Origin of the sequence: Saccharothrix sp. HUAS TT1, from assembly GCF_040744945.1 — a bacterium.
GTDB lineage: Bacteria > Actinomycetota > Actinomycetes > Mycobacteriales > Pseudonocardiaceae > Actinosynnema.
The window spans coordinates 1-200347 of the sequence record NZ_CP160454.1 but is presented as its reverse complement, the minus strand read 5'-3'; the positions used below and the strand labels follow the sequence as shown (position 1 = coordinate 200347).

The 200347-nt window shown below is 73.5% G+C and carries 265 protein-coding genes, 2 tRNA genes and 1 pseudogene; 64 read left to right on the top strand and 204 right to left on the bottom strand.

What is annotated here, in order from left to right; genetic code table 11:
- Window positions 1-31 precede the first annotated feature (31 nt).
- The 41 genes from AB0F89_RS38805 to AB0F89_RS38605 form a co-directional block, all read right to left on the bottom strand.
- Window positions 32-745 carry a hypothetical protein gene (locus tag AB0F89_RS38805; RefSeq protein WP_367139531.1) on the bottom strand — a complete coding sequence of 238 codons (714 nt, stop codon included), beginning with the start codon at window positions 743-745 and terminating at the stop codon, window positions 32-34.
- A 68-nt stretch (window positions 746-813) separates the two neighbouring features.
- Window positions 814-1044, bottom strand: coding sequence for a hypothetical protein (locus AB0F89_RS38800; RefSeq protein WP_367139530.1), 231 nt, complete (start codon window positions 1042-1044; stop codon window positions 814-816).
- A gap of 38 nt (window positions 1045-1082) precedes the next feature.
- A complete protein-coding gene (locus AB0F89_RS38795) occupies window positions 1083-1277 on the bottom strand; it encodes a hypothetical protein (protein ID WP_367139528.1) in 195 nt (64 codons plus the stop codon).
- Window positions 1278-1373: 96 nt separating this feature from the next.
- Window positions 1374-2291 carry a DUF5131 family protein gene (locus AB0F89_RS38790; protein ID WP_367139526.1) on the bottom strand — a complete coding sequence of 306 codons (918 nt, stop codon included), beginning with the start codon at window positions 2289-2291 and terminating at the stop codon, window positions 1374-1376.
- A gap of 2 nt (window positions 2292-2293) precedes the next feature.
- A complete protein-coding gene (locus tag AB0F89_RS38785; protein ID WP_367139524.1) occupies window positions 2294-3121 on the bottom strand; it encodes a hypothetical protein in 828 nt (275 codons plus the stop codon).
- On the bottom strand, window positions 3118-3564 hold the full coding sequence (locus tag AB0F89_RS38780) for a hypothetical protein (protein ID WP_367139522.1): 447 nt from the start codon (window positions 3562-3564) through the stop codon (window positions 3118-3120). The genes AB0F89_RS38785 and AB0F89_RS38780 overlap by 4 nt, the downstream gene beginning before the upstream one ends.
- Before the next feature lie 39 nt (window positions 3565-3603).
- Window positions 3604-3792 (bottom strand): hypothetical protein, encoded by a 189-nt coding sequence (locus tag AB0F89_RS38775; protein WP_367139520.1) that lies wholly within the window; start codon window positions 3790-3792, stop codon window positions 3604-3606.
- Window positions 3793-3825: 33 nt separating this feature from the next.
- Complete coding sequence (locus tag AB0F89_RS38770) at window positions 3826-4425, bottom strand: hypothetical protein (protein ID WP_367139518.1); 600 nt, start codon at window positions 4423-4425, stop codon at window positions 3826-3828.
- A complete protein-coding gene (locus AB0F89_RS38765; protein WP_367139516.1) occupies window positions 4422-4964 on the bottom strand; it encodes a hypothetical protein in 543 nt (180 codons plus the stop codon). The genes AB0F89_RS38770 and AB0F89_RS38765 overlap by 4 nt, the downstream gene beginning before the upstream one ends.
- Entirely contained in the window at window positions 4961-5545 is a 585-nt protein-coding gene (locus AB0F89_RS38760) for an SsgA family sporulation/cell division regulator (protein WP_367139514.1), read from the bottom strand. Before AB0F89_RS38760 ends, AB0F89_RS38765 begins: the two co-directional genes overlap by 4 nt.
- Entirely contained in the window at window positions 5545-5859 is a 315-nt protein-coding gene (locus tag AB0F89_RS38755) for a hypothetical protein (protein WP_367139512.1), read from the bottom strand. The genes AB0F89_RS38760 and AB0F89_RS38755 overlap by 1 nt, the downstream gene beginning before the upstream one ends.
- Before the next feature lie 102 nt (window positions 5860-5961).
- Window positions 5962-6387: a hypothetical protein gene (locus tag AB0F89_RS38750; protein WP_367139511.1), complete on the bottom strand. Its 426-nt coding sequence runs from the start codon at window positions 6385-6387 to the stop codon at window positions 5962-5964.
- 169 nt (window positions 6388-6556) lie between these two features.
- Window positions 6557-6754: a hypothetical protein gene (locus AB0F89_RS38745; protein WP_367139509.1), complete on the bottom strand. Its 198-nt coding sequence runs from the start codon at window positions 6752-6754 to the stop codon at window positions 6557-6559.
- On the bottom strand, window positions 6754-7164 hold the full coding sequence (locus AB0F89_RS38740; RefSeq protein ID WP_367139507.1) for a hypothetical protein: 411 nt from the start codon (window positions 7162-7164) through the stop codon (window positions 6754-6756). The genes AB0F89_RS38745 and AB0F89_RS38740 overlap by 1 nt, the downstream gene beginning before the upstream one ends.
- Before the next feature lie 57 nt (window positions 7165-7221).
- Window positions 7222-7752 carry a hypothetical protein gene (locus AB0F89_RS38735; RefSeq protein ID WP_367139505.1) on the bottom strand — a complete coding sequence of 177 codons (531 nt, stop codon included), beginning with the start codon at window positions 7750-7752 and terminating at the stop codon, window positions 7222-7224.
- Complete coding sequence (locus AB0F89_RS38730) at window positions 7749-8393, bottom strand: hypothetical protein (protein ID WP_367139503.1); 645 nt, start codon at window positions 8391-8393, stop codon at window positions 7749-7751. Before AB0F89_RS38730 ends, AB0F89_RS38735 begins: the two co-directional genes overlap by 4 nt.
- Window positions 8394-8512: 119 nt before the next feature.
- Window positions 8513-9232, bottom strand: a complete 720-nt coding sequence (locus tag AB0F89_RS38725) for a DUF2786 domain-containing protein (RefSeq protein ID WP_367139501.1) — start codon at window positions 9230-9232, stop codon at window positions 8513-8515.
- 234 nt (window positions 9233-9466) lie between these two features.
- Window positions 9467-10486, bottom strand: coding sequence for a hypothetical protein (locus AB0F89_RS38720; RefSeq protein WP_367139499.1), 1020 nt, complete (start codon window positions 10484-10486; stop codon window positions 9467-9469).
- Window positions 10483-11733 (bottom strand): SoxR reducing system RseC family protein, encoded by a 1251-nt coding sequence (locus AB0F89_RS38715; protein WP_367139497.1) that lies wholly within the window; start codon window positions 11731-11733, stop codon window positions 10483-10485. The genes AB0F89_RS38720 and AB0F89_RS38715 overlap by 4 nt, the downstream gene beginning before the upstream one ends.
- A complete protein-coding gene (locus AB0F89_RS38710) occupies window positions 11730-12014 on the bottom strand; it encodes a hypothetical protein (protein WP_367139495.1) in 285 nt (94 codons plus the stop codon). The genes AB0F89_RS38715 and AB0F89_RS38710 overlap by 4 nt, the downstream gene beginning before the upstream one ends.
- Window positions 12011-12676, bottom strand: coding sequence for an ATP-binding protein (locus tag AB0F89_RS38705; RefSeq protein WP_367139494.1), 666 nt, complete (start codon window positions 12674-12676; stop codon window positions 12011-12013). Before AB0F89_RS38705 ends, AB0F89_RS38710 begins: the two co-directional genes overlap by 4 nt.
- A 76-nt stretch (window positions 12677-12752) precedes the next feature.
- On the bottom strand, window positions 12753-13892 hold the full coding sequence (locus AB0F89_RS38700; RefSeq protein WP_367139492.1) for a hypothetical protein: 1140 nt from the start codon (window positions 13890-13892) through the stop codon (window positions 12753-12755).
- 92 nt (window positions 13893-13984) lie between these two features.
- The gene (locus AB0F89_RS38695) at window positions 13985-14617 is read right to left on the bottom strand and encodes a hypothetical protein (RefSeq protein ID WP_367139490.1); all 633 of its coding nucleotides are present in this window, start codon (window positions 14615-14617) and stop codon (window positions 13985-13987) included.
- The gene (locus tag AB0F89_RS38690; RefSeq protein WP_367139488.1) at window positions 14614-15171 is read right to left on the bottom strand and encodes an ATP-binding protein; all 558 of its coding nucleotides are present in this window, start codon (window positions 15169-15171) and stop codon (window positions 14614-14616) included. The genes AB0F89_RS38695 and AB0F89_RS38690 overlap by 4 nt, the downstream gene beginning before the upstream one ends.
- Entirely contained in the window at window positions 15168-15677 is a 510-nt protein-coding gene (locus tag AB0F89_RS38685; RefSeq protein WP_367139486.1) for a hypothetical protein, read from the bottom strand. The genes AB0F89_RS38690 and AB0F89_RS38685 overlap by 4 nt, the downstream gene beginning before the upstream one ends.
- Window positions 15678-15820: 143 nt before the next feature.
- Entirely contained in the window at window positions 15821-16234 is a 414-nt protein-coding gene (locus AB0F89_RS38680) for a hypothetical protein (RefSeq protein WP_367139484.1), read from the bottom strand.
- Window positions 16221-16616, bottom strand: a complete 396-nt coding sequence (locus AB0F89_RS38675; protein WP_367139482.1) for a hypothetical protein — start codon at window positions 16614-16616, stop codon at window positions 16221-16223. Before AB0F89_RS38675 ends, AB0F89_RS38680 begins: the two co-directional genes overlap by 14 nt.
- Window positions 16613-17251 carry a hypothetical protein gene (locus tag AB0F89_RS38670; protein ID WP_367139480.1) on the bottom strand — a complete coding sequence of 213 codons (639 nt, stop codon included), beginning with the start codon at window positions 17249-17251 and terminating at the stop codon, window positions 16613-16615. The genes AB0F89_RS38675 and AB0F89_RS38670 overlap by 4 nt, the downstream gene beginning before the upstream one ends.
- Window positions 17248-17892, bottom strand: a complete 645-nt coding sequence (locus tag AB0F89_RS38665; RefSeq protein WP_367139478.1) for a hypothetical protein — start codon at window positions 17890-17892, stop codon at window positions 17248-17250. The genes AB0F89_RS38670 and AB0F89_RS38665 overlap by 4 nt, the downstream gene beginning before the upstream one ends.
- The gene (locus AB0F89_RS38660; RefSeq protein ID WP_367139477.1) at window positions 17889-18557 is read right to left on the bottom strand and encodes a hypothetical protein; all 669 of its coding nucleotides are present in this window, start codon (window positions 18555-18557) and stop codon (window positions 17889-17891) included. Before AB0F89_RS38660 ends, AB0F89_RS38665 begins: the two co-directional genes overlap by 4 nt.
- Window positions 18554-19075, bottom strand: a complete 522-nt coding sequence (locus AB0F89_RS38655) for a hypothetical protein (protein ID WP_367139475.1) — start codon at window positions 19073-19075, stop codon at window positions 18554-18556. Before AB0F89_RS38655 ends, AB0F89_RS38660 begins: the two co-directional genes overlap by 4 nt.
- Before the next feature lie 23 nt (window positions 19076-19098).
- A complete protein-coding gene (locus AB0F89_RS38650) occupies window positions 19099-19584 on the bottom strand; it encodes a hypothetical protein (RefSeq protein ID WP_367139473.1) in 486 nt (161 codons plus the stop codon).
- Window positions 19585-19644: 60 nt separating this feature from the next.
- A complete protein-coding gene (locus AB0F89_RS38645; protein WP_367139471.1) occupies window positions 19645-19851 on the bottom strand; it encodes a hypothetical protein in 207 nt (68 codons plus the stop codon).
- A complete protein-coding gene (locus AB0F89_RS38640; RefSeq protein ID WP_367139469.1) occupies window positions 19848-20501 on the bottom strand; it encodes a hypothetical protein in 654 nt (217 codons plus the stop codon). Before AB0F89_RS38640 ends, AB0F89_RS38645 begins: the two co-directional genes overlap by 4 nt.
- Before the next feature lie 103 nt (window positions 20502-20604).
- Window positions 20605-21003 carry a hypothetical protein gene (locus tag AB0F89_RS38635; protein ID WP_367139467.1) on the bottom strand — a complete coding sequence of 133 codons (399 nt, stop codon included), beginning with the start codon at window positions 21001-21003 and terminating at the stop codon, window positions 20605-20607.
- 110 nt (window positions 21004-21113) lie between these two features.
- A complete protein-coding gene (locus AB0F89_RS38630; protein WP_367139465.1) occupies window positions 21114-21524 on the bottom strand; it encodes a hypothetical protein in 411 nt (136 codons plus the stop codon).
- A gap of 121 nt (window positions 21525-21645) precedes the next feature.
- A complete protein-coding gene (locus tag AB0F89_RS38625) occupies window positions 21646-22167 on the bottom strand; it encodes a hypothetical protein (protein ID WP_367139463.1) in 522 nt (173 codons plus the stop codon).
- A complete protein-coding gene (locus AB0F89_RS38620; RefSeq protein ID WP_367139461.1) occupies window positions 22164-22586 on the bottom strand; it encodes a hypothetical protein in 423 nt (140 codons plus the stop codon). Before AB0F89_RS38620 ends, AB0F89_RS38625 begins: the two co-directional genes overlap by 4 nt.
- A complete protein-coding gene (locus AB0F89_RS38615) occupies window positions 22583-22933 on the bottom strand; it encodes a hypothetical protein (RefSeq protein WP_367139459.1) in 351 nt (116 codons plus the stop codon). The genes AB0F89_RS38620 and AB0F89_RS38615 overlap by 4 nt, the downstream gene beginning before the upstream one ends.
- Window positions 22930-23259: a hypothetical protein gene (locus AB0F89_RS38610; RefSeq protein WP_367139457.1), complete on the bottom strand. Its 330-nt coding sequence runs from the start codon at window positions 23257-23259 to the stop codon at window positions 22930-22932. The genes AB0F89_RS38615 and AB0F89_RS38610 overlap by 4 nt, the downstream gene beginning before the upstream one ends.
- 9 nt (window positions 23260-23268) lie before the next feature.
- Window positions 23269-23523 carry a hypothetical protein gene (locus AB0F89_RS38605; protein WP_367139455.1) on the bottom strand — a complete coding sequence of 85 codons (255 nt, stop codon included), beginning with the start codon at window positions 23521-23523 and terminating at the stop codon, window positions 23269-23271.
- Window positions 23524-23744: 221 nt separating this feature from the next.
- Here AB0F89_RS38605 and AB0F89_RS38600 point away from each other — a divergent pair, with 221 nt between their 5' ends.
- The 4 genes from AB0F89_RS38600 to AB0F89_RS38585 all read left to right on the top strand — a co-directional run bounded on the left by AB0F89_RS38600 (window position 23745) and on the right by AB0F89_RS38585 (window position 26414).
- The gene (locus tag AB0F89_RS38600) at window positions 23745-25133 is read left to right on the top strand and encodes a hypothetical protein (RefSeq protein WP_367139453.1); all 1389 of its coding nucleotides are present in this window, start codon (window positions 23745-23747) and stop codon (window positions 25131-25133) included.
- A gap of 47 nt (window positions 25134-25180) precedes the next feature.
- A complete protein-coding gene (locus tag AB0F89_RS38595; protein WP_367139452.1) occupies window positions 25181-25381 on the top strand; it encodes a hypothetical protein in 201 nt (66 codons plus the stop codon).
- Between the two features lie 105 nt (window positions 25382-25486).
- Complete coding sequence (locus tag AB0F89_RS38590; RefSeq protein WP_367139450.1) at window positions 25487-26008, top strand: hypothetical protein; 522 nt, start codon at window positions 25487-25489, stop codon at window positions 26006-26008.
- 79 nt (window positions 26009-26087) lie between these two features.
- The gene (locus AB0F89_RS38585; RefSeq protein WP_367139448.1) at window positions 26088-26414 is read left to right on the top strand and encodes a hypothetical protein; all 327 of its coding nucleotides are present in this window, start codon (window positions 26088-26090) and stop codon (window positions 26412-26414) included.
- Here the strand turns inward: AB0F89_RS38585 and AB0F89_RS38580 are convergent.
- On the bottom strand, window positions 26401-27195 hold the full coding sequence (locus tag AB0F89_RS38580; protein ID WP_367139446.1) for a hypothetical protein: 795 nt from the start codon (window positions 27193-27195) through the stop codon (window positions 26401-26403). The two genes, AB0F89_RS38585 and AB0F89_RS38580, sit on opposite strands and share 14 nt — an antisense overlap.
- Window positions 27196-27346: 151 nt before the next feature.
- Between AB0F89_RS38580 and AB0F89_RS38575 the strand changes: the two genes are divergently transcribed.
- Both AB0F89_RS38575 and AB0F89_RS38570 read left to right on the top strand, forming a co-directional pair.
- Window positions 27347-27580, top strand: a complete 234-nt coding sequence (locus tag AB0F89_RS38575) for a hypothetical protein (RefSeq protein WP_367139444.1) — start codon at window positions 27347-27349, stop codon at window positions 27578-27580.
- Window positions 27581-27706: 126 nt separating this feature from the next.
- Window positions 27707-28009: a hypothetical protein gene (locus AB0F89_RS38570; protein WP_367139443.1), complete on the top strand. Its 303-nt coding sequence runs from the start codon at window positions 27707-27709 to the stop codon at window positions 28007-28009.
- Between the two features lie 85 nt (window positions 28010-28094).
- On the opposite strand, the gene AB0F89_RS38565 is transcribed toward AB0F89_RS38570, so the two are convergent.
- The 3 genes from AB0F89_RS38565 to AB0F89_RS38555 all read right to left on the bottom strand — a co-directional run bounded on the left by AB0F89_RS38565 (window position 28095) and on the right by AB0F89_RS38555 (window position 30537).
- Window positions 28095-28778, bottom strand: coding sequence for a MucR family transcriptional regulator (locus AB0F89_RS38565; RefSeq protein WP_367139441.1), 684 nt, complete (start codon window positions 28776-28778; stop codon window positions 28095-28097).
- A gap of 15 nt (window positions 28779-28793) precedes the next feature.
- On the bottom strand, window positions 28794-29852 hold the full coding sequence (locus AB0F89_RS38560; protein ID WP_367139439.1) for a hypothetical protein: 1059 nt from the start codon (window positions 29850-29852) through the stop codon (window positions 28794-28796).
- A gap of 70 nt (window positions 29853-29922) precedes the next feature.
- On the bottom strand, window positions 29923-30537 hold the full coding sequence (locus AB0F89_RS38555; RefSeq protein ID WP_367139437.1) for a hypothetical protein: 615 nt from the start codon (window positions 30535-30537) through the stop codon (window positions 29923-29925).
- A 252-nt stretch (window positions 30538-30789) separates the two neighbouring features.
- On the opposite strand from AB0F89_RS38555, the gene AB0F89_RS38550 reads away from it, so the two are divergent.
- Window positions 30790-31170: a hypothetical protein gene (locus tag AB0F89_RS38550; protein ID WP_367139435.1), complete on the top strand. Its 381-nt coding sequence runs from the start codon at window positions 30790-30792 to the stop codon at window positions 31168-31170.
- 58 nt (window positions 31171-31228) lie between these two features.
- Here the strand turns inward: AB0F89_RS38550 and AB0F89_RS38545 are convergent, their stop codons facing one another.
- From AB0F89_RS38545 to AB0F89_RS38470, 16 genes are all read right to left on the bottom strand, one after another.
- A complete protein-coding gene (locus AB0F89_RS38545) occupies window positions 31229-31945 on the bottom strand; it encodes a hypothetical protein (protein ID WP_367139433.1) in 717 nt (238 codons plus the stop codon).
- The gene (locus AB0F89_RS38540; protein WP_367139431.1) at window positions 31942-32229 is read right to left on the bottom strand and encodes a hypothetical protein; all 288 of its coding nucleotides are present in this window, start codon (window positions 32227-32229) and stop codon (window positions 31942-31944) included. The genes AB0F89_RS38545 and AB0F89_RS38540 overlap by 4 nt, the downstream gene beginning before the upstream one ends.
- A 46-nt stretch (window positions 32230-32275) precedes the next feature.
- On the bottom strand, window positions 32276-32428 hold the full coding sequence (locus AB0F89_RS38535; RefSeq protein ID WP_367139429.1) for a hypothetical protein: 153 nt from the start codon (window positions 32426-32428) through the stop codon (window positions 32276-32278).
- A 93-nt stretch (window positions 32429-32521) separates the two neighbouring features.
- Window positions 32522-32893: a hypothetical protein gene (locus AB0F89_RS38530; protein ID WP_367139427.1), complete on the bottom strand. Its 372-nt coding sequence runs from the start codon at window positions 32891-32893 to the stop codon at window positions 32522-32524.
- A gap of 40 nt (window positions 32894-32933) precedes the next feature.
- The gene (locus AB0F89_RS38525) at window positions 32934-33113 is read right to left on the bottom strand and encodes a hypothetical protein (RefSeq protein ID WP_367139425.1); all 180 of its coding nucleotides are present in this window, start codon (window positions 33111-33113) and stop codon (window positions 32934-32936) included.
- A gap of 128 nt (window positions 33114-33241) precedes the next feature.
- A complete protein-coding gene (locus tag AB0F89_RS38520; RefSeq protein ID WP_367139423.1) occupies window positions 33242-33823 on the bottom strand; it encodes a hypothetical protein in 582 nt (193 codons plus the stop codon).
- A gap of 86 nt (window positions 33824-33909) precedes the next feature.
- Complete coding sequence (locus tag AB0F89_RS38515) at window positions 33910-34263, bottom strand: hypothetical protein (protein WP_367139421.1); 354 nt, start codon at window positions 34261-34263, stop codon at window positions 33910-33912.
- A gap of 201 nt (window positions 34264-34464) precedes the next feature.
- On the bottom strand, window positions 34465-35070 hold the full coding sequence (locus AB0F89_RS38510) for a hypothetical protein (protein ID WP_367139419.1): 606 nt from the start codon (window positions 35068-35070) through the stop codon (window positions 34465-34467).
- A gap of 111 nt (window positions 35071-35181) precedes the next feature.
- Window positions 35182-37158: a M3 family metallopeptidase gene (locus tag AB0F89_RS38505; RefSeq protein WP_367139417.1), complete on the bottom strand. Its 1977-nt coding sequence runs from the start codon at window positions 37156-37158 to the stop codon at window positions 35182-35184.
- 48 nt (window positions 37159-37206) lie between these two features.
- The gene (locus AB0F89_RS38500) at window positions 37207-37512 is read right to left on the bottom strand and encodes a hypothetical protein (protein ID WP_367139415.1); all 306 of its coding nucleotides are present in this window, start codon (window positions 37510-37512) and stop codon (window positions 37207-37209) included.
- An 88-nt stretch (window positions 37513-37600) separates the two neighbouring features.
- Window positions 37601-37804 (bottom strand): hypothetical protein, encoded by a 204-nt coding sequence (locus AB0F89_RS38495; RefSeq protein WP_367139413.1) that lies wholly within the window; start codon window positions 37802-37804, stop codon window positions 37601-37603.
- 169 nt (window positions 37805-37973) lie between these two features.
- Entirely contained in the window at window positions 37974-38228 is a 255-nt protein-coding gene (locus tag AB0F89_RS38490; protein WP_367139411.1) for a hypothetical protein, read from the bottom strand.
- Between the two features lie 122 nt (window positions 38229-38350).
- A complete protein-coding gene (locus AB0F89_RS38485; protein WP_367139409.1) occupies window positions 38351-38635 on the bottom strand; it encodes a hypothetical protein in 285 nt (94 codons plus the stop codon).
- The gene (locus AB0F89_RS38480) at window positions 38632-38865 is read right to left on the bottom strand and encodes a hypothetical protein (protein ID WP_367139407.1); all 234 of its coding nucleotides are present in this window, start codon (window positions 38863-38865) and stop codon (window positions 38632-38634) included. The genes AB0F89_RS38485 and AB0F89_RS38480 overlap by 4 nt, the downstream gene beginning before the upstream one ends.
- On the bottom strand, window positions 38862-39494 hold the full coding sequence (locus AB0F89_RS38475) for a hypothetical protein (protein ID WP_367139405.1): 633 nt from the start codon (window positions 39492-39494) through the stop codon (window positions 38862-38864). Before AB0F89_RS38475 ends, AB0F89_RS38480 begins: the two co-directional genes overlap by 4 nt.
- 77 nt (window positions 39495-39571) lie before the next feature.
- On the bottom strand, window positions 39572-39982 hold the full coding sequence (locus AB0F89_RS38470; RefSeq protein WP_367139403.1) for a hypothetical protein: 411 nt from the start codon (window positions 39980-39982) through the stop codon (window positions 39572-39574).
- A 174-nt stretch (window positions 39983-40156) separates the two neighbouring features.
- Here AB0F89_RS38470 and AB0F89_RS38465 point away from each other — a divergent pair, with 174 nt between their 5' ends.
- Entirely contained in the window at window positions 40157-41032 is an 876-nt protein-coding gene (locus AB0F89_RS38465) for a hypothetical protein (protein ID WP_367139401.1), read from the top strand.
- Between the two features lie 20 nt (window positions 41033-41052).
- On the opposite strand, the gene AB0F89_RS38460 is transcribed toward AB0F89_RS38465, so the two are convergent.
- A complete protein-coding gene (locus AB0F89_RS38460; protein ID WP_367139399.1) occupies window positions 41053-41751 on the bottom strand; it encodes a hypothetical protein in 699 nt (232 codons plus the stop codon).
- Window positions 41752-41804: 53 nt separating this feature from the next.
- Between AB0F89_RS38460 and AB0F89_RS38455 the strand changes: the two genes are divergently transcribed.
- On the top strand, window positions 41805-42287 hold the full coding sequence (locus tag AB0F89_RS38455; RefSeq protein WP_367139397.1) for a hypothetical protein: 483 nt from the start codon (window positions 41805-41807) through the stop codon (window positions 42285-42287).
- An 89-nt stretch (window positions 42288-42376) separates the two neighbouring features.
- Here the strand turns inward: AB0F89_RS38455 and AB0F89_RS38450 are convergent, their stop codons facing one another.
- The 8 genes from AB0F89_RS38450 to AB0F89_RS38415 all read right to left on the bottom strand — a co-directional run bounded on the left by AB0F89_RS38450 (window position 42377) and on the right by AB0F89_RS38415 (window position 49865).
- Entirely contained in the window at window positions 42377-42760 is a 384-nt protein-coding gene (locus tag AB0F89_RS38450; protein WP_367139395.1) for a hypothetical protein, read from the bottom strand.
- Window positions 42761-42815: 55 nt separating this feature from the next.
- On the bottom strand, window positions 42816-43097 hold the full coding sequence (locus tag AB0F89_RS38445) for a hypothetical protein (RefSeq protein WP_367139393.1): 282 nt from the start codon (window positions 43095-43097) through the stop codon (window positions 42816-42818).
- A gap of 157 nt (window positions 43098-43254) precedes the next feature.
- On the bottom strand, window positions 43255-43485 hold the full coding sequence (locus tag AB0F89_RS38440; RefSeq protein ID WP_367139756.1) for a DUF4314 domain-containing protein: 231 nt from the start codon (window positions 43483-43485) through the stop codon (window positions 43255-43257).
- Between the two features lie 820 nt (window positions 43486-44305).
- Window positions 44306-45718 (bottom strand): tyrosine-type recombinase/integrase, encoded by a 1413-nt coding sequence (locus tag AB0F89_RS38435; RefSeq protein WP_367139391.1) that lies wholly within the window; start codon window positions 45716-45718, stop codon window positions 44306-44308.
- 114 nt (window positions 45719-45832) lie between these two features.
- A complete protein-coding gene (locus AB0F89_RS38430) occupies window positions 45833-47602 on the bottom strand; it encodes a hypothetical protein (RefSeq protein ID WP_367139389.1) in 1770 nt (589 codons plus the stop codon).
- Window positions 47593-48465, bottom strand: coding sequence for a hypothetical protein (locus AB0F89_RS38425; RefSeq protein ID WP_367139387.1), 873 nt, complete (start codon window positions 48463-48465; stop codon window positions 47593-47595). Before AB0F89_RS38425 ends, AB0F89_RS38430 begins: the two co-directional genes overlap by 10 nt.
- Window positions 48462-49271, bottom strand: coding sequence for a terminase family protein (locus tag AB0F89_RS38420; protein ID WP_367139385.1), 810 nt, complete (start codon window positions 49269-49271; stop codon window positions 48462-48464). Before AB0F89_RS38420 ends, AB0F89_RS38425 begins: the two co-directional genes overlap by 4 nt.
- 21 nt (window positions 49272-49292) lie before the next feature.
- A complete protein-coding gene (locus tag AB0F89_RS38415; protein ID WP_367139384.1) occupies window positions 49293-49865 on the bottom strand; it encodes a hypothetical protein in 573 nt (190 codons plus the stop codon).
- A 118-nt stretch (window positions 49866-49983) separates the two neighbouring features.
- Here AB0F89_RS38415 and AB0F89_RS38410 point away from each other — a divergent pair.
- The 9 genes from AB0F89_RS38410 (at window position 49984) to AB0F89_RS38370 (ending at window position 55240) form a co-directional block, all read left to right on the top strand.
- Window positions 49984-50058, top strand: a tRNA-Gly gene (locus AB0F89_RS38410).
- Between the two features lie 62 nt (window positions 50059-50120).
- On the top strand, window positions 50121-51587 hold the full coding sequence (locus AB0F89_RS38405) for a hypothetical protein (protein ID WP_367139382.1): 1467 nt from the start codon (window positions 50121-50123) through the stop codon (window positions 51585-51587).
- Window positions 51584-51727, top strand: a complete 144-nt coding sequence (locus tag AB0F89_RS38400) for a hypothetical protein (RefSeq protein WP_367139380.1) — start codon at window positions 51584-51586, stop codon at window positions 51725-51727. The genes AB0F89_RS38405 and AB0F89_RS38400 overlap by 4 nt, the downstream gene beginning before the upstream one ends.
- Window positions 51724-52320 (top strand): hypothetical protein, encoded by a 597-nt coding sequence (locus tag AB0F89_RS38395; protein WP_367139378.1) that lies wholly within the window; start codon window positions 51724-51726, stop codon window positions 52318-52320. Before AB0F89_RS38400 ends, AB0F89_RS38395 begins: the two co-directional genes overlap by 4 nt.
- Window positions 52317-52772 carry a hypothetical protein gene (locus AB0F89_RS38390; RefSeq protein WP_367139376.1) on the top strand — a complete coding sequence of 152 codons (456 nt, stop codon included), beginning with the start codon at window positions 52317-52319 and terminating at the stop codon, window positions 52770-52772. The genes AB0F89_RS38395 and AB0F89_RS38390 overlap by 4 nt, the downstream gene beginning before the upstream one ends.
- A complete protein-coding gene (locus tag AB0F89_RS38385; protein ID WP_367139374.1) occupies window positions 52769-53104 on the top strand; it encodes a hypothetical protein in 336 nt (111 codons plus the stop codon). The genes AB0F89_RS38390 and AB0F89_RS38385 overlap by 4 nt, the downstream gene beginning before the upstream one ends.
- 15 nt (window positions 53105-53119) lie before the next feature.
- Complete coding sequence (locus AB0F89_RS38380; protein ID WP_367139372.1) at window positions 53120-53314, top strand: hypothetical protein; 195 nt, start codon at window positions 53120-53122, stop codon at window positions 53312-53314.
- A gap of 169 nt (window positions 53315-53483) precedes the next feature.
- A complete protein-coding gene (locus AB0F89_RS38375; RefSeq protein WP_367139370.1) occupies window positions 53484-54395 on the top strand; it encodes a hypothetical protein in 912 nt (303 codons plus the stop codon).
- Window positions 54396-54514: 119 nt separating this feature from the next.
- Window positions 54515-55240 (top strand): hypothetical protein, encoded by a 726-nt coding sequence (locus AB0F89_RS38370; RefSeq protein ID WP_367139368.1) that lies wholly within the window; start codon window positions 54515-54517, stop codon window positions 55238-55240.
- Between the two features lie 128 nt (window positions 55241-55368).
- Here the strand turns inward: AB0F89_RS38370 and AB0F89_RS38365 are convergent, their stop codons facing one another.
- From AB0F89_RS38365 to AB0F89_RS38350, 4 genes are all read right to left on the bottom strand, one after another.
- Window positions 55369-55770, bottom strand: coding sequence for a hypothetical protein (locus AB0F89_RS38365; RefSeq protein ID WP_367139366.1), 402 nt, complete (start codon window positions 55768-55770; stop codon window positions 55369-55371).
- 282 nt (window positions 55771-56052) lie between these two features.
- The gene (locus tag AB0F89_RS38360) at window positions 56053-56583 is read right to left on the bottom strand and encodes a hypothetical protein (RefSeq protein WP_367139364.1); all 531 of its coding nucleotides are present in this window, start codon (window positions 56581-56583) and stop codon (window positions 56053-56055) included.
- Window positions 56580-56828 carry a hypothetical protein gene (locus AB0F89_RS38355; RefSeq protein WP_367139362.1) on the bottom strand — a complete coding sequence of 83 codons (249 nt, stop codon included), beginning with the start codon at window positions 56826-56828 and terminating at the stop codon, window positions 56580-56582. The genes AB0F89_RS38360 and AB0F89_RS38355 overlap by 4 nt, the downstream gene beginning before the upstream one ends.
- Window positions 56825-57454: a hypothetical protein gene (locus AB0F89_RS38350; RefSeq protein WP_367139360.1), complete on the bottom strand. Its 630-nt coding sequence runs from the start codon at window positions 57452-57454 to the stop codon at window positions 56825-56827. The genes AB0F89_RS38355 and AB0F89_RS38350 overlap by 4 nt, the downstream gene beginning before the upstream one ends.
- A gap of 521 nt (window positions 57455-57975) precedes the next feature.
- On the opposite strand from AB0F89_RS38350, the gene AB0F89_RS38345 reads away from it, so the two are divergent.
- From AB0F89_RS38345 to AB0F89_RS38330, 4 genes are all read left to right on the top strand, one after another.
- Window positions 57976-58842: a helix-turn-helix domain-containing protein gene (locus AB0F89_RS38345; protein ID WP_367139358.1), complete on the top strand. Its 867-nt coding sequence runs from the start codon at window positions 57976-57978 to the stop codon at window positions 58840-58842.
- A gap of 72 nt (window positions 58843-58914) precedes the next feature.
- Window positions 58915-59286, top strand: coding sequence for a hypothetical protein (locus tag AB0F89_RS38340; protein ID WP_367139356.1), 372 nt, complete (start codon window positions 58915-58917; stop codon window positions 59284-59286).
- A 140-nt stretch (window positions 59287-59426) separates the two neighbouring features.
- Window positions 59427-60074: a hypothetical protein gene (locus AB0F89_RS38335; protein WP_367139354.1), complete on the top strand. Its 648-nt coding sequence runs from the start codon at window positions 59427-59429 to the stop codon at window positions 60072-60074.
- A gap of 61 nt (window positions 60075-60135) precedes the next feature.
- Complete coding sequence (locus tag AB0F89_RS38330; RefSeq protein WP_367139352.1) at window positions 60136-60477, top strand: hypothetical protein; 342 nt, start codon at window positions 60136-60138, stop codon at window positions 60475-60477.
- 124 nt (window positions 60478-60601) lie between these two features.
- On the opposite strand, the gene AB0F89_RS38325 is transcribed toward AB0F89_RS38330, so the two are convergent.
- Window positions 60602-60937, bottom strand: a complete 336-nt coding sequence (locus AB0F89_RS38325) for a hypothetical protein (RefSeq protein ID WP_367139350.1) — start codon at window positions 60935-60937, stop codon at window positions 60602-60604.
- Window positions 60938-61347: 410 nt separating this feature from the next.
- Between AB0F89_RS38325 and AB0F89_RS38320 the strand changes: the two genes are divergently transcribed.
- Entirely contained in the window at window positions 61348-61683 is a 336-nt protein-coding gene (locus AB0F89_RS38320; protein ID WP_367139754.1) for an HIT family protein, read from the top strand.
- Window positions 61680-62198, top strand: a complete 519-nt coding sequence (locus tag AB0F89_RS38315) for a nucleoside 2-deoxyribosyltransferase domain-containing protein (protein ID WP_367139348.1) — start codon at window positions 61680-61682, stop codon at window positions 62196-62198. The genes AB0F89_RS38320 and AB0F89_RS38315 overlap by 4 nt, the downstream gene beginning before the upstream one ends.
- Here the strand turns inward: AB0F89_RS38315 and AB0F89_RS38310 are convergent.
- The 7 genes from AB0F89_RS38310 to AB0F89_RS38280 form a co-directional block, all read right to left on the bottom strand.
- Window positions 62161-63006, bottom strand: coding sequence for a hypothetical protein (locus tag AB0F89_RS38310; protein ID WP_367139346.1), 846 nt, complete (start codon window positions 63004-63006; stop codon window positions 62161-62163). The genes AB0F89_RS38315 and AB0F89_RS38310 overlap by 38 nt on opposite strands.
- Before the next feature lie 139 nt (window positions 63007-63145).
- A complete protein-coding gene (locus AB0F89_RS38305) occupies window positions 63146-63928 on the bottom strand; it encodes a hypothetical protein (RefSeq protein ID WP_367139344.1) in 783 nt (260 codons plus the stop codon).
- A 53-nt stretch (window positions 63929-63981) separates the two neighbouring features.
- Window positions 63982-64302 (bottom strand): hypothetical protein, encoded by a 321-nt coding sequence (locus AB0F89_RS38300; protein WP_367139342.1) that lies wholly within the window; start codon window positions 64300-64302, stop codon window positions 63982-63984.
- A gap of 91 nt (window positions 64303-64393) precedes the next feature.
- Complete coding sequence (locus tag AB0F89_RS38295) at window positions 64394-64846, bottom strand: hypothetical protein (RefSeq protein ID WP_367139340.1); 453 nt, start codon at window positions 64844-64846, stop codon at window positions 64394-64396.
- Window positions 64847-64987: 141 nt separating this feature from the next.
- Window positions 64988-65515: a hypothetical protein gene (locus AB0F89_RS38290; protein WP_367139338.1), complete on the bottom strand. Its 528-nt coding sequence runs from the start codon at window positions 65513-65515 to the stop codon at window positions 64988-64990.
- Window positions 65508-65813: a hypothetical protein gene (locus tag AB0F89_RS38285; protein WP_367139336.1), complete on the bottom strand. Its 306-nt coding sequence runs from the start codon at window positions 65811-65813 to the stop codon at window positions 65508-65510. The genes AB0F89_RS38290 and AB0F89_RS38285 overlap by 8 nt, the downstream gene beginning before the upstream one ends.
- A 139-nt stretch (window positions 65814-65952) precedes the next feature.
- Window positions 65953-66432 carry a hypothetical protein gene (locus tag AB0F89_RS38280; RefSeq protein ID WP_367139334.1) on the bottom strand — a complete coding sequence of 160 codons (480 nt, stop codon included), beginning with the start codon at window positions 66430-66432 and terminating at the stop codon, window positions 65953-65955.
- 167 nt (window positions 66433-66599) lie between these two features.
- On the opposite strand from AB0F89_RS38280, the gene AB0F89_RS38275 reads away from it, so the two are divergent.
- From AB0F89_RS38275 to AB0F89_RS38265, 3 genes are all read left to right on the top strand, one after another.
- On the top strand, window positions 66600-67361 hold the full coding sequence (locus tag AB0F89_RS38275; RefSeq protein WP_367139332.1) for a hypothetical protein: 762 nt from the start codon (window positions 66600-66602) through the stop codon (window positions 67359-67361).
- Complete coding sequence (locus AB0F89_RS38270) at window positions 67358-67999, top strand: hypothetical protein (RefSeq protein ID WP_367139330.1); 642 nt, start codon at window positions 67358-67360, stop codon at window positions 67997-67999. Before AB0F89_RS38275 ends, AB0F89_RS38270 begins: the two co-directional genes overlap by 4 nt.
- Before the next feature lie 183 nt (window positions 68000-68182).
- Window positions 68183-69355 carry an NUDIX hydrolase gene (locus tag AB0F89_RS38265; RefSeq protein ID WP_367139328.1) on the top strand — a complete coding sequence of 391 codons (1173 nt, stop codon included), beginning with the start codon at window positions 68183-68185 and terminating at the stop codon, window positions 69353-69355.
- 90 nt (window positions 69356-69445) lie between these two features.
- Here the strand turns inward: AB0F89_RS38265 and AB0F89_RS38260 are convergent, their stop codons facing one another.
- The 13 genes from AB0F89_RS38260 to AB0F89_RS38200 all read right to left on the bottom strand — a co-directional run bounded on the left by AB0F89_RS38260 (window position 69446) and on the right by AB0F89_RS38200 (window position 76482).
- Window positions 69446-69700, bottom strand: a complete 255-nt coding sequence (locus tag AB0F89_RS38260; protein WP_367139326.1) for a hypothetical protein — start codon at window positions 69698-69700, stop codon at window positions 69446-69448.
- Window positions 69697-69993, bottom strand: coding sequence for a hypothetical protein (locus AB0F89_RS38255; protein WP_367139324.1), 297 nt, complete (start codon window positions 69991-69993; stop codon window positions 69697-69699). Before AB0F89_RS38255 ends, AB0F89_RS38260 begins: the two co-directional genes overlap by 4 nt.
- 31 nt (window positions 69994-70024) lie before the next feature.
- Entirely contained in the window at window positions 70025-70834 is an 810-nt protein-coding gene (locus AB0F89_RS38250; RefSeq protein ID WP_367139322.1) for a hypothetical protein, read from the bottom strand.
- A complete protein-coding gene (locus AB0F89_RS38245; RefSeq protein WP_367139320.1) occupies window positions 70831-71106 on the bottom strand; it encodes a hypothetical protein in 276 nt (91 codons plus the stop codon). Before AB0F89_RS38245 ends, AB0F89_RS38250 begins: the two co-directional genes overlap by 4 nt.
- Window positions 71103-71360 (bottom strand): hypothetical protein, encoded by a 258-nt coding sequence (locus AB0F89_RS38240; protein WP_367139318.1) that lies wholly within the window; start codon window positions 71358-71360, stop codon window positions 71103-71105. The genes AB0F89_RS38245 and AB0F89_RS38240 overlap by 4 nt, the downstream gene beginning before the upstream one ends.
- A gap of 153 nt (window positions 71361-71513) precedes the next feature.
- Window positions 71514-72149: a hypothetical protein gene (locus tag AB0F89_RS38235; RefSeq protein ID WP_367139316.1), complete on the bottom strand. Its 636-nt coding sequence runs from the start codon at window positions 72147-72149 to the stop codon at window positions 71514-71516.
- Window positions 72146-72754 (bottom strand): hypothetical protein, encoded by a 609-nt coding sequence (locus AB0F89_RS38230; protein WP_367139314.1) that lies wholly within the window; start codon window positions 72752-72754, stop codon window positions 72146-72148. Before AB0F89_RS38230 ends, AB0F89_RS38235 begins: the two co-directional genes overlap by 4 nt.
- The gene (locus AB0F89_RS38225) at window positions 72744-73109 is read right to left on the bottom strand and encodes a hypothetical protein (RefSeq protein ID WP_367139312.1); all 366 of its coding nucleotides are present in this window, start codon (window positions 73107-73109) and stop codon (window positions 72744-72746) included. The genes AB0F89_RS38230 and AB0F89_RS38225 overlap by 11 nt, the downstream gene beginning before the upstream one ends.
- A 1-nt stretch (window position 73110) precedes the next feature.
- A complete protein-coding gene (locus AB0F89_RS38220) occupies window positions 73111-73851 on the bottom strand; it encodes a hypothetical protein (RefSeq protein ID WP_367139310.1) in 741 nt (246 codons plus the stop codon).
- A gap of 169 nt (window positions 73852-74020) precedes the next feature.
- On the bottom strand, window positions 74021-74854 hold the full coding sequence (locus tag AB0F89_RS38215; protein WP_367139308.1) for a hypothetical protein: 834 nt from the start codon (window positions 74852-74854) through the stop codon (window positions 74021-74023).
- Window positions 74851-75207, bottom strand: a complete 357-nt coding sequence (locus AB0F89_RS38210; protein ID WP_367139306.1) for a hypothetical protein — start codon at window positions 75205-75207, stop codon at window positions 74851-74853. The genes AB0F89_RS38215 and AB0F89_RS38210 overlap by 4 nt, the downstream gene beginning before the upstream one ends.
- A complete protein-coding gene (locus AB0F89_RS38205) occupies window positions 75204-75734 on the bottom strand; it encodes a hypothetical protein (RefSeq protein WP_367139304.1) in 531 nt (176 codons plus the stop codon). The genes AB0F89_RS38210 and AB0F89_RS38205 overlap by 4 nt, the downstream gene beginning before the upstream one ends.
- A gap of 82 nt (window positions 75735-75816) precedes the next feature.
- A complete protein-coding gene (locus AB0F89_RS38200) occupies window positions 75817-76482 on the bottom strand; it encodes a hypothetical protein (RefSeq protein ID WP_367139303.1) in 666 nt (221 codons plus the stop codon).
- Window positions 76483-76713: 231 nt separating this feature from the next.
- Here AB0F89_RS38200 and AB0F89_RS38195 point away from each other — a divergent pair, with 231 nt between their 5' ends.
- Window positions 76714-77055: a hypothetical protein gene (locus AB0F89_RS38195; RefSeq protein ID WP_367139301.1), complete on the top strand. Its 342-nt coding sequence runs from the start codon at window positions 76714-76716 to the stop codon at window positions 77053-77055.
- On the opposite strand, the gene AB0F89_RS38190 is transcribed toward AB0F89_RS38195, so the two are convergent.
- The 10 genes from AB0F89_RS38190 to AB0F89_RS38145 all read right to left on the bottom strand — a co-directional run bounded on the left by AB0F89_RS38190 (window position 77036) and on the right by AB0F89_RS38145 (window position 83895).
- Entirely contained in the window at window positions 77036-77638 is a 603-nt protein-coding gene (locus AB0F89_RS38190) for a hypothetical protein (RefSeq protein WP_367139299.1), read from the bottom strand. The genes AB0F89_RS38195 and AB0F89_RS38190 overlap by 20 nt on opposite strands.
- Before the next feature lie 34 nt (window positions 77639-77672).
- A complete protein-coding gene (locus tag AB0F89_RS38185; protein ID WP_367139297.1) occupies window positions 77673-78338 on the bottom strand; it encodes a Ran-binding zinc finger domain-containing protein in 666 nt (221 codons plus the stop codon).
- 92 nt (window positions 78339-78430) lie between these two features.
- Window positions 78431-79267 (bottom strand): hypothetical protein, encoded by an 837-nt coding sequence (locus AB0F89_RS38180; RefSeq protein ID WP_367139295.1) that lies wholly within the window; start codon window positions 79265-79267, stop codon window positions 78431-78433.
- Window positions 79268-79299: 32 nt separating this feature from the next.
- The gene (locus AB0F89_RS38175) at window positions 79300-79503 is read right to left on the bottom strand and encodes a hypothetical protein (protein WP_367139293.1); all 204 of its coding nucleotides are present in this window, start codon (window positions 79501-79503) and stop codon (window positions 79300-79302) included.
- 215 nt (window positions 79504-79718) lie between these two features.
- Window positions 79719-80003: a hypothetical protein gene (locus AB0F89_RS38170; protein WP_367139291.1), complete on the bottom strand. Its 285-nt coding sequence runs from the start codon at window positions 80001-80003 to the stop codon at window positions 79719-79721.
- Window positions 80000-80272, bottom strand: a complete 273-nt coding sequence (locus AB0F89_RS38165; protein WP_367139289.1) for a hypothetical protein — start codon at window positions 80270-80272, stop codon at window positions 80000-80002. Before AB0F89_RS38165 ends, AB0F89_RS38170 begins: the two co-directional genes overlap by 4 nt.
- Window positions 80269-81453, bottom strand: a complete 1185-nt coding sequence (locus tag AB0F89_RS38160) for an N-6 DNA methylase (protein WP_367139287.1) — start codon at window positions 81451-81453, stop codon at window positions 80269-80271. The genes AB0F89_RS38165 and AB0F89_RS38160 overlap by 4 nt, the downstream gene beginning before the upstream one ends.
- The gene (locus AB0F89_RS38155; RefSeq protein WP_367139285.1) at window positions 81450-81872 is read right to left on the bottom strand and encodes a hypothetical protein; all 423 of its coding nucleotides are present in this window, start codon (window positions 81870-81872) and stop codon (window positions 81450-81452) included. The genes AB0F89_RS38160 and AB0F89_RS38155 overlap by 4 nt, the downstream gene beginning before the upstream one ends.
- Window positions 81869-82495 (bottom strand): hypothetical protein, encoded by a 627-nt coding sequence (locus AB0F89_RS38150; RefSeq protein ID WP_367139283.1) that lies wholly within the window; start codon window positions 82493-82495, stop codon window positions 81869-81871. Before AB0F89_RS38150 ends, AB0F89_RS38155 begins: the two co-directional genes overlap by 4 nt.
- On the bottom strand, window positions 82495-83895 hold the full coding sequence (locus AB0F89_RS38145; RefSeq protein WP_367139281.1) for a hypothetical protein: 1401 nt from the start codon (window positions 83893-83895) through the stop codon (window positions 82495-82497). The genes AB0F89_RS38150 and AB0F89_RS38145 overlap by 1 nt, the downstream gene beginning before the upstream one ends.
- A 286-nt stretch (window positions 83896-84181) precedes the next feature.
- On the opposite strand from AB0F89_RS38145, the gene AB0F89_RS38140 reads away from it, so the two are divergent.
- The 4 genes from AB0F89_RS38140 to AB0F89_RS38125 all read left to right on the top strand — a co-directional run bounded on the left by AB0F89_RS38140 (window position 84182) and on the right by AB0F89_RS38125 (window position 86715).
- Window positions 84182-84985, top strand: coding sequence for a hypothetical protein (locus tag AB0F89_RS38140; RefSeq protein ID WP_367139279.1), 804 nt, complete (start codon window positions 84182-84184; stop codon window positions 84983-84985).
- Window positions 84978-85592 carry a hypothetical protein gene (locus tag AB0F89_RS38135; RefSeq protein WP_367139277.1) on the top strand — a complete coding sequence of 205 codons (615 nt, stop codon included), beginning with the start codon at window positions 84978-84980 and terminating at the stop codon, window positions 85590-85592. Before AB0F89_RS38140 ends, AB0F89_RS38135 begins: the two co-directional genes overlap by 8 nt.
- Before the next feature lie 94 nt (window positions 85593-85686).
- A complete protein-coding gene (locus AB0F89_RS38130; RefSeq protein WP_367139275.1) occupies window positions 85687-86379 on the top strand; it encodes a hypothetical protein in 693 nt (230 codons plus the stop codon).
- Between the two features lie 9 nt (window positions 86380-86388).
- Window positions 86389-86715 carry a hypothetical protein gene (locus tag AB0F89_RS38125; RefSeq protein WP_367139273.1) on the top strand — a complete coding sequence of 109 codons (327 nt, stop codon included), beginning with the start codon at window positions 86389-86391 and terminating at the stop codon, window positions 86713-86715.
- Between the two features lie 16 nt (window positions 86716-86731).
- Here the strand turns inward: AB0F89_RS38125 and AB0F89_RS38120 are convergent, their stop codons facing one another.
- Entirely contained in the window at window positions 86732-87535 is an 804-nt protein-coding gene (locus AB0F89_RS38120) for a hypothetical protein (protein WP_367139271.1), read from the bottom strand.
- A gap of 287 nt (window positions 87536-87822) precedes the next feature.
- Between AB0F89_RS38120 and AB0F89_RS38115 the strand changes: the two genes are divergently transcribed.
- The 6 genes from AB0F89_RS38115 to AB0F89_RS38090 are packed head-to-tail and all read left to right on the top strand — an operon-like array spanning window position 87823 to window position 96422.
- A complete protein-coding gene (locus AB0F89_RS38115) occupies window positions 87823-90717 on the top strand; it encodes a hypothetical protein (RefSeq protein ID WP_367139269.1) in 2895 nt (964 codons plus the stop codon).
- Between the two features lies 1 nt (window position 90718).
- Window positions 90719-91984: a hypothetical protein gene (locus tag AB0F89_RS38110; protein ID WP_367139267.1), complete on the top strand. Its 1266-nt coding sequence runs from the start codon at window positions 90719-90721 to the stop codon at window positions 91982-91984.
- Window positions 91984-93117 carry a hypothetical protein gene (locus AB0F89_RS38105; RefSeq protein WP_367139265.1) on the top strand — a complete coding sequence of 378 codons (1134 nt, stop codon included), beginning with the start codon at window positions 91984-91986 and terminating at the stop codon, window positions 93115-93117. The genes AB0F89_RS38110 and AB0F89_RS38105 overlap by 1 nt, the downstream gene beginning before the upstream one ends.
- A complete protein-coding gene (locus tag AB0F89_RS38100) occupies window positions 93114-93482 on the top strand; it encodes a hypothetical protein (protein WP_367139263.1) in 369 nt (122 codons plus the stop codon). The genes AB0F89_RS38105 and AB0F89_RS38100 overlap by 4 nt, the downstream gene beginning before the upstream one ends.
- Window positions 93483-93508: 26 nt before the next feature.
- The gene (locus AB0F89_RS38095; protein ID WP_367139261.1) at window positions 93509-95419 is read left to right on the top strand and encodes a hypothetical protein; all 1911 of its coding nucleotides are present in this window, start codon (window positions 93509-93511) and stop codon (window positions 95417-95419) included.
- Between the two features lie 49 nt (window positions 95420-95468).
- Complete coding sequence (locus AB0F89_RS38090) at window positions 95469-96422, top strand: hypothetical protein (RefSeq protein ID WP_367139259.1); 954 nt, start codon at window positions 95469-95471, stop codon at window positions 96420-96422.
- 95 nt (window positions 96423-96517) lie between these two features.
- Here the strand turns inward: AB0F89_RS38090 and AB0F89_RS38085 are convergent, their stop codons facing one another.
- From AB0F89_RS38085 to AB0F89_RS37960, 26 genes are all read right to left on the bottom strand, one after another.
- Window positions 96518-97024, bottom strand: a complete 507-nt coding sequence (locus tag AB0F89_RS38085) for a hypothetical protein (protein ID WP_367139257.1) — start codon at window positions 97022-97024, stop codon at window positions 96518-96520.
- The gene (locus tag AB0F89_RS38080; RefSeq protein ID WP_367139255.1) at window positions 97021-97593 is read right to left on the bottom strand and encodes a hypothetical protein; all 573 of its coding nucleotides are present in this window, start codon (window positions 97591-97593) and stop codon (window positions 97021-97023) included. Before AB0F89_RS38080 ends, AB0F89_RS38085 begins: the two co-directional genes overlap by 4 nt.
- Window positions 97590-98129, bottom strand: a complete 540-nt coding sequence (locus tag AB0F89_RS38075) for a DUF1643 domain-containing protein (protein WP_367139253.1) — start codon at window positions 98127-98129, stop codon at window positions 97590-97592. The genes AB0F89_RS38080 and AB0F89_RS38075 overlap by 4 nt, the downstream gene beginning before the upstream one ends.
- Window positions 98129-98626: a hypothetical protein gene (locus AB0F89_RS38070; RefSeq protein ID WP_367139251.1), complete on the bottom strand. Its 498-nt coding sequence runs from the start codon at window positions 98624-98626 to the stop codon at window positions 98129-98131. The genes AB0F89_RS38075 and AB0F89_RS38070 overlap by 1 nt, the downstream gene beginning before the upstream one ends.
- Window positions 98627-98650: 24 nt before the next feature.
- The gene (locus AB0F89_RS38065; protein ID WP_367139249.1) at window positions 98651-99514 is read right to left on the bottom strand and encodes a LysM peptidoglycan-binding domain-containing protein; all 864 of its coding nucleotides are present in this window, start codon (window positions 99512-99514) and stop codon (window positions 98651-98653) included.
- Window positions 99511-100044, bottom strand: coding sequence for a hypothetical protein (locus AB0F89_RS38060; protein ID WP_367139247.1), 534 nt, complete (start codon window positions 100042-100044; stop codon window positions 99511-99513). The genes AB0F89_RS38065 and AB0F89_RS38060 overlap by 4 nt, the downstream gene beginning before the upstream one ends.
- Before the next feature lie 54 nt (window positions 100045-100098).
- Window positions 100099-100452, bottom strand: a complete 354-nt coding sequence (locus AB0F89_RS38055; protein WP_367139752.1) for a hypothetical protein — start codon at window positions 100450-100452, stop codon at window positions 100099-100101.
- A gap of 3 nt (window positions 100453-100455) precedes the next feature.
- Window positions 100456-100770, bottom strand: a complete 315-nt coding sequence (locus AB0F89_RS38050) for a hypothetical protein (protein ID WP_367139750.1) — start codon at window positions 100768-100770, stop codon at window positions 100456-100458.
- A gap of 33 nt (window positions 100771-100803) precedes the next feature.
- A complete protein-coding gene (locus AB0F89_RS38045) occupies window positions 100804-101646 on the bottom strand; it encodes a hypothetical protein (protein ID WP_367139748.1) in 843 nt (280 codons plus the stop codon).
- On the bottom strand, window positions 101643-102488 hold the full coding sequence (locus tag AB0F89_RS38040) for a hypothetical protein (RefSeq protein WP_367139746.1): 846 nt from the start codon (window positions 102486-102488) through the stop codon (window positions 101643-101645). Before AB0F89_RS38040 ends, AB0F89_RS38045 begins: the two co-directional genes overlap by 4 nt.
- Window positions 102485-102721 carry a hypothetical protein gene (locus AB0F89_RS38035; protein ID WP_367139744.1) on the bottom strand — a complete coding sequence of 79 codons (237 nt, stop codon included), beginning with the start codon at window positions 102719-102721 and terminating at the stop codon, window positions 102485-102487. Before AB0F89_RS38035 ends, AB0F89_RS38040 begins: the two co-directional genes overlap by 4 nt.
- Window positions 102718-103182 (bottom strand): hypothetical protein, encoded by a 465-nt coding sequence (locus tag AB0F89_RS38030; RefSeq protein WP_367139742.1) that lies wholly within the window; start codon window positions 103180-103182, stop codon window positions 102718-102720. Before AB0F89_RS38030 ends, AB0F89_RS38035 begins: the two co-directional genes overlap by 4 nt.
- Before the next feature lie 115 nt (window positions 103183-103297).
- Complete coding sequence (locus AB0F89_RS38025) at window positions 103298-103807, bottom strand: hypothetical protein (RefSeq protein WP_367139740.1); 510 nt, start codon at window positions 103805-103807, stop codon at window positions 103298-103300.
- 50 nt (window positions 103808-103857) lie between these two features.
- A complete protein-coding gene (locus AB0F89_RS38020) occupies window positions 103858-105090 on the bottom strand; it encodes a tyrosine-type recombinase/integrase (protein ID WP_367139738.1) in 1233 nt (410 codons plus the stop codon).
- Complete coding sequence (locus AB0F89_RS38015; protein ID WP_367139736.1) at window positions 105087-105308, bottom strand: hypothetical protein; 222 nt, start codon at window positions 105306-105308, stop codon at window positions 105087-105089. The genes AB0F89_RS38020 and AB0F89_RS38015 overlap by 4 nt, the downstream gene beginning before the upstream one ends.
- A complete protein-coding gene (locus AB0F89_RS38010) occupies window positions 105305-105850 on the bottom strand; it encodes a hypothetical protein (protein WP_367139734.1) in 546 nt (181 codons plus the stop codon). The genes AB0F89_RS38015 and AB0F89_RS38010 overlap by 4 nt, the downstream gene beginning before the upstream one ends.
- Complete coding sequence (locus AB0F89_RS38005; RefSeq protein WP_367139732.1) at window positions 105847-107040, bottom strand: hypothetical protein; 1194 nt, start codon at window positions 107038-107040, stop codon at window positions 105847-105849. The genes AB0F89_RS38010 and AB0F89_RS38005 overlap by 4 nt, the downstream gene beginning before the upstream one ends.
- Window positions 107041-107089: 49 nt before the next feature.
- A complete protein-coding gene (locus AB0F89_RS38000) occupies window positions 107090-107590 on the bottom strand; it encodes a hypothetical protein (protein WP_367139730.1) in 501 nt (166 codons plus the stop codon).
- Window positions 107591-107671: 81 nt separating this feature from the next.
- Window positions 107672-108037 carry a hypothetical protein gene (locus AB0F89_RS37995; RefSeq protein ID WP_367139728.1) on the bottom strand — a complete coding sequence of 122 codons (366 nt, stop codon included), beginning with the start codon at window positions 108035-108037 and terminating at the stop codon, window positions 107672-107674.
- Window positions 108034-108345 (bottom strand): hypothetical protein, encoded by a 312-nt coding sequence (locus AB0F89_RS37990; RefSeq protein ID WP_367139726.1) that lies wholly within the window; start codon window positions 108343-108345, stop codon window positions 108034-108036. Before AB0F89_RS37990 ends, AB0F89_RS37995 begins: the two co-directional genes overlap by 4 nt.
- Complete coding sequence (locus AB0F89_RS37985; RefSeq protein ID WP_367139724.1) at window positions 108342-108725, bottom strand: hypothetical protein; 384 nt, start codon at window positions 108723-108725, stop codon at window positions 108342-108344. Before AB0F89_RS37985 ends, AB0F89_RS37990 begins: the two co-directional genes overlap by 4 nt.
- On the bottom strand, window positions 108722-109450 hold the full coding sequence (locus tag AB0F89_RS37980; protein ID WP_367139722.1) for a hypothetical protein: 729 nt from the start codon (window positions 109448-109450) through the stop codon (window positions 108722-108724). The genes AB0F89_RS37985 and AB0F89_RS37980 overlap by 4 nt, the downstream gene beginning before the upstream one ends.
- A 24-nt stretch (window positions 109451-109474) precedes the next feature.
- A complete protein-coding gene (locus AB0F89_RS37975; RefSeq protein ID WP_367139720.1) occupies window positions 109475-110611 on the bottom strand; it encodes a hypothetical protein in 1137 nt (378 codons plus the stop codon).
- A 34-nt stretch (window positions 110612-110645) separates the two neighbouring features.
- Complete coding sequence (locus AB0F89_RS37970; RefSeq protein ID WP_367139718.1) at window positions 110646-110915, bottom strand: hypothetical protein; 270 nt, start codon at window positions 110913-110915, stop codon at window positions 110646-110648.
- Window positions 110906-111211 (bottom strand): hypothetical protein, encoded by a 306-nt coding sequence (locus AB0F89_RS37965; RefSeq protein ID WP_367139716.1) that lies wholly within the window; start codon window positions 111209-111211, stop codon window positions 110906-110908. The genes AB0F89_RS37970 and AB0F89_RS37965 overlap by 10 nt, the downstream gene beginning before the upstream one ends.
- Window positions 111208-112503: a hypothetical protein gene (locus AB0F89_RS37960; RefSeq protein WP_367139714.1), complete on the bottom strand. Its 1296-nt coding sequence runs from the start codon at window positions 112501-112503 to the stop codon at window positions 111208-111210. Before AB0F89_RS37960 ends, AB0F89_RS37965 begins: the two co-directional genes overlap by 4 nt.
- A gap of 230 nt (window positions 112504-112733) precedes the next feature.
- Here AB0F89_RS37960 and AB0F89_RS37955 point away from each other — a divergent pair, with 230 nt between their 5' ends.
- Complete coding sequence (locus AB0F89_RS37955) at window positions 112734-113543, top strand: hypothetical protein (RefSeq protein WP_367139712.1); 810 nt, start codon at window positions 112734-112736, stop codon at window positions 113541-113543.
- A 357-nt stretch (window positions 113544-113900) separates the two neighbouring features.
- Here the strand turns inward: AB0F89_RS37955 and AB0F89_RS37950 are convergent, their stop codons facing one another.
- Both AB0F89_RS37950 and AB0F89_RS37945 read right to left on the bottom strand, forming a co-directional pair.
- The gene (locus tag AB0F89_RS37950; RefSeq protein WP_367139710.1) at window positions 113901-114731 is read right to left on the bottom strand and encodes a hypothetical protein; all 831 of its coding nucleotides are present in this window, start codon (window positions 114729-114731) and stop codon (window positions 113901-113903) included.
- A 36-nt stretch (window positions 114732-114767) separates the two neighbouring features.
- Window positions 114768-115469: a hypothetical protein gene (locus AB0F89_RS37945; protein ID WP_367139708.1), complete on the bottom strand. Its 702-nt coding sequence runs from the start codon at window positions 115467-115469 to the stop codon at window positions 114768-114770.
- 401 nt (window positions 115470-115870) lie between these two features.
- Between AB0F89_RS37945 and AB0F89_RS37940 the strand changes: the two genes are divergently transcribed.
- On the top strand, window positions 115871-118336 hold the full coding sequence (locus tag AB0F89_RS37940) for an NACHT domain-containing protein (protein WP_367139707.1): 2466 nt from the start codon (window positions 115871-115873) through the stop codon (window positions 118334-118336).
- On the opposite strand, the gene AB0F89_RS37935 is transcribed toward AB0F89_RS37940, so the two are convergent.
- Window positions 118298-119554 carry a cytochrome P450 gene (locus AB0F89_RS37935; protein WP_367139705.1) on the bottom strand — a complete coding sequence of 419 codons (1257 nt, stop codon included), beginning with the start codon at window positions 119552-119554 and terminating at the stop codon, window positions 118298-118300. The genes AB0F89_RS37940 and AB0F89_RS37935 overlap by 39 nt on opposite strands.
- Before the next feature lie 604 nt (window positions 119555-120158).
- On the opposite strand from AB0F89_RS37935, the gene AB0F89_RS37930 reads away from it, so the two are divergent.
- From AB0F89_RS37930 to AB0F89_RS37890, 9 genes are all read left to right on the top strand, one after another.
- Complete coding sequence (locus AB0F89_RS37930) at window positions 120159-120830, top strand: hypothetical protein (protein ID WP_367139704.1); 672 nt, start codon at window positions 120159-120161, stop codon at window positions 120828-120830.
- Between the two features lie 76 nt (window positions 120831-120906).
- Entirely contained in the window at window positions 120907-121227 is a 321-nt protein-coding gene (locus AB0F89_RS37925; RefSeq protein ID WP_367139702.1) for a hypothetical protein, read from the top strand.
- A complete protein-coding gene (locus tag AB0F89_RS37920) occupies window positions 121224-121880 on the top strand; it encodes a hypothetical protein (RefSeq protein WP_367139700.1) in 657 nt (218 codons plus the stop codon). The genes AB0F89_RS37925 and AB0F89_RS37920 overlap by 4 nt, the downstream gene beginning before the upstream one ends.
- On the top strand, window positions 121880-123190 hold the full coding sequence (locus AB0F89_RS37915; protein ID WP_367139698.1) for an MFS transporter: 1311 nt from the start codon (window positions 121880-121882) through the stop codon (window positions 123188-123190). Before AB0F89_RS37920 ends, AB0F89_RS37915 begins: the two co-directional genes overlap by 1 nt.
- 187 nt (window positions 123191-123377) lie before the next feature.
- Window positions 123378-123454, top strand: a tRNA-Leu gene (locus AB0F89_RS37910).
- A 142-nt stretch (window positions 123455-123596) separates the two neighbouring features.
- Complete coding sequence (locus AB0F89_RS37905; protein ID WP_367139696.1) at window positions 123597-124094, top strand: hypothetical protein; 498 nt, start codon at window positions 123597-123599, stop codon at window positions 124092-124094.
- The gene (locus AB0F89_RS37900; protein WP_367139694.1) at window positions 124091-125284 is read left to right on the top strand and encodes a DNA methyltransferase; all 1194 of its coding nucleotides are present in this window, start codon (window positions 124091-124093) and stop codon (window positions 125282-125284) included. Before AB0F89_RS37905 ends, AB0F89_RS37900 begins: the two co-directional genes overlap by 4 nt.
- Window positions 125281-126603 (top strand): hypothetical protein, encoded by a 1323-nt coding sequence (locus tag AB0F89_RS37895; protein WP_367139692.1) that lies wholly within the window; start codon window positions 125281-125283, stop codon window positions 126601-126603. Before AB0F89_RS37900 ends, AB0F89_RS37895 begins: the two co-directional genes overlap by 4 nt.
- Window positions 126604-126695: 92 nt before the next feature.
- Window positions 126696-127334 (top strand): hypothetical protein, encoded by a 639-nt coding sequence (locus tag AB0F89_RS37890; RefSeq protein ID WP_367139690.1) that lies wholly within the window; start codon window positions 126696-126698, stop codon window positions 127332-127334.
- A gap of 31 nt (window positions 127335-127365) precedes the next feature.
- Here the strand turns inward: AB0F89_RS37890 and AB0F89_RS37885 are convergent, their stop codons facing one another.
- From AB0F89_RS37885 to AB0F89_RS37850, 8 genes are all read right to left on the bottom strand, one after another.
- Complete coding sequence (locus tag AB0F89_RS37885) at window positions 127366-127548, bottom strand: hypothetical protein (protein ID WP_367139688.1); 183 nt, start codon at window positions 127546-127548, stop codon at window positions 127366-127368.
- A gap of 68 nt (window positions 127549-127616) precedes the next feature.
- Window positions 127617-127931, bottom strand: coding sequence for a hypothetical protein (locus tag AB0F89_RS37880; protein WP_367139686.1), 315 nt, complete (start codon window positions 127929-127931; stop codon window positions 127617-127619).
- A gap of 124 nt (window positions 127932-128055) precedes the next feature.
- Window positions 128056-128235, bottom strand: a complete 180-nt coding sequence (locus AB0F89_RS37875; protein WP_367139684.1) for a hypothetical protein — start codon at window positions 128233-128235, stop codon at window positions 128056-128058.
- Between the two features lie 65 nt (window positions 128236-128300).
- Window positions 128301-128990 (bottom strand): hypothetical protein, encoded by a 690-nt coding sequence (locus AB0F89_RS37870; protein WP_367139682.1) that lies wholly within the window; start codon window positions 128988-128990, stop codon window positions 128301-128303.
- Window positions 128991-129081: 91 nt separating this feature from the next.
- On the bottom strand, window positions 129082-130323 hold the full coding sequence (locus AB0F89_RS37865; protein ID WP_367139680.1) for a hypothetical protein: 1242 nt from the start codon (window positions 130321-130323) through the stop codon (window positions 129082-129084).
- A gap of 229 nt (window positions 130324-130552) precedes the next feature.
- Complete coding sequence (locus tag AB0F89_RS37860; RefSeq protein WP_367139678.1) at window positions 130553-130921, bottom strand: hypothetical protein; 369 nt, start codon at window positions 130919-130921, stop codon at window positions 130553-130555.
- Between the two features lie 270 nt (window positions 130922-131191).
- Window positions 131192-132262: a hypothetical protein gene (locus AB0F89_RS37855; RefSeq protein WP_367139676.1), complete on the bottom strand. Its 1071-nt coding sequence runs from the start codon at window positions 132260-132262 to the stop codon at window positions 131192-131194.
- A 335-nt stretch (window positions 132263-132597) separates the two neighbouring features.
- Complete coding sequence (locus tag AB0F89_RS37850) at window positions 132598-133464, bottom strand: hypothetical protein (RefSeq protein ID WP_367139674.1); 867 nt, start codon at window positions 133462-133464, stop codon at window positions 132598-132600.
- A gap of 90 nt (window positions 133465-133554) precedes the next feature.
- Here AB0F89_RS37850 and AB0F89_RS37845 point away from each other — a divergent pair, with 90 nt between their 5' ends.
- Window positions 133555-134382 (top strand): hypothetical protein, encoded by an 828-nt coding sequence (locus AB0F89_RS37845; RefSeq protein WP_367139672.1) that lies wholly within the window; start codon window positions 133555-133557, stop codon window positions 134380-134382.
- A gap of 106 nt (window positions 134383-134488) precedes the next feature.
- Complete coding sequence (locus AB0F89_RS37840; protein WP_367139670.1) at window positions 134489-134695, top strand: hypothetical protein; 207 nt, start codon at window positions 134489-134491, stop codon at window positions 134693-134695.
- Between the two features lie 106 nt (window positions 134696-134801).
- Here the strand turns inward: AB0F89_RS37840 and AB0F89_RS37835 are convergent, their stop codons facing one another.
- Window positions 134802-135269 (bottom strand): hypothetical protein, encoded by a 468-nt coding sequence (locus AB0F89_RS37835; RefSeq protein WP_367139668.1) that lies wholly within the window; start codon window positions 135267-135269, stop codon window positions 134802-134804.
- Window positions 135270-135657: 388 nt separating this feature from the next.
- Between AB0F89_RS37835 and AB0F89_RS37830 the strand changes: the two genes are divergently transcribed.
- The 3 genes from AB0F89_RS37830 to AB0F89_RS37820 all read left to right on the top strand — a co-directional run bounded on the left by AB0F89_RS37830 (window position 135658) and on the right by AB0F89_RS37820 (window position 138072).
- The gene (locus AB0F89_RS37830; protein ID WP_367139666.1) at window positions 135658-136545 is read left to right on the top strand and encodes a ParA family protein; all 888 of its coding nucleotides are present in this window, start codon (window positions 135658-135660) and stop codon (window positions 136543-136545) included.
- Window positions 136545-137639 (top strand): ParB/RepB/Spo0J family partition protein, encoded by a 1095-nt coding sequence (locus AB0F89_RS37825; protein WP_367139664.1) that lies wholly within the window; start codon window positions 136545-136547, stop codon window positions 137637-137639. Before AB0F89_RS37830 ends, AB0F89_RS37825 begins: the two co-directional genes overlap by 1 nt.
- Window positions 137640-137847: 208 nt before the next feature.
- On the top strand, window positions 137848-138072 hold the full coding sequence (locus tag AB0F89_RS37820) for a hypothetical protein (protein WP_367139662.1): 225 nt from the start codon (window positions 137848-137850) through the stop codon (window positions 138070-138072).
- 13 nt (window positions 138073-138085) lie between these two features.
- On the opposite strand, the gene AB0F89_RS37815 is transcribed toward AB0F89_RS37820, so the two are convergent.
- The 3 genes from AB0F89_RS37815 to AB0F89_RS37805 all read right to left on the bottom strand — a co-directional run bounded on the left by AB0F89_RS37815 (window position 138086) and on the right by AB0F89_RS37805 (window position 139486).
- The gene (locus AB0F89_RS37815) at window positions 138086-138367 is read right to left on the bottom strand and encodes a hypothetical protein (RefSeq protein ID WP_367139660.1); all 282 of its coding nucleotides are present in this window, start codon (window positions 138365-138367) and stop codon (window positions 138086-138088) included.
- A gap of 212 nt (window positions 138368-138579) precedes the next feature.
- A complete protein-coding gene (locus tag AB0F89_RS37810) occupies window positions 138580-138759 on the bottom strand; it encodes a hypothetical protein (protein WP_367139658.1) in 180 nt (59 codons plus the stop codon).
- Between the two features lie 142 nt (window positions 138760-138901).
- Window positions 138902-139486, bottom strand: a complete 585-nt coding sequence (locus AB0F89_RS37805) for a hypothetical protein (RefSeq protein ID WP_367139656.1) — start codon at window positions 139484-139486, stop codon at window positions 138902-138904.
- Window positions 139487-139866: 380 nt separating this feature from the next.
- Between AB0F89_RS37805 and AB0F89_RS37800 the strand changes: the two genes are divergently transcribed.
- A complete protein-coding gene (locus AB0F89_RS37800) occupies window positions 139867-140532 on the top strand; it encodes a hypothetical protein (RefSeq protein WP_367139654.1) in 666 nt (221 codons plus the stop codon).
- A gap of 15 nt (window positions 140533-140547) precedes the next feature.
- Here AB0F89_RS37800 and AB0F89_RS37795 read toward each other — a convergent pair whose 3' ends face one another.
- From AB0F89_RS37795 to AB0F89_RS37640, 32 genes are all read right to left on the bottom strand, one after another.
- Window positions 140548-140973 (bottom strand): hypothetical protein, encoded by a 426-nt coding sequence (locus tag AB0F89_RS37795; RefSeq protein ID WP_367139652.1) that lies wholly within the window; start codon window positions 140971-140973, stop codon window positions 140548-140550.
- Window positions 140974-141030: 57 nt separating this feature from the next.
- The gene (locus AB0F89_RS37790) at window positions 141031-141504 is read right to left on the bottom strand and encodes a hypothetical protein (RefSeq protein ID WP_367139650.1); all 474 of its coding nucleotides are present in this window, start codon (window positions 141502-141504) and stop codon (window positions 141031-141033) included.
- A gap of 301 nt (window positions 141505-141805) precedes the next feature.
- A complete protein-coding gene (locus tag AB0F89_RS37785; protein WP_367139648.1) occupies window positions 141806-142735 on the bottom strand; it encodes a hypothetical protein in 930 nt (309 codons plus the stop codon).
- A gap of 220 nt (window positions 142736-142955) precedes the next feature.
- Complete coding sequence (locus tag AB0F89_RS37780) at window positions 142956-143252, bottom strand: hypothetical protein (RefSeq protein WP_367139647.1); 297 nt, start codon at window positions 143250-143252, stop codon at window positions 142956-142958.
- Between the two features lie 248 nt (window positions 143253-143500).
- Window positions 143501-144172 (bottom strand): hypothetical protein, encoded by a 672-nt coding sequence (locus AB0F89_RS37775; protein WP_367139645.1) that lies wholly within the window; start codon window positions 144170-144172, stop codon window positions 143501-143503.
- 324 nt (window positions 144173-144496) lie between these two features.
- Complete coding sequence (locus tag AB0F89_RS37770) at window positions 144497-144754, bottom strand: hypothetical protein (RefSeq protein ID WP_367139644.1); 258 nt, start codon at window positions 144752-144754, stop codon at window positions 144497-144499.
- A gap of 27 nt (window positions 144755-144781) precedes the next feature.
- On the bottom strand, window positions 144782-145957 hold the full coding sequence (locus AB0F89_RS37765; RefSeq protein WP_367139642.1) for a LysM peptidoglycan-binding domain-containing protein: 1176 nt from the start codon (window positions 145955-145957) through the stop codon (window positions 144782-144784).
- Between the two features lie 73 nt (window positions 145958-146030).
- The gene (locus AB0F89_RS37760; RefSeq protein ID WP_367139640.1) at window positions 146031-146603 is read right to left on the bottom strand and encodes a hypothetical protein; all 573 of its coding nucleotides are present in this window, start codon (window positions 146601-146603) and stop codon (window positions 146031-146033) included.
- A 60-nt stretch (window positions 146604-146663) separates the two neighbouring features.
- A complete protein-coding gene (locus AB0F89_RS37755; RefSeq protein WP_367139639.1) occupies window positions 146664-147374 on the bottom strand; it encodes a pyruvoyl-dependent arginine decarboxylase in 711 nt (236 codons plus the stop codon).
- A gap of 71 nt (window positions 147375-147445) precedes the next feature.
- Window positions 147446-147805, bottom strand: coding sequence for a hypothetical protein (locus tag AB0F89_RS37750; protein ID WP_367139637.1), 360 nt, complete (start codon window positions 147803-147805; stop codon window positions 147446-147448).
- Complete coding sequence (locus AB0F89_RS37745; protein WP_367139635.1) at window positions 147802-148701, bottom strand: hypothetical protein; 900 nt, start codon at window positions 148699-148701, stop codon at window positions 147802-147804. The genes AB0F89_RS37750 and AB0F89_RS37745 overlap by 4 nt, the downstream gene beginning before the upstream one ends.
- An 80-nt stretch (window positions 148702-148781) precedes the next feature.
- Window positions 148782-149600 (bottom strand): hypothetical protein, encoded by an 819-nt coding sequence (locus AB0F89_RS37740; RefSeq protein ID WP_367139633.1) that lies wholly within the window; start codon window positions 149598-149600, stop codon window positions 148782-148784.
- A gap of 15 nt (window positions 149601-149615) precedes the next feature.
- The gene (locus AB0F89_RS37735) at window positions 149616-150152 is read right to left on the bottom strand and encodes a hypothetical protein (protein WP_367139632.1); all 537 of its coding nucleotides are present in this window, start codon (window positions 150150-150152) and stop codon (window positions 149616-149618) included.
- Window positions 150149-152455: a hypothetical protein gene (locus AB0F89_RS37730; RefSeq protein ID WP_367139630.1), complete on the bottom strand. Its 2307-nt coding sequence runs from the start codon at window positions 152453-152455 to the stop codon at window positions 150149-150151. Before AB0F89_RS37730 ends, AB0F89_RS37735 begins: the two co-directional genes overlap by 4 nt.
- Window positions 152455-153117, bottom strand: coding sequence for a lytic polysaccharide monooxygenase auxiliary activity family 9 protein (locus AB0F89_RS37725; RefSeq protein ID WP_367139628.1), 663 nt, complete (start codon window positions 153115-153117; stop codon window positions 152455-152457). The genes AB0F89_RS37730 and AB0F89_RS37725 overlap by 1 nt, the downstream gene beginning before the upstream one ends.
- Complete coding sequence (locus AB0F89_RS37720; protein ID WP_367139626.1) at window positions 153114-154832, bottom strand: fibronectin type III domain-containing protein; 1719 nt, start codon at window positions 154830-154832, stop codon at window positions 153114-153116. Before AB0F89_RS37720 ends, AB0F89_RS37725 begins: the two co-directional genes overlap by 4 nt.
- Before the next feature lie 3 nt (window positions 154833-154835).
- Window positions 154836-155345 (bottom strand): hypothetical protein, encoded by a 510-nt coding sequence (locus AB0F89_RS37715; RefSeq protein WP_367139625.1) that lies wholly within the window; start codon window positions 155343-155345, stop codon window positions 154836-154838.
- Window positions 155342-156100: a hypothetical protein gene (locus AB0F89_RS37710; RefSeq protein ID WP_367139623.1), complete on the bottom strand. Its 759-nt coding sequence runs from the start codon at window positions 156098-156100 to the stop codon at window positions 155342-155344. The genes AB0F89_RS37715 and AB0F89_RS37710 overlap by 4 nt, the downstream gene beginning before the upstream one ends.
- On the bottom strand, window positions 156097-156753 hold the full coding sequence (locus tag AB0F89_RS37705; RefSeq protein WP_367139622.1) for a hypothetical protein: 657 nt from the start codon (window positions 156751-156753) through the stop codon (window positions 156097-156099). The genes AB0F89_RS37710 and AB0F89_RS37705 overlap by 4 nt, the downstream gene beginning before the upstream one ends.
- Before the next feature lie 46 nt (window positions 156754-156799).
- A complete protein-coding gene (locus AB0F89_RS37700; protein WP_367139620.1) occupies window positions 156800-158560 on the bottom strand; it encodes a hypothetical protein in 1761 nt (586 codons plus the stop codon).
- Window positions 158557-159441, bottom strand: coding sequence for a hypothetical protein (locus AB0F89_RS37695; protein ID WP_367139618.1), 885 nt, complete (start codon window positions 159439-159441; stop codon window positions 158557-158559). Before AB0F89_RS37695 ends, AB0F89_RS37700 begins: the two co-directional genes overlap by 4 nt.
- A complete protein-coding gene (locus tag AB0F89_RS37690) occupies window positions 159438-160211 on the bottom strand; it encodes a hypothetical protein (RefSeq protein ID WP_367139616.1) in 774 nt (257 codons plus the stop codon). The genes AB0F89_RS37695 and AB0F89_RS37690 overlap by 4 nt, the downstream gene beginning before the upstream one ends.
- On the bottom strand, window positions 160208-162562 hold the full coding sequence (locus AB0F89_RS37685; RefSeq protein ID WP_367139614.1) for a hypothetical protein: 2355 nt from the start codon (window positions 162560-162562) through the stop codon (window positions 160208-160210). The genes AB0F89_RS37690 and AB0F89_RS37685 overlap by 4 nt, the downstream gene beginning before the upstream one ends.
- Window positions 162559-163152 (bottom strand): hypothetical protein, encoded by a 594-nt coding sequence (locus AB0F89_RS37680; RefSeq protein WP_367139612.1) that lies wholly within the window; start codon window positions 163150-163152, stop codon window positions 162559-162561. The genes AB0F89_RS37685 and AB0F89_RS37680 overlap by 4 nt, the downstream gene beginning before the upstream one ends.
- Before the next feature lie 5 nt (window positions 163153-163157).
- Window positions 163158-164102 (bottom strand): hypothetical protein, encoded by a 945-nt coding sequence (locus tag AB0F89_RS37675; RefSeq protein ID WP_367139610.1) that lies wholly within the window; start codon window positions 164100-164102, stop codon window positions 163158-163160.
- A gap of 9 nt (window positions 164103-164111) precedes the next feature.
- The gene (locus tag AB0F89_RS37670; protein WP_367139608.1) at window positions 164112-166085 is read right to left on the bottom strand and encodes an Ig-like domain-containing protein; all 1974 of its coding nucleotides are present in this window, start codon (window positions 166083-166085) and stop codon (window positions 164112-164114) included.
- A 99-nt stretch (window positions 166086-166184) separates the two neighbouring features.
- A complete protein-coding gene (locus tag AB0F89_RS37665; protein WP_367139607.1) occupies window positions 166185-167117 on the bottom strand; it encodes a hypothetical protein in 933 nt (310 codons plus the stop codon).
- A gap of 84 nt (window positions 167118-167201) precedes the next feature.
- On the bottom strand, window positions 167202-170252 hold the full coding sequence (locus tag AB0F89_RS37660) for a major capsid protein (protein WP_367139605.1): 3051 nt from the start codon (window positions 170250-170252) through the stop codon (window positions 167202-167204).
- Between the two features lie 208 nt (window positions 170253-170460).
- A complete protein-coding gene (locus tag AB0F89_RS37655; RefSeq protein WP_367139603.1) occupies window positions 170461-170907 on the bottom strand; it encodes a hypothetical protein in 447 nt (148 codons plus the stop codon).
- A gap of 38 nt (window positions 170908-170945) precedes the next feature.
- The gene (locus AB0F89_RS37650) at window positions 170946-173636 is read right to left on the bottom strand and encodes a phage minor head protein (protein WP_367139601.1); all 2691 of its coding nucleotides are present in this window, start codon (window positions 173634-173636) and stop codon (window positions 170946-170948) included.
- A 127-nt stretch (window positions 173637-173763) separates the two neighbouring features.
- Window positions 173764-174087, bottom strand: a complete 324-nt coding sequence (locus AB0F89_RS37645; protein ID WP_367139599.1) for a hypothetical protein — start codon at window positions 174085-174087, stop codon at window positions 173764-173766.
- 131 nt (window positions 174088-174218) lie between these two features.
- Window positions 174219-174569, bottom strand: coding sequence for a DUF1360 domain-containing protein (locus AB0F89_RS37640; protein WP_367139597.1), 351 nt, complete (start codon window positions 174567-174569; stop codon window positions 174219-174221).
- Window positions 174570-174842: 273 nt separating this feature from the next.
- On the opposite strand from AB0F89_RS37640, the gene AB0F89_RS37635 reads away from it, so the two are divergent.
- Window positions 174843-175997 (top strand): putative glycoside hydrolase, encoded by a 1155-nt coding sequence (locus tag AB0F89_RS37635; RefSeq protein WP_367139595.1) that lies wholly within the window; start codon window positions 174843-174845, stop codon window positions 175995-175997.
- Between the two features lie 140 nt (window positions 175998-176137).
- On the opposite strand, the gene AB0F89_RS37630 is transcribed toward AB0F89_RS37635, so the two are convergent.
- From AB0F89_RS37630 to AB0F89_RS37540, 19 genes are all read right to left on the bottom strand, one after another.
- The gene (locus AB0F89_RS37630; protein ID WP_367139593.1) at window positions 176138-176482 is read right to left on the bottom strand and encodes a hypothetical protein; all 345 of its coding nucleotides are present in this window, start codon (window positions 176480-176482) and stop codon (window positions 176138-176140) included.
- Window positions 176479-176802: a hypothetical protein gene (locus tag AB0F89_RS37625; RefSeq protein WP_367139591.1), complete on the bottom strand. Its 324-nt coding sequence runs from the start codon at window positions 176800-176802 to the stop codon at window positions 176479-176481. Before AB0F89_RS37625 ends, AB0F89_RS37630 begins: the two co-directional genes overlap by 4 nt.
- Window positions 176799-177437 (bottom strand): WhiB family transcriptional regulator, encoded by a 639-nt coding sequence (locus AB0F89_RS37620; RefSeq protein WP_367139589.1) that lies wholly within the window; start codon window positions 177435-177437, stop codon window positions 176799-176801. Before AB0F89_RS37620 ends, AB0F89_RS37625 begins: the two co-directional genes overlap by 4 nt.
- 248 nt (window positions 177438-177685) lie before the next feature.
- Window positions 177686-178447, bottom strand: coding sequence for an HNH endonuclease family protein (locus AB0F89_RS37615; RefSeq protein ID WP_367139587.1), 762 nt, complete (start codon window positions 178445-178447; stop codon window positions 177686-177688).
- Between the two features lie 95 nt (window positions 178448-178542).
- Complete coding sequence (locus AB0F89_RS37610) at window positions 178543-179076, bottom strand: hypothetical protein (protein WP_367139585.1); 534 nt, start codon at window positions 179074-179076, stop codon at window positions 178543-178545.
- Window positions 179077-179144: 68 nt separating this feature from the next.
- Window positions 179145-179840 carry a hypothetical protein gene (locus AB0F89_RS37605; protein ID WP_367139583.1) on the bottom strand — a complete coding sequence of 232 codons (696 nt, stop codon included), beginning with the start codon at window positions 179838-179840 and terminating at the stop codon, window positions 179145-179147.
- 57 nt (window positions 179841-179897) lie between these two features.
- Window positions 179898-180179 carry a hypothetical protein gene (locus tag AB0F89_RS37600; protein WP_367139581.1) on the bottom strand — a complete coding sequence of 94 codons (282 nt, stop codon included), beginning with the start codon at window positions 180177-180179 and terminating at the stop codon, window positions 179898-179900.
- Window positions 180180-180542: 363 nt separating this feature from the next.
- Window positions 180543-180809, bottom strand: a complete 267-nt coding sequence (locus tag AB0F89_RS37595; RefSeq protein WP_367139579.1) for a hypothetical protein — start codon at window positions 180807-180809, stop codon at window positions 180543-180545.
- A complete protein-coding gene (locus AB0F89_RS37590) occupies window positions 180806-181024 on the bottom strand; it encodes a hypothetical protein (RefSeq protein ID WP_367139577.1) in 219 nt (72 codons plus the stop codon). The genes AB0F89_RS37595 and AB0F89_RS37590 overlap by 4 nt, the downstream gene beginning before the upstream one ends.
- Window positions 181025-181058: 34 nt before the next feature.
- Window positions 181059-181493 carry a hypothetical protein gene (locus AB0F89_RS37585; protein ID WP_367139575.1) on the bottom strand — a complete coding sequence of 145 codons (435 nt, stop codon included), beginning with the start codon at window positions 181491-181493 and terminating at the stop codon, window positions 181059-181061.
- Window positions 181490-182722, bottom strand: a complete 1233-nt coding sequence (locus tag AB0F89_RS37580) for a hypothetical protein (protein ID WP_367139573.1) — start codon at window positions 182720-182722, stop codon at window positions 181490-181492. The genes AB0F89_RS37585 and AB0F89_RS37580 overlap by 4 nt, the downstream gene beginning before the upstream one ends.
- 63 nt (window positions 182723-182785) lie before the next feature.
- The gene (locus tag AB0F89_RS37575; protein WP_367139572.1) at window positions 182786-183121 is read right to left on the bottom strand and encodes a hypothetical protein; all 336 of its coding nucleotides are present in this window, start codon (window positions 183119-183121) and stop codon (window positions 182786-182788) included.
- 34 nt (window positions 183122-183155) lie between these two features.
- Window positions 183156-183434: a hypothetical protein gene (locus AB0F89_RS37570; protein WP_367139570.1), complete on the bottom strand. Its 279-nt coding sequence runs from the start codon at window positions 183432-183434 to the stop codon at window positions 183156-183158.
- Window positions 183435-183462: 28 nt separating this feature from the next.
- Window positions 183463-183810 carry a hypothetical protein gene (locus tag AB0F89_RS37565; protein ID WP_367139568.1) on the bottom strand — a complete coding sequence of 116 codons (348 nt, stop codon included), beginning with the start codon at window positions 183808-183810 and terminating at the stop codon, window positions 183463-183465.
- A gap of 725 nt (window positions 183811-184535) precedes the next feature.
- Window positions 184536-185921, bottom strand: a complete 1386-nt coding sequence (locus AB0F89_RS37560) for a hypothetical protein (protein ID WP_367139566.1) — start codon at window positions 185919-185921, stop codon at window positions 184536-184538.
- Window positions 185921-186415: a GIY-YIG nuclease family protein gene (locus AB0F89_RS37555; RefSeq protein WP_367139564.1), complete on the bottom strand. Its 495-nt coding sequence runs from the start codon at window positions 186413-186415 to the stop codon at window positions 185921-185923. The genes AB0F89_RS37560 and AB0F89_RS37555 overlap by 1 nt, the downstream gene beginning before the upstream one ends.
- 352 nt (window positions 186416-186767) lie before the next feature.
- Entirely contained in the window at window positions 186768-187016 is a 249-nt protein-coding gene (locus AB0F89_RS37550) for a hypothetical protein (protein ID WP_367139562.1), read from the bottom strand.
- 83 nt (window positions 187017-187099) lie between these two features.
- The gene (locus AB0F89_RS37545; RefSeq protein WP_367139560.1) at window positions 187100-187681 is read right to left on the bottom strand and encodes a GNAT family N-acetyltransferase; all 582 of its coding nucleotides are present in this window, start codon (window positions 187679-187681) and stop codon (window positions 187100-187102) included.
- Window positions 187678-188559: a GntR family transcriptional regulator gene (locus AB0F89_RS37540; RefSeq protein WP_367139558.1), complete on the bottom strand. Its 882-nt coding sequence runs from the start codon at window positions 188557-188559 to the stop codon at window positions 187678-187680. The genes AB0F89_RS37545 and AB0F89_RS37540 overlap by 4 nt, the downstream gene beginning before the upstream one ends.
- Window positions 188560-188709: 150 nt before the next feature.
- On the opposite strand from AB0F89_RS37540, the gene AB0F89_RS37535 reads away from it, so the two are divergent.
- The 8 genes from AB0F89_RS37535 (at window position 188710) to AB0F89_RS37500 (ending at window position 197123) form a co-directional block, all read left to right on the top strand.
- A complete protein-coding gene (locus tag AB0F89_RS37535; protein WP_367139556.1) occupies window positions 188710-189063 on the top strand; it encodes a hypothetical protein in 354 nt (117 codons plus the stop codon).
- Between the two features lie 43 nt (window positions 189064-189106).
- On the top strand, window positions 189107-190573 hold the full coding sequence (locus AB0F89_RS37530; RefSeq protein ID WP_367139554.1) for a hypothetical protein: 1467 nt from the start codon (window positions 189107-189109) through the stop codon (window positions 190571-190573).
- A gap of 229 nt (window positions 190574-190802) precedes the next feature.
- On the top strand, window positions 190803-191561 hold the full coding sequence (locus tag AB0F89_RS37525; protein WP_367139552.1) for a hypothetical protein: 759 nt from the start codon (window positions 190803-190805) through the stop codon (window positions 191559-191561).
- A gap of 2 nt (window positions 191562-191563) precedes the next feature.
- A complete protein-coding gene (locus AB0F89_RS37520) occupies window positions 191564-193054 on the top strand; it encodes a hypothetical protein (RefSeq protein ID WP_367139550.1) in 1491 nt (496 codons plus the stop codon).
- A gap of 172 nt (window positions 193055-193226) precedes the next feature.
- The gene (locus AB0F89_RS37515) at window positions 193227-195725 is read left to right on the top strand and encodes a hypothetical protein (protein ID WP_367139548.1); all 2499 of its coding nucleotides are present in this window, start codon (window positions 193227-193229) and stop codon (window positions 195723-195725) included.
- An 83-nt stretch (window positions 195726-195808) separates the two neighbouring features.
- On the top strand, window positions 195809-195985 hold the full coding sequence (locus tag AB0F89_RS37510; RefSeq protein ID WP_367139546.1) for a hypothetical protein: 177 nt from the start codon (window positions 195809-195811) through the stop codon (window positions 195983-195985).
- A gap of 156 nt (window positions 195986-196141) precedes the next feature.
- The gene (locus tag AB0F89_RS37505) at window positions 196142-196855 is read left to right on the top strand and encodes a hypothetical protein (RefSeq protein WP_367139544.1); all 714 of its coding nucleotides are present in this window, start codon (window positions 196142-196144) and stop codon (window positions 196853-196855) included.
- 13 nt (window positions 196856-196868) lie between these two features.
- The gene (locus AB0F89_RS37500) at window positions 196869-197123 is read left to right on the top strand and encodes a hypothetical protein (RefSeq protein ID WP_367139543.1); all 255 of its coding nucleotides are present in this window, start codon (window positions 196869-196871) and stop codon (window positions 197121-197123) included.
- 192 nt (window positions 197124-197315) lie between these two features.
- On the opposite strand, the pseudogene mihF reads toward AB0F89_RS37500, so the two are convergent.
- From mihF to AB0F89_RS37470, 6 genes and pseudogenes are all read right to left on the bottom strand, one after another.
- Window positions 197316-197618, bottom strand: a pseudogene (gene mihF / locus AB0F89_RS37495) (integration host factor, actinobacterial type); the annotation flags it as partial.
- Between the two features lie 62 nt (window positions 197619-197680).
- Entirely contained in the window at window positions 197681-198385 is a 705-nt protein-coding gene (locus tag AB0F89_RS37490; protein ID WP_367139541.1) for a hypothetical protein, read from the bottom strand.
- Window positions 198382-198909: a hypothetical protein gene (locus AB0F89_RS37485; RefSeq protein ID WP_367139539.1), complete on the bottom strand. Its 528-nt coding sequence runs from the start codon at window positions 198907-198909 to the stop codon at window positions 198382-198384. Before AB0F89_RS37485 ends, AB0F89_RS37490 begins: the two co-directional genes overlap by 4 nt.
- A gap of 80 nt (window positions 198910-198989) precedes the next feature.
- The gene (locus AB0F89_RS37480; protein WP_367139537.1) at window positions 198990-199289 is read right to left on the bottom strand and encodes a hypothetical protein; all 300 of its coding nucleotides are present in this window, start codon (window positions 199287-199289) and stop codon (window positions 198990-198992) included.
- Entirely contained in the window at window positions 199286-199510 is a 225-nt protein-coding gene (locus tag AB0F89_RS37475) for a hypothetical protein (protein WP_367139535.1), read from the bottom strand. The genes AB0F89_RS37480 and AB0F89_RS37475 overlap by 4 nt, the downstream gene beginning before the upstream one ends.
- Window positions 199507-200259, bottom strand: a complete 753-nt coding sequence (locus tag AB0F89_RS37470) for a hypothetical protein (protein WP_367139533.1) — start codon at window positions 200257-200259, stop codon at window positions 199507-199509. Before AB0F89_RS37470 ends, AB0F89_RS37475 begins: the two co-directional genes overlap by 4 nt.
- Between the last annotated feature and the right edge of the window lie 88 nt (window positions 200260-200347).

Below are 200347 nucleotides of genomic sequence, written 5' to 3'. Positions count from 1 at the left end.
TCGGCCCCGTGACCAGCGGGAACGCGTGTCGCTACGGCAGGGCGGCGGGCATCCGGTCCGCCGACGCGGCCTCCTCGGCGAGCCCGGCCGCCGCGCTGCGCGCCTCGTCCGCGGTGAGCATCAGCGCCAGGTCGGGCCCGAACCTCGACAGGTCCCACTCCACGACCGGGGTGCCGTTGACGTGCGCCACGCGCATCGTCCTGCGGGCCTCGCCCGGGTCGACGTCGTCGCGGCCGATCGGGCGCGGCGGCCGGCCCTCGTTCCAGCCGCCGAACCCGCTGCGGGCGAGGTCGACGAACGCGGGGTACTCGGCCTCGGCCAGCATCCGCACCATGCGGTCGATGACGAAGTCCTTCTGGTCCGCGGTGAGCGCCGCGCCCCGGTAGTGCTGGTGCTCCAGGGCGAGGTCGAGGGCGCGGACGATGCGCCCCAGCAGCTCGTGCGCGGGCGGCACGTCCGGCTCGTCGTCGGGCGCCCCGGGCGACACGACCCGCTCGACCACCGGGCCGATCGCGAGGTCGTCCTCGTCGAGTTCCTGCACGAAGATCCCGAACCGCCGCCGGCGGCCGGTCCCGGGGTCGTCGTCGGCGCGCACGGTCACCATCGCGTGGTCCAGGCCGACGTCGACGCTGTAGGCGATGCCGGGCGGCTGGTGGCCGTCGCGCAGACCTGCGGCGAGGTCGGCGGCGACGTCGAACGCGGTCAGCACGGTGAATTCGTCGGTGGGTCGGTCGGTGGGTGGCACGGGTGCTCCTGAGGGTGTGGGCCGGGCGGAGGTGCCCGGCTGGAGTGGTGGTGACGGGCGATTCGTGGTCAGGCGAGGTACGGGCCGTCCGGCCGGTCGGCGCCGTGGTGCTTGGCCAGCGCGCCGACCATGTGGACCAGGGAGGCGATGAGCATGTTGGTGGTGTCGCCGCTCGCGGGCGCGTCGTGCAGCAGCCGCATCGACTGCTCGTAGTGCTCCTGGCCGGTCTCGGGCACGGAGTTGCCGAGGGTGTCGACGTACAGGTTGGCCGGTTCGTCGTCGGGGTTGAGGTCGTTCACGGGATCGCTCCTGCTCTGCTCGGGTCGGGGGTGGCGGATCAGCGGCCGATGATGCCGGCGCGGTGGTCCTCGCAGTCGCCGACGGTGTGGGTGCCGCGCACCGTGCGGCAGCGGCAGGCGCAGGCGCGGAGCGCCTCCTCGTCGCTGACCGGCGCGGCGCGCGGGACGAACCGGGTGATCGGGCCGGGGGCGACGCGCCGACGGCGGGTCGCGGTGCCGGTGGTGGTGGACACTGGTGTGGCTCCTTCGGGAGTTCCGGGTCGGGGTCCGGCCGCTGTGCCCGCCAAGACGTGGCGGCCGGACCCCGCGCAACACGGGGATGGGTGCGCTCAGGACGCGAGCGCGAGGTGCGGGTACTGCCTCGGGTACGGGTGCGGCCACTCGGCCGGGTCCTCGCCCTTGCGGTCCTTGAGACCCCACTGGCGGGCCAGGACGGTGCCGGTCTGCTTGTAGAACACCGGCGCCCCGGCGGCGGCGTACTGCGCGAGCAGCCGGTCCGCCCACGCCTGCTCCATGCCGCGCACCACGTCGAGCGCGCCGGACTCGCCGCCGATCACGCCCCACGCCAGGCCGCGCCCGAACACGTCGAGCGCCGGTTCGCCCTCGCGGTGCCGCACGTCGGCCAGGTCGACTTCTTCCAGCAGCGGCTCGAACGACGCCCACAGCACCTCGCCGGGCGTGTCCAGCAGCGCAGGCAGCCGCTCGTCGGCGGACTTGCGGTCCTCCACCGACACCCCGACGTGCAGGTTGCGCAGCGGCCACACCAGGTCGGTGCGGTAGCGGCCGGCGGCGATCCCCTTGGCGACCTTGCGCACCGCGGCCAGCTCGCCCATCATGCGGGCGACCAGGGCGACGAACCGGTGCGACCGCAGCAGCGCCCGCTGCCGCGCCGGCCGCTTGGTCAGCGTCAGGTACGTGTGGTGCGGGGTCATCGCCATGACGGCGAAGGCCCGCGCGATCCACTCGACGCCGATCTCGCGGTGGTACAGGTCGGACATGGAGTTGACGAACCAGCGGGTCGGCTCGGCCACGCCGAACGGCGCCAGCTGCCGGTCGGGGTGGATGGTGACGCCGGTGGTCGCGCCGACCATGCGGCCGTCGCCGGGGTCGTCGAACCGGATGTGCTGCACCCGGAACGGCGTCGTCTTCTCGATGTAGCAGAAGCGGCAGCCTTCGGAGACCTTGGTGCAGCCGCTGGCCGGGTAGTTCCACGTCTGCCCGGCCCACGAGATCGGTGTGAGCCCCACGGCTACCCCGCCTTCCCGCAGCCGACCGCCCGGAGGGCGGCGAGCGCGGCGGCCCGGGTGCGCGGCGGCGCGTCGTCGGGATGCAGCGGCCCGAACGGCATCCACCAGGCGCGGGTCATGTCGTCGTAGGCGTCCTGGTTCCACCTGGGGACGGACATCACCGAGCCGATCAGGTCGCGCGCGGCCAGGGCGACGACCTCCAGGTTCCACTCGGTGGCGGGCAGGTTCGACGCCCACCACCCGCCGGGCAGGCCGCGGGCGTGCAGCGCCCGCACGGCGGTGTCCAGCAGCGCGGTCGCGTACCCGGCGCCCAGCTCCTCCCACTCGACGTCCAGGACGCGCCGGTAGAACGGGTGGTGGCCCTTCCCGGCCTGCCGCTGCCGCACCAGGTCGACGATCCGCTCGGCCTGCGGACCGAGCAGCGGCGCCAGGTCGGGCAGGAACCCGGTGATCCGCCATCCGCCGGACGCGCCCAGCGGGGTGGCCGGGTCGTCGACGAGCCTGCGGTCGGGCGGCTCCTCCTGGTTCTCGGGCCAGCACAGCGTGGCGTGCGGACGGACGGTGCCGACCGGGTCGACCAGGGCGATGCGCACGGAGGGCTGTCCGGCCGCGCCGAACAGCAGCGCGGGCAGTCCGAGGTCGTCGACCCGGGTCTCCAGCGACTCGGTCACCGGCAGGGCGCGCGGGTCGCGGGTCGCGGCGTGGGGCTGGTCGTCGTCGCCGAACTCGGGCAGCACGTCGCCGACGGTGAGCGCGTCGTCGGCGACGAGCAGGTGGTGCGGCTGCCCGCGGTGCGCGTAGGCGTGGTCGTCCACGCGGTGCCCGGTCATGTCGTCGGCCGCGCCGACCGGGAAGCCGGCGGCGTGCTGGTCGTGGGCCGCCCGGCCCGGGTCGTGGTCGTGGTGGTCGCGCCGGCGGCGGGCTTCGTCGTGGTGGTGGTGGCGGGGCGGGCGGGCCGGCCGGACTCGGCCTTCTTCTCGTCGAGGGTCTGCCGGTGCGGGCCGCGCAGCTCGACCCAGCCGGCCGGGCACGGCTCGCCCTCGGCCGGGGTGGTCTCGCCGACGGGGACCAGGACGACCCGCTCGTAGTCCTGGTCGGTGGACGACTCGCACGTCAGGGAGGTGACGCCTTCGCCGGTGAGGACGTCGTCGGCGAGCCACACGACGGACGCCGTGGTGGTGGCGGGCTGGGTGGTGCCCGCCGGGGTGGTGCCGCAGGCGACGGCGGCAGCGGCGGCAGTGCCGATGACGGCCGCGCGGAGCGTGCTGTTCATGGGTAGGTCTCGCTTCCGGGTTGGGGAAGGTGCCGGCGCTCAGGCGCCGACGATGTTGTGGCTCTCGTAGTGGGCCCACTCGTCGCGGGAGCTGTCCCACTCCTCGACGCGCACCGCCTGTCCGGCGTCGCGGGCCGGGTTGACCGCGGCGTACGCCGCGGTCTTGCTGCGGTACTCGGTGCGCTCGTCGTCGATGATCACGGCCCACGGCTTGGTGCGCTGTCCCACGGTGCTCCTCCTGGTCGGTTCGGGTCGGGGTGGTCAGGTCGGTTCGGGGGCGTCCGGCCGGGTCAGGGCGTGGACCTGGCGGGCGGAGAGCCGGCCGTCGCGGGTCAGGGCGTGCGCGACGCGGTTCATCGCCGCCCAGTGCTCGTCGACGAACGCGCGGGTGGCCGTGCGGGCGGTCGCGGCGGTGAGGGTCGCGGCGGGCAGCGCGAGCAGCTGCTCCACCTCGTCGCGGGTGTTCTGCACGTACGGGGAGCGGTGCACCAGGCGGCGCGCCCACCACAGCAGGCGGGCGCCCTCGATCTCCACCCGCCACCGCGCCTCGGCCTCGCGGCCCGCGCCGTTGACGACGATCCACTTGTCGGTGTCGGCGGGCTCCAGGTCGACCTCGCCGTGGCGGGGGGCGACCTCGGCGCGGCCCAGGACCCGCCACGTGCCGGCGCGGAACCTCGGCGGCATCTCCTCCAGTCGCAGCCACGCCTCGTGCAGCGGCAGGTCCTGTGCGGCCAGGGCGACGGCGTGCCCGGCGGTGTTCATCGCGGTGCGCGCCCATTCGACCTGCATGTCGGCGGCGACCACGGTGGCCGGGAACCCGTCCCCGTGGCCTGTGGCCTCGGCGCGGTGGTGGCGGCTCACATCAGCCCCCGCACGTCACCGGCGGTCAGCCGGCCGGACTCGGCCAGGGCGCGGCCCACCCGGACGACCGCCATCCACCGTCGGCCCAGCAGCTCGGCGGTGCGCGCCTGCGCGGTCTCGCGGATCAGCGTCGAGTGCCGGGAGCCCAGCAGGTCGCGGATCTCGTCGAGGTCGCCGCGCACGTACGGGGAGGCGGCGACCAGGCTGCGGGCGGTGCAGGCGAACCACACGCCCTCCTGCCGCATCCGCCAGCGCGCCTCGGCCTCCGGCCCCGCCATCGTGGCCACGATCCACGTGTCGGTGTCGGCGTCCTCGACGTCGACCTGCCCGCCGCCGGGGGCGACCTCGGCGCAGCCGCGCACGCGCCAGGAGTTCTCGCCGAACAGCTTCGTCACCGGCTCCAGGCGCACCCACACCTCGTGCAGCGGCAGGTCCAGCGCGGCCAGGGCGACGGCGTGTCCGGCCTCGTGGACGGCGGTGCGGATCCACTCCACCGCCATGTCGGCGGCCAGGACGTCGGCGGGCGTGGAGACCTTCACCACCGGCACCCCCCGGCGTCCCGCCCCGGCTCGTCGCGGTCGACGTCGGCGGGCGGCGCGGGCAGGTCGTCCGGGTCCGGCGCGGTCGGCGTGCCGCCGGCGGTCGCGTCACCGGGCCGGCGGTGGCCGGAGCGGTCGGGTTCGCCGGCGAGCACGGCGAACGGGAAGTCGCCACCGGCCCACTCGGCGGCGACCGGGACGATGTCGTAGGTGGCGGCCAGCAGCCGGCCGATCCAGGCGCTGTCGAGGTCCAGGCGGGCCCGCCCGGACGGCGAGCACAGCGTGAGGTGCAGCGTGTCGCCGTCCCAGGTGACGCGCACGTCGGCGTCGAGGTCGTCGTTGCCGTCGCACAGCGTCTGCCGCGCCAGGTCCCAGGTGCGGTGCACGCCGTTGCGCGGGTCGGTGAAGAAACCGCGCACCACGTAGGGCGCGGCCTGCGCCCACACGAACACGACATGGGTGCGGGCGCCGAAGCCGAGGTCGACCAGGCCGTAGACGCCGGTGACGACGTGGTCGCCGCGCGGGTCGTGGTCGACCAGCACGGGGCCGGGGCCGTTCTCGGGCTGGTGGTGGAGGCTCATCACGGCTCCCGGCGCTGGATCGTGACCGACGGCCGGTCCTCGCGGCCCAGCTCGGCGATGAGCAGGTTGAGCGCGGAGCGCGGGTCCAGGCCCGCGTCCTCGGTCAGGAACTCGTCGTTGCTCAGGACGTCGAACAGGTCGTCGGGCAGCGACGGGGTGTGGGCGTGGTCGGCCCAGGTGAGGCCGTGGCCGTCGTCGTGGGGACCGGGGTGGTTGCGGGTGCCGTCGAGTTCGGTGATGCACACGGCGAGGCCGTCTCGGGTGTCGGTGGTTGCTCCGCACTGGGTCATGGTCGCGTCTCCAGGGTGGTTCATCCGGTGTGCCTCATGGAGGTACTACTTACATCATACTTACATATAATGGAGGTACAAGGGGCGAAAGAGGCCGACCGGGACACGTCACCCGATCGGCCTGTCTCAGTCCTGTGCCGACCCCTGCTCGTCGGCGTCCTTCGGCGAACTCTTCCGGTTGGCGCCCTTCCGCGAACCCGGCCGGTCGTCGTCCTCCGGCTGGTCGGCGCTCGGGAACACGCGCAGCCTCAACAGCAGGTCGCGGTAGGTCTGCACCAGGTCCTCGTCGTCGCTGTCGCGCTTGCGCCCGATGTCGCCCTGGGAGGCGGCGCGGTTGAGTTGGATCTGGATGCCGCGCACGCCGATCCGGTCCGCCGGGATGCCGTTGGACCGGGCCAGGGCGCGGGCGGCCTGTTCGAGCGTGTACATGTACTCCACGTCCACGCGGACCCGCATCCGCCCGCCCCGGTCATGCGCCCGAAAGGACGGCAGCTTGTTGCCGGCCGCGTCGGTCGTCTTGCGGCGTTCGACGGCCATCGTCTCTGCTCCCATCGGTCTCTCCTGCATATGATGTAAGTGATATGGCGATCAGGCGTCAGGGTAGATGATCGTCGGCGAGTTTGACCAGACCTCATCGGCCCGCTTGTGCGGAATCACTCACGCGCGTCACAGGCCACCTGATCGGGCGTGCTCCGGACCGGTGCGATCGGCACACACATGATCACGAACCGTGAGCGGTCGAAGGCGGGATCGAGGTGGCACAACCGGTCGACGACGCCTCGACCAACAGCTCCACGCCCTTCGCCCCGTACTCGGCCGGGGTGTCCGCGATCAGGTCGGCAGCCACACCGGCAGCGCGTCCGGCGGCGTCGTGCGGGGCGCGGCACGCGGTGCGCCAGGCGCTGCGCGGATCGGGCATCACGACGTCGACCGCGCGCGGTGGTCGGGCGGCAGCGGCGCGAGCTCGTCGGGGTGCGCGGCCACCACCGTGTCGTCGTCGGGCAGCGGCGCCACCGCCACGTACGGGGGAGCCACGCGCACCTCCACGGCCCGGCCGCGCCACGCCGCCCGGTCGCCGGCGAACCACACCGGAGGCGGCGGCGCCTCGCCCAGGGCGTGCTCGTCCTGGCGGTGGATCGCGCCCATCACCGCGGCCAGCGCCTCGGGGTGGACGCGGATCAGCTCCAGCACCGCCGAGGTGGCGGCGTCGGCGGCCTGGTGGGTGCCGACGTTGTCCTCGAACCACTCGCGGACCAGGGTGACCCGCGGGTCCTCCGGGGCGGCCGGGACGGGCCCGGAGGGGTTCGGGGTGGTGTGGGTGTCGTTCACGTCGTCTCCGTGACGTCGGAGCCCCGTGCGGGGCCGGTGGGCCGGTCGGGTCGGGGTTTAGAGGGCGGTGTTGTAGGTGCGGGACAGGGCGACCTGCGCGGTGGTGTCGACGCAGTCGAAGCGGGCCTTCCAGCCCTCGTCGTAGTCCTCGGGGTCCACGACCAGCTCCCACAGCAGCCGGTGCAGCTGGCACGGCGCCCACCACACCCGGTCGGCCGCCCCGTCGACGGGGACGCGGACGCTGCGCCCGGCACGCTTGGTGAACGGATCGCGCGGGCAGCACGGCATCTCGGTGACCAGTTCGGTGCCGGACACCTCGACGTGCCGGTGCACGCGGGCGTCGACGCCGAGCCGGTCGACCGGGGACGGCTGCCCGGCGGCGACCTCGAGTACGACCCGCTTCGGGGTCGACCCGGCGGGCACGGCGCGCGGCGCGGGCACGGCCGGGCGGGCGGGCAGGTCCTCGAACACCCCGCGGTGGGCGTCGTCGTCGCGGCCCTCGACCAGGTGCACGCCGAGGTCGTACACACCGGCGGGCAGGTAGCCGCAGCGCGGGAACGGGCACGTCGCCAACCCGCCGGCGCTCACCGGGCCACCGTCTCGTCGTGGACGCGGTCGGCGATCCCGGCCAGCAGCTGCCGATTGGTCTCGGCGTGGTCGACGGTGCGCGCGTGCCAGCCGGTCAGGCCGATCATGCGGTGCAGGGTGCTCCACCGCCGGTCGGCGCCGAACTCCTCGACGACGGTGCGGCACGGGTCGGGGTTGAACCGGTTCCCGGAGCGGGACACGGTGACGCGCCGCAGCACGCCGCCGGTGCGCCGGTAGCGCACCAGCTGTTGGACGGGGTTGCCGGGCCGGTGGTGCAGCTCGTCGCGGACGACGCCCTCGTTCGTCTCGTCGAGGACGTGCAGCGCGGCGGCGCGCAGCCGGTCGGCCAGTTCGCGCATCCGGGGCACGACGAGTTGCGGGTCCTCGGGCAGCACGGCGAGCTCGTCGGTGCCCGGGTCCTGGGCGAGGGGCACCAGTTCGCCGCCGGGCAGCCGCAGGTGCGACTCGGCGCGGGCGCACGGCCGCAGCGGGGCGGGGTCGCGTTCGACGACGACGCGGGTGGAGAGGCCGTCGAGGGTGCGGTAGTCCCGCAGGACCAGCAGCTCGCCGGCGTCGGCGGCGTTCTGGTCGACGATCTCCTCGGCGACCAGGTCGGGGTGGGGCGGGGGGACGGCGTCCATGCGAGGTGTCGCCTTTCGGTCGGTGCGGGTGGGAACGACCACCCGCATCCTACACATGATGTACATGATATGTAGGTTCTGAGCGGGGAGTGCCGGGCGCTCCGGCACCCCCCGGACGGTCAGGTCAGGGACTTCTGGTTGGCCTCCTGCACACGCGGCTGGCCCAGGTCGGCGGTGCGCCCGGCGCGGCGGCCGGCGGCGCGGCCGGACCCGCTGCTGCGGATGGACACCGGCTTGGTCTCCGGGTACAGGTTCGTGACGAACGCCAGCACCCGGCTGGTGCGGTCGGCGACCGCCAGCGCGGCGCGCTCGCCGTTGCCCTCGATCTCGGCCACGCCCTCGTCGTGCGCCACCTTCAACCGCGCGGCGACCTCGGCGGTGAACCCCAGCAGCCAACTGGAGCGGAACGTGGCCACGTCCTCCCCGATCCTGGCCTGCTGGCCCAGCAGCCCGCGCATGGCCTGCGCGACGAGCGAGGCGTAGAGCATCTGCGTGCGGCGCACGTCGCTCTCGTAGCCGTGCAGCCACGCCCCGGCGCCCTGGCGCCACCCGTTGCTCGTGTCGAGCACGGTCTTGCACTGGATGTAGCGGGCGACGGCGGCGAGCAGGAAGCCTTTCTCCTTGGCGTACGGGGAGGGCAGCTCGACCCGCGCCTGGACGATCTCCTCCTCGACCACCTGGCCGCCGCGTGCGGCCAGCACCGTGACGTCGATGGCGTGGCGGATCATCAGCTTCTCGGCCATGCGCCCGGCGGCCTGGGCCTCGTGCTCGGGGGTGCGCTTGTCCTTGGCCAGCTCCAGCAGCGCGGCGATCCTGTCGATCATCTTCTCGTCGGCCACGTCGATGCCCTTCCGGTGGGGTGAGGGTTGGTGAATTACCTACATCATATGTACATATGATGTAGGTAGCCATGAGATGTGATCTACGAAACTCGCAGGTCAGAGCCATTTTCGGGCCGTTCCGACCGTTCTCGACGCCACCCCTCGGACACGGGAAAGGCCCGGCCGCCGGCGTACCGGCGACCGGGCCTTCCCACCCCGTCGACGAGCCTGGTCAGGCTCGCGCGGCCGTGCTCACCCCAGGCCGCCGATCAGGGCGTCGTCCTCGGGCATCCGCGCCGGCCGCTTCCCCGGCTGCCCCTTGATGTCGACCACGTCCGGGGTGACGCCCAACCGCAGCAGCGACGCCCGCCAGTGCCACAGCTCGGCCTCCCGCGCCCCGCGCACCGCGTACCGGGTCGCCCACGTCGCCAGCAGCGACGCCCCGGCCGCGCACGCCGCCGACAGCACCGTGACGCCGACGAGCAGCGCTCCGGCCGCCACGACCGCCGCGACCAGCGGCGGCCGGAGTCGACGGGCGGCACCGCGCGGCGTCAGCGCCTGCACCCGGTCCCAGTACGGACCCAGGGCGTCGGTCATGTTCCTCAACGCCTCCTCCACCGACGACGCCGACTCACCACCGGCAGGCTCGGGCTCGGGCTCGGGCTCGGGCCGGGGGGCGGGGGCGGCACGGGTGCCGAGGTGGTCGCCGCCCGCGGCCACCATCACGTGGAACGCGGCGGCGTCGTCGGGCGCGCAGTGCTCCAGCGCCGAGTGCAGCGTCAACGCCACGTCGGTGGCGAACGACAGCGGGATCGGGCTGGCGTACTCCTGCGACACCGCGCGCCGCAGCCCCTCCAGGGTGCGCACTTCGCCGCGCCGGTACGCGTGCAGCACCACGCCCAGCACCCGGTCGGAGGTGGCGGCAGGCAGCGAGTAGATCGCCGACAGCCGCCGCCGCGTCTCGAACGGCACCTCCAGGGTGGTCGCCGGCTCGCGGTGGCACGGGCACCCGCACTCGGCGTCCGGCCGCACCGCGTCCGGGCACTCCAGGTGGTAGGAGGTCGCGCACTGCCGCAGCCGCGCGTGGTCGTAGGGGCCGTGCGTGGGGTGCAGCATCCTCGCGGTGTACCGCACGGCGCCCTCGTCGTCCTCGTCCGGCAGCAGCGGCGGCTGCGCCGGGTACCACCTGCCCCTGGCGGCGGCGGACGTGCCGCCCGCGGCCTGCACGCGCGCCACCACGTCGTCGATCTCGGCGTTGCCCGATCCGGTCATGCCCGCTCTCCCGTCCGCTCGTCGCCCTGCTCGTCCTGGTCCTGCCCGTCGCGGTGCCGCTCGTCGTGGAACACCAGGAAGTCCAGCTCGCCCGGCGCAAGGGTGTCGTTGTCCCCGTCCCGCCCGTCGACCCGCTCGTGCCGGTCGTGTCCGTGCCGGTCGTCCTCGGGGTCGTCGTCCTCGGGATGCCCGTCCTCGGGGTGTCCGTGGTCGGCGGGGGCGTCGACGGCGTCGGCCGGCACCCCGGAGGCGATCAGCGCGGCCCGCCAGTTCTCCAGCTCGGCGCGCCGCCCGGACGCCTTGGCGTGCAGGGACAGCAGCACCCAGCCGAACAGCAGCAGCGCCACGCCCACGGCGATCGACAGCAGGTCGCGCGGCTCCAGGGCGCCGAGCACGACGCTGGCGACGCCGGTGCCGACGAACAGCAGCCCGAACGGGAAGTCGCTGAGGTTGCGGTCGTTCGTGTCGTCGCGGCGGGCCCGGTAGTCGCCCAGCAGCACCCCGGAGGGCACCAGGTCCCCGAAACGGCCGTCCAGGTTCTGCTCGGGCACGGGCGGGGCGACGAGCGGCAACTCCCGGTCGGGCCGGGCCGGGTCGCCGGGCATCGGGGTGTCGCCGTCGACCTCGTAGCGGATGCGCGCGGCCTCGGCCAGCAGTCGCCAGTCGCGGATCTGCTCCCGCACCGCCTCGTCCTCCTCGCCCTGGCGCAGGCCGAACTCCAGCATCGCGGCGACGTCGATCACGAACCCGTCCGCGACGTACGAGCCGTACTCGTGGCCCAGGGCGATCCGCAGGTCCTCCAGGCTGCGCAGCCGGCCCGCGCGCTGCTCGCGCAGCGCCACGCCGAGCACCCGCCGCACGGTGGTGTCGGGCAGCGAGTAGGCCGGGCGCAGCGCGGCGACTGCGGCGACGGGCACCTTCGGCAGCCCGTCGTCCCCGACGTCGGCGTGGCAGGGGCACTGGCAGCCGCGCTGCGGGCCGCTGCTGCGGTCGGTGCACGAGCGGTGCTCGCCGATCGCGCACGACCGGTAGCGGCGGTGGTCGTAGGGGCTGTGGGTGGAGTGCATCAGCCGTCCGGTGAACGCGGTGGCGTCCTCGTCGGGCAGGTGCAGCGCGGGCGACGGATACCAGGCGCCCTTGGTGACGGCGAGGTGCGCGCCCGCCAGCTGCACGCGCGTCACGACCTCGTCGAGGTCGAAGTTCCCGCCGCGCAGGGCGGAACCGCCGATCGTGCCGTCGTCGCTCATGCCGTCACCTGCGCAGCGGTGCCGTCCGCACCGTCTGCGGGCACGGTGGCGGGGACGGGGGTGCCGTCGGTGAACCGGCGGCCGGTGAGCGGGCGCGACGCCCAGCGGGCGCGCACCGTCTCGGGGGTGACCCCGGCCTGGAGCTTGGTGTAGGAGACGTGCGCCAGGTGCGCGGCGGCGTCCTCGGCCTTCTTCTCGTCGTGGTCGTCGCCCAGCAGGTAGTGGATCAGGTCGTTGAACGCCTGCGCGTCGGCGAAGGAACTCATGGCCATGCTGTTCATGCCTCCAGCGGTCGCGGCGTGCCCGCCGGGACCGTCGATCGGGTCGGGGAGTCGGGTGCGCCGTCCGGGCGGGGCTCCAGCGCGGTGACGGTGGAGCCGGCGAGCAGGACCGGGGACATCGTCTCGGTGTCGTCGAACTCGTCGAGGTCGCGGACGGTGAGCAGGACGCCGATCGGCGCGTGCGTCCACCGCTCGTTCACGTCGATCAGCGTGCGGATCAGCCGCGGGCCGCCCAGCCCGCCGGGGCCGGGGTCGAGGTGGTCCAGCAGCACCAGCAGCGGCGTGCGGGTTCCCTTCGGCTGCCCGCCGAGGTGCACGTTGAGCATCCGGACGAGCGTGTCGAGGTCTTCCCACTCCCTCGGCGGGTGGGCGGACATCGCCTGCCGCGTCCCGTCGTCGCGGGGGTCGAACAGCCACACCTCGGGCGGGCGGGGCAGCTCGTGCCGGTGCAGGGCGGCGGCGTGCTCGCGCAGCAGCCGGGTCTTGCCGCTTCCGGCGGGGCCGTGGACGACGTGCACGCGGGTGGGCATCCCGGGCGGCACCGGGTCGGCCTCGGTGTCGGAGAACAGCCAGTCGAAGAACGCGTCGGGCAGGTGCACGCCGCGCGGGGCCGGTTCCTGCCCGTCGTGCGGCCGGGCGGGCTGCTCCTGGTCGTGGGTCATGCGGGGTCCGTTCCGTGAGGGTCGGGAAGGGTGCCGGTCGGCCGGCGGGAGACCGGCCGACCGGCGGGGGCGCGGGTCAGCGCATGACGACGTGCGCCAGGTCGGCCTGCGCGGCGACGACCTGGGTGCGCATGATGCGCTCGACGTCGTCGGACGGGGTGCGCCCCAGACCGCAGGCGGTGCCGACGCCCACGGTGGTGGCGCCCAGGCCGTCCTCGAACCTCTCCAGCGCCCGCAGGCTGTGCTCGGGCCCGGACACCCCGGACACCACGCCCGCGACGACCCGCCACGCCGGGTGCAGCTCGCCCAGCGGCCGGTAGAAGGCGGGGTCGAGCGGCGCGTCGTGGTGGCCGTAGGCGGCGGGGATGTGCACGACGGGCAGACTGCCCCGGGTGCGCAGCAGCCGCTCGGTGATCGGGTTGAGCAGGGCCACCGCGGCGCGCAGGTTGCGCGGGGCGCGTAGCTCCCGGTGCCGGTAGTCGCCGTAGCACAGGTGCAGGTCCAGCCGGCCGGTCAGCGGCATCGGCTCGATGCCGCGCGCCAGCAGGCCGCCGATCATGCGCCCGAACAGGCCGGCCATGCCGAAGGACTGGCCGCGCACCACGGCCAGCGTCCCCACCGGCGACTCGACGTTCCACACCAGGTCGTTGCCGAACTCGGCGGCCAGCTCGTTCATCTCGTCCGCGACGGCCTTCTCGAACACCGGCAGGTGCCGCAGCGCCCGCGTCACGTCGGGGAAGTGCCGCAGCAGCGGCCACGCCGGCAGGCCCTTGGCGACGGTGCGCGGCGCGAACGTGAACATGGCCAGGTCCAGCGGGTGCGGCTGCGACACCTGCAACGGCACGTCCTCCCAGCCGGGCAGGGTGGCGCGCAGCTCCCGCCAGATGGTCAGGCGCTCGCGGATCTCGTCCTGCCGGTTCATGGCGACGTCGGCGGGGGTGAGGGTGTGGCCGGGGGCGACGTCGTAGGCGGTGAAGTCCTCGTAGTCGGAGAACCGCCCCGACCTCAGCACGGTCAGGCCGGGCCGGTCGGCGTAGGCGGCCAGCAGCTCGACGACCCACTGCTGGTTGACGTCGCACACCATCGCGACGGTGCCGGCCTGCTCGGCGGGGGTGTGCTCGGCGACCCACAGCATCGCGCTGCGCGGGTCGGGGGTGAACTCGGCGGGCATGGTGCCCAGGAACTTGATCTGACGCGTGTTTCGGGCAGCGCTCATGGCGACGTGCTTCTCCTCGTGCAAAGGGGTTGGGGAATCGGCCGGTGCCTGTGCGGTCGGGTCGTCGGGACGGGTGGGTGGGTGAGGTCCGGTCAGCGACCTGCTGCGAGGGAGAAGCGGGCGACCTGGGTAAGGGTCGATCCCGCCAGCAGCAGGTCCACGTCGTGGCCCTCGCCGAACGCGGCGAGCGTCCGGGTGCACACCATGACGCCGATCGGGCGCGCTGTCATCTCCGTGAGGGCGAGCAGCGTGCCGAGCAGCGACGGTCGGGTAAGTCCGTCGCGGCCGACGTCGAGGTGGTCGAGCAGCACCAGCAGCGGCGCGTGGGCGCGCGGGTGCTCCGGGACCAGCCGCAGCCGCAGCTCCTCGACCAGGTCGTCCAGGTCGATCCAGGCCGTGCGCGGCGGCTGCGTGAGCTCGCCGCGCCACGACGGGGGCCGCCCGCGGCCGTCGAACGCCCACACCTCGACGCGGTCGTGCCACGGCAGCCGCCGCTGGTGCGCGTTGCGGTCGAGCCGTTCGGCCGTGGTGGCGAGCAGGTGCGTCTTACCCCAGCCGTTCGGCCCGTACACGACGTGCACGCCCAGCGGCATCCCTTCGGGCGCCACCGGCGGCGGTCCGAACCGCGGGCGCAGCGGCGCCCGGTGACGGCCCTCCTCGGCGACGGGCGGCCCGTGCGTCGCCGGATCCACCGGCACGTGCCGGTGCTGGTCCTCGATGCTCATCCTTCGGCGTCTCCTGTCCTGTCGGTCGGTGCGGTCGGTCGGCGTGCCGTACGCCCGTCGGGGCACACGGTCACGGTGGCGGCGGCGGACTGCGTCTCCAGCGGCACCTGGTTCATGCGCCGGGTGAGCAGCACCGCGCCGACGAGCTGGCCGCGCCCCCACGTGGCGAGGTAGCGCGTCCAGTGCCCGGCGTCGCCCTCGAACAGGGCGGTGCCGGCCTCGTCGACGACCAGCAGGAGCGGCCCGCCGTCGATGCGGATCTTGGCGAACACGGCTTGCAGCGCGGCGGCCGGGTCGCTCCAGCGGGCCTGCGTGGGCAGGCTGCTCCAGGGGTGGGGCGCGTCGTCGGTCCCGCCGCCGGCCAGCCACACGGGCACGCCGAGGTCGACGTGGCGCAGCGCGATCCGGTGGGCCAGCGCGGACTTCCCGGTGCCGGGCCCGCCGTGCACCAGGTGCAGGCCGGTGAGCGGGTCGCCGGTGTCGTGGCCGTAGTGGTGCAGGTCGAGCGGCGGCCCGGCCTGGGGTTCGCGGTCGGCGGTGGTCGCGGTGCTCACCGGGCCCGCCGGAAGCCGAAGCGGGAGCGCCCGGCGGAGCACCACACGCACTCGGGGCCGGGCCGACGGTGGTCGGTCAGCTCCGCGCCGCAGGCGGCGACGAGCGGACGCCCGGTGAGCAGGGACCACCATTCGCGCCACCGGGGCAGGTGGTGTTCCTGGGGCCGGGACACCACCCGGTGGGTGAGCATCCGGGTGTGCAGGCGGCGCGAGATCCGCCGGAGGGTGACGTGGTCGAGCCGGTCGGCCGGGTCGCCGGGCCAGTTGTCGGGGTGGTTCTCGTGCGCCAGTTCCTCCAGGGCGGCGCGGATGGCGTCCTGCTGGTCGACCAGGGCGGCGCGGAAGACCTCCGTCAGCTCCTCGGTCGGGTCGGACGCCGCGTCCTGCGCGCCGTGTCCGGTCGACCGGCGGGCGCGGGTCAGGACGCGGCGGATGGCGGCGCGCAGTTCGTCGTCGGGGTCGACCGGTGGTCCGACACCGGCGTCGGTCTCGTCGACATCGGTCATGTTCGCTCGCTTCCGGTGGGTAGACACGGATCGGGTTCAGTTACATCTTATGTACATATGGTGTAGCTGGCAAGTAGGGGTGTGACCCGCGTTTCCACAGGTCACACCCCTTGGTGAGGGACGTTCAGGGTAGCCGCTACCTGTCACGTCCTCGCGTGCCGGAACGGCAGGAACGTGCCGTCGTGGCCGGTGCGCGACCGCACCCACGCCGATGCCGACGTACGGCACCGCGCCCGGTCGCACACCACGATCGACGCGTGCCGCCCGCCGTCGGTCCCGTCGTCGGGCGGCCACACCATGCGCCCGGTGGGCTCGTGCTCCTCCTCGGGGCCGTCGTCCTCGGACACCTCCTCCGGCCGGTCGCCGGCGGGGTGCTCGCCGTGGGGGTGCTCGCGGCGCAGGCGTGCCGCGAGGTCGGCCAGCGCCCCCCGGATCGCGTCCAGGGCCTCGTCGTCCACATCGAGGTCGACGACGTAGGCCAGGCCCGCCGGGTCGAGGTCCCCGACGACGTCGGCGGCGATCTCGCGGGCGTGCCGCGACGCCTCAGCCGCGTCCACCGCCCTCACCGTCCGTCCCGTCGGTGCCCGCGCCGATCATGCGCAGGAAGTAGTAGCCGGCCGAGCTGTTCGGGCCTTCGGAGCGGAACGCGACGGCGTCGACCAGCGCCCCGTCGAGGGTGCTGTGGTAGCGCTCGGTGTCGCAGCCGTTGACGTAGGGGTGGAAGAAGGTGGTGCCGTGCTGGGTCCACCTGCCGCGAGGCCCGCGGCTGGCGTCCCAGCGGAACTCGACGATCTCGTAGGGGCCGATGGTGTGCACGGCGTCGATCGGGCCCCACGGGAAGGTGCGGCCGTCGGGGGTGGTGCGCGGACCGGACAGCGGCTCGGGCCGGGCGGGCGGCGGGCCGGCGTTGGTGGAGCCGGCGGGGGTGGTGGTGGTCATCGGTCCTGTCCTTCTCGTGGCGGGGTCGTGGCGGAGGGGCCGGGGTGCGGGTGGCCGGCCGGCCGGTGGGCCGGCGGGCTGTCGCCGGCGGCGCGGTCGAGCAGGTCTTCGACGAAGTCGGGCAGCAGCAGGTTCAGCGCGCCGCCCAGGGTGCGCGGGTCGGGTCGGGGTCCGCGCGAGGCGGGCGCGGCGTCGTGCAGCGGGTGCGCGGCGAACACGTCGGCGTAGGCGTTCAGCTCGGCCACGGTGCGGCCGTCGTCGAGCAGGTCCACACCGGAGGCGGTCAGGACGTCGGCCAGCAGCCGCACGTGCGCGGTCACGTACGCCACCCGGCCGGGCGGGGCGTGCGGCCCGAACTGCTCCAGGTGGCCGGCGGCCAGCTCGGCGCCCGACCCGGCGAAGGAGCGGAAGCGGACGGCCAGGCCGCGGAACGTGGTGGCTTCCGGGGTACGCGCGCCGAACACGACGTCCGCGGCCTCCGTGAGCGCGTCCGCGCACGCCGTGTCCGGCGACGGGTCGTGCGGGCCGGTCGCGTGGCGCGAGGTCTCGTAGGCGTCGGCCACGCGGGCGGCCAGGGCCCCGACGTCGGGTGGCGGCGGCGCGGCGGGCGGATCGGTGCCGGGGGGCTGGTTCACGGGATCATGTCCTTTCCGGCGTCGTCGCCGGTGTCGTCGGGAAGGGTGCGGCCGGGGTCGGCTTCGTGCGCGCGGGCCGCCTCGTCGGCGGCCCGCAGCGCCTGGTCCGACTCGCCGGGGCGCGCGTAGGGGAACACCTCGCCCCACCCGCAGTTGCTGCACCCGGCGGTCGCCATCAGCAGCGCCCCGGTGGTCAGCGCGATGCCGGTGACGTGTTCGCGTGGCGAGAGGGCGTCGCCGTAGGCGAACAGGCCCGCGACGGTGCGCCCGTCGTCGAGCAGGTCGACGCCGGAGGCGGCCAGGACGCGGGCGATGTCGCGGACGGTGTCGGCGACCAGCCGGGCCCGTGGTTCCGGGAACACCTGCCGGTGGCGGTCGCCGACGTCGACGCCGGTGAGCCGGCCGACGCGCAGGTGCTCGGCGAGGATGCGCAGCGGCCCGTAGTCGGGGCCGAGCGCGCCCGCGACCCTGCCGATGGCGGTCGCCAGCGCCATGTTCGCGGCTGCCTGCCGGGCGCGTTCGACGGCCGCGGGCTGGATGCCGACGGTGCGCCGGTAGCGCTGGTCGGCCAGCCGGGCGACGGCGGCGGCGATGTCGGGCAGGTCCCGGGCGGGCGGGTCGGGCCGGTCGCCGGCGGTCATGCCGTCACGTCCCCGCCCGCGTCGCCGGTGTCCGGCTCGTCCTGCGGCTCGTCCTGGTGGTCGAGGTCGGGTTCGCGTTCGTGCCGCCGCCCCCACAGCCCGGCCCGCACCAGCACCGCGGGCAGCTCGCCCGGGTCGGTGTAGCCGAGCACCTTGGGCCAGCCGCATGAGCAGGTCGCCGCGCACGCCCGCAGTTGCTCGTCGACGCGGACGCCGACGACGTGCTCGCGCGGGTCGAGCAGGTCGGCGTAGCGGCGCAGCCCGTCCACGGTGGTGCCCCGGTCGTCCAGGTCGATGCCGGCGGCGGCGAGCACGTCGGCGATGCCGCGCGCCCACCCGGCCAGCTCCGCCCGCCGCCGCGCGCCCATCGCCTGGTGGAGGCGGGCGGTGCGGTCGGCGCCGATCCTGCCGCTGCGCAGCGCGGACGTCAGCAGCACCATCCCGGCGTACTGGTCATTGATGCCGACGACCTCGGCGACGGCGAGCTGGAGCCCGGCGGAGGCGTTGTCGGCCAGGGTCTGCCGCACCACGTCCTGCGCGATCCGCGCGATCCGCGTCGGCGTCGGCCGCCCCACCCCGTCCGGGCCGGAGTCGCCCGGGGCGGACACGCCCGGGTCGGGTCCGGCGGGGTCGGGTCCGGTGGGTTCGGATCCGGCGGCGGTCACACGCCCACCACCCGGCGAATGCGGCGCGCGTCGAGCTTGCCGGTCGCGTCCAGCTCGGCGGCCAGGTCCTCCACGGTGGACCAGCGGTCCAGCACGAGCGGAAGCGCCCGCTCGAACACCTTGTCGTCGGACAGGCCGGCCAGGCGCGCGTACTTCGCGACGAGCTTCTTGTCGTTGAGGCCTTCGACGTCGTTGTTGCGCCTGCGCGCCTCCTTGATCCGCGCGGGCAGCCGGCCGCCGTCGACGGCGCGGCGGTGCACGGCCTCGGCGATGACGCCGGCGGCTCCGGTCAACGCCTGCTCCAGCGGGTTGTCGTCGGTGTCGTGGGTCATGCGCAGGACCCCGGTCACCGTGTACCAGGTGGTAAACAGGCCGCCCTTGGCGTAGCCGACCTCCAGGTGCTTGATCGGCAGGTCGTGCAACGCGGCCACGAGGGCGTGCCCGGCTTCGTGGTGGACGACGCTGGCGCGGTTGGGCCGCAGCCCGTCGATCACGTCGGGCGGTGGTGTGACTGCCATCGGATTCGCCTTCCCGTCCGTGGTCAGCGGGTGGCGTCGGCGTGGATGCGCCGCAGCGCCCGCACGGCCCGCGCGATCCCGTCGAGGAGGTGCAGGGTGTCGTCGGTGTTCGTGCCGTCGCCGTACTCGCCGTGCAGCGGGGACAGCCGGCCGAACGCGGTGAAGGCGCGGTCGGCGCCCTTGGCGACCGTGTCCAGCGCGGCGGTGTAGACGGCGAGCGCACCGGTCAGCTCGGACTCGGCGTCGATCACCCGCAACGCCTCCTCCCACAGCCGCGCGCCGTCGGCGCGGCCGTGGCGGTCGACGAGCAGGGCGTGCAGGCGCGTCATGTGCTCGTCGTCGATCTCGTTCATCAGCGCGGCCAGCTCGGCCGGGTCGGTGGGGATGTCCTCGGCGGGCGGCAGGCCCATGCTCAGGCCGGCCTCGGCGGCGAGGGCCGCGAAGTCGGGCTCGGCGGGGCCGCCGGTGCCGGACGTGCCGGTGCCGGGCGGGTTGTGCTGGTCGGACACGGTGTTCTCCTCGGGTCGGGCAGGTTGGTTCGGGTTGGGTTGGGGTGTTCGGCGGGGCGGTCAGTAGTCGGTCGGGTAGTAACCGCCCTCGCCGATCTTGGTCAGGTGGGTGTCGGACACGTACAGGCGATGGGGCCCGCAGCTGTCGTAGTCCTCGTGCACGTACACGGTGACATCGCCGAACGCGCCGACGGAGAGGACGACGCCCTCCTCGGGCGGGTCCTCCCCGTTGTTCCACACCACCACGTCGCGCGGGTTGAACGTCACGCGGCACCTCCGGCGCGCAGGTGGTGGGCGACGGCCAGGCGGCGGGCGCCCGCGGTGGTCTCGTGCACGGCGAACCGCCCGCACGAGCACCACGCGTCGTAGAGGTAGGCCCAGCGGCCCGCCGTGGTGGTCTCGTCGGAGCCGGCGCTGTAGCCGATCTCGTGGACCTCGACCGTCTCGGGCCACAGGGTCGCCATGCGGCGTGCGACGACCCGGTCGAGGTCGTGGTCGCGGTAGACGACGTGGCTGCCGTCGGCCAGCAGCAGGGTCGCGTCGACCGGGCCGGCGGCGTCGCGCAGCCGCATCCGCACGTCGCGGTGGGCGTCGACGTAGGCGGCGGTCAGGGCGCGCGGCTCGGGCGGGTCGACGTCGGTGGGGCGCGGACAGGTCAGCACGCCGCCCACGCCGTCCTGGACGAGGAACCGGACGGTGACCAGCTGGTCGGAGAGGCTGATCAGCTGCGCGCCGCACCAGCCGAAGAAGAACCGGTTGCGGGCGCGCATGGGCCGCAGCCACCGGTTGCCGGCGGTGGGCAGCGCGTCCTCGACCTGGCGGCGGGTGCCCCAGATGCGCGGGTGCTCGACGTCGCCGCGGGTGAGGTCGAGGCAGCGCGCCTTCACGACGGGGTCCATCGGGCCGTGCTGTGCCATCGCGGACGTGCTCCTTCCCGGGTGTCGGGGCCGACTGGGGTGGTGGTCGGGTGGTCGGCCCGCCCTGCGGGGGAGGGAGGGCGGGCCGACCGGCAGGGGACGGTCAGTCACCGGTGGGGCGGCGCACGGTGTGGCCGCACGCGCCGCAGGTGGTGACGTCGTCCCAGGTCTCGTGGGTGGTGGTGAGGCTGTCGTGGGCGCCGCAGCCGGCGCAGCGGGGCTTGGCGGTGCAGCCGGTGTGGAAGCGGCCCCAGGAGGGGCAGTCGGTGCCGTCGGTGTGGCGGACGGAGGGGAAGGCGTCCTCGCCGAGCGTCCACGGGCGGCGGTCGTACTGGGGGCCGGAGCTGATGCGGTGGTCCCAGGCGAACAGGCCGGCGGCCAGCGGCTTGCCGGTGGCCGCGCACACGCCGGCGTCCGGGGAGGCGATCTCCATCAGCACCTCGCCGGGGCGGGTGAACAGCGTGCCGGTGGTGGTGCCGGCGGGGCGGGTGGCGGTGGTCATCGGTGCCTCCGAAACGATCCGGTGTGCTGCGTGATACCTCCATCATATGCACATATGATGGAGGTCTGCAAGTAGGTTTCAACGCGGGCGGAGTGAAGAGTATGGGCTGGTCAGGCGTGCATGGCGCGGCGGATACGGCAGTTCGCGCACCGCGCGCCACTGCCCGAAAAGAACGCGCACGCGGGCAACTCGGCCTCGGGCGTGGGCGAGACGACCAGCTCGGTCATGTACCGGATCTCGGCGACCGACCCGTCGGTGAACCGGATCGCGGCGCGCACGCGATCCCCGCGGCCGATCGCGGCCCGCGCGGCGAAGGTCTTCACCAGGCGCGTGTCGTCGATCAGGTACTCGACGCGGTCGCCGCGCCGCGCGGCGCGCAGCTCGGGCGGCATTTGGGCGAGCGCGGCCTGGGTGGTCTGGTAGTCGTCGAGCAGGTTCTTCGTGGTGCGCACCAGCGCGCCCCAGTCGGTGTGCGTGTCGGCGTCGGTCATGCCCTGCTCCCGCCTGCTTGGCTGCGTCATATGTACATCATATGTAGGTGATGGGGGTCACGTGAAGGGGTATATGGCCTGGTTAACACGGGTAAAGCACCGCCGCGCCTCTCGCATCCCACGGCGGCGAGAGGCACGGCGGGGAAGGCGGTCAGCGCGCGTCGCCGGGGTCCTCGGCGAGCACGCGGCGCGGCCGGGCGAGGATGTCCTCGACGGTCTTGCGGCCAAGGCTCATCGCGTCGAGCAGCCAGTCGTAGCTGCCCAGCGCGCCGGGCTCGGTGGCGTGCCCGCCCAGCAGCGCTTCCACGTACATCAGGACCATGCTCGCGGTGTACGCGGCGTTCATCTCCAGCGTGTCCACCGGCCGGTCGGCCCGTGCGTCGGCGCAGAGCGTGTCGAAGTGCGACAGCCAGCGCTCCCGGTCGCGTGCCGACGCCTCGCGGAGGATCGCGGCGCGGTCGACCAGCTCACAGAACGCGGTGCCCGGCTCGGCGCCCATCGCCTCGGCCAGGGCCTTGCGCCGCACCTCCACCGAGTCGCACACCCGCTGGTAGGCGTCCACCGTGGGCCGCTCGGCCAGCGCGGCGTTGGCGCGGGTCAGCCGCGCCACCTCGGCCTTCAGCTCCTCGATGCGGCTGCGCGCTCCGGCGGGGTCAGTGCGGGTGTCGGTCATGGCGTGCGCTCCTGGTGTGGGCGGGGATGGTCGAGGTCGTCGGCGGCGGCCGTGGCGGCGGCCAGGCGGCCGGTGACGATGCGCCCGACCACCGGGTAGGTCAGGGTCGCGGGGTCGAAGCCGTCGAGGTCGTGGACCAGGCCGCAGGCGGGGTTGTTGCAGCCCATCAGCGGGCGCGGCCAGTCGGCCTCGATGGGTTCGACCCACCTGCCGGTGTCGGCGACGGCGTAGAAGCCGGCGCCGGTCGGGTCGTTGCCGCACTCGCAGGCGGGCCAGTGGTCGGGCGGCTGCTGGGCGCGGATGGTCGCGGGCAGCGTCGGGTCGCCGGTGTCGAGGCGCGTGGGCGGCGCAGGTCCGGGTGCGCCGTGCGGCGGCGGACCGCCGGACGGGCACGGACGCCGCGGGCAGGGTGTGGTCACGGTGCGCCGGTCTCCTTCGGTTCGTCGGCCGGTCGAGCGCCGGCCGGGTCGTCGGATGCCGCGGTGTCGGCCGGCGTGGGTCCGGTGGCGTAGCCGCCGGCGGCGAGTTCGTCGAACCAGGCCCGGCACGGCGAGCACAGGTCCTGCCCGGCCTCGACGTGACGGCGCAGGCCGACGGAGGTGCCGTGGAACTCGGGTTCGGGGTCGGCCAGGTGGCCGTCCGCGCCGTCGAACGGCAGCAGGCCCTGCCCGAATTCGCGGGCCGCCTCCCGGTCCCAGCGGTGGTTCCACAGCAGCCGGTCCAGGGCGAACCTGTCGCGGTCGTCCGGGTCCCGCCCGATGATCATCGGGGGCTCCGGGGCCTGGTGTTCGCGGCGGCCTCGCGTTCGCGCCGGGCCTGTTCGGCGCGCTCGCGGGCGGTGGGCAGCGCGGTGGGGTCCTCCGGCAGGGTGCTGTGCCGCAGCAGCGCGGCGAGCACGTCGTCGAGCCGGTCGGGCGTGTACAGCACGACGTCTGCGGGGCCCAGGACGCGAATGCCGCGCAGCCGGGCCAGCAGCGCCTGCGCGCCGCCGAAGGTCAGGTTGGGGATGTTGCGCCGCAGGACGCTCGGGTGTGCGCCGCCCTCGGTGACGACGACGCGGACGCCGGCGGTGAGCAGCTGGTCGACGGGCATGGCCGGCGCTCAGGTGAGGGTGACGCCGAAGTCGGCGGCCATGCGGTCGACGAAGTCGCGCGGGTGCTGCTCGGTGTCGAGCAGCCGGCCGCGCAGGACGTCCATCGCGGACTCGTAGCGGGTGTCGTCGCCGTCGGCCCAGCAGGCGGCGAGGTCGTTGCCGGCTCCTTCGGCGCGTTCGTGGTCGATGCCGGGGATGTGCTCGTCGAGCCACGCGGCGATGGTGCGCGGCGCCGGGGTGCGCGGGGTGGGCGTGAGGGCCACCGGGGATCACCTCCATGATCGGGACGTTCTTGCATGTCATGTACATCATATGCAGGTCACATGTAGGTCGGCAAGGTGATAACGGCTGTATTTGCCCTGTTCACAGGCTTGGCTAGCCCGAACGGTTGAACAACGATGCTCAAAGCTGCAACCCCCTTGCAGATGGGGTGTGGCGCTGGGATGGTGGCCGCGCACATCCCCAACCCTCGAAGGAGTCCACGGTGTCCACGAGCACCCCGGCCCGGCTGCCCGCCGCCCCACCCGAGAAGGTGTGGCTGCGCGCTGTCACCGACGACGAACTGCCGCCGATCCCGCACCTGAGCGACCGCGCCGGCCACTACCAGCACCTGGTGCTGGACCTGACGACCGGCGAGTTCTTCTTCCACGGCGAGGACTGGCGCGTCCCGCTCCAGCAGCGCCTGGAGAACGAACGCGCCGAGCACTTCCCGCCGTTCGACCTCAAGCGCGTGCCCGCCCGGATCTCCTGGATGATCGACTCCAGCGATCCGGAGGTGGTCCCGCAGCTGCCGTGGCTCGACGCCGCGGCGGGCAACGCCCTCGCCGCTCGCGTCCTGCCCTACGCGCAGGCCCTCGTCGCCGGCCTGCGCCCCATCCCCGGCCGCGACGAACTCGACTGGAGCGCCGCCGCGCTGCGCGCCGGCTGGACCGTCCACGACCTGTGCCGACGCGACCCGGTCGAACCCGACGACTCGGTCGAGTGGACGGGCCTGCGCGACATCGACGAACTGCTCGACGTCCGCCCCGACGCCCTGGACCGCATCCGCAGCTGGATCGGCCGGGACGGCATCGGCGATGCCACCGACGACACGATCGAGTTCGTCGCCACCCACTTCGCCCGCGGCCTGCTGTTCGAGTACGTGGACGACATGCTGCCGGGCGTGTTCGACCGTTTCGGCTGGAACGGCTCGGCGCACGGCCCGCACCGGCGCACCGTGGCGGGTGCCCGCGCCTGGCTGTACGGGGCCCGCCACGCGGCGCACGGCGGGATGAAGGTGTGCGATGCCGTCGCCTGGTTCTCCGAGTGGCCGGTGGACGACGTGGAGGGCCTGCGCGACGCCCACGACGACGAGCTGCCCGGCTGGGTGGCCATCACCCGGGACCGGTGGCGGGAACGCGGCGTGCACCTCACCGGCCTGCCCGCGTGGGCGTCGCTGCGCCGCCGCGAGCTGCGCGACGCCTACCGCACCGCCTTGGCTTCCACGGCCCGGGACGCCGCGGTGGCCACGGCGGGGGCGCAGCGACGGGTCGCCCTGCGCAACGCGGGCCTGCACGTGGTGTTCTCGTGGGGTGAGAAGCGCGACAACGACAGCGAGCTGGGCCGGCTGCTCGGTCTCTCCCACACCACCGTGGGGAACGTGCGGCGCGCCGGCATCGCGGCCGTCGACGTCGACCCGGCCGCCGGGCTGCCCGAGTTGCGCTACGGGGAGCGCGTGGACGCCACGGTGTACCGCGACGACACCGGCGTGCTGACCGTGGTGCTCGGCGCGGACGACCGGTCCGCCGGCCGCACCGCCGCCGAGGACGGCGTGTCCGGCGGCGGGACGGTGGTGCACCTGGTCGACGCGCGCCCCGCCCCGGCCGGCCGGTGACCGCGCCCTGGCGGTCGTGGCCGGAGCCCTCCGGGATGTGGGTGGGCATGGGCCCGGTCAGCGGCCTGTCCGGTGTCGTGGGCGAGCTGATGCTCCACCTCGGCCACGAACCGGCCGACCATCCGGGGGTGCGCGCCGCGCTGGAGGAGGCGATCGGCGACGTCCTGCTCGACACGGGCCGCGCGGTGCTCGCCGAGCACGGCCTGGCCGTGCGCGACCTGCCCGTTCCGGAGCTCCACCCCGAGTGACCGCCGGAACCGGCGGACACCGCGTCGACCCCTGCGGACCCTGACCGCGGGGGTCGACGCGTGTCGGGGCGCGACCGGTCACCGGCCGCGTTACCGTCACCGACCGTGATGTGGCAACTCGTGCTGGCCGCCGTCGACCGCGCCCGCCGTGCTGCGGAGGACGAGCGTCGCCCGCCGTTCGACGGCCCGCTGCGGCTGACCCGTGCCCAGGCCGAAGCGCTGTTCGCCGAGCAGGACTTTCCGCTGCCCGACGACTGGGACACCCTCGCCCCGACGCTGCCCCTGGTCCTGGGCCTGCGCGTCGAGCTGGTCGCCTCGGTGCAGGACGGCACGCTGTGGACGGACCGTCCTGAGGAGCGGCCGGTGTTCGCCTGCCCGGTGTGCGGCAGGACCACGCCGCACCCGCAGGACGTGGCGAACCGCTACTGCCCGTCCTGCCACTGGCCCACCGGAGACCCGTGGCTCGGCCCGGCCCGCCCGGAGCTGTGGCAGGCGTACGGCCGCACCCCGCCCGACTTCCCCGAACCGGTCACCCGGGACGCTCCGATGCTCGGCGCCACCCCGCACGGAATGTGGATCGACGAGCCGTTCCCGAACCACCCGGGAAGACGGGAAGATCACCTCTGACCCCGGGGAGCTGGACGCCGGATCGGGTGAATTCCCGTCCTCGTCTGCACATCACGTCGGTCCGCCGGTACCGGAGGGTGTGGACAACGACTTCGACGCCGCGCGGCCTCCCGCCGACGACTCTCTTCTTCTCGCTGTGCCGCCGGACCTGGCGCGCCTCCTGCGCGGCTACACGTCGCTGGACGGCGGCGCCGTCGAGCAGGACGCGCTGACACTGCTGCGCAACGCCCTGGACGACGTGCTCGACCGGCGCTGCCCGGCGTGTGGCTGCTGGGCCCGCGACTGGGTCGACCCGGAGGTGTCGGACGACTCGGCCGACATCTCCCACCACCGGTGCTCGGCGCGGCAGTGCGTCGAGCAGGGCTGCATCCACCGCACGGGGAAGGCAACGGTCAGCGGTCCATGAACTTCAGCGCGCCCTGCCGGTAGGTCTCGTGCACCAGCGCGATCGGCAACCCTCCGGCCGGGGCCTGCGTGCCGGTGACCAGCGCCTCGTGCCGGAACATCGCCCGCTCCTCCCGGAACCGGGCGTCGTCGACGTGCTCCCGGGTCCAGGCCCGCACCACGGCCTCGTCGGCGGTCTCCCACCGCAGCGGCAGCAGCGGCCACAGCTGCTCGACGTCCACGGTGCGCCGCGAGATGCCCAGCGGGGCGACCACGGTGCCGAACGGGGTGTCGGACTCGCGCAACGTGCGGTTCATGTCCTCGGTCAACCTGCCGGGCACGTACCAGTTGCCCGCGGTGGACAGCAGCCGCTGCCCGCACCGCAGCTCCACCTCCCGGTAGACCACCGGGTCGTCGCTGCCCACCTGCAACGCGGTCCGCACCTCGGGGGTGGCGGGCTGGTCGACCAGCGGGTCGCGCACCGCGCGCACCGTGGGCGGGTTGGCCAGCTCGTGGTCGGCGCACCACGTCTCCAGCGCCCTGGTCGCCGAGCTGGAGGACAACACGTTGCCGTCGAGCAGGCGGGCCGCCGCGTACAGCTCCAGCGCCTTCTCCATCGTGCGGTCGGGCACGGTCGCGGGCGGATCGTCGCGCAGCAGGGCGGGCAGCAGGAACACGGCGAGCAGGGCGACGACCAGGGCGAGCGCCCCGCACACCAGGGCGGCCGGGCGCGGTGGTCGGCGACGGCGCCCGCCGCGCGGGGCCTGCGGCTCGGATTCGGACTCGGACAGCGGTTCGGACATGGCGTCCACCTCGGGGCCTAGGGGTCGTGCCCGGCCCCGATTCGCCAGGCGGCACGCGGATTCGTGTGCCGCCGATCGTAGGCGCGGCGACCGCCGCCGGCCCGACCTGCTCCCGGGTTCCCGGGAATCCGGGTGCGGGGATGATGGCGGGATGGACGAGTCGGTGGGGCGGGACGTGCGGGACGCGGTGTGCGCGGCGTTCGGGGTGACCCGGGCGCAGGTCGAGGACGGGGCGGTCGGCGAGGCCGGGCGGCCGGACGGTTGCACGGCCGCGTCGACGTCGCTGCTGGCCCGCCTGGACCTGGTGCCCGGCGCGAGCGGCTTCGCCTACGAGGAACTGCCGGACCACCCCGGGCCGGGCGGGGTCGGCCGGGCGACACGCTGACCGTGGGCTCGGCCGGGGGGCGGTGATGTGACCCAGCGACGCTTTGAAAGCTACTTGCAAAGCTACTGGAAACCTGCATATCATGTACATGACATGCAGCAAGGACGAGCCGCCTCGGAGGAACCGATGACCACCGCGCCCACCACCGCCCCGGTCTACTCGCTGGTCGTCAAGAGCGGCTGGTGCAGGTGGACCCGCTACACCGACCTCCCGGCCGCCGACGACGCCGCCGTGCTGCTGTTCGCCGCCACCCGGGGCCGTGTCACCTTCGACGAGGTGCTCGTGGTCAAGGACGGCGAGATCGTCGCGTGGCTGCCCCCGTCCGGGTCGGTGAACCTGGCCGGCCTCGGCGGCATGGAGATGGGCGCGCAGATGCCCACCCTGCCCAGGATCACCGACACCTGCCCGGCCTCCGCCACCTGGCGCTGACGCGGGCGAGGGGCGGGCCTCCCTCCGGCGGCCCGCCCCTCCGTCGCGTCCGGCGGCCATCCGGCCGGCGGCTGTCCGGTGGAGTTCACCGACGGCCGGGGTCGACGCGTTCCTGCCGCAGCACCCGGTACACGTAGGCCCGCGACAGGCCCAGGACGCGGGCGATCTCGGGCGGCTCCACCCACTGCGCCCGGATCTCCGGGATGGGCGCCTTCCAGTCGACCCGCTCGGGGCGCAGCAGGATGGTGCGGGCGGCGCGCGGGTCCCAACCGAGCTGCCGGACCCGGCACGCGTCGGAGCACACCTTCGGCGGCCGGCCTTTGCCGATGCGGCACCACTGCGCCCCGCAGATCAGGCAGGTGTGCACGGTGGGATTGCGGCGGGCGAGGTTGGCGTCCCTCATCGCCTGGACCGCGTTGTCCTGCTTGCGCCGCCGCGTCTCGGGACGGGTTCCCTGCGCGTGCGCGGCGCGGGCGGCGCGGAGGGAGCCCTCGGTGTCGAGGGAGGCCCTGAACTTCGGCCACCAGGGCGCGTCGACCTTGGTCTTGCCGACCTTGCTCATCTCGGCGCGGATCTGCCGCGATGCGAGCGGGGTCTGCCGGCCGAGGCCGTGCCGTTCGCGGTAGCGGTCGGGGTCGATGCCGTGGCGGCGGACGTGGCGGCCGAGGAACGGGTAGGGCTGCCCGCATTCGTGGCAGACGGGGTTGCCGAAGGCGTCGAGGTCGAGGATGCCGTGACGGCCGAAGCCGTCGGGGTCGCCGTAGCGCATCGCGGGCCCACCCTTCTACCAGGTGCGGACGTCGCGGGTCATGATCTCGTCGCCGTCGGCGTCGACCAGCGCCACCCGGCACACCGTGCCCGGCTCGATCTCGCCCGGCTCGTCGCCCAGGCCCGCGGCGACCAGCCGGATCGCGTCGATGTCGGGGCGCTTCGTGCGGTCGACGGGCTCGTCCTGGACGACCCGCTGCTCCATCGGCGTGCCGTCCGGGGCGGTGAGGACCGTGACGACCATGCGCTCGGCGTCGTCGTGGCGGTCGAAGTCGTCGATCATCTGCCCCAGTTCGACGCTGGACAGCGCGTCGCGGATGTGGGCCTCGGCCTCGGCCTCGGGCATGGAGCGGGGCGCGAGGAACCTGTCGCCGTCCAGGCCCATGCCGTGTTCGCGCAGGTGGTCGCGCAGGCCCTCGCGGAAGGCGTCGGTGAGGCGGTCGACGTGGTAGTGGTCCACGAACTCGCCCAGGAAGGCGACGACGTAGTCGCGGACGGTGCCGGAGCTGGTGTAGGCGCTGATGAAGCGGGACACGTACTCGAGCACGCCCCGCCGCGACCACTGCGGGGTGCGGCCGACGTAGCGGGCGATGCCGGGCCAGCCGGCGGGCGGCTGGTGCTTGTAGTTGGCCAGCGTGGTCCTGCCGATGGGCCGGCCGTGCCGGGTCATCAGTTCCAGCACCTCGTCGCTGGTGATGAAGTCCTCGTCGTCGACCAGGGCGGTGTCGCCGTCCTCGTCGAGCGCGGAGCCGACCGGCCGGTAGCCGACGGGCAGGGCGGCGGCCTGGCGTTCCAGCTCCTCGGCCAGCGGGTGCGCCCGGTGACCGCGGGCGTGGTACGGCCACACCACGCGGTGCGGGCGGTCCAGGGCGTCCTCGCCGTACCAGGCGATCACCTCGGCCATCTGCTCGGGAGGCGTCATCTCCCGCAGGGTGCGGATCGACTCCAGGTGGACGGGGCCGGGGGTGTGCAGGGGGTTGGCCGACCACAGGCGGGCGAGGGCGGCGGCGGTGGGGGTCAGGGTGGTGGTGTCGACGTCGACCACACCGGCGGTGGTGCTGATGGGGACGGTCACGAACGGCTCCTGTGGATGAGGTCCCGCACGTGCGGGAACGAAGAGGCGGGCACGGAGAGGGCGGGGCAGGTCAGCCGAACGAGAGCTCCAGCGGGTCGAGGCGGGCGCAGCGCGGGCAGCAGGACCCCTGCACGCCGGAGGAGTCGTCCACAAGGGTGAGCTGGGAGGAGTAGTTGCCGCACCCGTCGCAGCGGCCCCGGGTGCGTGCCGTGCGAGGCCGGCCGGCCGTCAGGCGCGGCAGGGAGGTGAAGGTGGCGGTGGAGTAGTCCACCCCGTCGCGGGAGAACGAGGCGATGACCGAGCGGACGAACACGGGCTTGGTGGTGCCGTCGGTCTTGGTGACGTCGAGCTGCGCGCCGGAGGTCAGGGAGGAGGTGGGGCCGACGATGGTCCAGCCGTGCCCAGGGGTCTTGGTGAACAGCGTCAGTCCGGCGCGGACCTTGGCCAGCATCTCGGTCGCGGCGGCCTTGCGGTCGGCGAGCTTCGCCTGCTCGGCGGCGCGGGCCGCCACGGCCCGTTCGAGGTCGGCGGTGAAGTTCTGCGCGGCGTACTGGGACTGTCGGTTGTGCGCGTAGTAGGTGCCGCCGTGCTTGACGATGCGCTCGGCGACGCCGAGGAGGTCGGCGGGGTCGCCCCCGGCGGCGGTGATGCGGGTGACGAGATCGGTGAGGTCGTACTGGGCCATCGGGTGCTCCCTGTCGTTGGCCGGACCATTCACATGATGTCACATCACATGAATTGAAATCATGTGATGTGACATCATGTCACCTGATCGGAGGCGCGCGACGCGCTTCGGCGGGCCGTTCTCCTCACCACCGAACACGCGGACCTTCGTTACACTGCGCAACCGGACGTGCGGCAGCCGTGTCGTCTGCGCCGACCGGGCCGGCTTGTGAGCCACCGGTCTCCTGCGCTGTGAAATCCGGGAGATTCGCCGATGCGCCACACCGACCGTTCGGAAGACCCCGGTGCCACCCCGGGCGGTCCTGCGCTACCCGAATTGGTCCGCGACCTGACCGAGATCGACCCGCGCACCGTCGCGCCGGAACAGTTGGCGCAGTGGCTGACAATGCTGCCGCGCCTGCGGGCCGCGCTCGACGCGGCCGAGGTCGCCTCCCTGGAAGCCCTGCTCGACGGGGGATGGCGGTGGCAGGAGGTCGCCGACCGCGTCTACGAGGGCATCAGCCGCCAGTCCACTCAGGACCGTTACCGCAGGCTGGGAGGTACCTTGAGTTGGCCGGCGGGTCGGCCGCCCGTCCCCGACCCTGTCGTGCCACGGCGACGCCCGACCACCCCGCGTCGAGGAACCGAACGATGACCGGCTCTCCGCGATGGAGGAGTGCCGGGCGACCGCGCGGCACGCGCTGCGGACGGCTTCAACGCCTGCCCGGCCCCCGGTCGGCGCGGTGCGGTGCGGCCGGTTCGACGGTGTAGGAGCGCACGGTGACCCGCAGCTGCTTGGTCACCGCGTACCGCAGCAGGACGTGCCCCAGCGGCAGCACCACGCCCGTCTCCTCGTCGATCCCGCCGGTCCCGCGGTCGGGCACGTACAGGTCGGCCAGCACGCCGGTGGGCCGGTAGGCGCGGGCGACGACCCACGCGAACGGCACCTGCCGCAGGTGCGGGCACTGCACCAGCGCGTACGGGCGGCACGGCCCGCACACCGGCGGGTGCGCGGTCTCGAACGGCCGGCCGTCCTCGGGCACCACGTGCTCGGGCACCAGGAACGTGACCGGCCCGCCGCGCGGGAACGGCGTCCCGCACACCTGGCAGCGGCGGCCGATCATGCAGTCCCGCTGTCGCTGCGCGTGCACGATGGCGAACTGCGGCTCCCCGACACCGGGCCGGTCGTGGCCGGAGAACCACAGCAGCCCGAACAGGTCGCGCTGCTCCAGCAGCGGGCTGCCCGCGGCCAGGCCGGAGACCTCGGCGTGCTCGTAGGTCAGGTACTCCCGCCCGTCGTCGCGGGTGACGTAGCCGAAGGGGCGCGTGATCGGGTCGACCTGTTCGCCGCTCCACGCGGTGACGTGCGGGACGATCCGGCCGCGCCAGGTAGGCAGGCCGGTGCCGGGGTGCACGCCGGGGCCGCTCATCCGTCCCCCAGCTCGATGCCGTCGAGGGCGACGACGGTGGAGACCTCGCGCCCGTCGCGGCTCTCCCTGTGCTCGCCGGTCTCCAGGTCTTCGAGCAGGGTGTCGACCTCGTCGGACAGCGGCTCGGTGTCGTAGCGGGGGAAGTCGGCCGGGGTGAGGCCCGCGTGCTCGGGCAGCGCGGGGTCGATGAGGGCCTGGAAGTGGTGGACGCTGCTCCAGCTGACGTGGAACGGCGGGTGCGGCGCCTCGTCGGCCGCGCCCACCTTCTCCTGTGGTTCCTGCACGTTGTTCTCCCGGGTCGGGGTGGGATGGTTCTCGGATCGCGCGCGGTCAGCGGTCGCCGGCGGCGTCGAGCGCGGCGCGGCGGGTCTCGGCCTTGCCGGCGCGGCGGTCGCGCCGCACCGGGTCGGCCCGGTGGTCGGCGGGAACGCAGGAGCGGCAGCAGGTCTGGACGCGGGCGGTGCGGCCTGCCATGCGGGCCATCGGTGCCTCCTTCGGGCAGGGGTGGGCGCGGGCCCGGCCGAGGGGTGGCCGGGCCCGCGCGGGCGGGGATGGTGGTCGGTGCGGAAGTGGTGGTCAGGCGGTCGCGGGCGCGGGCGGCACGTCGACGTCGGCGGTCAGGGCGAGCCAGGTGCGGGCCACGCCCTCCAGCTGGTCGACGGCGGTGGCGTACTCGGCGCACAGCAGGTCGAGCTGGAGGCCGGTGTTCTGGAGTTCGCCGAGCCGGTTGACCGAGTGGCCCACGTCGAGCTTGGCGACCAGGGTCGTCACGACGGACGTGACCTGTCGCGCCTTGCCGAGCAGGTCGGACCGCTTGCCCTCGGCCAGGCGCGCCGCGTCGAGCAGCAGCGTCTTCACCGGCCGGGGCACGGCGGGGTGGGCCAGGATCTCGTCGGGGGTGTGGGTGACGCCCGCGGCCTGGAGGACGGGGACGAGTTCTTCGCGCACGGCGCGGCTCCTTCGATCGGGAGTGGACGAGGCGGGCGGGTCAGCCGGTGAACGGGCGGCCGAACACGACCTCCAGCGCGGCGTCCTCCGAGGCGACGTCGCGGACGACCTCCACGTACTCGCCGGGGTCGCCGAACGTCATCTCCGGGACGTCGCCCTCGACGACGCCCAGCAACCCCATGTCCTCGCCGCTCCCGGTCACGCACACGGTGAACACCACGACTCTCTCCTGTCTTTGACCCGCTGATTTCTTTTTGCTTTCCTTCGTTCTGTCTTAATCTTAATGGAAAATGGCGCGAAAAGCCACTGAAAAGGCTCCGCGCGCCATTGTTGGAATGTGATACCCGTCTAGTCGGCGTTCGCGTGCCGTTCGGCGGCGTCCTCGGCCAGGGCGGTACGGGCGAGGTCGACCAGCGTCTCCCGCCACGCGTCGGCGTAGGCGTCGTTGTAGACACCGGCGCAGGCGAACAGCAGGTCCCCGCCGGCGTCGTCGACGTCGAGCGCGGCCGTCATGCCCAACCGGGCGGCGAACCACGCCGTGCTGCCCTCGTCGTCCTCGCCGCCGTGCTGGAACAGCGGCGCGTCGGGCCCGAACTCCTCGCGCCACGTCACCACGTATCCGGAGTCGGCCAGGTGCACGATGCGGCGGAGCTGGGACAGCGGGGTGTCGGCGTCGACCCCGTCGGCGGCGGCCTCGGCGCCCGCGGTCGCGCCGAGCTCGGCGGCACGGCGCGGCAGCACCGCGGTCAGCGCGGCCAGGCGGCGTTCGTGGGGCAGGTCGGCGCGCACCATCGCCGCCCACGTCTCGTGCGGGTCGGCGCCGGTGGCGTAGGCCGTGACCAGCGCCTCGTACTCGGGGCCGCAGGCCTGCGGAGCGTCCTCGGCGGCGTCGGGCGTGGTGGGGGTGTCGGGTGTGGCGGGAACGGGCATGGCGGGCCCTCCTGGTGTCGGGTCGGGGCGAAGCTCGGGTGGGGCGTGCGCGGTCCCCGCGACGGGCGGGGACCGCGCGGACGGCCTCAGTCGGCCTCGGCCTCGTCGTCGGCCTCGGCGGCCAGGCCGTGCGCCTGCTTGTAGGCCACGGCGCACGCGGCCAGCACGCCGTTGAGCGCCCGCAGCCCGGCCGCGGCCTCGTCGTACTGGTGGACGTCGCTCTGCTCGGCGAAGGTGAACTGCATCGTCCGGCCGGCCCCGATCGCCTCGGTGATCCGCCGGCCGACGCCCGCCAGGTGGTCCATCGCGCTCTCCTGGAGCCGCGCGTACTCGGCGGCGGTGGCACCCAGCGCGATGCCGGTGGGCGACTTCTTGTCGAACGTGTCGCCGTCGATTCCCAGGCCCGTGATGATGCTTCGCGCCGTATCGCTGAGGTACATTTCCGCCCGCTTCCGTGAGGCTTTCCGTTTTCTTTTCGTGCTATATAACAACCCTAACCCAGAATGGCGCGTGAAGCCATTTACACGACTTCACGCGCCATTGTTTTCACTGTGATACCCGTCTATCGGGGATCTGGCCGGGCCGGTGCGCCGTGTCGGCGCGCGGTGCGGAGGTAGGCGCGCACGCCGGCCGCAGGTGGCTTACCTGGCGGCCAGGGCGCGCGTGGAACCGGAGCCGAAGTCGGTGACGACGTATCGGTGCTGGGCGAACAGCGCGGCGATCCGCTCGATGGTCGGTGCCATCTCGGCTGGCGTGTGCACCACGACGCCGACCTCGTCGTACCACTGGACCGCTCCGTCGACCAGCCTGGCCGACACCAGCCGCGCGGTGCGGCAGCTCCAGTCGGCGCCGTGCCCGGCCAGGTGCTGCTCGACCTCGGCCGGCGCATGGTGAGGTGCGTCGGGGGCGTAGCCCTCACGCAGTCCGAGTCCGACCAGGACGCCGCTGTGTGGTGCACGGGCCGGGGCGAGCGACCAGCCGGTCTCGGCGGTCAGTCGCTGGGCCAAGGACTCGTACAGCGCGATCTCCGGGGTCCCGTGGGTCCGGCTGGGGTCGCGCACGAGCAGCAGCTCGGCGACCGGGTCGCCGCAACCGCCGAACAGGAACGCGGTGACCGGCGTGCCGGTGACGGTGGTCAGGTCCTTGAGCAGGGCGCACACCGCCTCGAACGGGGTTTCGGGCAGCAGCACGCGGCAGCACCAGGCACCGGCGGCGGTGGCGACTTCGGTGTAGGTCGTCGTGGTCATCGTGGTTCCCATCGGTTCGCGGAGCGTCGAAGGTCGGGGCGGTGCGGGTTGAGGTTCGCGAGCATGTCGTTCAGGCCCGGCCGCGCGAGACCGGGTCCGAGCTGCGGAAAGCTAGTCCGTGATCCCAAGCCTGCGCAGGAACGCGGTCGGGTCCGGGGCCGGGAACCGGTCTGCCGCGAGGGCTCCGAGGGTCATCAACTCGCGCAGTCGTGCCCCTGATTTGTCCTCTTTGTGGAGCAGGGCTGCCAGCACGTCGCACCACGTGTAGCTGTAGTAGCGGGCGTCGTAGCCGCCGACGAGGACGTGACGGAAGAACGCGGTCAGGTAGCGGGGCGGGACTCCGGTGCCGGCCAAGCCGGCATCGGCCAGGACCTGCCGCTCGAACGCCTCGACGGAGTCGATCGCGTCGTCCGGGCCGATCGAGTGCCACGCCAGGTCGAGCAGGGACGTGGCGAGGTCCTGGAGCAGCCGGTGCCCGACGCCGCAGCGGGCGCCGCCCGGCCCGGCCAGGGCCTCGGCGGGCAGGGGCGCGCCGGTGAGGTGGTGGCGGGCGTAGCCGGCCAGCAGCGCGGGGTCCAGCGCCCACATCTCCATCACCACGGACGCAGCCTCCACCACGTCGCGGGGCAGTCGTGAGAACCCGGAGTCGGCGGGATAGCGGACCTGCGACAGCATGGCGTGCACGGCGTGCCCGCCGATCTCGTGCCACACGGTGGCGGCCTGGTCGGGGGTGAGCAGCACCTCGCCGTCCGGGCGCGGCGCGGGCAGGTTCATCGACACGCACACCACGGCGCGCTGCCGCAGCAGCCGGGACTGGGCGGTCATCTCCGTGGTCCACGCGCCGGCGCGTTTGCCGGGGCGCCGGTGCAGGTCGAGCAGGATCAGCCCGAGCGTCCGGTCCCCGGCGTCGACGGCCTCCCACACGCGGGTGGCGGGAACGTGCGCGGGCAGCCCGACCCGGTCGCGCAGCCGCACCTCGAACAGGTCGCGGACCAGGCTGCGCACACCGTCCAGGACCGCGGTCAGCGGCAGGTACTCGCGCACGTCGATCCGGGCCGCGCCGTTCCCGGCCGAGTCGGGTGCGTGGCGGGCGAGGAACGGCCGGTCCCACGGCGCGACGGGCCCCGGACCGGCGGGCAGCGCGGCGTCCTCGGCGGCGGCCAGGCGCACCGCGTGCGGCACCAGCTCGCGCAGCAGGTCGCGCACGGCCTCAACGGACCCGGCGGTCTGCCCGGTCAGCACGAGGTCGGCGTGGTGGCGGTACCCGAGCAGCCGGGCGCGGCGGGCGCGCAGCCGGAACAGCTCCAGCACCAGGCCGCGGGTGTCGCCGTCGCCGTGCGAGCAGCGGCCGACCGAGGCGGCGTGGACGCGCCGGCGCAGCGCGGGATTCTCCAGCCGGGCCAGGATGGGCTGCACGGCGGGCGCGGCGAGGGTGAGCAGCCAGCCGTCCAGGCCGCGCCGGTCGGCGGCGCGGGCGGCGTCGGCCACCTCGTCGTCGTCCAGGCCGGCCAGCTCGGCGCGGTCGGTCACGTGCACCGCGGCGTCGTCCAGGCCGATCGCCAGGCGGGCCTCGATCGCGGTCTCCAGCTCCGCCTCGCGGCCGGTCAGCGTCCGCAGCACGGCCCGGTCGCGGTCGCCCAGGTGCGCGCCGGCGCGGCGGAATCCCTTGTGCACCCGCTCCAGCAGCAGCCGGTCCTCGTGGTCCAGGCCGAGCTCGTCGCGGCGGCCGTGCACGGCCGCGACCCGCGCGTACAGGGCGGGGTCGAGCCAGGCGGCGGCATCGCTGTCGGCCAACAGCGGCGTGATCACCGCGTCGAGGGCGTGCCGTTCGGGGGTGCCGGCGGTCTTGAGCAGCACCGACCACACCTGCCTGGCCGGCCACACGGCGGCGTGGGCGAGTTCGATCGCGGTGACATCGGCGAACGCCGGCGGGCGCGGGTCGTCGCGGATCTCGGCCAGCGCGGCGGCGCGGGCGGCGACGGCCGCGCGCACGGCGGTCTCGACGTCCTGGTCGGTGATGCGGTCCAGCGGCGGCCAGCCGTCCGGCCAGGGCCCGAGTAACGGTGTGGCGGCGGGGCGGGGCGACATGGTGGTCTCCTCCGGTTCGTGTCGCCGCCTGCCTCGTGGGACGGAGGTTCAGCGGCGGCGGGTGGGGTGGTGCAGGGGGCGGACGTCGGCGAGGCGGCCGGTGTGGTGGAGATCGGGCGCGGGGTCCGGGTCGTCGTGGATGTGCTCGTGGCAGTCGTGCAGCGCAAGCATGGCGTCGGCGATGGCGGCCATGTCCGCCACCGCGGGGTTGTCGGGGTACGTCCGGGCGACGTCGGCGAGGCGTTCCCGGATCTCGGCGACGGAGAAGCCGCTGTCGGGGTTGCCGATCCGGACGACCGGGGCGAGGCCCGGGGCGGTGGCGGACGGGGCGGTGGGCGGGGTGTCGGGGTCCATGCGGTTCTCCGGGGGTGGCGACGGCGCGGGCGGCCCCGATGATCCGGGACCGTCCGCGCCGGCGCCGTCCGCCGGGCCGGCGTGTCGCTCAGGCCCTGCGCATCCGGCCGCGCAGGTCGGCCTCGTAGCGGTCGGAGAACGTCTTGCCGGTGTCGCGGTCGGACTCGGCGGTGACCTCGCGGGTGACGTCGATGCCGAGGCGGGCGGCGTCGGACACGGCGCGCTGGCGTTCGGCGCCGCTGGTGTTGCGGATGCGGTCGAGGGCGGCGCGGAGGTCGGCGGCGCTGGGCACGGTGTGCTCCCTGGGGGTCGGTGGTGCGGTCGGGGCCGGTGGGGGCGGCGGGGACGGGCACGTACCGGTGGGGCGGGGAGGCGTCGGGCCGCGCAGGTGCCACTGCGCGCCCGACGGGTCGGGGGAAGCGTGCGGGCGGGGCGAGGGGTGTTCCCCGCCCGCACGCGGGTCAGGCGACCGGCGTGGGCCGGTCGTGCAGGCGCACCGTGCGGTGCGCGGGGATCTCCAGGCAGTCGGCGAAGCCGTCGGCGGAGATGGGCACGTAGGCGATGCCGTCGTGCACGGGGGGCGCGTAGTCCGCGGTCCACAGCCGGCCGCCCCACTCGAACACGTCGTCCTCGATGAGGAAGCGGGCGGCGACGAGCCCCAGCAGGGTCGGCGCGCCGGTGCCGGCGGGTGCGGAGGTGGTGGTCGCGGCGGTCACAGAACCTCCATATGAGTGCGATGATATGTACATCATATGCAGGTGCTGGGCGCGGGTGCAAGTAGCTTTCACACGGTCGGGCGTGGGTGGTGCCGCAGACCTGCGCCACCACCCACGGCCCACTACCGCGCGTCGTCCCCGGGATCGGGGAGCATCGACCCGAACCGGCCCTGGTCGGCGATGTGCTCGACCAGCTCGACGTACAGGCCCCCGCCCTTGGGCACGCGCGTCCACCCGCACGAGCACCACGGCGGCAGCCCGGCGGCGGCCGGCACGAACGCCGGCCGGTGCACGCCCTCGTAGTGGCCGGGGTCCACGATCGGGCCGCCGTAGAAGTTCCGCTCCTCCAGGCACTCCCACTCCGCGTACTGCCCCGGCCGCAGCCGGGGCGCGTCCACTCCGCTCACCGTCGCGCCTCCCCGCTCCTCGGGGGCACGCTCAGCTCCGGTCCGTCGCCCGTGGGCAGCGGCTCGGACTCGAACACGTCGTGCCCTTCGTCGTGCACCAGGTGCCCCTGGCTTTCCAACAGCTCCCGGTGTGCGCGCCGGGCGTCCTCGGCGGTGTCGGCCTCGACCAGCGCCACCACCGGCGTGAGCACGTTCCACACCGGCCGCGACCGGCCGTTCACGCCGCTCACGGCGCTTCCGTCCGCTCGACGGGCCGCACGTGCCGCTCGCACACGTCGACCTCGCCCACGGCCGGGTCGGGGTGGGTGCGCGTGCCGGTGGCGGGCCGTCCGCAGGCGATGAACCACTTGCACAGCGGCCTGCCGGCGGCGTCGGCGGCCCGGTGCCGGCCGCGCAGCGCGTCCAGCGCGGTCACCGGCTGCTCGGGCGGCGGCGGGTGCTCGCCGAACCGCTCCCGCAGCCGGGCCAGCGCGGGGTTGCCGAGCATCCACGCGAGCTTGCCGCGTTCGGAGGGCAGCCCGGCCCGGTGGGTGATCCACTCGCCGACGACGCGCTGCACCGCCTGGATGCCGGTCTCCCCGGCCGGGGTGCGCCAGGCGGCCATCAGGTGCGGATCGCCCATCGGCATGGGCCGGCCGTCGACGTCGGCCAGGGCGGCGACGCGCCGGGCGAGTTCGCGCAGGGCGCCGCGCAGCCGCAGCCGGGCTCCGTGGCCGCCGTGCGCGGGCGCGGCGTGGGCGAGCACGAGGCGCACCGCGTCGCGGATCGGCAGCGCGAACCCGTCGTAGGCGATGCCGTCCCCGGCGACCTGCACGTCGGGGACGTGCGGCAGGCCGGGGACGAACACGGCCGACGACACGGTGGACGGGTGGGACGGTGCCGGCGGTGGTGGTGACTCGGGCACGGCGGGGCCCTTCCTGATCGGGTGCGGTGGTTCTACGCGGCGGCCGGGGAGACGTCGGCCAACAGCGCGACGGCGGCCCGGTGGTAGCAGGGGCGGGAATGCAGACCGGCGGGGCAGTTGCACGCGTTCGGCGCGGTCAGATAACGCCGGTCGCCCTTGGACGAGACGACCGTCCACACATTTTTGTGCGATTGGACGATGCCGCCGTCGGCGATCAGTTCGCGCGCGGCCTCGATCTGGGCTTCGGTGAAGTGCGCGAGCAGTTCCGCCTGGCGGGCGGCACGTACCCTGGCCAGGCAGCGGCGGCTGTAACCGGCCCTGATGGACGCCATCGAGCGCAGCCGCGACCCGCACAGCAGGCACACCTTGCGGCCGGTGGTCAACGCGATCGGTGCACGGCCGGCGGTGAGGGCGAGACGAGCGGTGAGCGTTGATGCGCGCATGGCTGTGACCTTTTCTCCCGGCCGTTGTCTGCTTTTCTTTTTCTGCCCCTTAATCATATAATGGAATTGCGCGCAAATCCATTGTCGAATGGCGCTGGCGTGAATTGTTTGTGTGATACCCGTCAATGGTGTTTTCGGGCTGCGGAATCCCGGGCGCGCACTACCGTGGGCGGCATGTCGTCGCTCGCGCTGGACCTCGTCGCACGCCTGCCGCCGCTGCGCTCCCCGCAGGCCCGGTTCCTGCTCACCGTGCTGGCCGGCCTCGCCGACGACACCGGCGAGATCGGCCCGGTGCCGCTCAAGGCCCTGGCCGCCCGCACCCAGGGCCGGGTGAGCACGGTGTCGGCGCTGCTGTCCTACCTGGAGGACGAGCTGCGCCTGATCGCCCGCAGCGAACACGACCGGACCGGGCCGAACCGGTTCCGGGTGGAGCTGGAGCGGCTGCGCCACCCCGACGCGGGCAGGCCGGTAGGCGACGACGCGGTGAAGGTGCTGGGCGGCCCGCTCGACGGCGACCGCATCAGCCCGCCCCCGGACGCGCCGGGAACGCTGCGGCGCGTGCACAGCCGCCGGCTGCCCGCCTACGCGCAGCGGCCCCTGGTCTACCGGCCCGCCGCCGAGGCGGGGTCGCCGGCGCCGGGGTTGCCGACGCCGCGGTGGACACCGGTGTGGCTGCGCCACGAGGACGTCGACGGCGTCGGGCACGTCTACCGGTCGGGCAGCCGCACCTGGCTGCACAGCGGCCTGGACCTGGCGGTGCTGGAGCGGTGGACGCGGTCACCGCTGACGGTGCCGGTGCTGCGCGCGCTGGACGTGCTCAGCGTGGAGGAGCTGCGCCGCGACCTCGAGTCGCGGGACGCGTCACCGGCGGAGGCGGCCCGCGCCCTGGCACGCGGCACCGGCTACCTGTTCGAGCCCCGGCCGCGCGCCGCCGCGGTGGTCGTCCCGGAGGCGGTCGCGGCCGACGCGCTGTTCGCGCTGCGCCGCCTGCCCGAAGTGCGCACGGAAGCGCACCCGGGCGGGGTGCGTACGCGCGGGACGGCCGGTTGACGCCCGGATGGTCGGGCCGGTCAGGACTGCGGCTCGGGCGCCACGCGCAGCCGCGGGCCGGGGGTGCCCTGTTCGGCGGTCCTGGGGACGGGCCGGTACGGGCGGGCCGGGCCGCGGGGCACGGTGGTGAGCCGGCCGTCCCGGCGCCGCACCGTCACCGTTTCGCTGTGGGACGCGGGGTCGGGGTCGGCCAGCAGGCCCGCGTCGGCCAGCAGCAGCGCCATCGCACGGCACCGCGCGCCCGGGTCGGTGACGTGCGCGCCGTCGCCGGCGACGTAGTCGAGCAGCAGGCGCGCGGCGGCTTCGACCACCGCCTCGTCCCGGCCGGCGTCGTCGGCGACGTCGACCGGCCCGGCGGGTTCGGCGGGGGCGGCTTCGGCGTGCAGGGCGGCCAGGACGCGTTGCAGCGCGGGCAGCAGCACGTCCAACGCCATCTCCACGGCGTCGTTCTCGCGGTGCTCGTCGAGCAGCGCCACCAGCTCCACGACCTCGGGCAGGTCGGGGCGCTGGTCCCGGACGGCGTCGACCATGTCGAGCACCACCTTCGGCAGGGCCAGCCCCACCCGGCCGGTGTCCCCGTCGTGGTAGCGGCCGGCGAACAGCTCCCCGTGGTCGCGCACCAGGTCGACCACCGTGCCCAGAGCTTGCGCCGGGTCGGTGGCGGGCGTGATCGCCGGGACGTCGAGCGCCGGGGCGCCGGGCGTGGTCAGGTGGGTCATGGCGCGCATTCTGTCCCCGGCGAGGCCGGCCCGCCCGCCGTACCCTGCGCGTCATGATCGGACAGTGGCACGCGGTGTCGGCGGCGATGGACGCGCGGATGCGGGAACTGGGCATCAACCGGGCGACGCTGGTGAAGAAGTCGGATCTGGACGCGGGGGCGGTCGACGCGTTCCTGTTCGTCACCGGCCCCTACCGGGAGCCGCAGGCGTGGGAGCCGTCGCTGGAGAGGCTGTCCACCGCCCTGGACTGGCCGGAGCGCCACCTGTCGGACGTGGCGTGCGGCCTGTCGGTGACCTCCTCGGCGCCGTTCGCGGCGCGCACGGTCACGGTCACCGGGTTCACCGCGGCCGACGCGCTGCGCCGCGCGGCGGACTGGCTCGACGACGTCGAGGGACGCGACGGGCACGCGGTCGACGGCATCGGCTTCGGCGAGACCCGCGACGGCCTGGCGCGGGTGGTGATCCACGTCGGGCACCGGCCGGTGGGCGGCGACCGGACCGCCCCGCCGGCCGTCCCGGCGGCGCCGTCCGCCTGACCCGGTGCCGGCCGGGCGCGGGCGGCACCGCGCGACGCGGGCTCGGAAGCCGGGGCAGGGCTTCCGAGCCTGCGGTGCGTGCCGCCGGCTCAGCCGGGTGGGACGTGCGTGAACGGGAAGTCCGGGTCGGGGTGCGGGTCGTTCTCGTCGCGCGGCCACGCGGCCAGCGCCGCCTCGTCGGTGGGCGCGCTGACCGGTATCACGTCGAAGCCGACCGGCGGCCCCCAGTTCGGGTGGTGCGTGCCCACCGTGTCGCGCAGGTAGTCCAGCGCCGCCTGCTCGGTGGGGAACGGCCCGAACAGGGCCTCGACGGCGATCTCCTTGGGACGCAGGTCGCGGTCGTAGACGGGCAGGAAGTACAGCCGGCGGAACTGCGCCACCGTGAGCACGGTGTCGTCGGTCAGCTCGGTGACCGGCCGGTCGGAGGCGTCGACCGCGGTGTCCGGGTCGGCCGTGCCGGCGGGCTCGCTCATGGGGCTCCTTCGGGTGCGTGTGGGCGGCCCCGGCGCGGTGTGCGCCGGGGCCGGGTCAGGCGAAGCCGAGCCGTCGGGCCGTCTCCTCGCCCTGCGCGTCGACCACGGCCTGCGCGAAGTCGAGGACTCCGCCGTCGATGCGGTCGAGCTGGTCCTGTGCCTCGGCCTCCATGCGCTCCAGCTCGTCGCCGTCGAACATGGCGCTGCACTCCTGGTGCTGGTGCCGGGCGATCAGGTGGGCCAGGTCCTCCGCGCCGAGCAGGAGGGAGAAGCCGTCGAGGTGCGCGAACTCCGCCAGGTCCATGTCGTTTCCGCTTTCCGTGAGCGCCGTCTTCATCTTCTTGATCTTGTAAGAAAATCCTATTCGACGGCACTCACGGAAGCCAGTTTCACCGGCCGCACGCGCATATTAATAATGTGGTACCGCTCACGAGACGAGTCGCGCGCATACCTGGGGACCTCCTTTCCGTCGGGTGGATTCCGACCACCGCGCCTCACTTCTCCAGGAGGGTGATCACGTCGGTGCCGTCGTGCACGATCGCCGCCAGCCGCGAGCCGTTGTCCCAGGCGATGTGCACGGTGCGCAGGTCGTCGACGAACGCGATGGTGCCGCGCGTGCCCGGCCGGAGACGCGTGTGCTCGTCAGCCATCGACACCAGTTCCACCCGCCTGCCCGGCTGGTAGGGCGTGAAGTGGCGGAACAGCTCCACCGGCACGGGCGGCAACGGCCGCGGCTCGTGCACGACCTCGGCGGTGTAGGCGGGGTCCTGGTCGGGCAGGCGGCCCTCGTTCCATCGCGGCAGCATCCGCGGCCCGTGCTCCGCGAACCACGTCAGCGCCTGCTCCGCGCGGTCGAACGGGCCGAAGTGGTGCGACCCGCCCGCCTCGTCGCCATTCCATTCCGTCACCTTCAGCAACACCGACGCCACGCTTACCGCCTCATTTCCTTTTCTTTTTCGTGCTTTCCCTGATCCTATTCCACAATGGGGCGCGGCGGCGGAATGCCGGAACCGTGGAATGTGATTGCCGTCATGGCGGCGTGGCTGATCGTGTTCGCGATCGGTGCGGAGGCGCACGGCCGCCGGGTCGGAGACGGCGCGCCCCGACAAGCGGGCCGCCGACGAGGGGGCCGGTCGCCGACGGGTGCCGGTTGACCGGCCCGGGGATGGTGCGGCACACTGGAGCCGAGGATGATCAGCCTGTGGTGATCGCCTGGGTGATGAGCAACCACAGGACGATCCGTGCGATGAACCGTATGACGTTGAGAAGCGTCCGCGCCGCCTGCCAGCGGTTCGGGCGCTTCTCGCGTTCACGGAGCCGTGCAGACCACGCCGTCCGCTCGTCGCCGCAGCCCCGCGGCTGCCGATGCGGCACAGGTCATGGTCGAGGACGTCGACCCGATCACGCGCACGCGGCCCGTGCGACCTCCCCGGCCACACCCATTCCAAGCGCGCCGTCGATTCGTCGGCACGGGCGCGGGAAGAGCCGGACAGACGACGGGCATCACCCGGCCCCGCCGACGATCCTCCGGCACGGCCGGGTGGTTCAGCCGGTGCCGTCACGACGCCTCCGCTCGTCGCGGCGGGCGGACGCGGACGGGTAGGCGGCCCGGTCGGTGAGCTCGCGCCGGCACAACGCCAACAACTGCCCGTCCGGGTCGCCCGGGATCGCCTCCACCCGGTACGGGCCCAGGTAGATGGCGTGGCACACCGGACAGGACGGCGCGTCCAGCGCGGCCACACCCGGCTCGGGCAGGTCGGTGGGCACCGCCCGCCCGTACTCGTCCAGCTCGCGGTGCAGCCCGCCCAGCCACACCCGCAGGTGCTTCCACTGCGGCGTGCAGTCGCACTCGTACTTCGCTTCCCGACGCGGACCCCGCGGCCTCGCCCACGCCAACGGCTTGCTCAGCTCCTCCGACGGGTAGTCCTCGAACATGGCGGCCACCCGCAGCGCCGGGTCGTGTTCCCGCGTCCACGCCGTCTGGTCGTAGATCCCGGTCGTGCGAGGGTCGGCGTGCCCGGCCGCCCGCTGCCGATCCTCCAGGTCCGCCCCCGCCGCCCGCGCCGAGGTGATGAAGAACGGCCGGAAGTCCCGCGCCGTCAACGCCGTGCCGATCGGCAGGTCCGCCGCCGACGCCGACCGCTTCACCAGGTGCAGCACGTCGTCCCGGTTCACCCTGCGCCGCAACCTCGGGTGCACCAGCAGCGGCGCCGGGCCCAGCGGATCGTGCTCCTGCCACTCCTCGTCCGGCTCCACCCGCTCCCGATGCAGGTACGCGTACAGGTCGGCCGCCACCTGGCCGGGCATCCACCGCGTCAGCTGCTTGCCCCGCTTCACCGTCAGGTCCAGCCGGTACCCGCCCTGCCCGTCGTCGCCGGCGTGCTCCATCTCCAACCGGCACAGGTCCGTCGGCCGCACCCCCACCAACGCCAGCGACCCGATCAGCACCTTGCCCAGCGTGCCGCCGAGCACGTGGTCCTCCCGCGCCGCCGACACCAACCGGGTCACGTCCGACACCGTCAACCTCGCCCGCTGCCGGGCGTAGCGCTGCACCGACGGCCGCGACACCGCCAGGAACGGATTCCGGCCCGCGTCCGGCCGGGCCTCCGCCTCCACCGCGTACTCGAGAAACCGGGCGCACGCGGTCAGCACCGTGTTCCGCGCCGACACCGACCGCAACCGGCCGGTGTGCGCCGACGGCTCGTCGGCCAACCACAGCACGAACCGGCTGGCCTGCTGCCGGGTCACCAGCAGCGGATCCACCTCCTGCACCGCACACCACCGCAGATAGGCGGCCAGGCACGAGGCGTAGGTGTCGCCGGTGGCCGCCGCGCGTGCGTAGCGCTCGCCCAGCCACGACGACACCAGCTCGGCCACCGCCGGTGACGGGCTGGCCGGGAAGGTCAGCTTCTTCACGGTGTCGGACAGGGCGTAGAGCCGTCGTCGAGCCGGTTTCACGCGGGGTTCCTTCGGTTGAGGGGCATTCAACGACTCGTTTGGTTCCGTTTCACGCGAGCCGGTGAAACCGGCCGGGAGCCGGTGACCAGCACGGAGTGAGGTGGACGCGAGCGGTCAGCCGGGCACGCGGGCGGCGGGTTGTCGGGGCGGGCCGGCGGCGTCCTGGCGGGCCAGGCGCCGGTCGGACTCCTCCCGGGACGGGGCTTCGGGCCGGTCGCCCGGGGTGCGCTGGCCGCCCTCCGGCTCCACACCGCCGGCGCGGGCGGCCTGGCCGCCCTTCGCGGCGGCGTCCTGCGCGGCGCGGCGGGCCAGCTCCTCCTCGCTGGGGGCGTCCTCCTCGTCGAAGGTGAGGACGCGGCGCAGCGTCTTGTCGGAGATCACCCGCGCGCCGTGCGCGGCCAGAGCCTCGGTGGAGCGGTCGGGGCGCAGCACGAGTTCGCTCGGGTCCCACCAGATGACCTTGGACCTCCAGTCGGTCTCGCCTGCGGCGCGCAGCGCGGGCCACAGGATGCGGCGGGTGAGCGCGGAGCAGATCAGCGACGCGAGCGGGCCGAGGTGGGAGCGCACGGCGTCGTCGGAGATCGACCAGCTGGACCAGTGGTTGAGGTCTTCGATGCCGTTGACGATCGCGGCCGGGATGTCCATGACGACGGCGACGCGTTTGCGGGCGTCCGCGCGCAGCACCGGCACCTGCGCGTCGAACGGCGTGGAGAAGGTGATGTGCTTGATCGGCCCGGCGCCCTGGAACGCCTCGTCGGGCACCATCAGCGTGATCGGGGCGACCGCGGAGGCGGCGTCCGGGTTGGCGATGGCCGTGCTGATCGCGGTCATCAGGGCGGTGAAGAACGGGTGCGCGTTGAGCGGGTTGGCGCCGCCGCCCTGCGCGGGCCCGGGGTTGGGCATCGTGGCGTTCTCGGACACGACGGCGACACCGGCGCCCGCCAGGCGGCTGTTGATGTCCGCGCCGACCCTGCGGTTGAGGCCGTCCAACTCCTCGAAGATGCTCAGCGCGGCCTCGAACGCGCTGGTGGCGCGCGAGCAGTCCTCCGGGTCGGGGTGGTAGACGGGGATGAGCACGACCTCGTCGGGCCCGAAGTCGACCCAGTGGTCCGCGGAGCGCCGCGGGTCTTCGGGCAGCTTGACGCGCAGCCGCCCGGACTCCATCTCCTGCCATTCCTTGCGCGACACCGCGGTCCAGGCGGTGTCGCCGGTGCGGGTGCCCTCGTCGATGTCGAACACGCCGCGCGGATCGCCGCCGTCGGGGAGCGCGCCGGGGTCGGTGAGCCGGTCCCAGTCGGCGTAGCGCTGCCGGTCGGGCAGCCGGTCGTCGAGCAGCGACCGCGGCCCGTCCGCCTCGGGGTCGTCGAACGCGTCGGCCGGTTTGGGGTAGCCGACCAGCCACACCTCGCCGGGCACGAGCAGGCCGATGGCGAGCTTGCGCAGGATCTCCTGCTGGCCGAGCGGTCCGTCGAACAGCTCGGCCAGGACCTCGCCGGCGACACCGGGGTCGGCGAGCGGTTCGGGGTCGCCGGACCCGTCGGTGGTGGCCTCTCCGATGTAGAGGTGGAAGCGGCTGATGCCACCGGCGACCCAGTCGACGGACTGGCGGGCTTCGCCGCTGGAGCGGTAGTAGGCCCACGCCCGCGTCGACCACTCGGTCTGCAACGGGGCCTGCTGGGACAGCGGCAGCAGCGGCGGCCGGGCCGGGCGGGTCGCGGCGGTCAGGGCGAGCGGCGCGTGCTGGTCGGCGGCGGGCACCACGGCGGCGTCGGCGAGCGGCGGCGGGTCCCACTCCTGGTAGGCGGCCGGGTCCAGCGGCTCGAACGGTGTCCTGGGCGGCAGCAGCTGCGTCAGGACGCGTTCGGCGAGGGCGGTCAACCCCATCGCGTGCTCCCGTCGGGGTCGGTGGCCGGTGTGCGGAAGCCGCGCTGGCCACGGATCGGGGTGCCGGGCTCGGGGCGGCGGATCACCGGCGTGTCCGGGGTGGGGCTGGTGGCGGCGGCGGCCACCTGGTGGGGGTGGCCGCGCCGGCGGGCGTGGTCGAGCGCTTCGGTCTCGGACACGCCGAGCTGGAGTTGCCAGGCGCGGGCGGCCCGGTCGAGCTGCCGGTGCTGCTCCTGCGGGCCGGGCAGCGGCGGCGGCAGGAGCGCCCCGGCCGCGTAGCACGAGAGGGCGACCGGCAGGGCGTAGGCGTCGGCTTCGTCGGTGCGCCACTCGTCGTCGTCGTCCCGGCCGGGCTTCTCGCGGCGGCCGGTGTAGAGGGCGACCGCGTCGTGCTGGGCGCGCGTCAACGTGATGGTGTGCTCGGTGAGCCGGTGGGCGAGCAGGTCGCGCAGCTTCTTGCGCGACATCAGGCCGCGGATGCCGGTGTGCTCGCCGGCGTAGTCGCCGACCGACACCAGCCGGCGGCGCCACGGCGGGTTGTACCAGGCGTCGAGGTGGTGGCGGACCTCGCGGCGGCCGACCGGGGACAACACGGTCACCCCGATCACCACCACCGGGGACACCTGCCAGTACTCGGGGTAGGACTCGGCGAGGGCTTCGAGGACGTCGAGCTGGTCGAGCACGGTGGCGTCGGCGGGCAGCAGCTCGGCGACGTGGGTGTGCAGCCGGCCACCCGCCTGGTACCAGAACATCGACGAGATGGAGCCGCGGTGGCCGTAGACGCCGATGTCGAGCGCCAGGACGCGCGCCGACGGTGCGGCGGGCGCGTCGGCGCGGACCTCCCGGTCCGGGGGCCGGGTCACGCGGTCGCCCCCTGCTCCTGGCCGGTGAAGCGCGCCCGGTTGCGGGCGATGATCTCCCGCGCGTCGGGCAGTCCGCCCTCGGCCTCGACCGGGCGGCGCTGCATCGCCGCCGCCAGGTCACCGGCGTTGAACAGCCCGAACGTCGAGCTGTTGAACTGGCACTCGTACTCGGCGGCGAATCGCTCGCGGCTCATGCTGGCCTTCTGGCCGACGATGAACTCGGGCGTGATGCGGCTGATCTCCGTGTACGGCACCTCGACCTTGTGCCAGCCCCGGGCGCCGCGCCCGGACCATTCCTGCCAGAACCACCCTTGTTGCCCGTTCGGGGTGCTGATGGCGACCAGGTCGCCGTTGGTGGCGGCGAGCATCGGCAGGCACGCGGTGTAGAGGGCGTCGGAGGTGTAGGCGGCCTCGTCGATGAGCAGCAGGTTCGGGCTGTAGCCGCGCACCGTGTCCGGGTGGCCGGGCAGCGCGTACACCTCGGACCCGTTGGCCAGGCGCAGCGACAGCGCGTTGTCCCGCACCAGCTCGATGCCCAACGCCTGCGCGAACAACCTGACCTTCGCCACCAGCAGCGCGGACTGCCGCTGCGTCGGGGAGACCGCGACGATCGTGCTGTGCGGCTCGGTGTGCGCCCGGTGCAGCCCCATCGCCGCGCACGAGGTGGACTTGCCGGACTGGCGGGTGGTGTTGACCAGCGCCCGGTGCGGCCGGCGGCGCAGCAGCGTCGACTGCCACCGGTCCGGCGGCATCCCCGCGCGCCGCATGATCCGCGAGGCGTCCCGGCGCACCAGCCAGTCGCTCATCTGCACGACGGTCGCCACGGCTCAGCCCGCCTGGTCGGTGCCGGCGGCCTGCTGGGTGGCGATCCGGTCCAGCGCGTCCAGCACCGCGTCGTGGGCCTCGGGGAAGTGCTCGGCGAGCTGGTCGAGGATCAGGCCGGCGACGTCGAACTCGCGGGCGGCGGCGGCGTTGGCGTCGGCCAGGCGGATCAGGTCGCGCACGTCGGGTTCCTTGATGACCCGCAGCGCGGTCGCCGCCGCCAGCAGCGCCCGGTCCGCGGGCACCTTGGCCAGGTCGACCGAGGCGGCGTGCGCGGCGAGCCGCGCCATGCTCTGCGCGAACGGCACCAGGCCCTGCTCGGTGAGATCGTCGAACCGCTCGCGGATCTGCGCCGACTGGTGCGCCTTGAACCCGGCCAGCCGCTCCGACCAGCAGTTGCGCTTCGCCGCCCCCGTCACCCGGTCGCGGGACACCTCGAAGCGCTCGGCGGTGCGCACGAACGTGCGCCGGTGCCCGTCGTTGAGCCAGTGCAGGAACCAGTCGTGTTCCTCGCCGCGTTCACCGGTCTGCCGCTCCCACGCGTCACGACCGGCCACGAACCGGAAAGCAGCTGCCACCCGGCCCTCCCGGAAGCCACGTGCGCGCTTCCGGCGGCCACGATGCGCCAGGCCCGGCTGATCACGGCGAGCATAAACGGCCCGCACGCTCTGTGTCGGATACGCTGCGCTGCGTCGTGCGTTGGTGGTGCAGTGGCAGCACGTCCCGCTCCCGGCGGGAAGACGCCTGGTTCGATTCCGGTCCGACGCTCCACACCTCTACGTCGCCTGGCGCATCGTGGCCGGACGTGTCGCAGCTCCGGGAGGCTCGACACGGTGTTCCAGGGGACCATTCCGCCCGAGATGCGGTCCATCGTCGCCCAACACGCGCGGCTGTGGCCCGCGGGCGACGTGTACGTGGGCTGCTCGGGCAACCTCACGATCGAACGCACCCTGCACGGCCTGGAGATGGGCCACCGGCTGCACTCCAACGACGTCAACCCCTACAGCTCGGCGCTGGGCTGGTTCTTCTCCGGGGAGCCGGTGGAGTTCGTGGTCAAGGAGGAGTCGCTGGAGCTGCTGGGCTGGCTGCACGACGAGGACTACCTCGACCACGGCGCCGGGACCCTGGCCACCCTCATGCTCGGCACCCGCTGGTTCCAGTTCGTCGGCAAGACCGGCCGCTACCACCGGCGCATGGTCGACGCCTACCACAAACAGTTCCCCCGGATGCACGCCGAAACCGTGGAGAAACTGAAAGCGCACCCGCTGAAACTGGCCGACTTCTACTGCGGCGACGTGCGCGACTATCTGCGCCAGGTACCCGAAGAGGCTCCCGTTCTCAGTTTCCCACCATTTTGGTCGCGCGGTTATGAGGTTATGTTCGCGGGGATCGAGCAGCATTTCGACTGGAATGAGCCGACGTACGACACGCTCGACGACGACGGCAAACAGGAGATCATCGACCTGGTGGTCGACCGCCCGAACTGGCTGCTCGGGCTGCACTACGAGCTGCCGCAGCTGGAGCCGTACAAGGTCGGCTACGTCAAGACCAGCCCCCGGTCCATGCCGATCTGGGTGTTCGCCCGGCCGGGCATCGCCCGCTTCGTCGGGCCGCGCCTGAAGTCGGAGCCGGTGCTGATGAGGCGTCTCGGCCCGGCCGACGAGCTGGGCGACGACCTCACCCTGCACCCGCTGACCGGGCCGCAGTTCAACGGCCTGCGCTCCGCCTACCTGGCGCGGGGCATCGCCCCGGGCGCCCCGCTGTTCGCGTGCGCGGTCGCCTCGGGCGGCAGGATCATCGGCGCGTTCGGCTGGCTGCCCCCGAAATACGGTCTGGACGCCTATCTGATGTCGGATTTCGCGGTCGGCCCCACCCGATACAAGCGCCTGTCGAAACTGGTCGTCATGGCGGCGATCAGCGCCGAATCGCAGGCTTTGGTGCAGCGGGCCCTGTCCAAGCGGGTCGTCGGCTGGGCGACGACGGCGTTCACGGACAATCCGATTTCCGCGAAGTACGAACGCGGCATTCCCGGCGTGAAGCGGCATTCACGCAAGAACTGCGACGACGGTGTGCACCGGTATCAGCTCCAGTACGGCGGCCCGCTCGGTCAGTGGACGCTGGCCGAGGCGCTGGAGCTGTGGCGCAAGCGCCACGGCAAGGCGACGGCCGCCCCGGAGGAAGTGGTCGCGGAGAACGTGGTGCCGGAGCAGGCCGCCGTGGACGCGCCCGCCCCGAAGAAGGGTCGCCGGGGCGCGGGCAAGACGAAGGCGACGCCGGCGGCCGTGGAGGTGGAGGCGTGATCAACCTGCTGTGCGCGCTGCTGCACCGCGCGAGGACCGGCCGGTGGTGCCGGCACGACGGGTGGCGGCACCGGCCGCTGGACCTGGGGTTGTGGCAGGCGCTGCGCTGCACCGGCTGCGGACGGATCGAGCGCCGGTGATCTCGATCGGCATGGACGTCGGCCACGACCACGACCCGGCCGCGTTGGCGGTGCTCCAGGCCACCGACCGGTTGCGCGACGGCTCGCACCGCCCGGTGTGGGACGTGCTGGAGGTCGGCAACATCGCGCTGCGCACCCCGTTCCAGGAGCTGGCCGCGCTCGCGGTGGACCTGGCGCTGGAGTTCCGCATCGCCGGCTACCCGGTGGTCCTCACCATCGACGCCACCGGCCTGGGCGGGCCGGTCGTCGAGCTGGCCCGCACCCGGTCGCCCGACCTCCAGGTGATCGCCCTGACGATCGGCGGCGGCCGTACCCTCACCCACCACGCGCCCGACGAGTACACGGTGGGCAAGCACCGGTTGACCGAAGTGCTCCAGGTGGCGCTGGAGCAGCAGGGCCTGCTGGTGCCCGACACACCGGGCGGCGAGGCGTTCACCGAGCAGGCCCGCCGGTTCGTGCGCAAACCCACCGCCGGGGGCGGGCAGAAGCACGAGGCCGCGGGCAGCGGCCACGACGACCTGGTCCTGGCGATGGAACTCGCGCTGTGGACCGGCGACACTTTCCACGACCAGCAGGCGGGAGTACCGATTTGACCAGCACGGACAACAGCGGCGACACCGGCGCCGCACCGGCGGCGCAGGCCTCGACGGCGGGAGACGACGCGCCGGCGGACGCGACCGGCCACCCCGGGTTCGACCTGGCGTGGCGGCGGCTCGTCGACACGGTCGACCGCGCCAACCACGACCTGCGGGCCGCGGCCACCGCCGTGCTCGACGAGGTCGCGCACCTCGGACCCGGAACACCGCCCCTGCCCGACGACGGGACAAGCGGACAACCGGACCTGGTGTGCTGGTCGGGCGAGGGCTGGCGGGTGGAGCTGCACCCGGAAGGCCGCATCGTCGCCACCGTGCCGCCCGACGGGTTCCCGGCCGGGGACACGGCGGGCGAGCGGCTGCGGGACTTCGCGTTGGCGCTCCTCGCGGCGGAACGCCGCCGACGGCGGCGCGGCCAGGACGCGGACAGCGGCGAAGGACGCTCGGCATGACCGCCCCCGACACCGCGGCTCCGGACACCGCGGCTTCGCCGGCGCTGCCCACGGTGTACGTGTCGATCGGCAACAGCGACGACCGGCTCACCCAGGCCCAGTGGAGCCGCTACGCCGAGCAGTTCGTGCAGACCGTGCGCCGCCACGCGGTGCGCGTGCACGGCGAGTGGTTCTCGGCGCCCACCGCGCCCTGGCAGAACGCGTGCGTGGCGTTCGAGATCGACCTCGACGGCCAAGCGGCGCTGCGCCGTACCCTGACCGCGTTGCGCGCCGAGTTCCACCAGGACTCGATCGCCTGGGCCGTGGTGCGCGACCAGGTCGAGTTCGTCTGACTCCGGGGAGCCGCGGTGACAGCAGTCGACGTCCGCCCCGCCGCGCAACGGCCCGACCGGGTGCGGCCGGCCCGACGGCGGGCGTGCCCGTCGTGCCCGGCCCGCTGCGGCACGCCGATCGCGTGGCACCTGCCGGAGGACCGGCGGTGTCCGACGTGCGGCGCGGCCGTCGACGGACAGGGAACGGCGCACCACGCGGCTGTGCTCTGACCACCGCGTCGACCGGGTCGTTTCCGGCGGGCGGCGGGCTGGGGCGGCGGCTAGCATCCGCGGCGGGCCGGCCGCCGGAACCGCAGGTCGACGCGGCCCGCCCGGCAGGGCATCGACTGGCGTCCTCGTGGCCGGGTGCACATCACGCGCGTGTGCGGAGGGCAGAGCGGTGCGCCTGGAGGAACCCGTCGTCGTCCGGCGAAAGCTGGCGGACCTGACGCTGCTGGAGCTCAACGCGCAGGTCATGGACAAGGCGACCTACGACCAGTTGGTGTCGAACCTGCGCGAGGACGGGGTGCTCACCTCCACCCCGCTGATCTACGGCGGCGAACCCGAGCTGTACCCGGAGAACCACGAGCTGGTGTTCTCCGGCAACCACCGGGTGCAGGCCGCGCTGGACGCGGGGATCGAGGAAGCCTGGTTCCTGCTGATCACCCAGCCGCTGCCCAAGGCTCGACAGATCGCGATCGAGCTGTCGCACAACTCGCTGACCGGCGAACCGGACCTGGCGATCCTCAAGCAGCGCTACGAGGCGATCGACGACGTCGACTGGCGCGGCTACGCGGGCCTGGACGACAAGACGCTGGAGCTGCTGGACAAGGTCGAGGTCGGCGGGTTGAGCGAGGCGAACCTGGACTTCCAGACGGTGCAGCTGGTGTTCCTGCCCGACGAGGCGGACGCGGCCCGCGACGCGCTGGACATGCTCGGCCGGGCGGCCGACGAGACCTGGCTGGCCGCCTACAAGGACTACAACCTGGTGCTGGACGCGTTGGCCTCGGCGCACTCGGCGCACAACGTAGGCAACGTCGCCACCGCCCTCGGCGTGCTGGTGGGGTTGGCGGAGAAGCACATCACCGACCTGCAAGAGGGCTACCTGGACCCGGACGGCGCCGAACCCCGCCACAAGGGGCACGTGGGCCTGGAGGTGGTGCTCGGTACGCGCACCGTGCCGTCCGGGACCGCGGTGGCGCTGACCCGGGCGTTGAAGACTGCGGTCGACTCGGGTCGGGTCGAGGCGGGCAAGCCGTGGCAGCTGCTCGACATCATGGTCGCCGACTTCCTCGACGTGTCGACCCGCTGACCGCCCGACCCGCACCGGCGGATACCGCACGCAGGCAGGGGCCTTGACGAACCGCGTTCGTCAAAAGTGTGGGTGAAGTGTGGGTCGGTTGTCCCGGTCGGGTCGGGATACTCGCCGCCATGACCCTCATGGAACAAACCCTGACCTTCGTCCCGCAGGCGGCCGGTGTGCTGGTGGCGGCGACGCGGCGTGGTGTGCGCCGCTACAACATGGACGCCTCGTCCACCTTTCGCGCGTCGACCGGGGTGGTGACCGCCTCGGTGGTCGACGGCATCGGCAACGACCGTTCGGGCCCGCCGGTGATGAAGTTGATGGCCGACAACGGCTGCCGGATCGGCGCGACCCGCGGCCCGCTGGCCGGGGTGCTGGCGGCAGCCGCGGTGATCGAGGACCCGGGCGTGGAGGACTACCACCCCGACGGGGTGATGGTGCTGGCGGTGGCCACGCCGGGCGAGGACACCGAGATCGGCTGGGTGGGCGATTCGCACATCCACAGCTGGGACGGGAAGAAGTGGGTGCTGCGCACGTCGCCGCACACGATGGGCGCCTACCTGCGGCAGAACGGCGACTCCGGCCGCGCGGTCAAGCACGACAACTGGGTGCGGGTGACGCTGTCGACGGCGACCGCGACGAACGTGGCGGTCGCGTCCGTCCCTGCCGGAGAGCCGCTGCTGCTGCTGTCCGACGGCCTGGACGAGGTGTCGCCGGCGAAGCTGGCCAAGCTGTTCCGCAAGCACGGCGACGACCATCAGGCGTTCGTCACGGCGCTGGTGGGCAGCACGTCCAAGGACAAGAAGGGCTACCGCGACGACGCGACCGCGGTGCTGCTCGTGCCGCCGGTCTGAGCCGACGGCCCGCTCGGGCGGGGCTGATGACGAGGCGAGGCCGCCCGGACGTGGTCCGGGCGGCCTCCGCCGTGTCCGGCCGGGGAAACCCGTCCCGGCGACCGGCCACGGTGGGCGGGGTGAAGCGTTCAGCACGCCGGCGCGGGCCGGGCGGCGGCGCGGCGGCGGGCGCGGCGGGCGAGCAGCCGCAGCGCGTCGACGGCGTGGGCGGCGACGTCCACCAGCTCGGCGGGCAAGCCGACCGCGTCGACGAGCTGGCCCAGGCCGTCGGCGGCGTCAAGGTCGGCGCGGCGGGCGGCGCGGCGCGCGAGGTGCACCTGCAGGGCGGCGCGGGCCGCCCACGCGAGCGGGCCGAGGTGGGCCGCCGCCGCATCCCACATCAGGCCGGTGAGGTGCCGGCGGCTCCAGGCGGCGGCCTGCTCGCGGTGCCGCAGCCCGAGGTGCAGGACCGTGGTGGCGAGGGTGAGGAGCAGGTGCCCGGTGTGCATGAACACCAGGTTGTCGATGTTGCTCCGGTTGCTCCGCGTCACCTGACGCAGAAGGAGCAACGGATGCCGGCAAACTGATCACGGGGTGCGCGGGCGCCCCGGTCCGGCCACAGGGGGAGGGGTCGGGGTGCCCGCGCCCTGTCGGGTCCGCTTCGTGTTCCTCCGCCGCCGGCGTGCCGGAAACCTGCCGGGGGCGGGGTGCGGGGCGGTGCCGGACGCGGCGCGCCCCCGGCACCGTCTGGTGCCGGGGGCGCGGGGTGGAGCATCTGCCGGCGGCCTGTCACCGGGCTTTCACCGGGCTGTCGTCGCGGTGGTGGTGGCCGGTCAGTGGCCGTGCAGGGCGGCGGCGATCAGTTCCGGGTCGGTGACCCTGCGCAGGCCGAGCGAGCCGCTGCCGGGGATGGGGCGGCGGAACCGGGTGGGGTTGCGCAGCACCAGGTGGCAGCCGTCGGGCCGCGACCACGGGCCGCAGCACTGCCCGTCGGCGGGGTGCGCGTCGACCAGGTCGACCGCGCCGATCCAGTGCCCCGGCGAGCAGGCCGCGGGTGTCGGCGGGTCGACGCCGAGGAGCCGCGCCGCCCAGGCGGCACCGGCGTGGTCGTGCTGGAGGCCGGTGTGGACGAGCAGCCTCCCGCGCCACTCGCCCGCGATGTTCTTCGGCCGGTTCTCCACGGGTTTGCGGCCGTCGCAGATGTGCAGGCTCCACGGCGAGCGGCAGGTCATGGTGCGCACGTCGCCGCGGGCGATGACGTCCTTGACGGGGTCGGGCAGCAGTTCGCGCAGGGCGCGTTCCAGCTCGGCGTCGGACACCAGCGGCGGCCGGGTCCGGTCGGGGCGGGTCAGGACGGCGGTCACGACCGTGCCCTCCGTCGCTCGTAGGCCAGGGCCTGCACGGGGATCAGCGGCGCCTCGTCCTGGTTGGCTTCGGCGGCGCGGCGCATGTCGTCCTCGGTGGGGCCGCCCTGCCACCGGACCTCGTAGCCGCCCTGCGGGGCCGTGATCGCGCCCGGCGTGCGCACGTAGACGAGCTGGACGTCTGTGCCGGTGTCGCGGGTGAGCACGCTGGCGAGGTGGCGGGCGTGGCGGACGCGGGTGCTCACGACCGCTGCCCGCCGTTCTGCCCGGTGGCGTTTTCGACGGCGCGGGCGATGGTGGGCACGGCGTCCAGGGCGGGCACCGGGCGGCCGGCCATCTCCCACATGACGCCGCAGGCCACGAGCCGGTCCCACAGGGCACGGTCGCCGACGGAGGCGACGGCGACGACGGTGTGGTTGATCGAGGAGTCCCAGGTGAGCACGGCGCGCACGGCGGTGACCGGGCCGTGGTCGACGCAGCCGGGCGCGCAGGCGGCGCCGTCGGTGGTCTCGCAGTCGGGTGCGTGGACGACGGCGGGCGCGGCGGTGTCGACGAACAGCACCTCGCAGCACAGCCCGGCGGCGCGGAGCGTGCGGGTGAACACCACGCCCGGCAGGTGCCGGTCGAGCAGAGCGCCGAGGTGGCGGTGCTCCAGGGCGCTGAAGTAGACGGCCGGTTCGGTGTGGACGCCGGTCACGGCATCGAGGGCGGCCTGCACGGCGTCGGCGTCGGCCAGGGAGCGGGTGTTCCCGGCGGCGGGGTCGACGGGCTCGTGGTCGCCGTGACGGCGGCCGTCGGGACGGTGGCCGGCCGGGTTGCGAGGTGCGGGTGTGGCGGCCGGGGTGGTGCGGATGAGGGTTGGGCTGGTCATCGCTGGGACGCTGCCTTCCTGGGCGGGGTGTCCCGGGCCGGGTCGGGCCCGGAGAAGACGAAAGGCCGGCCGCGTCGACGGCCCGTGGGGGTCGGGGCGACGCGGCCGGCCTGGCAAGGGCGGGAGACTGTCGTGTCGAGGAGGTTCCGCATGGCCACGACCTGTCCCTGCCGCCCGGTGTTGGTGGGCGGACCTCCGTACGGGGGATGGGTGCCGGGTACTGCACCTGTGGTGCCGGGTAGTGCACCTGTACGGAGGACCGCCGGAGCCGGAGCCGGGTTCGGCGACTCGGGTCGGGGAGCGGTGCGAGGGGCACCGATACCGCCGATCCGACTACCGGCCGAGCTGGGCGTTCGCCTCGTCCTGCGTCCGTCCTGCTCTGTGTGGAATCATTCCGGAATTATTCCGACAGCGACAGTCGCCCATTGGGATGAATCACATTGACAACCGTCCAACCCGTCGTGCGGCCCGAGGGTGGGCGAACAGGCCACGATACGACGAACGAGGGAAAGGTGGCCTTCATGCCACGCAGGACGCTGCCCGCCAAGCAGCTCGGACGCAGGCTCCGCCGCCTGCGGGTGCAGACCGGCAAGAGCCAGGCCCAGGCGTGCACGGCGGTGAACGCGGGCCGCCCCAAGGACCTGCACATCACGCAGGGCTACCTGTCGCGGATCGAGAACGGCTCGTCGAGACCCGATCCGGACGAGCTGGCCACGCTGTGCGCGCGGCTGGACGCGGGCGACGAGACGACCGGGCAGTTGACGGCCTTGCTGGCGCGCACCGAGCAGCCGGCGTGGTGGGACGATTACGGCTCCACCCTGGGCGCCGACCTACGGTTCGTGCTGGAACTGGAGGACAGCGCCGACACCCTGCGCATCTACGAGTCGATGTTCGTGTCGGGCCTGCTGGAGACCGAGGAGTACGCGCACGCGGTGATCTCGGCGACCGGCGGCAACATCCGACCGATGCACGTGCCGAAGCTGGTCGACCTGCGCATGGAGCGCCGCGAGCACCTGTTCAAGCGTTCGGGGTTCCGCGGCCTCGTCGTGGTGATGGGCGAAACGGCCGTGCGTCAGATTGTCGGCGGCCGTAGCGTGATGAAGGGGCAGCTCAAGCGGCTGGAAGTCGACATCGAAGCGGGCATGGACATCCGCTACCTCCCCTACGCGAAGGGCCCGTGGCCGGCGGTGTCGAGCTGCGCGATCTACGGCTTTGACGACGACGTCGACCCCGACGTGGTCGAGGTGGACGCCGAGGTGGGCCGAGGCGTCTACGAGGATCATGACAACATCTCGGCGGCGAACCACATGTTCGCCAGGGCGTTGCGCAACGCCGAGGACCCGGCGGCGACGGCCGCCTTCCTCCACGGGGTGGCCGCCGACCTGTGATCGGTCGGCCCGCCGCCCGGCTTGTTGTGCCGCACCACTCCCGACCCTCACCCCGGAGGAACCGTGAACCCCTTGACCAACCCTTACCCCGGTCTTCCCGACGCCGTGTACCGGCAGGCGGCGACCGCTCCGCACCTGCCGCCGACGGGCACCGCGTCCGGCACCACGTGCCTCACGGTGGCCGTCGTGGCGGTCGACGGCGAGGACGGCCCGCAGTTCGTGGTCTCGGTGCAGGACGACAAGCTCTCCCCGGAGGAGCGCGTGGCCCGCACCCACGTCTACACCGCGGCCGAGTGGGAGATGTTCCTGGCCGATGCGAAGGCGGGCCGCTACGACGATCTGGCCGCCCTCGCCGCGCTCACCGCGGCGGGCCCGGCGGGAACCGCGATCCCGACGACGGTGATCGAGGTGGAGCCCGTCGACATCACGTCGACCGTTTCCTGACACCCGCTCGGCGCATCCCGACCCTCTACAGCGTGTGCAGGCCCGATCGGCAACGTCGCCGGTCGGGCCTCGGCATGTTCACGGTCGGGTGTCCGCAGACCGGCGGGGATGCACACAGCGTGCCGCGCCATACTCACCGGGTGACCACCACCACCCCGTTCTTGTTCCCGTCGCCCGTGGCGTCGGACGTGGCGCGGCCGGTCCCGCCCTCCGGTGGGCAGCTGGTGTCGATGCTGCTGGACCTGGCGGGCCGGGTCGGCGGCGACGCCGGGCACGATCCGGTGACCGCCGTGCACGACCTGGTGACCGTCGCCCGCGGCCTGTCCCGGGCGCACCGCGACCCGGACCTTCCGGTGCGGCTGGACGCGAGCAGCGTCCGGATCACGCTGACCGGCGGGCTGCACGGCAATCCGCACGCGGCGATGGCGGACGCGATGCACCGGGTGCGCGAGCACGGCGGCTCGGTCGCGACCACCGCCGGGGCGGTGCGCGCGGTGTTCGCCCGCCTGCCCGACGCGCCGCCGGCCGCGTGGCTGGCGGTGCACGACCTGGATGTGCTGCCCGCCGCGCTGCCCGACGCCGCCGACGACGCGCCGGTGGTGCTGTTCGACGTCTCGGACGCGGTGGGCCGGCTTGTGGCCGCCGCCGGCCGCGTCGACACCGGCGGCGGGCAGGCGGTGGCCGGGTTCGTGCAGGAGGTGCTGGACGGCCTCGCGCGGCGCGGGCCGGCCGCGGGGGCGCCGGTGGACGGTCGCACCCCGTGGGGCGACCGGGCGGTCGGGGCATGAGCGCGCCGCCCTCGGTGCTCGGCGGCGCCGACCTGATCGCCTGGACGGTGCACCTGGCCGAGTGGAGTTCCCGGACACGTCGCAGGGCGCCCGGCCGCGCATGAACGAGGTGATGCGCCTGGTCGCCGCGCGCGGCGGGTTCGTCGGCACGACCGCGGGGCCGGTGCGCGAGGTGTTCGACGCCTCTCCGGTGGACATGGCGCGGGAGCTGCGCGGCCACAACCTGCTGATGATCCCCGGCGACGTGTCCCACGTGTCCGACGACGCGCCGGTGGTGCTGTGCTCGGGTGGCCGGTCGGTGGCGGTGCTGCTGGCGCAGATCGGTCGCGGCGACGACCCGGCCCCCACGATGCGGCTGCTGCTGGACCGGGTGGTGAACCGCACGCCGAAGCCGTGGGAGTGATGCGCGGGCGGGTCGCCGTCGAGGAGGCGGTGGGACGCGCGAGGCCCGGCCGGGTTCGTCCCCGGTCGGGCCTTCGTCGTCTTCACCCGCGAACCTCCTCGGGTCCGTCGTTCGGCTTCCGCGCCTACTTGCCGTCGAGTCCGTGCTCGGTGCGGTAGAAGTTCGCCGCCATCGCCAGCGGCTTCGCCAGCGCGTCCAGGGCGGCCACGGCCGCGTCGTGGTTGCGGCTATCCGACGACGAGGCCAGGGTGCTGGCCTCTCCGCCGTCGAGGACACGCTGCATGTCCTTGATGATCGAGGCGGTGCGGGTGCGCACGGTCTCCCGGTGCCCGGCGATCTGGCCGGCCAGCTCGTAGAGCATGAGGTCGGCGCACGCGGAGCCGTTGAGGTCCTTCATGGTGACCGGGCTGCCCACGGCCTCGCTCATGATCGCCTCGACCCGCTTGACGATGTCGCCCATGTCGCCCTCCACTATTTCCGGTAACCGTTTGTTCTGTAACTTTATCCTATTCTTTTTCGCTCACGCGATCCAGTTTCACCGGGTGCGGAGCCCTTTTTGCGGTGTGATACCCGTCTAGTCGGCGGCCGGGCGTGTCCACTTTTCGTCACCTTTCTGGCCAGTTACGACGACTGTCCGCAATCGTGCGGGCAGGGACGTCTCCGCAGAAGTGCGGCAGAGTCGGGCAACGGCCTGACCTGCGGAGTGAATGCCTGTTGACAAGGCGGTGGGAAACAGGAAACACCTGGCGCAACCTGTCGTGCTCCCGTCACAGTCGTCTCATGACCTCGACGCCATGCGCACCACCCCACGACTCCGCGGAGCCGGGCTGCGCTTTCTGTGCCATTGTCGCCGGAACACTTCCGGCGAATATCGTCCGACGGTGGTCGGACGCTGTCGCTATTCGTCCGCGCAGCGGCGGAGTCCACCCCGGCCACGTGCTCGTGGTGCCCCGCGTGCACGTGCCCGACGCGGGCACCGACCTGGTCGTGTCGGCCGCCATGATGGCCCGCGCCTCGGTGCTGATGGACGAGATGCCGTCGGCGAACATCATCACCTCCAAGGGCAGCGACGCCACACAGACGGTGTTCCACGCCCACTGGCACGTGGTGCCGCGCGAGCCGGGCGACGGCCTGCCGCTGCTGTGGACCCCGCAGCAGGAAGCCCGCCGCCAGGAGCAGCGCTGGCAGCCGGCGGGTGCCCGGTGAACGCCCGCGTGCGCCTGGTCATGGCCCGGGAGCCGGTGCCGCTGCGCGGCCCGTCGGTGTTCCTCGCCGGCCCCACCCCGGAGGCCGGCGGCCCGCCGTCGTGGCGCCCGGCCGCGTTCGACGTCCTCGCCGCGCGCTGGTCGGACCCGCGGGAGCTGGTGGTGGTCAGCCCCGAGTCCCGCGACGGGCTGCGCGCCTCCTCGTATGAGGAGCACGTGGACTGGGAGATCGACTCGCGCGCCTCCGTGGCGGCGATCATGTTCTGGATCCCCCGGGACATGCGCACCCTGCCGGGGTTGACGACGAACACCGAGTTCGGCATGGATGTCGACACCGGCCGCGCCGTGCTGGGCGTCCCTCCGGATTGTCCGAATCCCGAGCGGAACCGGTACCTGGCGCACGTCGCCCGCCGGCACGGCGTGCCGGTCCGCTACACCCTGGAGGACACGGTCGCCGCCGCCCTGGGCCTGGCCGCCGCTACCGGGCCCGCACCCACCGTCCGCACCCGCGGCTGATGAACACGGCGTCGGTGGCCAGCACGGTCACCGACGCCTCGGGCTCGTCGTGGGCGAACCGCTGCTCGCGCATCGTGCCGTCGGGCGCGGTGCGTTCCCAGTAGCAGTCCACGGCGGGCCCGGCGAGCCGGTAGGTGCCGGGCACGATGCTCACCCGCAGCTCGAACGGCGAGCTGTGCGGCTGCGGCACCAGCCACGTCCCGTCGTCCACCACCAGCGGCACCCGGTCGTGGCGGGCGTCGTCGACGGCGTCGCCGTGCTCGGGGCAGGCGATCGGCAGGGCCTGCTCCAGCAGCTCGACGTAGGCGGCGTTGCGGCCGGGATGGTCGGACCAGCCCATGCGGTGCACGGCGGCGTGCACGTCGCTGGCGGCCTTGCCCGGGTCGCGGTCGAACAGCCCGCACAGCTGCCGCACGGCGCGGGCGGCCCGGTCGCCACCGCCGAGGGCGTCACGCAGGCCCGGGTCGGCGTCGACGAGCGCGGCGACCTGCCGGTCGGTGTCGGACAGGCCGGTGGACGAGGCGGCCGGCACACCCGGGTCGGCGGTGGACGGGGTGGGCGGGAGGCCGGGCAGCACCCGCAGCGTCACCGACCCGGTCGCGGTCGACGGCGCGGACGAGCCGCGCACCACGGACGGTGCGGGCTCCGGCCGGTCGACGGCGTGCACCAGGGCGACGGCGGCCACCGCGAGGGCGGCGACCAGCGCGCACGCGATGATCCACGCGCGCCGGCGGCGCGAACCCTCCGTGCGGGCCGGGGCGGGTTCGTCGCCGTGCTCGGGGAAGGGGATGAGGTCGGGGCCGTTCATGGCTGCGGGTTCCGTCTCTGTGCGGCTGCCGCGGCCCGGCCCCGATGCGCCAGTCGACCGATGTCCACCGTGCAGGATGCCGCCACCTTCCCGACGCCGCCCGCCGGCACGCCGCACCCGCCCGGGTGCGGCGTGCCGATCAGCCGGACGGCCGGTCGGGGCGGGCGGTGAAGTAGTGGTCGCTGTCGAGGCGCAGCCATCCCAGCTCGGCCAGCGCCGACCTGATCCGCCGGATCTCCGGCTTGGGGAGCAGGAAGTGGTCCGAGAGGGGACCCACGCCGGGCAGGCGCGTGCCGGGCGGGTGCGCGAGCACCGCCTCCAGCAGCACGGCGGGCACCAGGTCGGGGCGGGCGGTCGGGCGCGGCGGCAGCGTCAACGAGGTGTGCCCCGACTGCGAGTAGGTCAAGGTGTGCACGCGGGCCCGCAGCACCGACACCGGCACGTTCAGCGGTGCCAGCGTGGTGCGCAGCATGGCCGTGTCGTGGTCGAAGACCAGCAGCCGCGCCTCCTTGAGCACCCGCCGCAGCCCTTCGGCCACGACCGGGGCGACGCCGAGCGCGTCGACGAACCGCTCACGGGTCGGGAACAGCCTGCCGCGCTGCCGGTGCACGGCCAGCACGACCGCGCCGACCACGTCGACGTCGGCGCCGTCGAGACGCGGCAGCTCCAGCGGCAGCAGCTCCCTGCGCGTGACGTGCCAGGTGCCCGCCGGGTCGTCCTCGCACTGGTAGGCCCGCCCGGGTCGCAGACCGTCGGGCAGCGTGCCGGACTCGAACACGCCGGTGGCCAGCAGGGCGTGCCGGGATCTGGCGATGAACCGCAGGGCGGAGTCGCGGCTGCGGTAGGAGCGCTTGCCGCAGCGCGAACACCAGGTCGACGACCGGGGCGGTGACGGCGGGCCGGCGGGGGCGGGCTGGACCACCGGGTCACGATAGCCGGCCCCACCGGGTGCGGGCCCGGACGGCGGCGGCCGGTTCACCGGCCGTCGACCGGTCGGGCGCAGCGGGGCGGACGGGTGCGCGGCGACGCGCCCTCGACCGCGACGCCGGTCGACGGGGTCGGGGTGGCGGACGTCGCGGGCACCACGCGCACGGCGGAGGTCGACGTGCTCTCCGGCACGATCCGCGCGGGTCGGGGCGGGTGGGCGGCGGCCAGCCACGCGGCGCCGGTGACGCCGACCGCGAGCACCGCGACGGCCGCCGACCAGGCGACCAGCGGGCGGCGGGGACGGCCTGCGCGGGCCGCTGCCGCCTCGGGGGCGGGCTCGGGGAGAACGGGTGGGCGGGCGTCGTTCATGGGCTGCACGTCTCCGTGAGGGTCGGCGAACACCCCGTTCCGGCGTCCGGAGCGGGGTGGAAGAAGCGGGTGGAGGAGGCCGGGCGGTGGGTCAGTCGAACGCGAGCGCCAACTGCGGCTCGGCGGGCGCGGACGGCAGGGTGACGGGCGAGGCGATCAGGTGGTCGCCGTACTCCGGCACCTCCAGCCCGGTCTTGGCGGAGATCCACTCGGCCAGCAGGGTGCGGTGACACCAGAGGCCGACGGTGGCGAGGTCTTCGAAGCACAACAGCACCAGCGGCACGTCGTCGCCGACGCCGGCGGCGGCGCGGAGGATGTCGGCCTGGTCGAGGGCCTGGCGCTGCGTGCGGTGCAACTGGTGCCGGTAGGCGCGGCGGAACTCGTCGTAGGGCAGGTGCAGCGTGTCGCGGCGCGGCGTCCACTGCGGCATCCGGTGCTCCAGCAGGTAGCCGGGGGTATGGCGGGGCGCGCCGACGCTGGTGCGCACCGGCACCCCCATCCACGGCCGGAACTGCGTGTAGCTGCACGACGCGAACACCGCCACCCCTTTCCCCTACAGCGATTCCCGATTTTTTCCGGTTGATTTCCGTAATCCAATCCTATTCGAATTCGCGCACGCGATCCAGTTTTACCGGGTTGTGCGCGCGAATTTTTGGATTGATTTCGTGTGGTTGTCGCGGCGATTTCAGACGCCGGGTCGCCGACGCGGCGGCGGCGTGCACAGGATCTGGATGGCGAGACGCGCGGTGATCCTCAGCGCGGGCGTGTTCGCCTGGGCCCGTTCGGCGATCCCGCGGGGGCTCAACCCCATCTGCGCGTACAGGCGCACGACCTTCTCCTGCTGCTCGCTCCACGGCCGCCGGACGGGCGCCGGCCGGGTGACCGGCCGGCGTGCCGGCGGCGGCGCGGCCGGTTGCCCGGCGGGTGTGCGGCTGCGGTAGTCCAGGCCCAGCCCGGAGTCCTTGGGCGCGAACTCGCCGCGTGCGCCGCGCCGGGCGATGTCGGCGGCGTCGCCGACCAGCACGACCGGCGAGCTCTTGTTCACGGCGACGGTGGTGATGGTCAGGCCCTGTCCGTGCCGGTCGCGGCACTCCTTCTTCACGCAGTGCCGATAGCCCAGCTCGGCCCGCTCGGCGGGCACCTCGTCACCGCACCCGACGCACTCCACGGGCGCGGTGACGTCGGGTGCGGTGACGTCGTCGCGGTCAGGCATCGAGCGGCTCGGCGTTCTCGAACTCGTCGACCAGCTCCTGCTCCAGCCAGGCGGCCAGGCGCGGCGAGGCGGCGCGGAGGTTGTCGAGGAAGCGCGGGAACATGACGCCGAACGTGGTCAGCGTGCGCAGGCCCAACTGCTCCTCGGTGAGGGTGACACCGCGGTCGAGGTTCCAGCGCTGCACCTTCGGGCGCAGCAGGTCCATGACGTGGTCGATGACGTCGGCGCCGGTCTCGTACTTGCGCGGCCCCTCGGCGACCTGGTCGGCCAGCTCGATCGACGGATCGAATTCGCTCACTGCGCACCCCTTGTGATTCTTTGTCTTTCTTTTTGCTTTCGTCTCCTTTAATCCTATTCGACAATGCGCGCGCAAGCCAGTTTTACCGGCCTGTGCGCGCATTGTTTTTGTGATACCCGTCCCGGTGTTTCCGGGTCGGTCAGAACAGGCCGTCGAGGGCGCGTTCCTCGGCGGCGGTCTCGGGCATCGGCACGGCGCCGAGTTCCCGCACGGGTTCGCCGGTGAGCTGCGTCCAGCCGGCGGCGAAGATGGTGCGGTGGCACCAGGGCGTGCCCTTGCCCTTGGCGGGCTTCTTGGCCAGTTGCTCGAAGCAGAGCAGGGCGAGGGGGAAGTCCTCGGCGACGCCCATCGCGCGGCGGATGACCGCGGCCTCCTCGCGGACCCGGTCGACGTAGCCGTCGGTGTTCATCATGTCGAGGTAGCGCTGGGTGAACTCGTCGCGGCCGAGTCCGCCGAACACCCACTCCTTCGCGGGGAAGGTGGAGGGCAGGGCGTGGACGAGCGGGTAGCGGATCTTGTAGCGGGGGAAGCCGTTCGCGGAGCGCACCGGGATCGCCTCGTCGGCGGGTAGTGCGTACTCGGGGAACGAACAGGTGTACCAGGTGTTCGGGCTGGTCATCGGCGGTGGCTCCGTGCTGTCGGTGAGGTGCATGTCATGTACATCATATGTCGATCACATGTAGCTCGTGGAGCGGTCGGGGGTGTGTCGGTGATCAGTATCTACCTCACTGGACAAAAAGGTCTACCCCACTGGACTGTTTCAGTCCAGTGGGGTAGACATCCGGTATGGATGTGATGGAGCGCAACCTGCACCGGGAAGACGGCCTGGCCTCGACGACCGGGGCTCTGGCCGACGATCCGGGCGGGCCGATCAAGCTGTCGTGGCACAGCAGCTCGTTCCCCCTGGGCGGCACGCTGCCCAGCAATCTGCGCACCACCCTGCCCCGCGGGCACGCGACCAACCTGCTCACGTGGGCCGAGCTGGGCGGCGTCGGTCGCTTCGCGAGCGTGATGGTCGTGGGCCTGATGCCGACGGCCGAGATGGACAAGCTCGACAGCCGCAAGCCGCTGGCCACGCTGCCGCGGCTGGAGCGGCCGGACTCGCTGGAGTCCGACTTCGCCGGGTGGGAGATCAGCCTGCACGACCGGGAGGACGTCCGGGTGGTGCTGCTCGCCGACGGCACCCTGCGCCGGCTGGGCAACCCCGCCGAGCGGACCGCGCGCTGGCTGGCCGACCGGCTTCCCACCTCGATCGGGTTCGACGAGCTGACCCCGGACAGCCGCAAGCGGGACCCGGTCGAGCGCATGGTGGCCGCGATCCACAACGCGAAGGTGGCGATGTACTGGGCGCCCGGCGAGCAGTCGACGGCGGTGTTCCACCGGGCGATCGTCGACGCCCTGGACTCCAAGACGCCGCACAAGGTGCCGCACAAACAGGTGTGGGACGCCGCCGAACTGTCCCGCGCCCGGGTGTACCAGATCCGCAAGGAGGTCCACGCCGCCGACGCGGCGGCCGAGGACTCGCCGGGAGAGGAGCAGGGGCGATGACGCGGCAGGACGACCGGGTGGTGCGGGTGGGCGGGGTCGGCCCGGTGGTGGGTTCGGTGCCGGAGCGGCCGTGGCATGTGCGCGCCCGGCTGCGGGTGCTGCGGAACCACACGGTCGCGCCGTGGGAGAGCGCGGCCCGGACGTTCCGCCAGGGTGAGGTCGTGGTGATGGGCCTGTCGGGCAAGGCCGGACAGGCGGTGCGGGAGCGGACGTCCTGGACGTCGAATCCGGACGTCGGGGTGTCGCCGTGGCTGTGGCCGGAAGACGTCGAGGTGCTGGAGGTGCTGGAGTACCAACCTCCCACGTGGGCGGAGGCCGCCCTGGATCCGGAGGCGGTGACGGCTGCGCTGGCCCCGCACCACGAGGGCGCGGCCGAGGCGGTCGCGGCGTGGTCGGCGGCGGGCCTGCACCTCGCCTACGAGTACCTGGGCCTGGTGCTGCGGACGCCCGCTCCGGACTTGGGCCGGATCGGGTACCTGCGGCGCGACCACCACGGCCGCCACACCCGGCCGTACGAGGTGGTCGTGGCCGACGGTGGTCCGTGGGGGCCGGACACGGTGGAGCTGTCGGTGCTGCCGGTGGACCCGGTGGCGGCCGTCGAGCGGGCCCGTCGGGAGGGAGGGCGCCGGGCGCGGTGAACGGCGTCGCGCCGGACGACGTCCCGTCCGCCCCGTCGCCTTCGGGTGGCGGGGCGGACTGCTGCGCGCGGGTGGAGCGGGCGGGCTCGGCGGGTCGGGGTTCACCCGATCGGGCCTCTTGCCAGGGTCGTACGGAAATCTATACGCTTGCCGTACGAAAAACCGTACGTTTTGGAGGTTGGGATGCTGAACTACCGCACCGGCGCCGACTCGACCCGCGGCGGCCTGGACCTGGTCCTGTCGCTCACGCCCGACCAGGCGGAGGCCCTGGGCACCGATGCCGCCCTGATCGGCGAGGCGGTCGACACCGTGCTGGTCGGCATCGCCGCGCTGCGCCAGGGCCGCGATCCGCACGTCCCACCCGGGGCGGGCACCAGCTTCAAGGACAGCCCGGTCAGCGCCGGCAGGTTCTGGTCGGAGTGGGTGCTTCAGGACACCAGCTCGCTGCTGGCCCGCCTGGAGGGCGTCCTGGACGCCGCCACGCGCGCCCACCAGGCCGACGGCGGCTCCTACGGTTCGCTGGCGAACTGCACGGGCGTCACGAAGACCACCGCCCAGTACCGCCGCGACACCCTCGCCAGGAGCGAGCCGTCCCCGGCCGAGCTGTGGGCGACCGGGACCCGCGTCGACGGCCGGCACCCCGGCGCCAAGGTGCCCGCCAACCTCCGCACGTGGAAGACGCCGTGGCACGGCTACATCCCGGTGGACGTCACCCCCGACCACCTGACCGCCGAGGGGATGCGGGACGCCGGCACGCCCGAGTGGGCCGAGCCCTACCCGACGCCGTCCGAGGTGCCGGACTGGCGGGACCGGCAGGCCCGCGCGCTCGTGCCGTTCGACTTCGACGACCGCCGCTGGCCGCTCAACCCGTTCGGCCGGACCGGGCGCGTGGGCAGGCTGTTCGGGCACTGGGGCGAGAAGCAGGCGGCCGATGCCCTGGTGCTCGCGGGCACCGGCGCGGACCGGCGGGCGCTGCTGGTCAAGCGCGGAGACATCGAGGAGTGGGCGGTGCCCGGCGGGATGCTGGACGAGGGCGAGACGGCCCGCGACGCCCTCGTGCGCGAGTTGCGGGAGGAGACGGGTGTGGACGTGGCCGGCGTCGAACCGCTGATCATCTCTCGCACCTACGTCGAGGACTGGCGGGTCACCGACAACTCGTGGGTCGTCACGACCCTGGCCGTGTTCCGCGTCCCGGAGGTGGTGCCGGCCACGGGCGCGGACGATGCGGTCGAGGCCCGCTGGGTGCCCGCGGCCGACCTGGACGGCCTGGTCGCCGCGCTGGAGGCGGACGGCGGACGGCTCTACGGAGCGCACCGGCCGCTGCTGGCGGCGGCGCTGGAGAAGTGCGCCGACTGACCGCCCGGCACGCGACGGCGGGGGCCCCGGCACCGGGTGGTGCCGGGGCCCCCGCGCGTGCCGTCCGCGTCCGTCCACCGTGGGTTCCGTCTACGCCGGGGCGACGATCTCGCGGACGATCTTCACCGAGACCGACTTGCGGTCGGGTTTGGAGTCCAGCTCCTCCAGCAGCGCGGCCAGCTTCTCCGGCGCGTCGGTGTCGGAGTACTGGTCGACCACGCCGCGCACCACGTCGTCGACCCAGTGGTGCAGGCGGTGCACGGCGCCGTCGGCGTCGGTGATCCACGGTCCGAGGCCCGCGTCCTCCAGGGTGCGCAGCAGGTGGTCGCGGACGTCGCCCCTCACCGCCGTTCCCACCTCGGCCGGGTCGGCAGCGGCGGGGGCACGACCTCGGCGTGGCGGATCGCGTCGCACGCGGGCAGGTCCCGGTCGTAGAAGCCGCGCCACTTCGGGTCGTGCAAGTCGTCGACGGGCCGGTGCCCGACCCGCCAGTGCGTCTGGATCAGCTCGACCAGCCAGATCGCGTAGTCCTCGTCGCCGCCCGCGGCCTCGACGGCGCCGCGGCCGACCGGGGTGCGGTCGAACAGGTACCGCACCGGCCCGCGTTCGTCCTGGGGCATCGGGCTGCTTCTGGTCACCACCACGTTCTTCGTCCTCCTCGGTGCGGGGTCAGGTTCCCTTGACGATCCACAGCTGTTCGCTGGGGTCGTGCTGGGTGGGGGTGTCGTCCTCGTCGAGCCACAGCAGCACGTCGTCGTCGGGGGTGCGGCCGACGCGGTCGACCTCGGAGGTGTCGGCTTCACGCGGGTCGTCATGGCCGGCGCGCGGCGTGGTGAGGGTGTGGACGACGGTGTCGCCGGGCTCGATCCGGTCGGCGCTCTCCTGTTCGGGCAGCCCGCCCGTGGCCGCCAGGATCGCGGCGAACCGTTCGGCCTGCACGCGGTTGTCGGCGTCGACGAGCAGCGCCACACGCTCGTAGCCGGGGGTCTTGCCGACGTCGACGCGGGGGTGCTCGCCGTCGAACACCGCGGCGACGAGCAGTTCCCCCGCGTCGCCGTCGACGAGGCCGACCACGGTGTAGCGGTAGGGCGGTGCGACGGCCGGGGCGGCGCCGGTGTCGTCGGCGGGGTCGATGTTGCCGCTGGTCATCGGTTCAGCTCCTCGCGGGGTGGGAGTAGTCCAGCGGCCGGGGCGCGGCAGCCGGCAGGGCTTCCAGCGCCAGCGGGCGTGTTCGCCGCGCACCATGAGCAGCGCCTCGGCGAGGCTGCCCCGGCTGGGGAACGCGGGCGTCCAGTGGTCCAGGCCGATGACGAGCGCGATCCAGTGGGTTCCGGAGCCGACGACGCGGCCGATGGACCAGCGGACGTCGTCCGAGCCGTCGTGCAACTCGATGGCGTACACCCGGTCCCCGCCGGTGACGAGTTCGCCACCGGCGGGGACCTCGGTGAAGTGCGCGTGCGTGTCGCGGCGGCACCTCACGCGTCCACGCCCTCCTCCAGCAGGGTGCGCAGCGCCTGGACCGGCGTCATGTCGTCGTCGTACCAGTCGCGCCACAGCCGGTCGGGCAGGTCGAAGATGCCGACGGTGAGCCTGCGGCGGCAGGCGCCGTCGACCACGAGCAGCCAGATGCCGAAGTCGACGTCGTCGCCGGCGTAGCGGCGCAGCGAGTCGTTCTCGGGCAGCGTGGCGAACACCTCGGCGACCTGGTCGCGCTGCTCGTCGGCGAGGTTGTCGACCCAGGTGTTGCTCACCGCGACGTCCCGGCGTGCAGGGTGTCCTCGGTGTCGGCGCGCTCCTCGGACTCGACCATCGCCACGATCTCGTCGGCGATGCGCTTGTCGTCGCCGATGTAGCCGGCCTCGACCGCGCCGACCACGACCGACTCGGCGGCGTACTTCGCGGGCTCGCCGCGCACGCCCTTGAGGCAGTCGGTGACGAATTCGTATTCGCCGTCGGGCTTGCGGGCGAAATAGATCCGGACCGCGTTCAGTTCCTTGGCCGTCATAATTGCTCCCGATGTTTCCGTGAGGGTTGGTGTGGATCTTCATCCAGCCTATTCGGCGTTGCATCACATGTACATCATATGTAGGTCGCAGGGGGTGTGATACCCGTCTATTTGCGCAGCTCACACCCCCTGCGACCGGTCAGCCGACCGACCCTAGGCGGTCGAGCCGGGTCGGTGATCCCAGCAGCATTCGTCTCCCACCCATTCGTTCTGGTGGATGTGCGCACGCGACGCCAACGCGGCCTTTCCGCAGAATTTGCACACCACGGTCTCCACCAGCGGCGCGATCTCGTCGGGGGTGGGGTAGCGGTCGAACGACTCGTCGAGCGTGAGCAGTTCCCCGTCGTCCAGGCGGACCACGTCGTAGCTGACGCCGCCGCCGTTCCACGTCTGCTCGCGCACGAACACCTCGACGCCCTCGACGTCGAACGGGTCGTGCTCCTCGACGTCGACCACGCGCGTGCCGCGCGGCCGTCCGCTGTGCCCGCGGGTGCGGCTGCGCCGGTCGAACCCCGCCTGCTCCAGCCGGTGCAGCGTGCGGGTCTGCCGGTCCCACACCGTCCACTCGGTGAAGCACGACCCGCCGCCCCGCGTCAGGTCGAGCGCGGCGGACGCGGCCAGCTCGGGGGTGGTGACGGTTCCGGCGGTGGTGGTCGGGTCGTAGGCGACCGCCAGGACCGCCAGGAACCGGGGAGGCTCCTGCCGGTCGATCGCGGACGGGTGCAGCACGTCCTCCCAGTCGGGGAACAGGCCGTCACCGAGCGCGGCCCGGAACCCGCCGGCGCTCATCGGCCGTCCCGGTCGTGGTCGATCGCGCCGTCGACGTCGGCCTGTTCCACCCGGTGCAGCACCCGGGTCCTGCGGTCCCACACCAGCCACGGCGTCTCGCCGGCCTGCCCGTCGCGGGTCAGCTCCAGCCCGGCGGCGGCGGCCTGCCCGGGGTCGTGCACGCCGTGCGGTCCGGGTCGGTCGTGGTGGGCGGCCACCACGAGGGTGACGAACCGGTGGTCGGCGGCCGGGTCGAGGTGGCGGACCACCTCGGTCCACGGCGGGAACAGCCCGTCGCCGGCGGGCGGCTCGGGCACCGGCCCGATCTCCTGCTCCTCCTGCCACGAGTCGGGCATGGCCCGGCCGCGCGACTCGAACGGCCCGCGCAGCGAGTGCACCGACACCTCGGTCAGCACGACCCCGCTGACGTCGCGGAACAGCGGCTCGCGGGACTGGAAGCGGGCGACCAGGCCCTGCGCGTCGTCGCGGTGCGGGGTGACCTCGTGCGGCACGCGGACCACCCCGCCCAGCACCACGTCCCACGCGGTGTCCGCGCCCCACGGCCAGGCGTCGCCGGGCCGGTCGCTCCACACGTGGCCGCGTCCGCGGCCCAGCTCAATCCACATCGCCGGCTCCCGCCTGGTCGTCGTCGACCGGGTCGCGGCCGGTGGGGCTGTGGTCGTGGACCTCGTGTCCGTCGGGCAGCGGCGTCCAGCCCAGCCCGGTCAGCTCGGCGCGGGCGATGTCGACGTCGGGTGGCCCGTCGGCGTGCACGTCGCGCAGGGCGGCGATGATCACGGCGTAGCGGCGGCGGCCGTGCGCGTCGGTGCCGCCGGTGGTGACGTCGAACATCTCGGCGCCCTCGTTGATGCCGGTCCAGCCCTGCGCGCGCAGCGCGAGGCACGCCTGGTCCAGGGCACGGTCGGCGTCGGCGGCGGCGATCTCCCGCACCGCCGGGATGATCACGGAGTAGCGCTCCACGTCAGCTCCTCCCCGCGGTCGGGGTCGCGGCGGGCCTGCGGCGGATGCCCTTGACCCGGGAGGTGTCGCCCCTGCGGGTGGTGGGGGTCCAGCCCAGTTCCCGCAGCGCCGCGTTCTCCAGCTCCAGGGCGTGCCGGGGTCCGTCGCCGTCGATCTCGCGGGCCACGGTCGTCACGACGGCGTACGGGCGGGCAGCGCCGGGCCCGGGGCGCGGGTGCGGGGCGACGTCGTGGACGCGGTGCGTGCGGCGGGGAAGCAGCCAGCCGTGTTCCAGCAGCTCAGTGTGCGCGGCCCGCAGGGCGTCGTCGTGGTCGCCGCAGCCGGGGATCTCGCGGACGACGAGGGACGTCACCCGGTAGTGGGCGGACACGACGCGGCGTTCCTGCAACGTGTTGCCGCGCCGCTCCACGACCATGCCGACCGGGAAGTCCCGAACGGCGCGGATCAGGTCCTCGGCGTCCTCGCGGCACTCGTCGAGGGTGAACAGGTTCTGGTCCTCGAACAGCCGTCGCGCGTAGTCCTCGACGGTGAGGTCGAGTTCGGCGACCCGGGTGGTGCTGGTGGACCTGGAGGTGTCGAGGCCGACGAAGGCGCGTCCGCAGCCGCAGCGCGAGTCGGGGCTGCGGCGGTCGCTGTCGCACATCGACGCGAGGCGGACGGGTTCGCCTTCGGCGGCCCAGTGGAAGTCGTTGTCCCGCCTGCCCTGGCCTCGGGCGGTGGCGACCAACAGTCGGATGGTCATGGTGCTCCCGGTGGTTCCGTGAGGGTTGGTGTTGTGGATCTTCGATCAACCTAATATGCCCTGCACATGATGTACATGTAATGCAGGTCGTGGGGGGTGTGATACCCATCTGTTTGTGCAGGTCACACCCCCTCGATGATGTCCGGAAGGGTCGGTTGAGGAGGGTGGGTCAGGCGCGGATGCGGGCGAGCAGCGCCCTCAGCGCCTCGCGCTGTTCGCCGCGCGACCGGCGGCCCGCGGTGCGCACCACGTGCACGGCGACCTCCCTGCCGCCGTGGAACCGCAGCGTGCCGTGCTCCCGGCCCTCCGGGAGGACGCGGCCGACCGCGTCGCTCTCGTACAGCGCGGCGCACGACGGCGGCGCGAGCTGCTGCAACGCGTCGATCTCCGGCCCTGTGGCGTTGATGCTCAGCTCCTCGCCGTCGGCCAGCAGCCGCGTCAGGGTTTCCAGCGAGGACTGCGTCGCCGTGCTGATCGTCTCGCGCGCCTCGCGGAGGTCGTCGTCGTCGACGCTGTCGCCCTCGTGGATGCGCTGCCAGGTGTCCAGCGCGGCCCCCAACTCCTCGGCGACGCCGACCAGCAACTCGTACCCGGCGGCGGCCGGGCGGCGGTTCGGGCTGGGCGGCAACGGCGTGGTGTCGAACTTCCCGACCCGCACCCACTCCTCGTCGTCGTCGTCCGGCCACATGCCGATCACGCCGGCGGGCAGGTCGATGCCCAGCAGGGAGCGGCCGTCGAGGGTGATGGTGACCAGGCCCTCGCTGGTGCGGATCGCGCCGGAGCGGCGTCCGGCGTGCCAGCCCAGCCGCGGGTGGTCGTCGACGTCGCCCGGCTCGTCCTGCCCGTCGTGGCCGGGGGTGTCGTCGTCGACCAGCTCGGCCACGAGCACGGGGCCGTCGTGGACGGGCTCGGGGTGCCGCTCCTCGGCGACCACCTCGACGTCCAGCGGCCCGTCGGGCGGGATGGTGGCGAATCCGGTCGTGGTGGTGGACGTGCTGTTCACGGCGTCTCCGGGCTGGTGTCGGTGGTGGTCGGGGTGGTCGGGGTGGTGGCGGTGCGGGCGGAGCCTGCGGCGGCGGCCCCGCGCAGGACGAGGGGGTCGGTGCGGTCGCGTTCGGCGCGGGTCATCAGCGCGGGCAGCCGGTTGCGCACGGCCATCCCGTCGGGGCGGTCGCCGGCGCTGCGGACGAGGAAGGTGCGCATGTCGCCGCCGCGCGCCATGTCCAGCCCGTCGGCCTGGTACAGCTCGCAGTCGGCGGGCACGTGCCCGGCGGCGCGCAGCCCGTCGAACCACTCCAGCGCGGCCAGCACCTCGACGAACTCGATCACGATCTTGGGACGGGTGGCGTCGCTCACCGTGTCACCGGTCCTTCGTGCTCGTCGGGGCGCGGCCGACCGCAGGCGGCGCAGGCGGTGCGCCGCTCGTGCCCGGCCTGCTCGGTGGCCCAGTCGCGGCGCTTGACGCGGAGCGCGGTCGCCACGTCCCAGTCGTTCTCCCGCGCGTCGTACAGCAACTCCTCGGCGCGGTCGGCGTCGCCGGTCAGGGCGATCAGCGGCACCAGCAGCGCGTTGCGCACGTGCGCGAGCGGGCTCAGCGCGTCGTCCTCGCCCAGGTAGCGGCGGTAGGTGTTGTTCGTGCCGTAGTCGACGTCGCCGGCGACGATCGACGGCGGCAGGGCGTCGAGGCCGTTCAGCGCGGTCAGCAGCACCTGCGCCGCCTCGACGTGACGCAGGTCGGCGGCGCCGAGGGCGTCGGCGTCGCCGGGGTCGACGTCCTGCCACTCGCCGTCGAGGTCCGCGAGGACTTCCGCGGCGGTGCCCTCGCCCACGTGGGCGGTGATCACCTCCCTCACCGTCTCGCGGTCGGGTCCCCGTCGGATCACGGTTCGCACGGTCGTTCTCCTTCGCGCATGGTCGGATGGGGGCCGCCCGGATGGGCGACCCCCCACATCGGTTCCGGGTCGGTCAGGCGGCGGGCCGGTCGGCCTGCTCGGGGCGGGGCGAGGCGCAGTTGCCGCAGGTGTCGGCGACGGAGACGGTGTGCCAGTCGCACTCGCCGCACCACCACATCGCGCCGGCGGCCACCAACTGCGCCACCATCGCCTCGTACGCCCGCGAATCGGGCTGCTCGTCGAGCAGCCGCCGCACCAGCACGGCCGTCGGGTGCTGCTCCAGCGCCTTCTCGGCGTCTTCGTGCGCCCACTCCGGCCGCACCTGCGCCAGCACGTACGCGGCGCCCTCGTCGACGCAGTCGATCAGGTGTCCGCGCAGCTCGTCGGCGCGGTCCTTCGTGCCGGCCAGGCGCTCCAGCACCTGCATGAGCGCGGCCTGCACGTGCGCGTACACGTTCAGCTCGACGGCGCGGCCGGTGCGCACCTCCCACGAGTTGTCGCCGGAGTGCTGCGGGTGGTTCATCCGGTTCAGCTCGTACAGCGTCCGGTTGAGCGTGTCGGCCAGCTCCAGCTCCGCCGGGTCGTCGGCCTCGGGGTCGAGGGTGGGCACCTCGGCGAGCACGTCGGACACGTGCGCGGCGACCTCCTCGCCCACCTCCTCGGTCAGCACCCGCCGCACCTCGGCGAACGGGACGAGCCGGCGGGCTTCGGCGGCGGTGGCGGACACGGCTGCGGACATGGCGAACTCCCGAAATCAACGAGGGTTGGGAATTGCTTTCTTTCTGCTTTCTTTCTTGCACCTTTAATCCTATTGCAAAAACACGCGGAAAGCCATTGAAAAGCGCTCACGGACGCAATTGGTGATGTGGTACCCGTTATAGTCGCGCGGTGTCGTTTCCGCTGGTCACCCATTCGTGGTCCCTCGCTCGGCCGATTGCGCGCGCCAATCGGGCCGCTAGCGTCGGGATTCATGCGAAGGAAACTGATCGGCCTGCTCGCCGTCGCTGCCGCCGCAGTCGCCGCTCTCGGTGTCGTGCCCGGCCCGGCCGCCCACGCCGTACCCGTGCCGGGCATCAACAGGACGTTCCTGGTCGACGAGGTCAACATCCGCTCCGGCCCGTGGCTGGACAGGCCTTCGCACGGCCTGGGCTACCGCGGCCACCAGGTCTACGTCCGATGCAAGGCCCTCGGCCAGACGATCGAGGGCGACTTCCGCTGGTTCGGGTTGACCGACAACACCACCGGCGTGTCGGGCTACTCGTGGCACCGCTACGTCGACCTCGGGTGGGAGTTCAACCTCCCGGACTGCTGAGGTCCGGCACGGCGCGACCGCCGGCGAGCCACGCCAGCGCGGCGTCGACGTCGGCCCGGGTGAGCCCGGCCGGGGAGGTGACCGGCCGCAGCACGGTCGGCACGCCCCGCGCGGTGCGGTGGGCCGCCCAGTGCGGGTCCTTGCCGCCGAACAGGTCGTCGAGCCAGAACGCGGGGCGGTCCGGGCCCAGGAACCGGGCGACCGGACCGGCCTTGCGGGTGCGTCCGAACGCGATGCCGCCGACCACGCCGACGTCGACGACGGGCCAGTGCTCGGCGGGCGGGTGCAGGCGCGGCGCGATCCACCCGGCGGCCAGCCGTCCCCAACTGGTGGCCCAGGCGTGGGCGGCGCCCGCGGCGGTCAGCTCGGCCATCCACTCGCCGTGCCGGGGGTCGAGGTGGACGGGCCCGGTGACGTGTCGCCCGTCGGGGCCGGGGCCGTCGTAGACGTGGGCGCGGTGGGCGGGGGTGGGTCGGTCCGGGTTGAGGACGCCGTCGACGTCCCACAGCACCACGGGTGTCGCGTCGGGCTCGGTGTCGGACGCGGTGTGCGGGAGGGTGCCGTGGGACGTGGGCGCGGTCATCGGCGTCTTCTCCTGGTGGCGGGTCGTGTCCGGGTCAGCGGGTCGTGACGGTGTCCGGGCGCACGGTGTCGCAGCCTTCGCAGGCCGTGCGGGTGGCGGCGACCTGCAACCCGCAGTCCGGGCACTCCCACAGCAGCCCGGCCTTCATCATCAACCGCGCGACCACCACGTAGTCCTCGTCGCTGTTGGCGGAGGCCAGCAGCGCCTCGATGGCCAGCGCCAGTTCCTTCTCCTGCTCGGCGCGCACCCGGTCCTCCTCCTCCCACTTAGCGCGCAGGGTGAGCAGCAGGTCGGCAACCGGGTCGTCGTTCCCGACGACCTCGGTGTACAGCTCCCGGCCGCGTTCGCGGCTGCCGGCCAGCCGGCTCAGCGGCATGAGCAGCGCGTACTGGACGTGCGCGTAGGCGGACAGCTCGGGCACGGGCACCAGGCCGCTGTTGTCGCCGCCGTAGAAGCCGTCCAGGCCCTCCAGGTTCTGCGGGTCCATCAGGTTCAGCTCGGCCAGGGTGCGGCGCAGCAGCACGGCGGCCCGCAGGTGCACCCGCTCTTGCGGCGTGAACTCGGGGCGCGGGAGGTTGTCGAGGGCGGCGAACACGTCCTCGGTGGCGTGGCGGCCGATCTGCTCGACGAGCACGGTCTCCAGCGCGTCGGCATCGACGCGCCGCACGGAGGCGGAGCCGGTGCGAGGGAAGGCGGACATGGTGGTGCTCCTTCACGGGTGAGGGTCGGGGAGGTGATCGGGTGGGGTGGGGCGGCGCGGGCGGTGGTCGAGTCACCGCCCGCGCGGGCGGGTCAGACGCCCGCCGGCTCCGCGACGGACGCGGCCGGCTGCTCGGCGGTCGGGCTGTCGAACAGCGTGGCGGCGGCGGGCTTCGCGGCGCGCGGACGGCGCGTCCGCTTCGGCGTTGCCTCGTCACCGGCGGCGGCCTTGGGCGTGCGCGGCTTGCGCGGCGCGCGGGGCGTCTTCGCCTTGCCCTCGCCCTTCGCGGCGCGCGGCGCCCGCTTCGGCTTCGCCGCGGCGGCCTGCTCGGCGGCGATCCGGTCGGCCTCGGCCTGTGCGGCGGCGTGCTCGGCGGCGATGGTGTCGGCGTCGGCGCGGGCGGCCAGGTAACCGTCCCACGCGCCGGACCCGGTGGACTTCCAGGTGACGCCGTCGCCCGGGACCTTGCCTCCGACGATCGCCTCGACCTGCTCGCGGTCCAGGCCGTCGCGGGACAGGCCCAGCCGGTAGCCGAGCAGCAGGCTCGCGCGGTGGGTGGCGACGTCCTCGCCGTCGCCCGCCGCGACCGCGTCGAACAGGGTGCGGGCGAGGCTGCCGACGGTGGCCCACTCGCGGCGCACGCCCGCGATGCCGCCCGGCAGGCCCAGCAGCAGCACGTCGGCGCCGCGCCGGTACTGGTGCGGTCCGAGTCGCGGCGTGCTGACCGCCTGCACGTGGTGGCGGGCGGCGACCGCGCCGAGCAGCGCGCGGTACTCGCGGGCGTAGGGCGGCAGCACCTCGATGGTCTCGGCGGTCAGCTCGGCGGCGACGTCGTGGAAGTCGAGGTCGGGCCGGCGCTCCAGTTCGGCGCGCACGGCGGCGTCGAGGACGGCCTGGGTGACCTGCTGGGCGGTCCGCAGCTCGTTCATGGCGGTGGTTCCTTCCGGGTGGTGGTGGGTGTTCAGCGGACGAGGTCGAGCAGGCGGCCGGGCGTGTGCGCCACGAAGTCGACGACCGCGACGACGGCGGTGCGGTAGTGGTCCCAGATCACGGCCGGGGTGTCGGCGGTCTCGGGGACGATCACCAGTGCGGCGATCACGGAGAGGCCGAGCGCGAGCGCGGGCACGAACGCCCGGTGGCCGATGATCCTCTGCACTGCGCTCATGACCCGCACCCTCTCCGACCTGTGGTTTCTGTTTCTTGATCTTGCCCTTTAATCCTATATCGCACTGCATCATATGTACATGATGTGTAGGTCGCGCGGGGTGTGATACCCGTCTATTCACGCAGGTCACAGCGTTGCGCGCCGCTCGTGAGCGGGGGACGACGACGGCCCCGCCGGTGTCCGGCGGGGCCGCGTCGAGTGTCGAGTGTCGCGCGTCAGAACGGGACGGGTTCGCCCGCCGCCCGGTCGCACCAGGCGAAGTCGGGTGGCTGCTCGTTCGGGGTCGCGCGCGCCGAGGTGCCCACGTCGATCCCGGCGATGCTCCACCGGTCCAGCGTCACACCGGTGACCTTGATCCGCTGGGAGGTCACCACGACCTCGGTCCCGTTGGGGCAGGTGTGGCGGTGCACGCGCATGTCCGGCCGGGGCAGCCGCTGCGCCCGCGGCTGGTACAGGCCGTCGTACCGGGTCGGGTCGCGCACCGGGTCGTGTGGGCTCATCCCGCCCTCCCGGCGTCGACCGGGCGCTGCGCGGCGCGGAGCTCCAGCTCCTCCAGGTGCACCTGCAGCTCGGCCGACATGACCAGTGCCGTGCCGGTGTGCCCGACGAGCTGCCCGGCGGGCAGGCCGGGCAGCGGCGGGTGGTCGTACCAGATGCCGCACCACTGCTGCTCGGGCGTGTGCCCGCCCGGCGGGTCGCGCAGCTCCAGCCTCGCCCCGCACGTCCGGCACCACGGCGGCAGCTGCTCCACGTCCACGTCCACGTTCACGACCCCTCCAGTCCGACGGCGTCGACCACCAGCACCACGCCGGCGTCGTCGCACCACTCGTGCCACACACGTTCCGCGTCCCCGTCGGGGGACGGTGCGGGCTCCACCCGCTCGGGCTTCACCCGCTGTCGCACCTGCTCGCGAACCACCTGCTCCGGCGCGGACGGGCCGGCGGCCGGTTCCGCGACGGGCGGCTCCGGCACGGTCTGCCCGGCGGGTTCCGGTTCCGGCTCGTCGCCCACCACCGGCTCGTCGACCCGGTCGTCTTCGACCTCGTCCCGCTGCTCGTCCCCGCCGTCGCGGTCCTCGTCGCCCTCGGCGGCGGCGCCCTGGATGAGCTGTTCCACACCGCGCAGCAGGTCGAGGGTCATCGCGTTGCGGGCCAGCGACACCATCTCGTTGCGCATCCGCACCGCCCGCCCGACCCAGTCCGGTTCGGTGAGCGCGTTGGCGACCCCGAGCACCACGTTCGGCCCGAGATTCCACAGCACGGCGTTCACCGCGGCGGCGGCGATGGCGAGGTCGTCGATGTCGTTGCCGATCCAGGTGACCGTCGTGGGGTCGAGGCCCTGTTCGCGCATGGCCTGCGCCGCGCCCCGGAACATGCCGCCGGAGCCCAGCGCCGGGTCGGACACCGACTCGCCCTCGCCGAGCACGGTCATCGCGGCCATCAGCTGGCACACGTCGGGCGGGGTGTAGAACTGGCCGCGTGCCTGCAACGACGACTTCGGGCGCAGCTCGGTGAGCACCTGGCCCAGCAGGTCGACGTCGTACCGGTTGTCGGCCAGCGAGAACAGGTCGTGCCGCAGCAGGGTGTCGCCGACCGCCTTGGCGGCGGCCAGGGCCTGGTCGCTCATGCGGTAGCTGTCCGACGAGCCGACCCAGATCCGCACGAACGGCCACACCGGGTTGACCAGGTCGGGCCGGGCCCGCACGAACCGCTGCCACAGCACCCCCATGACCCCGCCGAACGCCTCGGGGCTCATGCCCGCGGTCTCGTCGATCGCGGCCTGGCGCTCCTCGTGCGGCGGCGACAGCAGCGACATGACCGCCACCACCGACATGGGGATCTCCAGGTTGTTGCCGCCGTGGTGCCCGAACCAGGTTTCGACGACCCGCTCGGACAGCCGCAGCACGTGCTGGCGCGGCGGCCCGCCGGGGCGGACCTTCACCGCGGTCACCGCAGCCGTCCCGGACGTCGACCGACCGGCGGCGCGGGCCTCGCGCCGCCGATGTCGGCCGGGGCGACCGCCTCGGCGAGCGCCGCCACGACCGGCCTGGGCAGGCCGGCGGTGACGGCGAGCACGAGCAGCAGCGACGCGACCGCCCCGCGCTGCCCTTCGGCGAGGGTTCCGGCGCGCAGCCGGTCGGCGACCTCCAGCGCGGCCTCGGTCGACACCGGTTCGCCGTCGACGGCGGGCAGCACCCCGCGCACCTGCTCCCACGTCAGCGCCAGGGTGTTGAGCCAGCCGCCCCGGCCGCGCTCCATGCCCAGCACCACGCCCTTCGGGTTGGCGCGGATCACGGGGCGGGCGACCTGCGTCGCACCGCCCCACGCGTAGTCGCCGACCACCGCGTCCCCGTGCCGGTAGCGGCTCACGACGCGTCCTGCCCGGCCAGCGCGGCGGCGAACGCGTCGGCGTCCTCGGCCTGGCGCAGCAGCTCGGCGTCCTCCGCGGCCACCTCGTCGGCGGTGCGCGGACCGGTGGTTCCGTCGTCGTCGCGTTCGTCGGCGAGGGCGTCCACGGTCTGGGCGACGTCGAACACGCTGGTCATGCGGAACCGGGGTTGCTTCTTCTCGTCACCGGCGGCGTCCTGCCCGGTGGGCGGCTTCTCCGGGGACGCGCCGTCCTTCTGCGCCTTGTCCTCGTCGTCGCCGCGCGGCGCGGTGATCCGCAGGCCCTTGAACTTGTGGTCGGGGTGGATGGCGCGGCCCCGCCTCGCCCAGCCGAGCGGGGTGTCCACGTCGGTGAGCCGGAACCCCTGTTCGGCGGCCTGCGTCCACAACAGCGCCCGGTTGCGGGGCGAGTAGCCGCGCACCCTGGCGGACGCGCCGCGCAGCGCGACCTCCATGCGCTGCATCGCGGCCGGGTCCTCCAGCACGGCGTCGGCGGCGGCGGCGCGAGCCTCGTCGGCGGCCCGGAACTGGGCGATCTGCTCGGGCGTCCACTTGCTCTTGCGCTTGGTCGTGCGCTTCGCGGGCTTCTTGCGCGTGCCGGCCATCAGCGCTCACCTCCGTCGGCGGTGTCGCCGCTGCCCGGGTCGCCGCTGCCGGGAACGTCGCTGTCGGCGTCGGCCTCGGCCTCGAACCCGGTCGGCGTCGGCGCGCTCTCCGGCTCGTCGACCTGTTCGGCGTCGGCCGGCTCGGCGTCCACCCCGTCGGAGTCGGTCGGCGCGGGGTCGGCGTCCTGGCCGCCCTCGTCGACCGCGCCGTCCTGCTTCGCGCGTTCGGCTTCCCGGGCGGCCCTGGCCTCGGCCGCGTCGCGTGCTTCCTGACCGGCGACGGCGATGCGGTGCAGCAGCGCGCTGTTGACCTTCGACGTCTGCGCGGCCCGGTAGAGGTTCACCAGCGCCGCGTGGTCGCCGCGCTTCCTCTCCAGCAGGTCGAGCCAGTCCTGGTCGCTGATCAGCGTGCGCAGCGGCATGTCCGACGCGGCCGGTTCCGGCTCCTGCCGGCCGACGGGTCCGGTGCCGCGTCCGATGACCGTCTCGTCGGTCCGGCCGCGCCGCGACTGCTGCAAGCGGCCGGCGGCGATGCGTTCGGGCAGCGGCGCGTACCGGCCGGCGCGGCTGACGGGCAGCGGGGCCCGCCCCGGGTCGACGCCCATGCGCTCGAACACGATTTCGCCGAGGTCCAGGCCCTCGCGCAGCTCGTAGGGCTTGAGGTGGGTGTCGTAGCCGGCCTTCGCCGAGCGCGCCTTGACGATCAGCGGGTTCTTGCCGGGCTCCAGGCGGACGCGGAGCCGGGCGTCGTGCTTGAGGGTGCGGTGGGCTTCCAGCACGTACTCGCCCCACCGGGCGGGCTGCCCGTCCTCTCCCTTGACGCTGACCCACTCGCCGCGCACGGTGAGCACCACCACGCCGGGGAAGGTCAACAACTGGGTCATGATCGCCCGGTAGCGTTCGCGGGCGTCGGTCCACAGGTTGCGGCCGGGGTTGAGTTCGGCGTTCGGGTCGATCTCGACGTCGGGGGCGGTGGAGTTGACCAGCCCGGCCTTGGCGCGCAGGTAGGTCCAGGTGCGGATGTCGTCCCACATCGCGCTCCACGAGTCCACGATCAGGCAGCACGGCGGCTCTCCCGCCTCGTGGACCCTGCGGGCCTCGTTCTTGGCGGCGACGATCTGCCCGTACACCGACGGGTAGGTGCCGTCGTGCTCCAGGATCGTGTACCGGGCGTGATCGACGCCGATGTACTCGTCGGCCACGCCCTCGTCGCCGCCGCCGTACTCGATCCAGAACGCTTCGCCCAACCGGGCGTCGGCGGTGAAGCGGGCGGCTTCGAGGGTCTTGTCGGCGGTGTCGGGTCCTTCGAGCACGATCAGGGGCCATCCGACGGCCCCGGTTGGTTGCCGCCGGCGCAGTTCGTGCTGCGGTGGCGCGGTGGCGGTGTCGTATGCTGACACGCGAATCTCCTGCTGGTCAGGTGGTTCATCCGGGGGCCCCCGAGTCCGTTCGCCTGCGAAGTGATGCGGACCGGGGGCCTTTTTCAATGCCCGTTCATCATATCATGAAGCTCTTTCACAAACATGGTTTGACCTGCGGAAACACTCTGTCCACATCAGACTTGGGCACGTTCGGGGGTGTCTCGATACGCTGTGCCGGCACGCCCCCGCCGGGTCTGGCGTCGTCGTGGCCGCCGGAGGGGGCGTGCGTCTTGCCGCGCACCCCGGATGAACTTGGAGCCACGACATGGAGACCCTGGAGTTCCGCACCCCGAAACGCGCCCGCGAGGAACAGCCGATCCCGGTCACCCTGTGCGGGGAGGAGCTGGTGGTGCAGCGCCCCAAGGACGCCGTCCTGTACTTCGCGGCCACGGCGATCGGCGCGGACGTGCCCGAACCGGACCGGGCGATGGCGGTCATCCAGTTCCTGTCGGGCACGCTGGGCCTGGTGGACCGCAAGCGGTTCATCGACCGGGCGATCGACCCCGCCGACCCGGTCGACCTGGGCGCGACGGTGCAGCTGGTGGGCGGCCTGCTGGAGCGGTGGAACGCCTGGCCCGCGCGCGGCAGGGTCGAGCCGCTGGTGGTCGAGGCGGATCCGGCGCCGGTGACCGGGGAGCCGGTGCACATCGTCAACGAGGACCTGGAGCTGGACCTGGTCGCGCACCCGCCGAAGGACCTGGTGCTGATGTTCGTGGCCGCCGCGCTGGCGACGGGCGCGAACGAGGGCCAGCAGGCGTGGTCGGTGGGCATCTTCCTCGACGCCGCGCTGGAGCGCGCCGACCGGGACGTGGTGGCGCGGCGGATGCGCGACCACGACGACGACCTGGACCTGGAGCACATCGCGGAGATCGTGCAGCACCTGATCGAGCGGTGGAGCCCGAAGGCGAACCGGGCGGCCCGCCGCGACGCGGCCCGCGCCAAGGGCCGGGGCAGCGCCAAGGCCGTCGCGGGTGCGCGCGGCGGCACCCGGGCGGTGACCGCGGGCGGCCGGGTCGGGGCGGCGAAGAAGACCACGACGGCGGCGGCCCGGGGCCGGGGGCGTGGTTGACGCGCTGCGCGCCGTCCACGGCCCGCCGGCGGCGACCCCTCTGCCGTTCCGCGTCGACGACCGCGAGCTGCTGCTGCCCGACCTGGCCACCCGCACCTGGCTGGAGGCGCTGGTGCTGGAGGCGCCCGGCTGCTGGTGGCGGCTGCTGCCCGGCGCGCTGGACCCCGACGACGCGGACTGGCTGACCGGCCGCCTGGTCGACCTGGAGACGGCCGACGGCGACGACTCCCTCTGGCGCGACGCCTACGACCTCGACGACCTGGAGGACGCGGCGCTGGCCGTGCTCGGCGCGGCGCTGGGCATGGACTTCTGGGTGGCGACCCGGCTGGCGGGCACGGCGTGGGCGAACTGGATGGCGTTCGACGGCTGGTGCTTCGCCCGCGGCGTCGACCCGCTGCGGGAGCCGATCGGCCGGCTGCTCACCGGCGTCTACCGGTGGCGGCTGTCGCTGTGCCAGAAGGACAGCGAGGTCGCGGTGCTCGACGCCGAGGTGTTCGCTCCCGCGCCGGGTGTGCGCATGAGCGGCCGTTCCCGCGACGCCGCCCCTCTGGGCTGGTCGGCGCAGCGCGAGGAGGCGGCGTTCATGCAGGCGTTCGCCGGTCGTTGACCGGGTGCGCGGGGAACGGCGGGGCCACGTCGGAAGCCTGCCGCGGGTCCGCGTCCGGCGACACCGGTGCGCCGGCCGGGTCGACGCCCTGGGCGTGCTCTACTACTTGACCGGTCGGGGGTGGACGGTGGCCCGCCGGCGGGCGGAGGCCGACGTCACGAAGGGGGAAAGGGCCGTGGGCGGTGGCGACGACCGGGAGCGGATGGCGGTGGGGGAAACCGTCACCTGCCGGGACAGCTCCGACTGCCTGTGGACGTACACCGCGACCGGCGACCCGAGCCAGGACATCGACTTCATGCAGCTCCTGCGGCACGCGCGGTCCGGTGACTGCCCGGTCTACCCCGAGCACGTCGAGCCCGGAACCGCGCTCGCCGGAGGGAAGCTCGCGCAGGCCCTGAACCGGCTGGCGACGGCCAGGATGCACGCCCGGTACGGCCCGGACGTGCGGCGCTACAAGTCGGCGGCCTCGACCACCTCGTTCGGGTGGTTGCTGGTGTTCGTCCTGGGCGATCGGGAGGACGCGACAGCCAAGCAGGTCAGCAAGCTGATGTCCGGGTGGCGCACCCTCGATCCCGGCGACCGGCCCGAACGTGTCTCGCTGCTCCGGCACGCCTTCGACCGGCACGGCTGGTCGTCCCCGTTCGACGTCGAGCAGGTGTTCAAGTCCGTGTCGCGCGGAGAGGTGGTGGCGGCCGACACCACGCGGCGGCCGTGGAAGTGGCGGGTCACCGACGAGGGCCGCGCGCTGCTCGCCGAGGGCGTCGCCCTCGTGCTGGGAGGCCCGTAGGGTGAACACGTGTTCGAATCCGGCGCGGCCTCGTACGCGGCGTGGCGGCCGGTGGAGCCGCCGGTGCCGGTGCTGGTGCGCCTGGACCTGCTGTTCCCGCCCACCCGCCTGACCTGGGGGAGGGACACGGCCATGTGGGCGAGGTCGCGGGGTTTGCGCCTGGACCGACCGGTTCCGGGCACGGTCACCGCCTGGGCGATGACGTCCGTCGGGGACTGGCTGGCGGTCGTGACGCTGACCGTCGTGGTGGACGGCCGCGAGTTGGGCTTGACGCAGCTGGTGCCGGTGGCCGCCGTGGAACGCGTCGCGGCCGACGGGCGACCCGGGCGCCGGTGAGCGCCGGCGGCCCGGGTCAGCCGGCGGTGGCGCGGCGGGCGCGTTCGGCCAGGCGCGCGGTCGCCGCGCCGCGTCCCCGCTCGGTGAGCAGGTAGCGGGCGGGGTGGCCGGGCTCGGGCGGGTGGACGTCCAGCCAGCAGCCGCGGGTGAGCACGCCGGTCGCGGACAGGATCGCCCGCCGGCTCAGGCCGGTGCGCATCAGGATGTCCACGGCGCTGACCGGCGCGTCGTCCTCGGCGTCGAGGAGCGTCCGGAGCACGGTGGCGACGTCGGCGGTCACGGTCACGCGGGGCGGCTTCTCGGGCCGGTGCTCGGGCCGCTGCGGGTCGGCGGTGTACCGGTAGGGCAGGCCGGAGTCGGCGACGAGGGCACGGATGCGCAGCCACTCGTCCCGCTGCGCCGGGTGCGACCAGCCGCTCTCCGAGGCACCCCGGTCGCGGCGCTGCGTCTCCGCGTCGATCCACCGCAGGTCAGCCGAGGCCAGGGTGGAGCGTGCGGCGGCGACGGCGAGCCCGGCCCGCGCCTGCTCGGCGTCGCCTTCGCGGGGCGCCCAGGCGGCATGGAACTCGTCGTCGGACAGGGTGACGACCCGCTGCCTCCCCTGGTGGTCGGTGTCGACGACGAGCCACGGTCGCCAGTCGCTCATCGGCACCTCGCTCCACCCGGCCGGGGTCGTCGGCCGGCGGCGACCGTGGCGGCGGCGGCCGGGCCACACCGGCACGAGCTTGTGCCGGCGCAGGAACGCGTGCCACAGGTCTCCGCCGGCGCCGGTGGTGTGCCGGGCGGCTTCGGCGTGCACGGGGCGGTGGACGTACTGCACGGGCGGCGACCTCCGGTGGGAGCGCGGACCGAGGTCGACCGCGCGGGTGCGCGCGGCGTCTCCCCAGGGTCGGTGGACTCCCGATCGTAGTGGCGGGGCACCGCCCGGTCGGGCGGTCGTCGCGATCCCGCGCGAGGCGCGTCGGGTGGGGCGTGGTGTGCCGTCGTCGACCGTCCGGGGCGGGCGCGACCTGGGGTGACGCGGTTACGATCACTCGCGGTGGCAGGTCGCCGCCGTGCCGACTGGCGCCTCGTGGCCGGGTACCCGATTCCCACGGGTGGCCCGGCATGGCGTTGGAAGGCGGCACGATCGCGGACACCGCGGTCGAGGTCGTCGCGGACACCGGCCGGTTCGAGCCGGATGTGCGCCGCAAGCTGGGTGACGCGGGCGCGGCCGGGGGCCGGGCGTTCGACCGGGCGTTGCAGCGGCAGGTCGCCGGCACGGGCCGCGCGGTCGGCGACCGGGTGGCCCGCGACGCGTCGGGCGGCGCCCGCCAGGCGGGCATCAGCTGGGGCGACGCGTTCCGCATCGGCATCGCCGCCCGCCTGACCCGCACCCAGATCCGGCAGTTGATGCTGCCGTTCACGGCGCTCGCGGGGACGTTGGCGTTCTCGGTGGTGTCCTCGGGCAGCGTCGCGGCGGCGGCGGGCCTGGTGGTGTTCGCCGCCGAGCTGGCCAACGCGGGCGGCGCGGCCTTGGCGCTGCCGGCGGCGCTGCTGGTGGGCGCGGCGGCGGTCGGGGTGCTGGCGGTCGCGTTCTCCGGGATGCAGGACGCCCTGTCGGCGGCGTTGGTCGGCGACGCGAGGAAGTTCGCCGAGGCCACCGAGGACATGGCTCCGCCGGCTGCCGCGGTGGCCCGCGAGTTCCGTGATCTCGTCCCGCAGCTCGACGCCGTCCGCGAGGCGGTGCAGATCGCGTTCTGGGAACGCCTCCAGGGTCAGCTGACGGCGGTGGCGGCGGTGCTGCTCGGCCCGGTCGGGCAGGGCATGACCCTGGTGGCCGGGTCGTCGGCCGCGGTGGCGCTGGGCATCGCCCAGATCGCGCAGGAAGCCGAGACCGCGCGCCTGCTCGCCGCCGTGTTCGACACGACCGCGACCAGCGTCGACGCGGTCAACCCCGCGGTGCTGGCGGTGGTGCGCGGTCTGCGGGACCTGGCCGGGGTCGGGCTGCCGCTGATGGAGCAGCTGTCCGGCAGCGTCGGCGGGCTGGGCGTGCAGTTCGGCGAGTGGCTGTCGCGGGTCTCGGCGTCGGGGCAGGCGTGGGCGTGGATCCAGAACGCGATGGCGACCCTGGGGCAGCTGGGCAACGTGCTGCTCCAGATCGGCGGCATCCTCGGCTCGGTGTTCCGGGCGGCCGAGGCCGCCTCGGGCGGCCTGCTGGGCAACCTCGAACGCCTGTTGACCGGCGTCAACGACTTCCTGTCCTCGGCGCAGGGCCAGCAGGTCCTGGTCACGATCTTCGCGTCCTTGTCGCAGGTCGGCGGCGCGCTGCTGCCGGTGCTGATCGCGCTGGGCTCGGCGGTGGCGTTGATCGCGCCGCAGCTGGCCGGGATCGCGGTGGCGCTCGGTCCGGCGCTGGTCGGGGCGGTGTCGGCGCTCGGTCCGGCGCTGGCCGCGGTGGGTCCGGGGCTGCGGCAGCTCGCCGAGGGCCTGGCGGCGGCGTTCGCGGACCCGGCGATGGCCGAGGGCCTGCTCAACCTGGGCAACGCCCTCTCGGAGACCCTGGTCGCCCTGGTGCCGCTGCTCCCACCGCTGGGTCAGCTGGTCGTCCTGATCGCAAATGTGCTGGCCAGGGCCTTGATGCTCGTCGCGCCGCTGGTGCGTCTGGTCGCAGTCGCCCTGGCGTTCCTGCTGCCGCCGGTGCTGTCGGTGATCGACGCCGCCTACGGCTTCGCGTTCGCGATGGGCCGCTGGCTGGAGTTCACCGCGATCCCCGGCATCCTCTCCGGGATCGGCTCGGCGGCACAGGCCGTGGCCCGCTTCTTCGTCGGCCTGTGGAACGCGGCGTCGTCGATCGACCTGGGCTCGGTGGTCGCCTCGATCGGGTCGTTCGTCGCCGGCGTGCTCGGCTGGTTCGCGCGCCTCCCGGCGCAGGCCGGGGCGTTCCTGGCCGACCTGGGCACGACCGTGCTGGGCTTCTTCGTCTCGCTGCCGGGCCTGGTGGTGCAGGGGCTGGCGGCGCTGCCGGGGCTGTTGCTCGACGGACTGGTCCTGGCCGCGGAGGCGGTCGGCTACGGCATCGGGTTGATCATCGCGCTGGTCATCGGCCTGCCGGTGCTGCTCTACAACGCGCTGGTCGGACTGGGCCAGTTGATCTACAACGCGCTGGTCGCGGCCTGGCAGTGGGGCGTGAACGCCACGATCACCGGAGTCGAGGCGGTGGTGTCGTTCGCCGTGTCACTGCCCGGCCGAGTGGTCGCTGGGGTGGTCGCGCTGGGCGCGATGCTGGCGGGCTGGGCGACGGCGGCCTGGGCGGCGGCGAGCGGCGCGTTCACCGCCGGTGTGAACGCGGTCGTCTCGTTCGCGCTGTCGCTGCCCGGCCGGGTCGTCGCGGCGGTGGCGGCGCTGGGCGGGATGCTCTCCGGCTGGGCGTCGTCCGCCTGGTCGTCGGCGACGGGCGCGTTCGTCGCCGGGGTGAACAGCATCGTCTCGTACGCGCAGTCGCTGCCGGGCCGGATCGTGTCGGCGATCGGCAACCTCGGCTCGATGCTGTTCAACGCGGGCCGCGAGATCATCAACGGCCTGCTCAACGGCATCAAGGCCGCAGCTCAGGACGTGTTCAACTTCGTCTCGGGCATCGGCGACCGGATCGCGTCGCTCAAGGGCCCGCTGCCCCGCGACCGGGTGCTGCTGACCCCGCACGGCAAGGCGATCATGACCGGCCTCGATCGCGGCATCCGGTCCGAGTTCGGCACGGTGCGGGCCACGCTGCGCGAGCTGACCGCGGACCTGCCGCGCATGGCGGTCACGGTCAAGACCAGCCGCGCCCCGGCCGCCCAGCCCACCGCGACCCGCAACGGGATCGCGCTGACGCCGTCGCTGGTGCCGCGCCCCGGGCAGACGCAGGTGGTCAACAACCACACGGAGATCAACGCGCCGATCACGGTCCAGGCGCCCTACTCCGATCCCGAGCTGGTGGCGCTGTCCACGGTGGACCGACTGATGCGAGCGGCGGCGATCTGACATGGCGCTGGAGCACTGGCTGACCCTGGGCGGCACGGAGCTGGTCAACACCGCCCGCGTCGAGCGGTACGTGGACGCGCTGTGCATCACCTCCCTGTCGTGCGGGGTGTGCGAGGACTTCGTGCGCGGCCTGCGCGACGAGCCCTACACCGACCCGGGCACCGACCGAGCCCCGTGGTTCGACCCGGCGGTACCGGAGTCGGCGCTGTTCGCCGGCCTCATGGGGATCTCGGTGGAGGGGCTGGAGCGCGGCACCGGCGGACGCAACCGGGTGGAGCTCGTCGGCGACGGGGCCGCGGTGGGCGGGCTGCGACGCCGCTCGCGGGAGCTGCTGGTCAAGGCCCGCATGTACGCCAAGACGGAGGCCGCCCTGTCCTACGGCAACGCCTGGTTGGAGTCGGCGCTGGGCGGCGCGGTGTGCCAGGGCTCGTGCACCGGCGACGAGCTGTGCTTCTTCGCCTACTGCCCGGTGTGTCCGCAACCACCGATGCCGGGCGACACGTGCGGCGACGACGCGGTGCGCACCCTGTTCGACGTCGGCCTGCTCGACGGCCCCGACATGACCCGCAAGGGCCGCCTCGGCGACGGATGGCTCGCCGACGTCCAGTTCTCCCTCGTCGCGGGCCGCCCGCACATGTGGCGGCTGCCCCGCTACATCACCGGCACCGGGCATCCGGGGCTGCAACCCGCCCCGCCGATCGGGCCGCCGGTCGACTGCGTCGAGGATCAGGACTGCGCGGTCGACCCGGACTGCCCGCAGCCCCCGCCGCCGATCCGCCCGCCCGCCCCGCCCAACCCGTGCTTCCCGGGGCCGCCGCCCGCGAACGACACCTACCGGCGCATCGCCACGGTGCCGGCGAACGTGCTGCCCGAGCAGCTGTCGAAGGTGCCGTTGCTGGAGCTGCGCACCGGCGACCTGAACCTGCGGCGAGTGACGGTGCGCTTCTACGCCAACCCCGCCCAGTACGCGTGCACCGAGTACGTCGACCCCTGCTCGGCCTGCGCCGAGATCAACATCCCGTACCTGCCGCGCGGGGTGGTGCTGCGTCTGGACGGCCGCACCGAACGCGTCACCGTCGACTGCCCCGGCGGGCCCGGCTTGGTGGTCGCCGAGGTCGAGGTCTACGGCCCGGAGGGCGACTTCTTCGAGTGGCCGGTGTTCGAGTGCGACACCAGCCTGTGCGTGGAGATCGTCGCCCAGCAGTCCACGGTCGCCCCGAACATGCGGCTGGACCTGTGGATGGTCGCCCGTCAGGGTGTCGCCTGATGGCCCGCCGGGTGGTGCGCAGGCTGGGCTGCGCGAACGGCTACAGCGCGGTGGTCAACCACCAGGGCGGCACGCAGCGCCTGATGACCCTGACCGGCGTGACCGGCCTGGACTGGGAACGCAACCTCAACGACTTCGGCGAAGCCCACGTGGAGCTGTCCAAGTCCGGCACCTCCCGCGACTGCTTCCGCAAGATCGGGCAGGTCGAGCCGTGGGCGCACGAGGTGGAGCTGTACCGCGACGGCGAACGCCTGTGGTCGGGGCCGGTGTTCGACGTGCAGGAGGAACGCACCACCATCACCCTCACCGCCCGCGACATGCTCGCCTGGTTCTCGCGGCGCCGCATCCCGTTCGACACCGACGGCACGCCGATGGCGGCGACGCGCTGGGTGGAGGAGCTGGTCCGGGCGTCGTTCGCCGAGCACGACCCGAACCTGCTGCCGTTCCTGCGCGTCGACCGCATCAGCCCCGACCAGCCGCAGTTCCAGCGCTGGACGCAGGGCCGCACCGCGTCGGTGTTCACGGAGGTGACGGAGGCGGCCAAGGCCGGTCTGGACTTCTTCGCGATCGGCCGGCACGTGTTCGTCATGCTGGACCGGATGGCGGCGGGCACCGCCCCGTACCGGCTGCGCGAGAGCGACTTCCTCGGCGACTTCCGGGTCCGCAAGGTCGGTTCGGAGACCGCGACCCGCGCCACGGTCGTGGGCGCCGACCACCCGGACGGGCTGGCCGCGGTGGGCGAGTGGGGTGGCCCGCAGCCCGGCTACGGCGTGGTCGACGACATCTCCACCGCGCAGGGCACCACCGACTACAACGCCCTGTCCGGCATGGCGCGCCGGGTCGTCGGCTACGGCCATCCCGCGCCGATCGTGGTGTCGCTGCCGTCGGGGTCGCAGCTGTCCCCGAACGCCGCGGTGTCGGTGCACGACCTGATCCCGGGCCGCTACCTGGCCACCACCATCGCCGGCTACGCCACCCGCGTGCACACGGTCATGAAGCTCAACCAGGTGTCGGGCAAGTGGTCGCCGGGCGCGGCCGAGCAGATCGCGGTCGCGGTCATCCCGCAGGACACCTACACGGTCGCGGCCGGGCCCGAACCGGTCCCGGTCGGAGCGAAAGGGGAACACCGGTGATCAAGACCAGTTCCGACGGGTCGCTGCCGCAGTTCGCGGTGCGCGACCGGTTGCGCGCGCACGCCCGCTCGGGCGCCCCGGGCGGCCACCGCGTCCCACCACCACCACCACCACCACCGCTTCCGCCGGCGGCCGGGAAGCGGGACGCCGGGCCGGCCCAGGCCGTGGTGGGCGTGGCCGGGGTGGACGGGCTCGGGGCGGCGGAGCCCGTGGAGCAGGGGGAGGTGGTGGTGCCGCTGCTACTGGGCCCGTTCCGGCTCACCGTCGACGGCCGGGGCCGCCTGGTGGCCGAGCACCTGCCCACGGGCGGCAGCCGCATCCTGTTCGCCCCGCGGGGCGGCTCGTCGAGGGCGGGTGGTCGGTGATGGCCCGCTGTGGTTGCACCGGCGGAGTGCGGATCGTCGCCGGCCAGGGCATCGACGTCGTCGGCTACGGCTCGGTGGAGAACCCGTACGTGATCAGCCTGGAGGACCCGCTGGGGGTGGAGGCGTGCAACACGGTGGTCCGCTGCATCGCCTCCCACCTCGGGCGCGGCCTGTCCTACCAGCCGATCAGCGGGTTGATCGAGACCCGGATCTCCAGCGACGGCGGCAACTCGATCGTGTTCGGCACCGACGGCGGCCTGTACAGCTCGGGCGGCGGCGGGGGCGGTGACGGCGGCTACTCCACCGTGCAGGGCCTGGAGTCGTCCACGACCACCATCGTGGGCGGCTCCTACGGCGGGGGGTTCGCCATGCACCCGGAGGGCGACCTGCGCTGCTACCAGGCCGGGATGGCGATGGGGTTGCGGCTGATGCACGTGCCGGTGCGCCGCTCCACCGAAGGGTTCCTGTTCGCGCAGCACTGGCGTGACCTGGGCAGCTACAACCCGGGTTTCCTGGGCGCGAAGACCGATCACATGGACCTCACGATGGCCGAGCGGATGACCTACCTGCCCGCCGGGCCGCCGCAGGACCCCTGGTACGAGCCGGGCTACCTGCCGCAGCAGGGCTATTTCGGGTTCGCCGCGAAGATGGGCTGGAAGGTGCCGCGCCTGTCGGAGGTGTTCGAGCTGTCGCAGCGCCGCACCGTGCTGTACCTGGAGGTCAAGGACGTCGGAGTGGGCACGCAGAACGGCACGCCCGCCCCGTTGCAGACCTACGGGCCGCTGCGCGACCTGATCCTCCAGTTCGGGCAGACCAAGTCCGTGATCGTCGGCTCCGAGTTCCCCGCCGACTCCACGGCGGCGGAGATCCAGCAGATTTACGACGGCCTGGCGCTGGTGCGGGAGGCGGGCGTCGCGACAGCCGCGCACATCACCAGCAAGGCGATGCTGGACGCCCTGCCTCCGGAGGACCTGGTGGCGGCCGGGTTCACATGGGTGTTCATCCAGGTGGGCCTGGCCGACACCTACCCGCAGCAGGTGCTGGCGTACAAGACCGCCGGGCTGTACACGATGCTCTACGGCGGGCACAAGCACTGGCACTTCCGACTCACCCAGAACGCCACCCTGTTCGGCGCGGGCGGCCTGAAGGGCATCCTGTGCCCCGATCCGGTGTATTGCGCGGGCGACGTCAACGGCTACCGCTACTACGAGCAGGGGTTGACGCTCCAGTGGGGCACCCCGAACTACGGGGTGCACGCCTACAACGGCTCGATCGAGTGGATGCGCGACCGCTTCCGCGGCTACGTGCAGGGCGGCCGGGCCGGGCAGCTGACCAGCGACGCCGACGTGGTCGCGCCCGGCGAAACATCGTCGATCTTCCGGTCGGGCTACTACATCCTCCAGGGCGAGATGTGCCCGGTGGCGCTGCCGAACTACGACCGGGTCACCAACACGGTCAACAACTACGAGATCCACATCGGCTTCATGTGGGACGGCATCAGCGTGGATCGCGGCCGGTGGATGGGCCTGTGGTGGGGCGCCCCGGAAGACCGGCAGCTGTTCGAGTGGGAACGCGCCAACCAGTACACCCGCGGCTACCAGGTGCAGCTCAGCCAGGAGGGCAACTTCGTGGTCACCCGCTATGACGGCATCCCCGGGGCGAGCCCGCCCTACCAGTGGGCGCCGAGCCCGCCGACGTGGGATTCGGGCTACCGGCCGCAGCCGGGGATCGAGTACCGGATGCGGGTGCAGGTGTTCCCGGACCGGTTCACGGTGGCGCGGCCGGACGGCGGCGCGATGCGCACCTTCACCGGCGCGGACGCCACGATGTGGCGCGGCCCCTACTGCTACGCGGGCAAACACTTCTTCAACATTCCCGACGCGCACCGGGTGCGGTGGGTGTGGCCGGTGGCGTTCCCCGTGACGCCCACGGCGTGACCGGCCGGCACGGCCGCCGTCGGGTCGCCGATCGAGAGAGGAGCCGGACGTGACCGGTCCGAGGTTCAGCGCGCCACCGGAGCGCAGCACCGTCTACCAGGCGATCATGCACGGCCGGTTCACGCCGGTGACGCTGCCCGTCCTGGAGGACTACGACACGTTCACGGCCGCGTCGGAGGCGGCGGGCAACGCCACCCGGGCGATGATGGGCCTGACCGACGACGTGGTCGGGTTCCACCTCGTCGGCCGCGACGGGCCCGACGAGCCGCTGTACCGGTCGCGGTGGCGGTTGACGGGCCGGGTGAGCGGGCCGGCGCTGCTGATGCACACCGTCGACCCCTACGACACGATGATCCACTTCCGGTTGTGGCGGTGGCCGCCGGGCGAACGCAAGGAAGTCGTCTACGACGAGCTGTTCCTGAACAAGGCGTACCGGGGCGACCTGGACCCGGTGGTGCCGATGCTGCTGCTGCGGCAGCTGTGGGCGGCCGGGCGCGGCGACATCGAGGAGGACGGCACCCGCCTGCTGACGCTCGGGTCGTTGGGCACCGGCCGGTTCACCCCCACGAGCATGGAGTGGACCGACGCCTACGACGACCGGAACGCCTACACCGTGCCCTACCACTTCGAGGACGACGCGCAGGGCCGGCTGCTGGGCGGCTACGGCTACGTCTACGGGGTGAACATCGCCTACCGGCCCGCGTTGTGGCTGGTCACCCAGGGCGTGCCCGCGTACTCGCGGAAGGTGTCCTACCTCGTCGCCGACCGCGCCGACCACGCCACCTGGTCGAAGCGGTGGGACGACGTCGACGAGCCGGTGCCGCCGTTCACGCCGCTGGACTGGCCGCAGAACCCGGACCCCGGCCCGGCGGGACGCTCGGCCGCCGTGGACGTGGGCCTGGTGGACGCGGTCGAGGAGCCGGGCCCGGCACGGTGGCGGTTCCCGACCGCCGAGCGGATCGCGGCCGGGGACACCCGCGTGCTGCCCGCCGACGGCCGCTGATCGGGCGCGGTGAGCGGGGCCGGACACGGGTCGAGGCCGGACCTCACCCCCAGTCGGGGAGGTCCGGCCTCGAGTACGCGGCCCGCGGGGGCCGGTCAGTCGTGGTCGACGTCGACGACGGCGACGATCGTCCCGCCTGGGTTGGGCGAGGAGGCGATGGTGACGGCGGGGAACCTCACCCGCAGCGCCTGGCCGAGCACGGCGAGCTGGGTGACGACCTGCTGGTCGGGGCCGACGAGGGTGGCGCGGGTGCCAGTGGCGGGCAGCGCGCCGCTGGGGGCGAGCTGGCGGGCGAGCACCTTGAGCCGCCGGTCCTTCTCCTCGGTGGTGTGCCGGTCCCACACGGGCGCGTCGGGGCTGTCCGGGTCGACCTGCGGGACGTGGTCGAACAGGTCGAGTTCGCGCCGGTCGATGTGGTACGAGATTTGCCCGGCCGGGGTGTCGATGTAGAGCATGACGCGATCGGGGAAGGTGGGGTCGTGGTCGCACAGCACCGCGGGGAACAGGGCGGCGAGGACGGCGGCGAGGCGGGCGCGTTCCCGGTACACCTCGTCGAGCTGCTGCTCGATCGGCAGCGCGAGTTTCTGCAGCGGCGTGCTCACGACGCCACCACCTCCTTCTTCTGCTCGGCGGTCAGACCGGGGTCGTCGGCGGTTTCGCGGGCGATCCGGGTGAGGACGGCGCGGCGGCGGGCTGCCCAGCCGGCGCACAGGCGGGCGGGTTGTCCATCGGCCCGGTAGGGCACGCCGTCGACGATCGGCGGGTCGTAGGCGCCGGGGTGGGCGTCGATCTCCATGCCGGAGGGGTGGCGCAGCCGCACGGTGCGCCTCATGCCGTCGTGGCACCAGAAGCGGTCCCCGTCGTGGGCGATGCGTTCCAGGAACTCGGGGTCGCCCCGGTAGGTGGGGTCGCTGTTCTTCTCGGGCGAGTCGGGCCGGTAGGCGCAGTCGCCGCACATGCCGTCGCGGGTCGCGGGGGGCAGGCCGGCGGCGAGCAGCGCGACGGCCTGCGGGTCGGGCGGCTGCTGGTCGAGGTCGTGGACGGGGTCCCAGCAGGTGCAGCCGGCGGGGCCGTCGTTGACCACACCCCAGCAGCAGGTCTGTCCGGTGTCGGGCAGTTCGATCGCGCCCGCGCCGATCCCGGCGCCGCACAGCTGGTACTCGCCGCTCATACCGCCGCCCATTCGATCGGCTCGGCCGGGGTGGTGCGCCGCTGGAGCGGGTGGGCGGGCTGGCCGCCCGCGTTGAGGCCGAGGTGCCACAGCCGGATGCCCGCGTCGGCGAGCTGGCGGCGCACGACCCGGTCGCGGCCGAGGTAGGTGCCGTTGACGCCCCACGCGGCGATGGTCATGACCCGCTGCGGGTCGGTGACGATCCAGCCGTCGTTGCCCGCGCCGACCGGGTCGTGGTGGGTGCGCAGCACGGCGGGACTGGTGGCGCGCAGCGCGAACAGGTTGCGGATGACGATGCCGCCGAAGCCCCACCGCATCGCGTACTTCACGCAGCGGCGCACGGTGGCGTCGTCGCGGCGCTTGTCCGCGGTCGAGGGGTTGAGCATCAGCCAGTGCAGCAGCGCCAGGGCCGGGCTCCACACGCGGGTGAGCTCGAACCGGTAGCTGCCGCACTCCGACAGCACGGCGTCGCGTTCGACGGGCACGCCGCCCATCAGCGGGTCGGTGGGCGGCGGCAGCAGCTCCAGGGTGGTCATCACCGCACCTCCGCGTCGACGCACAGCGTCTCGAACAGCTCCTGGGTGCGCTCGTTGGCGAGGCCACCGTTGCCGACGGCCAGGCACAGCAGGTAGCGGACGGCGCCGTGCACGACCTCGTCGGGGACGGTGCGCAGCAGGGCGCGGGCCTGGATCTCGCCGCCGGCGATGAACGCGGAGATCAGCTTGTGCACGAGGTTGAGCGACGGGTACTCGGGCACCCACACGAGGCGTGCCTCGTACGCGGCGGCGGCGGCCGGGCCTTCGCCGTAGCGGACGTTGCGGGAGAGCACGAACCGGGTGAGCAGCAGGCCGGTTTCGCGCCACGGGTCGTCGACACGCTCGTTCAGCTTCTCGAACAGCTCGTGGGCGTGCTCGGGGCGGCCGTCGTGCTCGATCAGGCCGTCGACGGCGGCGTGCACCAGCACGGCCAGCGGGAGGGCCGTGCGCGGGTCGTGGCGCAGCAGGTGGAGGTCTTTGAACGGGTCCTCGTACATGGTGGTCCTCGGGTCGGGTCGGGGTCAGCGGCGGTCGTCGAGGTGGATCACGGGGGGCGCGGGCGGAGTGGGCGGCTCCGCTGCGGCGTGCTCGGACCCCGTGTCGTCGGTATCGGCGTCCCCGTCCGGGATGCTGATCCAGTCGCCGGCGCGGATGGGGTTGCGGTCGGTGATGCCGTTGAGCGCCACCAGGGCGTCGACGGTGGTGCCGAAGCGGGTGGCCAGCTCGGACAGGGTCTCGCCGGGGTTGACGCGGTGCGGGAGCGAGCCGCCGCCGTCGCCGGAGCCGCTGCCCGGCACCATGACGGCCTGGGTCGGGTCGTCTTCCGGGTCGTCGTCGTGCCGGGCGTCTTCGGCGTCCTGCTCGTCCTGCCAGGCGCGGACCGCGGCCAGGTGCCGGGTGCAGGTGTCGGCGTGGCCTTCCTCGCGGTCGTCGGGGTGGTGGCTGTACGGGCCGTTGTCGGTGACGCTCCTGCGGCAGGAGGCGCAGGTCCAGATCACGCGGCGGCCGACGTGCTCGCCGTGCAGGTCCTGGTAGGCGTGGAAGGCCCGTTCGGCGGCCGAGTGCTGGTCGTCCTCGGTGACGCCGAGTGCGGGGGCGAGGTCGGCCCAGTCGACGCCCTCGCCGCGGGCGCCGCGCACGAAGGTGTCCATGAGCTGGTTGGCGTGCCGGCGCAGGGTTCGGGCGACCAGGACGCCGTCGGCGAAGTCGGTCGGGGTCGTCCACACCGCGCTCGCGCCGGGGCCGACGGGGCGGCGGGTGACCGCCTCGGGGCCGCCGGCGGACACGACGATCTGGAGCAGCAGCGTCTCCATACCGGTGCCGGCCAGGTGGTCGGGCTGTTCCCAGCCGGGGCGTCCGTCTTCGATGCGGTCCAGGCTGATCACGGGTTCCTCCGGGTGTCGGCGGCCGACGCGGGGCTGTCGGAGATGTCGGCGATGCGGTCGGCGCGGGCTCGGAGCATCGCGGCGTGCAGGTGGTAGCGGCTGGCGTGCTCGGGTTGTTCGTCGGCGGCGGCGTCGGCCACCTCGGCGCGCATCCGCAGCAGCTTGGCGAGCCGCGAGGAGGTGACCGGGGTGCCGTCGTGTTCGTCGAGCACGGCCTGGGCCAGCAGGACCAGGGACTTCGGCCAGCCGTTGTAGTCGAGGCCGGGCGCGCCGTCGGTGGTCGACGGCCAGGTGCCGGAGGCGATGTGACCGGCGGTGAGCATGGCGAGCACGTAGCCGGGCGGGAACTCGTCGCCGGGCTGGAGCGGTTCGGCGGCGTCGGCCATGTGCTCCAGGTCGCGGGCGACGCGCGGGTCGGCCGCGGTGATCAGGTGGGCGGCGGTGCGCAGAAGGGTGATCTCGTCGTCGGGCGGCAGCGGGCCGCCCGCTGCCGGGGCCGTGGTGGGCGTGAGGACGGTCGGGGTGGTCAAGGCGTGGCTCCAGTTCATCCGGGTGTCGTTCAGTGTGCACGCGCGCACCGACAGTCACGGTCCGTTGGGGTCGATGCCGGCGGGGTCGGAGGTGGGGCGGGGTGTGCGGGGCGGGGTGAGGATGCCGGGCAGGCCCGCGGCGGCCAGCCGCGCCGAGTCCTGCTCGTAGCGGAACCACGGGTCACGCTGACGGCGGGCGCACTCCTCGACGGTGTGCGGTTCGGTTCCCGGCTCGGGGAACAGGGTGAGCGGCGCGTCGTCGCCCGCCTCGGCTTCCGGGTCGGGGCGGCCGTGCCAGCCGCACACGGTGCAGCGCAGCGACTCGACCCGCTCGGAGGAGCGGCCAGCGCACAGGAAGAAGGTGTCCCGGACGATCTCGGGCGGCTGTGCGGGATCGGGCGGGCGCACCGGTCACTCCTGCCGGGCGGGACGGTCGGGGGGTGCGTCGGCGGCGGCGGTGGCGGGTACGTCCGTGACGGCGTCGAACGGGGGGAAGATCAGTTTCGGTGTAAACGGCCTCCGCGTCGGCAGCTTGGGCAGTTCGATCAGGTCGACGGGCTCGCACGGGGCGGCTTCGGCGCGGGCGAGCGAGGGCGGCAGGAAGTCCGCGGCCGTCGGCTGCGCGAGCAGTTTCTTGATCCGCGCCGTGGCGTCGCCGACCGGCGTCGGCTCGGGCCCTGCGGGCTCGGGCGCTGTCGGGCCGGTGTGCGGGGGCTCGTGATCCATCGGGATTCTCCGTTCCGGCCGGTCAGGGCCGAGTCACTTGGTCGGAGGACGTCGTCGGCGCGGCGGGTCGGCGAGTCGGTGCCCGCGGCGTTCGGCGATTCGGGCCAGGTGGGTGAGGCAGCGCGTGCAGTCGGGCGGGGCGAGGGTGACCGGGCCGAGGAGCAGCGGCGCGGGGCGGGTCGTGCTTTCGCACAGCGTCCGCCCGGCCGGGTGCAGCCGGTTGCGGGCACCCGAGCGGACGTCGGCGTCGGGGACGACGTGCCGGGCGGTGCCGTAGTGGCCGCCGGGGCGGGTGAAGTGCGGTCGGACCCGTACCGGGACGGGCAGCAGGGCGCGGTCACGGCGCCACCGGTCCAGCTTGTCGGGGTCGACCGGTTCCCACAGTTCGGCGTCGTGCTCGCGCAGCTGCGTCCGGATGCCGTCGACGACGGCCCGCATCCCGGGGTGCGCCCACATGCCGGTGGTGTGGTCGTTGGCGTCGAGATACCGCAGCTCGACGTAGTGGCCGAGATGGAAGCGGGCTTCGGCGGCGACGGCGTCGAAGAGAGCACGTCGGGTCGCGGCGCTGCGGTCCGGTTCGCCGAACACGGCCCGGAAGTCGTCGTCGGGCAGCACTTCCAGCAGAGGTCGTCCCGGCCTGGGGTGGACGACCAGCCAGTGCCCGCGCGGGACGCGCACCGTGTCGTCGCCGTCGCCGAGCAGGATGGCGCTGTTCGGGAGCGTACGGCCCCGGTCGGAGTACCGGGAGTACTCGAACGGCACGCGCGGTTCGAGGTCCAGGGTGCGGCCCAGCCCGCGGATCTCCACTTCGCGGGCCGGGTCGGGCTCCACCGGGTAGTGCACGGCCAGCACGGGTTCGCGTGGCCGGTACCTCACCGGGTTTCGCCGTCGACGTCGGGCACGAAGCGGGTGATGGGCCACACGCGGGGGAACAGCACGTCGAGGTGACCGTTGCGGTGGAACGGCTGGAACGCGACGTGGTCGAGCAGGTCGGTCAGCGGTCGCATCACCGGGTGGCGGTGGTCGTAGTCGGGCAGCCGGCCGAACGCCTGGCACAGCCGGGCGGCGTCCATCGTGTCCACGATGACGGTGATGCGGCCGTCGGAGGCCGGTTCGGCGTCGGTGAGTGCCCGGCGAAGCCGGTCGGCGGGCGTGCGGTGGCCCTCGCCGGGCTGCACGCGGGCCAGGTGCACGGCGAGGGGGCCGGCGACGTCGCGCGCAAGGCGGAGTTCGACGGCGCGCGGGGTGCGACCGTCGAAGTGCAGGGCGGTGACGCGCAGGTCGACGTCGGGTTGCGGCACCGGGGTCACGGTGCCCCTGACGACGTCGCGCGGGCCGTTGTCGTAGAACGGCATGAACACGGTGGTCATCAGTAGCCAGTACAGCGGGTCGAGGACGTCGCGTCCGAGGTCGCCAGGGCGGGTGAACGCGCACAGCCGCGCGGCGTCCGCCACGAGCAGGGCGGCGGTCGCTTGGTCACCGGGCGGCTGGGCGAGCAGCGCACGTCGCAGGCGGTCGGCGGCTGCGGAGTCGGGATCGCAGAGCGGCATGGTGACGTCGAGATGCCGGGCCAGGCGCTGCGCCGTGTCGACCCGGCCGGTGAGGGTGATCCTGTGTGGTTCGCCGTCGTCGTCGAACGTCAGGGTGGCGATCCGCAGGTCGGGCGGAGCCTCCCTCCCGCCGCTCCCGGTGGGGCGGAGGTCCTGGTCGTGGTTCACGCGGTGTCGTCCGTTCGGTCAGGTTCGCCGGTCGTGGGCGTGGAGCACGTCGAGGTGGCCGTGGGGTGGAACGGCTCGAACGCGACGGTGGAGAGCAGCCGGGTCGGCGGCAGCAGCCCGGTCGATGCGGCGATGCGACTGCCGGTGAGGACGATCTCGTGGGGTGCGCCGTCGACGAAGCGCAGGGCGGCGACGTGCACGCGATCTTCGCTCGCGGTGGCGGCGCCGGTCACGACGGGTCGCCGGAGCGGGCGGAGCGATCGCGCAGGTAGCGGGTGTGAGTGCCGTAGTAGGGGCCGAACACGGCCTGGTCCAGGCACAGGCGCAGTGGGGCCAGCACCTCGTGGTCGGGGTCGCCGGGCCGGGTGGTGGCGGCGTGGTCGCAGACGAGGGCGGCGACGTGGAGGCCGAGGATGATCGGGACGTGGTCGTGGTCGACGCCGTCGTGGTGGTGCTCGTCGTCGCGGTCGTCGTCGGACTCGTCGGCCGCGGGCTGGTTGTGGGGGCATTCGCGGATCGCGCGCAGGCCCTCGGCGAGGGCCTGCGCGAAGCGGCTCATGGGCTGGTGGTGCGGGGCGTCGGCGGGGGTCCGCGCCGCCTGTTCGGCGATGGAGGCGGCTTCGTCGAGGGTGAACAGCAGGTCCAGCTGCCCGGGTCGCTGTTGCTCGTCGAAGCGGAGGGTGGTGACGCGCACGGGTTCTCCGGGGGTGTCGCGGCCGGTGAAGTGATCTTCCCCATCCTATAACGAGCTGCATCACATGTACATGAGATGCAGCCCGTCGGGTGGTATCCGGCCCTGCTCACGCGCCCTATTCGGGCGCGTCGAGCACTCGCACGCTGTACGCCCTCGGATGGCTCTTGCCGGGGTGCGGCTTCGGCCGGCCGGTGAACGACACGGTCACGCCCAGCGGCAGCGGCGGATCCTGGTCGACCAGGTCGTCCTGCGACACGAACCACGAGGCGGCGCCGGCCGCGTCGGGGTCGGCGCTGACGAACCCGAAGGTCTCCCCGCGGTTCCAGCGGGTCACCCGCCCGACGTGGGCACCGGACGGCGCGTCGACGTCGTCGGCGGGGGCGCCGAAGCGGGCCAGGGCCTGCGCCTTGGGCAGGCGGTGGGCCGCGCCCACGTACTCGAGGCGCGAGGCGCGGTCGAAGCGGGCGAGCCGGTCGGCGAAGGCGTCGGCCTGGTCAGCGCTGTCGAAGCCGGGCACGGTGGTCAGCGCGCCGGTGGCGGTGTCGCGGAGCACGGCGTCGAACCAGGACCGGGCGTCGTCGCCGGGCGCGGCCGGGGTGTGGACGGGCGGGGTGGTGGCGGGCACTGCGGTTCTCCTGGCGGTCGGTGCGGGTGGGTCGGTGCGGGTGGTGGTGGTCAGGCGGCGAGCAGGGTGGCCAGCTCGGCGTCACGGGCGTGGTAGACGGCGGAGACGACCTGGGCGGCGCTGCGCTCCAGCACGTCGCCGACTTCGAGGTAGTCCTGGGTGGTCACCAGCGAGACGTGCCCGACGTCCTGGCGGACGCGGTTGATGTCCACGCCCTTCTTCACCGCGGTCTCGATGTAGGCGTGGCGGAACTGGTGGGGCCGGATGGTGTCCAGGATCGGCTTGAGTTCGAGCGCCGCGCCGCGCACGATGGCGCGTTCGTCGTCGAGCCGGGGGATGCGGACGAGTCGGCGCAGCAGCTGCGCGAGGGCGTCCTCGTGCAGCCGCTTCCCGCCGCGCGCGGTGAACAGCGGCTGTTCGACGCTGCGGTTGCCGACCTGTCCGGCGAGCGAGAGTTCCGTGCCGCCGTCGGGGGCGACCCGCACCGCCAGGTACGCCTCGACGAGGTCGGCGTCGGCGGCCGGGATGACCTGCCAGCGTTCCTTGTCGCCCTTGCCGTCGAGCAGCACCAGCGCCGGGCCGCCCGGGTACTGGCGTTGGAAGTCGGCGACGTCGAGGTTGACCAGCTCCTCGACGCGACAGCCGGTGGAGGCCAGCACGGCGATCATGGCCTCGTTGCGCAGCCGGTACGGGGTGTGGTCGAGCCGGGCGGCGACGCGCACCGCGAAAATCTGCTCCGGGGTCAGGGCGCGGGACTTCTTCGGCGCCTGACCGATCAGGCCGACGTTGCGGCGGGCCTGCCGGTCGAGCAGGTCCTTGGGCGTGAGGTAGACCCGCTTCTCGCGCTGGAGGAACGCGTAGAACGAGCACACCGCCGCCCACCTGCGCTGCCGGGTCTTCTTGGCCTTGGGGTGGCAGTGGTCGAGGAAGTGGGCGTACGCCTCGGCCTGCTTGACGGTGAGTTCCCCGGTGGGGTCGATGCCGCGCATGATCGCGAACGGCACCCACGCGTCCGGCGGCAGCGGCTTGGGGACGCGCACCCCGCCCGGCAGCCCGGCGCGTTCGGTGTTGCGCAGCCCGATGTCCACGGCGTAGGCGTTGCGGGTCTTGGGGTTGGTCAGGCCGTGCAGCCAGTCCACGATCAGCCTGTAGGCGCTCTCGGCGGCGACCCGCGCGGCGTCCTCGTCGCTCCAGGCGGGTTCCCACGTCACCGGGGAGAGGGCGTCGTCGGCGGACGCCTCCTTCCCGGTGACGGCGGGGCTCTCCGGTGCCGGACCGGTCATGGCCGACCCGGCGGGACGGGCAGGAAGCGGCGGCGGACGAGGGCGGCGAGGTCGTCGACGCGGCGGCCTGTGCCGATCAGGGCCGCGACCAGCGCCTGGACACGGCGCGGGTGCGACGTGGCGAGGACGGTGGCGTGCACCGCGCGGACCTGCTCCAGGGAGGGACCGCGGGGCGTCGTCGGCGTGCCGCCGGTGATGTGCGGCGTCGGCGTGGTCACGACTGCTCCGGGGCGACGGGCTGCACGGAGTCGCGGTGGCCGGCCTGGTACCAGCCGCAGTCGCAGAACAAGCCCTTGGCGGGATGGTCGGGGCAGCCGGCGTGGTAGCGCTTCACGGCAGCCAGCAACGAGGGGTGTGCCTGCCGTCCCGCGAGACGCAGGCTGCCGGTGGTGGTGGGGTGACCGTTCCAGCGTTCGACGACCTGGAAGCCCATCGAGTCCAGGGCCAGGTGCAGGCAGTCCAGCTCGTCGGGGTGCAGCACCACGCCGTGCGCGTACTTCGCGCTGTCCCACTGGCTGTCGACGACGTCGACGACCAGCACCGGCCAACCACCCACTTCGGGGATGAGGCTGTACCGGCGGTTCGCGGTGGCCGGGGCGGTCAGGGACGCGCCGGAGTGCGGGACGATCGCGGCGTCGGGCTGCTCGACGTGGAAGCCCCACCGCATCAACGCGAGCAGGGTGGGCATGATGACGTCCGGGTCCAGATGCGGGGGCAGCTCGATCGTTGCGGCCGCGGTGGCGACGCTGGGGGTGTTCACGCGTTCTCCTCGGTGGGTCCGGTGCCGGTGGTCCCGGCGGGGGTGGTCGGGGTGGGGGCGGCGGGGTCGTAGGGCTCCAGCACGATGTCGTCGGCCCAGGGCTCCAGCCGCGGATCGGTGGCGATGATCATTCCGACTTCCCACGCGGTCGGCGTCGGGGTGCGCCGCCGTCCGGCGTGCGTGGGCCAGCGCAGCCGCCAGAAGTGGTGGCGGGTGGTGTCCAGGCGGGCCTCGACGTCGATGCCGTGCAGAGTGCCCAGCTCGTCGGCCAGGCGCTGCACCTCCCGGCCCTTGATGATCTGCTTGCGCGCCCAGGCGTCGACCAGCAGCGGGGACTTCTGGCCGGGCTCGGCGTCGTGCAGGGCGTCCCAGTCGACGAACCGCTGCTCGCGCATCGCTTCGATGTCGGCGACCCGGTAGAGCGGCACCTCGACGGTTTCGCCCCGGCCGATCTCTTTGGGGACGTAGTCGACGCGCGGGATCCACCCGGCGTCGACCATGTGCCGGAAGTCGGTGAGCCGGATCTCCAGGATGGTCGCGCCCCGGTCGGAGGTGACCTGCCGTTCGCCGCGCACCCGCTCGTCGAGCTCGGGGTCGGAGGTGAGCGCGTCGACGTCCTCCACGGCCCACCGGTTCAGCCGGCCGGCGCGGATGCGGCGTTCGGCGGCGACCGCGGCCAGCTCCTCGGCCGTCCAGCCGAGCCGAGCCAGCAGCTCGTCCTCGGGGACGCTGCCCGCGATCCACAGTTCGCGGTCGGCCACCACGTCGTCGATCACGTCGTCGGTGATGAGCACGAGCTGGTCGGGGTCGTAGAGGGCGTAGCTGCGGCGGCCCTTGGTGAACCAGTCGACCACCGGCAGCAGGCTCATCTCGGACAGGCGCTGCACGTCGGTCCACTGCACGTCCAGGCCGGTGCGCTCGGCGAGCAGGGCGGCGACCTTGCCCGCGCCGATCGGGTAGGGCTTGAGCATCTGCACGATCTCCCGGGCGCGGGCCGCCAGGTCGTCGGCCTGCTGCTGCGTCCAGCGGGTGCGGGTGCGGCCGGGGTGCTGCGGGGCGGGGATCAGGCCCTGTTCGCGGGCGCGCTGGAACTGCTCGTAGGTGATGCCCATGTGCTTGTAGAGCTGGTTGGCGCCGTAGCCGTCGGCGCGGGTCTTCGGCGGGGGAGCGGGGCCGTCGGGGTCGGTCATCGGGTACTCCAGGTGAGGGTCGGGGGCGCGTCGCGCGGGGCGGCCGGCGTCAGCGGCGCGGGCGGCGGCGGAACCGGATCGGCGACACGGCGGCGTAGACCACCAGGGCGGTCGTGCCGAAGGCGAACACCGCCACGGCGGTGACGTACCGGCCGCCGGTCAGCAGCAGGTACAGCAGCAGCATGTTCAGCGCGCCGATGGCGGCGCAGGTGGCGAGCCAGCGGCGCAGCGGAACCGGCGGCAGGTCGAGCAGGTGGTCGGCGAGGCGACGGGGCAGGCCGCGAACGCCCGTGGGCGCGGGGCGGTCGCCGAGGACGCGGGCCCGCAGCGCCGCGGTGGCGGCCTCGGCTTCCTGCGGGGTGTCGTACGCCCAGGAGGCGCCGCGCGGGCGCAGGTGCGGCAGGAGGCCGGCCATCCGCTTCCCGTGGATGCGCAGGAAGCGGATGTCGTCGGCGGTGAGGCCGCGCGCACCCTGCGGCGACGGGGTGAACTCGTCGCCGGGCCGGTCGTGCCGGCCGGTGCCCGGCTCGGCGTCGGGTCGCTGGTCCATCCGGGTTCTCCTCGTGACTGGTGGATGAGGAAGTCGGGCAGGTGGCGGGGCCCGCGACGCGGGGTCGCGGGCCCCGGCCGGTCAGCCCGCGCGGTCCTCGTCCCGGCCGGGCCGGTAGGTGGGGTGGAACAGGGGGCGTTGGGTGCTGTTGTGGTCGCCGAACCGGCCGCCGGTGGCCTCGTACAGCTGGTGCAGCGCCTCGCCGAGGCCGATGGCGGTGTGCAGCTGGGTGGCGGCCTGGTCCCGGACGCCGCTGTCGTCGTCGGGCGGGTTCCTGCGCCGGCGGGCGGCGGCATGGTCGAGCAGGTCCCGCCAGTCGGTGAGCCGGGTGTCGCGCTGGTCGCGCAGGTTCTGCGCGTAGGCCTCGATCACCGCGGCCTCCACTGCGGTGTCGACCACCTCGGCGTCGGCGGGCAGGCGGGTGTCGACCTGCTCGTTCGTGGTCATCGGGTCACGTCCTGGTGGTCGTCGTCGCGGGTCGGCGGTCCGCCGGTGGCCTCGTCGGGGCTGCTCTCGCCGGGGTGGCGCAGCAGGGTCGCCGCGCCGATCGCGAGCGCGTACAGCAGTTGGAGGGCGAGCACGAAGGGCACGAACACGGCGAGCACGAGCGCGACGGCCGTCTGGCCCCACACGCCCAGGGCGCGGTTGCCGGCGATGACGCCCATCGCCTCGGCGAGGACGGCGACGTTGTTCGCCATCGTCACGCGGGCGTCGTGCCGGGCCGCCGTCCACGCCGCGCGGGTCGGGGTGTTCACGGCGCCACCACCTGCACGTCGTACTCGTGGGCGCGTTCGCCCCACGTCTTGTACAGGCGCACGCCGCTGTCGAAGGACATGGTCACGCTGATGCCGTCGACCTGGTACTTGGACTCCAGGCGGTGCGCCCGGCCCTGCGGGTCGATCACCACGTCGCCCTCGAACAGGTCGAGCACGGTGCGGACGCGGGTGAACACCGGGTCGGCGGGCGGCGCGCCGGCGTCGGAGGTGAGGTCGTCGTCGGCGGCGGTCCAGCGGCGCAGCAGGAACGCGCCGGACCGGTCGGGGTCGGCCCGGTCCGGGTCGGGCACCCACACGCCGCAGCTGGCGGCCAGGGCGCGGGTGATGGCGGCGAACCGCTCCTGGAAGGCGACGCTCACGCCTGCTCACCGCCCTCGGTGACGGGGACGGCGATGCCTGCGGGCGGGGTGGCGGGGTCGAGGTTGCCGCGCCGGTGGTCGCCGGGCCACACGGGCGTGCCGGTGCGGATCATGTCGGCGACGGCGCGCAGCGCGGTGGGCGACACCCAGTGGGCCTGGTCGAAGTCGTCGGGCAACCGGTCGACCTCGTAGGCGTCGGCGAGCCGGTCGAGCAGCACCGGCCAGTCGTGCTGCTGCGGGCCGCCGCGCCGGCGGGCGCCCGCCGGGTCGAACCGCAGGGTAGGGAAGGCGGCGGCGAGCGTGGATGCCTGGTCGAGGCCGAAGGTCTCGTCGCCGAGCACGATCAGGCTGGTCACGTAGTGCGAGCCGCGGAACAGGTCGAAGCGGGTGCGGGTGGTCGCCGGGTTGGCGTACTTCGCGACCGGGTCGGTGCGGGGACCGGCATCGGTGTCGCGGTCGAAGGTGCGGGCGGCGGGCAGGCGGGTGATGCCCGCGGCGCAGTCGCCGTACCAGAGCACGGCCTGCGCGAGCAGGATCTCGACGGCGTCGCCGTAGCCGTGCCGGTCGGGATGCTGCACGTCGCAGAACAGCAGCGGCGGCAGCGGGTGCGGCACGGGCAGACCGGCGATGCCGGGTAGCGCCGGCGCGGGCCGGTCCGGTGCCTGCGGGTTGGGTGCGGTCTGGTCGGGGTGGCTGGGTAGGCCGGTGTTCGGGTTGGGGATCATGAGGGTCGGGTGTCCTTCCGGCGCTCAGCGCCAGTCGTCGACGCCGGCGGTCGGGCCGTCGTCGGTCTGCTCGTCCTCGTCGTTGTCGTCGTAGTCGGCCGGGGTGGGGATGCTGCCCTGCCGCACGCGCTCGATCGGCTGGTCGACGGTGGCGAGGTTGCCGTCGGACTGCTCGATCACGGCGTAGCGGCCCAGCGCGGCGCCGGGGTTGCGGAACAGCTCGGTGAACAGCACGCCCACGGAGCGGTCCTGCACACTGTCGGCGAACCCGGCGACCGCCACCGGCCAACCGGGGATCGGCTTCGGGGTGTGCACGCGCCCGTCGGGGCGCACGTGGTACGGGTAGGGCACCTTGAGCCGGGGGTCGTGCGGGCCGTCGTGCTGCTGGGGCTGCACGGTGACGACCCGGATGCGGCCCTCGGGCACCTCGGCGGGCTCGTCGTCCAGCGCGAACCAATCGGCCAGCTGCACGCCCTGCCCGGCCCGGAACCCGCCCGCGTGCCGGTCGAGCACGACCAGAGTCTCCACCCGCCTGCCGTCGCGCAGCAGGTCCAGGTGCAGGGCGTGCCGGCCGTTGTACTTCTCGGCCAGCGCGAGGGGGGTGCGGTAGGCGTCGCCGGCCGCTTCGGCGGACACCTCGTCCAGCGCGGGCCGCCCCGTCGCGGACGCGTCGCCGCCGGCGGTGTCGGGTGCGGGCCGGTACATGCGCACGACGCAGTCGGCGTAGTCGTCCAGGGCGGCGCCCAGGGTGGTCTCGGTGTGCTCGTCGGCCAGGAACACCGTCACCTTCGGGGCCTGCGGCACGACCCGGCGGCCGGGCGCGGGCGCGTCGAACTCGAACACCTCGGACAGCGGCTTGTCGGCGGGCACGTCGAGCAGGTCGTGGTCGGTGGTGACGGCGGTGGCGACGTGCCGGCCGTCGCGCCACAGGTTCAGGGCGTAGGCGATGACGCCGGGGCCGAGGTACTTCACCGCGGCGTCGGGCAGCATCGTCCAGTCCGGCCGGGCCTCGCCCACGGGCGTGTAGGAGGCGGTGGTGGCGTCGGCGTAGCGCTGGAGCAGGGTGCCGAGGGCGATCTCCTCGCCTCGGGAGAAGTCGGGCGCGGGGTCGGCGGCGGCGACGAACACGAGTCGGTTGGCGTGGACGGATAGCGGGCTCACGGGTCTCTCTTCTCCGGGTCGGGGGTCGGGCTGGTCAGGGGCAGTGGCCGAGGGTGGGGCAGCCGGCGCGCAGGCAGCGGTCCTGGTCGGCCAGGTCCTCGTGCACGCGCGCCAGCTCCAGGCACGGCTGCGTGCCGTCCGGCAGGGGCGCGCACACCACGAATTCGATCTCGGTCTTGCCGTAGAGGCGGCGGGCCTGCTCGGGCGGCAGCGGGTGGCGCATGTCGTCGGTGACCTGTTCCAGCGCCGCGTTGCAGCCGTCGCAGACGATGATCCTGCCGCTGGGGGTGAGCGCTACGGGCACGACGCGCCCCCGTTCCGGTCGAGGTCGGCGAGGCGTTCGGCCTCGGCGTGCACCACGGTGGTGAACAGGTCGGCCATCTGCGGGGTGACGATCTCCAGCGGCCAGTCGGAGGCGAGCGGCACGGGCGGACCGTCGACGACGTGCACCAGGACCATCAGGTCGGCGTCGGGCGCGGTGACCGAGGCGACGTCGAGCGTGGCGCGCGGGTCGTCGGCGCTGTAGTTGCAGTTCACGACGGTGGTGCCGGGCCGGAGGTTCCCGGCGGCGACGTGGCCGGGCAGCGGGTCGGCGGTCACCGGTCGGCCTGCCGTTCCAGCAGCAGCGCCACCTGCGGGTCGGTGCCGTAAACGGTGACGATCACGCCCTGGCGGTCCAGCTCGGGCAGGGCGTCGTCCTGGCACAGCGGCTTCTCCGCGCCGCGGGTCCACACGCCGACCACGGCCGCCCGCTTGCACGACCCGCCGGCGCACCCGGGCACGGCCGCGGGGATCGGGTTGCGGTTGGCGTCGAGAAACGCGGTGTGCGCGGCGAGCTCGGCCTGGAGGGCGGCGTGCGCGGGGGAGGAGCACAGCGGGACGCGGCGGGAGAGGGTGCCGGCCAGGGCGAGCAGCGCGGTCATCTCCCGATGGGTGACCTGCTCGGGCCGCAGGCGGGTGGCGAGGACGTCGGCGACGGTGTCGCGGGCGTGCGGCACGTACCGGTCGACGTCGACCTCGGCGCTGTCGACCACGTCGAGCAGGGCGTTGCGCCACCTGGACCAGGTGTCGTCGCCGTCGCGGGCCGGCGACGACTGGGCGGCGACCGGGCCGGCGGGTTCGGCCGGTCCGGCACCGGTCGCGGCGAACACGACCTGCACGGCGGGCCACAGCGCGGCGGCCAGCTTGACGCGGCGGGCGTCGCCCGCGCCGACGGCCGGGCTGGAGATCAGCTCGTGGGGGATGGCCACGAGCGCCAGCGCGGTGAACAGCGCGCCGGCGGACACGTGCTCGGCGGAGCGTTCGCCGCACTCGGTGTGGGTGCCGATGCGGTCGAAGCGGCTGCGCCCGTCGGTGGTGTGGACGACGTCGGCCAGCTCGGTGTCCGGGATGAGGCGGCAGCAGTCGCGGCACCACCAGGTGCGGGGCAGCTCGGGCGGTTCGCCGCCGAGCACGCGGCGGGCGTCGAGTTCGCTGACCGGCACCGTCGAGACGGGCGTGTGGGGCAGGACGTCGACGAGGACGGGCAGCACGGCTTCGCGCAGCGGCTTGTCGACGTCGAGGCCGGGGAAGCTGTTCTCGACGGTGATCAGCGAGGCCACGTGCTTGCCCTGGTGGTGCAGCGGGATCTCCCACGAGTCGTTGTCGAGGTACTTCTTCGCGGCGCCGCGGCTGTAGTCGCGGTCGAGGGTGGGCGGCGCGAGCCTGCGGTGGCCGGCGACGACGTAGTGGCCGTAGCTGTGCAGCAGGGCGGCGACGGTCATCTCCTGGCCGCTGACCATTGGGCGCGGGCCGTCGCCGGTGCCGACGGTGCGGTAGCTGACGAGGTAGACGAGCCGGTCGATCGGCACGGGTGGCCGCACCCAGTCGACCGAACCGGGCGATTCGGACATCTTGGACTCCCCTCGGTTCATCGGATAAGAGAAGTTATCCGATGTTCTGATCCTAGCACGTTGACCTTGTTTTGCGTGAATGAAATGCTGACAGCATGGACACCCGCCCACTGGTGCCCCGCGACGAAGTCGTGTGGACCATCCGCCGCATCGTCGCCAACCGCGCCAAGGTTGGCGACCCTGACCTGCACGGACTCCCCGATAATCCGTCCTATCCGGACCCTCGCGGGGTGCTGCGGTACATGCGGATGCACGCCTCGCCGCGCATCCCGGACTGGGTGCTGCGCGCCGAGGCCGCCTACGCCCACCCGTTGATCAACCGCCTGTGGTGGGAGGACCAGATCGAGACGCTGGACTGGATGCGCACCGGCCAGCGGCGCGGCATGTTCCTGTCCGAGATCGCCCACGCCACCGGGATGCGCAGCCGGGAGGGCGCCCGGCAGCGCATGGACCGCCTGGAGGCGTTGTTGCAGTTCGCGCGCCCCTACCTGGACGGCGTGCTGGTCTACCGGCTCCCGGCGGAGCCGAAGCCGTGGCAGCGGTCCCGACCGCCCATCGACGTCGACGCCCTGGCCGAGCGCCGGCGCATCGAGCGGGCCACGGCGGTCGAGCGGCGATGGGTGGAGGCCCACCACGACGAGCTGGTGGCGTTGTCGAAGGCCTTCACCGAGGAGGCCGACCGCTACGGGCTGCTCCCTGCCCGGGACGCGGTGTTCGACGAGGTGACCGGTGATGTGGTCGAGGACGAGGACGACGGCGAGCGGTACCACATCGACCAGCTCGCGGCCGACGTCCGGAACGAGGACGTGACGCCCGGGTCGGTGGCCCGGCTGGGCCTGGCCGTCACCGAGCTGCGCACCGCGCCGAAGGTGCTGGAGCTGGACGTGCCGCGCCCGACGTTGCCGGTGTTCGACGTGCTGCGCCGCGCGGACCGGCTGCGCAAGGACTTCGCCGACCTCGGACACCTCAACCCGCCGGAGAAGCGCCCGAACCGGCCGGTGCGGTTCCGGCGCAAGCCCTCCCCCGACGCGGGTCGGTGACGTCTGCCGACGATCACTCGTCCGGGTGATCGGCGGCGCGTTCACCGCAGGCCCGGCGGCGGGGCGTGCCACTCTCGGTCCCGGTTGCGCCGCGGTTCCTCCCCCCGGACCGCGCGGACCGATCACACAGCGAACGCCGCCGTCCCCTCCCCCTCGGACGGCGGCGTTCGTGCATCCGGAACCACCCGCGCACAGGCCCGTGACCAGGGCGGACGCGGCGATCCTTGACGAAGCGCGGCATATTGTCGCGCCGGATGTCACACCCCTGGCGCCCCGCCGCCCGAGGCTTCGGGGACGGGACGCCGCGCGGGGGCCGATTAATCGCATCGCGGGCTCAACGAGGCGGCCGGCCGCGGGTCACTGCCGGTCGGGACGCTTGCGGGCGGCGGCCAGGAGCAGCCGGATCGCGGCGGGCAGCTCGTCGTCGGTGACCAGGCCGATGCGGAACGGCTCCAGCTCCGGGTAGGAGCCGAGCGCCCACCAGACGCGGCCGGGCGAGTCGTCGTGCGGCGGCTTCACGTGCTCGTTGAACCGCTGCGCCGCGTAGGGGGCTTCGACGACGTTGCCGGTGGCGGTGTGCCACTGGTCGCGGCCGTAGCCGCGGACCGGCCACTGGACGCGACTCCTCCAGTGGAACACCAGGGGCGTGCCGTCGGCGGCGGCGTACTCCCCGGTGTGGCGCAGGCCGTCGACGCGGCCGGCGAGGGCCTGCGCGGCGAGCACGTCGGCCTCGTCGCGGGTGACGGTGAGGCTGCCGTGCTCGCGCAGCAGGTGGGTGAAGCGGTGGAAGATGCCCTCGCCGTCGACCCAGCCGGCCGCGCCGCCGGTCGCGCCGAGGAGCACCCGGTGCTCGAACTCGTCCCCGGCCGGGGTGGTGACGCGGCAGCCGACGGGCGGCTCGTCCGGGAGGCCGATCGGGCTGTCGCCGTCGGCGGTGACCAGCACGGCGTCCTGGAGCCGTTCGAGCAGCGCGGGCCACGCGGGGTCGGGCATCCAGTCGGGTGCGCCGTCGGCGTCGAGGCGGCGGCCGGTCCAGCCGCCGTCGACGCGGGTGAACTCCCGTCGGTGGCCGCGCAGCACGGAGCCGACGGGAGGCTCGTCGGGGACGGCCAGGACGTCTCCGACGACGGCGGCGCCCCGGGCCGGGGCGGGCGCGTGCCGGCTGTCCGGGGAGGGCGTGGGGGGCATGGTGTCTCCGCTTCGCGAGGGTCGGGCGGTGGCGGTTCAGGACGTGGTGGTCGGTGCCGGGGCGTCCGGCTCGACGCGGGCGGCCTTCACCTCGCCGTGGATCTGGTAGACGCGCTTGTCGGTGACCTGGGCGGCCCTGGCGACGTCGGGCACCTTCTCGCCGTTGTCGACGGCCGCGGTGATCGCCTGCCGCCACAGCGCGTCGGCGTCGCTGTTCGCGCCGGCGGTCTGCTGGCGGTGGAAGGCGGCGGCGGCGACGGCGCGGACCGTGCCGGCCTCGCTGGTGATGCGGGCGAGGCGTTCCCGGTGCTTGCGGTCGCGGTCCAGGACCTCCTCCTGGTGGTACGGCAGGCCGGTGCGCACGACGCCGGTGTCGGTGAGGGTGGCGTCGCGGGTGGCTCCGTTCTCGGTGAGCCTCAGCCGCCAGCCGGAGGCGAGGACGAGGGAGCCGTCGGAGACGCTGCGGTGCTCGACCTGGGGCAGGACGAGGTCGAGGCCGCGCAGCACGTAGGGGTCGAAGCCGTCGTAGCCGCCGAGGTGGCTGACCACGACGACGGTGGTCAGTGGGGACACGCCGCTGATGGCGGCCCAGGTGAGCAGGCGCTGCACGTGCTGCTCGGGGATGTCGGCGGTGTAGCCGTCGGTGATCTCCCCGCCGACGAGGTACGGGATCGGCGTGGTGGGGTCGTGGAAGAGGGTGCGGAACGTCGGGGCTTTCAGAGCGGGTGTCGAGGTCATGAACATAGTCAAACGCATTAGAACCAGCTTGTCAAACGCCCTAGAAACTTTGCGCGTCGCGCATGTTTGGGGTGGTTGCGGGTCGGCCGGTGTCGATACTCCCGGTGACGCGGCCCGGAGGGTTTAGCCCATTCGGGTCCGAATCAATTCCGGGCGTGGGCACCGAACCGGTCGGACCGCACGAATGCGGAGATAACACTGTCGCGGTGCCTATACTCCGGAGACTCGCAGGCTTGTTTACGCAGGTGACGGACGGTTTCCGGGGAGGCGACCGCCGTAAGGTCCGATGTCGGGACGTCCGTTCGCCCGCAGGCTCCGTCCGGAGGGGGCCCGAATCCGCCGTACCCCTTCCGCTCGCGGCCCCTTGACCGGCCGGCGGGGGACGGGGACGGAGGATTCGGGTGGGCCACGCGACGAGCGACGACACGCTGCCCAGGCTGGTGATCCCGCGCGACGCGCCGCGCGTGGCGATCAAGTCGTCGGTGGGCCGGGCGCGGGAGATGGCGTTGGCGGTGGCCGAGCTGGACCGGCACCGACTGGTGACGTTGAAGGGTCCGGGCGGGGTGGGCAAGACGCACTTGGCGCAGCAGGTCGCGGTCCGCGTCGAGGACCGCTACGCCGACGGGGTGGTCACCTTGCCGCTGGCCACGGTCGCCGCGAACGAGGCGGACCTGGAGGGGGCGCTGTTGCGCCGCTTCGGCCTGCTGAACAACAACCCGTCGGCGAACGGCACCGTGCTGCTGATGGAGCTGCTGCGCGAGCGGGAGCTGCTGCTGGTGCTGGACAACGCCGAGCACCTGGTGGTGCCGGCCGAACCGGGCGTCGCCGCGCCGCTGCCGGGTCTGGTCGGCACGCTGCTGGGCGCCGCGCCCCGCCTGCACGTGCTGGTCACCAGCCAGTTCCGGTTGGGGCTGGGCGGCGCGGAGTTCGTGCTGGAGGTGCCACCGCTGTCGTGGACGGCCCGCCGGGACGGTTCGCTGCCCGAGGCGGTGCAGCTGCTGCGCGACCGCCTGGCGCTGCACAAGAAGTCGCTGGAGACCGAGGAGGACTTCCGGTTGGCGGCGCGGCTGTGCGACAAGGTCGCCGGGGTGGCGTTGGGCATCGAGCTGGCGGCTGGCCTGGCCGACGGCATGACGCTGGCCGAGATCGTGGAGGAGCTGGACCACCCGATGGAGGTGCTGGTCAGCGAGCACGCCGAGCAGGCCGCGCACCGCAGCCTGTACACGGCGATGGCCACGACCTACGGGCTGCTCGACGAGCAGCACCGGCGGCTGTGGGTGGTGTTGAGCTGCTTCCCCGACACCTTCGACGTGGAGGCGGCGGCGGCGGTCGCGGAGGGCAGCGGCGTGCCGGTGCGCACGATGCGCCTGGCGCTGGCGGACCTGGTGCACGGCTCGGTGCTGCGGCAGCGGGAGGAGCGGGGCCGCAGCTGGTACGACATGCTCGCGCCGATCCGCCAGTTCGGGGCGGTGGTGGACCCGGAGCTGGTCGAGCGGGCCCGTGCCGCGCACGCCGACCACTTCGCCGCGGTGGCCGCGCGTGCCGCCCGCGAGTGGTACGGGCCGGGCGAGGTCCCCTGGATGTACCTGCTCGACACCTACATGCCGAGCGTGCGCGCGGCGGTGGCGTGGCGGCTGGAGCACGGCCAGGAGCAGCAGGCGCTGGAGCTGGCGCTCGCGTTGTGCTCGACCAGGTATTTCACGTTCGCCGGGGTGTTGAACGAGGCGCGTCGCCTGCTGGAGACGTGCCTGGCGGCGCAGGGCGACCGGGTGAGCGTGGCGTCGGCGTGCGCGCTGGCGTTGGGGGCGTGGACGGCGCTGATCCAGGGCAAGCAGGCCATCGCGGCGGATCTGCTGGAGCGGGCGGAGGAGCACCTGGCGCGGCTGGGCGACGTGGAGACTCCGATGCTGGTGGAGTACGCCCAGGGCGCGTACTCCTTCATCTCCGAACCCGACCTGGCGCGGGCGCGCATGTCGGTGACGGTGCTACACCAGCTGGCGGTGCGCACGAACGACCCGATGGTGTGGCTGTTCGCCGGGATCGACGCCGCGTTCCACGCCAACAGCCACCTGGCCTACGAGATCGCCCGCGCCCACCTGGCCGACGCCGAGGCGCACGGCGCGCAGTGGGTGATCTCGTGGGCGCTGTGGACGCTGTCGATGGTGGAGCACCGCCACGGCGACCCGGAGCAGGCGTGGGGGCTTCTGCAGCGCGCCTTGTCGATGCAGGTGCGCATGGGCGACACGTGGGGTCCGGCGTGGACGTTGTGGTCGATGGCGGTGGTGGCGGCCGACGCCGGGAACCACGCGACGGCGGCGAGGTTGTTCGGCGGGGCGTGGGAGCGGCAGAAGCGCACCGACGTGTCGGTCGACGGGCTCCAGCCGTGGCTGCGGGTGCAGACCGCGGCGGTGGCGGCGTGCGTGACCGCGCTGGGCAGGCGCCGCTACGAGGTGGAGTCGGCGCAGGGGCGGATGGGCATGTCGTATGAGGAGGTGGTGGCGCTGGCGCTGGGGTTGCCGTCGCCGTCGTCGCGGCCGGGCACCCCGGACGTGCTGCCGGGCGGGTTGACCGAGCGGGAGTACGAGCTGGTGCGGCTGCTCGGGGACAACCCGGACCTGACCAACCGGGATCTGACCGCGCTCATGGGCATCGAGCTGCGGTCGGTGGAGGACCTGGTGACGCGGGCCCGCCGCAAGACGGGTGTGGGCCGCCGCGAGTTCGGCGCCTGGTTGGCGGCGCAGGAGCAGGCCGCGTCGCCGGTGCCGGCGCAGGCGTCGAACCCGTCGGCGGGCACGGTCGGTCGGGATGGTGCGGGCCCGGGTGCGGGTTCAGGCGGCGAGCGGGCCGGCGGCGAGACGCACGGGTAGCGCCTCCAGGCCGTTCATGATGGTGGATTCGGTGCGGTTGACCCAGCGGGCGGCGGCCGTGCCGGGCCGGACGGGCACGCCGGGTTCGGCGTGCGGGAAGCGTCTGGTGACCAGCCGCAGCACGATCTCGCCTTCGGCGCGGCCCAGCGGAGCGCCGAGGCAGGTGTGCGGGCCGTGGCCGAAGGCGAGGTGGCCGCGGGTGTCGCGGCCGAGGTCGAACCGGTCGGGCTGGTCCCAGCGGCGCGGGTCGCGGTTGGCGGAGTCCAGGGACACCATGACCAGCTCCCCCGCCGGGATCGTGACGCCGCCGTAGACGACGGGTTCGAGGGTGACGCGGTGGGTGGCGGTGCGCACCGGGCAGTCCCAGCGCAGCGTCTCCTCCACGGCGCGGGCCGCGAGCTCGGGGTGCTCGGCGACGCTGGTCCACAGCGGCGGGTGGGTGAGCAGGGCGAGCATGGCGTTGCCGAGCAGGTTGACGGTGGTCTCGTGGCCGGCGACGAACACCAGGAACAGGATGTCGATCAGCTGGGTGTCGTCGGCGTCGAGCAGGGCGGTGGTGAGGTCCCCGCCGTCGCGGCCGTGGCGGGCGGCGGCGCGCTTGGCGGCGATGAGGTCGGCGAAGAACGAGGCCATCTCGTCGGAGGCGGGCACGTTGACGGCCGGGTCGTCGTTCATGAGCAGCACGGTGAGCCGGCGGAACCGGTCGCGGTCGACCTCGGGGATGCCGAGCAGTTCGCAGATCACGATGAGCGGCAGCGGCGCGGCCAGGTGCTCGACGACGTCGACCACGCCGCCGTCGGCGCGGCCGGGCAGCTCGTCGAGCAGGCCGAGGGCGATCCGCTCCATGCGCGGTCGCAGGTCACGGATACGTTTGGCGGTGAACGCGCCGGTGAGCAGCCTGCGCTGTGCGGCGTGGCGTTCGCCGTCGCGGAACAGGGCGGAGTCGCCGAACATGCGACTGAGGTCGGCCGGGACGGGCAGGCCGGCGGCGCGGGCCAGGTCGGCGATCGTGTCCCGCACCAGGACGGATTCCTTGGACAGGCGCGGGTCGAGCAGGGCGGCGCGGGCGTCGGTGTCGCCGACGACCAGCCACGCGGGGGCGAGGCCGGGCAGGTAGGCCCGGCGGGGGCGTGCCCCGTCGGCCAGCATCGCGGCGTGCGCGGCCTGCGCGTGGTTGCGGTAGGTGCCTGTGAACAGCTCGACGTCGGAGGGGGTCACCGGCGCTGCCTTCCTGCCTGGGGGCGGGTGGGGGTGTCGCCTATCAGGATCGGGGACGGCGACGAGTGCGCCCACCTGCGACGACCGGGGAATTCGCGGGCGGCGACCACGTAGCGCGACGACTGCTACCACGTACTGCCGGGCCGGCGACCACGTAGACGGGCGGGGTCGACCACGTACCGGCGGGCGACGTCCCCGGTGCCGGCTCCACGCAGGGTGGGTGGCTCCACGGTGCGCGGGTGGTGCTTCTACCGGACCACACGGGTAGCCGGACCGTAATTCAGCGGTCACCCACAGTTTTGTACGACACCATCGGGTCGTAGCGTCGTTCGTGTCGCCCTGACCCGGAATCGGGGCGGCGGGCCGCGGATGAACCTCCGGCGGCCACGAGAACGGGACGCACCCGGCGGAGGTGCGTCGCGCAGGGACGACGCCGGCTCCCCAACCCGACGGCGTGGTGTCCACCCGTACTCGAGTCGCCGGAGGTTCCCCGCGGCCGGGGCGGAAGGGGGCAGGAACCGGCCGGGCATCGCTCACGCCCCCCGAGGCGGTGTCCGGCCGGCCCCCCTTCGCCCTCGACCCGACCTTGGAGGCGTCTACCCACATGGCCTCGACCGGTTCCACCACCACCCGTTCCACCCTGATCCGATCGACCCCGACCCGGCCGGCTCCGGTCCCGTCCCCGACCGGGGCCGGAGCCGTCGCGCGGCTCGCCGCGCCGCCCGCGCCGCTGCCCCGCTACGACGGCCCCGAACGACGCGCTGCGCCGCCGCCGCGTCGTTCGGGCGGCTGCACGGCGGCGTTCGTGCGCGACCCGGTCGAGCGCGGCCGGCGCGAACTGCGCGCCTGCCTGGAGGACCTGTTGGCCGTCAACGCCGTGCAGCTGCCCTACCGGGCGCTGTGTGCGCTGCGCGAGCTGTGGACGGCCTGCGACGAGGTGCTGCACCGGCCGCTGCCGGACGGCGACGAGGCGCGCGAGTTCGCCGACACGGTGCGCCTGGTCCAGGCCCGCGTGGAGCGGCGCATCCGGCCGTGGGCGGAGGTGACGGCACTGCCGGCCGACGAGTCCACCCGGGTCGAGCTGGGGGCGTCGGTGCTGGGGCTGTGCATGGATTTGCAGAGCCTGGCGGACCTGATGCACCCCGACCTGCGGGTGCGGAACGTGACGATCTCGTGGTTCGCGCCGTCGGCGGGCCGCACGGTGACCTTCGCCGGCGCGTACCTGCCCGACGCGGAGCCGCCGTGCTGCCTGCCGCCCGCCGCGCAGGCCGGCTGACGCCCGTTCCGCTTCTCCCGCTTCGAATTCCCTGTTTCGACAACGGGCCCCGCCGGGCCCCGGAAAGGCCATTCCCGTGAGCACCCTGACCACGACCACCGTGCAGTGCGACCGCCTGGGCTGCGGCGAGTGGGAACCGCGCGCCGAGACCACCTCCGGGCTGAAGAACGCGCGGCGCAACGCCGCCGTCTTCGGCTGGACGCTGCGCCGCGTCGACGGCCACGACCGCGACCTGTGCCCGGCCTGCTCGCCGATGCGCGACCCGGAGTTCGTCGTCCTCGCCTTCCTCGTCGAGCAGCCTGCCGAACCTCCTCGCCGAACCGGGCTCCGTCGGTCCACCACCCGCCGGACCGGTGTTCGCGGTCGTGGCCTGCACCTCCAGGCGACCCGGCGATGACGAGCTTCACGGCCTACGCGCACCCGGAGCGGGTCACCGTGCCGAGTCCCGATCTCGACAACCACGACGGCCGGGTGGAGTACCTGGGCGACCTGCTGTGCGGGCTGCGGTTCCACTTCACGTTCGTGTTCACCTCCTGGCTGGGCCTGGGCGGCGGGCTGGCGCGCGTGGCCCGCGTGCCGGACACGACGCACCTGCTCAGCGAGCACGAGGCGCGACTGATGCGCCTGCCGGCCGGAACAGAGGTGCTGCTGCGGCGGGGCTGGCTGGTCGCCCGCGGTGACCGGTACGGGCGGCACCTGGCCGCGGTGGACTCGCTGGTGCATCCGGGCCGGCTGGGTCTGGCCGGGTCGGAGCTGGAGGCGTTCACGGCGGGCCACACCCCGCTGGGGGCGTTGGCGGCGGGCGCCCGCCACACCCAGTACGTGTTCCCGGTGGTGCCGGGCGAACCCGAGTACGACGACCTGTCGATGCCGCCGGCGCTGCCCGACGAGGACGACGACGTGCCGGTGCTGCGGTCGCTGGCGACGTTGGAGCGCAGGGGCAAGCCGTTCGCCGTCGCCGCCGAGCGCGTCTACAAGCCGGCGATCGACCACGCCAACGTGGCGGTGGTGCGCAACCTGCTGGCGCCGCTGCTGGACGGGGTGGCGTGATGGGTCGCCGGTCCCCGGCCGGTGCGGTCCCGGTCGAGCCGACCCCGACCGGCTCGACCGGGACCGGACCGACCGGTCCCGCCCTGGCCGGACCCGAACCGGCCGGGGCGGCGCGGGTGCGTCCGCGCACCTACGCCCTGGCCGGGGCGACGGTCGCCGCCGGCACCAGCGGCTACCTGGTGGCCGCCGTGCTGCCCGAACTCGCTGCCGGGCTGGAGGTGTCGGTACCGCAGGCCGGGCAGACCATCACCGCGTTCGCCCTGGCCTACGCGGTGTCCGCGCCGCTGCTGGCGGTGGCGACGGGCGGGTGGGAGCGGCGCACCCTGCTGGTGGCAGCGCTGATCGTGACCGCGGCGGGGAACCTCGGTGCGGCGGCGGCCGACGGCTTCGGCTGGCTGCTGGCGGCCCGGGTGGTGACGGCGCTGGGCGCGGCGCTGACCACCCCGGCCGCCACGGCGCTGGCGGCCGAGACGAACCCGCCGGGCGCGCGGGGCAGGGCGATGGCCGTGGTCACCGCGGGGTTGACCGCGGCCACCGTCCTGGGCGTCCCCGCCGGCAGGCTGGTGACCGACCTGGCGGGCGACTACCGGGCGGCGTTCCTGCTCGCGGCCGGGCTGTGCGGGGCGGCCGGCGTGCTGGTGGCGTTGGCCGCGCCCGCCGTGCCCGCCGGTCCCGCCGCAGGCCTGCGGCGGCGGCTCGGCGTGCTGCGGGACCGGTCGACGCGCCGGCTGCTGGCGGTGTCGCTGCTGGCGTGTCTGGGCACGTTCGCCGCCTACGGCTACCTGGCCGTGCTCGTGGCGGGCGGCGGCCGGGTCGACGCGGCGGTGGTGCTGCTCGGGTTCGGCGCGGGCGGCGTGGTCGGCAACGTGCTGGGCGGCCGGGCGGCGGACCGGTGGGGCAGCCGGACGCCGCTGCTGGTGGTGCTGGCCGGGTGCGCGGCGCTGCTCGCGGTCCTGGCGCCCGCCGTCGCGGCGGGCACGGGCCCGGCGGTGGCGGTGGCGGTGGTGTGGGGCGGCCTGTTCTGGGCGTTCAACCCGCCGTTGTTCGCCGGGCTGGTGGCGGTCGACCCGGCGCAGGCGGGGATGCGGCTGGCGCTGAACGCGTCGGCGATCTACCTGGGCATCGCCGGCGCGGGCGCGGTGGGCGGCGCGGTCGCCGACCTGGCGGGCGTGGAGCTGGTGCCGCCGGTGGCCGCGGTGCTGACCGCCGCCGCGCTGGTGGTGGCCGCCCTGGTCCGGCCGCGTCCCCCGCGACCGGAACGGGCACGGTCGAAGGCGGCCGGTCGGCCGGTGCCGCTGTTACCCGGCTGACCGGCCCGCACAGACCCGACGCCCCGGCGTTTTTGGCCACGCGGGGGCATTCCGGAAGGCACCGGCACGCGGAGCACGCGCGCGTCCGCGTCCGGTGGCCGGCGGCGTCCCACCCGATCTCCCGCTTCCTCCGGGTGGGGCGTCCGCCGCCGGCCGTGACGTGCCGGCCACATCCTGGTCCGACCTGGCCGTCGTAGCCCAATGGCAGAGGCAGCCGCCTTAAAAGCGGGCCATGTGCGGGTTCGAATCCCGCCGGCGGCACCACGCGGAAGTCCGCGCGAATCCTGACCGAAGTCCACGAATCCCGGAGAAAGTCCACGAATCCCGACGCGGAGGACACCATGCGCCACGACCGGAGCACGCGCTCGACGACCCCGACGGCGACCGGAACCCGGGGAGGCCGGCGATGATGCCGGGCGCGGGCGGCACCGCCGTGGTCGACCCCGTGGTGGCCGGTCCTGCCGAGGTCGACGCCGGGCGGGACCGGACCGCGGTGTGGATCGAGGGCCTGCGGGAGTTCCTGTCGTTCGCGGTGCCGCTGATGATCGCCCACACGCGCGGGTGGGACGCCACGCGGCGTCGGGAGGTCGCCGCCCGCGACGCGGCCACCATCGCCTCCTGCGGCGACGCCCTCCAGTTCCCCGGCCGCGACGCACGCGCCCGGCAGCGCACGGCGTCGGCGGCGACCGCGCTGGCGCGCGGGACGGCGTTGTTGGCGCACGAACCGGGCGGCGTCATCCGGTACGGCATCCACTGGTGCGCGGCCCTGCATCCGGGCGGGGTGGTCGCCGATCCCGGCACGGCCCACCGCCACAGCATCGCCGCCCGCGCGGCGCGACCGGCAACGGTCTCCGCCGGCGGGGCCGCGTCGACGCCCCGAGCCGCACCGGGTGGTGGGCGGTGAACCCGGCCGTGGTGCTGCCGGAGTTGGTGGACCAGGCGCTGGCGGACCGGGACGGCGCGGTCGACCCGGACGGCTTGGCGGAGGTCGCGGAGGAGACGGCCGTGCGCCTGTCCTCGCGGATGGACCGGCTGCACACGCCCGACGGCGACGAGCCGGCCCTGTTCGACCTGGCGGTCGGGCTGTCGATCCTGGCCCGTCGTCGGGGTGGGGTGACGTGGCTGGGGCGGCACTGGTGCGCGGACGGCCATGACGACTGCCCGGGTGACGGCATGTTGGCGTGGCCGTCGCAGGACCGGGTGGGCGCGGTGTACACCCCGCCGTGGTTGGCGACGGAGATCGCCCGCCACACCGTGCGCGCCGCCGTCGCCGCGGTGGGGCCGCTGCACACCGCCGACACCGAGGTGTGGCGGTTGCGTCCGCTGGAGCAGCTGCTGGGACTGCGGATCGCGGACATCGCGTGCGGTTCGGGGGCGCTGCTGGTGGCCGCCGCCCGTGACCTGGTGGACACGGTGACGGCGGCCCTGGTGCAGGCGGGGTTGGACGAGGCGGTGTCGCGGCGGGCGGTCGCCGAACGGGTGGTGCGGTCCTGCCTGTACGGGGTGGATCTCGACCCGTTGGCGGTGGCGTCGACCCGGTTGTGCCTGGCGCTGCTGGCGCCGCACGCCCGGGTCGACGCCGAGGTGGCCACCCGGGTCGTGCCGGGTGACGCGCTGCTTACCGACCCGGTGCTGCTGTGGCCGCACCTGGAGCCGTGGCCGGGACTGGACGCGGTGGTGGGCAACCCTCCGTGGCTGGGCGGCGGGCGCATCACCGGCGTGCTGGGCCGGGACTACCGGGAGCGGCTGGTGCGCGAGGTGGGCCGCGGTCGTCGGGGCAGCGCGGACCTGAGCGCGTACTTCCTGCTGCGCGCCCACGACCTGCTGCACCGGGGCGGGCAGCTCGGGATGGTGTTCACCAACACGATCGCCCAGGGCGCGACCCGCGAAGTCGGCTTGGACCAGGTGGTCGCGGAGGGCGGCACGATCTGGCGCGCGATCAAGAACCTGGAGTGGCCCACCGACAGGGCTTCGGTGCACTGCTCACTGGTGTGGATCTCCCGCGCTCCGGTCGTCAACACCGAACTGGTCCTCGCGGGCGGCGTCCGGCCCGCCGGAGGGGAAACCGCCACGACGGGACGGAAGTCGGTGTGAACGCGGACGCGGCGGTGCGGGTCGAGCCGGCGGAGCCGCCGGTCGCGGACCGCCAGCCGTTCCTGCCGCGCGACCTGCTCGCCGACGCGGGCCGGGTCGGCGACGGGCTCGCCGATGACGTCGGCCGGCAGGCGGCGGCGGTCACGGTGCACGCCGCCGCCCTGGAACAGCACGCCCGCCGGATCGGACTGGGTTCGTCCCTGGCCGACGTCGCCCGCCTGCACCCGGCCCTGGACGGCCTGGCCGACGTCGACACGAGCCGGCCGGAGGTGCGCGGCCTGTGGGAGCGGCGCCGGGCGGTGCCCGACGACACGGCGGTGCTGTGGTGGTCCTACCCGCTGGGCGACCTCTACCAGGCGCTTTCGGTGGAGTCCCGCAAGAACCGGGCTTTGTGTCAAACCCCGTGGTGGGTCGCCGACCTGCTGCTGCGCGTCTCCTACGACCGGGCGGTGGAGGACTGGGCGGCGCCCAGGATCATCGACCCGTCGTGCGGCACCGGGCACCTGCTGCTGGAGTCCTGGACCCGGATCGTGGGCAGTGGGCCGGGTGGAGCGGAGAACCTGTTCGCCGCCGCCGACCGGGTGCACGGCGTCGACCTCGACCCGTACGCGGTGCTGGTGGCCCGCTACCGGATGGTGGCGTTGGCGTGGGCCCGGCTGCGGCACCGGCACGACCTCGGTGTGCTGCGAGACCTTCCGCTGCACGTGCACGCGGCGGACAGCCTGCTCGACGAGCATCCGCTGCTCGCGCCCGCCCGGTACGAGGTGGTGCTGGCGAACCCGCCCTACATCACCCCGAAGGATCCGGCGGCGAACGCGGCGATCCGAGCCCGTTACCCCGAGGTGTGCTCCGGGAAGTACAGCCTGGCGCTGCCGTTCCACTCGTTGATGATGCGGCTGCTCGTCGACGGCGGCTGGTGCGCCCAGCTCACCGCGAACAGCTTCATGAAGCGGGAGTTCGGCCGCAAGTACGTACAGGACTGGCTGCCCAGGTTCGACGCCCGCTGGATCATCGACTGCTCCGGCGCCTACATCCCCGGCCACGGCACGCCGACGGTGATCCTCGTGCACCGCAACCGGCCGCCGGTCGGCGACACGGTCCGGGTCGTGCAGGGTGTGCGCGGCGAACCGGCCACGCCGGCTGTTCCGGCGCGCGGTCTGGTGTGGACGGCGATCCGCGACGCGGTGCACGCCGCGGAGAGCGCCGACCGTTTCGCCCGACGCGCCCCCACCCACCGGGAGATGATCACCCGACCGGGATCGCGTGGGCACCGAATGTGTTCCGAAGACTCTGTCGCCACACCGTCCGGGAGGCAGTGATGAACCGCGACCCCGCCGCCCTGCTCGATGCGCTGGCCCCCAGTCTCGTCCGGGGCGCGCGGACAGCGCGATCCGGTCCGCCGGATCTGCTGGTGAGGGTCACGACGGACGCGGAGGTGCGCAACGCCCTGGTCGTCTTGTTGGCGACCGCCTACACGTACCGGGTGGCGGACATCGCCCGCATCTTCGGCATGGAGGTCAACTCCGCGCGCACCGCGTTGAGCCGGCTTCCGAACGATGTCCGGTTGCGGGTGCACGCGCTGCTGGACTTCCACCACGGCGCGCCGCCCGTCACCGACCGCGCCGTGGTGGCGGACACCACCCCGGCGCCCGTGCCGTCGGAAGCGAAGCACCGCACGCCGCAACCGTCCGTACCACCGCTACCCGCACCGATGCCGGTGGTGCGCCATCCGCACATCCGTCGGACACCGCGCCGGGAGGCCGACCCGAACCGACCGCGTAAGCCGCGCGGGGTGTGCCCGGTGTGCGAGCGCGAGTACCAGCTGCGCATGGACGGGCGGCTGCGGCACCACAAGCGGCACGACCCGTACCAGCGGCGCTGCGACGGCACGCACGAGTGGCCGCTTCCGGCCGCCGCGCCGGAACCGGTGGCGGCGGAGGTGTCGGCCGGCGTGCTCGGGGACGTGCCGGTGGGGGTGCCGCCGCGGCTGATGATCCTGGTCGACGACTGGCCGGACATCGAGGTCGCGGTGGCGTCGGCGGACGCGTGAACCTGCCGGTTCGTGATTCGCGAATCGTGAATCATGAACCGGTGCGGCCGTGTTCGGCGTCCTGTTCGCGTTGGCAGTGGTCGCAGGACAGGACACGGCGGGTGGTGGCGTGGCGGCGGTCGTGCCACCGGCGGCTGGTGCCGATGAACGCGGTGGCGGTGAGCACGAGCAGGCCGAGCAGGACGCCGGTGGCGAGGGCGCCGGTGAGGGGCACGGTTCCTCCGTTCGACGACCGGTCCCGCACACCGCCTGCGGGTGCGCGGAACCGGGGGTGCCCGATGCTCAGAAGGTGACCGCCCGCAGAGCCTCCAGGCCCTCCCGGACGCTGTCCACGGTCTTGGTGAGCGGGAAACCGCGCTCGCATTCGCAGGTGGAGACGACGATCCGGTCCGGGTGGCACATCACCCACCCGGCCAGGTGCGCCCCGACATTGGGGGTCTTGAACACCTGGTGGACGATCACGGCCTCCTCCTCGCCCGGACCCCATCCGGCCCACCGGACGTATTCCTTGACCTCGAAGCCCTCGAAGCCGTACACGCCGGTGGGGATCATGTCCTTGCACGTGGTGTCCGTGACCGGTTGGTTCGTGATAGCCATTCCGGACCTCCCTGGATAACCGCACCGCTATTTCCGTACCATTTATCCTAATAGACCGCGCACGCGAATTCCATTATTGGCGTGCTTTTTCGGTTCCATCGGGTGTGGTACCGGCAACACTCGGTTATCGGGGAAAGTGCTCGATGACGAGCAGCACGATGGTGACGGGCAGGGACACGGCCGCGAGCCAGCGGATGACCAGCCGGGCCCGGGCGGCGCGGCGGAAGTCGGGGATGACGTGGTGCAGGCCGTGTTCGGCGAGCAGCGCTTCGCCGTCGCGTATCCGCCGCAGGGGGCTGCGCATGGTGTCCTCCCGGTGGCGTCCCGGCGGGGTCGGCCGGAACGCCACCAGTATGGCGGAGACGTCGCTCAGCGGCCCGTGTCGGCGTAGGCGGCGGTGAGTTCGTCGACGAGCTTCTTCCGGGCCGGGGTCAGCGGGTGGCGGAAGAACTCGTCGGGCCGGAACGTCTTCACCGACCACAGGGCGCCCTGCTCGCCCTCCTGCGGCTCGTACACCCAGAGCCGGAGCCCGCCCTTGTGCACGGGACCGCCGAACTCGACCTCGACGGCGTCGGGGTGCGGGGCGTCGGCCGGTTCGCTGTCCACCGGCCGGCCCATCTCCACCTGGGCGATCAGCCGGTGGATCTCGTTGTCGAGGATGCGCCGCTGCTGCTCGCGGCGCTTCTCCTCGCGCCGGGCTTCGGCCGCCGCGTCGGCTTCGGGGTCGACCGGGCCGAGGACGGCGGTGACCTCCTCCTCGGTGGCGGGGCGGACGCGGGCGGCGTAGACGGTGCCGCGGTCGTCGCCGACGCCGAAGGACAGGCCGTCCTCCGACCAGTACTCCTGCGCGACCTCGATCGGCACGACGTAGCCCATCTGCTTCTTCTGGTCGATCGGGGTGTACTGGCGGGGCGTGGTGAAGTCGGGGTGCTGGGACTTCCACCACCAGACGCGGGTGACCTCGCCGACGACGTAGCGGGTGCCGCCGTTGCCGGAGCCGCGGGTCACGATCATCTCGCCGGGGCCGGCGACGAGGTCCTGGGGCTTGAGCTTGGCCATGCTGTTTCTCCTCGTGCGCGAAGTGGATGGGACTGCTGCGCCCCCGTTCGCACGGGAGGGGTGGCGGGCGGGCCGCCGGGGTGCTGCCGGGTCAGGCGGTCGGGGTGGGCGGGCGGTTGTTGCCGCCGCGCCGTCGCGGGGGTTCGGCGATGTCGTAGTCGGCGAGGAGCGCGGCGAGGCGTTCCAGCGGGGCGGCGATCTCCGGGTCCAGGGGTGACGGCGGGGCGAGGGCCCACGGGTTGCGGGCGAGCTTGTCGCGGTAGCGGGCGAGGGCGGCGATCAGGGACCGCGCCTGCTCGGGGGTGCCGGCCAGGTCGCGCCAGCCGCCGGCGAGGTCGGCGGTGCGCCCCAGCGACCAGGCCAGCGACCGCACGTCCTGGTCGAACAGGGGCCCGTCGTCGAGGCGGTGCACCGCGGCGGCGGCATCGACGCACGCGGTGCGCCACGGGTCGAGGTTCGCGGCGAGCCAGGCGTTGGGGCGCAGGACGGCGTCGGCGCGGCTTCCGGGCCACCGTTTGCCCAGGGTGGTGCGGCTGAGGCCGAGCAGGAGGCTCAGCCTGCCCAGGGCGGTGCCGTCGGCGACGGCCTGCATGGCGTGGTGCAGCTGCCGTTCGTCGAGCAGGCCGGCGACGATGTCGCGCACGGCTTCGAGGGTGAGGACGCGGACGCGCGGGTCGTGGGCGAGAGTCCCGCCGCCGCCGAGGTGGTGGGCGACGGCGGCGAGCGCGGAGCCGAGCTCGTCGAGGACGGACGCGGGCACCACGTGGACGTCGAGCGGCGGCCGGGGCGGCGGGGTGTCCTCGGGACGGAGGCGGTCGAGCAGGTCGACGGCTGCCAGCCAGCGGCGGATGCGCAGGGCCTGCACGCCGGTGGCGGCGAGGTAGGCGACGGCCTTGTCGGCGTCGTGCCACTGCGAGCCGCCGGCGGCCAGCGCCTCGTCGGCGAGGGTCCACGCCTCGTGCCCCTCGGGCAGGTCGCGGGGGAAGGACGTGACGGCGAAGTACTGCTCGGCCTGCCAGCGGGCGCCGCTCGCGGCCTGGTACCGGGTCTCGGGGTCGGCCGGGTCGTGGTGGAGCACCCAGGCGGCGACGAGGTTGCGTTCGTCGGCGTTGCGACGCAGCCGCAGCTCGTCGGCGCGGTAGCCGTAGATGCCGGAGGCGACCGTCGGCAGTACGGCGGTCACCTCGTTCTCGGTGGGGCCGTTGGTCCACTCCACGCGCCACACGGTGGTGTTGCGCGGGCCGCTGGAGTAGTCGGCGGTGAAGCGGTGCCCGAAGTGCGCGGAGAGGGCGTCGGCGACTCTGCGTGTGGCCGTGCCCTTGTTCGGCGCCATCGTGCTCTCCCGTCCGATTCGGCAGGAAACCGCAGCTCCAACCATGACGAATTTACTTCGTCATGGTAGCAGGAGGGGCGACCGGGCGACAGGCGGGTCCGGTGAGGCGTCACCCGCCGGGGTCGCGACCCGCGCCTTCCCGTGGAACGGGGAGAGCGGGCGTGGCGACCGGGAAGGTCACCGCGCCCGCTCGGATCACCGCAGGTCAGGACATGACGAAACGACTTCGTCAGATCGGGTAGACGGCGGGCGGCGCGGCCGGCGTGGAGGGGAACAGCGTCGGAAGCTCCGCCGCGCCCGTACGGCACCCGCACAGGCTGTTGGGCAGGCCCTCGGGGTGCTCGGGGGTCACGCCGTGCAGGTAGTCCAGGTACGCCTGCGCGCCGTCGATCACCAGGATCTGCGACTCCGCCTCCAGCACCCGGGGCAGCGTGTCGGTGAAGTGCTCGGGGTTCGCGTCGAAGTCCGCGTCGGTGCTGATCCGGAGTTCGTGGCAGACGCGCCTGGTGCGCCGGGCGAAGTGGCGCAGCGCGTCGGCGGTCACCTCGTCGGGCTGCTCGTCGTCACGGATTTCGAGTTCGGTGTCCGCAGTGCTCACGTCTCGTTCTCCTTCGGTCGTTGCCCGGAGGGCTGAGGGTCGGGATGTGCTCTTGCGCCGCACCGGCCCGGATGACAGGGAACTGCTGGTCACCGAGCCCATGAGCGGTCGTCGGACGGGTGGATCCTAGCCGGGAACCACGGATTGATCCGTCCACCGTCGTTTTCGGATATTCACGGAAATCGGAGCCGCAGAAATGCGGCCACTATCGCAGTCGGGAATCGATGCGGTCTGCTGTGCGAATTCATCGGGGCCGATCGGGTGGCTTGGTCACCAGTCACGGACGTCGACGTGGCGCAGTTCGTCGCGCAGGTCGCGTTCGTCGCATCGTGCGCGCCGGGTGCGCGGTTGTGGCTGTTCGTGTCGTTCCCGCTCGCGTCGCAGCTGCTCCCGCACATGGCCGGGGTTGTGCTCCAGGTGCCGGTGGGCGTTGAGGGTCCTGGCGCGCGGGTAGCGGATCTGCCCGTCGTCCTGGCCCTCGTACCGGGGTCGGCCGGGTCCGGGGGTGAGCGGGTCGAGGTGGTAGGCGGCGAGGACGTCGTCGAGGTCGCGGCCGTCGGCGCCGAACAGCTCGGCGACCTGGTCGCGGGTGAGGCTGCGGCGGTCGCCGATCGCGTCGAACGGCAGCAGCGGCGTCAGCTCGTCCACGATGTCGGCGAGTTCGCCGTGCAGTCGGTAGCAGCGCAGCGCCCAGTGGTGGCCGCGGTCCAGCCACACCACGCCCCGGTCGGGGTCGGGGTCGGGGTGGAGCAGGGCGCGGCCGTGGTCGTTGTTGCCGGGGCGGGCGAGGAGGTGGCCGTCGAGGGTGCGCAGGTGCCGGTGCCGGCGCGCGTCGGCCACCCGGGCGTCGGCGTACTCGGCGCGCACCCCGGCACGGATCTCGTGTTCGTCGGACATGTCCACGTGCGACAGGTCCGGGTCGGGCACCTCGCCGTCCGCCTGGTCCAGCCCGCGGGTGAGGGCGTCGAGGCGGTCGAGGAGGCGGTGGGTGGTGGCGTCGCGTTCCTCCTCGGCCAGCAGCGGCGCGGCCTCCTGTGGGGTGGCGGGCCGTACCACGGCGACCGTGCAGTCCAAGTCGAACTCGTCGTCGGCGCCGGGCTCGGACCAGCCGCCCGGCCGGGAGGTCCGCACGCGCAGGGGGACGACGACGGAGGTGTGCCTGGTCTGCGGTTCGCCGTGGTAGCCGGTGGTGTGCTCGGTGGTGAGGCCGGGGTGGTCGTGGGCCAGCCAAGGGGGGTCGGCGCGTTCGGCCAGCCACTCCAGGCGGACGGGTGCACCGACTTCGACGTGTCGGTCGGGGACGGTCTCGACGGTGGGGTGGTCGGTGGCGGGTCGCGGCATCGGGTCGCTCCTGCTCGGGTTCGTGCCCGGCCGGTCACGGACGGGACGGTGGCGTGGGCGTGGTGGCGGGCGCCGCGCGAAGGGGCGCGGGCGTGCCGACGGTGCCCGTGGAGGCGTTGCGATCCTCACCGGCCTGCGACCAGGCGGTGCTGGCGACCGCGGGGCGGGCCCGTGGTCGCGGGGATGATCCTCGCCGTGCGCGTGGGCGCCCGGCGCTGTGCGGGTCGGGTCGTGCCCGGCCGGTGGACGAACGGTACCGCAGTGGGCGTTTCCGCAGGTGCGGACGTGTCCTGGCCGGGTGGGCGGTGGTTCGCCGTGCCCGGCCGGGACGTCGGTCAGCCGTCGATGGTGCGCAGCACGGCCGGGGTGGCGTGCACGTAGCCCCACCACTCGCGTCCGCCGCCGTGCACGAACTGGGCGGGTCGCTCGGTCAGGCCGAGCAGGCGGATCCAGTCCTCCAGCTCGTCGAACTGCTCGCCGGGGTCCAGCTCCGGCGCGTCGTCGGCGGCGAGCCACCCTTCGAGGTAGAACGCCGAGGGGGCGTCCTCGGGGTCGCGGCCGTAGACGAACGTCCAGCGCAGGGCCGGGTAGTCGCCGTCGTCGCGGGCTACGGCGTAGCCGTTGAGCGCTGTGCTGATGCCCTCGGTAAGCGCGGCGTCGATCGCGTAGTCGGGCTTCCACGCGCCGGGGGCGGGCAGCCAGCCGCGGTCGTCGTCGTGGGCGCTGCGGGAGCCGGGCGGCGGGTCGACCTCGCGGTGCTCGGGCCAGCGGCGGGCGCCGCCGATGCGGCGGTAGTGCTGCTGCATGGCCTGCCGCGAGCGTCCGCCGAGGGCGTCGCCGAGGGTGGACCAGGTGTGCCCGGCGTCCCGGGCCGCTTCGATCAGCGCGACCTCGTCGCGGCGCAGCTCCTCCTCGACCGCGGGCAGCAGCTCCAGGGCGGCGACGGCCTCCTCGGCGGTGACGGCCCGGTCGCCGGTGCCGTCGCGGTGGGCGTCGCGGGCGGCCTGCGCGGCGGCGGCGATGAGCGTGCGGCTGTCGTGGGCGACGGCGGCGGCGCGTTCGTGGGCGGCGGCGAGTTCGCGGAAGTCGTCGGTGTCGGGCAGGTCGACGGTGACGAAGCGCATCAGCTTGCGGCGGCGGGCCTCCTGCTCGGCGGGCAGCAGGTGGTCGGCGGCGATCGGGATGCGGTCGGGCTCGGTCATGGTGTCAACGTATCGGTTGACACAAAGTTGTGTCAACCGATACGTTGACACCACGCAAGGTGCGACTCCCCCGACGACAAGGCGGAACACGTGGACGACGAGCACACCGACCCTCTCCGACATGATCCCGAGACGCGCAGGCTGTCCACGCTGCTGGCGCTGCGCACCTGGGCGGTGCAGGCCGGCGGCGACCCGAGCAACCGGGCGTCGCTGGTGGTGCTGGCGTGGGAGGCGGGCGAGCACCGCCTGGTTGAACTCGCCCGCGCAGCCGGCGTCGACCAGCAGACGGTGTTCGAGGACCTGCTGCGCCGCGACGTCACCCCGCGCGGCCTGCCCTCGGACACCCCGTCTCCCGAGCTGCTGGAGCACCGGCACGTCGCGGTGCTGGCCGACAGGCTCTCGCAGGTGCTGCTGCCGACCATGATCGGCCCGGTGACCGAGCCGCTGGCCTCGGTGGCGTGGACGGCGCACCAGGTGCTGGAGGGTCTGGCGAAGGTCCTCGACCCGCACCCGGAGCCCGACTTCGACCGGGTCGCGTGGCTGGCCGGCATCGCCGAGCACGCCGACGGCCTGCGCCGCGACATCCACCGGCAGCTCGCCGCCGAGTGCACCGACGCGCAGTTGGCCACGCTCACCACCGACACGGCGGACGCGGTGGCCGAACTGGGCACGGCCGCGTACGTGGAGGCCGCCGAGCTGCGGCTGATCATGGCCGACGGTCTGACCCGGGTGCGGGTCGACCTGGACCGCACCGCCCGCCCCGGCGAGCACCCCGCCGGCTGGTCCCAGTGGTCGGGCACCGCCGCGCTCGACCCGGTGGACCGCGTGCGCCACCTGGAGCTCAGCTCGCTGCTCCGCCAGCTCTCCGAGATCGTCACCGGCGCCCTGCCCGCGGCGCTGGTCGGCCTCGACGCCTGACCCTCCCCCGGCCGGGCCGCAACGTCGCCCGGCCCCACCGACCCCGCCGCACCGACCGGGTGCGGCGCCGATTCCCCAACCCGTTCACGAGGAAGCAGAGGACACGATGTCCCACACCGAACCCACCCCCGCCGGTGACATCGACACGACGCCCGTCGCCGCGCCCCCGATCGGCACCGGCCCGGCCACGGCGGACGACGACATGCTGGTGATCGACGGCGACTTCGACACCCGCACCGACATGCACAAGGTCCGGCGCGGCAGCGGCGGCCCCAAGCACATCGTCGTCACCGGCGACTTCTTCGCCGGCTGACCCACACTCACCGGCCCCGCTTACGGGCCGGTACGCGCGAGGCCCCCGCCACACCTACCCGTGGCGGGGGCCTCGCGTCCATTGCGGGTCCGGGTGTGCAGCCGGATCAGACCGGGTCGACGCTCACGGTGCACGCGCCGGTGGAGCCGGGAGTGACGGTCATCTTCTGCCGGTTGATGGTGACCTCCACGGGCTTGCCGGCGTCGTTCTTGCCGAGGTCGCAGTAGAAGTTGGTCTTGGTCTGGTAGTGGCGGCCGAGGGCGTCGAACGAGCCGAACCAGTAGTCGTGGTACCAGACGTCGCTCCAGGTTTTGCAGGTGAAGTAGTACTTGCGCTCACCGGCGTCCAGGTCCTTCTTGTCGGAGCAGGTGTGGTCGCGGTGTTTGAACTGGATGTAGACGTTGCGCAGGGTGATCGTGTCGGTGTTGGTGACGTAGACGGGGAACGTGTAGCCATCGCGCGCCTCGGGCGCCGCGGAGGTGTCGGCCGGGCGCGCGGACGCCGGTGTGGCGAGCACGGCCAGGGCGGCGAGCAGGGCGGTCAGGATCGCGGCGAGGCGAATTCGTGGGTTCATGTATTCCAGGGTCGTGTTCCGCGCCACGTGCCGCTGACGGGCGGGCCGGTGTGCACACTGCCGTGGCGGGAAACCACCGGGCCCGGACGCGCGCCGGTAGCGCCCGGTAGTGACGATCACGGTAAGGGACCGGGAGGGCGCGCGGGCGGGGTCCGCCGGGCGACGTGACTGCGACCTGCATCGACACGAGACCGGCTGTGTGTCTGCGGTGAGCGGCTTGATAACCGGGTTATCGGATTGATGACCGGCCGGGGGCTCCGCCGCCGACCCGCGTGCCGCTAATCTGGGCGCCACCTGCCCGGCCGCACCCATCTGGCATCGGCCTGAGCGCGCTGGCATCCCTGATCCAGCCCACCCCGCACCTCCACACTGGCCCGAAGGGTTCACCGTGACGACAACGATCTACGAGAGCGCCTGGGATCTCCTCGACAAGCAGCTCCACCGGGAGATGAAGCTCGTCTGGAACCCGTCCGGGCCTGTGATCCTGGCGGTCGACAGCGAGAAGGGCGGGGTGGGCAAGAGTGCGCTGTCAGCCGGTCTCGTCGCCGTCATGGCCGCGAACGGCAAGCGCGTCCTGGCGGTCGACCTGGACCCGCGGGCCTCGCTCACCGAGCAGCTCGACGCCACGGAGGGCGAGTTCTCCGTCAACGACCTGCTCTACGTGGACACCGCGGCCGACCCCGACGAGCTGCCGGAGCTGAGCGGGCTGGCCGCGCAGGCGCTCCGCGACGCCGGTGAGGAGTGGGGGCCGAACGTCAAGGTCCTCGCCGCCGACCGGGCGCTCGGCAACCGCGAGCACGACAACACCCCGAACCTGGAACACCGCCTGCGGGTCTCCCTGGAGGGTGTGGCCGAGGAGTTCGACCTCGTGGTCATCGACTTCCCACCGCGGCCAGGCGGCAAGCTGGTGGCATCCGGTCTTCTGGCCGCGACGCACGTGCTCTACCCCGGCACCCTGACCGAGGACGGCTACGTGGGCATCGCCGATGCGCTGCGGACCCGCCGGTTCATGGACCAGGCGAACCCGCGGAAGCTGATCGATGTCGGCATGGTGCGCAACATCGTCGACCGGAAGACCAGGGTCGCCCAGCTCATCGAGGACAAGTTCCGCGAGGACTTCAAGGATCGGGTCCTGCCCGTCGTCGTGCCGAAGCGGGTGATCCGCGAGGAGGCTCGCCTGGCCCGGGTGCCGATCACCGCGGCCCAGGGGAAGGACGCTCAGGAACTCGTCAACGCCTACACCGGCGTGCTGAACTTCGTGGGGAAGGCGGCCTGATGGCTGGGCTACTCGACAAGGCCAAGGAGAAGAAGGACCTGCGGCGGGCGAACGACGCCGGCGTGGACCCGGCAAGGCTGACGCCGGACGCGGCCGTGTCGAGCACGGTGCCCGGTGCGCGGTTGATGATGATCCCGCTCGGCGACATCGCCTACAACCCGCGCAACGCCCGTGACGAGGACATCGAGGACGACCCCAGGACGGTCGAGCTGGCCAAGTCCATCGCGCTCATCACGCAGCAGCAGCCGGCCGTGGTCGTTCCGCGCGAGGTGTTCCTGGAGCGGTGGCCGGACGAGAGGATCAGCAAGCTGTGGGTGGTGATGGCGGGCAACCGGCGCCGCGCCGCCAACAAGCTCAACGGGACGCCGGAGATGGAGTGCATCGTCCGGGACCGCATCACCTCGGAGATGCTGGAAGACATCCCCATCCACGAGAACGTCCACCGCAAGGACCTCGATTCTCTGCGCCTGGCCTACTGGCTGGCCGAGAAGGTCAAGGAGCTGGGCAACGAGCGGAAGGTGGCCGAGGCGGTCGGCAAGTCCCAGCCGTGGGTCAATCACCTGCTCAAGTTGCTCCAGCTCATCCCGGAGCTCCAGGCCGAGATCAAGGGCGAACGCCTCTCGGCCAAGCAGGGCCGGTTTCTCGCCCGCCTGCCTCGTGAGGAGCAGGAGGAGGTGTGGCTGCGCGCCGCCGCGCTGCCGGAGGAGAAGCGTTCCGACTTCTGGTCGGGAGGGGCGTGGAAGGCTGATAACCCGGTTATCGGCGCGACGCCGGTCGCCGCGACTGCACCCCTCCGGCCCGATGTGCCCGCCGGTGCCGGCGCGACGGCCGACCCGCTCGCGCCACCTGCCGGGTCCGGGGCCGCAACCGACCTGGGTGACGCGGAGCGTACCGACGAGGTGAGCGGCGTCGGGGAGGACGAGCCGCCTCGCGAGCAGGAGCCCGCGAAGCCGGAGCGTGCTCGTGCGCCCAAGCCGGCGATCGTCATCCGGATCGAGGAGCGCGACACCGTCGCGTTGGCCGAGGCGTTGCGCTCACACCTCGACGACGTCGAGTTCACGGAGCTTGTCCAGGCCATGCAACAGCTGTCCTGACGGGCGGCGCCGCCACCGAACGGGAAGCCCCGGCCGCGATGATCGCGGCCGGGGCTTCGTGGTGATAACCCGGTTATCACGCCGAGGGGTGGCTGTTGCCTCCCGACGGCCCACGTGCCGATGGCGGAGGCCCTGTCACGCTCGGGGGAAGCGGCTCTGGCGGAAACGGCATGTCGGTGGACGGTGCGACGGTGCGATACTCGCGCGCATGTTCCCCGTGGCGGTGCTGGCGTGCCCGGTGATGCTGGTCGCGGTGTGGCCGGACGGCGGCCGGTGCGACGCCTGGACGGTCCCGGCCGGTGAGCCGGTGCAGGTGAATCCGGTGTGTCCGGCGCCGGGCGTGGTGCGCGTGCACGACGTGCGGACCGAGGCGGCGCAGGCGGACGTCCCGGCGGGCTGGGTGGAGCTGGTCGACGTCGATGTGCCGTTCTGAGGTCGGTCGCCGGTCAGCTGTCGGCCGGGGGCTTCTGCCGCGGTGCGCGGTGTCCGCGGCCGGGGCCGGGTTGGCGGCCGGGGCGCGGGACGCCCAGCGCCTCGTCCTTCGGGTAGCCGTGCACCTGGGTCACGCCGTGTTCGGCCATGAGCCTGCGGGCGCTGGAGTCGCCGGAGAGGCCGAAGTGGACGGCTATGCCGGCGGCGCTGATCAGGCCGTGTTCGGCGAGCTTGCGTTCGGCGTCGTCCTGTGCGACCTCGACGGGCTCCTCCGCGTGGTCGGCAGGGGTGCTCATGTCGTGTCTCCCTGTGGACGTCGTGGCCGAGGTGGGGTGGAGGTCCGGGCTGTGGCTCCGGTGTCGCGCACGGGTGCGACGGTACGCGGCGAGCCGCTGTTACCTGCCTCCTGGTGGGCGCCGGAGCCGGTGGAGACGGCTGTGGCCCGACCCCGGGTAGTCGGGTCGGGCCACAGCCGTCGTCGCGTGCGCCGGTCACCGGCGCGGGCGGGTCAGTCCCAGGTGGGCGGCGGGGTGCCGGCGGCCTTCGCCGCGGCGTTCACGCGCCGGCGGTAGGCCTTGACGTGGGCGGCGGTGATGACCGTGCCCTGCGGGGCGATGTCGTCCTGCTCGGCGACCGTGCCGATGGTGGGGCTGGCGTCGGGGTTGCCGATGTTGCTGTAGTCCGCCATGAGGGTCCTCTGCTCAACGGGTTGGGGGTGGTGCCCCGTAAAACTATCGTGCGCAGCGCTCGTTTGTTTTCTAACTGGGCTTTTACCACCCGATCGGAGTACGGCGGGCGTGCTCGGATGCTGGTGGTCGCCTCGACGCGCGTCAGCGCTGGTGCGGATTGAGCTCGCGCAGCCGGGTGTCGAACCCGGCGGGCAGCACGGCCTTGGCGACGGCGCCGCTGGCGGGGTCGAGGTAGCCCCAGCCGGCCATGCCGGGCCCGCAGATCATCAGGGTCAGGGTGCGGTCGGGGTCGACCTCGCGGACCTCGTGGAACTCCTCGCGGCCGATCCGGTTGACCTGCCCGGCGGCGTGTTCGACACCGGCGTCGGGCAGCACCTGGCCGTCGCGGACGGCCCACCGATCCTCCACCAGCAGGCCGTCGAGGATCGTGGAGTGGAAGTCCCAAGGGTGGTTATGCGGGCGGGGCCCGGCCGGGTCGCGCAGGTCGGGCGCGAACCACCGGTTCAGCTTGATCGTGCGGGTCGGGGTGCGCAGCAGCACCAGCTCGGCCTTGTACGCCTCGCCGGTCGACTCGTCGGGGATCAGCGTCCACCGCGACGAGAAGAAGTCCTCCTCGCGCAGCGGGCCGAGTTCGGGGGCGTGGTCGACGACGCCCTGCGCGGCGAGGTCGAACATCCGCCGGGGCAGGCGCAGGCCGGGGGCGATCGTCACGGTGGTGCCGGTCATGGTCGGGCCTTCCGGATCGGGGGTGGTTCCCGATCACCAAAGCGCACCCGTCAGGGCTCTGACCAGGGGTTTCCTGGGTTTCGCCGCCGAGGAAACTGAGGAAACCGGCGGCGGCCTGCGGGGACGGCGAAAGTTTCCCCGCCGTCATGAAACCCGGCGTCGGGGACACCTGCCGGTGGCGCGCGGCCCGGCCGGTGCCGCACCGCACCCCCGCCGGTCCCACCGCTGCGGGATCGGCCACGGGGAGCCCAGCGCAGGACGCGCAGGAGGACGCGCACGTGCAGGCGATTGGGGACGGGCCTGGGGTATAGCGTCGCCCACGCGCCTGTGACCGGATCGAGTCGCCGGCGGAGCCCACGTCATACCCCTGGGAGGAACCGATGCGACACCCGAGGCCGCTGCGGGGCTCCGGTCCGACGGCCGCGACGCGGGCGCGGGTCGACGCGGCGTCGGTCGAGGCGGCGACCGCGTTCTACGACCACGCGAGCGGCCTGGTCGTGGTGCGCGGTCCCGACGGCGAGGTGGAGCTCGGCAGGCTCGACACGCGTCCGACGTTCATGGGCGGGCAGTTGTGTCCCAGGGTGGTGGAGGAGTTCCTGGTCCTCTTCGGGTGGACGGTGTCCCGGTTGTCCGACGGGCTCGGGTGGACTCCGGCCGGCACGCGCTGGACGACGCCCGTCATGCGCCGCCCGGTGCCCGAGGGCCAAGGCGACCTGCTCGACGCCTGGAGCGCCCGACACCTGCACCGGCTGCTGACACCGCTGGGCATCCGGCACGACCGGGACGTCACCACCATCAGGGTGTTCGACGACGTCGCGGCCTTCGTCCGCTGGGGGGTCGACGGCGTGGTGGGGGACGACACCACCCTGGAGTTCGAGGACCCGGACGGGCGGGTGGCCGCCGTCGTGCGCCATGCCACGGTCCGCGCCGGGCGTGCGTCGCCCGTCGTCGTGGGCGGGCAGCGCGGGTGGGCCACGGTCGCGGACGTCCTCGCGCAGTTGCCGGGCGGGTGGGTCGCCGTGCCGGGAGCGCAGACCGACCGGTGACCACCGTGGCGCGGGTCAGCCGCTGTGGTCGCGCACCGGCCACGGCGAGGCGATGCGCAGGGCGCGCAGCAGGAACTTGGTGGGCGGGGTGCCCTTGACGCGCTTGGTGTAGATCGTGGGGCCGCCGCCCTTCGGCACGAACACCAGGACCTTGCCCGGCGGCGCCTCGATCGGTCCGCGCCCGGCGTAGACGCCGGTGCCGTCGTGCTGGTAGCGGCCGTACTCCAGTGGCGTGAAGACGCGGCCGACGACGAGCTGGCCGCGGATGACGATGATCTCGCGGATGCTGCCGCGCAGGGTGCCCTTGTCGACGGGGACGAACACGCGGGCGAGGTTGCCGGTGCGGCGGGCGACGGTCTCGACGGTGCGCACGACGGGCCCGGTGGGGCCGGTGAGCAGGTTGCGGATCTCCGCGTCCCGGAACGTGGTGTGCGCGGGCATGGCTCCATCGTCGCCCGCGCGCGGGCACGGCGCGCGTCGGCGACCCGGCGGGCCGGGTCAGGTGGTGCGGCGGGCGGTACGCGGGTTGCGGCGGCCGGGGATGCGGTACAGCGTCCCTTGCCCGGATCTGTTCCACTTCGCCGCGAAGGCGTTGAGCAGTTCGCGGGCGGGGCGCGAGTCCGGTGGGCGCAAGCCGGCCTTCTCGGCGTGGTAGACCAGCGAGCTGATGGCCTGCTTGATGGAGTCGGGGCGCAGCAGCACGTAGGGGCCGCTGCCGCGCCCGTTACGGCCGTTGGTCTCTTCGGGGTCCTTCCACCGGTCGATCTGGGCCTGCACGTAGGCCAGGAGCTTGGCGTCGTCGATGTGCGCGACGCTGGATTGCAGGCTCTGCGCGGCGCACCAGCGCTGGTAGTGGGCGAGGCGTCGGCTGTAGCAGCCGAGGGTGTTGTCGGAGTAGGTGCGCAGGACCGCGGGGCGCAGCTCGACGTCGGCGTTCACGGCCAGGTCGGGAAGGGCGTCGGTCTCGGACACACCGATAGGGTGGCAAATCCCGCGCCGGAGAGCGAGCCCGGATCCGGGCTCCTAGCGTTTGGTTCTTGCCTACCCGAGCTTTGATCATCAGGCCGAGCACCGGAGTCGATCAAGTAGATATGGCGTATACCTGCGGGTACACCCCGTATTTGGTGCGCCGGACCCGTGGTGTCGTTGATCCTTTCGGCGGGTCAGCTGTCAAAGATTGGTTCACCGTGGGGCCTGGAGGTCGACAGGGCGGCGCGGTCCTGCTCGGGTGCGCCCGCCCGGCGGTGGGGTCGGGCGGGCGCGCGGTGCGCGGTCAGTCTTCGTCGGGTTCGGGGGTGCCGAGCAGGCGGGCAGCGGTGCGGGTGTCGTGGGCGCGGGTCTCCTCGCTGCCGCCGGCTACGGCCCGGCTCGGCCTGCCGTCGGGCATGGTCCAGGTCATGATGCCGTGCTCGCTGACGAGTTCGCGGCCGTGGATGATCGCGGCGGCCAGGTCCTCGACGGTCCAGCCGGACGCGTCGACGCCGTGTCGGCGCACGGTGTTCTCCACCGACGTGTCGAACGGCTGCCGGGTGTCGGCGACGTGGTGGGTGGCGATCTCCTGGGCCAGGTGCTCCAGGGCGGGGTCGAGCTGTCCGCCGTGGTGGCCGGCCCGGAACGCGTCCTCGGTTTCGCGGTCGACGCGGTTTTGGAAGAGGACGGTCAGGATCTCCTCCATGTCGGCGGGGCTGCCGGGCCCGTAGTGGTCGGCGCCCTCGGCGGAGTCCGGCGTGGGCCCCTGCACGAGCTGCGGGCAGTGCTCGCACCGTTCGGCTGGGGCGGAGCTCCAGGGACGGCCGCAGTGCCCGCACGAGCCCAGGCCCAGCAGGGTGGCCTCGACCAGCGGGCGCGGGCTGGGGATGCGGTGCTGCCAGCGGATGCGGGCGGCCTCGATGGCGTAACGCTGCGCGGCCATGCGCGCCGCCTGCTTCCACGTCGGGTCGTCGGTCTGGTGGACCAGCTCGTCGTAGAGCCGCGACGCGGCGCTGTAGGCGGCCTGCCGCCGGTACGGGTCGATCTCGCGGAAGTCGGGTTCGACCTCGGAGATCAGGCGCTCCAGGTCGGCGCGCGACAGGTTGATGCCCATGCCGTTCGATCCGTCGGCGCGCCACGGGTCGCTGCGCCGGCCTCGGGCGCGGGTGTAGGGCTGGTCGTCACGGCGGGCACGGTCGCGGTTGCGGCGCTTGCTGCGGGCGTTGTCGGTCATGATCGTCTCTTCGCGGTCGGGAGCCCACGCCACCCAACCGGCGGTGATCGACCGGTGCACGAGGTGGTGTCCGTCTGCACGTGAGTCCCCAGCACCACCCGTGGTGGTCATCGACCCTTGTCCTCGTCGCCGTCGGCCCGCGTGGGGGGCGACGGCTCGGATTCCGGCAGCGACGTGCGGCAGCCGGAACGGACCGTACCGCACCCAGGTCGGGCAGCCGTCAGAGGCGCAGGAGGGAGAGGCCGGCGTCGGTGGGCCGCACACCACGCCACAGGTGGCCCAGCGGCCCGTCCTTCGACTCGGAGGGCGGCACGTCGTCGTGCTGCTCCACCAGCCCGTCGCGGATGGCCGTGCGCAGCAGGTCCGCGGCGGCGGCGAGGTCCGTCTCCAGTTCACGCGCCAGCTCGTCGACGACGGCGAGCGCGTGCTCGCGGGCGTGGTCGCGGGCCAGGCGCACCACACCGGCCAGCACCGCCGCGCGCAGCAGTTCGATCAGCGCGGTCGCGCGCAGCTCCACACGGTGTTACGCCGATGGGCGGGTGGGAGGTCGGTGGTTTCCCTGGTGGTGCGGGAACACCGGCGGCCCCCATGCCAGCCCGGTGTCCCCTGCGGTGACCGGCGGCCCACAAGCCAGCCCGGTCCTTCCGTGGTGACCGGCGGCCCGTAGCCAGCCCGGTCACCACGGAAGCTACCAGGGGCGGCGCCGCGCGCGATCATGGTTCACGCCGACGGGTGACCGCCGGGCCGGTGGCGCGTCCCCTGGTTCTACCTGTCCGGTTCGCCGTACTTGGCGAGGTAGGCGGCGTAGTTCTCGGCGATGTACCGGCGGGCCTGCTCGTCGGTGATGCGGGCGATGGAGGCGACGGCGGGCGTGTCGTTCACCCGGTGGATCGACACCGGCCTGCACCGGAGGTCCAGCCGCTCGATGCGGAACTTCAGCTCGTCGGCCACGGTGGGCGCGGACTCGACCAGCAGCAGCCGCCCGTCGTCGCGATAGGAGTACTGGGGGGTGCGGCCGAGGCGGGTTTTGCCGACGCTCCACGCCACGGCGGAGGTGAGGAAGTCGGGGGCGTCGGGGTTGATGGTGAGCAGCAGGTGGACGCGGGCGGGGTCGTCGCCCCAGGCGGCCATGCCGGGGCACGGTTCGATCGTGCCGTCGTCGCGGCGCACCGTCACCTCGTGGCGCTCGCACATCCAGCACTGGTAGACGTCTTCGCGGGTGAGGCCGAAGTCGTGGCCGCCCCACTCGTGGTCGATGGGCGGGTCGGGCAGCGGCGCGGCGTCCGCGTCGACCTGCGGCGCGGCGGCCCGCGGGTCGGTGTCCCGGTCCTGGGCGGCGAGGAAGGCGCGCAGGCCCTCGGTGTACTTGGTGATGCCGTGTTCCCGCATGTGCGCGCGGACGGCTTGGCGCTGGTCACGGGTGCGGTGGTCGCCCATCGGTGGCCCTTCGGCGGGGTGCCCACGTCGCCCCGCTCGGGTCGGTGAGGACGGCCGGTGCGGTGGCTGCTGCTGCGCTTGAAACCCCTGGGGGCCAGCTTGTCCTCTGCGCCGTCCCGACCACGTGGGGGTCGTGTCGACTCGGAGACGGGCCCGCGCGATACCCGCCGGCGACCTTAGCGGACGGGGCGTGGCGCAGGCCTGCGGCGCGGCGGGTTTGTCGTGGTTCCGGGGTGGAAGTGTCCTGTTCCACCGGACCGGACACGCGGCTCGTTCTCGAGAACGCCCCACCCGGCCGGGCCGGGTGGGGCGTGGGGTGGCCGGTCAGACGTCGGCGGTGACGGGCGGCCGGTCGAACGGGTCGTCGGGGCGGGCGACGCCCCGCACCAGCCACATGAACCCGTCCTGGAGTTCGGTGCGGGCGATGTTGGCGCACCGCTTGTCGGTATCGGGCAGTCCGTACACCTCGTGGTAGAGGGCGGCGGCCTGTTCGCCGAGGGCCTTGATGCGGTTCATCAGGGCGATCTCGGCTTCGGTGAGGTCGCGGAAGCCCGTGATCTTGCGGTGCTGGTTGTCGACCACGTGGGGGTCTCCTTCGCGGTGTGTGGGTCAGTAGCGCAGCTGGTCGCCGGGGTGGATGAGGTCGGGGTTCTGGATGTTGTTGAGCCGCACCAGGTGGTCGACGGTGACGCCGAGTTCCTGGGCGATGCCGCCGAGGTACTGGCCGGGCTTGACCTGGTACTCCCGCCCGGCGGGCGCACCCCCGCCGCCGGAGCCGGGGATGCTGATCCAGTCGCCGGTGCGGACGTAGTCGCGGTCGGGGATGCCGTTGAGCGCCACGATGGCGTCCACGCTGGTGCCGAAGCGGGCGGCCAGCTCGGACAGGGTCTCGCCGGGGTTGATGCGGTGCGGGAACGACCCGTCGCCGCCGCCGGTGCCGCCGGGGACCATGAGCACCTGCGTGGGGTAGATCAGGTTGCGGTCGCGGATCGCGTTGACCCGCACCAGCTCGTCGACGCTGGTGCCGAACCGGGCGGCGAGCACCGACAGGTTCTCGCCGGCCTTCACCGAGTAGGGCACCCAGCCGCCGGGAGTCGGGACGGGCTGCGGGGCGGGGCCGGGCTGCGGCGGGGCGGTGACGCTGCCGATCGTGAGCTGTTCGAGGCTGTAGTCGTTCACGGTGACGTTGCGGTCGATGTAGCCGCGGGCGCCGGGCACGTTGCCGTGGGCGGTGTGCTGGTGCAGCGCGACCCGGCCGTCCTGGTGGCCCTGGAGGTTGCCGGGGTCGCCGTTGAACACCGCGACCCACAGCCGCACCTGGTCGTCGGCCCACTCGTCGGGCCGCAGCAGGACGCGCCAGTCGTTGAGGCTGGCGTAGACGGAGACCAGGCCCTGCCCGGTGCGGTCGCGCAGCCCGCGGATGAACTGCGGGATGAACGTGTTCGCGGTCCAGGCGTTCCAGTGGATGCCGTCGGGCGCGCTGTCCTCGACGTCGAGCATGGGCATGAACGAGCCGGTGTCGAACACGCCGCGACTGCGGGAGATGTTGACGAAGTGGTCGATGTTGCGCGCCACGGGCGTGTTGGGGTCGGCGAAGTGGTAGGCGCCGGGCAGGACGCCGGCGTTGCGCGCCCCGTCGATCTGGCCCTGGTGCTTGGGGTTGATGTAGTAGTCGCCCTGTGTGGTCTTCACGGAGGCGTAGGTGATGTTGTTGCCGCGCACGGCGGCCCAGTCGTCGATGTCGTTGTGGCTGGAGATGTCGATGCCGTAGTACAGGTCGACCATCGGCGTGCCCTTCGGGGGTGTCGGGGTTCACGGGGCCGGCGGGGACCGGGGGCCGCGTGGATCCGACGGGTGTTCAGCGCCTCGGTACGGGGGGAAGGGCGAACTCGGGGTCGTCGGGCAACGTCAGCCTTGTGCGTGGGGGCTCGGGGACGAGGTTCCAGCGGTCGTCGTAGAGCCTGCGGGACCAGATTTCGGATTCGCCGGGCCATCCTTCGTCGGCCCAGTAGCCGTATCTCTTGGTGATGTACGTGTTGTAGGTGTGGTCCGTGCGGAAGGGCACCGGGAAAGTCAGGTCCCAGATTTTCGCCGCGCCGTCACGGATCTCGATTCCTTCCCGCCGTTCGGTCTGCCGGTGCGGGGTGTCCTCGTCTACTACGAGTTGTATGTTGGTGAGCGTGCCGTGGTCCTTGTGCCACTGGCCGTCGCCGGTGGTGTAGTAGAAGTACATTTCCGGGTTGAACCCGGCGTACCACTCGCCGTCGTTATCGTTGTAGACGTAAGTGCCCCACGGTCGCCATTTCATCAGCGATTCGCCGAACGTCGAGTAGTCCTCCTGCCATTCGCCGGGCTTGCGCACGACGCGATCGTTGCGGCGGCGTGGCGGCCCGCCGATGGTGTTGACGGTGACGGTGACGTCGACACCCACGGGTTCCTCCTCGGGCGGTGCGGGCGCGACCGGCTCCGGGTCGCGCGGCATGACGGCGGGTCAGGCGTCCGAGCCGGGGTCGTCGCCGCCCGCCTGGTCGCGGTCGCGGGGCCACGGCTCGACGGCGTCGAACAGCTGAGTAGGCACGTCGGCGTAGCCGAAGGTGATCCAGCACAGCGACGCGAGCGCGGTGCCGTACGTCTTCTTCACCTCGACGCTGGTCACCAGGTGCTCGGGGAAGTCGTAGATGTAGCGCTTGGCGGTGTCGTTGTTCGGGTAGCGGCGCTTGAGCAGGTTCTTGAGGTCGTTGGTGAGACCGGCCTCGGCTTTCTCTTTCTCCTTGGCGGCGGTGCTTCCGGTGGTTTTCCTGGTGTATTCGCAGGCGTAGCCGCCGATGTAGCGGTGTTCCTGCTTGTCCCACACGTGGACGGAGCCGACGCCGGCGGTGAGGATGTCGTTCTTCTTGCCGTTGACGTGGGCCATGATGCACTCCAGCACGGACCCGTGGTGGAAGTGCTTCTTGGCTTCGGCGAGCGGGATCGCGCGTGCTTCGGCGGGCAGCACGGAGGTGTATTCGAGGATGTTGAAGTTGGCGATTCCGGCGTTGATGAGGGCGTAGTCGTAGGAGCCGGTCTCCCACGGGTTGTCGCCGCTGCCCTCGTCGGTGTCGCCGATGCCGGTGGTGCGGAAGAACAGGCCGGGGATGCGGTTGTAGACGTTGCTGGTGCCCTCGGGTGCGGGCACGGAGACGGGTTCGGTCGAGCTGGTCACGGTGGTGCTCCGTTCGCTTCGCGGTGGTGGTCGCCGGCGGGGACCGGTGGGCGTCACGACACCGGCCGGAGTCAGTCGTCCGGGTTGCGCCACCGCTGGTCCGGCTCTGCCGGGCGGATGGTCGGCTGGGTGATGGCCAGGGGCCGGCCGTCCTGGTCGCGGGGGTCGACGAGCGGGGTGGTGCGCAGCCGCGAGTAGACGAGCGTGCCGAGCAGGAACAGCGCGCCGATGAGGGTGGCGACGCGGTCGGGCAGCACGTCGGGCAGCTGCACGCCGAGCAGGTCGAGCACGGGCAGCAGGGCGGTGAGGACCAGGCCCACGGCGGAGGCGATCGGCAGGAGGTTGCGGGCGAGCGGCGGCACGTCCTGCTGGTCGCCGCGGTGGCCGCCGCCGGGCTGGTCGTCGCGGCGTGGCGGGTCGAGGGGGTTCATGGGGTGGTCGTCCTCCGTGAGGTCGGGGGCGGGTCGACGAGCTCGGCGGCCGGATCGGGCGAGCCGCCGCCCGGGTCGTGCCCGGCGGGTTGCGCGCGCAGCGGGGGCCGTGGGAGGCCGCCGACGGTGACGTTCACGGCCACCTCGACGCGCGGGCGCGGGGCGGGCGGCGGGGTCGGCCGGGTGCGGCGGCGGTGGCCGACCTCGACGGTGACGCTGCCGTCGGGGTTGCGGACCCACCGGAACCCGGACTTCCCGGCGCAGGGTTTGTCGGCGCGCTCGGCGGGGTCTTCGAGCTGGCCGGTCTTGGCGCCGCTGGTGGAGTAGGGGCGACCGTAGGTGACGCGGGCGTAGGGCAGCTGCTCGCACGAGGCCAGCGCGCGGTAGTACTCCAGGAACCCGACGTGGTAGCCGGTCACGCCGCCGTGGCCGGCGGGGATGCGCCACGCGCCGGTGGCGGCGGACAGGCCGGTGGTCTCGTCGGTGACCCAGCCGCGGTGCAGCCGTTCGTCGTCGGCGTCCTGGTCGACGGTGAGCAGGTAGCGGCGGCCGAGCCGGAAGTCCCGGATGCCGGGGACGTTGTTGCAGGTGATGCCGTCGCCGAAGTCCGCGCCGCCCTTGCAGCGTTCGGTGTCGACGACTTCGCCGCCCTTGCCGAACAGGCTGAACGGGGTGAAGCAGGTGCCGTCGGCGCGCGGCTGGAGCCCGGTGTAGGCCATCGGATAGGCGCTGGCGTTGGACCAGCGCCACTGCATGGCGAAGTACCAGCCGCGGTCGAGCGGGTCCATCTCGTGCACGGTGATCGGGAAGGTGAGGTCGCGGAAGCCGCCGCCGGGGGCGTTGCCGACGTTGGCGAAATTCCAGCGCAGGCGGGCGACGTGGCTCGGGGTGACCATCGGGGGTCCTCCACGTGTCGGTCGGTCGGTCGGGGTGGTGTGCCGGGCGGCGCGGGGTGTCCGCGCCGCCCGGCCGGGGGTCAGCCGGTGCGGCCGGGCGGGGTTCGGGGCGGGTCGGTGACCCGCACGTCGACCTGCACGTCCACGCCGCCTGCGCGCGGCAGGGGCCGGTGGCGGTCGCGGAAGCCGGTCTCGACGGTGACGCCGCCGTGTTCGGCGGGTTCGCGCCACCAGTCGAAGCCGCACGCGCCCTGGCAGCGCGACATCGGCGACTCGTAGGCGTCCCCCAGCCGGCCCTGGGCGTGGTCGGGGACGCTGTAGGGCTCACCGAAGGTGACGCGGGTGTAGGGCAGCGCCGAGCAGTCGGGCAGGTGGGTGTACGCCTCGTGGAAGGCGGTCCACTCGCTGTCCAGGCCGCCGAAGCCCTCCGGTACCCGCCAGGTGCCGATGCGGTCCTCGCGGCCGGTGACCGGGTCGGTGCACCAGCCGTGCCAGATCCGCTCGTCGCCGCCGTGCAGGCCGGCGAGCGAGTCGTTCTCGACGGTGTACAGGTACTCGCGGCCGGGCACGTGCGGCAGCTCGACCTCGCAGCTGCACCCCGAGCCGCCGTCCGCGCTGTTCCAGCAGTGTGCGGTGTCGATCGGCTCGACGCCGTCGCCGAAGGCGGAGAACTTGGCGTACTGGACGCCGTCCCACGCCAGCAGCCCGGTGTAGCCCTGCCGTTCGCGGTCGCCGGCGGCCGGTCCGGCGAACCAGAACGAGAACGCGTGGTAGTAGCAGCGCGCCCACGGGCCGTCGTGCACGGTGATGGGGAAGGTCAACGACCGCCAGCCCCACTCGGGCCGGTTCTCGGTGTACCAGCGCACCCACGCCAGGTGCGAGGGCCGGACGGATTTCACGTCGTTTCCCCGCTTTCAGTGGAATGGGTAGTCGTAGTACTCGCCGAAGTACACCGGCGCGTAATTGGACGGTCCTTCGCGGTCGAAGTGGCCGCTGTGTTTTCCGCACCACACCAGCACCTTGTCCGGTTTCTCGGCGACGGAGAACGGCGGGATGTCGAGGATGATCGTGTCGCCCTCGCCGTCGGACGCGGCGACCGGGCTCTTGGCCAGGGTCTCCAGCGTGTCGCCGTTCTGCCGCACCGCGTACAGGATGGCGTTGGTGAACCCGACCTGCGGATCTGTTTTCCAGCCGCTCCACGAGTGGTGGTAGGCGGCGCTGATCTTCAGCTTGGCCCGACCCCAGTAGAGGCCCTTGTCTGTGAACGAGTAGATGCATGGGCTGAAATACGCCCGGGAGGTGTTCGTCTTCTGGTTGTAGCGGGTGTAGGTGCCTTTGCAGCGGAACGGGTCGCCGGGAGGCCAGAAACGGGCGCCTTTCTTCCGGTCCGGGTCGTGGGGTTGCGGGCCGCGGTGGTCGACGTTGACGTTGACCGTGACGATGGCGTTCATCGGCACGACTTCCCGTCGACGGTGACGTTGACGGTGACCGTCACGTCGTCGCAGCCCGGCGTGGGCAGTGGCAAGGCCGCGTCCCCGGCCCCGGCCGAGGCGGTCTCGGAGGGCAGATCGCCCGCCTGCGGGTCGTGCGGGCCGAGGCCGGCCGGGTCGCGGCCGTCGTCGTGCACCGGAGCGACGGGCAGGGGCGTGCCGGCGTCGGCGTCCTCGTCGGGGAACTTGCCGACGATCGTGAGGTCGTAGCTGGCTTCCGCGCCCCACTTGCCGTCGTTGCCGACCGCCTGCACGTAGAACCGGTACGGGCCGGGCAGGAGACGCTTGACGACGAGCTCGGTCCGGCCGCCGCTCCAGGCGCCGACGCGCAGCGGCGACTTGCCGTCGCGGTAGGCCACCCAGTAGTCGCGCATCCCGCCGGAGTAGGCGACCGGGTTCCAGGAGACGCGGGCCAGGTAGCCGTCGCGGTGGGGCACCGGGCCGAGGCCGAGCGGCACCACGAGCAGCCCGTGGGGCGCGGGCGGCCCGCCCGGGTCGGCCGGGTGCGCCCCGCTCTCCGCGGCCGGTCCGCTTTCCGCGTCGGGCCCGATCGGCGCAGCCTGCTCGTCGTCCGCCGCACCGGTCCGCGGGGCGCGGGGGCCGTTGTAGCTCGCGGCGAGCCTGCTGAACTGGAGGTGGTCCTGCGGGGTGCGGGTGCAGGTGTTCAGCGAGCCCTCGCCCGGCTGGGGCGGGCAGTCCGGGGTGTCTTCGCAGGCACGGTCGGGGTTGACCTGGTTGTAGTCGCGGGTGGCGTCCCAGCCGGAGACGACTGCGATGTTCTTCTCCTGGGCGAAGGCGACCAGGGAGCGCATGTGCTCGACGGTGAACACGCGCTTGTTCCAGTTCTGCCCGTACATCGGGCAGGCCCCGAACCGGGACCACGCCTGCGCGGTCGTCCAGCCGAAGGTGGCGGCGGTCTGTTCGACCATCGCCTCGGCGGACATGCGCGTGATCTGCCAGTAGTCCTCGCTGCCGCGCATTTCCATCAACATGCCCATCAGCAGGTCGGGCTTGTAGTCGGAGCCGGCGAGGACGGTCATCAGGGCGATGGTGGAGGGGTTCCAGCCGTCGCGGTCGACGGGCAGGGTGTGGCTGATGCGCACCTCGGGCCGCAGCCTGCGGATCTCGGCGAGCACGTCGGCGTGCTTGCGGCGGTAGGCGTCGGTGCCCAGCGCCGAGCCCTCCACGTCGAAGTCGATCAGGTTGGTGCCGTAGTTGTCGAGCACCGCCAGGTACTCCTGCGCGGCGTCGGCGGCGGTGAGGTCGTCGGCCTCCTCGATCGGGTGCGCCGAGGCCCCGCCGACGGAGATGACGAACTTCGTCCCACGCTGCTGGAGGGGCTGGATCAGCCACTTCAGGTAGCCGGACTCGGCGGCCACCGACGAGTGGGTGCGGCCGTCGTTGGGGCCGGGCCGGCACTCGCTGTCGGGGATGGGCTCGTACTTGTCCCAGGTGGAGCCGAGGCCGGCCCAGGTGGCGCGGGTGCGGCCATCGACCTGGCGGGGTGCGAGGAAGCCGAGGAACAGGCCGTTGACGTCGGCGCCGGTGACGATCTTGCCGAGGCGTGGGGTGGGCCAGGCGGCGGCGTCGACGAACGGGGCGTTGCGCGGGAACCCGGCGGGCGGCGGCGGGGGCCGCTCGTTGCCGAGGGTGCGGGCGGTGATCGCGGCGATCCTGCCGGTGCGGTCGTCGCTGCCCATCGCCCACACGGTGAACCGGTAGTCGGTGTCGGAGAACAGGCCGGACGCGGTGAGGTCGGTGCGTCCGCCGGTCCAACCGCCCTGCGGTTCGCCGCCTTCGCGGCTGTAGGAGACCCAGTAGTCGCGCACGCCGGGCGGGTAGGTGGTGACTGCGTCCCAGGCGATGACGATGCTGTCGCGGCCGGTGCGGACCACCCGCAGCCCGGTCGGGGCGTCGGGTCCGCCGCGCGAGTCGACGCCTTGCCCGTTGACCTTCAGGTCGCCGGGCAGCGATCCGATGCCGGGTTGCTGGTCGGCGGGCCCGATGCCCACGGTGAACTCGACGCTGTGCCCGGCCTCGACTTTGTGGGGAAGCCACTGCTCCAGGCGGGCCTTGACGTGGTTGGAACCGTCGGGCCGCTGGTAGTCCAGGCCGCGGTCCTTGGCGAGCTGCTGCCGCGTCTGGACGGTGAACTCGATCAGCGGGTCGTCGAGCGTGGCGGAGGTGTTGTTGGTGAGGGTGAACTTCGCGGTGCCCCACCACGGGGTGGGGGTGCCGTCCCATTCGACGGTGAGTTCGATCATCAGACGGTCACCTCGTCGTCGTCGCCTTCGAAGTCGCCCGCCCGCTGCGAGTCGGCGGCGAAGTCGAGGTCGGCGGCCTGGTAGAAGGCGTTGCCGGTGTCGGCGACGTCCCAGATCGCGAGCAGGACGTGCCGGCCGGTGCGGTCGCGCGGCAGGTACAGGAAGTGGTGGGTGTCCTTGACCGGGACGTAGCACTTCCAGTTGGCGTTGTCGGGGCAGGTCCACTCGACGTTGGCGACGAGTTCCAGGGCGTCGCGGGTGAGGCCGTCGCCGGGGTTCCAGCCCTGCCGGGTGATCCAGTAGTGCCAGCGGGCGGTGCGGTGCGGCGCGGTCAGCCACCACCGCACGCGCAGCGGCGCCCCCGGGGTGACGGCGGTCGCGGGCCACGGCTTGCCGCCCGGCGCGGTCGGGCCGTCCAGCACGCCGAACCGGGACAGGCCGCCGGAGGCGAGCTGCCCGTCGGGCGGGCCGGCGGCGGGGAAGCCCTTCGGTCCCTCGACGGACTGCGGTTCGTTGCCGATCGCGCCGCACCCGGCGGTCGGCTTGTTCAGCGCGCACCAGTAGGCGCGGCTGACCGGCTTGGTGGTGTAGCCGTGCTTGACCGAGCCGGGCGGGATGGCGTGCTCCAGCACGGGTTTGCGGGTCGCTTCGACGGCGATCATGCCCTCGCCTCCTTGGGGCTGCTGGCCTTGCGGGCGATGCCGGTCACCTTGCTGTCGATCACGCCGTAGACGTGGACGGTGTGGGTGCCGGGCACCAGGTCGGTGAACCGGGCGACGGGCGCGTTGACCCGTTCCCAGCGCACGCCGTCGACGGAGACGACGTAGAACTGGGTGTCGGCGGCTGGCTGTGGCCGGACCTCCGTCCAGGTGGCGACCAGTTCGGTGTCGGAGACGGCCGCGACGGTGAGGTGGTCCGGTGCGGGGAGGTCGCCGGCGGGGTCCTCGTCCGGCGGCAGCACCGTGTCCAGCGTGGTGAACGAGCCGGAGGCGGGTTCGGACTCCCGGTAGTCGGGGGTGCCGGGTTCGCCGACGACGGCGACCACGTGGACGGTGTAGGTGGTGTCGGGCAGAAGCCGCCGCAGGTTCACCAGCGGAGTGACGGTGGAGATCGCGCCTTCCTCGCGGTCGTCGTCGACCCACACCTCCCACGCGTCGACGTCGGGGTGCTGGTCCCACTCGGCCTTGGCGGTGGTGTCGGCGATGCAGTGGAAGAACAGCCCGGTCGGCGGCTCGGGCGCGGGCTGCGGCCGGTCGTCGAGGGTGGTGACCGGCAGGACCGCTTCGTCGGACTCCTGGCCGGTGTCGTCGTTGACGGCGATGACGCCGAACTCGTAGGTGGTGCCGGGGGCGAGGTCGTCGGCGAGCCAGCGGGGTTCGCCGGTGGGCTTGTGCCGGGAGTGGCCGGGCTTGCGGCGCACCGCCCAGCCGGTCGCGCCGGTGTCCTCGTTCCACCACAGCTCGACGCTGGTGGCGGTGACCTCCCCGACCCGGGGGCGCGGCACGCGCGGCCCGCCGCCGTGGGTGGAGACGGTGTCCTGGGCGCCTTTCTCCGAGTAGGACGACCATCGCCAGCGGGCGACGACCATGAGGTTGTAGCTGGTGCCCGGTTTCAGACCGGTGATGGTGTGGGTGGGCTGCCCGAACACCTGCTCGGTGCCGCTGGGGTCGGCGCGCGGGTCGCGGCGGGCAAGGTCGGACTCGATCCACATCACCTGCCAGTGCTGGGTGTCGTCGTCGGGCTGAACCCAGTCCAGGTCAAACGTCGTCTCCCCCGGCGTGACCCGCAGGTCGGTCGGGGTGGCCGGCCGGCCGGTGGCGGCGGGAAGCACGGCGGTGAGCGGGTCGGATTCGGCGGCGCCGATCACCGCGCGGATCTCGACGGTCAGCGCCTGCTCGAACGGCACGTCGCCGACGGCGAAGCTCGGCTCGTCGACGACGGTGTCCACGTCGATGTGCCCGTCGGGGGTGGTGGCGACGACCCGCCAGGAGCGGGCCTCGTCGTCCTGCGTCCAGCTCAGGCCGACCTCGTAGGTGCCGTCCCACTGGTTGAGCAGGGTGTGCGGCGGGCGGGGCCGGGTGGGCGGGGCGGTGCCGTCCTCGGTGAACCCGTCGGGCATCCACACCCGGCCGGTGGTCCAGGAGCCGCTGTCGGAGCCGCGGGTGTAGCGGGCGCGCCACTGGGTCTCGCCGGTCTGGTGCATCGGCACGAGCCACTGCTGGCCCTGCTGTCCGGGGATCTCCCAGTCGGGGCCGCCGGGCGGCTTGTACTGCACCTGCTGGCCGTGGCCGCGTTTGGGCGGGACGGTGAGGTAGGCCCATGCCGCGTGGTGGTGGCACTGCACGTCGCGGGGGCGCGGGATGCTGGTGTTGACCACGGCTCAGCCTCCGACGGGGTAGTCGTCGCCGGCCCACCGCTCCGGGTCGCAGCCGCACTGGATGGTGCGGCCGACGACGAGCTTGACCTCGACGAACGGCACGCCGATCGGCACGACCCGGGTTTCGAGCTGCCCGCCCGGGTAGGGGTTGTCCTTCCAGCCGGGGCCGGTGATCTTCTCGTCGCCGTCCCAGAACACGACCTCGATCTCGCGGTCGTTGAGCGGGCGGGCGTACTTGACCGCGGGCCGGTTGCACAGGCTCGGCGCGGGCCGGTCGCAGTCGGACAGGATGCTGCTGTTGGCGAACACCGCGGCGCAGCTAACGCCCTTGACCGGCTGAGGGAGCTGGAGGACCGCGACGCCGGTGCCGGGCTTGATCGGCAGCCGGCCGATGATCTCGGGCAGCTCGGGCAGATTCGTCCTCGGGACGGGGGCGTGCGCGGCGTGCTGCGGGGTCGGGTCGGGGGTGTCTGCGGTGGCGGCGGCGTCCCAGTTCACGGGTGGGGTGTTCATCGGCGGTTCTCCAGGTTCTCCACGCGCTGCGTGAGTCGGGTGACGCTGTCGGTGAGGGCGGTCAGCGGGTTGCCGCCGCCGTGGCTGTTGTGGTCCTGGCCGTGCTGCTGTTCCTGCTCGCCGGCGGCGGCGTACTGCTCGGCGGCGGCGCCCATGCCTCCGCCGCCTCCCGCTCCTCCGCCGCCGCCCGCGTCCGTCTTGTGCACCAGGCGGCGCAGTTGGCCGCGGTCGTCGACCTCGACCAGCAGCTCCACCTGGCCTCCGCCTCCACCGCCTCCTCCTCCGCCGAACCCGAAGCCGAAGTCGTCGCAGTCCCAGGCGTGCGGGTCGGTGACGATGCGCGTCGACCCGGGCCAGGTGGCTTCGCGGGCGGGCACGAGCGCGCCCCGGCGGCCGGTGGTGAATACGCCGGTGATCGGCGCGTATCCGCTGCCCTGGTCGGTCTTCGCCCACACCCGCAGGTGGGTGGGGGCGAGTTGGGTGCCGCCGATCGCGGCGAACACGACGGCGTAGCCGACGCCGCCGGCGGGGGTGATCGTCGGGGTGGACGGCCGCAGGCGGGTGGACAGCGGCCGAGGCTCGATGGTGGTACGCGGTCCGGCGGTGACGGTCGCCCCGGCGGGCGCGATGAGCTCGGCGTACCAGTCCAGGACCGGGCTGTGCGCGGCCAGGCGCACGGCGAGCGGGTAGCCGCCGGGCTGGGGGGCGTAGCGCTGGACGGCGGCCTCCACGCCGGGAGGGGTTTGGGTGGTCACCGGCGCTCCTCGTCGGGGCGGCCGGTGGTGAACTCGCCCGTGACCGCGACGGTGTGGGCGTGGCCGCGGTAGGCGGTCTCCAGCTCCTCGTGGGACTCGGTGAGGTTGCCGATCGCGGTGCCGAGTTCGTCCTTGTCCTGCTTGGCCTGGTTGCGCAGCGCGGCGGCGGTCTGGTCGGTGTAGGTGCGGGCGGAGGTGCCGACTTCGCGGGCGAAGTCCTTGGCCTGCTGCACGCCCTTGACCAGGCCGGTGTTGATGGCGCTCTGCCACGACTCGACGTTGTCCAAGCGCTGCACGACCAGGGTGGTGGCCGCGACGGCGTCGCCGACCTGGTGGGTGAGGGTGTCGAGGCTGCCCTGGAAGGCGTCGATGCTGGATTTGTTGTTGTCGGCCTGGGTTTTGGCCGAGTTCGCGGTGCCCTCGACCGTGCCGATCTTCGTGGTCAGTTCGGTCTTGTTGTTCGCGACGGTGGTGTTGAGGGTGTTGAGCCGGTTCGTGAGGCCGGTGCTGAGGTTGTTGAACTTGGTTTCCAGCTCCTTGTACTTGGTCTGCCAGTCGTCACCGGCGCCCGGCGGCTCGTCGGCGATGGCCTGCGTGCCGTCGTCGACGGGTTCGGGGGTGGTGTTGTAGGCGTCGGTGTCGTCGTAGTTCACGGCGCTTCGTCCTTCCGTAGCGGTGGTTCTCGTGTGGTGGGGCTGGTCATCCCGGCGGGGAGAGGTGGATGTCGGCGGGCCACACGCGAGGGCTGCCGCAGGGTTCGACGGTGATCTCCACGCGGAACGGGTCTCGGGGCCGGGCCGGGGTGTCGCAGGTGATGCGCCACTTGCCGCCGCCGAGGTCGGTGACGCTCGCGGTGCCGACCCAGGACCGGACGTCGGCCAGGCGGGCGGGGGCGGCGAGGGTGAAGTCGAGTCGCCACGGCACCGGCTCGGTGGCGCTGTTGGTGATCTCGAACCAGGCGGTGTACCGGTCGGGCTTGGACACGTCGCCGACGTGGAAGGTCTGGGTGAGCGGGTTGGCCGGTTCGCGGATGGGGAACTCGGCCTCGCCGAGGCCGCTCTTGGTCTTCTGCACGTGGGTGTAGGTGACCGGTTCGCTCATCGGCCCGTGGATCGTGACCAGGTAGCTGCCGGGGGCGGCGTAGGAGAAGCCGTTGCCGGAGCGGTCGGGGCAGACCAGCGACGGGCGGTGCACCTGGGCGAGGGGGCGGCCGTCGCCGCAGTCCACGCGCATCACCGAGTACGGGTCGCAGTAGCCGAGGTAGGCGCAGTCGGCGACGTGCTGCTCCCACTCCTGGAAGATCGCCAGGGAGCCGTCGGTCCAGGTGCGGGGCTTGGGTCGGATCTGCCGCAGCCGGCGGCGGCCGACGCGCCCGCGCGGGTCGGTGACCTTGGGCCACACCTCGCGCAGCCGGCCGTAGTCGTGGGTGGCGGTGAAGAACCCGCCCCGCTGCACGGGGACCTGGTCGGTGACGTCGTCGCCCCACTCGACGGTCCAGGTGCCGTCGACGGCGGGCGCGCAGGTGAGCGTGACGATCTGGGGGGAGCCGATCTCCCAGTCGACGGTGAGCGGCAGTTCGTTGCAGGGGTTGCGGGGCGAGTTCCGCTGCGACGGGTTGGGTTCCTGGCACACGGTGTCGTCGTGCTTGGGGCCGCCCAGCCATTCGCACACCTGCACGGGCTGCCACCGCTGCCGGAACCGGCCGTTGTCCGGGTCGGTCCAGCGCACGTGGATCGACTGCCAGTCGTCCAGCCACGGCGCGTTGGTCGGCCACAGGGTGTAGTCGCGGGCGGCGCGGCCGTGGGCGTCGGTGACGACGGTGCCGGGAGGGGTGCTGCCGCTTCCCCATCCGGCGCGGCCGAGTTCCACGGTGGTGTGCGCGGGGAAGCCGTGCAGGTCGAGCCGGCCGCTGCCCAGCGGGGTGGTGAGCCGCCATTCGGTGCGCGGCCCGGACTCCGGCAGCGGCGGGTCGGGGATCTCGGGGCCGGTGAACCGGCCGGTGCGGCGCGCGGGGACGTCGACGACGGTGATGGTCGGTGTGCCGATGCCGGGCAGGTACTCGTGCTCGGGCGCGAGGTCGTGGACGTCGTGCTGGCTGACCCGGCCGTCGCCCCAGTCGACGCGGTAGAGCACCTGCTCGTCGTGGTGCTCCAGCGTCGCGCGGACCCGGGTGGTGTCCGGGATCAGCTCGAATCCGGCCTGCGGTGTGAGCGTGGGGCGCAGCACCACCTGCATGGACACCGGTTTGGAGTGGGCCAACTCGGCGGTGGCGACGGCGGTGTAGCGGCCCGGCGCGGGGTAGACGTGCCGCCGGGGCGGTTGCCAGAACAGCAGGCGGTCGCGCGTGCCGTCGCCCCATTCGAGGGTGTAGTGCCAGCCCGCGCCGAACCACGCCGCGCGCACCGCGAGCGGGTCGGTCGGGTCGGGGAACCAGTCCAGGCGGCTGGTCGGTTTGGTCACCGCCGGCCCGCCTTGCCCGCCCGGTCGGCGGTGTCGTCGCCGGTGGCGGGCGGTGCGGGGAAGGGGATGGTGACGGTCTTGGAGCTGCCGTCGGTGGAGCCGTCGCTGTAGACGAGCTGGACGATGTAGGTGTCGTCGCGGGTGTAGGTGTGCGACCGCTTCTGGCCGACGTTGGTGTCGCCGTCGGCCGGGGCGGGGATGGTGCTCTGTTCGCCGTCGCCCCAGTCGATGAGCAGTTCCTTGGCCTCGGCGGAGGCGGTGACGGTGAGCTGGGCGGTGCGGACGTCGGCGCCCTGGGAGAGGTCGAAGTCCGGGTCGTACTGGAGGTCGGTGACCTCCACGTCGGTGGAGGAGACGCGGCCGGTGTGCAGGTCGCGCACGGTGATGGTGTGGGTGCCGGCGTGGAAGCCGTGGCGCAGCACGGTTCCCTTCGGCGCGTACAGGGTTTCCACCGGTCCGTCGACGCCCCAGGTGAACTCGTAGCGCGAGACCAGGTCGGCGGGGTCGGCGGTGACGGTGGCCTCGACGATGTTGGGGTTGTCGGCGGCGGTGGCGAAGGTGACCGCGGGGGCGAGGCCGGCGCGGACGACGATCTGGGCTTCGGCGACCAGGTCGCCGTCCTGCCACGCGGTGGCGAGGTAGGCGCGGCCCGCGGTGGTGTAGGTGTGCGGGATCGGGGGTGCGCCGGCGGCGGTGCGGACGGGGTCGGTGCCGTCGCCGAAGTCGAGGTCGACGGAGCCGGTGAGGCCGGTGAGGGCCAGGACGACGCCGCGTTCCCGCAGCGCGGCCGGCACCCACAGCAGCACGGCGTCGGCGCGCGCGCCGGCGGCGTCGTGGGTGTGCTCGTCGGCGTCCCGGGTGGGGTTGTCGGTGCTGTTCACTGCGGTCCTCCCACGGTGATGGCCTTGGTGGTGGATGCGGACGCGTCGGCGTGCCACAGCTGCACGAGGTGGGTGCGTTGCGGGCCGGCCGGGTAGGTGTGGGTGACGATGTCGCCGTCGAGCGGTTGGGCGAGGCTGCCGTCGCCCCAGTCGACGAGCAGGGAGTCGTCGGAGCGGCGCCGTCCGGCCCGGTCGGCGGGGTGGACGGTGAGGGTGACGACGCGGCCGGTGGCGGAGAGGCTGAACGCGGGGTCCTCGGCCGGGGCGGGCAGGTGCGGGGTGAACTGGCGGATGCGTTTGGTCGCCAGGTCGGTGATCGTGATGGGCCGGTCGGCGGTGTCGGGGAAGACGCGTTCGACGAACGTGCCGGGCAGGCAGTCGGTGTAGGTGACCGGCGGGTCGTCGGGGTCGTGCGGGGTCCAGTCCACGACGTAGTCCGACACCACGCGGGTGTCGTCGAGCGCGGGCCAGTGCACGCGGATCGCGGCGGGGTTGTGCGGGTCGCGGCTGAAGGTGACGTCGGGGTCGCGGCCGGCGCGGATGACGACCTGGTGCTGCCCGATCGCGGTGGACTGGCCCTGTCGGGTGACGTAGAGCCAGTAGCAGCCGGGCCGGTTGTAGGTGTGCTCGATCGGCCGGTCGCCGGTGTTCTCGGCGATCTGGTAGTCGCCGAGGTAGGCGGTCCAGCCGAACATCCAGTTCGCGACGGACACGCGGATGCGGCGGGCGAAGAGGTTGTTCGCCGACCAGGTGACGACGGGTTCGGTCATGGCTGGCTCCCGACGGGCGCGGCCCACGGGATCGGCACCACGCGGCTCTTGGACTCGGAGCCGTCGCCGTAGCCGACGGTGATCGTGTAGGCGGCGGCGTAGACGTAGGCGTGGTGCGCCGGAAGGTTGACGGTGACCTTCTGGCCGGTGCCGTCGTCCCAGTCGCACAGGATTTCCTTGCTCTGGTCGCCTCGCGTGACGACCAGCTCGACGCCGTAGGCGTTGTCGCCCCAGCGGTCGACGGTGAAGTCCAAGGTGTCCGGCGGGACTTCGGGGAACGGGACGGCGACGCCGCGGCGGCCCTTGGCGGTCGGGTCGGCCTGCGCGGCGGCGATGACCCAGTAGGTGGCGGACGCGGCCGGCGCCGGGTCGGGGTAGCGGTGCGACACCGCGCCGAGCTCGTCGACGACGACCGGCGGGCTTCCGTCGCCGAAGTCGACCCGGGCGGGCCCGCCGGAGGCGGTGTTGTCGACGGTGACCAGCGCGGTCAGGTGCGCGGGGTCTGCGGCGTCGGGGTCTTCGGTGACGGTGACCAGCGGCGACGGGTAGTCGACGACGGTGACGGTGCGGACGACGGGTTCGGGCATTCCGGGCGCGTCGATCGTGAGCCGGTAGGTGCCGGGCGAGCGGTAGGTGTGGAGGGCGGGCCACCAGCGGCCCAGCGCGGCGCCGTCCTCGACGGCCGCGCCGGATTCACCCCAGTTGACCTGGTACCAGTCGCCGTTGGTGTCGGTGTCCATGCCGCCGATGTGCAGGTCGACCGCGCCGGCCGACCGGGCGTTGAGCATGGGGGTGCCGATGTGGCGGGGTTCGCCGAGCAGGCGGCTGAACACCCGCTGCTGCACGCCGGGCGGCAGCAACTCCTGGCGTTCCTCCAGGCGCAGCAGGCGGCCTTCGCGGGGCATGGGCAGGGCGTAGTCGTGCACGGCGACCACGCCGGGCGCGATGGTCTGCGGTGGGCTCTCGTCGCCCCAGGTGATCAGGCAGTCGACTCGGGCGTTCTTCGCGGCGACGCGCACGATCTGCGGCGCCGGGGCGGCCGGGTCGGGGTGGGGTGCGTGGTGTTCGCGCCGCCACCCGAACCACACGTCGAGCCGCCAGTCCCACTGGTTCGGGATGGTGACCACGCGGTGGCTGTCGCGGCGCACCAGGTCGTCGACGTACTCGCGCACGCCGATCCGGTGGCTGCCGACGTCCATCGGTTCGTTCTTGATCTCGCTGATGCGGCCGGAGGCGGGCACGGTCCCGAACCGGGACGGGGAGCCGTCGTCGGTGTAGAGCTCCCACGTCGCGCCGGTGCGCAACCACAGGCAGATGGCGCGCGGGGTGTAGGCGCTGTCGTCGAACACGAACGCCATGCCGACGTCGCCGGTGGTGCCGGTCAGGCGGGCGGTGCGCTGGGAGGACAGATCGGTGACGGTGATCGTCCACACGGCGGCCTGCCCGTACTGGTGGCGCACGCGCGGGCGGGGCGGGACGCGGCGCTGGCCGGGCAGCACCTCTCGGGTGCCGTCGCCCCAGTCGACGGTGAAGCGGGTGGCGTCGTCGGGTTCGTCGATCCACAGCAGCACGGCCCAGTCGTCGTCGCTGTCGACGAACAGGTGGGCCCGCGGGTCGCGGCCCTTGATCACCGTGCGGGCGGTGCCGGTGAACGCCGGGTAGAGCACGTCGGTGACCCGCACCTCGTACTCGCCGATCTCGCCGTACCGGTGCGGGACCGGGTCTGCGCTGGTCACGGGCCGGGTCGGGGTGCCGTCTCCGAAGTCGATCACCGCGCCGCGTCCGCCGAAGCCGGACACGACGAGCCGCACGCCGTGCGCGTCGTCGGGGTCGGCGGTCCAGACGACGGTGAGCCCGAGCGGGCCGTGGCTGGCGCCCCACTTCCCCGAGGGCAGCAACAGCAGGTGGTCGCCCGGCTTGGCGGTCTCCAGCGAGAGCCGGTCGACGTCGAGCAGGTCGGTCAGCGCCTTGACCGGTCGCCACGGCGGCACCGGCGGCACCGGCGGGTCGACCAGCAGGTCCCCCAGCCACAACGGGATGTCCGACGGTGGGACGCGGGCGAACTGGACGACCGGGTCGTCGCCGTCGGCCGCGGATTCGACGACCTCGACCAGGACGTGGTCGGAATCGCGGAACGCGGTGTGCGGGATGAGGTCCAGCGCCCACAGCCCGGCCTGGTCGGACCAGGTGGTCGCGGTGCCCAGCACGCGGCTGGTGCGGTCGCCGGTCCACGGCGGGGCGGCGAGGATGCGGGCGGTGACGCGCCGGCCGGGCGCGGGGGTGGCGTCGGCGTGCAGGGCGCGGGAGCGGACGCGGCTGGTGCGCGGCGGTGCCGGGATCGGCGGCGTCACCGCTGTTCACCGCCTTGCGGGCAGGTGCAGTCGTCGCGGGTGAAGGTGGCGGTCTGGTAGACGCCGACGCAGCCGCCGGACGGGCTCATGGGCCCGGCTTGGTCGATGTTCCACGGCACGCTCTTGCGCGCGAGCGGCGCGCAGCAGGCGACGGCGCGGCGCAGCGCGGCCTGGTCGCGGGTCATGCCGTGCGACGCCTTGTCGTAGGCGGCGTCCGACGGCGGGTTGCGGTGTTGGTCGAGGGTGGGCCAGCAGCGGTAGACGCCCAGTTCGACGGTGAGCGCCCACGACAGGCCGCCGCACACGTCGGCGGGGAGTTGGCGGCCGTTGGCGGCGGTGCGGGGCACGGTGCGGCCGGTGACGAACCTGATCCACGCCTGCCCTTGGCCTTGTGCGGTGGATCCGGGCGGGCGGCAGGTGCAGTCGCAGCGATCCGCGGGCGGGGCGGTGGCGCCCACCACGATGGGGAACGCGCACACCGAACGGCGGACGAGGCCGAGTTGGGTGGCGGCGCAGGTGCGCAGCACCCGCAGCAGCGGCCAGAGCAGCTTGTCCTCGACGGTGTCGGGCAGCGTGTCGGCGCTGGTCATCGGGCTCACCACGGGTGGTGGCGGGTCGCGGGGCGGGCGTGGCCGGGCGGGGGCGGGCCGTGGGGGTCGAGGCGGTGGGTGGGCAGGTCGGGCGACCACACCAGCGACGGGGAGCGCTGCCCGCCGGGGTTGGCGATCGACAGGAACAGGTCGACCTCGTAGATGCCGGTGCGCCCGTGGTTGAGCATGTCCAGCGGGTCGATGAGCACGTAGTCGACGCCTTCGCGGGAGACGGCGCGCACGAGGCGTTCGGGCAGGGCGCAGTTCGAGTCGCCCCGGCAGGCTTTGTAGAACTCGCACGTCAGGACGCTCATGGCGCGGCGTGCGAGGGGCGGGACGGGTTCGCCGGTCCAGTAGGTGACGCCGAACGTGCCGGGCCGGTCCAGCGGCAGCGCGAGGTCCTGGCCGGTGGGCCAGCGTTGCCCGTCGACGCGCACCAACCGGTCGGGTGGGGAGAACCGCCACGCCTCCGGCGGCAGCACCTGCCCGTCGATGTGCACGGTGACCAGCGGCGACGCGCCGGGGGCGGGTGGTTCCCAGTGGACGGGTCCGGGCAGCGGCAGTTCGTCGACGCCCGAGCAGCCGCACGGCCCGGGGGCGGGGCAGCCGCAGCCGAGGTTGAGCCACCGGCCGCCGTACAGCACGGGCCGCGGCCCGAGCGGGCCGGCGTGGTGGGTGGGGATCGGGGTGGGTGGCGGGCAGGGGCGGACGGTCTGTTCGCACAGTCCGTAGCGGCCCGCGGTGAGCGACCACAGCACCCACGTGGCGGCTTCGGCGGCGAAGCGGTGTTCGGGTTCGAGGAGGTCGACGGGCGGCACCCCCGTGGGCGGGGCGGCGGGTTCGGCGACCGGCAGGCAGCCGCAGCCGGGATCGAGCGGCCACGTGCGGCACGGCCCCTCCCCGGCGGGGAGGGGCCACGTGGTGTCCAGCAGCTCCCGGAGTGTCGGCATCGCCGCTGGTCACCGGCCGCGCGTGGTCGACCGGCGCGAGGACCTGGCGCTGCCGGTGTCGTCGCCGGACTCGTCGTCCGGTTCGTCGTCGGGCCGCTCGTCGGCCCGGTCGAGGGTGCCGGGCGGGACGGTGACGGTGATCGCGCTGGTGTCGGACTGCCCGCCGTAGGCCGCGGTGATCGTCGCGGTGCCCGCCGCCACACCGGTGACCAGCCCGGACGCGTCGACGGTGGCGGTGCCGGTGGCGGAGCTGGTCCAGGCGGCGCGGTCGGTCACCACGATGGTGGAGTTGTCGCTGCGGGTGGCGGTGGCGGCGAGCTGGGTGGTGTCGCCTTCCTCCACCGACGCGGTCGCGGGGGTGACGGTGACCGCGGTGACCGGCAGCTCGGTGACGGTGATCGTGGAGGTGTCGGACTGGCCGCCGTAGGCGGCGGTGATCGTGGCGGTGCCGGGTGCCACGCCGGTGACCAGCCCGGACGCGTCGACGGTGGCGGTGCCGGTGGCGGAGCTGGTCCAGGCGGCGCGGTCGGTGACGACGATGGTGGAGCCGTCGGTGCGGGTGGCGGTGGCGGCGAGCTGGGTGGTGTCGCCTTCCTCCACCGACGCGGTCGCGGGGGTGACGGTCACGGTGGTGACGGGGAGTTCGGTGACGGTGACCTGCGTCGTGCCGGACTGGCCGCGGTAGGTGGCGGTGATCGCGGCGGTGCCGGGCGCGAGGGCGCTGACCACCCCGGCCGGGGTGACGGCGGCGATCGTCGGCGCGGAACTCGACCAGGCGGCCACGGCGGTGACGGGCAGGCTGGTGCCATCGGAGTGGGTGGCGGTGGCGACGAGCTGCTGCGCGGTGCCTTCCAGGAGCTCCGGGTCCACGGGGGTGATGTCGACGGCGGTGACGGTGATCGCGTCGACGAACCGGACGATGCGGCGCAGCGGCAGCGCCGGGTCGTCGCTGTCGGACTGCACGGTGACCTTCTTGCGGCCCGGCACGGTGAACGTGTGCGTCACCGAGCCCTGCGCGGTGGTGATCCGGTCCTCGGTGATCGTGTCGCCGTCGTACCAGGTGACGGTGACCGGGGCCTGGGTGCCGTCGGGCAGCGGGTCGCCGCCGTTGTTGATCGTGGCGCGCCAGGTGAGCGCGTCGGCCGGGTCGGGCTGGTCGAGCAGCACGAGCGGCGGCAGCGGGATCGCCCCGCAGGTCGGCTCGGGCGGGGCGACGGAAACGACCTCGGCGTGGAAGTGGTCGGGGTCGTAGGGGCGCTGCCCGGAGGAGCCGCGGCCGTCCTCGATCGGCACGAGCAGCGGCGCCGGGGAGCCGTTGATGTCCCTGGTCACGTCGTAGGGGCCGCGCAGCCAGCGCGACCCGGCGCGGGTGCGTCCTCGCAGCGTGAACGTCACCGTCCCGTTCTGGAGGGTCCAGGTGTCGGGGGCGCGGGCGATCACCCACGGCAGCAGGAAGTAGCCGTTGGGGTCGATCACGTCGTCGGGGTCGAGCGGGCCGGGGTCGTCGAGGTCGTCGCAGCCGACGTCGCCGCCCGCGACGCGCGGCCATACCTCCAGGGCGAAACCGAGCCGGTCGGAGAACGACTGGCCGATGCGGAACCCGGTCGACTGGGTGCCGGCCGCGTTGGTGACCCGCTTCCAGGTGGGGTTGAGCAGCACGAACAGGTCGAAGTCCACCTGGCAGAACTGGATACTCACGTTCAGCCACTTCAACGAATCCGGGCCCGACTCGTTGTTGCACAGGCCACCGTCCGCGCGGGTGGTCGAGTAGTCCTCCCCCTCCTGGACCTCGGGGGCGGTCTCGATCTGGATGAACCCGTTGGACACGGCCTGCGAACGCGGTCCGCGCGGGGCCCGGCCGCAGGCGTCCAGGACGGTGGCGCGCAGGACGCGGGCGCCGATGAACGACGGGCACACCGCGCGGGAGCTGGCCGCGGGGCCGCGCGGGGCGGCGAGTGCGGGCGGCGGTAGGACTGCGGTCACGGAAACCTCCGGCGGTGGCGGTGGTTTCCGGTGGCCCTGATGCGCCAAGCCCGGCACGTCGGTGGAGCGGCACCCCCGGGTCGGGGGCGGTGGTGCTGGTCAGGCGGTCGCCGATCGTGCGGGGTCGCCGGTGCCGCCCGCCGGGGGTTCGGGTTGGGGTGGGGCGGGCGGCACCGGCGTGGGTGTGGCGTAGACGCGCGGCAGGGTGGTCTTGACGGCGGCGGTGCCGCACGGCCAGTCGACGACGTAGAGCCGTTCGTCGAGCAGGAACCCGATGTTCTGGGCGATGTCGAACGCGCCGCTGTCCCATCCGGCGGGTTCGATCAGCCGCGAGCGGCGGACGGTGACGGGCGGGGTGGCGTAGAGCCACACGGTGTTCTCGTCGTCGGCCGCCGGGTGGTCGGGCGGGTCGCCGGTGTAGCCGGTGCCGAACGCCCACACCGACCCGAAGATCGTGACGGCCTGCCCGTCCTGGATGGTCAGCTCCGGCATGGTGCCGAGGTAGGGGGCGACGGTGCGCGGGGCGTGGATGACGCCGACGCCGCCGTAGTTCACCGACAGCCACTGCTCCAGCAGCCCGATCGCGGTCGGCACGGGCAGCGCGGTTCCGGGGCCGATCGGCACGGCCTCGAGTTCGAGGTTGGGGTAGTTGCCGAGCAGGCCGGTGCGCACGATCCGTTCGACCTGGGTCTGTTCGCCGGCGAGGAACCGTTGCCGCAGTTGGCGGCGTGCGGTGTCGGGGTCGCGGCCCAGCGCGCAGTCGTCGGCGGCGTACACGCCGAACGGGGTGCCGAAGCCGACGCCGGTGGTGGGCACGGCCTGCTTGACGCGCGACACGTCCGGCGGCAGCGGCAGGCAGGCGGCCGGGTACGGGTCGACCTGGGTCGAGCACACCACCTCGTACTCGACGCCGGTCAGGGAGTGCGGGTCGGCGTTGTCGATGACGGTCGAGGCGCTGAACAGCCCGAACCGTTGTGGGATGGGCGCGGAGGGGGCGTCGATCCGCAGGCGCGGCACGGCGGGGAGGGTCATGGCGCTCCTTTCGGGTCGACGGGCCGGTGGTGGGCGCGTGCCGGCGGGCCTGGTGGGTCCGCCGGCACGCGGTCCTTCCTGCGGTTACTTCTTCGTGGTGCCGGTCTTGCGGCCGGCTTGTGGTGAGTCGTCGCCACCGGTGCCACCGGTGCCGCCGTCGCCGGTGGTGGCCGCGGCCTGGTCGTCGCCGGTGCCGGTCGAGCTGCCGGTGGTGGCGCCGGCGCGGTCGGCGGGGCCGCCCGCGGCGGTCGCGCCACCGGCCGCCGCACCCGATGCGCCGTCGGGTTCGCGCTGGTCATCGCCCCTGCGGCCGGTGCTCGTGCGGCTCGTGGTGCCGCCGGAGTCCTTGGTGGACTGCTCGTCGTCCTGCGCGGTCGCGGGCGGCGTGGTGGCGACGGTGACCTGCTTGGTGATCCGGTGCCCGCCGTAGGACACGGAGATCGTCGCGGTGCCGACGGCCACGGCGGTGATCAGGCCCTGGTAGACGGTGGCGACCTGCGGGGCGGAGGTGCCCCAGGTGGCGCGGACGGTGACGTCTTCGGTGCCGCCCGACGGGAGGGTGGCGGTGGCGGTGGCCTGTTCGGTGGCGCCGGGCGCGAGGGTGGTGGGCCCGGCCGGGGTGAGCGCGAGCGCGCTGACGGGCGGGCAGGCGTCGCGGAACGGACCGAGCGCGCCGTTCGCGCACAGGTTGGTCAGGGTGACCCGGAACGTGCGGTTGCACCTGTTCGTCAACATCCACGCGTCCTCCGTGAAGAGCGCGGAGTACCGGTTCTCCAGCAGCAGCTGGTAGTCGTACATGACGCCGAGCTGGATGATGTTGCCCTGCGACAGCACCCACGATCCGGCCGGGTAGGCGATGATCTCGACGTTGTTGGGCCAGCCGTCGGGCGGCATGACGCGCCCGTTGAGCGGGGTGCCGTCCGGGAGCGGCTGCCAGTCGCGCACCCACTGCACGCGCGAGGCGTACTGGGCGAACAGGGCGGCGATCTCGGCGTTGCTGACCGCCCCGTAGGGCCTGTTGTTCTTCTTCTCCAGGTCCCGCTTGAGGTATTCGCGGAACCACTCGGGCATCACGATTTCGAGGGTCGCGTCGAGCGCCATCTTGTAGCGCTCGCGGAACCAGGCGACGAGCAGCCCGATGCGGTCGGTGACGGCCAGCGACACCGAGCCGATCGCGCCGGGCCCGGCCTGCACGTCGAACGCGGGCACCGGGTCGGAGTGCGCCGAGATGTAGCCGATGTAGGTCTCGTTGAGGAAGTGCTCGTGGTGCAGCAGCGCGTCGGCCAGGAACCGGGCGATGCCTTCGGGGAAGGTGCGGTCGCGGATGATGTCGCTGGTCACGCACATGTAGGCGAGCGAGGCGCGCTGTTCGACCCAGTCGACGCAGGGGCCTTCGATGCAGCGCTTGGGGTAGCCGGCGCCGGGCGGCGGGACGTTGTTCGGGCCGGGGCCGCGGAAGTAGCGCGGGTCGTCGAGGCCGTTGCCGGGCAGCGGGTCGGTCTCGGGGTAGACGACGACCTGGCCGCGCCAGCCGTCGCGGCTGGCGTCGGCGGCCTGCTCGGGGAACTGGGTCCACACCGGGTAGCGGATGCCGCCGCGCGCGGGCAGGCCGGTGGTCGGCAGGTCGATCATGCCTTCGCGGGTCGCCAGCGGCGGGCACAGCGTGTAGTCGGTTTCGCTGGGCGTGCACCAGATGTCCTGGATGATGCTGGGTGCCTGCGTGGCGGCCGTCAGGGTCGCGGGGAGCTGCTGCATGGTGGCGGCGAGCAGCGAGTTTCCGGGCAGGCGGCGTTCGTCGGCGACCTCGTCGATGACCGCGATGTCGCTGCTGTTGCCGGTGAGCTGCACGGCGGCGGCGAACTGCCGCTGGATGCGGGCGACGTTGGCCTTGATCTGCCCGTTGGCGGGCTGCCCGACCGGGAGGGCGGCGAAACGGATCGCGGCGGCGTCGCCCAACTGCTCCACCGACAACTGCTGCCCGTACGGGTACTCGGGGACCTCGGCGGAGGCGACGATCGAGTAGCGGCGCAGCGGTTCGCCGGCGGCGGCCGCGGCGGCCAGCGTCTGCTGTCGCTGCTGGTCACCGGCTTTGCGGTAGCCGTTGGCGCGGTGGATCGCGGCGACGGTGTTGGGGCGGCGGGCGAGGCCGGTGCCGGGTGCCCCGGGCGGCACGGCGGCGGCGGTGACGGGCGTGCCGGGGTCTCCCCCGGCCGTCGGGGCGGGGGTCTGGGTCACGGTCACGTCCTGGGGGTTCGTGGCGTACGGGTGCAGGCGCGGTGCGGCTTCCGGTGGCGGTGTGCTCGCGGGCGGGGCGTCGATGGTCGGGTCGGGCATCCCGAGCTGGAGTTCGGGTGCGCTGGGCGGCATCGGCGGGGTGGGCGCGGCCGGGTCGACGACACCGGACGCGCCCGCACCGGGTGCGACGGCAGCGGGTGTGTCGCCGCTGGTCACGGCCGGTGCGGCGGGGGCGGGGCTGCCGGGCGGGGTGGTGGGCGGGGTGCCCGCCGCGGGGTCGGCCGCGGGCGGGGTCGCCGAGGTCGCGGGCGCCGCCGGGTCGGCGGGCCGGTCGGTTGCGCCGGCGGCCGGGGGTGTGGTCGTCGGGGTGGCGGCGGGCTCGCTGCCCTCCGGGTTCGCGGAGACCGCCGGGTCGGCGGCGGCCGAGGCGGTGCCGGACGCGCCCGCGCCGGGTGCGCCGGTGGCGGGTCCGGGCTGGTCACCGGTGCCGGCGGGCGCGTCGCGGCCGGGGTCGGCGCCGGTGGCGGCGGCGGCCATGCCGGGATCGTCGGCGTAGGCGGGTTCGGCGTCGGCCTGCGGCGGCCGGACCCGGTCGATGATCTTCCCGATGCGGGTGTCGGCGGCGGCCTTGGCCTGCACGCGTTCCTGGCCGACGGCGCGCAGCGCCTCGATGGTGTCGGCGAGCAGGTCGAACTTGTACGTCTCGTCGAGCGGGAACCGCTCGTCGGTGTCGTACTGCTGGAGCAGCGCGTCGAACTGGAGTCCGGCGGCGCGTTCGAGGCTGCCCAGGTCGACGCCGGCGGGCAGGTCGCGGACGCGTTGGGTCAGCTGCTTGATGCGCGCCCGCCCGGTGGCGTCGCCGCTGTTGGCGGCGGCGAGCAGGTCTGACAGGTGGTCCACGTGACCCTCCGGAGCACACGACCTTGGGGGTGGTGTGCATCCGGTCACGAGTCACCAGACGATGCGATCGGGGCCGGGTCCGCGGTGCTTGCGCGTGCGGGTCGGCCCGTGAGGGATGCTAACTGCCGCTGATCAGGGGGCGCGAGGCGACAGCGCCTGGACCAGGCGTTTCACCCGGTCGTGTCGTCGTGTCGCCTCGCGCCCCCGGTCAGGCCCGCGCCGTTTCGGGTGGCGGTGCGGGCGGGAACGCCGGTCCGGCCGTCGGGGGCGGCGCGGTCGCGGCGGCCGGGAAGCTCGGGTCGGCTCCGCCGGGGGTGTTCGGGGTGGCGGGCGGGGGCGGCGGGTACGGGCCGAGGGTGCGGCCGGGCCACGGGGGCGCGCCGCCGTCGCCGTACGGGCCGGTCGCGTGCTGCCCGCCGGCGGGGTGGACGGCCGCCGGCACGGGCTGCGGCTGGCCGGTGTCGAGCTGCACGGGGTTGGGCTGGTCGGCGGCGGGGCCGAGGACGACGTGCGGCGGGAACAGGGGGCGGACGGTGCCGCCGGAGATCGCCTGCGCTTGCGCGGCCTGCCACTCGTAGTCGAATTCGGCGTGCGCGCCGTTGGGGTAGGTGACCTCGAACCGGGTTCCGGACGGCGGGGTGGCCGTGCCGGTCATGGACCGGGCGCCCCCGGTGCTCCTGCATCCGCACATGGTCAGAGTTCCTTTCCGATGCGGGCGGCGGCGGCCATGACCCGCGGCGTGATGATGCGGCGGCGGGCCGCGGTGATCTGCTCGTCGGCGCGCTGGGCGTGCTTGAACTGCCGGAACACCCGTGCGCCGTCGACCGGCTGGTCGGACGGCCCGGCGGGCGGGGCATCGGGGACCAGGACGCCGGCGGCGACCAGGACCAGGCAGCGGCCGTCGTCGTCGACCAGGGCCTCCTGGCGCAGGTCCTCCAGGCGGGGTGCGGCGGTCGCGGCGGCGGCGGCCATCGACTCGGGCTGCACGCCGAGCCGGTGCGCGGGGGGCAGCTCGAACGCCTCGACGGTGACGCAGCAGGAGGCGACGAGTTCTTCGGCGTAGCCGGACGGGCCGGGCATCCAGTGCCCGGACTGGCTGTAGGTGTCGAGCAGGGCGATCTGGAACGGGGTGACGCCGGCGCGCAGCGCGCCGCAGCCCCAGATGCCGTCGGGGGTTTCGCGGACGACGACGTTGGCGACGACGTGGCGCGGGTCGTCGTAGTGCTGCATGACCGCCCACACGTCGGTCTGTGCGGTGTCGCCGTGACCGTTGGCGGCGATCGGGCCGGTGAGGACCCGGCCGCCGTCGGCGGTGCGGACGCTGTGCCGGTGGAACTTGGGGTAGCCGCCGCCGTAGGGGTCGTGGGGCGGGGGCACGTTGTAGACGCGGTGACGGGCGTCCCAGTCGGCGATGAACCCGGCGACCCAGCCCTGCTCGTTGACGACGTGCATCTTGGTGCCGCGCGGGCCGGGTTCCTGCCGGAACGCGTCCGGGTCGGGTTCCATCGGCACCTGGCGGGCGACGCGCACGGCCCACGGCTCGTCGTCGCCCTGCCCGCCAGGCGAGGTGTCGGCGCTGGTCATGGCCGGTGCGGGTGCGGGGGTGGTGATGGAGCGGGCGCCGGGGCGGGGCGGCGTGATGGTGCGGGGCGCGGCGGTGAGCGTCGCCGTCGGGGCGGGTTCGGCGGGAGGGGACGCGGCGGGTTGGGAGGTCGCGGCGGCGGTGACGCGTCGCCGGCGGGTGCGGGGTTCAGGCCGGACACCGCGCCGTACCTGCACTTCGGGCTGGTCCTGGACTTCGGTGTCGGTGATGACCTGCTCGTCGTCCCGGTCGTCCTCGTCCTCCTCCTGGTCCTCGTCGCGGTCTTCGTCGTCGGCTTCGTCCTCGGCGTCGTCCTCGGCGTCGCGGACGGCCCGGTCGGTGGGGCCGGTGCGGTTGACGAACTCGCCGTCGTCGTCCTCGGCGTCGGCGTGCCGTCCGGAGTGCGCGGGGCGGGCGGCGAGGGCGGCCGTGAACTGGGCGGATGCGGCCTGGGCGGTGGGGCTGGTGGTCATGGCGGCGGCGAGTGCGGCCAACTGGTCGCCGCTGTAGACCACCTCGTCGTCGGTGGCGGAGGCGGCGCGGCCCTTGCCTTCGGAGGGCCACTTGCCGGTGGCGTCGTGGTGGAGGTTCGCGCACAGCCCGTCGAGGGTGTCGTTGTCGACGTGCTCGCGCAGCCGGCGGCGGCACCGGTCGAACGAGCCCTTGGTGCCCCACCGGATCTCGGCGGCGCCTTCGCCGCGCACCCAGTAGTCGTGCAGGTCGTCGGGCATCCGGGACTGGGCGGCGGTCAACGGACGGCCCTCGACCGTCCCGTCCTGCCCCGTCCCCGTCCCGGCCGGGGTGCCGTCGGTCGTGGGCGGCTCCTCGCCGGGGACGTGGTCGCCGGAGTGCGCGGCGGTCCGTTCCGCTCCGGCGGGCTCGGCGGTGCCGGCCGCGGACGGGGTGGTGGACGAGGTGGTGGTGTCGACGGCCGCCGCGGTGACCGGCGACCCGGTCGCCACGGGGTCGCCGGCGGGTTCCGGGTCGCTCATGGTGTCCTCCCTGTGCTGGTCAAGTGCGGTGTAGCGGTCTTCTTCGAGGGGGTCGAGCCACAGCACGAGGCACCGGCAGTTGACCGTGGCGGCGGCGCTGCCGCGCGGGTCGTGCGGGTACAGCAGCTGTTCGCCGCCGACGGTGAACGGGGCGTCGGCGTCGACGGTGGTGCCGTCGACGTCGCGGTGGGCGGGGCGGGTGCGGGTGTCGCGGGTGGCGAGCCACCGTTTGCGCAGGGGTTCGCCGAGGACGTCGATGCGGGCGAGGCCGGAGGCGTGGGCTCCGGCGTTGACGGCGGCCAGGGCCTCGGTGCGGGCGATGGTCTCGGCGCGCGGTGACCAGGCGGGCAGGGAGAGGGCGGCGCTGACGAGTTCGCGCAGTTCACCCAGGGGAAGGTGCTCGCGGTGGGCGCGGTCGACCTGCTCGCGGACGGCTTGGTGCACGTCGTCGGACCAGGTCGCTCCGGTGAGGCGCGCGGCGGTGTCGGCGAGGAACAGGGCGACGTGCGCGGAGCTGTCGAGGACGCGGGCGGTGGCGGCGGTGAGCTGGGAGCGCCAGGCGCGGCGGAACACGACCTGGGCGACGGGCAGCAGCCGTTGTCGGACGAGGTCGGTCCACAGGCCCGCGGGTGGGCGCGCCTGTGGACGGGGGGCGGGGACGTCGCGGGGGGCCGCGCTCAGCTGGTCGGGCTGGAGGACCGCAGTGCGGGCGGCGGCGAGGTAGTCGCGGAATGCGCTGGTCACGGCCGGTGCCATGCGGTGCTGGGCGTCGTCGGCGACGGCACGCAGGCGCTGGGCGGGTCCGGGCACGGGCGGCATCCCTCGGCGGTGGGTTGCCCGGCCACGATGCGCCAGTCGGCAGTTCGTGATGCGTCTCGCGGTGGATGGTAAGCCGCCTGCGGGCGGCTTCGCCCGGTTCAGGCCCGCAGGGCGGGGTTCAACCGGTCAGGCACTCGTTGATGTCGAGCAGCCCGGCGAGCATGGACGGCTTGTAGGGCTCGCGGGTGGCGAGCAGGGTCTTGACGACGGTTTCGACGACCAGGCGCACGCAGCGCTGGTAGTCCTCGACGGGGGCTCCGACCAGGGCGTAGGTCTGGTCGAGGATTTTGTCGACGTCGAGTTCGGCGGCGGTGGGGTCGATGACGGTGTGGCGCTGCCAGGTGTGCACGGAGCGGGCGGCTCCGTTGTAGGAGCGGATGCTGCGCGGCTGGGACCGGGTCAGGACCCGCCCGGCTCGGTCGAGGGCCAACTTGATGATCAACTCTGCGTAGTCGAAAAGGCACGAGTCGGTCCGCGCGGGCGTGGACGGTCGTGTATCGACACTGGTCAACGTGTACCTCGTCTTCGTCGTCTGGCATCGCCGGCCGCTCGGCCGCGCCCGGCGGAACGGGCCTACTCCCTGCCGGCGAGCCATCCCACGGCGTAGGCGAGGGCCAGTGCGGAGCCGATGAGCCAGGTGAGCGCGTGGTCCCGGTAGTGCCAGGCCAGCGCCACCACGGCGATCGACACCCAGAACCCGGTGCACCAGGGGCAGGTGGCGAGCTGGTGCAGGCGGGCGCGCAGGGCGGCGATCCTCGGCCGGGTGGCGGCGGGGACCGGTCGGCCTTCGCGCAGGGCGCGTCGCTGCTCGCGGTTGTAGAGCAGCGCGGTGCGCGGGCGTTCGGTGATCGAGTCGGCGACGACGATCCGCGTGAGGCGGGCCGCCGCGCCGGTGGCGATCAGGAGTTGGAGCCAGGTGAGCACCGGGCGGACGTTACGGCGGCGCTTAACCGTACGCAGGGTCACAACCCTGTTACCGTGAGGTAGCCTCATATCGGGTGATGTCTCTACAAGTTTGTGACCTGCGGTGATAGGTGTCGATCATCCGCTGGTACGTGTGGGGTGCTCACGGGTGGTGGACGTATCCCGGCTGGCGCAGCGGGCCGACTACGGCAAGTGGCCGAGTCAGGCGTGGCGGCTCGCAGAGAGCGCTTCCAGAACAGGCGGCGGAACGCAGCGAATGCCACGATCGGCGGTATGGAGATCGACACGGACGTGGTACCTGCGGCTCGGCCGGGGACGCCGGCGGTGCGGAGCTGGTGGTATGGCATCGGCGCCCGACCGACCGACGAGGACCTGAGGCTGGCGGCGCGGCGCTACGCCGTGGTGGTGCTCAACGCCTGGGACCTCACCGAGCTGCGCCGGCTGCGCGCGCTGAACCCGAAGGTGACGGTGCTGGTCTACAAGTGCCTGTCCTCGACCCGGAACTACCCGGGCGCGGTCGAGGGCCCGAAGGGCGAGCGGGACGCGTCGCTGCTGCCCACCGGCGTGGGCTTCCACCAGGCGCGCAAGGAGTGGTTCGCCGTCGACGGCGACGGCCGCCGGATCGAGTGGAACGGCTACCCGAAGCACTGGCAGATGGCGGTGTGGAACACCGACTACCAGCAGGCGTGGGCGAAGCGCGTCGTCGACGAGGTGGTGCGCGACGGATGGGACGGGGTGCTGGCCGACAACGACATGCACACCCTGCGCTGGTACTCCGACAAGGTCGTGAAGGGCACCGGGAACCGGGCGGGCACCGACCGGTTGCTGCGCGAGGGCCTGGCGGGGCTGCTCGGCCGGGCCGGGACGGCACTGCGGCAGGCGAACAAGGTGCTCGTGCCCAACATCTCCGAGTCGCACACGACCGCGGACCGCTGGACTACGCACTCGCGGCACGGCGGCGGCATGGAGGAGAACTTCGCGCTGCGCGAGGACAACGGGGTGCTCACGTTCGCCGGGACGGAGTTCGCGGAGTTGCAGCGCACCGCGGCGGCCGGGGACCGCTGGCTGCTGCTGCTGACCAAGATCGGCGGGCGGGACGCGGCGACGGTGGAGCGGCTGGGCTTCGCCACGGCCGCCCTGCTGGCCGGGCCGCGTACGTGCTGGTCACCGCCGTCGAGCGGGGACTACCGGCGGCCGGGCTGGTCGTCGTGGCTGGAGCTGGAGGCGGGTGCGGCGCGGGAGCCGGCGGCGCGCGGCGAGAACGGGGTGTGGACGCGGCGGTTCGACCGGGCGTGGGTGGCGGTGAACCCGGGCAGGTCCACGGTGCGCGTCACCCCTCCGCGCGGGATGCGCCGTCCCGACGGCCAGGCGGTCACGGGCACGCTGTCGCTGCCGGGCCGCGACGCCGTGGTGCTGGTGCCGCGCTGACCAGATCCCCCGATCCGGTCGCCTCGCACCGCTCGTGAACTGCACGGATGCCGACGGCCCCGCCCGGGGTGCGCCGGGCGGGGCCGTCGAGGTGGTGGGTCGTGCTGATCGCACACCGTAACCGGGGAGGGTGGCGCAGGTCACTGACCGGATCGGGTGGTGTCGCCGGTCGCCGAGTCGTTCAGGGCCCGCTGGGCGGCCAGCAGCGCCTGCTTCTCCGCCTCCAGGACGCCGAGGTCGATGCCGAAGAACGCGGCGAGCAGCTTCTCGATGTCGGGGTGCGCGAAGTGCAGCCGCTCGCCGTCCTCGCTGGGGGTGCCCAGGTGCAGGTCGCGGGTGGGCAGCCAGTCCAGGAACTCCCCGATCACGTGGGAGTCGTCGGCGACGGCCAGGAGCTTGTCGTGCATCGGCGTGGACACCTGGTCGGGGTGCGTGACCAGCGCGGACGGCGCGGCGGGCGAGGTGTTGGTGGTGGTGGTGTTCACGGCTTCTCCGTGTAGCGGGTCGCGGGGTCGGTGGGCTGGTGCGGGATGGTGGGCCGGTCGTCGCCGCCGGGCGGGTCGGGTCGGGCCCGGTAGCCGTCGGCGCGGTGCTCGATGAGGCCGGCGAGGTGCCGCAGCTCGACGATGACGGTGCTGCCGCCGTCGGGGTCGGCGCGTTCGTGCTGTCGGGCCCGGTCCTCCAACCCCATCGCCACCAGGTGCAGCTCGTAGGCCAGCAGCTCCAGCACGGGCCGTGGCTGCTGCTCGGGCGGGGTGCAGGCGAGCATCGCGTAGTAGCCGGCGGGGTCGTACCCGCTGGTCATGCGGCTGACGCCCCGCTCCCTCCGACGCGGGCGCGGGTCCTGGCCGCCTTGGGCGCGGCACTGCGGGGCGCAGGAACCGGCGTGTCGACGTCGTCGGCGGGGTCGCCGGCGGTGCGCGCCGGGCCGCAGTAGCGGTCCAGCACCTCCTCCAGCTCGGGCGAACCGAGCAGCGCCCGGCCTGCGGTGGCCTTGACCAGTCGCCTCTGGATCGGGTCGCGCGTGCCTTCGCCCACGCCGCCCCACGTGTTCCACTTCTCGGGTTTGACCAGCGCCAACGTCAGGCAGTCGCGCTGCACGGGGCAGCCGCGGCAGATGCGTTTGGCCGCCGCGGTGCGGCTGGTGTCCAGGCCCGCCCACAGGTCGGGGTCGCGGTGCGTGCGGCACAGGCCGCGGCTCAGGTCGATCTCGCCGACGATCGCGTCGGGGGTGGAGGCCGGGTTGTCGATGTAGGCCAGCTCCCACTGCTGCGGGGTGTACCAGCCGTGCCGCTCGGCGAGGCCGGGCGCCTGGGCGGCGCGCGGGCCGGAGGTGTTCCGAAGAAGGTCGAACACCCGGCAGATGTCCTCGTGCACGGACAGCGGGATGGTCGGGGTGTCGGACTTGACCGGCACCTTGCCGTCGACGGCGCTGGTCATGTGGGGTGCGATGCTCGCTTCGACGTGTCCGATCGCGTAGAGCGACTGGAGGCGTCGGCGTGCGCCGAGGGCCGAAACGCGGACTTCGCCGCGCCTTTTCGTGATCTTCGGCTTGGCGCGCGGGCCGGAGGTTGCCATGATGGGCGTACTCCTCGGGTTGGGGAGTAGCCCGCCGGGGCTGTGCTTGGGTAGGCCACCCCGGCGGGCGTTACTCGTTTCGGGTCGGGTTCGTGCTGGTCGCCGCCCGGTCAGGCCGTGCGGCAGGTGTCCAGCATGGCGGCCAGGGCGGTGACTTCTCCACTACTGGCGGTCAACCCGTAGCCGCTCTTGACGCCGATCCAGTTGATCGCGTAGCGGCAGTGGTTGCCCGCCGCGGGCGGCAGCCACTCGGGCGGGGCCTGGTCGCCCTTGGCGCGGTTGGTCTTCCTGGTGGCCGGCACCAGCTCGATCGTGTGGTCGTTGGCGAAGTGCTCGCGCAGCTCGGGGGTCCAGTCGGCGGCGCCGGTGCGCCACGCCTCGGCCAGCGGCACCACGTGGTCGATGTCGAGTTCGCGCGGGTCGGTCACGGTGACGTCGTCGTAGCGCGAGTGCCAGGTGCCGGCGGTGACCTTGCAGGTGGCCGGGTCGCGGACGACATCGCGGCCCTGGTTGACCAGCACGGTCTCCCGGGTGTCGCAGCCGTCGGGCCCGCTGTTCCAGCCGTCGCCGAACTTCTCGCGCCGGTAGCCCGTCATCGGCCGGTCGTCGGCGATGACCAGCGCGGCGAGCTGGTCGCGTGCGGTCCGGACGTCGGTGCCGTAGCCGGGGGCGTAGGGCGGGGGCACGAGGTAGTCCTCGATCGGGTCGCCGGGCAGCCGGGGCGCGGGCTCGTCGACCTGGGCGTGCTCCGCGCCGGCCGGGGTGGCGGGGTCGCCGTCGGCGTCGCCGAGCAGTCCGCAGCCCGCAGTGGTGACCGCGACCAGCGCGGCGAGGACGAGCGCCTTCCGCTTGTGGGTGTTCCTGCTGTTCATCGGGCATGTCCTTCGGGTTGGGGTGGTGCTGGTGGACCTTCGCCCGCCCCCGGGAGGTCCACTGCGTGCGGTGGGGCCGGGGGCGGGAGGCAGTGTCAGGGCCGGGGGTGGGGAAGGGCCCGGCCGGGGTGGAAGCGGGCGTCGAGCAGCGCGCCGACCTCCCGCAGGGTGCCGCCCGCGAGCAGGCTGGTGACCAGCAGCTGGAGGGCCTGGCCGCCGATGAGGCAGAGCAGGGCGGCGGCGGGGGCGACGACGAGGGCGCTGAACACGAGCTGGGTGCGCCGCCGGCTGGGCCGGGCGGTGCGCGGGTAGTCCGGCAGGTGTCCGGCGTCGGGGTCGGCGGCCCACCGGTCGCGGGCGCGTGCCCAGCGGGCGACGCGGCGGCAGGTGGTGACGGTGAGCAGGGCGGCGCGCAGGGCGTAGCCGGCGAGGGACGCCTGCACGAGCACGGCGCCCGGGTCGACGCCGCGGTGCAGGCTCAGCAGCGCGCCGGCGGTGAACAGCACACCCGCCAGGGCGGGCATCAGGGCGTCGCGCAGGCGCAGGACGCGGGGGTCGCGGCCGGTCGAGGTCGGCCTTGTCCCGGTCGGTCGGGTGGGGATCGGTTGGGTGTCGTCGTTGCTGGTCACGGGCGGTGTCCCTTCGTACATGAGGGTTGGGAAGGGGTGCCGGCGGGCGTGGTCGGGTGGTCAGGTGGTCAGGTGGTGGGGTCGAGGCGGGTGGACCACTCGTGGAACGCGGACGGCGGGAACGCCGTGCGGAGCTCCTGGAGCACGGCGTCGTCGAGGTCGAGGTGGTGCGGGTCGACGCCCGCTTCCCCGGGGGAGAGGTGGGCGGCGATGACGGCGACGGCCGTGGTGGACAGGGTGAGGGTGACGGTCGGTTCGGTCAGTGGCGCGCAGCCCGGCCCGTGTTCGGTGGGCAGCAGGTGGCGTTGGTCGCGGAAGCACAGCCCGCACAGCCGGCACGGGTCGACGGCGGCGTGGCGCAGCGCGGTCACGGCCGACGCGGCGTCGTTCCGCTCGACCAGGGCGAGCACGGAGTTGATGTACTCGCCGGAGCGCTCGGCGTTGGTCGTCCGACCGCACCGCACGCTGGTCGGGTGGTTGAGCGTGGTGGCGTGGATCGTGCCTTCGCCGTTGCGGTAGAGGGTGATCAGCAGCATGGGCAGCGGCTTGAGCGGGTCGACGGTGTGGCCGAAGCGCTCGGCGATCCGGGCGCTCAACCGGTTGGAGGTGGCGTTGGCGTACGCGCTCGCCTCTTCCCACGTCCACCCGGCCTTGACCAGGTGGTCGGTCTCGCGGAAGTGTCCGACGACGTCCAGCGGCGGCTGCGCGGGCACCGCGGCGCGGCGCCCGCCGCCGTCGACGTCGTCCTGGCCGGCGGTGGTCACGATGATCCTCCTCGGTGGTTCGCGCTGGTCACGGCGATGTTCCAGGGGTGAGGGCGGTCAGGCGTCGGGGGCGGTGGTGAACACGCCGGGCGGGGTGGTGTTGCGCAGGTAGGTGGTCAGCGCCAGGTGGGCGGTGCCGGTGAACTTCAGGCGGGTGCTCTGGTCGCCCCAGTGGCAGCCGGCGTCGCGGGCGAGGGCCTGGGCGGTGGCGGTGATCGCGTCGGTGTCCAGGAAGATCCGCACCGGCGCGGTGCCGGAGTCGGTGGTGCCGGAGTCGGTGGTGCCGGAGTCGGTGGTGCCGGAGTCGGCGGTGGTCCCGGTGCTGGTGTCGGTGGTCACGAGGTTGCTCCTCGGGTCGGTTCGTGCTGGTCATCGTGGTGGTGCTGGTGTTCCACCAGCCTAGCGCGACCTACATCATATGTACATATGATGCAGGTGTGCATTGGGGTGGTGCGCGCAGTGGACCCGACGGAGGCGACGCGGGCCGACTCCTCGCTTCCGAGGGCCTGCCCGCGGGGCCGGCCGGGCGCGACGCGCACGCCGCACCCGACGGTTCCCCGGTTTCCGGGGCCGGCGCGCACCGGGACGTGACACACTGGGGTCCTCCTTTCCATGAGGGTTGGGAGAACCCGGCCCGGAACGCTCACTGTCGAGGTCAGCGTTCCGGGCCGCTCCATGCCCAGGCGACCACGTCCGCGCTGGTCACGCCCGCCCGAGGCCCGCGCGCAGCAGGTGCCCGACACCGATCGTGGCCATGATCGCCAGCGCCGCCTGGCCGAACCAGGCGGGCGCGTCGGGGTCGAGCAGCGACGCCGCGTTCAGCCCGGCCGCCACGAACGCCCCGACCGCGGTGAGCCAGAACACCCGGTACGGGCCCAGCGGGGTGCGCCGGCGCGGCCGGGCCGGTCGACGCCCCACCCCGCGCGCACCCTCCGCCGCCTCGTCGCGCGGCACGTTCCGGCCGGTCACAGCCGTCCCCGCCGCGTCAACAGCACGAGCAGGTAGATGCCGGCCAGGCCGCTGCCGCCCAGCGACGGCGGGTAGAGCCACGTCGGCCCGTCGGCGAGCAGCGTGGTCGCGGTCGTCCCGGCCGAGCCGACACCGCCCACCGCGACGGCGGTGTGCACCGCCCGCCGGGTCGTCCGCCGCGCCACGCGGCGGACCAGGCGCTTGAGTCGCCTCATCGGTTCACCTTCCCTGAAGTGTGGTTCGTGCTGGTCATGAGCGGTGCCGCAGGGCGCAGCGGACGAGCCGGGCGAGGCCGCGGGCGGCGGCCCAGGGGACCGGGGTGTGCAGCAGCAGGCCGCCGACCACCCCGACCCAGGCGACCATCGTCTCGTCGGCCACCACGCCGCCCAGCGCCACCGCGAACCCGACGAGCAGCGCGGTGTACCGCAGCCGCTCGAACCGGCGGCGCGGCGGCAGCCGCAGCACGGTGCGCCGCACCGCGTGCGCGGTCTCGTCGTGCAGCACCAGCATCGCGGCCACCAGCGCCAGCCAGGCCATCACGACCCGGCCGGTGAGGATGCCGGTCACCAGGACCGCGAACAGGGCGACGCCCAGCAGCAGCTGCCGCCGCGAGAACGGGTCCAGGGCGCGCCACCGCACACGGCGCCTCCGGGTGGTGTCGTCGCTGGTCATCGGCCCGGTCACGCCGTCTCGCCGGGGCGCTCGTCGTCCCGGCCGGGCGACCGGAGCTGGTCCAGGACGGGCCGGGTGAGGTCGATCGGCCGGAACGCCGTGGTCGGGTCGACGTCGCCGTGCACGCCGGTCCCCTTCCCCAGCTCGTTTGTGCGGAGCCTACGGAGCGAGATGCCACCTTCGGCCTGGTCGGCCGCGTGTACCTGTGGGTACGTCCGTGCCTTCCGACCGGCCTCCTCGATCGTCGTCGCCTCGACGCGTGCCAGTTCGACGCCGCGACTGGTGACCGACCAGGTGTCGGTGAGTTCGCCTTCCTCGGCGGTGCCGGTGGGCCGCACGGAGACGACGGGGCGCAGGATGACCTGCGCGAACACGGCCTGGGTGGACAGCGTGACGAGCGCGTCGCGGTCGGCGGGGGTGGAGTTGCCGAGCACGGCGAGGCTGAACGCGACGTGGACTTTCTTCATGTCCGGGTCGGTGTCGGTCCAGTCGTGGGCGCGGCGCGCGTCGACCAGGCGCTGCGCCTCGCGGAGCAGTTCGCCGAAGTCGGCGGCCTGGAGGCCGGCGGCGTGCGTGGCCGCGCCGCCGAAGTCGCCGGCGACGATCCACAGCTCCTCACCCTGCTCCACGCTCTCCTGGATCAAGCGCGTGACCAGCGCGGACATGCCGGAGTCGTAGCCGTCGGGAGCGGTGTCGCCGAGGTCGTCCCGGAGGGCGGCGACACCGTCGACGAGGAGGAGTTCGTCGGCGGGCCGGGTGACGTCGAGGGTGACCCCGTGCCGGGGGCCGCGGTCGAGCAGGTGGTGGGCGAGCTGCTTGACCTCGGTGGTCTCGCCGGTGAGCAGGCGGCTGCTGAACTGCACCAGCACCGGCGGGTGGGCGGGCACGTCGGGGCCCGCGGCGCGGGTGTCGACGAGGTCGGCGGCGCGGCCGAGGAGCTGGGCGAGAGTGGGCGCGACGTGGTCGGAGGCACGGCGGTCGGGCACGGTGTCGTCGCCGGCGACCGTCCACAGCAGGCCGGAGCCCAGCGGCGTGGCGTCGGGCTGCTCCTCGTCGAGGAGCGCGATCAGCTCGGCGCCGGTGGGCAGGTGCCGGCCGGCGGCGCGGTCCCGGGCGCCCTGGTAGGCGTCGGCGAGCATCGCCAGGGCCTCGTCGGGGTCGGCGGCGGGCTGCCAGCCGAACCGCTCGGGCTCGGGGGCGTCGCCGGGCTGTGCGCCGTCGCCGGGGGGAAGGGCGTTCATGTCGTGTTTCTCCAGTTCACGGGCGGTCTGGGTAGGCCGTCGGGTCGGGGCTCGGGGGTCGGGTCAGAGGTCGAAGGGGTTGTCGGTGCCGAGGCGGTCGTGCCGGCCGGGGCGGCGGTGGGGGTTGTGCCTGTCCATCGCGATGCTGAACCACAGGCCGACCTTGTCCGGGTCGCAGGTGTCGAGCCGCTGGAGCTCGGCCCCGGTGGAGCCGGTGCGCAGCGCCATGACGAGCGCCGTCGTCTCGGCGAGGTGCACGCCGTGCTCGGCGCAGGTCTGCACGGTGGAGTCGAACCAGTGGGAGTCGGCGAGGGCCCGGGTGATGGGGCTGCCGAACAGGTCGTCGAAGGCCGCCAGCAGCGAGGCGCGGATGGCCTGGGGGTCGTGGGTGAGCGACACGGCGTTGCTCCTGGTCATGGGGTCGGCGGGCGGGTCAGAGCCGGCTCTTGAGCCAGCCGGTGGGCGACTCGGCGGTGTCGGCCAGCCAGTCCAGGGTGTGGTCCTCGGTGTCCTTGGCGACGGCGGCGACCAGGCGGTCGAAGTCCTCGGGGGTGTCGGCGTCGAGGTCGCGGACGGCGTACCTGGCGACGGCGGCGAAGAAGTCCTCGTCGGCGGTGATCGCGTCGGCGACGTCCTGGGGGAAGTGCTTGGTGACGGCGGCGGTGAGGGCGGTGACGGCGGCGTCCTGGCGCATGGCGGCGGGCTCCTTCATGAGGGTCGGGAGGGTCGGGCGGACGGGGTCAGGAGGTGGTGGTCGGGGTGTCCGGGGCGGCTGTCGAGGAGGCCGTCGGGACGCTGTCGGCGGTGGTGCCGGAGGGGTTGTCGGGGGTGGCGGTGAGGGCCTTGCGGAGGCCGCTCGCGTGGGAGTGGCTGGCGCCGATCGCGGTCCCCAGGTTGGTGTCGTTCATGCCCGCGGCGAGGCCTTCGGCGACCGCCTTCGGGTCCTGATTCTTGATCTCCGCGCTGATCGCGGCGCGGACGGCGCGCAGTGCCCGGACCCGGTCCATGAGGTCGGGGTGGGCTTCGGCGACGAGGGCCAGCACGCGCTGGGAGGTCTCCTCGGCGAAGGGGGTTTTCCGTGTCGTCACACCCCACATTAAAGTAACTTGCAAAGCTTATGTCAAGTTGGTTTACAACCGGTTTGCACGGCCACCCGTTCGGGTCGCCGCCCGTCACCCACCGTGCCCGATATGCGCATCCGGCACCCCGCCGTTTTGCGCATCGGTCACCGCGGAGACCCCGATGCGCATAACCGGCCACCCCGAGGCGGTAGGCAAACCGGTCGGCCCGCGCCTCTCTTCGCGCGCACGCGCGCGTCTGCGCCCGCCCGCGCGGGCCTGCGCGATAGTCGCCCTCGATATGCACATTCCCGTGTGTGCAAAACGCGCAAAACCCCTCGTCGCCACGCACCGTGACCGGACGGGGTCCGACCGACCCGCCACGACGACCGTCGGGAGCACCGCCGGGGCGGTGCCGACGACCCGCTCCGAAGCACGGAAGTGGATCACCGGGTGATCCACTCCGGCCGCTCGTCGTCGATCATCGGAGTGGCCGGCCGAGGTCGCCCTGGAGCCGCGCGCCGCGCCCGCCGGCGGGGAACCGCCGGCCCTTCGCCGCGCGCCGCGCAGCGGCCCGCTCAGCGCCCGGACGGACCCTTTCCGTGCGCCCGCCGCCGGTGCGTCGAATGATCCATCCGGAGGCCCTGAGACGCCCTGAGACGGTCCGGGGGTGTGTGACGGGTGCCGAGCCGCCGGTTTGCGGCTCTGCGTGCCGTACAGGCCCCGTTTCGGGCCGTTTCCAGCCGGCCGGCGGATCACCCCGCCGCCTTCACCGGCTCGGGCACCACCGGCCGCCGCGCCGGCCTGGCGGCCCGCGAACCGGGTCCGCGCCGTGGCACCCCGCGCCCCTCGCGCAGCATCGTGAGCTTCCGCAACGCGGCCTGGAGCTTGATCGCCCGAGCGATCACCGTCGCCTGGCGCAGCTCCGGGTGGTGGGCGCGGATCAGCCGCTCGACCTCTTCCCGCGCCAACTCCGGTTCGGCAACCAGGGCGTCGGCCGCATCGGGCCCGGCCAGGTCCCGGCAGTGGTCGGCTTCGTGCACCGCCGCCACCCACCGGTCGACGTCGACCCCGGCCGGAGCCGCCCGCCACCCGCCCGCCGAACCGCTGCCGCCGTCCGGGCCGTGGCTCGTGCCCGCGGATGCCTCGCTCTGCGCGCCCGCGTGTGGGTGGTTACTTCCCAACTTGGGTGCGTGGTCGACCAGGTACGGATCTTGCGTTGGTTGTTCGGTCCGAGTGGCCCCGGCGTCAGCCGGGGTCGCTCGGGTCGGGGGGTCCAGGGGGGCGGGCCCCCCTGGGTTGGTCTTGGTCTTTTTGATCGTGTTCTCACTGGTCTTCTTAAAGACCTCCCGCCTCCCGACGTGTCGGGTGCCCGACGTGTCGGAAAGCGGTACCTCGGAGCCACCAGCCACAACGCCTGTTTCCGCAGGTCGCACCGAGGTACCGGATTCGGTATCTCGGGCGCGGGGGTGCCCCGGCCCCTCTTCGGGGGAGTTGTCCACAGGCTTCGCGGGCGGGTTGTCCACAGGCTCGAAAGGCAGTTCGGGCGCGTCTCCGGCGCCGTCGGCGGGGTCCTCGGCCGCCTCGTCGGCGGTGGCCGTCCTGCGCCGGCGCTTGTCCGTCGAAGGGTCCTTCTTGCGCGGCACGTACGGGGTGAGGGCGCCGTCGTCGAGGACCTGCTCCTCCCCGCGCCAGGACTCGATCACGGCCCACGTGATCGTCGCGGGCAGCTGCACCAGGACGCCGCGGGCGTCGCGCACGGCCTCGCCGTTGCGGTCGAGCACCGGGATCTGGGTGTACGAGCCGGGCTTGTACCGGCCGGCCAGCAGCTCCATGTCCTCGTCGGTGTGCGGCTCGGCCGCCCGGTACACGTCGGTGGCGAACTGGCCCTTGTGGTCGTGCCGGTACTTGACCACCACGTAGTACCCGTATTCGATCAACGTGGCCCGCGCCTTGGACGCGTCGCGCCTGGTCAAACCCGGTTTCTCTTCGACCAGCTTGGCCAGTTTGAAGTCCCAGTCGTCCTTGTGGCGCAGGACGTGGGCGAGCAGGCCGAGCGACAGCAGGTCGGGCAGCCGGTCCATCGCGGTGTTGCTGACCGGGGTGTACTTCTCAGGGTGGAGGCTGCGCAGCCGCTGCATCAGCGCACCCCGCCTTCGGCCCGCAGCGGCGACGTCCGGGACGTACGGGCGTCCTCCGGGGCGTCCGTGCTGGTCATGGCGCTGTCGGGGCTGTGGACGGACCGCTGGTGGCGCACGGCCGCCGCGAACTCGGCCACGGCGTCCCGGCCGGCGAAGTCGAACCACTCCCCGCGCACCCGCCGGTCGGCGAAGCGCTCGTGCAGGTCGCGTTCGAGGTCCCGGCCGTCCTCGGTGTGCCAGAGCAGGGCGAGGTCCGCGGTGCTCGCGCCCCGCAGCGCGGCCAGCCGGCGGGTCGGATCGGCCGACACGCCGATCTTGACCGTGCCGCTGCTCTCGGCGAGGTAACGGCACCGGAACGTGGTGTGGTCGATCGTGGGGTCGATCGTGGGGTCGAGCAGCAGGGTCGTGAATCGGTCACCGGTCTCGACGGCAAGGCGTCGAAGGTCGTCGGTACCGCGTACGGGGTCGTCGGGTGGCGTGTTTTCGCTGGTCATGGCCTGTATCCCTGGGTTGGGGACACGTGACCGCCGGGTTCGGTGTCACACACCACGCCAGGTGTGACAGCGCCCGACTTCCGCTAGGATCACGGAAGCGCGCGCATCACAGCGTGGTGTCCGGTCCTTAGCAGGCCGGTCACGTGTTTCAGTGGGGGAAACGCTCCGGGCGACGAAGGCGGCCAAACCTGACGTCCGGGGCGTTTCTGCTGTTCAAGTGCTGTTTTGTCGTGGTGGCGTCGTCTCCCTGGGTATGGGGAGGGTGGCCTTACGGCGCGGGTGCGCCCACGGCCGGCCACGATTCGCCAAGCGCCGTACGCCCCCACCACGACGGGGTGCTTCGTCTAGGTGATCATGCCGCGCGCTCCTGTCCGTGCACGTCGAGCGCGAGCTGGTGCTGTTCGCGCAGTTCACGCAGCCCGTCCGGGCCGCCGAGGGCGTCGACCATCGCGTTCCACAGCCAGGTCGGCGCGACCACGACGTAGTCGCCGGGGTGGCGGCTGTTGGTGATCGGCAACGCCTCGCCGGAGTGGTAGACCGACCCCAGCTTGCGGCTGATGTTCGCGTTGAACTCGCCGATGGTGACCGAGGGCTGCGTCATGTGACACTCCGTGATGGCGGTGTTGCGGGTGGTGGGGACCGAGAGCGAGCCTAGACCCTCGTTTTGCAAATCGCCGGCCCGGCTCATCGCGTGTCCTTCACGGCCGGTGCGGTCGGGTCCTCGACGTGGACCGTCACCGGTCGGCGCGGGGCGACCGGGACGGGGCGTTCGAACAGGGCGGAGGACGGGCGGGTGGGGTCGGCGACGCGCACGAGGCGGAAGCCGCGGCCCCGGTAGTAGTCGTGCAGGCGGGTGTTGGTGGTCCAGGCGTCGAGCCGAACCCAGGTCCGGACGCGGTCGCGGGCGACGGCGTCGGCTTGGTCGAGCAGGGCCTCGCCGACGCCGGTGCGGGCGCCGCGCACCCCGGGCGCGGTGATCATCCGGTGGACGATGACGGATTCGCGCAGTTCATCGGGGGTCCACAGGCCGGGGTCGGCGTGGTCGTCGACGGCGATGGTGCCGACGGGGCGGCCGTCGAGTTCGGCGATCCAGGTTTCGCCGCGGGTGATGGAGGCGTGCACGCGGTCGGTGAACGCCGTGCGGGACAGACCGGCGTCGGACCACTGGTCGGAGCCCTGCGCGGCGAGCCAGGCGGCGGCCTGGCGGCGCCAGTCGACGATCGCGGGGACGTCGTCGGCCGTGGCGCGGCGGATGCGGATGCTCACGCGTCCTCGCCCGCGCCCGGTGTGTCGCCCGGGTCGACGTCGACCGCGGGCGCGTCGGCGTGCGCCTGGCCCTCGGTGCGGCCGATGACCTTCGCGCTGGTCAAAGCCTTGTTGATGCGCTCGATGCCGGTGCGGTCGCCGAGTTCGTAGATGACCCGGTTGCGGTCGGCGGTGCGCACCACGTGGGTGGCGCGGGTGATCTGCTCGTGGTTGGCGCCGATGCGCACGCGGTCCTCGATGTAGGTGCCGACGGCGATGCGCAGCAGCTCGGCCTCCTCCCGGCCGGCGGGGCGGGTGGTGTTGAGGTCGACCCAGGAGGTCTCGCCGTGGTTCCGGTCGGCCATGCGCCGGGTGGTGCCCTCGGGGATGTCGTGCGGCACGTCGAGACCGCAGAGTCGCGCCAGTTCACGGGGGTAGTAGGAGGTCTCCACGCCCCAGGTCTCGCCGTCGACGATCTGTTCCACGCGGCGCACCACCACCCAGTCGTCCGGGGCGGTCAGGCCGAGCCAGCCGGCGACGCGCGGCGTGGCGGGCTCGGCCCACATGGAGAACTGCTTGTCGGCCGCCCGGCCTGCGCGGCGCACGACCTCCACGAACACGTCGGTGCTCGACGAGGCGGGCCGGTCGGGCAGCAGCGACGTGGTGACGACGTGGTCCAGGACCTCCCGGTTGCGGACGATCGTGCCCTGCCGGTGGGCCGTGAACAGCAGGTTCTCCTTCACCAGCTCCAGCACCGCGTTGCGCGCGGTGGTGACGGAGACGCCGTAGAGGGCGGCGAGCTCGGGGTGGGGCGGCAGCTTCGCGCCCGGCTTCCACCTACCGCGGCTGATGTCCGTGCGGAGTCGGTTGGCGATGCGCTGGTAGGCGGGGTCGGCCACGGGGGACTCGCTCTCTCGATCGTGTGCTTCCTTGCAAGGAATCTACCGTTTCGCCTTGACATACGTCACGTGGAATGTGTTCATTGCAATGAAAGCCCTGCGGGGTCTACGCCGCGTAGAGTACGACCCCGACGATCAAGGAGATCCCGGATGAACGACACGACCACCCGACCGGTGTCCGTCCGCTCGGCCGCTCGCAGGCCGGCCGAGCACGAGGCCGTCTGGCCGCGCCCGTCGCGCCCGACGAGCCAGGACCCGAGCGTGCGGCAGTTGCTGGCGATGGCCGAGGGCCGCAAGAAGGACTGGCGGCCCACCGAGCCCACCGACCGTGAACTGCTGGAACTCGACCGCGAGGTGCGCACCCTGCTGGCCTCGTACGCCCGCGACACCCTGACCGTGATCGACGAGTTGACCGCCGCGCGCACCGGGGCCGGCGGCGTCGAGCCCTCGGCCGCCGAGCTGGCCGCGTGGGACGCCCTCGGCCACCTCGCCACCGGCTCGTAACCTGCCCCGACCAGGTCGGACCCCGACAGGAGCACATCCCCCGATGACCACGACAGAGATCAACGGCCACCACGCCAACGGGCGCGCCGTGAACGGCCACCCGGTGAACGGCGGCGCGGCGAACGGCCACGGCACCGACGGCACCACCCCGGCCGGGTACCTGCCCTACCAGGGCGGTGCCGGCCTCGGGCAGGCGTCCGCGCAGTTCACCGGCGGGCCGACCGCGCCCGACCGGCCCGCCTACGGCCCGTCCCCCGTCTACGGGCAGCCGCAGCAGACCGGCGGCTACGGGCAGCAGGGGTACGGGCAGCCGCAGCAGCCGGCGAGCGCGCTGCTGCGCGGCATCCCGGACCCGCGGGAGCTGGACGCGGCGATCGTCCACGCCAACGAGGTGGCCGCGAAGCAGGGCGCCGCCGCCCTCAGCGGCGCGATGACCTGGGAGGAGCACGAGGACAAGCGGCGCCGCGAGGAGGCGCTGCGCCTGTTCAGCCGCCAGGTCGACGAAAGGATCGAGGCGGCCCGCATCGATGTCGAGCGGGAGCTGGCCGAGGTCGACCTGGCCGTCCGCCGCGCCGAGGTCGAGGCCAAGGCCGAGCAGGCGCGCATCGAGCATGAGGCGACGCTGCGGCGCATCCGGCACGAGGCCGAGATCGCGGTCATCGAGCAGGACGACGAGCACGCGGCGGCGAAGCAGCAGGCCGAGCAGCGCGGCAAGGACGCCAAGGCTGCGGCCGAGGCGAACGAGCGGCTGCGCGAGCACACCGACGCGACGAAGAAACTCGCAGTTCAAGCACGCCGCCGGGCGCTGACGGTGCGCGGGTTCGTGGCGGTGTCGGTGATCGCGGTCGCCGGCGGCGCCTACAACGTCTCCGACACCGTCGGCCGCCTGCTCAACGTCCCGGCCTGGAGCTTCGGCCGGTTCGCACTGGGCATCCTGGAGCCGCTGGCGACGATCCCGCTGGCGCTGATCCTCCTCGCGCGCCTGTCGATCGTGGTCACCGAGGGTCTGCGGGCCCGCGAGCAGGCCGCGCCCGCCGCGACCGGCATGAGCGCGTGGCTGCACCGGCGCTTCGGCGACACCGAGTGGCGCTACGAGGTGCTGTTCCTCGGTGTCGCCGTCGCCCTCAACACCGTGCCCCACATGATGTTGAACGAGTGGAAGGCGGTGCCGCTGTGGCTGTGGGTGCCGTGCGCGCTGGCGTGCGCGCTGCGCCTGGGCGGCCACCTGGTGCGCAAGTACGACGACGCCATGCTGGACCTGGTCCTCGACGCGCAGATGTCCGCGCCGGTCGGCCCGCTGTCCCCCGAGGTGGCGAAGCTGTTCCGGCAGGTGCGTGAGATCGGCCTCCGCCGCGCGGCGGGCACCCTGCGCGGCGAGCTCCAGCCCAACGGCCTGCCGTCGCTGTCGGGCACGGTCAAGACGCTCAAGGAGTTCCAGCCCACCGCCCCGGTCCGCGAGGGCCAGGCCGTGATCGCCGGCATGAGCATCCTCGAAGGAATCGAGAAGTAGCGGAACCCGGCCGCCTGACCCGGGCGGCGCACGACCGGTGGCCGGCCGGACCTCCCCCTTCCGGCCGGCCACCACCCACCACGCATGACCAGCGCGTTTCGTCGATTGCGGGCCGTCACCGGCCCGACCACCCCCCGACGGGTCGGGGCGGTGGCGGCACCGGAGCCGACGAAACACCCCCCAACCCACGGCGACACCTCCCGCTTTCGGCCCGAGGAGACCCCATCCCATGTCCACCGACACCAGCACAGAGATCACCACCGACCAGTTCGCCGCATTCGCGGCGACCGGGTTCGCGGGAGCCCCGCCGGTCGACGTCGACGACCCGGCCACGGCGGCGGCGAAGGCGGCGGAGAAGACCGCGCGCACCGCGCCGATCACCCCGGCCGCGGCCGAGGCGGTCGCCGCGTCGGCCACCGACAACCCGGCCACCACGGCAGCGAAGGCCCAGGGCCGGAAGGCGCGGCTGTCGGACGCCAACCGCTGGATCCCCCGCGACTACGCCGCACTCAACCCCGCCGTGCTGCGCGAGGTCCGCGGCCAGCACCCGGCCCGCTGCCAGGCGCTCAACCACCCGCTCAAGCGCGGCGGCTACCGCGTCTACGGCGTGGTCGGGCTGCTGGTGGGCACCGGGTTGCAGGGCGTGTCCTGGAGCGCGGCACGGATCTCGGCGCGCCTGATCGACCCCCGCCACCCCGACGACGCGCCCCCGCCGCTGGCCGACAAGCTCGACCTGGCCAAGCAGCGGGCCACGAACGCGAGCAGCGTATTCGGCAAGGTCGGCCACAGCGTCGTGCACGCCGTGGTCGTGCCCGTCACCGTCGGCCTCGACCTCGTCTCGTGGCTGGCCGCGCAGACCGCGGTCACGGTCAACGACCCGGCCCGCATCGGCCGCGCCGTGCTCGGCCTGGTCCTGGTCGCGGTGCTGGTCACGGTCGTCACCACCGGCGTCGGCCGGGTCGTGCTCCTGCTCGGCGGGGGTGCGTGACCGTGGCCGCCGGAACCACCGCGCCCCCGGCCGGGTACCTCGGCACCCGCCGGCCCGGCGTGTACAAGCTGGACACACCGCTGGCCCGCGCCGAGCAGGCCGTCGTCGAGTTCGGCAAGGACGTCAAGCACCGCGCGAAGCAGGCGAAGTCCGTGGTGTACAAGAAGCGCACCCCGGTCACCGGCGGCAAGGTCACCCGCAAGGTGAAGGTCGCCGGCCGGGCCGCGGCCGTGGTGACCAGGGCCGTCGCCGGCACCGCCGTCGTCACCGTGGCCGGCACCTACATCGCGGGCCGCCAGGTCGCCAAGCACACCGGCCGCGCCTACCGCAAGGCCGCGCCGGTGGTGCGCAAGGTCGCCGGGCACGCCGGCCGCAAGATCGACGCCTACGCCACCGCCTACGGCCCCGCGGCGGCGGCGGCCGTCGGCCGCGGCACCGCGAAGGCACGCACGGCGGCGACGAAGGCCACGGCGAAGTCCCGCGCGACCGCCGCGAAGGCGAAGAAGCGCACCGCGGCCGGGGCGGCGAAGGCCCGCGCGCGGAGCAAGGCCGCGACCAAGCAGGCACGGCAGGCGGCGGCCGACCGCGCGGCACAGGCGCGGGCGCGGGCCCGCAACGCCACCCGCGTCGCCCGGCAGCGGGCGGCGGCGAAGGCGACCGGCGCCGCGACCACCGCCTACGCGAAGGGCAAGCGGCGCAAGGCCCGCGTGATCATGCGGGTCGCCGCCTACGTCGCGCCGAAGGGCACGGTGGAGGCGTCGCAGCGCGGCAGCGTCACCCGCACCGACCTGGGTCGGGCGGAGAAGGCGGAGGCGACCGCGGAGCAGTGGGCTGCGGCCATCGACGCGGAGAACGCGGCCATCGCCCGTGCCCGCGCCACCACCACGCCCCCGCCGCCGGTACCGCCGGTGCCGCCGCGCACGGTCGGCCGAACCGACCCGCTGCCGCCCGACCACCCGGCCCGCCGGCCGGCCGGCGCCGGCAGCCCTGCTGCGGGGAGCCCTCCTGCGGCGACCGCCACCGCCGGGCCGGCGGCCACACGGCCCGCGACCACCAGGACCACCGGCGCCACCGCCGGGAACAGCGGCTTCGCCGGAACCGGCGGGGCCACGCACAACCACAGCACGGAAGGACCAACCATGTCGGGCGCTCTCGCCGTTCAGCAGTTCAACGCCGCTTTCAGGAACCTCAACGCCGTCGAGCCGGACACCTACCACGACTGGCTCTACACGCTCGTGGGCACGGCCAACGCGTTGCGGCTGGGCTCCGAGCTCACGCTGGGCCTGGCCCTGCGCATGGACATCCGCTACCGGATGGACCCACTCGCCCTCCAGCACCTCTACCTGGCGGCGCCGGCCCTGGCCACGACCGGGCAGCTCATCGCCGGCTCGGCCCGGGACTTCTACGCCATGTACCAGGACCGCATCGACCCGGCGCCGCTGCGCGGCCGGACGATGGCCAACGAGGGCTCGTTCTTCCCCGGCAGCCGATAACCGCTGTTCATCGGCTGTTTGACCGGTGGCGGTCCCACCCGGACCCGCACGGGACCAGGACCCGACCGTCCGGACCCCCGCAGCGCCGCGGGCGGGCCGGGTGGGGCCGTCTCCGACCAACCAACTCGAGAACCGACCCGCACGGGCCGATCAGGAAGAGGACGCGACCGTCATGGCGAAGGCGAAGGCGAAGACCGGCAAGAAGGCCGCCGGCACCGGCGGTTCCGGTGCCGGCGCGGCCCCGGCCGCCGCCAACCGGACCACGCGCAGGAAGCTGGTGGCGTTCGCGCACCGCAATCGCCACCACGGGCGCCCGCTGTCGATCAACGCCGCCACCCTGGCCGCGGTCCTGGCCGCCCAGGAGGTCGACCCGTCCTACGGGGCGCTCATCGCCGGCGGCACGGGCGTGGTGGTCGGGGCGACCACGTGGATGAGCGACCTGTCGGAGAACGAGAAGAAGGCGGTGGCCTGGCACGCCGCCGGCGCGGGCGCGTGGGGCCTGGCCGCCATGCTGCTCGGCATCGACCCCGCACTGGGCCTGGCCGGCGTCGTCGCCGCCCTGTTCTCCCACATGGGCACCGCCGAGGTCCGCAAGGTCCGCAAGCCCGAGTTGCAGGAGCGGCCCGCGTTCGACGAGTGGAACGACCCGCAGCAGGGCGTGCTGGCCAAGTCGGGCGCGGACGGCGCCCGCATGTTCCACCGCGAGGTCGTGCACAACGCCGAGATGTCCCCGATCGGCATGGACCACCACGTCGACCTGTCCGGCTCCAAGCTCACCCTGGACACGTTCCGCGACCTCGGCCCGAAGATCGCCGGCGCGCTGCCGGGCCGCACCCGCCAGGGCGCGGTGACGATCCTCGACGACGAGGACGACGTCAACCACGTGACCGTGCGCGTGATCTGGCGCAAGCAGTGGGACATGTCCAAGCCGCTGCTGCACCCGATCGTGCAGCACCTGGCCGAGATCACCGAGCTGGTCAACAGCGCCGTCGCCGGCGAGTCCCGCCCCATCCCCGAGCACCTGGCGCCCTACATGCCGGGGTTCGACACCATCCGCAACCCCGTGCACACCGGCGTCACCGAGGACCAGCGGCCCGCGACCGCCGAGCTGTACCGCAAGGACTACGGGGCGCTGCACCACTTCGGCGTGGGCTTCACCGGCTCGGGCAAGACCACGGACATCAACAGCGAAATCTGCTCGCTGATGCCCAAGCGCGACGTGATCGTGTGGGCCATCGACGTGTCCCTCAAGAAGGGCAAGCACGTCAAGGACTGGGGCTCGTGCATCGACTGGCTCGCCACCACGCCGGAAGAGGCGCTGGCGATGCTCAAGGCCGCCGTCGCCGTCGCCGGCGCCCGCGGCGAGGCGTTCAACTCCGGCTCGCTGGTCACCCCGAACCTCGCGCCGATGATCCGCATCGTCATCGACGAGCTGCCCGAGCTGTACAGGCTGCTCGGCCAGGAGCAGATCAACATCTACCTGACGCGGCTCGGCCAGCAGGCCCGGTCGCAGCTGATCTCCCTGTCCTGCTGGGGACAGCGCGGCACCCAGGACACCTACGGCTACGGCTTCTCCAACCTGCTCGCGAACTTCGCGCACCGCACCTGCATGAAGGTCCGCAACCGCAACGAGATGTCCTACGCGCTGGAGTCGCACGACTTGGTGCAGCACCTCAACGCCACCCGGTTCCTGCCGGGCGAGGCCGTCGAGGAGAACATCCTCACCGGCGAACTCCAGCACCGCCGCCGGTTCATCATCCGCGAGCGCGACAACGAGGTGGACGGCGACATCGGCGACATCCTGCCGGTGGCCCGCCTCTACGCCCCGTTCCGGCCGCAGCTGGACGCCGTGTCGGCGAAAGCCGCGGGCGAGGCCTACGCCAAGCGTTCCACCGTGATCCCCGACAACCCCTTGATGACCCCGGCGAACGTCGCGGCCCCCGTCATCGTCCTGCCGCCTCGCAACGAGCAGGAGGAGGACGCGATCCTCGCCGGGATCAGGACGAACACCGAATGGCTGGCGGCGCTGATGAGCGGTCAACTCTCGTGCACCGGGTTGACCGACCTCGACGGCACCACCAGCAGCGCCGGCATCACCACCGCCGACGCGACCCCGGATGACACCACCCGCACCAGCGCGAAGGACGACGACATGATCGGCAAGGAACTCGACGCGGCGGAGGTGTTCGCCGGCTACGGCATTCCCCTCGGCGACGACCCGGACGTCCGCGAGCAGCGCGGCGCGAAGTGGACCGCGGTCATGGACGAGCAGTTCGCCGCGTTCGACAAGGACATGGCCGACCTGGAGAAGCTGGTCGCGGAAGTCCCGCAGGACGTGACGATGCGGCAGGTCGCGGACCTGGCGCCCGCGCCGAAGCGGTTCGCCGACGACGATCCGATCGCCGTGGCCGCGCTGGCGGTGCTGGGCAGGCAGGGCCGCAAGGGCTGCTCGATGGGCAAGCTCGTCGACGAGATGCCCGGCGACCCGAAGCGCGGCACCGTGCTGGAGCGGCTGCGCGACCTCGCCCACCGCGACCTGGTCGTCCTGGTCGGCCAGAAGCGCGGCGCGAAGTGGTACGCCAAGCACCACGCCCCCACCCCCGAGCAGCCGGACCCCGAAGAGGTCCAGGCCGACGCCGACGCCGTCATGAACGGCCCCGACGTCTTCTGACCCCGCACCACCCGGCGGCCGGTCCGTGCCGACCGCCACTCCCCAACCCACCACCGCGTCACCGCACCACCGAGGAGAAAACCGTGCTGGCCAAGTTGAAGACCCCCAAGGGCGCTGCTGCGGCCGTCGCCATCGTGGTGGCGGCGTTCTGGGTGCTCGACGACCCGAACACCGCCGCCGCGAAGGTCCAGGGCGCCGTGCAGGCCCTGGGCGACGCCGCCGGGCAGTTGATCGTGTTCGCCCGCACCCTGTTCGGCTGACCCGTCCGGCAGGCGCGACCGGCGCCCCACACCCGCCTGGCGGGGTGGGGCGCCGCACACGTTCCAGGACGCCCACCGGCCCGCACACGGGCGTGCACGACCAGCCCGCGGTGCGCCACACTGGTCGGCATCGACACGAGAGCAGGGGTAGCAGTCATGACCAGCAGCCAGGGACTTCCGCCGTGGCTCCAGGCCATGCTCGACCAGGAGCACGCCGGCCACCGCGAGCTGCGCACCAAGACCCGCGCCGAGTTCGAGCGGATGGTGCGCCGCGCCACCGGCGACGAGCGGGTGGTGGCCGAGCGCATGGCGTGGTTCGACGCGCAGCAGTCGCACCTGGACGCCTGGCTGGGCACCGCGCTGGGCGACCCGGCCGCCGCCCGCGCCCCGCAGCCCGCGACGGCCACACCGCCCGGCGGGTTCCCTGGCGACCGGCTCCTCGGCGACCCGTTCGCCGGCGATCAGCCGACCCGCCGCGACCACCCACGTGCCGGTGGCGTCGACCCGGAACCCGAGCGCCGGCGGCCCGACCCGGTGATGCCGGAGTTCCCGGCCGGGCAGGCGCCGTGGGCGGATCTGGTCGACCGGCCCGCGCCCGGCCGCGCCACCCGTCTGACCTCCGCCCCGGCCGTCTTGGCGAAGGCCCTCGGGATCGGGCTGCTCATCGGCGGCGGCGTGTGGCTGGCCGCGACGCTGCTGCTGATGTGGCTGACCGACAGCCCGCTGTGGGGCTGGTGGCCGTCGCTGGTCACCGTGACGGTGGGCGCGCTGGCCGCGCTGTGGTGGTTCAACCACGCGTTCACCGAGATCGGCCAGTGGCTGCGCAATGGCGGCACCAGGCCGCTGACCAGGCGCCACCCGTTCGCCTGACCGAGGGAGGACCGTGTTCAGGAAGATCCGCGAAGGGGCACGCGACCTGGCGTCCGACCCGCGCCTGAGCCGCGCCGAACGCACGCTCGCCGGCATCGCGGCGGCGTTGGGCACGCTGGCCGGGCTGGGCGCGGCGGCCTGGCTGATCACCCGGTTCGGCGACGACTCCGACCTGATGCTCGACGTCGCCCAGGCGGCGCTGGTCGGTGCGCTCGTTCTCGTACTGCTGGCGGGAGCGGCGGTGTGGCACAGGCGGCAGGGACGATAAAGGCCGGCTCCGGTTCGCGCCGCAACGACGACGCCCCGCTCTCCACAGGAGGCGGGGCGTCGTCGTGCGGCACCGGCTGCGCTACAGCACGGCCGGCATGGGCCGCGACTACTGGATGGTCACGCCGGACGGCTGCCCACCAGGGGCGGGGACACCGGTGTCGACGGTGGGCAGCAGCGTGTCGAGCGCGGCGAGCAGCATCCGTCGCTGGTTCGCGCCGACACCGCGCACCTTGCGCTTGGCGGCGATCTCGGCGGACTCCATCGCCTTCTGCACGCCGACGTCGCCGACGCCGGGCAGCGCCCGCACGAGGGCCGCCACCCGGGTCTTCGCGGCGACGCCGTCGGGCTCCCGGTCGGCCAGCTCGAACACCTGCCGCAGCGTGGTCCGGCGGTTCTTGAGGTCGTCGAGCAGGGCGCTGCGGGCGGCACGGGCGGCCTGCGCCTTCTTCAGGTTCTCGGCGCGCTGCTCGTCGGTCAGTACGGGAAGTGCCATCGTCGTTCGTCCTTCGCGTCTCGGGTCGGGGATCACCGGCCGCCGGTGCGGCGGCCGGTCGGTCAGAGGGTGCGCGGGTCGTGGACCTCGCGGTAGGCCGGCGCCCTGGTGGACACCAGCGGGTCGCTGTAGCCGTCATAGCGGGCCGGCCGGGTATCGCCGACCCACCTGTCGAACAGTGTGCGCGCGTCGAGCAGCACGCGGTGCTGCCCGCCGGTGAAACACGCCTGCGTGGGCATCACGACCAGCAGGCGTCGCCAGTCGTCGACCTCGCGGCACACCGGCAGGTCGGGCACGACGACGAGGTAGCCGAACGACAGCAGCCCGGCCGGGTCGTCGTGCTCGTACACGCCGGTCGGCTCCAGGTGCACCGGCCGCGCGACGCCCGGCTGCCCGGGTAGCACGTCGCCGAGCAGGTCGAGGGCGACCTGCTCGGGCTGCTCGCCGTACCGCACGCTGCGCACCGGCAGGATCGGCGCGCGTTGCGGCGTGACCGGCCCGCCGCACGAGCCGGACGGCAGCAGCAGCAGTTTCGGGTCGCCCGTGTCGAGGGCCACGACGACCAGTTCGACCGTGAGCGCGGTGGCTTCGGCGGGCTGGTCCCGGCGCAGCCGCTCGGCGAGTTCGGCGACGGCGGCGCGTTCGGCGTCACCGGGCGGCAGGCCCGCGGCGAGGTGCCTGCGGAACAGGCGGATCGCCTCGTGACCGACGGCCAGGCGTGGCGCGTGCGCGGCGAGCCGGCCGGCGTCGCCCGGGGTGGGGGTCATCGCAGGCCGTCCGCCGGGTCGCGGCCCGTGCTGGCCTGGTGGGTCAGGTGGGCGGTGAGCAGCGCGCCGACCGGGATCTGCGCGGCGGTGTGGGTGGCCTGGTCGAAGAAGATCCGGCCGGCGCGCACCCCGTACTTGTCGAGGTCGAGGAAGCCTTCGCTGTCGGACAGGGACGCGATCCACCGGACGAGGCGGCCGTCGTCGATCACGGCGTGCAGTCCGGTTTCCAGCAGCAGCGCGGCCAGTTGCGCCCGCCAGGGCACCCTGATCCCCACCAGCCGGTAGGTGACGGAGCGGAACGCGGCCTCGGTGAGGCCGTAGGTGACGGCGTGGCGGGCCAGGGCGACGAGGCCGTGGCGGCGGCGGGTCTCCGGGTCGCGGTCGTCGGCCTGGTGGCGCGGGTCGTCCGGGTCGACGGGCAGGTGGTGGTCCTGCTTGCGGATCGCGTCGGGCCCGGACTGGACGAGGTAGTCGCCGGCGGCGTGCCCGGCGAGCCCGGCTACCCACGCCACCACGGCCGTCACGGCTCGATCCGTACCGGATCGGGTGGCTGCTCTGGTGTGCGACACGGGTGTTCTCCCCCTTTCGTGTGGTGCGGGCCGGGTCAGGCGGTGTCGGTGAGGCGGGCGAGCGCCCGGTCCGCGTCGACCGGCTCGACCAGCGGCGGCGCGTCGGCCGGGGCATCGGCGGGCACGGTGACGCTCCACGTGCCGCCGTCCTGGTCGACGTTGACGTAGCGGCGGCTGTCGCGGTGCTTGTACTGCTCGATGCGCCGGTCGCCGTGGACGAGGGTGCCCATCCACATCAGGTCGGGCAGCAGGTCGGTCGGGGCCAGGCGCTCGATCGGCCCCCAGTTCGGCTCGCGCCGCGGCGGCGTCGGCTCGGCAGTCGGGTCGCTGGTCAACGAGGGTTCCCTTCGGTCGTGGGGGTGAACTCGGGGTCGGGCAGCGGGGTGCAGTCCGGGCACAGGTCGCGGTCGTGCCCGTCGACGCGGCGCACGGTCCACCCGAACTGGGCGGCGTTGCGGCGGGCGGCGGCCAGGCCCGCGGTGGTGTCGGCGCGCGGTTCCCACTCCTCGCAGCCGAGGCGGTCGCACCCGACGGTGGTGCTGGTCAGGGTGCTCACGACACGCCGTCCCCGGCCTGTCCGGTGGCGGGCTCGGCGGGGCGGCGCAGCGACCGGGTGGTGACGACGTGCGGCACGCCGTCGACGTCGAGGCGGACGCGCTCGTTGATGCCGGTGGCGGGATCGCCGTTGCGGAAGTCCCGCACGCCCGCCGGCACGGGCGGCCACTCGGGCTGCGCGTCGGGGTCGGCGTCGGCCTCGGGGTCGCGTTCCCGCGCGGCGGCCAGGTCGTCGGCCGTGGGCACGGGCCGGGTGTGGTTGCGGGCGGACCGCTGCTCGCCGTAGGCGGCGCTGTAGTCCTCGACGAGCGCGAGCAGGCCCGCGATCTCGTCGTCGGCCGGGGTGCGGTGCAGGGCGGGGGCGTCGGTGAGCAGCGCGGCGGCCAGGACCCGCAGCGTGGCCGGGTCCATGTCGACGCGGGCCACGGGCTGCTCCTCGCCGTCCCCGTCGTCGAGCACGATCGCCACGCCCCGCGATTCGAGCCACTGGGCCAGCGAGTCGGTCAGCACGTCCGGGACGGACGCGGGCCGGCGGGAGTTCAGCAGGGCCTGCCAGGTGTCGTGCCAGCCGCGGGCCTCGCGGTACAGGCGCTCGTTGTCGGCGCGCAGCGCGGCCAGGAATGGGCGCAGCGTCTCGTCGAACGCGGCGATGAGGGAGCCGTGGGCGGCGAGGCGGTCGGACAGGGCGGTGAGGAGCTGGTCGTCGCTGAGGGACGGGTCGCCGGTGGGCGGGGTCTCGGTGGTGGTCACACGCACCTCCTGTGTGCGGTCATATGGAGATCATACGTACATATGATGGAGTTTGGGAAGCGGAAGGGGGGCCGACCGGAACACCACT

Bases quoted from the DNA above. Each gene is read 5' to 3' on its own strand.
- AB0F89_RS37725 (WP_367139628.1), bottom strand. From the start codon at position 153,117: ATGATCGCCGTCGAAGCGACCCGCAAACCCGTGCTGGAGCACGCCATC.
- AB0F89_RS37665 (WP_367139607.1), bottom strand. From the start codon at position 167,117: ATGACCCTCCCCGCCGTGCCGCGCCTGCGGATCGACGCCCCCTCCGCG.
- AB0F89_RS38545 (WP_367139433.1), bottom strand. From the start codon at position 31,945: ATGAGCGGCCCCGGCGTGCACCCCGGCACCGGCCTGCCTACCTGGCGC.
- AB0F89_RS37625 (WP_367139591.1), bottom strand. From the start codon at position 176,802: ATGACCAGCGGGTACGACCCCGCCGGCTACTACGCGATGCTCGCCTGC.
- AB0F89_RS37580 (WP_367139573.1), bottom strand. From the start codon at position 182,722: ATGAACGCCCTTCCCCCCGGCGACGGCGCACAGCCCGGCGACGCCCCC.
- AB0F89_RS37515 (WP_367139548.1), top strand. From the start codon at position 193,227: ATGGCGAAGGCGAAGGCGAAGACCGGCAAGAAGGCCGCCGGCACCGGC.
- AB0F89_RS37745 (WP_367139635.1), bottom strand. From the start codon at position 148,701: ATGGTCACCCCGAGCCACGTCGCCCGCCTGCGCTGGAATTTCGCCAAC.
- AB0F89_RS37810 (WP_367139658.1), bottom strand. From the start codon at position 138,759: ATGGCGGACTACAGCAACATCGGCAACCCCGACGCCAGCCCCACCATC.
- AB0F89_RS37800 (WP_367139654.1), top strand. From the start codon at position 139,867: ATGCGACACCCGAGGCCGCTGCGGGGCTCCGGTCCGACGGCCGCGACG.
- AB0F89_RS38665 (WP_367139478.1), bottom strand. From the start codon at position 17,892: ATGACCGCCGGCGACCGGCCCGACCCGCCCGCCCGGGACCTGCCCGAC.
- AB0F89_RS38115 (WP_367139269.1), top strand. From the start codon at position 87,823: ATGGCGTTGGAAGGCGGCACGATCGCGGACACCGCGGTCGAGGTCGTC.
- AB0F89_RS38505 (WP_367139417.1), bottom strand. From the start codon at position 37,158: ATGTCGCCCCGCCCCGCCGCCACACCGTTACTCGGGCCCTGGCCGGAC.
- AB0F89_RS38175 (WP_367139293.1), bottom strand. From the start codon at position 79,503: ATGAGCGCAGTGCAGAGGATCATCGGCCACCGGGCGTTCGTGCCCGCG.
- AB0F89_RS38275 (WP_367139332.1), top strand. From the start codon at position 66,600: ATGGATGTGATGGAGCGCAACCTGCACCGGGAAGACGGCCTGGCCTCG.
- AB0F89_RS38430 (WP_367139389.1), bottom strand. From the start codon at position 47,602: ATGGGGTTGACCGCCCTCGCCGAACGCGTCCTGACGCAGCTGCTGCCG.
- AB0F89_RS38170 (WP_367139291.1), bottom strand. From the start codon at position 80,003: ATGAGCCCACACGACCCGGTGCGCGACCCGACCCGGTACGACGGCCTG.
- AB0F89_RS37795 (WP_367139652.1), bottom strand. From the start codon at position 140,973: ATGCCCGCGCACACCACGTTCCGGGACGCGGAGATCCGCAACCTGCTC.
- AB0F89_RS38105 (WP_367139265.1), top strand. From the start codon at position 91,984: ATGGCCCGCCGGGTGGTGCGCAGGCTGGGCTGCGCGAACGGCTACAGC.
- AB0F89_RS37835 (WP_367139668.1), bottom strand. From the start codon at position 135,269: ATGAACCCACGAATTCGCCTCGCCGCGATCCTGACCGCCCTGCTCGCC.
- AB0F89_RS38520 (WP_367139423.1), bottom strand. From the start codon at position 33,823: ATGCCCGTTCCCGCCACACCCGACACCCCCACCACGCCCGACGCCGCC.
- AB0F89_RS38515 (WP_367139421.1), bottom strand. From the start codon at position 34,263: ATGTACCTCAGCGATACGGCGCGAAGCATCATCACGGGCCTGGGAATC.
- AB0F89_RS37490 (WP_367139541.1), bottom strand. From the start codon at position 198,385: ATGACCCCCACCCCGGGCGACGCCGGCCGGCTCGCCGCGCACGCGCCA.
- AB0F89_RS37775 (WP_367139645.1), bottom strand. From the start codon at position 144,172: ATGGGCGACCACCGCACCCGTGACCAGCGCCAAGCCGTCCGCGCGCAC.
- AB0F89_RS38745 (WP_367139509.1), bottom strand. From the start codon at position 6,754: ATGCCCGATCCGCGCAGCGCCTGGCGCACCGCGTGCCGCGCCCCGCAC.
- AB0F89_RS38580 (WP_367139446.1), bottom strand. From the start codon at position 27,195: ATGTCCGAACCGCTGTCCGAGTCCGAATCCGAGCCGCAGGCCCCGCGC.
- AB0F89_RS37995 (WP_367139728.1), bottom strand. From the start codon at position 108,037: ATGACCACGAACGAGCAGGTCGACACCCGCCTGCCCGCCGACGCCGAG.
- AB0F89_RS38710 (WP_367139495.1), bottom strand. From the start codon at position 12,014: ATGAACAGCATGGCCATGAGTTCCTTCGCCGACGCGCAGGCGTTCAAC.
- AB0F89_RS38325 (WP_367139350.1), bottom strand. From the start codon at position 60,937: ATGGGCGACATCGTCAAGCGGGTCGAGGCGATCATGAGCGAGGCCGTG.
- AB0F89_RS37615 (WP_367139587.1), bottom strand. From the start codon at position 178,447: ATGAACAGCAGGAACACCCACAAGCGGAAGGCGCTCGTCCTCGCCGCG.
- AB0F89_RS37525 (WP_367139552.1), top strand. From the start codon at position 190,803: ATGTCCACCGACACCAGCACAGAGATCACCACCGACCAGTTCGCCGCA.
- AB0F89_RS38240 (WP_367139318.1), bottom strand. From the start codon at position 71,360: ATGACGGCCAAGGAACTGAACGCGGTCCGGATCTATTTCGCCCGCAAG.
- AB0F89_RS37675 (WP_367139610.1), bottom strand. From the start codon at position 164,102: ATGCCGACACTCCGGGAGCTGCTGGACACCACGTGGCCCCTCCCCGCC.
- AB0F89_RS38235 (WP_367139316.1), bottom strand. From the start codon at position 72,149: ATGAGCGCCGGCGGGTTCCGGGCCGCGCTCGGTGACGGCCTGTTCCCC.
- AB0F89_RS37535 (WP_367139556.1), top strand. From the start codon at position 188,710: ATGAACGACACGACCACCCGACCGGTGTCCGTCCGCTCGGCCGCTCGC.
- AB0F89_RS37735 (WP_367139632.1), bottom strand. From the start codon at position 150,152: ATGAACGCCATCGTCACGGTCAACGTCAACGTCGACCACCGCGGCCCG.
- AB0F89_RS38615 (WP_367139459.1), bottom strand. From the start codon at position 22,933: ATGATCATCGGGCGGGACCCGGACGACCGCGACAGGTTCGCCCTGGAC.
- AB0F89_RS38080 (WP_367139255.1), bottom strand. From the start codon at position 97,593: ATGAGCGGCGAGTACCAGCTGTGCGGCGCCGGGATCGGCGCGGGCGCG.
- AB0F89_RS37505 (WP_367139544.1), top strand. From the start codon at position 196,142: ATGACCAGCAGCCAGGGACTTCCGCCGTGGCTCCAGGCCATGCTCGAC.
- AB0F89_RS37865 (WP_367139680.1), bottom strand. From the start codon at position 130,323: ATGGCGCCGAACAAGGGCACGGCCACACGCAGAGTCGCCGACGCCCTC.
- AB0F89_RS38110 (WP_367139267.1), top strand. From the start codon at position 90,719: ATGGCGCTGGAGCACTGGCTGACCCTGGGCGGCACGGAGCTGGTCAAC.
- AB0F89_RS38760 (WP_367139514.1), bottom strand. From the start codon at position 5,545: ATGAGCCTCCACCACCAGCCCGAGAACGGCCCCGGCCCCGTGCTGGTC.
- AB0F89_RS38195 (WP_367139301.1), top strand. From the start codon at position 76,714: ATGCGAAGGAAACTGATCGGCCTGCTCGCCGTCGCTGCCGCCGCAGTC.
- AB0F89_RS37530 (WP_367139554.1), top strand. From the start codon at position 189,107: ATGACCACGACAGAGATCAACGGCCACCACGCCAACGGGCGCGCCGTG.
- AB0F89_RS37570 (WP_367139570.1), bottom strand. From the start codon at position 183,434: ATGAAGGAGCCCGCCGCCATGCGCCAGGACGCCGCCGTCACCGCCCTC.
- AB0F89_RS38270 (WP_367139330.1), top strand. From the start codon at position 67,358: ATGACGCGGCAGGACGACCGGGTGGTGCGGGTGGGCGGGGTCGGCCCG.
- AB0F89_RS38200 (WP_367139303.1), bottom strand. From the start codon at position 76,482: ATGTCCGCAGCCGTGTCCGCCACCGCCGCCGAAGCCCGCCGGCTCGTC.
- AB0F89_RS38350 (WP_367139360.1), bottom strand. From the start codon at position 57,454: ATGACCAGCCCAACCCTCATCCGCACCACCCCGGCCGCCACACCCGCA.
- AB0F89_RS37765 (WP_367139642.1), bottom strand. From the start codon at position 145,957: ATGGTCGACCTGTACTACGGCATCGACATCTCCAGCCACAACGACATC.
- AB0F89_RS38000 (WP_367139730.1), bottom strand. From the start codon at position 107,590: ATGGACCAGCGACCCGACGCCGAGCCGGGCACCGGCCGGCACGACCGG.
- AB0F89_RS38385 (WP_367139374.1), top strand. From the start codon at position 52,769: ATGACCGCCCCCGACACCGCGGCTCCGGACACCGCGGCTTCGCCGGCG.
- AB0F89_RS38785 (WP_367139524.1), bottom strand. From the start codon at position 3,121: ATGACCGGGCACCGCGTGGACGACCACGCCTACGCGCACCGCGGGCAG.
- AB0F89_RS38450 (WP_367139395.1), bottom strand. From the start codon at position 42,760: ATGAGCGAGCCCGCCGGCACGGCCGACCCGGACACCGCGGTCGACGCC.
- AB0F89_RS38750 (WP_367139511.1), bottom strand. From the start codon at position 6,387: ATGGGAGCAGAGACGATGGCCGTCGAACGCCGCAAGACGACCGACGCG.
- AB0F89_RS38420 (WP_367139385.1), bottom strand. From the start codon at position 49,271: ATGAGCGACTGGCTGGTGCGCCGGGACGCCTCGCGGATCATGCGGCGC.
- AB0F89_RS38655 (WP_367139475.1), bottom strand. From the start codon at position 19,075: ATGGCAGTCACACCACCGCCCGACGTGATCGACGGGCTGCGGCCCAAC.
- AB0F89_RS37730 (WP_367139630.1), bottom strand. From the start codon at position 152,455: ATGATCGAACTCACCGTCGAATGGGACGGCACCCCCACCCCGTGGTGG.
- AB0F89_RS37655 (WP_367139603.1), bottom strand. From the start codon at position 170,907: ATGACCGGCACGGCCACCCCGCCGTCCGGAACCCGGTTCGAGGTCACC.
- AB0F89_RS38445 (WP_367139393.1), bottom strand. From the start codon at position 43,097: ATGAAGACGGCGCTCACGGAAAGCGGAAACGACATGGACCTGGCGGAG.
- AB0F89_RS38595 (WP_367139452.1), top strand. From the start codon at position 25,181: ATGGGCCCGGTCAGCGGCCTGTCCGGTGTCGTGGGCGAGCTGATGCTC.
- AB0F89_RS38550 (WP_367139435.1), top strand. From the start codon at position 30,790: ATGCGCCACACCGACCGTTCGGAAGACCCCGGTGCCACCCCGGGCGGT.
- AB0F89_RS37590 (WP_367139577.1), bottom strand. From the start codon at position 181,024: ATGAGGCGACTCAAGCGCCTGGTCCGCCGCGTGGCGCGGCGGACGACC.
- AB0F89_RS38070 (WP_367139251.1), bottom strand. From the start codon at position 98,626: ATGTACGAGGACCCGTTCAAAGACCTCCACCTGCTGCGCCACGACCCG.
- AB0F89_RS38050 (WP_367139750.1), bottom strand. From the start codon at position 100,770: ATGGATCACGAGCCCCCGCACACCGGCCCGACAGCGCCCGAGCCCGCA.
- AB0F89_RS38700 (WP_367139492.1), bottom strand. From the start codon at position 13,892: ATGAGCGCTGCCCGAAACACGCGTCAGATCAAGTTCCTGGGCACCATG.
- AB0F89_RS37950 (WP_367139710.1), bottom strand. From the start codon at position 114,731: ATGCCCCCCACGCCCTCCCCGGACAGCCGGCACGCGCCCGCCCCGGCC.
- AB0F89_RS38150 (WP_367139283.1), bottom strand. From the start codon at position 82,495: ATGGCCGGCACGCGCAAGAAGCCCGCGAAGCGCACGACCAAGCGCAAG.
- AB0F89_RS38630 (WP_367139465.1), bottom strand. From the start codon at position 21,524: ATGACGCAGCCAAGCAGGCGGGAGCAGGGCATGACCGACGCCGACACG.
- AB0F89_RS38685 (WP_367139486.1), bottom strand. From the start codon at position 15,677: ATGACCGATGTCGACGAGACCGACGCCGGTGTCGGACCACCGGTCGAC.
- AB0F89_RS38230 (WP_367139314.1), bottom strand. From the start codon at position 72,754: ATGTGGATTGAGCTGGGCCGCGGACGCGGCCACGTGTGGAGCGACCGG.
- AB0F89_RS38370 (WP_367139368.1), top strand. From the start codon at position 54,515: ATGACCCTCATGGAACAAACCCTGACCTTCGTCCCGCAGGCGGCCGGT.
- AB0F89_RS37620 (WP_367139589.1), bottom strand. From the start codon at position 177,437: ATGACCAGCGCCGTCGACGGCAAGGTGCCGGTCAAGTCCGACACCCCG.
- AB0F89_RS37945 (WP_367139708.1), bottom strand. From the start codon at position 115,469: ATGACCTCGACACCCGCTCTGAAAGCCCCGACGTTCCGCACCCTCTTC.
- AB0F89_RS38345 (WP_367139358.1), top strand. From the start codon at position 57,976: ATGCCACGCAGGACGCTGCCCGCCAAGCAGCTCGGACGCAGGCTCCGC.
- AB0F89_RS38140 (WP_367139279.1), top strand. From the start codon at position 84,182: ATGGAGACCCTGGAGTTCCGCACCCCGAAACGCGCCCGCGAGGAACAG.
- AB0F89_RS38510 (WP_367139419.1), bottom strand. From the start codon at position 35,070: ATGACCACGACGACCTACACCGAAGTCGCCACCGCCGCCGGTGCCTGG.
- AB0F89_RS37920 (WP_367139700.1), top strand. From the start codon at position 121,224: ATGACGAGCTTCACGGCCTACGCGCACCCGGAGCGGGTCACCGTGCCG.
- AB0F89_RS37840 (WP_367139670.1), top strand. From the start codon at position 134,489: ATGTCCCACACCGAACCCACCCCCGCCGGTGACATCGACACGACGCCC.
- AB0F89_RS37825 (WP_367139664.1), top strand. From the start codon at position 136,545: ATGGCTGGGCTACTCGACAAGGCCAAGGAGAAGAAGGACCTGCGGCGG.
- AB0F89_RS37805 (WP_367139656.1), bottom strand. From the start codon at position 139,486: ATGACCGGCACCACCGTGACGATCGCCCCCGGCCTGCGCCTGCCCCGG.
- AB0F89_RS38500 (WP_367139415.1), bottom strand. From the start codon at position 37,512: ATGGACCCCGACACCCCGCCCACCGCCCCGTCCGCCACCGCCCCGGGC.
- AB0F89_RS38290 (WP_367139338.1), bottom strand. From the start codon at position 65,515: ATGCCTGACCGCGACGACGTCACCGCACCCGACGTCACCGCGCCCGTG.
- AB0F89_RS38465 (WP_367139401.1), top strand. From the start codon at position 40,157: ATGTCGTCGCTCGCGCTGGACCTCGTCGCACGCCTGCCGCCGCTGCGC.
- AB0F89_RS37870 (WP_367139682.1), bottom strand. From the start codon at position 128,990: ATGGCCAAGCTCAAGCCCCAGGACCTCGTCGCCGGCCCCGGCGAGATG.
- AB0F89_RS37785 (WP_367139648.1), bottom strand. From the start codon at position 142,735: ATGACCGACAACGCCCGCAGCAAGCGCCGCAACCGCGACCGTGCCCGC.
- AB0F89_RS37850 (WP_367139674.1), bottom strand. From the start codon at position 133,464: ATGACCGAGCCCGACCGCATCCCGATCGCCGCCGACCACCTGCTGCCC.
- AB0F89_RS38455 (WP_367139397.1), top strand. From the start codon at position 41,805: ATGATCGGACAGTGGCACGCGGTGTCGGCGGCGATGGACGCGCGGATG.
- AB0F89_RS38705 (WP_367139494.1), bottom strand. From the start codon at position 12,676: ATGACCCACGACCAGGAGCAGCCCGCCCGGCCGCACGACGGGCAGGAA.
- AB0F89_RS38075 (WP_367139253.1), bottom strand. From the start codon at position 98,129: ATGACCACCCTGGAGCTGCTGCCGCCGCCCACCGACCCGCTGATGGGC.
- AB0F89_RS38640 (WP_367139469.1), bottom strand. From the start codon at position 20,501: ATGGCACAGCACGGCCCGATGGACCCCGTCGTGAAGGCGCGCTGCCTC.
- AB0F89_RS37905 (WP_367139696.1), top strand. From the start codon at position 123,597: ATGATGCCGGGCGCGGGCGGCACCGCCGTGGTCGACCCCGTGGTGGCC.
- AB0F89_RS37915 (WP_367139698.1), top strand. From the start codon at position 121,880: ATGGGTCGCCGGTCCCCGGCCGGTGCGGTCCCGGTCGAGCCGACCCCG.
- AB0F89_RS38535 (WP_367139429.1), bottom strand. From the start codon at position 32,428: ATGGCCCGCATGGCAGGCCGCACCGCCCGCGTCCAGACCTGCTGCCGC.
- AB0F89_RS37980 (WP_367139722.1), bottom strand. From the start codon at position 109,450: ATGATCCCCAACCCGAACACCGGCCTACCCAGCCACCCCGACCAGACC.
- AB0F89_RS38570 (WP_367139443.1), top strand. From the start codon at position 27,707: ATGACCACCGCGCCCACCACCGCCCCGGTCTACTCGCTGGTCGTCAAG.
- AB0F89_RS38675 (WP_367139482.1), bottom strand. From the start codon at position 16,616: ATGACCACCACCACCCCCGCCGGCTCCACCAACGCCGGCCCGCCGCCC.
- AB0F89_RS37820 (WP_367139662.1), top strand. From the start codon at position 137,848: ATGTTCCCCGTGGCGGTGCTGGCGTGCCCGGTGATGCTGGTCGCGGTG.
- AB0F89_RS38555 (WP_367139437.1), bottom strand. From the start codon at position 30,537: ATGGCCCAGTACGACCTCACCGATCTCGTCACCCGCATCACCGCCGCC.
- AB0F89_RS38310 (WP_367139346.1), bottom strand. From the start codon at position 63,006: ATGAACGGCCCCGACCTCATCCCCTTCCCCGAGCACGGCGACGAACCC.
- AB0F89_RS37555 (WP_367139564.1), bottom strand. From the start codon at position 186,415: ATGACCAGCGAAAACACGCCACCCGACGACCCCGTACGCGGTACCGAC.
- AB0F89_RS38695 (WP_367139490.1), bottom strand. From the start codon at position 14,617: ATGAGCATCGAGGACCAGCACCGGCACGTGCCGGTGGATCCGGCGACG.
- AB0F89_RS37635 (WP_367139595.1), top strand. From the start codon at position 174,843: ATGGAGATCGACACGGACGTGGTACCTGCGGCTCGGCCGGGGACGCCG.
- AB0F89_RS37680 (WP_367139612.1), bottom strand. From the start codon at position 163,152: ATGACCAGCGCCGACACGCTGCCCGACACCGTCGAGGACAAGCTGCTC.
- AB0F89_RS38180 (WP_367139295.1), bottom strand. From the start codon at position 79,267: ATGAACGAGCTGCGGACCGCCCAGCAGGTCACCCAGGCCGTCCTCGAC.
- AB0F89_RS37690 (WP_367139616.1), bottom strand. From the start codon at position 160,211: ATGACCGAACCCGTCGTCACCTGGTCGGCGAACAACCTCTTCGCCCGC.
- AB0F89_RS38635 (WP_367139467.1), bottom strand. From the start codon at position 21,003: ATGACCACCGCCACCCGCCCCGCCGGCACCACCACCGGCACGCTGTTC.
- AB0F89_RS38470 (WP_367139403.1), bottom strand. From the start codon at position 39,982: ATGCGCGCATCAACGCTCACCGCTCGTCTCGCCCTCACCGCCGGCCGT.
- AB0F89_RS38575 (WP_367139444.1), top strand. From the start codon at position 27,347: ATGGACGAGTCGGTGGGGCGGGACGTGCGGGACGCGGTGTGCGCGGCG.
- AB0F89_RS38755 (WP_367139512.1), bottom strand. From the start codon at position 5,859: ATGAACCACCCTGGAGACGCGACCATGACCCAGTGCGGAGCAACCACC.
- AB0F89_RS38280 (WP_367139334.1), bottom strand. From the start codon at position 66,432: ATGACCAGCCCGAACACCTGGTACACCTGTTCGTTCCCCGAGTACGCA.
- AB0F89_RS38005 (WP_367139732.1), bottom strand. From the start codon at position 107,040: ATGACCGACCCCGACGGCCCCGCTCCCCCGCCGAAGACCCGCGCCGAC.
- AB0F89_RS37750 (WP_367139637.1), bottom strand. From the start codon at position 147,805: ATGAACCCCCTCGACCCGCCACGCCGCGACGACCAGCCCGGCGGCGGC.
- AB0F89_RS38020 (WP_367139738.1), bottom strand. From the start codon at position 105,090: ATGACCGGTCCGGCACCGGAGAGCCCCGCCGTCACCGGGAAGGAGGCG.
- AB0F89_RS37560 (WP_367139566.1), bottom strand. From the start codon at position 185,921: ATGCAGCGGCTGCGCAGCCTCCACCCTGAGAAGTACACCCCGGTCAGC.
- AB0F89_RS37855 (WP_367139676.1), bottom strand. From the start codon at position 132,262: ATGCCGCGACCCGCCACCGACCACCCCACCGTCGAGACCGTCCCCGAC.
- AB0F89_RS38780 (WP_367139522.1), bottom strand. From the start codon at position 3,564: ATGAACAGCACGCTCCGCGCGGCCGTCATCGGCACTGCCGCCGCTGCC.
- AB0F89_RS38565 (WP_367139441.1), bottom strand. From the start codon at position 28,778: ATGCGCTACGGCGACCCCGACGGCTTCGGCCGTCACGGCATCCTCGAC.
- AB0F89_RS38300 (WP_367139342.1), bottom strand. From the start codon at position 64,302: ATGAACGACGCCCGCCCACCCGTTCTCCCCGAGCCCGCCCCCGAGGCG.
- AB0F89_RS37715 (WP_367139625.1), bottom strand. From the start codon at position 155,345: ATGAACACCCCACCCGTGAACTGGGACGCCGCCGCCACCGCAGACACC.
- AB0F89_RS38220 (WP_367139310.1), bottom strand. From the start codon at position 73,851: ATGACCATCCGACTGTTGGTCGCCACCGCCCGAGGCCAGGGCAGGCGG.
- AB0F89_RS38715 (WP_367139497.1), bottom strand. From the start codon at position 11,733: ATGAGCGACGACGGCACGATCGGCGGTTCCGCCCTGCGCGGCGGGAAC.
- AB0F89_RS37550 (WP_367139562.1), bottom strand. From the start codon at position 187,016: ATGACGCAGCCCTCGGTCACCATCGGCGAGTTCAACGCGAACATCAGC.
- AB0F89_RS38610 (WP_367139457.1), bottom strand. From the start codon at position 23,259: ATGCCCGTCGACCAGCTGCTCACCGCCGGCGTCCGCGTCGTCGTCACC.
- AB0F89_RS38720 (WP_367139499.1), bottom strand. From the start codon at position 10,486: ATGACCGGATCGGGCAACGCCGAGATCGACGACGTGGTGGCGCGCGTG.
- AB0F89_RS38185 (WP_367139297.1), bottom strand. From the start codon at position 78,338: ATGTCCGCCTTCCCTCGCACCGGCTCCGCCTCCGTGCGGCGCGTCGAT.
- AB0F89_RS37960 (WP_367139714.1), bottom strand. From the start codon at position 112,503: ATGTCCGAATCGCCCGGTTCGGTCGACTGGGTGCGGCCACCCGTGCCG.
- AB0F89_RS38625 (WP_367139463.1), bottom strand. From the start codon at position 22,167: ATGACCGACACCCGCACTGACCCCGCCGGAGCGCGCAGCCGCATCGAG.
- AB0F89_RS38265 (WP_367139328.1), top strand. From the start codon at position 68,183: ATGCTGAACTACCGCACCGGCGCCGACTCGACCCGCGGCGGCCTGGAC.
- AB0F89_RS37930 (WP_367139704.1), top strand. From the start codon at position 120,159: ATGGCCTCGACCGGTTCCACCACCACCCGTTCCACCCTGATCCGATCG.
- AB0F89_RS38730 (WP_367139503.1), bottom strand. From the start codon at position 8,393: ATGGACGCCGTCCCCCCGCCCCACCCCGACCTGGTCGCCGAGGAGATC.
- AB0F89_RS37875 (WP_367139684.1), bottom strand. From the start codon at position 128,235: ATGCGCAGCCCCCTGCGGCGGATACGCGACGGCGAAGCGCTGCTCGCC.
- AB0F89_RS38460 (WP_367139399.1), bottom strand. From the start codon at position 41,751: ATGACCCACCTGACCACGCCCGGCGCCCCGGCGCTCGACGTCCCGGCG.
- AB0F89_RS37815 (WP_367139660.1), bottom strand. From the start codon at position 138,367: ATGAGCACCCCTGCCGACCACGCGGAGGAGCCCGTCGAGGTCGCACAG.
- AB0F89_RS37880 (WP_367139686.1), bottom strand. From the start codon at position 127,931: ATGGCTATCACGAACCAACCGGTCACGGACACCACGTGCAAGGACATG.
- AB0F89_RS38190 (WP_367139299.1), bottom strand. From the start codon at position 77,638: ATGACCGCGCCCACGTCCCACGGCACCCTCCCGCACACCGCGTCCGAC.